Annotated in this window: 199 protein-coding genes and 5 tRNA genes (2 of these 204 running past the window's edge); 118 read left to right on the forward strand and 86 right to left on the reverse strand. The window is 67.7% G+C overall.

Annotated elements, in window-relative coordinates:
* On the forward strand, positions 1-772 hold the 3' portion of the coding sequence (nadB, locus tag AAN986_RS21330) for an L-aspartate oxidase (RefSeq protein ID WP_047217808.1). It extends 731 nt beyond the left edge of the window; the window shows 772 of its 1,503 coding nt (coding positions 732-1,503); its start codon lies beyond the left edge, outside the window; its stop codon occupies positions 770-772.
* A 135-nt stretch (positions 773-907) separates the two neighbouring features.
* Here nadB and dcd read toward each other — a convergent pair whose 3' ends face one another.
* From dcd to AAN986_RS21345, 3 genes are all read right to left on the reverse strand, one after another.
* A complete protein-coding gene (dcd, locus tag AAN986_RS21335) occupies positions 908-1,480 on the reverse strand; it encodes a dCTP deaminase (RefSeq protein ID WP_013803686.1) in 573 nt (190 codons plus the stop codon).
* A 68-nt stretch (positions 1,481-1,548) separates the two neighbouring features.
* On the reverse strand, positions 1,549-2,841 hold the full coding sequence (gene guaD / locus AAN986_RS21340; protein WP_013803687.1) for a guanine deaminase: 1,293 nt from the start codon (positions 2,839-2,841) through the stop codon (positions 1,549-1,551).
* Positions 2,842-2,953: 112 nt separating this feature from the next.
* Entirely contained in the window at positions 2,954-4,060 is a 1,107-nt protein-coding gene (locus AAN986_RS21345; RefSeq protein WP_016452612.1) for a BMP family ABC transporter substrate-binding protein, read from the reverse strand.
* 461 nt (positions 4,061-4,521) lie between these two features.
* Between AAN986_RS21345 and AAN986_RS21350 the strand changes: the two genes are divergently transcribed.
* The gene (locus AAN986_RS21350) at positions 4,522-4,962 is read left to right on the forward strand and encodes an HIT family protein (RefSeq protein WP_349335476.1); all 441 of its coding nucleotides are present in this window, start codon (positions 4,522-4,524) and stop codon (positions 4,960-4,962) included.
* 6 nt (positions 4,963-4,968) lie between these two features.
* On the opposite strand, the gene AAN986_RS21355 is transcribed toward AAN986_RS21350, so the two are convergent.
* The 8 genes from AAN986_RS21355 to AAN986_RS21390 form a co-directional block, all read right to left on the reverse strand.
* The gene (locus AAN986_RS21355; protein ID WP_047325881.1) at positions 4,969-6,018 is read right to left on the reverse strand and encodes an adenosine deaminase; all 1,050 of its coding nucleotides are present in this window, start codon (positions 6,016-6,018) and stop codon (positions 4,969-4,971) included.
* The gene (locus tag AAN986_RS21360) at positions 6,018-7,025 is read right to left on the reverse strand and encodes an aromatic ring-hydroxylating dioxygenase subunit alpha (protein WP_017404023.1); all 1,008 of its coding nucleotides are present in this window, start codon (positions 7,023-7,025) and stop codon (positions 6,018-6,020) included. Before AAN986_RS21360 ends, AAN986_RS21355 begins: the two co-directional genes overlap by 1 nt.
* A 195-nt stretch (positions 7,026-7,220) precedes the next feature.
* Entirely contained in the window at positions 7,221-8,378 is a 1,158-nt protein-coding gene (locus AAN986_RS21365; RefSeq protein WP_016449762.1) for a BMP family ABC transporter substrate-binding protein, read from the reverse strand.
* 250 nt (positions 8,379-8,628) lie between these two features.
* Positions 8,629-9,801 (reverse strand): BMP family ABC transporter substrate-binding protein, encoded by a 1,173-nt coding sequence (locus AAN986_RS21370; RefSeq protein ID WP_016449763.1) that lies wholly within the window; start codon positions 9,799-9,801, stop codon positions 8,629-8,631.
* Between the two features lie 48 nt (positions 9,802-9,849).
* The gene (locus AAN986_RS21375; protein ID WP_016449764.1) at positions 9,850-10,770 is read right to left on the reverse strand and encodes an ABC transporter permease; all 921 of its coding nucleotides are present in this window, start codon (positions 10,768-10,770) and stop codon (positions 9,850-9,852) included.
* Positions 10,770-11,876 (reverse strand): ABC transporter permease, encoded by a 1,107-nt coding sequence (locus AAN986_RS21380; protein ID WP_016449765.1) that lies wholly within the window; start codon positions 11,874-11,876, stop codon positions 10,770-10,772. The genes AAN986_RS21375 and AAN986_RS21380 overlap by 1 nt, the downstream gene beginning before the upstream one ends.
* Entirely contained in the window at positions 11,863-13,452 is a 1,590-nt protein-coding gene (locus AAN986_RS21385) for an ABC transporter ATP-binding protein (RefSeq protein WP_047217811.1), read from the reverse strand. Before AAN986_RS21385 ends, AAN986_RS21380 begins: the two co-directional genes overlap by 14 nt.
* A 120-nt stretch (positions 13,453-13,572) precedes the next feature.
* Positions 13,573-14,505 carry a LysR family transcriptional regulator gene (locus AAN986_RS21390; protein ID WP_016449767.1) on the reverse strand — a complete coding sequence of 311 codons (933 nt, stop codon included), beginning with the start codon at positions 14,503-14,505 and terminating at the stop codon, positions 13,573-13,575.
* A gap of 276 nt (positions 14,506-14,781) precedes the next feature.
* Between AAN986_RS21390 and AAN986_RS21395 the strand changes: the two genes are divergently transcribed.
* Positions 14,782-17,106 (forward strand): DUF6351 family protein, encoded by a 2,325-nt coding sequence (locus tag AAN986_RS21395; protein ID WP_047217812.1) that lies wholly within the window; start codon positions 14,782-14,784, stop codon positions 17,104-17,106.
* 114 nt (positions 17,107-17,220) lie between these two features.
* Complete coding sequence (locus AAN986_RS21400; RefSeq protein WP_047217813.1) at positions 17,221-17,913, forward strand: Crp/Fnr family transcriptional regulator; 693 nt, start codon at positions 17,221-17,223, stop codon at positions 17,911-17,913.
* 16 nt (positions 17,914-17,929) lie between these two features.
* Here the strand turns inward: AAN986_RS21400 and AAN986_RS21405 are convergent, their stop codons facing one another.
* Entirely contained in the window at positions 17,930-20,191 is a 2,262-nt protein-coding gene (locus AAN986_RS21405) for a diguanylate cyclase (protein WP_047217814.1), read from the reverse strand.
* Positions 20,192-20,311: 120 nt separating this feature from the next.
* Positions 20,312-20,947, reverse strand: a complete 636-nt coding sequence (locus tag AAN986_RS21410; RefSeq protein ID WP_016449769.1) for a Crp/Fnr family transcriptional regulator — start codon at positions 20,945-20,947, stop codon at positions 20,312-20,314.
* A gap of 140 nt (positions 20,948-21,087) precedes the next feature.
* Here AAN986_RS21410 and AAN986_RS21415 point away from each other — a divergent pair, with 140 nt between their 5' ends.
* Positions 21,088-22,971 carry a phosphodiesterase gene (locus AAN986_RS21415; protein ID WP_047217815.1) on the forward strand — a complete coding sequence of 628 codons (1,884 nt, stop codon included), beginning with the start codon at positions 21,088-21,090 and terminating at the stop codon, positions 22,969-22,971.
* Between the two features lie 70 nt (positions 22,972-23,041).
* Here the strand turns inward: AAN986_RS21415 and AAN986_RS21420 are convergent, their stop codons facing one another.
* A complete protein-coding gene (locus tag AAN986_RS21420; RefSeq protein ID WP_047217816.1) occupies positions 23,042-24,370 on the reverse strand; it encodes a urate hydroxylase PuuD in 1,329 nt (442 codons plus the stop codon).
* A gap of 186 nt (positions 24,371-24,556) precedes the next feature.
* On the reverse strand, positions 24,557-25,432 hold the full coding sequence (gene xdhC / locus AAN986_RS21425; RefSeq protein ID WP_043790727.1) for a xanthine dehydrogenase accessory protein XdhC: 876 nt from the start codon (positions 25,430-25,432) through the stop codon (positions 24,557-24,559).
* 130 nt (positions 25,433-25,562) lie between these two features.
* On the opposite strand from xdhC, the gene AAN986_RS21430 reads away from it, so the two are divergent.
* A complete protein-coding gene (locus AAN986_RS21430) occupies positions 25,563-26,051 on the forward strand; it encodes a hypothetical protein (protein WP_016449773.1) in 489 nt (162 codons plus the stop codon).
* 3 nt (positions 26,052-26,054) lie between these two features.
* Here the strand turns inward: AAN986_RS21430 and AAN986_RS21435 are convergent, their stop codons facing one another.
* Positions 26,055-26,444 (reverse strand): hypothetical protein, encoded by a 390-nt coding sequence (locus tag AAN986_RS21435; protein ID WP_016449774.1) that lies wholly within the window; start codon positions 26,442-26,444, stop codon positions 26,055-26,057.
* A gap of 93 nt (positions 26,445-26,537) precedes the next feature.
* Between AAN986_RS21435 and AAN986_RS21440 the strand changes: the two genes are divergently transcribed.
* Positions 26,538-26,867, forward strand: a complete 330-nt coding sequence (locus AAN986_RS21440; RefSeq protein ID WP_047217817.1) for an Arc family DNA-binding protein — start codon at positions 26,538-26,540, stop codon at positions 26,865-26,867.
* Positions 26,868-26,932: 65 nt separating this feature from the next.
* Here the strand turns inward: AAN986_RS21440 and AAN986_RS21445 are convergent, their stop codons facing one another.
* Positions 26,933-27,517, reverse strand: a complete 585-nt coding sequence (locus tag AAN986_RS21445) for a YSC84-related protein (protein ID WP_016449776.1) — start codon at positions 27,515-27,517, stop codon at positions 26,933-26,935.
* A 318-nt stretch (positions 27,518-27,835) separates the two neighbouring features.
* On the opposite strand from AAN986_RS21445, the gene AAN986_RS21450 reads away from it, so the two are divergent.
* Positions 27,836-28,225: a DoxX family protein gene (locus AAN986_RS21450; RefSeq protein WP_016449777.1), complete on the forward strand. Its 390-nt coding sequence runs from the start codon at positions 27,836-27,838 to the stop codon at positions 28,223-28,225.
* A 110-nt stretch (positions 28,226-28,335) separates the two neighbouring features.
* On the opposite strand, the gene uraH is transcribed toward AAN986_RS21450, so the two are convergent.
* Positions 28,336-28,686 (reverse strand): hydroxyisourate hydrolase, encoded by a 351-nt coding sequence (gene uraH / locus AAN986_RS21455; protein ID WP_016449778.1) that lies wholly within the window; start codon positions 28,684-28,686, stop codon positions 28,336-28,338.
* A gap of 337 nt (positions 28,687-29,023) precedes the next feature.
* On the opposite strand from uraH, the gene ggt reads away from it, so the two are divergent.
* Entirely contained in the window at positions 29,024-30,844 is a 1,821-nt protein-coding gene (gene ggt, locus AAN986_RS21460; RefSeq protein ID WP_016449779.1) for a gamma-glutamyltransferase, read from the forward strand.
* Between the two features lie 96 nt (positions 30,845-30,940).
* On the opposite strand, the gene glxR is transcribed toward ggt, so the two are convergent.
* From glxR to gcl, 3 genes are all read right to left on the reverse strand, one after another.
* Positions 30,941-31,855, reverse strand: coding sequence for a 2-hydroxy-3-oxopropionate reductase (gene glxR / locus AAN986_RS21465; protein WP_047217818.1), 915 nt, complete (start codon positions 31,853-31,855; stop codon positions 30,941-30,943).
* Positions 31,856-31,907: 52 nt separating this feature from the next.
* Positions 31,908-32,708, reverse strand: coding sequence for a hydroxypyruvate isomerase (gene hyi / locus AAN986_RS21470; protein WP_047217819.1), 801 nt, complete (start codon positions 32,706-32,708; stop codon positions 31,908-31,910).
* A 240-nt stretch (positions 32,709-32,948) separates the two neighbouring features.
* Positions 32,949-34,739: a glyoxylate carboligase gene (gcl, locus tag AAN986_RS21475; protein WP_016449782.1), complete on the reverse strand. Its 1,791-nt coding sequence runs from the start codon at positions 34,737-34,739 to the stop codon at positions 32,949-32,951.
* Positions 34,740-34,859: 120 nt separating this feature from the next.
* Here gcl and AAN986_RS21480 point away from each other — a divergent pair, with 120 nt between their 5' ends.
* The 3 genes from AAN986_RS21480 to AAN986_RS21490 all read left to right on the forward strand — a co-directional run bounded on the left by AAN986_RS21480 (position 34,860) and on the right by AAN986_RS21490 (position 37,124).
* Positions 34,860-35,777, forward strand: a complete 918-nt coding sequence (locus AAN986_RS21480; protein ID WP_016449783.1) for a LysR family transcriptional regulator — start codon at positions 34,860-34,862, stop codon at positions 35,775-35,777.
* A gap of 95 nt (positions 35,778-35,872) precedes the next feature.
* On the forward strand, positions 35,873-36,211 hold the full coding sequence (locus AAN986_RS21485; protein ID WP_241150341.1) for an antitoxin VbhA family protein: 339 nt from the start codon (positions 35,873-35,875) through the stop codon (positions 36,209-36,211).
* Entirely contained in the window at positions 36,201-37,124 is a 924-nt protein-coding gene (locus AAN986_RS21490) for a Fic family protein (RefSeq protein ID WP_047217820.1), read from the forward strand. Before AAN986_RS21485 ends, AAN986_RS21490 begins: the two co-directional genes overlap by 11 nt.
* 42 nt (positions 37,125-37,166) lie before the next feature.
* On the opposite strand, the gene AAN986_RS21495 is transcribed toward AAN986_RS21490, so the two are convergent.
* From AAN986_RS21495 to AAN986_RS21505, 3 genes are all read right to left on the reverse strand, one after another.
* Positions 37,167-38,489, reverse strand: coding sequence for a glycerate kinase (locus AAN986_RS21495; protein ID WP_047217821.1), 1,323 nt, complete (start codon positions 38,487-38,489; stop codon positions 37,167-37,169).
* Positions 38,490-38,593: 104 nt separating this feature from the next.
* Positions 38,594-39,571, reverse strand: a complete 978-nt coding sequence (locus tag AAN986_RS21500) for a tripartite tricarboxylate transporter substrate binding protein (protein WP_047217822.1) — start codon at positions 39,569-39,571, stop codon at positions 38,594-38,596.
* Between the two features lie 52 nt (positions 39,572-39,623).
* Entirely contained in the window at positions 39,624-40,730 is a 1,107-nt protein-coding gene (locus AAN986_RS21505; protein WP_349335477.1) for a tartrate dehydrogenase, read from the reverse strand.
* Positions 40,731-40,854: 124 nt separating this feature from the next.
* On the opposite strand from AAN986_RS21505, the gene AAN986_RS21510 reads away from it, so the two are divergent.
* From AAN986_RS21510 to AAN986_RS21545, 8 genes are all read left to right on the forward strand, one after another.
* A complete protein-coding gene (locus tag AAN986_RS21510) occupies positions 40,855-41,778 on the forward strand; it encodes a LysR family transcriptional regulator (protein ID WP_349335478.1) in 924 nt (307 codons plus the stop codon).
* An 86-nt stretch (positions 41,779-41,864) separates the two neighbouring features.
* Positions 41,865-42,542: a GntR family transcriptional regulator gene (locus AAN986_RS21515; protein ID WP_012204034.1), complete on the forward strand. Its 678-nt coding sequence runs from the start codon at positions 41,865-41,867 to the stop codon at positions 42,540-42,542.
* Positions 42,539-43,495 carry an allantoinase PuuE gene (gene puuE, locus AAN986_RS21520; RefSeq protein ID WP_047217824.1) on the forward strand — a complete coding sequence of 319 codons (957 nt, stop codon included), beginning with the start codon at positions 42,539-42,541 and terminating at the stop codon, positions 43,493-43,495. Before AAN986_RS21515 ends, puuE begins: the two co-directional genes overlap by 4 nt.
* 6 nt (positions 43,496-43,501) lie before the next feature.
* A complete protein-coding gene (uraD, locus tag AAN986_RS21525; RefSeq protein WP_016452630.1) occupies positions 43,502-45,277 on the forward strand; it encodes a 2-oxo-4-hydroxy-4-carboxy-5-ureidoimidazoline decarboxylase in 1,776 nt (591 codons plus the stop codon).
* Positions 45,274-46,566, forward strand: coding sequence for a M20/M25/M40 family metallo-hydrolase (locus AAN986_RS21530; protein WP_016449789.1), 1,293 nt, complete (start codon positions 45,274-45,276; stop codon positions 46,564-46,566). The genes uraD and AAN986_RS21530 overlap by 4 nt, the downstream gene beginning before the upstream one ends.
* A gap of 393 nt (positions 46,567-46,959) precedes the next feature.
* A complete protein-coding gene (locus tag AAN986_RS21535) occupies positions 46,960-48,447 on the forward strand; it encodes a nucleobase:cation symporter-2 family protein (RefSeq protein ID WP_016449790.1) in 1,488 nt (495 codons plus the stop codon).
* A gap of 185 nt (positions 48,448-48,632) precedes the next feature.
* Entirely contained in the window at positions 48,633-50,930 is a 2,298-nt protein-coding gene (locus AAN986_RS21540; protein ID WP_012204029.1) for an NADP-dependent malic enzyme, read from the forward strand.
* A 114-nt stretch (positions 50,931-51,044) separates the two neighbouring features.
* A tRNA-Ser gene (locus AAN986_RS21545) sits at positions 51,045-51,132 on the forward strand.
* A gap of 107 nt (positions 51,133-51,239) precedes the next feature.
* Here the strand turns inward: AAN986_RS21545 and AAN986_RS21550 are convergent.
* The 5 genes from AAN986_RS21550 to AAN986_RS21570 all read right to left on the reverse strand — a co-directional run bounded on the left by AAN986_RS21550 (position 51,240) and on the right by AAN986_RS21570 (position 57,145).
* Positions 51,240-52,217, reverse strand: coding sequence for a VOC family protein (locus AAN986_RS21550; RefSeq protein WP_047217825.1), 978 nt, complete (start codon positions 52,215-52,217; stop codon positions 51,240-51,242).
* A gap of 76 nt (positions 52,218-52,293) precedes the next feature.
* Positions 52,294-53,130 (reverse strand): fumarylacetoacetate hydrolase family protein, encoded by an 837-nt coding sequence (locus AAN986_RS21555; RefSeq protein WP_047217826.1) that lies wholly within the window; start codon positions 53,128-53,130, stop codon positions 52,294-52,296.
* Positions 53,131-53,207: 77 nt separating this feature from the next.
* A complete protein-coding gene (locus AAN986_RS21560) occupies positions 53,208-54,332 on the reverse strand; it encodes a porin (RefSeq protein ID WP_047217827.1) in 1,125 nt (374 codons plus the stop codon).
* A gap of 157 nt (positions 54,333-54,489) precedes the next feature.
* Entirely contained in the window at positions 54,490-56,160 is a 1,671-nt protein-coding gene (locus AAN986_RS21565; RefSeq protein ID WP_047217828.1) for an FAD-dependent monooxygenase, read from the reverse strand.
* A gap of 16 nt (positions 56,161-56,176) precedes the next feature.
* Complete coding sequence (locus AAN986_RS21570) at positions 56,177-57,145, reverse strand: tripartite tricarboxylate transporter substrate binding protein (RefSeq protein WP_047217829.1); 969 nt, start codon at positions 57,143-57,145, stop codon at positions 56,177-56,179.
* A 226-nt stretch (positions 57,146-57,371) separates the two neighbouring features.
* Between AAN986_RS21570 and AAN986_RS21575 the strand changes: the two genes are divergently transcribed.
* Complete coding sequence (locus tag AAN986_RS21575; protein ID WP_016449796.1) at positions 57,372-58,289, forward strand: LysR substrate-binding domain-containing protein; 918 nt, start codon at positions 57,372-57,374, stop codon at positions 58,287-58,289.
* A 191-nt stretch (positions 58,290-58,480) separates the two neighbouring features.
* The gene (locus AAN986_RS21580) at positions 58,481-60,013 is read left to right on the forward strand and encodes a glycosyltransferase family 39 protein (protein WP_241150342.1); all 1,533 of its coding nucleotides are present in this window, start codon (positions 58,481-58,483) and stop codon (positions 60,011-60,013) included.
* A 211-nt stretch (positions 60,014-60,224) separates the two neighbouring features.
* Here AAN986_RS21580 and AAN986_RS21585 read toward each other — a convergent pair whose 3' ends face one another.
* Positions 60,225-60,884 (reverse strand): TetR/AcrR family transcriptional regulator, encoded by a 660-nt coding sequence (locus AAN986_RS21585; RefSeq protein ID WP_013803729.1) that lies wholly within the window; start codon positions 60,882-60,884, stop codon positions 60,225-60,227.
* A gap of 60 nt (positions 60,885-60,944) precedes the next feature.
* On the opposite strand from AAN986_RS21585, the gene AAN986_RS21590 reads away from it, so the two are divergent.
* The 12 genes from AAN986_RS21590 (at position 60,945) to AAN986_RS21645 (ending at position 72,837) form a co-directional block, all read left to right on the forward strand.
* Positions 60,945-62,153: an arabinose transporter gene (locus tag AAN986_RS21590; protein ID WP_047217844.1), complete on the forward strand. Its 1,209-nt coding sequence runs from the start codon at positions 60,945-60,947 to the stop codon at positions 62,151-62,153.
* Complete coding sequence (locus AAN986_RS21595; protein ID WP_349335479.1) at positions 62,146-62,919, forward strand: siderophore-interacting protein; 774 nt, start codon at positions 62,146-62,148, stop codon at positions 62,917-62,919. The genes AAN986_RS21590 and AAN986_RS21595 overlap by 8 nt, the downstream gene beginning before the upstream one ends.
* Before the next feature lie 137 nt (positions 62,920-63,056).
* Positions 63,057-64,499 (forward strand): amidase, encoded by a 1,443-nt coding sequence (locus AAN986_RS21600; protein ID WP_047217832.1) that lies wholly within the window; start codon positions 63,057-63,059, stop codon positions 64,497-64,499.
* 16 nt (positions 64,500-64,515) lie between these two features.
* On the forward strand, positions 64,516-65,391 hold the full coding sequence (locus tag AAN986_RS21605) for a polysaccharide deacetylase (RefSeq protein ID WP_016449802.1): 876 nt from the start codon (positions 64,516-64,518) through the stop codon (positions 65,389-65,391).
* 28 nt (positions 65,392-65,419) lie between these two features.
* Complete coding sequence (locus AAN986_RS21610) at positions 65,420-66,865, forward strand: MFS transporter (protein WP_043823934.1); 1,446 nt, start codon at positions 65,420-65,422, stop codon at positions 66,863-66,865.
* 7 nt (positions 66,866-66,872) lie between these two features.
* Positions 66,873-67,649 carry an SDR family oxidoreductase gene (locus AAN986_RS21615; RefSeq protein ID WP_043790684.1) on the forward strand — a complete coding sequence of 259 codons (777 nt, stop codon included), beginning with the start codon at positions 66,873-66,875 and terminating at the stop codon, positions 67,647-67,649.
* Between the two features lie 11 nt (positions 67,650-67,660).
* Positions 67,661-68,419: an SDR family NAD(P)-dependent oxidoreductase gene (locus AAN986_RS21620; RefSeq protein ID WP_047217833.1), complete on the forward strand. Its 759-nt coding sequence runs from the start codon at positions 67,661-67,663 to the stop codon at positions 68,417-68,419.
* 181 nt (positions 68,420-68,600) lie between these two features.
* Positions 68,601-68,894 carry a hypothetical protein gene (locus AAN986_RS21625; protein WP_016449806.1) on the forward strand — a complete coding sequence of 98 codons (294 nt, stop codon included), beginning with the start codon at positions 68,601-68,603 and terminating at the stop codon, positions 68,892-68,894.
* Entirely contained in the window at positions 68,891-69,934 is a 1,044-nt protein-coding gene (locus AAN986_RS21630) for a GTP-binding protein (RefSeq protein ID WP_047217834.1), read from the forward strand. Before AAN986_RS21625 ends, AAN986_RS21630 begins: the two co-directional genes overlap by 4 nt.
* A gap of 13 nt (positions 69,935-69,947) precedes the next feature.
* Positions 69,948-71,138, forward strand: a complete 1,191-nt coding sequence (locus AAN986_RS21635) for an extracellular solute-binding protein (protein WP_047217845.1) — start codon at positions 69,948-69,950, stop codon at positions 71,136-71,138.
* A gap of 63 nt (positions 71,139-71,201) precedes the next feature.
* Complete coding sequence (locus AAN986_RS21640; RefSeq protein ID WP_047217835.1) at positions 71,202-72,254, forward strand: GntR family transcriptional regulator; 1,053 nt, start codon at positions 71,202-71,204, stop codon at positions 72,252-72,254.
* A 193-nt stretch (positions 72,255-72,447) separates the two neighbouring features.
* Positions 72,448-72,837 (forward strand): hypothetical protein, encoded by a 390-nt coding sequence (locus AAN986_RS21645; RefSeq protein WP_016449810.1) that lies wholly within the window; start codon positions 72,448-72,450, stop codon positions 72,835-72,837.
* A gap of 12 nt (positions 72,838-72,849) precedes the next feature.
* Here the strand turns inward: AAN986_RS21645 and AAN986_RS21650 are convergent, their stop codons facing one another.
* Together AAN986_RS21650 and AAN986_RS21655 are read right to left on the reverse strand one after the other, a co-directional pair.
* Positions 72,850-74,358 (reverse strand): L,D-transpeptidase family protein, encoded by a 1,509-nt coding sequence (locus tag AAN986_RS21650; protein ID WP_047217836.1) that lies wholly within the window; start codon positions 74,356-74,358, stop codon positions 72,850-72,852.
* Positions 74,358-75,776, reverse strand: coding sequence for a tetratricopeptide repeat protein (locus AAN986_RS21655; protein WP_047217837.1), 1,419 nt, complete (start codon positions 75,774-75,776; stop codon positions 74,358-74,360). Before AAN986_RS21655 ends, AAN986_RS21650 begins: the two co-directional genes overlap by 1 nt.
* Before the next feature lie 414 nt (positions 75,777-76,190).
* Between AAN986_RS21655 and AAN986_RS21660 the strand changes: the two genes are divergently transcribed.
* The 22 genes from AAN986_RS21660 (at position 76,191) to AAN986_RS21765 (ending at position 106,328) form a co-directional block, all read left to right on the forward strand.
* Entirely contained in the window at positions 76,191-80,924 is a 4,734-nt protein-coding gene (locus AAN986_RS21660) for a hypothetical protein (RefSeq protein WP_349335480.1), read from the forward strand.
* Between the two features lie 82 nt (positions 80,925-81,006).
* The gene (locus AAN986_RS21665; RefSeq protein WP_016450685.1) at positions 81,007-81,531 is read left to right on the forward strand and encodes an OmpA family protein; all 525 of its coding nucleotides are present in this window, start codon (positions 81,007-81,009) and stop codon (positions 81,529-81,531) included.
* Between the two features lie 136 nt (positions 81,532-81,667).
* Complete coding sequence (locus AAN986_RS21670) at positions 81,668-84,823, forward strand: Mur ligase (RefSeq protein ID WP_047218996.1); 3,156 nt, start codon at positions 81,668-81,670, stop codon at positions 84,821-84,823.
* 99 nt (positions 84,824-84,922) lie between these two features.
* Positions 84,923-86,767 carry an ATP-binding cassette domain-containing protein gene (locus tag AAN986_RS21675; protein ID WP_349335481.1) on the forward strand — a complete coding sequence of 615 codons (1,845 nt, stop codon included), beginning with the start codon at positions 84,923-84,925 and terminating at the stop codon, positions 86,765-86,767.
* The gene (locus AAN986_RS21680; protein WP_016450682.1) at positions 86,764-88,161 is read left to right on the forward strand and encodes an HlyD family type I secretion periplasmic adaptor subunit; all 1,398 of its coding nucleotides are present in this window, start codon (positions 86,764-86,766) and stop codon (positions 88,159-88,161) included. Before AAN986_RS21675 ends, AAN986_RS21680 begins: the two co-directional genes overlap by 4 nt.
* Positions 88,161-89,888 carry a TolC family protein gene (locus AAN986_RS21685; RefSeq protein WP_047218963.1) on the forward strand — a complete coding sequence of 576 codons (1,728 nt, stop codon included), beginning with the start codon at positions 88,161-88,163 and terminating at the stop codon, positions 89,886-89,888. The genes AAN986_RS21680 and AAN986_RS21685 overlap by 1 nt, the downstream gene beginning before the upstream one ends.
* Before the next feature lie 98 nt (positions 89,889-89,986).
* Positions 89,987-90,163 carry a Flp family type IVb pilin gene (locus AAN986_RS21690; RefSeq protein ID WP_016450680.1) on the forward strand — a complete coding sequence of 59 codons (177 nt, stop codon included), beginning with the start codon at positions 89,987-89,989 and terminating at the stop codon, positions 90,161-90,163.
* 109 nt (positions 90,164-90,272) lie between these two features.
* The gene (locus AAN986_RS21695; RefSeq protein ID WP_016454539.1) at positions 90,273-90,449 is read left to right on the forward strand and encodes a Flp family type IVb pilin; all 177 of its coding nucleotides are present in this window, start codon (positions 90,273-90,275) and stop codon (positions 90,447-90,449) included.
* A 2-nt stretch (positions 90,450-90,451) separates the two neighbouring features.
* Complete coding sequence (locus AAN986_RS21700) at positions 90,452-91,036, forward strand: A24 family peptidase (protein WP_080649882.1); 585 nt, start codon at positions 90,452-90,454, stop codon at positions 91,034-91,036.
* 192 nt (positions 91,037-91,228) lie between these two features.
* Complete coding sequence (gene cpaB / locus AAN986_RS21705) at positions 91,229-92,275, forward strand: Flp pilus assembly protein CpaB (RefSeq protein WP_016450677.1); 1,047 nt, start codon at positions 91,229-91,231, stop codon at positions 92,273-92,275.
* A gap of 25 nt (positions 92,276-92,300) precedes the next feature.
* On the forward strand, positions 92,301-93,806 hold the full coding sequence (locus AAN986_RS21710; RefSeq protein ID WP_046239029.1) for a pilus assembly protein N-terminal domain-containing protein: 1,506 nt from the start codon (positions 92,301-92,303) through the stop codon (positions 93,804-93,806).
* A gap of 4 nt (positions 93,807-93,810) precedes the next feature.
* On the forward strand, positions 93,811-95,352 hold the full coding sequence (locus AAN986_RS21715; RefSeq protein WP_016450675.1) for a pilus assembly protein CpaE: 1,542 nt from the start codon (positions 93,811-93,813) through the stop codon (positions 95,350-95,352).
* Positions 95,353-95,359: 7 nt separating this feature from the next.
* The gene (locus tag AAN986_RS21720) at positions 95,360-96,682 is read left to right on the forward strand and encodes a CpaF family protein (RefSeq protein WP_016450674.1); all 1,323 of its coding nucleotides are present in this window, start codon (positions 95,360-95,362) and stop codon (positions 96,680-96,682) included.
* The gene (locus AAN986_RS21725) at positions 96,679-97,641 is read left to right on the forward strand and encodes a type II secretion system F family protein (protein WP_047218964.1); all 963 of its coding nucleotides are present in this window, start codon (positions 96,679-96,681) and stop codon (positions 97,639-97,641) included. The genes AAN986_RS21720 and AAN986_RS21725 overlap by 4 nt, the downstream gene beginning before the upstream one ends.
* Positions 97,642-97,695: 54 nt before the next feature.
* Positions 97,696-98,700 (forward strand): type II secretion system F family protein, encoded by a 1,005-nt coding sequence (locus tag AAN986_RS21730; RefSeq protein WP_047218965.1) that lies wholly within the window; start codon positions 97,696-97,698, stop codon positions 98,698-98,700.
* A gap of 2 nt (positions 98,701-98,702) precedes the next feature.
* Complete coding sequence (locus AAN986_RS21735) at positions 98,703-99,746, forward strand: tetratricopeptide repeat protein (RefSeq protein WP_349335482.1); 1,044 nt, start codon at positions 98,703-98,705, stop codon at positions 99,744-99,746.
* Between the two features lie 10 nt (positions 99,747-99,756).
* Positions 99,757-100,197: a DUF3613 domain-containing protein gene (locus tag AAN986_RS21740; protein ID WP_047218967.1), complete on the forward strand. Its 441-nt coding sequence runs from the start codon at positions 99,757-99,759 to the stop codon at positions 100,195-100,197.
* A gap of 33 nt (positions 100,198-100,230) precedes the next feature.
* Entirely contained in the window at positions 100,231-100,746 is a 516-nt protein-coding gene (locus tag AAN986_RS21745) for a TadE/TadG family type IV pilus assembly protein (RefSeq protein WP_012203988.1), read from the forward strand.
* Positions 100,743-101,285: a TadE/TadG family type IV pilus assembly protein gene (locus tag AAN986_RS21750; RefSeq protein ID WP_013803760.1), complete on the forward strand. Its 543-nt coding sequence runs from the start codon at positions 100,743-100,745 to the stop codon at positions 101,283-101,285. The genes AAN986_RS21745 and AAN986_RS21750 overlap by 4 nt, the downstream gene beginning before the upstream one ends.
* Positions 101,286-101,391: 106 nt before the next feature.
* On the forward strand, positions 101,392-103,578 hold the full coding sequence (locus AAN986_RS21755; protein WP_241150402.1) for a TadG family pilus assembly protein: 2,187 nt from the start codon (positions 101,392-101,394) through the stop codon (positions 103,576-103,578).
* Positions 103,579-103,625: 47 nt separating this feature from the next.
* Positions 103,626-105,020 carry a sigma-54 dependent transcriptional regulator gene (locus AAN986_RS21760; RefSeq protein WP_016450343.1) on the forward strand — a complete coding sequence of 465 codons (1,395 nt, stop codon included), beginning with the start codon at positions 103,626-103,628 and terminating at the stop codon, positions 105,018-105,020.
* A 33-nt stretch (positions 105,021-105,053) separates the two neighbouring features.
* Entirely contained in the window at positions 105,054-106,328 is a 1,275-nt protein-coding gene (locus tag AAN986_RS21765) for a glycosyltransferase (RefSeq protein ID WP_203399850.1), read from the forward strand.
* A gap of 52 nt (positions 106,329-106,380) precedes the next feature.
* On the opposite strand, the gene AAN986_RS21770 is transcribed toward AAN986_RS21765, so the two are convergent.
* Positions 106,381-107,823 carry an EAL domain-containing protein gene (locus tag AAN986_RS21770; RefSeq protein ID WP_047218971.1) on the reverse strand — a complete coding sequence of 481 codons (1,443 nt, stop codon included), beginning with the start codon at positions 107,821-107,823 and terminating at the stop codon, positions 106,381-106,383.
* Between the two features lie 15 nt (positions 107,824-107,838).
* Complete coding sequence (locus tag AAN986_RS21775; protein WP_277849529.1) at positions 107,839-108,393, reverse strand: hypothetical protein; 555 nt, start codon at positions 108,391-108,393, stop codon at positions 107,839-107,841.
* Between the two features lie 368 nt (positions 108,394-108,761).
* Here AAN986_RS21775 and AAN986_RS21780 point away from each other — a divergent pair, with 368 nt between their 5' ends.
* The 6 genes from AAN986_RS21780 to AAN986_RS21805 all read left to right on the forward strand — a co-directional run bounded on the left by AAN986_RS21780 (position 108,762) and on the right by AAN986_RS21805 (position 115,057).
* Positions 108,762-110,114, forward strand: coding sequence for an ATP-binding protein (locus AAN986_RS21780; RefSeq protein ID WP_047218973.1), 1,353 nt, complete (start codon positions 108,762-108,764; stop codon positions 110,112-110,114).
* A complete protein-coding gene (locus AAN986_RS21785) occupies positions 110,099-111,433 on the forward strand; it encodes a sigma-54 dependent transcriptional regulator (protein WP_047218974.1) in 1,335 nt (444 codons plus the stop codon). The genes AAN986_RS21780 and AAN986_RS21785 overlap by 16 nt, the downstream gene beginning before the upstream one ends.
* A 173-nt stretch (positions 111,434-111,606) precedes the next feature.
* Positions 111,607-112,275, forward strand: coding sequence for a hypothetical protein (locus tag AAN986_RS21790; RefSeq protein WP_047218997.1), 669 nt, complete (start codon positions 111,607-111,609; stop codon positions 112,273-112,275).
* 96 nt (positions 112,276-112,371) lie between these two features.
* Positions 112,372-112,719, forward strand: coding sequence for a DMT family protein (locus tag AAN986_RS21795; RefSeq protein ID WP_012203978.1), 348 nt, complete (start codon positions 112,372-112,374; stop codon positions 112,717-112,719).
* Positions 112,720-112,730: 11 nt separating this feature from the next.
* Positions 112,731-113,942 (forward strand): MFS transporter, encoded by a 1,212-nt coding sequence (locus AAN986_RS21800; protein WP_047218975.1) that lies wholly within the window; start codon positions 112,731-112,733, stop codon positions 113,940-113,942.
* A gap of 140 nt (positions 113,943-114,082) precedes the next feature.
* A complete protein-coding gene (locus AAN986_RS21805) occupies positions 114,083-115,057 on the forward strand; it encodes a DNA/RNA non-specific endonuclease (protein ID WP_047218976.1) in 975 nt (324 codons plus the stop codon).
* Positions 115,058-115,426: 369 nt separating this feature from the next.
* Here the strand turns inward: AAN986_RS21805 and AAN986_RS21810 are convergent, their stop codons facing one another.
* The 4 genes from AAN986_RS21810 to AAN986_RS21825 all read right to left on the reverse strand — a co-directional run bounded on the left by AAN986_RS21810 (position 115,427) and on the right by AAN986_RS21825 (position 117,124).
* A complete protein-coding gene (locus tag AAN986_RS21810) occupies positions 115,427-116,032 on the reverse strand; it encodes an ATP-dependent Clp protease proteolytic subunit (RefSeq protein WP_013803771.1) in 606 nt (201 codons plus the stop codon).
* A gap of 78 nt (positions 116,033-116,110) precedes the next feature.
* The gene (locus tag AAN986_RS21815; RefSeq protein WP_016454522.1) at positions 116,111-116,467 is read right to left on the reverse strand and encodes an SRPBCC domain-containing protein; all 357 of its coding nucleotides are present in this window, start codon (positions 116,465-116,467) and stop codon (positions 116,111-116,113) included.
* Positions 116,464-116,778 carry a metalloregulator ArsR/SmtB family transcription factor gene (locus AAN986_RS21820; RefSeq protein ID WP_016454521.1) on the reverse strand — a complete coding sequence of 105 codons (315 nt, stop codon included), beginning with the start codon at positions 116,776-116,778 and terminating at the stop codon, positions 116,464-116,466. Before AAN986_RS21820 ends, AAN986_RS21815 begins: the two co-directional genes overlap by 4 nt.
* Before the next feature lie 25 nt (positions 116,779-116,803).
* Positions 116,804-117,124, reverse strand: a complete 321-nt coding sequence (locus tag AAN986_RS21825) for a hypothetical protein (RefSeq protein ID WP_241150403.1) — start codon at positions 117,122-117,124, stop codon at positions 116,804-116,806.
* Positions 117,125-117,639: 515 nt separating this feature from the next.
* On the opposite strand from AAN986_RS21825, the gene AAN986_RS21830 reads away from it, so the two are divergent.
* From AAN986_RS21830 to dbpA, 5 genes are all read left to right on the forward strand, one after another.
* A complete protein-coding gene (locus AAN986_RS21830; protein WP_156179901.1) occupies positions 117,640-117,897 on the forward strand; it encodes a hypothetical protein in 258 nt (85 codons plus the stop codon).
* Positions 117,898-118,649: 752 nt separating this feature from the next.
* Complete coding sequence (locus AAN986_RS21835) at positions 118,650-119,099, forward strand: hypothetical protein (RefSeq protein ID WP_156179903.1); 450 nt, start codon at positions 118,650-118,652, stop codon at positions 119,097-119,099.
* A 96-nt stretch (positions 119,100-119,195) separates the two neighbouring features.
* Positions 119,196-119,630 (forward strand): hypothetical protein, encoded by a 435-nt coding sequence (locus tag AAN986_RS21840; RefSeq protein ID WP_156179906.1) that lies wholly within the window; start codon positions 119,196-119,198, stop codon positions 119,628-119,630.
* Between the two features lie 246 nt (positions 119,631-119,876).
* The gene (locus AAN986_RS21845) at positions 119,877-121,553 is read left to right on the forward strand and encodes a hypothetical protein (protein ID WP_016450329.1); all 1,677 of its coding nucleotides are present in this window, start codon (positions 119,877-119,879) and stop codon (positions 121,551-121,553) included.
* 341 nt (positions 121,554-121,894) lie between these two features.
* Entirely contained in the window at positions 121,895-123,295 is a 1,401-nt protein-coding gene (gene dbpA, locus AAN986_RS21850) for an ATP-dependent RNA helicase DbpA (RefSeq protein WP_016454517.1), read from the forward strand.
* A gap of 162 nt (positions 123,296-123,457) precedes the next feature.
* Here dbpA and AAN986_RS21855 read toward each other — a convergent pair whose 3' ends face one another.
* Positions 123,458-124,405 carry a LysR family transcriptional regulator gene (locus AAN986_RS21855; RefSeq protein WP_047218980.1) on the reverse strand — a complete coding sequence of 316 codons (948 nt, stop codon included), beginning with the start codon at positions 124,403-124,405 and terminating at the stop codon, positions 123,458-123,460.
* A gap of 66 nt (positions 124,406-124,471) precedes the next feature.
* On the opposite strand from AAN986_RS21855, the gene AAN986_RS21860 reads away from it, so the two are divergent.
* From AAN986_RS21860 to AAN986_RS21870, 3 genes are all read left to right on the forward strand, one after another.
* Complete coding sequence (locus tag AAN986_RS21860) at positions 124,472-125,254, forward strand: SDR family oxidoreductase (protein ID WP_047218981.1); 783 nt, start codon at positions 124,472-124,474, stop codon at positions 125,252-125,254.
* Positions 125,255-125,338: 84 nt separating this feature from the next.
* Complete coding sequence (locus AAN986_RS21865; protein WP_047218982.1) at positions 125,339-125,806, forward strand: MerR family DNA-binding transcriptional regulator; 468 nt, start codon at positions 125,339-125,341, stop codon at positions 125,804-125,806.
* A complete protein-coding gene (locus AAN986_RS21870; RefSeq protein ID WP_016450324.1) occupies positions 125,799-126,254 on the forward strand; it encodes a PaaI family thioesterase in 456 nt (151 codons plus the stop codon). The genes AAN986_RS21865 and AAN986_RS21870 overlap by 8 nt, the downstream gene beginning before the upstream one ends.
* Before the next feature lie 351 nt (positions 126,255-126,605).
* Here AAN986_RS21870 and AAN986_RS21875 read toward each other — a convergent pair whose 3' ends face one another.
* A complete protein-coding gene (locus AAN986_RS21875) occupies positions 126,606-127,721 on the reverse strand; it encodes a 3-deoxy-7-phosphoheptulonate synthase (RefSeq protein ID WP_016450323.1) in 1,116 nt (371 codons plus the stop codon).
* Positions 127,722-127,792: 71 nt separating this feature from the next.
* On the reverse strand, positions 127,793-130,090 hold the full coding sequence (locus AAN986_RS21880; RefSeq protein ID WP_349335483.1) for a hypothetical protein: 2,298 nt from the start codon (positions 130,088-130,090) through the stop codon (positions 127,793-127,795).
* A 176-nt stretch (positions 130,091-130,266) separates the two neighbouring features.
* Between AAN986_RS21880 and AAN986_RS21885 the strand changes: the two genes are divergently transcribed.
* From AAN986_RS21885 to AAN986_RS21905, 5 genes are all read left to right on the forward strand, one after another.
* Entirely contained in the window at positions 130,267-131,010 is a 744-nt protein-coding gene (locus tag AAN986_RS21885; RefSeq protein ID WP_016450321.1) for a GntR family transcriptional regulator, read from the forward strand.
* Positions 131,007-131,825, forward strand: coding sequence for a 3-hydroxybutyrate dehydrogenase (locus AAN986_RS21890; RefSeq protein ID WP_047218984.1), 819 nt, complete (start codon positions 131,007-131,009; stop codon positions 131,823-131,825). Before AAN986_RS21885 ends, AAN986_RS21890 begins: the two co-directional genes overlap by 4 nt.
* 75 nt (positions 131,826-131,900) lie before the next feature.
* On the forward strand, positions 131,901-133,217 hold the full coding sequence (gene fahA / locus AAN986_RS21895) for a fumarylacetoacetase (protein ID WP_047218985.1): 1,317 nt from the start codon (positions 131,901-131,903) through the stop codon (positions 133,215-133,217).
* 98 nt (positions 133,218-133,315) lie between these two features.
* Positions 133,316-134,920: an SPOR domain-containing protein gene (locus tag AAN986_RS21900; protein WP_349335484.1), complete on the forward strand. Its 1,605-nt coding sequence runs from the start codon at positions 133,316-133,318 to the stop codon at positions 134,918-134,920.
* Between the two features lie 175 nt (positions 134,921-135,095).
* Positions 135,096-135,452: an I78 family peptidase inhibitor gene (locus AAN986_RS21905; protein WP_047218987.1), complete on the forward strand. Its 357-nt coding sequence runs from the start codon at positions 135,096-135,098 to the stop codon at positions 135,450-135,452.
* A gap of 76 nt (positions 135,453-135,528) precedes the next feature.
* Here AAN986_RS21905 and hemW read toward each other — a convergent pair whose 3' ends face one another.
* From hemW to AAN986_RS21925, 4 genes are all read right to left on the reverse strand, one after another.
* Positions 135,529-136,773, reverse strand: a complete 1,245-nt coding sequence (gene hemW / locus AAN986_RS21910) for a radical SAM family heme chaperone HemW (RefSeq protein WP_047218988.1) — start codon at positions 136,771-136,773, stop codon at positions 135,529-135,531.
* Entirely contained in the window at positions 136,770-137,372 is a 603-nt protein-coding gene (rdgB, locus tag AAN986_RS21915; RefSeq protein ID WP_016450315.1) for an RdgB/HAM1 family non-canonical purine NTP pyrophosphatase, read from the reverse strand. Before rdgB ends, hemW begins: the two co-directional genes overlap by 4 nt.
* Before the next feature lie 99 nt (positions 137,373-137,471).
* Entirely contained in the window at positions 137,472-138,377 is a 906-nt protein-coding gene (locus AAN986_RS21920; RefSeq protein ID WP_016450314.1) for a protein phosphatase 2C domain-containing protein, read from the reverse strand.
* Positions 138,374-139,405, reverse strand: a complete 1,032-nt coding sequence (locus AAN986_RS21925; protein ID WP_016450313.1) for a serine/threonine-protein kinase — start codon at positions 139,403-139,405, stop codon at positions 138,374-138,376. Before AAN986_RS21925 ends, AAN986_RS21920 begins: the two co-directional genes overlap by 4 nt.
* An 89-nt stretch (positions 139,406-139,494) precedes the next feature.
* Here AAN986_RS21925 and AAN986_RS21930 point away from each other — a divergent pair, with 89 nt between their 5' ends.
* From AAN986_RS21930 to AAN986_RS21945, 4 genes are all read left to right on the forward strand, one after another.
* Positions 139,495-140,388, forward strand: coding sequence for a YicC/YloC family endoribonuclease (locus AAN986_RS21930; RefSeq protein ID WP_017407182.1), 894 nt, complete (start codon positions 139,495-139,497; stop codon positions 140,386-140,388).
* A 44-nt stretch (positions 140,389-140,432) separates the two neighbouring features.
* Complete coding sequence (gmk, locus tag AAN986_RS21935; protein ID WP_016450311.1) at positions 140,433-141,062, forward strand: guanylate kinase; 630 nt, start codon at positions 140,433-140,435, stop codon at positions 141,060-141,062.
* Positions 141,063-141,080: 18 nt separating this feature from the next.
* Entirely contained in the window at positions 141,081-141,284 is a 204-nt protein-coding gene (gene rpoZ / locus AAN986_RS21940; RefSeq protein ID WP_016450310.1) for a DNA-directed RNA polymerase subunit omega, read from the forward strand.
* Positions 141,285-141,385: 101 nt separating this feature from the next.
* Positions 141,386-143,653 (forward strand): bifunctional (p)ppGpp synthetase/guanosine-3',5'-bis(diphosphate) 3'-pyrophosphohydrolase, encoded by a 2,268-nt coding sequence (locus AAN986_RS21945; protein ID WP_016450309.1) that lies wholly within the window; start codon positions 141,386-141,388, stop codon positions 143,651-143,653.
* Between the two features lie 27 nt (positions 143,654-143,680).
* On the opposite strand, the gene AAN986_RS21950 is transcribed toward AAN986_RS21945, so the two are convergent.
* Complete coding sequence (locus AAN986_RS21950; protein ID WP_047218989.1) at positions 143,681-144,538, reverse strand: NAD-dependent protein deacetylase; 858 nt, start codon at positions 144,536-144,538, stop codon at positions 143,681-143,683.
* An 88-nt stretch (positions 144,539-144,626) separates the two neighbouring features.
* On the opposite strand from AAN986_RS21950, the gene AAN986_RS21955 reads away from it, so the two are divergent.
* On the forward strand, positions 144,627-146,030 hold the full coding sequence (locus AAN986_RS21955; protein WP_047218990.1) for a lytic murein transglycosylase: 1,404 nt from the start codon (positions 144,627-144,629) through the stop codon (positions 146,028-146,030).
* A gap of 4 nt (positions 146,031-146,034) precedes the next feature.
* Here the strand turns inward: AAN986_RS21955 and greB are convergent, their stop codons facing one another.
* The 3 genes from greB to AAN986_RS21970 form a co-directional block, all read right to left on the reverse strand.
* Complete coding sequence (gene greB, locus AAN986_RS21960) at positions 146,035-146,601, reverse strand: transcription elongation factor GreB (protein WP_047218991.1); 567 nt, start codon at positions 146,599-146,601, stop codon at positions 146,035-146,037.
* Between the two features lie 117 nt (positions 146,602-146,718).
* Positions 146,719-146,795: transfer RNA gene (locus AAN986_RS21965), tRNA-Arg, on the reverse strand.
* A 159-nt stretch (positions 146,796-146,954) separates the two neighbouring features.
* A tRNA-Arg gene (locus tag AAN986_RS21970) sits at positions 146,955-147,031 on the reverse strand.
* Between the two features lie 183 nt (positions 147,032-147,214).
* On the opposite strand from AAN986_RS21970, the gene AAN986_RS21975 reads away from it, so the two are divergent.
* Positions 147,215-148,744, forward strand: coding sequence for a PLP-dependent aminotransferase family protein (locus AAN986_RS21975; RefSeq protein WP_047218992.1), 1,530 nt, complete (start codon positions 147,215-147,217; stop codon positions 148,742-148,744).
* A gap of 46 nt (positions 148,745-148,790) precedes the next feature.
* Here AAN986_RS21975 and AAN986_RS21980 read toward each other — a convergent pair whose 3' ends face one another.
* Both AAN986_RS21980 and AAN986_RS21985 read right to left on the reverse strand, forming a co-directional pair.
* Positions 148,791-150,233: an amino acid permease gene (locus AAN986_RS21980; protein ID WP_047218993.1), complete on the reverse strand. Its 1,443-nt coding sequence runs from the start codon at positions 150,231-150,233 to the stop codon at positions 148,791-148,793.
* A 124-nt stretch (positions 150,234-150,357) separates the two neighbouring features.
* Positions 150,358-150,756, reverse strand: coding sequence for a nuclear transport factor 2 family protein (locus tag AAN986_RS21985; protein WP_013803799.1), 399 nt, complete (start codon positions 150,754-150,756; stop codon positions 150,358-150,360).
* A 336-nt stretch (positions 150,757-151,092) separates the two neighbouring features.
* Here AAN986_RS21985 and AAN986_RS21990 point away from each other — a divergent pair, with 336 nt between their 5' ends.
* Entirely contained in the window at positions 151,093-152,514 is a 1,422-nt protein-coding gene (locus AAN986_RS21990) for an FAD-binding oxidoreductase (RefSeq protein ID WP_047218994.1), read from the forward strand.
* An 80-nt stretch (positions 152,515-152,594) separates the two neighbouring features.
* Here the strand turns inward: AAN986_RS21990 and AAN986_RS21995 are convergent, their stop codons facing one another.
* A complete protein-coding gene (locus tag AAN986_RS21995; RefSeq protein ID WP_034367729.1) occupies positions 152,595-152,996 on the reverse strand; it encodes a group II truncated hemoglobin in 402 nt (133 codons plus the stop codon).
* A gap of 39 nt (positions 152,997-153,035) precedes the next feature.
* Positions 153,036-154,568 carry an MFS transporter gene (locus AAN986_RS22000; RefSeq protein WP_082138121.1) on the reverse strand — a complete coding sequence of 511 codons (1,533 nt, stop codon included), beginning with the start codon at positions 154,566-154,568 and terminating at the stop codon, positions 153,036-153,038.
* Positions 154,569-154,773: 205 nt separating this feature from the next.
* Here AAN986_RS22000 and AAN986_RS22005 point away from each other — a divergent pair, with 205 nt between their 5' ends.
* Entirely contained in the window at positions 154,774-155,655 is an 882-nt protein-coding gene (locus AAN986_RS22005) for a LysR substrate-binding domain-containing protein (protein ID WP_034390972.1), read from the forward strand.
* Positions 155,656-156,450: 795 nt separating this feature from the next.
* Here the strand turns inward: AAN986_RS22005 and AAN986_RS22010 are convergent.
* Together AAN986_RS22010 and AAN986_RS22015 are read right to left on the reverse strand one after the other, a co-directional pair.
* Positions 156,451-158,985: an FtsX-like permease family protein gene (locus AAN986_RS22010; RefSeq protein ID WP_047219240.1), complete on the reverse strand. Its 2,535-nt coding sequence runs from the start codon at positions 158,983-158,985 to the stop codon at positions 156,451-156,453.
* An 84-nt stretch (positions 158,986-159,069) separates the two neighbouring features.
* Positions 159,070-160,290 (reverse strand): porin, encoded by a 1,221-nt coding sequence (locus tag AAN986_RS22015; protein WP_047219239.1) that lies wholly within the window; start codon positions 160,288-160,290, stop codon positions 159,070-159,072.
* A gap of 246 nt (positions 160,291-160,536) precedes the next feature.
* On the opposite strand from AAN986_RS22015, the gene AAN986_RS22020 reads away from it, so the two are divergent.
* From AAN986_RS22020 to AAN986_RS22030, 3 genes are read left to right on the forward strand one after another with little or no spacing between them, the layout of a single operon-like run.
* Positions 160,537-161,505, forward strand: coding sequence for a tripartite tricarboxylate transporter substrate binding protein (locus AAN986_RS22020; protein ID WP_047219238.1), 969 nt, complete (start codon positions 160,537-160,539; stop codon positions 161,503-161,505).
* Positions 161,506-161,525: 20 nt separating this feature from the next.
* Positions 161,526-162,371, forward strand: coding sequence for a TauD/TfdA family dioxygenase (locus tag AAN986_RS22025; RefSeq protein ID WP_016450763.1), 846 nt, complete (start codon positions 161,526-161,528; stop codon positions 162,369-162,371).
* A gap of 57 nt (positions 162,372-162,428) precedes the next feature.
* A complete protein-coding gene (locus tag AAN986_RS22030; protein ID WP_047219237.1) occupies positions 162,429-163,487 on the forward strand; it encodes a 3-keto-5-aminohexanoate cleavage protein in 1,059 nt (352 codons plus the stop codon).
* Between the two features lie 4 nt (positions 163,488-163,491).
* On the opposite strand, the gene AAN986_RS22035 is transcribed toward AAN986_RS22030, so the two are convergent.
* From AAN986_RS22035 to AAN986_RS22055, 5 genes are read right to left on the reverse strand one after another with little or no spacing between them, the layout of a single operon-like run.
* The gene (locus tag AAN986_RS22035; protein ID WP_047219236.1) at positions 163,492-164,574 is read right to left on the reverse strand and encodes an AraC family transcriptional regulator; all 1,083 of its coding nucleotides are present in this window, start codon (positions 164,572-164,574) and stop codon (positions 163,492-163,494) included.
* Positions 164,575-164,586: 12 nt separating this feature from the next.
* On the reverse strand, positions 164,587-165,558 hold the full coding sequence (locus tag AAN986_RS22040) for a quinone oxidoreductase (protein WP_013803808.1): 972 nt from the start codon (positions 165,556-165,558) through the stop codon (positions 164,587-164,589).
* 39 nt (positions 165,559-165,597) lie between these two features.
* A complete protein-coding gene (locus AAN986_RS22045; protein ID WP_013803809.1) occupies positions 165,598-166,566 on the reverse strand; it encodes a tripartite tricarboxylate transporter substrate binding protein in 969 nt (322 codons plus the stop codon).
* Between the two features lie 14 nt (positions 166,567-166,580).
* The gene (locus AAN986_RS22050; RefSeq protein ID WP_047219235.1) at positions 166,581-167,639 is read right to left on the reverse strand and encodes a 3-keto-5-aminohexanoate cleavage protein; all 1,059 of its coding nucleotides are present in this window, start codon (positions 167,637-167,639) and stop codon (positions 166,581-166,583) included.
* A gap of 29 nt (positions 167,640-167,668) precedes the next feature.
* Positions 167,669-168,517 (reverse strand): TauD/TfdA family dioxygenase, encoded by an 849-nt coding sequence (locus AAN986_RS22055; RefSeq protein ID WP_047219234.1) that lies wholly within the window; start codon positions 168,515-168,517, stop codon positions 167,669-167,671.
* A 162-nt stretch (positions 168,518-168,679) separates the two neighbouring features.
* On the opposite strand from AAN986_RS22055, the gene AAN986_RS22060 reads away from it, so the two are divergent.
* From AAN986_RS22060 to nirD, 3 genes are all read left to right on the forward strand, one after another.
* Positions 168,680-169,687 carry an AraC family transcriptional regulator gene (locus tag AAN986_RS22060; RefSeq protein WP_047219233.1) on the forward strand — a complete coding sequence of 336 codons (1,008 nt, stop codon included), beginning with the start codon at positions 168,680-168,682 and terminating at the stop codon, positions 169,685-169,687.
* A gap of 251 nt (positions 169,688-169,938) precedes the next feature.
* Positions 169,939-172,455, forward strand: coding sequence for a nitrite reductase large subunit NirB (gene nirB, locus AAN986_RS22065; protein ID WP_047219232.1), 2,517 nt, complete (start codon positions 169,939-169,941; stop codon positions 172,453-172,455).
* 32 nt (positions 172,456-172,487) lie between these two features.
* On the forward strand, positions 172,488-172,829 hold the full coding sequence (gene nirD / locus AAN986_RS22070) for a nitrite reductase small subunit NirD (protein WP_047219231.1): 342 nt from the start codon (positions 172,488-172,490) through the stop codon (positions 172,827-172,829).
* Positions 172,830-172,870: 41 nt separating this feature from the next.
* Here nirD and AAN986_RS22075 read toward each other — a convergent pair whose 3' ends face one another.
* Together AAN986_RS22075 and AAN986_RS22080 are read right to left on the reverse strand one after the other, a co-directional pair.
* The gene (locus tag AAN986_RS22075) at positions 172,871-173,473 is read right to left on the reverse strand and encodes a hypothetical protein (RefSeq protein ID WP_241150425.1); all 603 of its coding nucleotides are present in this window, start codon (positions 173,471-173,473) and stop codon (positions 172,871-172,873) included.
* A 450-nt stretch (positions 173,474-173,923) separates the two neighbouring features.
* Entirely contained in the window at positions 173,924-174,259 is a 336-nt protein-coding gene (locus AAN986_RS22080) for a hypothetical protein (RefSeq protein WP_241150424.1), read from the reverse strand.
* On the opposite strand from AAN986_RS22080, the gene AAN986_RS22085 reads away from it, so the two are divergent.
* The 5 genes from AAN986_RS22085 to AAN986_RS22105 all read left to right on the forward strand — a co-directional run bounded on the left by AAN986_RS22085 (position 174,258) and on the right by AAN986_RS22105 (position 179,009).
* Positions 174,258-174,722: a low molecular weight protein-tyrosine-phosphatase gene (locus AAN986_RS22085; RefSeq protein WP_034390960.1), complete on the forward strand. Its 465-nt coding sequence runs from the start codon at positions 174,258-174,260 to the stop codon at positions 174,720-174,722. The genes AAN986_RS22080 and AAN986_RS22085 overlap by 2 nt on opposite strands.
* A gap of 22 nt (positions 174,723-174,744) precedes the next feature.
* Entirely contained in the window at positions 174,745-175,512 is a 768-nt protein-coding gene (locus tag AAN986_RS22090) for a hypothetical protein (protein WP_047219243.1), read from the forward strand.
* 348 nt (positions 175,513-175,860) lie between these two features.
* Positions 175,861-176,457: a hypothetical protein gene (locus tag AAN986_RS22095; RefSeq protein WP_241150423.1), complete on the forward strand. Its 597-nt coding sequence runs from the start codon at positions 175,861-175,863 to the stop codon at positions 176,455-176,457.
* A gap of 474 nt (positions 176,458-176,931) precedes the next feature.
* Complete coding sequence (locus AAN986_RS22100) at positions 176,932-177,972, forward strand: hypothetical protein (RefSeq protein WP_016454313.1); 1,041 nt, start codon at positions 176,932-176,934, stop codon at positions 177,970-177,972.
* Complete coding sequence (locus AAN986_RS22105; protein ID WP_047219229.1) at positions 177,963-179,009, forward strand: hypothetical protein; 1,047 nt, start codon at positions 177,963-177,965, stop codon at positions 179,007-179,009. Before AAN986_RS22100 ends, AAN986_RS22105 begins: the two co-directional genes overlap by 10 nt.
* Before the next feature lie 82 nt (positions 179,010-179,091).
* Here the strand turns inward: AAN986_RS22105 and AAN986_RS22110 are convergent, their stop codons facing one another.
* The 4 genes from AAN986_RS22110 to AAN986_RS22125 form a co-directional block, all read right to left on the reverse strand.
* The gene (locus AAN986_RS22110; RefSeq protein ID WP_016450069.1) at positions 179,092-180,930 is read right to left on the reverse strand and encodes a diguanylate cyclase; all 1,839 of its coding nucleotides are present in this window, start codon (positions 180,928-180,930) and stop codon (positions 179,092-179,094) included.
* Positions 180,931-181,156: 226 nt separating this feature from the next.
* Positions 181,157-181,822 (reverse strand): SCO family protein, encoded by a 666-nt coding sequence (locus AAN986_RS22115; protein ID WP_046240906.1) that lies wholly within the window; start codon positions 181,820-181,822, stop codon positions 181,157-181,159.
* Between the two features lie 123 nt (positions 181,823-181,945).
* Entirely contained in the window at positions 181,946-182,314 is a 369-nt protein-coding gene (locus tag AAN986_RS22120) for a DUF2946 family protein (RefSeq protein ID WP_349335485.1), read from the reverse strand.
* 25 nt (positions 182,315-182,339) lie between these two features.
* Entirely contained in the window at positions 182,340-183,077 is a 738-nt protein-coding gene (locus AAN986_RS22125) for a WYL domain-containing protein (protein ID WP_349335486.1), read from the reverse strand.
* Between the two features lie 86 nt (positions 183,078-183,163).
* Here AAN986_RS22125 and AAN986_RS22130 point away from each other — a divergent pair, with 86 nt between their 5' ends.
* Both AAN986_RS22130 and AAN986_RS22135 read left to right on the forward strand, forming a co-directional pair.
* Positions 183,164-183,784, forward strand: a complete 621-nt coding sequence (locus AAN986_RS22130) for a hypothetical protein (RefSeq protein ID WP_026063043.1) — start codon at positions 183,164-183,166, stop codon at positions 183,782-183,784.
* Positions 183,785-183,892: 108 nt separating this feature from the next.
* Positions 183,893-184,657, forward strand: a complete 765-nt coding sequence (locus tag AAN986_RS22135) for an alpha/beta fold hydrolase (RefSeq protein ID WP_126312787.1) — start codon at positions 183,893-183,895, stop codon at positions 184,655-184,657.
* 57 nt (positions 184,658-184,714) lie between these two features.
* On the opposite strand, the gene AAN986_RS22140 is transcribed toward AAN986_RS22135, so the two are convergent.
* From AAN986_RS22140 to AAN986_RS22150, 3 genes are read right to left on the reverse strand one after another with little or no spacing between them, the layout of a single operon-like run.
* Positions 184,715-186,406 (reverse strand): cobalt chelatase, encoded by a 1,692-nt coding sequence (locus tag AAN986_RS22140; RefSeq protein ID WP_349335487.1) that lies wholly within the window; start codon positions 186,404-186,406, stop codon positions 184,715-184,717.
* Positions 186,396-187,373, reverse strand: a complete 978-nt coding sequence (locus tag AAN986_RS22145; protein ID WP_013803829.1) for an AAA family ATPase — start codon at positions 187,371-187,373, stop codon at positions 186,396-186,398. The genes AAN986_RS22140 and AAN986_RS22145 overlap by 11 nt, the downstream gene beginning before the upstream one ends.
* Positions 187,366-188,193, reverse strand: coding sequence for an IclR family transcriptional regulator (locus AAN986_RS22150; protein ID WP_016450076.1), 828 nt, complete (start codon positions 188,191-188,193; stop codon positions 187,366-187,368). Before AAN986_RS22150 ends, AAN986_RS22145 begins: the two co-directional genes overlap by 8 nt.
* 131 nt (positions 188,194-188,324) lie before the next feature.
* On the opposite strand from AAN986_RS22150, the gene xsc reads away from it, so the two are divergent.
* The 4 genes from xsc to AAN986_RS22170 all read left to right on the forward strand — a co-directional run bounded on the left by xsc (position 188,325) and on the right by AAN986_RS22170 (position 192,809).
* Positions 188,325-190,136 carry a sulfoacetaldehyde acetyltransferase gene (xsc, locus tag AAN986_RS22155; protein ID WP_126312785.1) on the forward strand — a complete coding sequence of 604 codons (1,812 nt, stop codon included), beginning with the start codon at positions 188,325-188,327 and terminating at the stop codon, positions 190,134-190,136.
* A 212-nt stretch (positions 190,137-190,348) separates the two neighbouring features.
* Entirely contained in the window at positions 190,349-191,323 is a 975-nt protein-coding gene (locus AAN986_RS22160) for a bifunctional enoyl-CoA hydratase/phosphate acetyltransferase (RefSeq protein ID WP_016450078.1), read from the forward strand.
* The gene (locus AAN986_RS22165; RefSeq protein WP_016450079.1) at positions 191,320-192,366 is read left to right on the forward strand and encodes a putative sulfate exporter family transporter; all 1,047 of its coding nucleotides are present in this window, start codon (positions 191,320-191,322) and stop codon (positions 192,364-192,366) included. The genes AAN986_RS22160 and AAN986_RS22165 overlap by 4 nt, the downstream gene beginning before the upstream one ends.
* 137 nt (positions 192,367-192,503) lie before the next feature.
* Positions 192,504-192,809, forward strand: a complete 306-nt coding sequence (locus AAN986_RS22170; protein WP_016450080.1) for a hypothetical protein — start codon at positions 192,504-192,506, stop codon at positions 192,807-192,809.
* Positions 192,810-192,836: 27 nt separating this feature from the next.
* Here the strand turns inward: AAN986_RS22170 and AAN986_RS22175 are convergent, their stop codons facing one another.
* Positions 192,837-193,730: a LysR family transcriptional regulator gene (locus tag AAN986_RS22175; protein ID WP_016450081.1), complete on the reverse strand. Its 894-nt coding sequence runs from the start codon at positions 193,728-193,730 to the stop codon at positions 192,837-192,839.
* A 101-nt stretch (positions 193,731-193,831) separates the two neighbouring features.
* Here AAN986_RS22175 and AAN986_RS22180 point away from each other — a divergent pair, with 101 nt between their 5' ends.
* On the forward strand, positions 193,832-194,800 hold the full coding sequence (locus AAN986_RS22180) for an NAD-dependent epimerase/dehydratase family protein (RefSeq protein ID WP_047219224.1): 969 nt from the start codon (positions 193,832-193,834) through the stop codon (positions 194,798-194,800).
* A gap of 64 nt (positions 194,801-194,864) precedes the next feature.
* Here AAN986_RS22180 and AAN986_RS22185 read toward each other — a convergent pair.
* From AAN986_RS22185 to AAN986_RS22205, 5 genes are all read right to left on the reverse strand, one after another.
* Positions 194,865-194,941, reverse strand: a tRNA-Gln gene (locus tag AAN986_RS22185).
* A gap of 77 nt (positions 194,942-195,018) precedes the next feature.
* Positions 195,019-195,999 (reverse strand): GTP-binding protein, encoded by a 981-nt coding sequence (locus AAN986_RS22190; RefSeq protein ID WP_047219223.1) that lies wholly within the window; start codon positions 195,997-195,999, stop codon positions 195,019-195,021.
* On the reverse strand, positions 195,996-197,660 hold the full coding sequence (locus tag AAN986_RS22195; RefSeq protein ID WP_047219222.1) for an amidohydrolase: 1,665 nt from the start codon (positions 197,658-197,660) through the stop codon (positions 195,996-195,998). Before AAN986_RS22195 ends, AAN986_RS22190 begins: the two co-directional genes overlap by 4 nt.
* A 14-nt stretch (positions 197,661-197,674) precedes the next feature.
* Complete coding sequence (locus AAN986_RS22200) at positions 197,675-199,057, reverse strand: sodium:solute symporter family protein (RefSeq protein ID WP_047219221.1); 1,383 nt, start codon at positions 199,055-199,057, stop codon at positions 197,675-197,677.
* Positions 199,058-199,070: 13 nt separating this feature from the next.
* On the reverse strand, positions 199,071-199,277 hold the full coding sequence (locus tag AAN986_RS22205) for a DUF3311 domain-containing protein (RefSeq protein WP_016450086.1): 207 nt from the start codon (positions 199,275-199,277) through the stop codon (positions 199,071-199,073).
* 142 nt (positions 199,278-199,419) lie between these two features.
* On the opposite strand from AAN986_RS22205, the gene AAN986_RS22210 reads away from it, so the two are divergent.
* Positions 199,420-200,340, forward strand: a complete 921-nt coding sequence (locus AAN986_RS22210) for a LysR family transcriptional regulator (RefSeq protein WP_047219220.1) — start codon at positions 199,420-199,422, stop codon at positions 200,338-200,340.
* Positions 200,341-200,347: 7 nt separating this feature from the next.
* Here the strand turns inward: AAN986_RS22210 and AAN986_RS22215 are convergent, their stop codons facing one another.
* On the reverse strand, positions 200,348-201,280 hold the full coding sequence (locus tag AAN986_RS22215; protein WP_026063002.1) for a LysR family transcriptional regulator: 933 nt from the start codon (positions 201,278-201,280) through the stop codon (positions 200,348-200,350).
* Between the two features lie 138 nt (positions 201,281-201,418).
* Between AAN986_RS22215 and pdxA the strand changes: the two genes are divergently transcribed.
* A complete protein-coding gene (gene pdxA, locus AAN986_RS22220) occupies positions 201,419-203,152 on the forward strand; it encodes a 4-hydroxythreonine-4-phosphate dehydrogenase PdxA (protein ID WP_047219218.1) in 1,734 nt (577 codons plus the stop codon).
* Positions 203,153-203,249: 97 nt separating this feature from the next.
* Here pdxA and AAN986_RS22225 read toward each other — a convergent pair whose 3' ends face one another.
* Both AAN986_RS22225 and AAN986_RS22230 read right to left on the reverse strand, forming a co-directional pair.
* Positions 203,250-203,600, reverse strand: a complete 351-nt coding sequence (locus tag AAN986_RS22225) for a DUF1304 domain-containing protein (RefSeq protein ID WP_017407778.1) — start codon at positions 203,598-203,600, stop codon at positions 203,250-203,252.
* 99 nt (positions 203,601-203,699) lie between these two features.
* On the reverse strand, positions 203,700-204,080 hold the full coding sequence (locus AAN986_RS22230) for a hypothetical protein (protein ID WP_016450091.1): 381 nt from the start codon (positions 204,078-204,080) through the stop codon (positions 203,700-203,702).
* 401 nt (positions 204,081-204,481) lie between these two features.
* Between AAN986_RS22230 and AAN986_RS22235 the strand changes: the two genes are divergently transcribed.
* From AAN986_RS22235 to AAN986_RS22260, 6 genes are all read left to right on the forward strand, one after another.
* Positions 204,482-204,838, forward strand: a complete 357-nt coding sequence (locus AAN986_RS22235) for a PRC-barrel domain-containing protein (protein WP_016450092.1) — start codon at positions 204,482-204,484, stop codon at positions 204,836-204,838.
* A 119-nt stretch (positions 204,839-204,957) separates the two neighbouring features.
* Positions 204,958-205,308: a four-helix bundle copper-binding protein gene (locus AAN986_RS22240; protein WP_047219217.1), complete on the forward strand. Its 351-nt coding sequence runs from the start codon at positions 204,958-204,960 to the stop codon at positions 205,306-205,308.
* Between the two features lie 152 nt (positions 205,309-205,460).
* Complete coding sequence (locus tag AAN986_RS22245) at positions 205,461-205,820, forward strand: hypothetical protein (protein ID WP_016450094.1); 360 nt, start codon at positions 205,461-205,463, stop codon at positions 205,818-205,820.
* 140 nt (positions 205,821-205,960) lie between these two features.
* Complete coding sequence (locus AAN986_RS22250) at positions 205,961-206,242, forward strand: H-NS histone family protein (protein ID WP_012203893.1); 282 nt, start codon at positions 205,961-205,963, stop codon at positions 206,240-206,242.
* Between the two features lie 265 nt (positions 206,243-206,507).
* Positions 206,508-207,509, forward strand: coding sequence for a hypothetical protein (locus tag AAN986_RS22255; protein ID WP_139093452.1), 1,002 nt, complete (start codon positions 206,508-206,510; stop codon positions 207,507-207,509).
* Positions 207,506-208,552 (forward strand): hypothetical protein, encoded by a 1,047-nt coding sequence (locus AAN986_RS22260; protein ID WP_156179962.1) that lies wholly within the window; start codon positions 207,506-207,508, stop codon positions 208,550-208,552. Before AAN986_RS22255 ends, AAN986_RS22260 begins: the two co-directional genes overlap by 4 nt.
* Before the next feature lie 95 nt (positions 208,553-208,647).
* Here AAN986_RS22260 and AAN986_RS22265 read toward each other — a convergent pair.
* Positions 208,648-208,737: transfer RNA gene (locus tag AAN986_RS22265), tRNA-Ser, on the reverse strand.
* Between the two features lie 33 nt (positions 208,738-208,770).
* Entirely contained in the window at positions 208,771-210,087 is a 1,317-nt protein-coding gene (gene serS / locus AAN986_RS22270; RefSeq protein WP_016454294.1) for a serine--tRNA ligase, read from the reverse strand.
* A gap of 137 nt (positions 210,088-210,224) precedes the next feature.
* On the opposite strand from serS, the gene AAN986_RS22275 reads away from it, so the two are divergent.
* The gene (locus AAN986_RS22275) at positions 210,225-210,923 is read left to right on the forward strand and encodes a CBS domain-containing protein (protein ID WP_016450097.1); all 699 of its coding nucleotides are present in this window, start codon (positions 210,225-210,227) and stop codon (positions 210,921-210,923) included.
* Positions 210,924-211,001: 78 nt separating this feature from the next.
* Here AAN986_RS22275 and ispH read toward each other — a convergent pair whose 3' ends face one another.
* Both ispH and AAN986_RS22285 read right to left on the reverse strand, forming a co-directional pair.
* Positions 211,002-212,000 (reverse strand): 4-hydroxy-3-methylbut-2-enyl diphosphate reductase, encoded by a 999-nt coding sequence (gene ispH / locus AAN986_RS22280; protein WP_016454293.1) that lies wholly within the window; start codon positions 211,998-212,000, stop codon positions 211,002-211,004.
* A gap of 1 nt (position 212,001) precedes the next feature.
* The gene (locus AAN986_RS22285) at positions 212,002-212,472 is read right to left on the reverse strand and encodes an FKBP-type peptidyl-prolyl cis-trans isomerase (RefSeq protein WP_047219241.1); all 471 of its coding nucleotides are present in this window, start codon (positions 212,470-212,472) and stop codon (positions 212,002-212,004) included.
* A gap of 97 nt (positions 212,473-212,569) precedes the next feature.
* Here AAN986_RS22285 and radC point away from each other — a divergent pair, with 97 nt between their 5' ends.
* Both radC and AAN986_RS22295 read left to right on the forward strand, forming a co-directional pair.
* On the forward strand, positions 212,570-213,250 hold the full coding sequence (gene radC, locus AAN986_RS22290; protein ID WP_016454292.1) for a DNA repair protein RadC: 681 nt from the start codon (positions 212,570-212,572) through the stop codon (positions 213,248-213,250).
* Positions 213,251-213,312: 62 nt separating this feature from the next.
* Positions 213,313-213,972, forward strand: a complete 660-nt coding sequence (locus tag AAN986_RS22295; RefSeq protein WP_016454291.1) for a Smr/MutS family protein — start codon at positions 213,313-213,315, stop codon at positions 213,970-213,972.
* Positions 213,973-214,002: 30 nt separating this feature from the next.
* On the opposite strand, the gene AAN986_RS22300 is transcribed toward AAN986_RS22295, so the two are convergent.
* Together AAN986_RS22300 and AAN986_RS22305 are read right to left on the reverse strand one after the other, a co-directional pair.
* A complete protein-coding gene (locus AAN986_RS22300; RefSeq protein ID WP_043824820.1) occupies positions 214,003-215,286 on the reverse strand; it encodes an MFS transporter in 1,284 nt (427 codons plus the stop codon).
* Positions 215,287-215,321: 35 nt separating this feature from the next.
* On the reverse strand, positions 215,322-215,822 hold the full coding sequence (locus tag AAN986_RS22305; RefSeq protein WP_047219215.1) for a MarR family winged helix-turn-helix transcriptional regulator: 501 nt from the start codon (positions 215,820-215,822) through the stop codon (positions 215,322-215,324).
* Positions 215,823-215,927: 105 nt separating this feature from the next.
* Between AAN986_RS22305 and AAN986_RS22310 the strand changes: the two genes are divergently transcribed.
* On the forward strand, positions 215,928-216,548 hold the full coding sequence (locus AAN986_RS22310; RefSeq protein WP_047219214.1) for a PaaI family thioesterase: 621 nt from the start codon (positions 215,928-215,930) through the stop codon (positions 216,546-216,548).
* Positions 216,549-216,662: 114 nt separating this feature from the next.
* On the opposite strand, the gene AAN986_RS22315 is transcribed toward AAN986_RS22310, so the two are convergent.
* On the reverse strand, positions 216,663-218,741 hold the full coding sequence (locus AAN986_RS22315; RefSeq protein WP_047219213.1) for a bifunctional 2',3'-cyclic-nucleotide 2'-phosphodiesterase/3'-nucleotidase: 2,079 nt from the start codon (positions 218,739-218,741) through the stop codon (positions 216,663-216,665).
* A gap of 327 nt (positions 218,742-219,068) precedes the next feature.
* Between AAN986_RS22315 and AAN986_RS22320 the strand changes: the two genes are divergently transcribed.
* From AAN986_RS22320 to AAN986_RS22330, 3 genes are all read left to right on the forward strand, one after another.
* On the forward strand, positions 219,069-220,232 hold the full coding sequence (locus tag AAN986_RS22320) for an IS481 family transposase (RefSeq protein ID WP_241150472.1): 1,164 nt from the start codon (positions 219,069-219,071) through the stop codon (positions 220,230-220,232).
* Positions 220,233-220,779: 547 nt separating this feature from the next.
* On the forward strand, positions 220,780-221,178 hold the full coding sequence (locus AAN986_RS22325; protein ID WP_047219781.1) for a hypothetical protein: 399 nt from the start codon (positions 220,780-220,782) through the stop codon (positions 221,176-221,178).
* Positions 221,179-221,242: 64 nt separating this feature from the next.
* Entirely contained in the window at positions 221,243-222,133 is an 891-nt protein-coding gene (locus AAN986_RS22330) for a LysR substrate-binding domain-containing protein (protein WP_016450106.1), read from the forward strand.
* A gap of 380 nt (positions 222,134-222,513) precedes the next feature.
* Here AAN986_RS22330 and AAN986_RS22335 read toward each other — a convergent pair whose 3' ends face one another.
* Positions 222,514-223,902, reverse strand: a complete 1,389-nt coding sequence (locus AAN986_RS22335) for a hypothetical protein (protein WP_349335488.1) — start codon at positions 223,900-223,902, stop codon at positions 222,514-222,516.
* Between the two features lie 145 nt (positions 223,903-224,047).
* Between AAN986_RS22335 and AAN986_RS22340 the strand changes: the two genes are divergently transcribed.
* Together AAN986_RS22340 and AAN986_RS22345 are read left to right on the forward strand one after the other, a co-directional pair.
* Positions 224,048-224,977: a LysR family transcriptional regulator gene (locus AAN986_RS22340; protein WP_012203818.1), complete on the forward strand. Its 930-nt coding sequence runs from the start codon at positions 224,048-224,050 to the stop codon at positions 224,975-224,977.
* 3 nt (positions 224,978-224,980) lie between these two features.
* Positions 224,981-225,333, forward strand: the 5' end (the start) of a protein-coding gene (locus AAN986_RS22345; RefSeq protein WP_047219779.1) for a tripartite tricarboxylate transporter substrate binding protein. The gene runs 577 nt beyond the window's last position; 353 of the gene's 930 nt are visible here — the first part of the coding sequence; the start codon lies at positions 224,981-224,983; the stop codon falls past the right edge of the window.

The following is a 225,333-nucleotide window of genomic DNA, read 5'->3' on the forward strand; positions in this document are numbered from 1 at the left end:
GGTCTCCGAGGCATTGCGTGGCGAAGGCGCCCTGCTGCGCCTGCCGGACGGCACGCGCTTCATGCCTGCCCATGACGAGCGGGCCGAACTGGCGCCGCGCGACATCGTGGCCCGGGCCATCCGGCACGAGATGGACCGCCATGGCCTGGCCTTCGTGCACCTGGACATCAGCCACAGGCCCCGCGCCTGGCTGCAGTCGCATTTCCCGGGCGTGATGGCCCTGTGCGCCAGCCATGGCATCGACATTGCGACGCAGCCGATTCCCGTGGCCCCCTGCGCCCACTACGCCTGCGGCGGCGTGCTGGCCGATATCGACGGGCGCACGGATGTCGATGGCCTGCACGCCATCGGCGAGGTGGCGCGCACCGGACTGCACGGCGCCAACCGGCTGGCCAGCAATTCGCTGCTCGAATGCGTGGTGATGGGGCGGGCTGCCGCCCGGGCCATCGCGCAGCAGCCGGCTGCTGCCCCGGCGCCGGCCCGGCCGACCGAAACCCTGCAGGCCGGCGCACAGGAGCAGGACACGGCAGCCGTCGCGCAGGAGTTGCGCCAGCTCATGCAGGACTGCGTGGGCATACAGCGCAGCGACCAGGGCCTGGCACAGGCCGTGCAGCGCATTGCGGCATGGCGGGAAAGGCTGGCACCTGCCGCAGGCCATGCGCTGCGCAACCAGCTCGATGTCTGCTGGCTCATGGCCACGGCCGCCGCCGCACGGCGCGAGAGCTGCGGCGCGCATTCGCGCATCGACGCCGCCCCGGCGCTGGTGGAATGAAGAATGACCCCCACGCTCCCCTTGCTGCGCAAGGTCCGCTGCCCCCCAAGGGGGCCGCTTTCCATCTTGGGGCGGCCCGGCGATGAAAAAAGCCCGCAGCTTTCGCTGCGGGCCTTGTCTGCCGGGCCAAAGCCGTCAGGCCTTGGGAAGCGTCACGCCCACCTGCCCCTGGTACTTGCCGCCACGGTCCCGGTAGCTGACCTCGCAGACATCGTCGGGATCGCTCTCGAAGAACAGCACCTGGGCACAGCCCTCGCCAGCATAGATGCGGGCGGGCAGCGGCGTGGTGTTGGAGAACTCCAGCGTCACATAGCCTTCCCATTCGGGCTCGAAGGGGGTGACGTTGACGATGATGCCGCAGCGCGCGTAGGTGCTCTTGCCCAGGCAGATGGTCAGCACGTTGCGCGGGATGCGGAAGTACTCGACCGTGCGCGCCAGCGCGAAGCTGTTGGGCGGGATGATGCAGCTGTCACCCTCGAAATCGACGAAGCTTTTCTCATCGAAGTTCTTGGGGTCCACCACGGTGCTGTGGATGTTGGTGAACACCTTGAATTCGGGTGCACAGCGGATGTCGTAGCCATAGCTGCTGGTGCCGTAGCTGATGATCTTGCGGCCATCGACGTTGCGAACCTGGGCCGGCTCGAAAGGCTCGATCATGCCGTGATCCTCGGCCATGCGACGGATCCACTTGTCGCTCTTGATGCTCATGGCAATTCCTCGTTCCCTAGCTGCACTTGTCAGGCGCCAGCACCCGGCCGGGCACTGGCGCAAAGGCGCTATTTTGCTTGAGAAACGACGGTGCGCTCGATCAGGCGGTCATCACCCAGGATGATCATGGCGAACAGCAGCTCGTCCAGGCTCTCGGCCTGGCGGGTCTTGCGCTCGAGCAGCGGCGTGCAGGCCGGGTTGATGACCACGAAGTCGGCCTCGCAGCCCGGCTGCAGGTTGCCCACCTGCCCCGCCAGGCCCAGGGCGCGCGCCGCGCCCGCCGTGTGCTGCCACCACAGGTTGCCGGGCGACAGGCTCAGGCCCTGCTTGGTCTGGCCCTCGCGGCCCGCCACATAGGCGGCCTGCATGGTGCGGAAGGGGCTGAAGCTCATGCCGCCGCCCACGTCGCTGGCCAGGCCGTAGAGGAACTGCGCGGCATCGGCCCGCGCAAAGTCGAAGAAGCCGCTGCCCAGGAACAGGTTGCTGGTGGGGCTGACGGCGGCGGCGGTGCTGCGTTCACGCATCAGTGCGCGGTCTTCATCGTCCAGGTGGATGCAGTGCGCGTAGACGGCGCGCTCGCGCATCAGGCCGAAGTCGTCGTAGACCGACAGGTAGCTGCGGGCCTTCGGAAAGAGCTCGGCCACCCAGCGCACTTCGTCCAGGTTCTCGGCCACGTGCGACTGGATCCAGACATCGGCGTAGCGTGCGGCCAGCTCGCCCGCGCCGCGCAGCTGCTCATGCGTGCTGGTGGGCGCAAAGCGCGGCGTGATCGCGTAGCCCAGGCGGTCCACGCCATGCCAGCGCTGGATCAGGGTTTCGGTGTCGATCAGGCTTTGCTCGGTCTGGTCGCGCACGCCGTCGGGGCTGTGGCGGTCCTGCAGGACCTTGCCCGTGATCATGCGCATGCCGCGCGCCTGCGACGCGCCCATGAGCGCATCGACCGAACCCGGGTGCGAGGTGGCAAAGGCCAGCGCCGTGGTCACGCCGTTGCGCTGCAGCTCGTCCAGGAAGAACTCGGCCACGCTGTCGGCATGGGCGCGTTCGCAAAAGGCAGACTCGTGCGGAAAGGTGTATTTCTCCAGCCAGGGCAGCAGGCCGGCGGCGGGCGCGCCGATCACATCGGTCTGCGGATAGTGGATGTGCAGGTCGATGAAGCCTGGCGCCAGGATGCGGCCCGGCAGATGGGTGACTTCGGCGCCCGGCTGTCCGGTGAACTGCGCCTGCAGCGCCTGCCAGCTGCCGGCGGCGACGACGCGCTGCTGCCCCCTGTCATCCGGGGCGACGGCCAGCAGGCCGTCTTCGTCGTAGAGCGCCTGGCCATCGTCGGCAAAACGCAGCAATGAGGAACGGTAGATTTGCATGCCGCCAAGCTTAGCGGGCGGACAGGCAGATGCCATATCCGCAGCGCTATAGGCGCCATCGGCAGGCGCCATCCTAGGGTTTACGCCAGGACCGGACGCCCCGCAGGCCGCATCACTTGGGCAGGGTGGCCTGCACGCCTTCCACCAGCCAGTTCATCTGCAGGATCTGTGCATCGTCCAGCTGCTTGCCGGCAGGAATGCGCACCTGGCCCTGGTTGTCGCGCACCGGCTGGTCGCCGGCCTTGAAGGGCTGCAGGCGGCCCTGGGCCATGTCCTTTTGGCGCTGCAGCACTTCCTCGCGCACGGCGGTCGGCAGCTTGGGGCCGAAGCCCTCCACGCGGATCATGCCCTCGCGCACGCCGCCCCAGGTGTCCTGGCTCTTCCAGCTGCCGTCCAGCACCGCTTTGGCGCGCGCCGTGTAGTAGTCGCCCCACTGGTGGGTGACGGCCAGCAACTGGGCGTCGGGCCCGTCCTTGCGCATGTCGGAGTGGTAGGCAATCGCCATGCGGCCGCGCTCCTGGGCGGCCTGCATCACGGCGGTGGATGCGACCTGGAAGGACACCACGTCCACGCCGCCGTTGAACAGCGCCATGGCCGCATCGCGCTCGCGCGGCGGGTCGAACCAGGTATCCAGCCAGACCACCTTGACCGTGGCCTTGGGATTGACCGAGCGCATGCCCAGCGTGAAGGCGTTGATGCCCTGCAGCACCTCGGGAATCGGAAAGCCGACCACGAAGCCGGCAACGCCCGTCTTGCTGGCACGGCCTGCGGCAATGCCCGACAGATAGCGGCCCTCGTAGTAGCGCGCATTCGAGGTGGCCACGTTGTCGGCGCGCTTGAAGCCCGTGACCGACTCGAACTTCACCTGCGGGAAGTCGCGCGCCACGCGCATCACGGACTCGGTGTAGCCGAAGCTGGTGGTGAAGATCAGCTGATTGCCGCTGGCGGCCAGGTCGCGCAGCACGCGCTCGGCGTCGGGGCCCTCGGGCACGCTGTCCACGGCGCGGGTCTGCACGCGCGGGCCCAGGGCCGCCTGCAATGCGCGCCGGCCCTCGTCGTGCTGGCGCGTCCAGCCGGCGTCGAGCACGGGCGTCAGATAGACGAAGGCGGCCTTGAGGGGCGTGGAACCTGCGGGGGATGAAGGGGCGGGATGGCCTTGGGACAAGGCCGTGGATACAAGACTTGCGGCCGCGACTGCGGCTGCGAGGTTTTTGTACATGGTGTTCCTCTACATGGCCCGGAAATGAAAACGCACCTGCCGTGGGCAGCGGCCGGTGCGGGGCGCGATTATAGGCAGCGGCCCCGGGGGCTGCCTGGACCTGCGCTTATGGCCTCCATAAGGGGCGGCAGATACCGTCTACTAGAGCGTGTTATGCACTTTTAAGTGCCCGCGAAAGCCGGGAAATGGGCCCGGAACGAGGCGCAGCGCGCGCCGCGGTTGCCATACCGAAAGTGTGCTGCAACGAAGGGCCGGGCCCATTTCCCGGCTTTCCCGAAGGGTTGGCTCTGCGCGCAGGCGCTCGCGGCGTTGCAGCGCTTGCCAAGGCTCCAGCCTTGGCGGCGCACTGCGCCTTGCGATCACCAGCGCGCAGAACCAACGCGGGTACTTAAAAGTGCTTAACACGCTCTAAGATCGTCGGCAAATTCCACCCCCAAGCAACCACCAAGGAGTACAAGACCATGCCGATGTTCGTCGATACCTCGCCCCCGGGCCAGTGCATCTTCTGCCGCCTCGTGGCGGGCGAGATCCCGTCCGCCAAGGTGTTCGAGGACGAGCAGACCATCGCCTTCATGGACATCGGCCAGGTCAATCCCGGCCATGTGCTGGTGGCCAGCAAGCGCCATGCCGTGACCCTGCTGGACCTCACACCTGACGAGGCCGGCGCCGTGATGCGCACGGCCCAGCGCGTGGCGCAGGCCGTGCAGTCAGCGTTCGACCCCGATGGCATCAGCCTGTTCCAGGCCAACGGCGCAGCGGGCGGGCAGACCGTCTTCCACTTCCACCTGCATGTGCTGCCGCGCCACGAGGGCGACGGCGTGGGCCTGGGCTGGCCGCGCAAGGAGCCCGGCATGCAGGCGCTGCAAGAGCATGCCGAGCGCCTCAGGAAGGCGCTGGCCTGAGCGGACTCAGGCCAGGGCTGCGTACTTGGCGAACACGGCCTCCAGCTGGCGCATCCAGTGGGCGCGCTGCTGGGGCGTGACGAAGCTGGCGTCAAAGCTGTTGACCGCCAGCTGCCAGGCCTGCTGCGAGTTCATGCCCGTGGCGGCGAACAGCTGCAGGTAGTTCTCGTTCACGTAGCCGCCGAAGTAGGCCGGATCATCGGAATTGACCGTGACCTTGAGACCCGCCTCAAGCAGCTGCGGCAGGTTGTGCTGCGCCAGGTCGGGCACCACGCACAGCTTGAGGTTGGACAGCGGGCACACGGTCAGCGGCACGCCGTCGCGCACAAGGCGCTGCATCAGGGCCTCGTCGCGCGCGGCCTGCACGCCGTGGTCTATGCGCTCGGAATGCAGCACGTCCAGCGCGCCCCAGATATAGGCGGGAGGCCCCTCCTCGCCCGCATGCGCGACCAGGTGCAGGCCCAGCTCGCGGCAGCGCGCGAACACGCGGGCGAACTTCTCGGGCGGGTTGCCGACCTCGCTGCTGTCCAGCCCCACGCCGATGAAGCGGTCGCGCAGCGGCAGCGCGGCCTCCAGCGTGGCGAAGGCGTCCTCCTCGCTGAGGTGGCGCAGAAAGCTCAGGATCAGCGCCGACGAGATGCCCTGCTCTATCTCCGCATCGCGGCAGGCGCGGTACAGGCCGTTGATCACGGTCTCCATGCCCACGCCGCGCTGGGTGTGGGTCTGGGGGTCGAAGAAGATCTCGGCATGGACCACGTTGTCTTGCGCGGCGCGCGTCAGGTAGGCGCGGCCCATGTCGTAGAAATCCTGCTCGTACAGCAGCACGCTGGCGCCGGCGTAGTAGATGTCCAGAAAGCTTTGCAGGTCGGTGAAGGCATAGGCGCGGCGCAGGTCTTCCACGCTGGCATAGGGCAGCTTCACGCCGTTGCGCTGGGCCAGCGCGAAGATCAGCTCGGGCTCCAGCGAGCCTTCGATGTGCATGTGCAGCTCGGCCTTGGGCATGGCCTTGAGCAACTGGGGCAGATGCGCGGCATCCACGGCGGGTACGGTATGCATCAGCAGACTCCGAAGGTGATGCCGCTGGCCCGGAGGTAGCGGCGGTAGGCGGACGACATGCGGTCGGCCGCAGAGTGCATTTCGGCGCGCGGGTCCAGCGGCAGGCACTTGGGCTGCTGCGACTCCAGCACGGGCTGGTCCTGGCAGAAGATGGTGTGCTGGAATTCCTGCAGCTGTGCGTCGGGCGAGTCGAAGTCTGCCACGGCCAGCCGGAACCAGACGCGGCTGGTCTCGGGCGTGACGGGGCAGATGAACAGGGCGATGGACTCGCGCCATCCGGCCCGGGTGGTGCCGGATTCGGGCAGCTTGGTCAGCACGGCGGCATAGGGCGCCGTGACTTCGTAGGTGTACTCGACCTCGGCCGCGCTGGTGGAGTGCAGGTTGGACTGCGGCTGCACGGCCTTGCAGCCCGTGGCCAGCACGCCCGTGGCCGTGGTCTCCACGGCATAGGCTTCGATGGCCGTGGCGTCGCGGCTGCCCAGCCAGCCTTCGTGGACAAAGCCGAAGTGCGACATGTCCAGGAAGTTCTCGATGATGCGCGGCGCGCTGGCGGCCACGTCGTAGGGGCCGCAGTTGAGCTTGCGCAGGTGCGCGTCCGCCTCGGCTTCAAACGCTGGCAGTGCCGCCAGGGCCGCCAGGGCCGGAACAGCCGAGAGCTCCTCGCCCGTGGCCAGCCGCACCCAGACCAGGCCGTAGGCTTCCTGTGCCTCGAAGGCCTTCACGCACTGCGAGGGCGGGGGCGTGAAGCTGGGCAGGGCCGGCACCTTGACGCACTGGCCGCTGTCGGCGAACTGCCAGCCGTGGTAGGGGCATTCAAGGTGGCCGTTCTCGACACGGCCCATGGACAGGCGTGCGCCACGGTGCGGGCAGCGGTCCACGAAGACGCGGACCAGGCCTTGCGGATCGCGCCACAGCACCAGGGGCTGGTCCAGCAGTTGCACGCCCAGCGGCGCATCGACAACTTCGTGGGCCTGGGCCACGGGATGCCAGAGGGAGTTTTCGATCATGGGGGGAATCTCTTGCTGTCTGTCTGTGCCGCGGCGGCGGGCAGGCCGCGGCTGGGAGCGAGCATAAACCCGCTCGATGCGCAGCACAGGTACGGTACAGGTACACCTGTGCTGCGCATGAACGCCAAGGCCGCCCGAAGGCGGCCCTGGCGGCAACAGGCAACCCGGCCTGCGCCGGGTGGCCTGGCGTCTGTCTTACTTGCTGTCCTGGCCCGGCACCTTGCCTTCCACGCCCTTGACGTAGAAGTTGATGCCCGTGAGGAACTTGTCTTCGGCCACGGCGTCGGCGGCCAGCAGTTCCTTGCCGTCCTGGCCTGTGATCGGGCCCTTCCAGATGTGGAAGGTGCCGTCCTTCAGACCCTTCTTGACCTCTTCGATCCGGGCCTTGGCCTCGGCGGGCACGTCATCGGCCAGCGAGACGATGTCGATCGCGCCTTCCTTCACGCCCCACCAGGTCTGCTGGCTGCTCCACTTGCCGTCCAGCATCTCGCGCACGGTCTTGGTGTAGTAGGGCGTCCAGTTGATGATGGCCGAGCCCAGGTGGGCCTTGGGGCCGTAGGCCGTCATGTCGGAGTCCCAGCCGAAAGCGCGCTTGCCCTTTTCCTCGGCCGTCTTGAGCACGGCGGCGGAGTCGGTGTTCTGGAACAGGATGTCGGCGCCGCCGTTGATCAGCGAAGTCGCAGCCTCGGTTTCCTTCGGGGGGGCGAACCACTCGTTGACCCAGACCACCTTGGTCTTGATCTTGGGGTTCATGGACTGCGCGCCCAGCGTGAAGCTGTTGATGTTGCGCAGCACTTCGGGAATCGGCACGGAGCCGACCACGCCCAGCACATTGGACTTGGTCATGGAGCCCGCGATGATGCCGGCCAAGTAGGCGCCTTCGTAGGTGCGGCTGTCGTAGGTGCTGACGTTGGCGGCGGTCTTGTAGCCGGTGGCGTGCTCGAACTTCACATCGGGGAAGTCGGGAGCGATCTTCTGGATGGGCTCCATGTAGCCGAAGGTGGTGCCGAAGACCAGCTTGTTGCCGTTGGCGGCCATGTCGCGCAGCACGCGCTCGGCATCGGCGCCCTCGGGCACGCTCTCCACATAGGAGGTCTTGATCTTGTCGCCGAATTCCTTCTCCAGCGCCAGGCGGCCCTGGTCGTGGGCAAAGGTGTAGCCGCCGTCACCGACGGGGCCCACGTAGGCGAACGCGATCTTCAAAGGCTCGGTTGCAGCGGCAGCAGGGGCCTCGGCAACGGGAGCGGGCGCAGGCGCGGCCTCCTCCTTCTTGCCACAGCCGGCCAGCGCGGCGGCGGCCACGGCCGACAGCGCTGCCACCTTGATCAGGGAGCGTTTGTGAAGATCAGTCATCGAAGTTTCCTCAAGTGGTCCTGCGGCAGGCAGGAAGAAGGCGGTGTCCGCAGGGGCGCAGACCCGCCGCGATGGGTCCCGAGAATAAAGCAAGAATGGCGCCAGCCGGCTGCGCCAGAGCCACCAGGCATGCGGGAAAACCACATTTTGGGGGCTTTGCACAATCGTGGTGCATAGGGCGGACCCGTCTGGCGGATCGCGGCAGAAAAAAGGGCCCCGAAGGGCCCTTGTTGCATGGACTGCCGCCGGATCACTTGGCGCCCGGCACCTTGCCTTCGACGCCGTTGACGAAGAAGTTGATGCTGGTCATGAAGCCCAGGTCGCCGACTTGGCCTGCCGTCAGCACTTCCTTGCCCGCGTTGTCCTTGATGGGGCCGGTCCAGACGGCGAAGCTGCCGTCCTTCAAGCCGTCGCGTGCCTTGGCGACCTTGTCCTTGATGTCCTGGGGCACGTCGTCGGCGATCTTCACGAGGTCGATGGCGCCTTCCTTCACGCCCCACCAGAACGAGCCGCCCTGCCACTTGCCGTCCAGCGTGTCCTGGGTGACCTTGCTGTAGTAAGGCGTCCAGTCGATCACGGCCGAGCCCAGGTGGGCCTTGGGCGCGAAGGCGCTCATGTCGCCGTCCTTGCCGAAGGCGCGCGCACCGCGTTCCTCGGCCGTCTTGAGCACGGCCGGGGAGTTGGTGTTCTGGTAGAGCACGTCCACGCCGCCGTTGATCAGCGAGGTGGCGGCCTCGGACTCCTTGGGCGGGGCGAACCACTCGTTCACCCAGACCACCTTGGCCTTGATCGAGGGATCGACGCTTTGCGCACCCAGCACGAAGCTGTTGATGTTGCGCACCACTTCCGGGATAGGCACCGAGGCCACGACGCCGATGGTCTTGGTCTTGGTCATGCCGCCGGCCACGATGCCAGCCAAGTAGGCGCCCTCGAAGGTCTTGGTGTCGTAGGTGGCCACGTTGTCGGCATTCTTGTAGCCGGTGGCGTGCTCGAACTTCACGTCCTTGAGGTCGGCCGCCACCTTCTGCACGAACTCCTGGTAGCCGAAGCTGGTCGCGAAGATCAGCTTGTTGCCCTGGCCGGCCATGTCGCGCATCACGCGCTCGGCATCGGCGCTCTCGGGCACGCTTTCGACAAAGGAGGTTTCCACCTTGTCGCCGAACTTCTCCTGGATGGCCTTGCGGCCCAGCTCATGCTGGAAGGTCCAGCCGCCGTCGCCGATGGGGCTGACGTACATGAAGCCGATCTTGAGCTTCTCGGCCGGCGCCTGCGCTGCGGGCGCGGCAGCGGGAGCCGGCGCTGCGGCCTCTTCCTTCTTGCCGCAGGCGGTCAGGGCCGCCACCGAGATGGCCGACAGGCCGATCATCTTCACAAGCGTGCTTTTGAGGCCAGGTTTCAGGGTGCGTTCGCGCAAAGCGGGCATGCGTTTGTCCTTTTGTGGTTCTGGAGGGAGAGAGAAAAAATGAAAGCGTCAGGAGCCCGGGTAGAAGGGCTTGCCCAGCGAGGCCGGCATGTTGGCGCGGATCCAGGTCGGATTGCGCGAGATCAGCACCAGCACGACGATGGTCGCCAGGTACGGCAGCATGGACAGCAGTTGGCTGGCCACCTGCACGCCCGTGGCCTGCAAATGGAACTGCAGCATGGTCACGCCGCCGAACAGGTAGGCGCCCAGCAGCACGCGCGCAGGGCGCCAGGTGGCGAAGGTGGTCAGCGCCAGCGCGATCCAGCCCCGGCCCGACACCATGCCTTCCACCCACAGCGGCGTGTAGACGGTGGAGATGTAGGCACCGGCCAGACCGCACATGGCGCCGCCGAAGACCACGGCCGCCAGGCGGATGCGGCGCACCGGATAGCCCAGCGCGTGGGCCGACTGGGGCGACTCGCCCACGGCGCGCAGCACCAGGCCGGCCCGGGTGCGGTAGAGGAACCAGACCAGGGCCGCCGCAATGGCCACCGCGCCATAGACCAGCGGATGCAGGCGAAACAGCGCCGTGCCCACCACGGGCAGGTCGGACAGCCAGGGCACGGCGAACTTGGGCAGCTCGGGCAGGCGTGCCTGCACATAGCCCAGGCCCAGGAAGGCCGAGAAGCCCGTGCCGAACAGCGACAGGGCCAGCCCCGTCGCGTACTGGTTGGTGTTCAGCCAGATCACCAGCACGCCGAAGATGGCGGCCAGCAGCGCGCCCGCACCCATGCCGGCCAGAAAGCCCACGGTGGTGCTGCCCGTGTGGACCACGGCGGCAAAGCCCGCGATGGCGGCGCACAGCATCATGCCCTCGGCACCCAGGTTGACGATGCCGGCCTTTTCATTGATCAGCAGGCCCAGCGCGGCCAGCGCCAGCACGGTGCCGGCGCTGAGCGTGGAGCCCAGCAGCAGTGCGTAGGATTCCATCAGCGGGCCTCCTTGACGGCAGGCGCCGCTGCGGGCGGGACCACGGGCGTGCGGGACACCCAGCGCACGCGGTAGGCCACCAGCGTGTCGCAGGCCAGCAGCGTGAACAGCAGCAGGCCCTGGAACACGCCGGTCAGCGCCTTGGGCAGGCCCAGGCGCGACTGGGCGAGTTCGCCCCCGATATAGAACATGCTCATGAGAATCGCGGAAAAGATCATGCCCACGGGATGCAGGCGGCCGACGAAGGCCACGATGATGGCGGCGAAGCCGTAGCCGGCCGGGACATAGGGCGTGAGCTGGCCCAGCGGGCCGGCCACTTCCAGCGCACCGGCCAGGCCGGCGGCGGCGCCCGAGATCAGCAGCGCCGTCCACAGCGCACGGCGCGAGGAAAAGCCCGCGTAGCGTGCGGCGGCCGGAGCCAGCCCACCGACCTGCAGCGCAAAGCCGGCGCGGGTGCGGAACAGGAAGATCCACAGCATGGCCGCCGCGGCCAGCGCCAGCAGCAGGCCGATATTGGTGCGCATGCCCTGCATCAGCTTGGGGATCTGCGTGACGCGCTCGAAGGTCTTGGTCTGCGGGAAGTTGTAGCCCATGGGGTCCTTCCACGGCCCGTAGACCAGAAAGCCCAGCACCAGGGTGGCCACGTAGACCAGCATCAGGCTGACCAGGATTTCATTGGCATTGAAGCGGTCGCGCAGCAGGGCCACGATGCCGGCCCAGACCATGCCGCCCAGCATGCCGGCCACCAGGATGGCGGGCACGATCCAGGGCCCCGTGGTCTTGTCCGCCAGCAGCGCCACGCCGCCTGCGGCCACGGCGCCGATCACGAACTGGCCTTCGGCACCGATGTTCCAGACATTGGAGCGAAAGCACACGGCCAGGCCCAGCGCGATCAGCAGCAGCGGCGTGGCCTTGACGGCCAGCTCGCCCAGCGCATAGGTGGACTTGACGGGGTCCCAGAAGAAGGCCTGCAGGCCGCGCACCGGGTCCTTGCCCAGCATCACGAACAGGCACACGCCGATCAGCACCGTGATGGCCAGCGCCAGCACGGGCGAACCGTAGGTCCACAGCTTCGAGGCCTGGGGGCGTTGCTCAAGCTTGAACATGGGCACCTCCCTTGGTGGCACTCGGGGCGGCGTTCGGGGCGGCAGCACCGTCCCACAGGCCGCTCATCCACTCGCCGATCTGCTGCACGGTGGCATCGGCCCGCGCCACGGAGGGCGACAGCCGGCCCTTGGCCACCACATGCAGGCGGTCACATATCTCGAACAATTCGTCCAACTCCTCGCTGAGCACCAGCACGGCGCAGCCCTCGTCGCGCAATTGCAGGATGGCGCCGCGGATCTGCGCGGCCGCCCCCACGTCCACCCCCCAGGTGGGCTGGGAGATGATGAGCAGCGCGGGCCTGGCATCGATCTCGCGGCCCACGATGAATTTCTGCAGGTTGCCGCCCGACAGCGACTGCGCCGCCGCGTTGGGGCCGCCGGCCTTGACGTTGAAGCGCGCAATGATGGCGCGCGCCTGCTCCTGCAGCTTGCCCATGCGGATCCAGCCGCCTTTGCCCAGCGCGGTCTTGCGCGTCAGCAGCAGGTTGTGCGCCAGGCCCATGCTGGGCACGGCGCCGCGGCCAAGACGCTCCTCCGGCACGAAGTGCAGGCCCAGCGCACGGCGCCGGCCGGGGCCCAGGCGCCCCGCCTCCCGGCCGGCAATCTGCACCATTTCGGGCGCTGCGCGCGTGTCCTCGCCGGACAGCGCATACAGCAATTCCTTCTGGCCATTGCCCGAGACACCGGCGATGCCCACGACTTCGCCCGCGCGCACATCGAGCTGGATGCCATGCAGGTCCACGCCGAAGGGCTCCGAGCGCGGCAGCGCCAGGCCCTGCACGCGCAGCACGCTGGCGCCGACCTGGGATTCGCGGTGCGTGAGCTCGGGCGGCTCCGAGCCGATCATCAGCCGCGACAGCGAGGCATTGCTCTCCACGGCCGGGTTGCACACGCCCGCCACCTGCCCGCCGCGCAGCACGGTACAGGCCGTGCACAGCGAACGGATCTCGTGCAGCTTGTGGCTGATGTAGAGGATGGAGCAGCCCTCGGACGCCAGGCGGCGCAGCACGACGAAGAGCTTTTCCACCGCCTGCGGCGTGAGTACCGAGGTGGGCTCGTCAAGAATGAGCACGCGCGGGTGCGTGAGCAGGGCGCGGATGATTTCCACGCGCTGCATCTCGCCCACGCTCAGCGTGTGCACGGGGCGGTGGGGATCGACCTCCAGCCCGTAGTCATGCGCCGTGGACTCGATGCGCTTCACCACCTCGGCCAGCGGCAGGCTCTTGTCCAGGCCCAGCCAGACGTTCTCGGCCACGGACAGCGTGTCGAACAGGCTGAAATGCTGGAACACCATGGCGATGCCCAGCTGGCGCGCCTCCTGCGGGTTGCGGATGTGGACCGGCTTGCCATCGACCTCGATGCGGCCCTCGTCGGGCTTGACGGCGCCGTAGATGATCTTCATCAGCGTGGACTTGCCGGCGCCGTTCTCGCCCAGGATGGCATGCACTTCGCCGGCGCCCACGGTCAGCGAGATGCCGTTGTTGGCCACCACCGCCGGATAGCGCTTGGTGATGCCTGTCAGCTGCAGCCGCGGCGGCGCTGCTGCTGGCAGGGGGACTGTATCGGGGGGATTCATGGCTGGGATTGTCTTTCAATTTCTGCAACAAACTGGAACACAAGTCCTTGAAACCGCCTCGGCGGCCCTCATATCGGCCATCACTTTGTTCACCCAAAAGGCGGTTCCTATCGCCGTCGCCTAGCGGGCACGGGACATCAGCGCCACCTGCCGCACGGCGTCGCGCAGCCAGCGTGTGGACGCGCCCATGTGCGTGCGGGCATGCCACAGCTGGTAGTACACCAGCGGCGCAAACTCCACCGGGCAAGGCAGGATCACCAGGGGCAGGCGCTGGCTGAAGCGCTCGCAGAACAGCCGCCCCGTGGTCAGCACCAGCAAGCTGGTGGCCACGATGTCGGGAATCAGGCTGAAATGCGCGCAGCGCGCCGCCACCTGGCGCTGCAGGCCCATGCGGGAGAGCTGGTCGTCGATCACGCCGCGCGCGCCTGGGTAGGTGGGCGTGGGCGCGATGTGCTCGGCCTCCAGCCACTGGGCCACGTCCCAGCCGCGGCGCACGGCCGGGTGCTGGGGGCTGACCAGGCAGACCACCTCGTCCTCGAACAGGCTGGCCATGTGCAGGCCCTGCGGCGGCTCGGGCCAATTGCCGATCACCACGTCCACATCGCCCTGGGCCAGTTGCACCTCGTAGTGCGCGTCGCCGTTGAGGGCCAGGATGTCCACGGGGCAGCCGGGCGCCTCGGTCTTGAGATGGGCCACCAGGCGCGGCAGGAACAGCGGGTCCAGGTAGTCGCTGGCGGCGATGCGGAAGGTGCGCGTGGAGGTGCGGGGATCGAAATGGCGCGCATCGCTGAACAGGCCTTCGGCCGCGCGCAGGATGTCGGCCGCCGGCTGCACCATGCGCAGCCCGGCCTCGGTGGGCTGCATGTGCGCGCCCGAGCGCACCAGCAGCGAATCGCCGGCCAGGTCGCGCAGGCGCTTGAGCGCGGCGGACACCGCCGGCTGGTGCATGCCCAGGCGCAATGCGGCACGCGAGACGCTGCGCTCGGTCAGCACCGTGTGCAGCACCCGTATCAGGTGCAGATCAATCTTGTCGAACAGGGCCTGGTCGCGCATGTAGCGAAGCAATCAGCGAAAAAAAGAGCGGTCGCGCCGGGGACGCGCCGCAGGTCATGGGGAGCCCGCAGCGTAACCCAGCCATGACCCCCGCCAGCTAGATACAAGCACCAAGAATGCCCTGGGCAGGGGCGGTTAAACACTTGTGCACGCAGCACATGCAATATGCGAGCCAGTCGCCGGCAAACCATTGTCCAAACCTATACAGACTTGCAGACTGTTAGCGTGATTCAATGAAATCGCTTCAAAAGGAAGTGGATTGCAGGAGACAAGACGATGAAACAGCCAACCCCTTTTTCGGGCATGGTGGCCGCAGCCACGCTCGCCAGTGTGCTGACCGCCTGCGGCGGCAGCGGTGACTCAGGCCTGGGTGTTATCGAGATACGCAGCCTGTCCAACCGGGCCGACATGATCAGCGACGGCAATGCCTATATTGAAATTGTGCTGCCCAAGGGCAGCCCGCCCGGTGCACTGAAGGTGGCGCTCAATGGCACGGATGTCACCGCCCGGTTCGCCCTGCGCGCCAATGGCCGGATTCTGGGCCGGGTCGAGGGATTGAAGGTGGGCGCCAACACCCTCACCGCCACGGCGGCCGGCAGCGCGAGGGCACGGCTGGACATCACCAACCATGGCCGGGGCGATCCCATCTTCGCCGGGCCGCAGACCGCGCCGTGGATCTGCGCCACGCGCAATGGCGCGCAAGCCACCGTTTCCGTGCCCGGCACGGCACTGTCGGCGACCGTGACCACGCGCGTCAGCGGTCTCGATACCGATCCGGTGGATGTCCAGTGCAATACCAGGACCCAGTACACCTACTACTACATGCCCAAGGCCAGGCAAGGCAGCGCCTGCACGATGGGTCCGGCAGGCGCCACGCCCTGCCATGTGGCCTACGACCCATCGCAGCGCCCGGCCGACAGCGAGATCGCCGACTTCACCAACGACCGCGGAGATACGGTCAAGCACCTGCTGCGCATGGAAACTGGCGTCATGGGCCGCGGCACCTTCCAGATCCTGGCCTACCATGACCCCGCGCAGGCCTGGACGCCCTGGGAGCCGCAAAAGGGATGGAACGGCAAGGTGCTGTGGCGATTCGGCGCAGCCGCTTCCGGCAACCGCTTCCAGGAGCCGGCGGTCAACCTCCTCGACCAGTTCAGCGGCAGCCTGCCGTTCGACCCCAACGCGCTCGCGGCAGGCCACATGGTCGTGAAAGCCATGCTGACCAACCACCTGCACAACAACAACGAGTTGCTGGCCGCCGAGAACATGATGCGCATCAAGGAGCATCTGATCGAGAACTACGGCGAAGTGCGCTACACCATGGGGGACGGCGACTCGGGTGGCTCCATGATGCAGACAGTGATCGCCTCCGCCATGCCGGGTCTGCTGCAGGGCATACAGACGGGGCTGAGCTATCCCGATGCGGTGTCCACCTGGATGGAAACACGCGACTGCGGCCTGCTGTCCAACTACTACAGGACGGCCGCAGGACAGGCACTGAGCGACACCGCGAAGGCCGCCATCAATGGCCATCCGGCCAGCTACTGCGACAAATGGGTAGGGAGCTTCATCGCCCCCCAGAACCCCCGGCTGCCCGACAACTGCGGCGTGGGCTTTCCCGCCTCCATCGTCTACGACCCGCGCACACGCGGCCAGGGCGTGCGCTGCTCGATCCACGACATGCTGGTCCCGGTGTTCGGGACGTTCAAGGACACCGACGGCCACACCAAGCCGCAGCTGCCGTATGACAACACGGGCCTGCAGTACGGACTCAAGGCACTGCAGTCGGGCGCCATCGACGCGGAGGCTTTCGTGCAGCTCAACGAAGGCATCGGCAGCTACACCAACGACATGGACTGGACCGGCGGCACTGCGTCCAGGCCGGCAGCCCGCGAGCGGGCCGTGGCCAGCCTGCTGCCCAGGCTCTACAGCAGTGGCCTCACCAGCAACGGCAGGAACCTGTCCCAGGTGGCCATCATTGACCTGCGGCCCGAGGGCGGCAGCGACATCCACATGACCTGGCGCAGCCTGCAGCAACGCGCACGGCTGGATGCCGCCAACGGCCACCATGACAACCACGTGATCCGCGCCAGCAAGGGCATGGTCCCGCTGCTGATCGCCCCTGCCATGCGACGCGAGGCCTTTGTCATGATGGACCGCTGGCTGACCGCCGTGGAGCGCGACACCACCGGCGCGGCGCTGGCACAGAAAGTGGTGCGCAACAGGCCTTCGGATGTCAGGGATGGATGCATCGCCGCAACGGGAGCCGCCCCTTCGGATCTCGACAAAGTCCTGGCCCTGGACGACCCAGCCTGTCCCCTCAAGCCGACCCTGTCGCCACGCCAGGTGGCCGGAGGTCCGCTCGCGGAGGACATCTACCAGTGCCAGCTCAAGCCCCTTTCGTTCACCAGCCCGGAGTACGCCGGCATCACCTTCAGCCCGGCCCAGCAAAAGCGCCTTGCCGCAGTGTTTGCGGCAGGAGTGTGCGACTGGAGCCAGGCCGGAACGGGCCAGAGCCAGGAGGCGGCCTTCCTGACCGATTTCAGTGCCGGCCCGGCGGGCACCAAGGCCGGGCCTGCGCCGGTCTCGCGCAACGATTGAGCTGCACCCTGCGCGAAGTCCCGCAGGGGTCCGGGGGCCGGTGATCAGGGTTTGCAGCGTGCCAATCCATGCAATGAAGCAGCAGACTTTCATTGAAGATTTGCATCAAGCACCATGCAGCCGCCCACGATCAACGCCGTCCTCAAGTCCGCGCCCTTTGCGCCCCACCTGAGCAGGGCCCACCTGCTCAGGTTGCGGCGGGAGGTGCTGTTGCGGCACATACCGGCCGGCGCCCCGCTTTGCCACAAGTCGCACCGGGCCGGCCACTGGGCCGGCATCGTCCAGGGAGCGGTCAAGATCCATGCGCTGTCGCCTACCGGGCGCAGCACCACGCTGGCCACCTTTACCCCGGGTTGCTGGTTCGGCGAGGGCACACTGCTCAAGCACGAATGCTGGCCGTTCGACGCGACGGCGATCGAGGATACGCTGGTGGCACTGATGCCGGCCAGCACCTTTCACTGGCTGCTGGAGCGCAGCCTCGGCTTCAACCGCTTCCTGCTGGACCAGCTCAATGCGCGCCTGGGCCAGTTCATCGGCCGCTGCGAGCATGCGCGGCTGCACCATTCCAGCCGCCATGTGGCGCACTGCATCTCGGAGCTGACCGATTCGAGGCTGTATCCGGACACCGGCAACCGGCACCTGGGCATGTCGCAGGAGGAGTTGGCCAGCCTGGCCGGCGTGTCGCGCCAGATCGTCAATCGCACCCTGGGAGAGCTGGAGGACATCGGAGCGGTCCGCGTCTCCTATGGGGCATTGACCCTGATCGATCCCGAGGGACTGCGGCGCTTCAGCGAATCCTTCGAATGAGGCGCGGCCCCGGCGCTCATGCGGCCTCCAGCACCTCGACGCGGTTGCGGCCCTTGCGCTTGGCCGCATAGCAGGCCATGTCGGCCGAGCGCAGCGCGCTGCTGACCGTGTGCTGGCGGGCATCGAGCACCACCATGCCGACGCTGGCGCCCATCAGGTAGCGCTGGCCCTCGTGCGCGCCTTCCCAGTCCTGCACGGCCATGCACAGGCTCTGCGCCAGCAGCATGCCCTGCTCGGCCGGGACGCCGGCCAGCAGCACGGCGAACTCGTCGCCGCCCAGGCGCGCCACCCAGCCCAAGGGCCGCACCACGCTGTCGATCAGCCGAGCCATGTGGCACAGCACCTCGTCGCCGGCCGCATGACCTCCCTGCTGGTTGACGTGGGCGAAGTGGTCCAGGTCCAGGAACAGGATCACGCCATGGTGCGGCATGGGAGAAATGGCGACTTCGACCGCGGCCGTGGCCACGGCAGCAACCTCGGCGTCGGCTTGCGAGGAGGAGGCCTCTTCCTGCAGCGCCTCGGCGGGCAGGCGCTGGGCGGCGCTGCATTCCTGCAGCCATTCATGCAGGCGCATGGCAAAGGCCTCGCGGTTGGGCAGCAGGGTCAGCGGATCGTGCATGGCCTTCCAGCCCGGCTGCTCGCGCACCAGGCGCTGCATGGTCACGTCCTCGACCACCCAGACCAGGGTGGGATCGGCCGGCACCACGGCGCGTGGCTCCAGGCCGCGCTGCAGGCGCTGCAGGCTCTGGCCGTGCAGGCGCACCCAGATGGGGCGGCCGTCCTTGCGGACAAAGCACTGCTCGCTGTCGAACTGGCCGTACATGTCCAGGTCCTTGCGCACACGCTCCAGCAACTGGGCGTGCGCAGCGTCGGAGGCGCACAGCTGGCGTATCGCCTGCCCCTGCAGTTCGCGCGGCGGATATCCCAGCATGCGCGCGGCCTGCAGGCCCACCAGCTCCAGATGCGCCGCATGCGTGACCACCAGGCCCACGGGCGCGTAGTCCATCAGCGTTTGCAGCTGCAGTTGCAGCCGGCCGACCTCGTGGACCTGGTCCTGGCCCATCTGGCCCAGGCGGTGCAGGGCCTGCCACAGCGTGGAAGCCTCTCCCCAGGCATGGGTCCAGGGCATGCGCCAGCCGCCTTCCTCGGCATGGCCTGGCGCCGGCTCCGGCGCGGGATCGGGCTCTTCGGCCATCAGCCGCCCCTGGCTCGCCAGCCATTGGCGTGCACTGCGATGCAAGGCGGCCATGGGTTCGGTGACCAGGATCAGCAGCAGCACCAGCAGCGCGGTGACCCCCGCGACGGCTGCCAGCAGCCACCAGAGCACGCGCGGCGCCAGGCTGGGCGCAATGGCTTCCTCGGGGGTGATCCTGACCACCAGCCACTGCGGCAGCGGCATGCCGGCCGTCGTCACCAGGTAGCCGGCGCGGCGCTGGGTATCGGGGCCCACCTGCAGGCCGCCGGCGGAAGGGTCCTGCAACCAGTCCGCGCCCAGGCCGGGCTCGGCCTCGGCGCGCGCCGTCCAGCGCGCGGGATCGGAGTGGGCCAGGATCTGCCCGTCGCGCTGCATGACCAGCAGCCGCCCTGCGGAGCGCGAAGGGTCGATGCCGGGCGGCAGCAGCGCCTGGCCGGACATGCGCACGCCCGCCGAAAGCACGCCGCTGACCGTGCCGTTGCCGGCGCGCAGCGGCACGGCGTACAGCAACTCCATCATTGCGGGATCGGCCCCCTTGCGGACCATGGTGGAGACCACGGGCTTGCCATCGGCCAGGCTGCGCCGCATCACGTCGCGCACGCCTTCGTCCAGATCGACCAGGGGCTCAGAGCGGCCGCCGCGCAGGCTCAATTGCAGTTGCCCACGCGCATCGGCCAGCTGCAATGTGTCGAACAGCCGCACGGATGCGTCTCCGCGCAGCATCTCGCCCATCAGGCGGCTGGGGTCGCCGCCCTGGTCGGCCATGCCCTGGGCCAGCACCCACAGCAGGCGCTGCTGCTGCTCCAGCCGCGAGGCCAGCATGCGCGCCACGGTATCGACCTCGTCGGCCTGCCGGGCCATGGCGCGCTCCAGCGTCTGCTGGCGCATGCTGTGCGATACCCACCAGGCACTGCCCAGGCCCACCACAAGCACGGCCGCCGCGGCCAGCGCCAGCACCGTGCAGCGCATGGCGCCCCAGCCTGTGGACGCGCGCGGCCACGAGGGCGAGTCCGGCACCTGCCGAGCATCCTGGGATGCCAGCAGCGCCTGGAAAAAGGGGGATCGACGGGCGTCCAGTGACATGACGCCCTCAATATATGCAGACCCGAAAGCCGTCCCACTGGGTGGAACCCGCGAACCAGTGGATACCCCGCCCCGCAAGGCCCGGCGCTTGCAGGCCGGCACCCGTCAGCGGCGTGGGAATCAGCCTACCGCCAGCACCTCGAGCGCCGCAGGCTTGGGCAGATCGATGACATTGCCCCGGCCCGCGATGAGTCCATGTTCACGCAACTGGCGCAGCACGCGCGAGAAGGTCTCGGGCGCAATGCCGAGCTGGGCGGCGATCAGCCGCTTGCGCAGGTGCAGCGTCACGCGCAGGCCGCCCGCCTCGTGCGGCATGGCATGGCGCAGCAGCCACTGTGCACAGCGTGCCTCGGCATCCTTGGACAGGCGGCTCACGGCCAGCTCGGTCTGGGCGCAGTAGGCCTGGGCCATGTCCTGCAGCAGTTGCTGGGCGGGAGACGGCAGTTGCGAGACGGCCTGCAGGAAGTCGGCCTGGGGAAGTTGCTGCACGCGGACATCGCTGTCGGCCAGCATGTCCAGGCTGCTGCCGCGCCGCTGCAGCACAAAGGCCGCATCCAGCCAGGCCGGCCCCTCCACCACACCCAGCTGGTGGCGCATCTGCCCACCCTGGCCTATGCCCAGGAGCACGCGACCGCGTTCCAGATACATCACCGTATCCGGCGACTGCCGACGCAGCCTGAGCCAGGTACCCGCGGCCAACACCTGGGCGGAACCCGGCGCGAAGGCGAAAGCTTGCAAGGAAGACAGGGCGAACATGCACGCAACTTTGCCGGCTTTGCAGCCGCCGCGTTTTGAGCCACGTCAATCGGCCGCCAGCACGCACGCCGACAGGCGGCATACTTGTCACAAGTATGTCACCAGTGAAACGTAATGTATCCAACTGAAAAGTTGAGCCCATGATCGATCCCCAGATGCTCGCCAGCCTGCCCGCTACGGCGGCCGTGCTGTCGGCCGCAGTGCGGTCCGGTGCAGGCCCCGTGGCACAGCTCATGCGCGCGGGCGGCCTGTACTGCGTCTTCCAGCCGCTGGCCGACTTGCGCAGCGGCAGCATCTATGCGCATGAGGCGCTGATCCGCGGCCCCCGGGGCATGCCGTTGCACACGCCCGACGCCTTGCTCAAGGGCGCTGCGGCCGAGGGCATTCTTCGGGAATTCGAGCTGCTGGCGGTCTGCGTGGCGCTGCAGGACTGGGGCCGCCAGGGCGCGCCGGGCCGGCTGTTCGTCAACCTCAGCGCCCAGGCGCTGGTGCAGGCCGTGGGTGTCTGCGGCCCCAGCATGGTCGGGGACACGGTGCGCGGCTTCGGCGTGCAGGCGCGGTCCCTGGTGGTGGAGATCACCGAGCACGACCATGTGACCGACATGCCCGCCGTCTGCGCCGCCGTCAAGGCCGTGCACGCCACGGGCGCGCGCCTGGCGCTCGACGACTTTGGCGACGGCCGCTCCAGCCTGCGCCTGTGGTCCGAGGCCAAGCCGGACTTCGTCAAGATCGACAAGTACTTCATCCACCAGATCGAGCAGCGCCCGGCCACGCTGCAGCTGCTGCAGGCCATCAAGGGCATTGCCGAGGTCTTCGGAACCACGCTGATCGCCGAAGGCATAGAGACCGAGGACGAGCTGCGCACCCTGCGCGACCTGGGCATTGCGTACGGCCAGGGATGGCTGCTGGGCCGGCCCGCCGAAGCCGCCCAGCCGCAGATCAGCCCGCAGGCGCTGAGCGTGGCGCAGGACCCGCGCGTGGCCGTGCTGCCCCACCAGGGCCACAGCGCCCGCCCGGGCGTGCTGCGCAACCTGATGGTGATGCAGGCGCCCTGCGTGGCACCGGCGGCCAGCAACGACGAGGTGGCCGAGCTGTTCCAGGCCGGGCAGCAGCTGCACGCCATTGCCGTCGTGGAGGCCGGCCGGCCGCTGGCCCTCATCAACCGCCAGCAGTTCATGAACCACTACGCCACGCTGTACTTCCGTGAAGTCCACGGACGCAAGCCCTGCCTGGCCTTTGCCAACGTGCAGCCGCGCATCGTGGAGCTGGACTGCGATGTGGACCAGCTCGTCGGCATCCTGACCTCGCAGGACCAGCGCTACCTGAGCGACGGCTTCATCGTCACCGACAACGGCCGCTATGTGGGCCTGGGCACGGGCGAGCAGCTGGTGCGCCGCGTGACCGAGGCCCGCATCGAGGCCGCGCGCCACGCCAACCCGCTGACCTTCCTGCCCGGCAACATCCCCATCAGCCTGCACATGCAGCGCCTGCTGGACAGCGGCGCCGGCTTCGTGGCCTGCTATGCCGACCTCAACCACTTCAAGCCCTTCAACGACCACTACGGCTACTGGCGCGGCGACCAGATGATCCGCCTGGTGGCGCGGCTGGCCGTGGCGCACTGCGATGCGCGGCGCGACTTCGTGGGCCATGTGGGCGGGGACGACTTCATGCTGCTGCTGCAAAGCGAGGACTGGCAGCGGCGCTGCGAGGACATCGTCGGCGCCTTCGCAGGCGAGGCACGCCAGCTGTTCGACGACCAGGCGCGCGAGGCCGGCGGCATCTGGGCCGAGGACCGCCACGGCATCCGGCGATTCTTTGCCTGCACCACGCTGTCCATCGGCGTGGTGCGCGTCGCGCCGGGCAGCCTGCTGGCACCCGAGGACATCGCCAACCTCGCGGCCCTGGCCAAGCAGCAGGCCAAGGCGCAAAGCCTGCCGGGGCGCGGCGCCATCGCGCTGCACACGCCGCACGATGAAGCGCGGCATCCGGCCCTGCACGGTACCGCAGCGGCCTGGCCTGCCTGAAACAAGAAGCCCGCAGGCTCTTGCGAGACTGCGGGCGGGTGGTTGGCAGCGCATGGGCGCGGCAGGATGATCAGTTCACCGATGCACCCGATTCGTACCAGCGCTTGACCATGCCGCGCTCGTCATCGCTCAGGGCGCCCGGATTGCCGAAGGGCATCTTGCGCAGCTGCACCACCTGCTGGTAGATCTGCTGGGCATGGGCCTTGACCTGCTCGGGCGAGTCCAGGCGCACATTCTTTTGCTGCAGGGCGGCACCGTGGCAGACCACGCAATGCTGCTGCAAGAAGGGCGCGAGCTGGGCATAGCCGACGGCGCCGTCGGCAGGAGCGGCGGCAGCCGGGGACGCAGGGGCTGCAGGCGCAGCCGGCGCTGCCGAGTCACCACCGGGAGCCGCTGCTGCGGGCTCGGTCGTTGCGGCAGGCGACTGCACGGCGGCGGGAGCCGGCGCAGGCGCTGCGGCAGGCGCCGGCGCGGGCTTGAGCCAGACGGCCGTGCCGATCAGCACCAGCACGCCAACCAGGGCGTAGGGCCAGGGATGGGCATTGCGGCCCAGCTTGAAGCCGTGGCGCATCACGAAGAACTGGCGGATGGCGGCGCCTGCGAACATCATCAGGATCAGCACCAGCCAGTTCAGCTCATGGCTGTACAGCCAGCCGTAGTGGTTGGACAGCATGGCGAACAGCACCGGCAGCGTGAAGTACGTGTTGTGCACGCTGCGCTGCTTGCCGCGCTTGCCGTGGATGGGATCCACGGGCTGGCCTTCCTTCAGGGCCTTCACCACCGTGCGCTGGCCGGGGATGATCCAGAAGAACACGTTGGCGCTCATCGAGGTCGCCAGCATGGCGCCCATCAGCAGGAAGGCGGCCTGGCCCGGGAAGATATGGCAGGCCAGGAAGGCCGCGATGCACACCAGCACCAGCACCATGGCGCCCACCGTGGCGTCGCCGTTCTTCTTTTGGCCGAAGACGCGGCAGATGCCGTCGTACAGCAGCCAGAACACGACCAGGAAGGCCAGGGCCGAGGCAATGGCCGCAGCCGAGCCCATGGCATTGGGATCGGCCGGATTGACGAGGTAGATCTTGGCGTTCCACAGGTACGACACCGTCAGCAGCGCAAAGCCGCTGAGCCAGGTGGTGTAGCTTTCCCAGTAGAACCAGTGCAGGTGGTCCGGCAGCTTGGGCGGGGAGACATTGAACTTGACGGGGTGGTAGAACCCACCGCCGTGCACGGCCCAGAGTTCGCCGCTGACGCCCTGCTTCTTGAGATCGTCATCGACGGGCGGCGTCAGGCTGCTGTCGAGGAAGACGAAATAGAAGGAGGAACCGACCCAGGCGATGGCCGTAATGACGTGGAGCCACCGCAACAGCAGGTTGGCCCAGTCGAGAATGTAGCTTTCCATAGCTCTCAACCTTGGCAGCGTGGGGGCCGCCGGTGTTCAACCTGCTCACCACTGCGGGCGCTCTGAGCAGAAGAAAAAGGCCGCGCACCCGGTAGATATACCGCCGGTGCACCGCTGCGACCATTTCGTAGACACAAAGTGTATGCAATTTTTCGCCAGCCCATCGGCTTGCGCAGCATCAATTCACTAGAGATTTCCCTGATTCCGCGCGGACACCGCGCTGCGCCGCTGCAGAAGCTGCGCCGCCACGGCCACCGCGATCACCTCGGGCTCCTTGCCCTTGATGCCGGGCACGCCGATGGGGCAGGTCACATGGTCCAGCTCCGCATCGCTGAAGCCGCGCTCGCGCAGGCGGCGCCGGAAGGTGGCCCATTTGGTAGCGCTGCCGATCAGGCCCACATAGGGCAGATCCCCCTGCGCACGCTGGCGACCCAGGCACTGGGCGACCACCTCCAGGTCCTCGGCATGGCTGAAGCTCATGATCAGCACCTGGGAGCCTGCAGGCAGATCGGCCACGGCCGATTGCACGGGGTCTGAATACTCGCACTGCACGAGCTCGTGCTCCTCCTCGGGGAAGACCGAATCGCGGCTGTCCACCCACATTACGCGGTAGGGAAGATTGCACAGCAGGCGCACCAGCGCATGGCCGACGTGGCCTGCGCCGAACAGGGCCACGCAGTCGCGCGGCGGCTGCAGCCGCTCGCGCAGCATGTCCATGCGGCCCTGGGGCACCAGCACGAACCTCAGCATCACCACGCCGCCACAGCACTGGCCCAGGCTGGGGCCCAGCGGATAGCGGTGCTGGTGCTCGGTGGCGACCTGGCCGCCCTGGCTACCCTGCTCGCCAGGCGTTGCCCAGCCGCGCAGCAGGCTGCGGGCCCTGTCGATGGCATCGAACTCCAGGTGCCCGCCGCCGATGGTGCCGGCCACGCGGTCGGCGAACACCGCCATCCAGGCGCCGCGCTCGCGCGGCACGGAGCCTCGCGAGTCCATCACTTCGACCCAGCACAGCGGCCCCTGCGCAAGGCCCTGCTCGACTTTGTTGAACGTGTCACTCCACATGGGCGCACCTGACAGCCCGTCGTGGCGCCTGCGGGCTTCGTTGGAATTTGTTGCGGGATTGTCCGCTGCGGCACTTGAGTTTTGCGCTCCGACTGCCGGTGCCGCAGTGTTTCAGGATACGCTCGCAATCATGCCCGATTCCCCTGATTCCACGCAGCACAGTTCCGTGCAAAAGCCACGTTCCGGCCGCCCCTGGCTGTGGGCCGGCCTGATGGCCGCCATTGCCTCCCTGGTCACGGCCTGCAAGTCCCCGCCCGGCCCCGGCCCGCGCCCCGACGACGTCAGCTCCAGCGCACAGCTGCAGTACCGCAAGGTGGCCGCCAACCATCTGTACGCGCGCAATGCCGATCGCATCTACAAGGGCCAGTTGCCGCCCATGCTCTACGCGATCGGCGTGCTCCAGGTCCAGATCGACCGCAACGGCCAGGTCCAGCGCCTGCACTGGATGCGCGCGCCCGGCCATGCCCCCGAGGTGGTGAGCGAGATCGAGCGCCTGGTGCGCGCCGCCGCGCCCTTCCCCGCTCCTGCCGGCGCCGCCCGCATCACCTATACCGATACCTGGCTCTGGGACAAGTCCGGCCGCTTCCAGCTCGACACGCTGACCGAGGGCCAGCTCTGAGCCTCAGGCCGCTGCGCACGGCTGGCCGTCGGCAAAGCTTCGGGCGCTTCTGAGCAGGCAGGTCACGGCATAGAGCACCAGGTCGTCCGGTGCGTCATCGTTCACGCGATCGATGACCTCGATGGCATAGCCCAGGTCCTGCGACAGCTGCGGCAGCACGCCTGCCGAGCGGCCGCCGGCCTGCAGGCCGGCCACCGCCTGGTCAGCGCTGGCGTGGTAGCCACGCAGCAAATCACGCGCGGCACACACCATGGCCGAGCCGGCGCGTTCGGCATGCAGCTCCAGCACGCCCAGGGCCGCTCCCATATGGCACAACGCATCCACCGCCAGCACCTCCTGGTGCTGCGGTGAGGGTTCCTGATGGCTGTGGCCCGATTGCTTCACTGTCTTCATGGCATCCCTTGCGCGGGACCGTGCTGGTCCCGAAGCAACAATACCTATCAGGTCCCTTGCAGTCAATACCTTTCCGGTCCATGATTGCCGGCGATGAAACAGACCGATCCTCAGTACAAGCTGCGCCTGCCGCAGGAACTCAAGGACCTCGTCGAGGAGGCAGCCAAGCGCACCGGCCGTTCCATGAACGCCGAAGTCGTGGCCCGGCTGCAGACCACGTTCGAGGCCCCCCTGCTGGGCCGCCTGTCGGCCTCGACGGACCCTTCGCTGGAATGCGAAGAGCCCGTGAGCATCTACGACATCAAGATGAGCGCCGAAGCCGTGGAGCGTATCGAAAAGCGCCTGGAACGCATAGAGCAGGCCGTGCTCGCGCCCGCTGCGCCGCAATCCGCCAGTGAAGACGGCGCAACCGGCAGCGCCTGATCCGCCCGCACAAAAGAAAACCGGCCCGCAGGCCGGTTTCGTTCAAAGGCCCCTCAGGGCCGGGATCATTCGACCACCTTGGTGATCTTCGAGCCCTGCAGCGACACGCCGGCTTCCAGGCCCGCGTTGGTCAGCACGTAGCTGGTGACGGGGCCCTGGGCGGTCGTGGTGTCCACGCTGCCATTGGCGCCCACCTTGCCTGCGGCCACCGTGGCATCCGCGCCCACGGACCAGCCGTCGCTGGCCAGGAACTTATCCAGCGCTTCCTGGGTGTTGAACACATAGATCACAGCCTTGGACTGGCCGCCTGCCTGCCAGCCCACCGAGGCGCCCGTGGTGCTGTAGAAGCCCTTGTTCTGGCCGCCGACGCGCAGCACGCCGCGGCCATGCTCCACACCGATGACGAAACTGCCGCCGATCACCGAGGGGAAGATCAGCACGCCCTTGGAGCGGGCCACCATTTCCTTGGAGCCCGGCGCCGTCTGGTACAGCCGCTCCAGCGCAGCGTTGGCGCGCGCATTGACGGTGGTGGAATCAGCACGCGGCGCGGACTGGGTTTCCGGCTTGGTGGTGGTGCAGCCGACCATGGCCACGCTGCCGGCCGCCAGTGCAGTGGCCATCACGACGGTACGCAAAGAAAACTGACGCATGGGAAAACCTGCCTTTCTTGATTGGACGTTTTGGGGAGACCCCATCGGTTCATTGGATTGATCACCTTGCCTCCCGGTCCCGGGCACCCCTACCAGTGCTCGCAAACCGCTTCGGAGACAGGCTGGGGACGATGCTAGGCCGCTTTGCGGTACTTGTGATGAGACATGTCACAAGTTGCGCCATAGGACTACAGGCCCGCAGGAAATGTCTGAAAATCCCGTTCCGGGCCGCCACAGCCGACACCGAAAGCCCGCTGATGCCAGAATGCACCCACAGCAATACCCGGCCCACCGGGCCCATCCACATCGAGGGAGTTCATGAAGTTCTGGAGCCACTTTCACCATCCCCAGGCAGCCATGGTGCTGTTGCGCGTCACGCTTGCGGTCCTGCTGCTTTTTCATGGCTGGGCCAAGATCCGCTACGGCATAGGCAGCATCGAGCGCATGGTGGAGTCCGCGGGCGCGCCGGGCTGGCTGGCCTATGCGGTGTATCTGGGTGAGGTGGTGGCGCCGCTGCTGCTGCTGGTGGGCCTGTGGGTGGTGCCCGCGGCGCTGGTGATTGCGGTCAACATGATCGTGGCCTTCGCGCTGGTGCACACGGGCCAGGTGATGCAGCTGCACAGCTCGGGAGGCTGGGCGCTGGAGCTGCAGGCCTTCTTCTTCATCTCGGCCCTGGTCGTGGCCATGGGGCATTCCAAGGGCAAGTAGGCCGCACGCTTGCTGGAGATGCAAAAGCAACGGCCCGCAATGCGGCCCGTTCGTCATTTCAGGTTTCACTCCAGGCCATCCCCCGACAGCCTGCGCCTGCAGTCCAGGGCTCAGGAGCCCCGGTACGTCGAATAGCTCCAGGGGCTGACCAGCAGGGGCACATGGTAATGCTGGTCGGCATGGGCCACGCCGAAGTCCAGGCTCACCTTGTTGAGGAAGTTGGGCTCGGGCAGTTGCACGCCACGGGCCTTGAAGTAGGCCGCCACGTCGAAGGTCAGCCGGTAGGTGCCGGGCCTGAGGCTGTTGTTGTCGAACAGCGGCGCATCGGTGCGGCCGTCGTGGTTGAGCACCAGGCTCTTGATCAGCGTGGCCTGGTCGCCATCGGTGGAATACAGCGCGACAGCCATGCCGGCTGCGGGGCAGCCATTCATGGTATCGAGGACGTGGGTGCTCAGGCCCATGGAAATCTCCTGTGCGGCGGGAGCTGGCCCGCCCGGTTGTCATTGGTTGGTCGATGCACGAAGCGCGGCGCGCGACAGCACTCGCGGCCCCCTCGTGCATTCGCAAAGTGTATACAGTTTTTGTACGCCCTTGAAGTGGGCCATGCAGCTCGAGCCTAGGCAGATACCCGCACTTTCGGCGTCGGCAGCGGCCCGTGGGCAGGCCTGCAACGCCATGCTTCTACACTGTGGTCCGCCGCCGCCCCGGCTGCAGGCCCTGCGGCCATCGCATACCGGGCGGCAAAGGACTTTCGCTCATTTCAACGGTTCCACTGTTTCATCTGCCAAGGAGATACCGATGCCATTTCGCTCCCCCTTGCTGGCAACCAGCCTGGCGCTGGCCATTGCCAGCCTGGCCGCCTGCAGCAGCACACAGCCGCCCGCGGCCTCGGCGCCGCCAGCGCCGGTGGCCGCAGCACCTGCACCGGCGGCAGCGCCCATCACGCAAAGCAATGCAGCCCAGGCGGCCAGTGCAGCCTATGACTTCGACATGGATGTATTCCATCCCGTCGTGGCCAGGAACGGCATGGTGTCCAGCGAGCAGGAGCTGGCCTCGCGCATCGGCCTGCAGATCCTGAAGTCGGGCGGCAATGCGGTGGATGCCGCCGTGGCCATGGGCTTTGCGCTGGCGGTGGCCCTGCCCAATGCCGGCAACATCGGCGGCGGCGGTTTCATGATCGTGCACGACGCCAAGAGCGGCAAGAACATTGCGCTGGACTTCCGCGAGGTCGCACCCTCCAAGGCCACGCGGGACATGTACGTGGGCGCGGACGGCAAGGTCATTGACGGCAAGTCGCTGTACACCCACTACGCCGTGGGCGTGCCCGGCACCGTGGCCGGCATGGAGCATGCATTGAAGAAATGGGGCTCTCTGCCGCTGTCCACGGTGATTGCGCCATCCGTGAAGCTGGCCGACAAGGGCTTTACGGTCAGCGAGACCCTGGCCAAGATCCTGGAGCAGGAAAAGAAGAACATGGGCCAGTGGCCCGCCACCCAGGCCATCTTCTGGCGCAACGGCGAGCCCCTCAAGCGCGGCGACCGCCTGGTGCAAAAGGACCTGGCGCAGTCGCTGCGCCTGATCGGGCAGCAGGGCTCCAAGGTGTTCTACGAAGGCGCCATTGCCCGCAAGCTCGCGGCCGAGATGGCGCCGCATGCGGGCGCCCTGTCGCTGCAGGATCTCAAGAACTACAAGGTGGTCGAGCGCGAGCCCGTGCGCGGCACCTATCGCGGCTATGAGATCGTGACCATGCCGCCCCCGTCCTCCGGCGGCGCCCACCTGATCCAGATCCTCAACATGATGGAACGCTGGCCCATGAACCAGTGGGGCGCCAACAGCGCACAGAGCATTCACTACATGGCCGAAGGCATGAAGCTGGCCTATGCCGACCGGGCCGAATACCTGGGCGACCCGGACTTCGTGACCGTGCCGCTCAAGGGCCTGACGTCCAAGCGCTACGCCGAGGCGCTGGCCGCCGGCATCGACCCCTACCAGGCGCGCGCCGGCAAGGACATCAAGCCCGGCAAGCCCCAGCCCTACGAGAGCGACCAGACCACGCACTACTCCGTGGTGGACAGGATGGGCAACGCCGTGGCCGTGACCTATACGCTGAACACCAACTTCGGCAGCGGCATCGTGGCCAAGGGCACGGGCATCCTGCTCAACAACGAGATGGACGACTTCTCTGCCAAGCCCGGCGTGGCCAACGCCTACGGCCTGGTCGGCGGCGATGCCAATGCGGTGGCCGCAGGCAAACGCCCGCTGTCGTCCATGACGCCCACCATGGTGCTCAAGGACGGCAAGCCCGTGCTGGTCACCGGCAGCCCCGGCGGCGCGCGCATCATCACCACCGTGCTGCAGACCGTGGTCAATACCATCGACTTCGGCATGAACCCGGCCGAGGCCGCCGCCACGCCGCGCTTTCACCACCAGTGGACGCCCGACGAACTGCGCGTGGAAAAGGGCATCAGCCCCGACACCGTGGCCCTGCTCAAGTCGCGCGGCCACAACGTTGCCGTGAAGGCATCCATGGGCCGCACGCAGACCATCCAGCTGCGCGACGGCATGCTCTACGGCGCCTCCGACCCGCGCAACCCCGACGGTCAGACACTGGGCTATTGAAGCAAGAAAAAGCCGCGCCCGTTGCCGAGCGCGGCTTTTCACAACAGGGCGGCGCAAGGCCGCCCTCCCACCAATCGCGTTGTCAGTGGCGCGGCATCAGGCCGGGACCTTCTGGCCGACCTCGAAGTTGGCCTGGATCTCCAGCGCACGCACCATGCCCGAGTGGTCCCAGTTCGCGCCGCCGTGGGCCACGCAGCTGTTGAACAGCTCCTGGGCCTGGGCGGTGTTGGGCAGGGACACGCCGAGCTGGCGCGCGCTGCTCAAGGCCAGGTTCAGGTCCTTCTGGTGCAGCGAGATGCGGAAGCCCGGGTCGAACGTGCGCTTGATCATGCGCTCGCCATGCACCTCCAGGATCTTGGACGAGGCAAAGCCGCCCAGCAGCGCCTCGCGCACGCGGGCCGGGTCGGCGCCGGCGCGCGATGCGAACAGCAGGGCCTCTGCCACCGCCTCGATGTTCAGCGCCACGATGATCTGGTTGGCCACCTTGGCGGTCTGGCCGTCGCCATTGCCGCCCACCAGGGTGATGTTCTTGCCCATGCGCTCGAACAGCGGCTTGACGCGCGCGAACACGTCCTCGGGGCCGCCGACCATGATGGACAGCGTGGCGTTCTTGGCGCCCACCTCGCCGCCGGAGACCGGCGCATCCAGGTACTGGGCGCCGATGGCCTCGATGCGGCGAGCGAAGTCCTTGGTGGCCACGGGCGAGATGGAGCTCATGTCCACCACCACCTTGCCGCTGCTGCCCTTGAGGCCGGCGGCCACGCCGTCCTCGCCGAACAGCACCTTCTCGACATCGGGCGTGTCGGGCAGCATCAGGAAGATGATGTCGGCCCGCTCGGCCACGCCGCGCGCCGTGGTGCACTGGGTGGCGCTGCTCTCGGCGATCTGCGCCGGGATCTTGCCCAGGGTGTTCACGAAGAGCTGGTGGCCAGCCGCCAGAAGGTGGCCTGCCATGGGCGCGCCCATGATGCCCAGGCCCACGAAACCAAGCTTGAGAGAGGATGCATTCATGCTGTGTACTCCTTGTCGTTTTTGAAAAGCTGAGAAAAAACTCCGGCGGCGCTCAGGCGGCGACTGCCGCGCGCACGCTGGTGTGGGCGTCCAGCCAGCCCAGGCCCGATTCGGTATCGCGCGCAGGCTTGTACTCGCAGCCCACCCAGCCCTGGTAGCCGATGCGATCCAGGTGCGCGAACAGGAAGGGGTAGTTGATCTCGCCCGTGCCCGGCTCGTTGCGGCCCGGGTTGTCGGCCAGCTGCACGTGGCCGATGCGGGCCAGGTGCTTTTGCAGCGTGGCCGCCAGCTCGCCCTCGGTGCGCTGGGCGTGGTAGATGTCGTACTGCACGAAGGCGTTGGGCGCGCCCACCTCGTCGAGGATGGACAGGGCCTCGTCCGTGCGGTTCAGGTAGAAGCCGGGAATGTCGAAGGGGTTGATGGGCTCGATCAGCAGGCGCAGATTGGCCGCGCTCAGCGCCGATGCGGCAAAGCGCAGGTTGTCCACGAAGGTGCGGCGCAGCAGCGCGGCATCGGCACCGGCAGGCGCCTTGCCGGCCAGGCAGTTGAGCTGGGGCACGCCCAGCGCATGGCCATAGGTCACGGCCTTGGCCACGCCGGCGCGGAACTCGTCCACGCGGTCGGGGTGGCAGGCAATGCCGCGCTCGCCCGCATCCCAGTCGCCGGCCGGCAGGTTGTGCAGCACGATCTGCAGGCCGTGGGCGTCGACGCGCTCCTTGATCTCCTGGACCGTGTGGGCGTAGGGAAACAGGAATTCCACGGCCTCGAAGCCGGCGCGCGCCGCGCGCTCGAAGCGGTCGAGGAAGGGCACCTCGGTGAACAGCATGCTGAGGTTGGCAGCAAAACGGGGCATGTCAGAAGTCTCCGGTAGTCGTTTGGTGGGTTGGGAGCGGCAGGGCACGCAAGGCGCCCGCCGGTAAAAATGCCCAAGGGGCAATGGAAATCGGAACCCCCGATTGCCTGCACCGCCCGCCATGCAGGCATTGGCGCAGCGCCAGCCAGGAATGCCAGGCAAGGGCCGCCCCGCAGCGATGGCATCGTCCCCCTCCGAAGAGAGGGGGAAGCGGCGCAGCCGCTCAGGGGGTGCCTTGCTTCAATCCAGCAGGGCCAGGGCGCTGGGCACGTCGGCAGGCGCTGCGGCCAGGTCCTCGAACTCGATCACGTTGTCGATCTCGGCGCCCATGGAGATGTTGGTCACGCGCTCCAGGATGACCTCGACGACGACCGGCGTGCGGTGCTCGGCCATCCAGGCCTCGGCCTGCTGCATGGCGGGCGCGAAGTCCTCGGGACGGTGCACGCGGATGGCCTTGCAGCCCAGGCCCTCGACCACCTTGACGTGGTCCACGCCGTAGCCCTTGGACTCTTCCTTGTCGTCGACATTGATGTTGTCGAAGGCCAGCTGCACGCAGTAGTCGATGGAGAAGGCGCGCTGCGCCTGGCGGATCAGGCCCAGGTAGCTGTTGTTGACCAGCACATGGATGTAGGGCAGCTTGAACTGCGCGCCCACGGCCAGCTCCTCGATCATGAACTGGAAGTCATAGTCGCCCGACAGCGCCACGATCTTGCGGGCCGGGTCGGCCACGCGCACGCCCAGGGCGGCCGGCACGGTCCAGCCCAGCGGGCCGGCCTGGCCGCAGTTGATCCAGTTGCGCGGCTTGTAGACATGCAGGAACTGCGCGCCGGCAATCTGCGACAGGCCGATGGTGGAGACGTAGCAGGTGTCCTTGTCCAGGCTGCGGTTCATGCACTGGTAGACACGCTGCGGCTTCATGGGCACGTTGTCGAAATTGGTCTTGCGCAGGTACTCCACATTGTTCTTGCGGGCCTGGCATTCGGCCACCCAGCCGCTGCGGTCCTTCAGGCGGCCAGCCGCCTTCCACTCGCGCGCCACCTCCACGAAAAGCTGCAGCGCCGCGCCGGCATCCGAGACGATGCCGTAGTCGGGCGCGAACACGCGGCCGATCTGCGTGGGCTCGATGTCCACGTGCACGAACTTGCGGCCCTTGGTGTAGACCTCGACCGAGCCCGTGTGGCGGTTGGCCCAGCGGTTGCCGATGCCCAGCACGAAGTCGGAGGCCAGCATGGTGGCATTGCCGTAGCGGTGGCTGGTCTGCAGGCCACACATGCCGGCCATCAGGCGGTGGTCGTCAGGGATGGTGCCCCAGCCCATCAGCGTGGGGATCACGGGCACGTCCAGCAGCTCGGCGAACTCCACCAGCAGCTCGGACGCATCGGCGTTGATCACGCCGCCGCCCGACACCAGCAGCGGACGCTCGGACTCGTTGAGCATGGCGATGGCCTTTTCCACCTGCTTGCGCGTGGCGGCCGGCTTGTAGACAGGCAGGGGCTCGTAGGTATCGATGTCGAACTCGATCTCGGCCAGCTGCACGTCGATGGGCAGGTCGATCAGCACGGGGCCGGGGCGGCCCGAGCGCATCAGGTGGAAGGCCTGCTGGAAGGCGCGCGGCACCTGGGCCGGCTCCAGCACCGTGGTGGCCCACTTGGTCACGGTCTTGGCGATGGAGGCAATGTCCACGGCCTGGAAATCTTCCTTGTGCAGACGCGAGCGCGGCGCCTGGCCCGTGATGCACAGGATCGGAATCGAATCCGCGCTGGCCGAGTACAGGCCCGTGATCATGTCCGTGCCGGCCGGGCCGCTGGTGCCGATGCACACGCCGATGTTGCCGGCCACGGCGCGGGTGTAGCCCTCGGCCATGTGGCTTGCGCCTTCGACGTGGCGCGCCAGGATATGGCCTATGCCGCCATGGTCCTTGAGCGCTGCGTACAGCGGGTTGATGGCGGCACCGGGAACGCCGAATGCGACGGTAACGCCTTCTTTTTCCAGCACGCGGACTGCGGCTTCGATTGCTTTCATTTTCGCCATGGAGGTCTCCTTCAAACTGGAGACAACTCTAGGCAGACGGGCCTGTTGGCGGAACGCCTGCACAGACCATAAAATTTATTCCGTGCAGGAATAACTATCAATGAAAAAGGAGACAGCACCATGGACAGACTCGATGCCATGCACATGTTCGTGCGCGTGGTGGAGACCGGCAGCTTCACCAAGGTCGCGCACGAGTTCGCCACCACCCAGCCCACGGTGACCAAGCAGGTCGCGGCCATGGAGACGCGCCTGAAGGTGCGCCTGCTCAACCGCAACACGCGTGGCGTGAGCCTCACCGAAGCGGGCGCGCTGTACTACGAGAAATGCAAGACCATCGTCAACGACGTGGCCGAGGCGGACAAGGTGGTGCAGGTGCGACAGACCCAGGTGCAGGGCCAGCTGCGCATCGGCAGCTCGGTGGCCTTCGGCCGGCGCGTGCTGATCCCGCTGGCGCTGGAGTTCATGACGCACAACCCCCAGGTGCAGATCGACCTGAGCTTCGAGGACCGCTACACCGACCTGGTGGCCAACGGCATCGACGTGGCCCTGCGCCTGGGCAAGCTGGCCGACTCCAGCCTGGGCGCACGCACGCTGGGCGTGAACCCCTGGGTGCTGGTGGCCTCGCCCGCCTACCTGCGCAAGCGCGGCACGCCGCGCCGCCCCTCGGACCTCAAGGAGCACGCCACGCTGATCTACAGCAGCGTGCAGGGCAACGACCTCTGGCGCCTGCGCAACGCCAGCGGCGAGCCCGTGTCCGTGCCCGTCACCGGCCGCCTGCGCTCCAACAACCTCTCGGCCCTGCTGGCGGCCTCACGCTCGCACATGGGCATCGCCGCCCTGCCCCGCTACGTGGCCCACGACTCGCTGCAGGCCGGCCGCGTGGTCGAAGTCCTCAAGACCTGCCGCCTGCCCGAGCAGGAAATCCACGCCGTCTACCCCTCGCCACGCCTGGTGCCGCAGAAGGTGCAGTCCTTCATCGCCTTCCTGCAGGGGCGGTTCGATGCTGAATGGTGGGAGACGCTGCCGCGCGGGGCGTGAGGCCAGGCGCTGCGCATTGGCAATGCAATGTATGTACATTGATAGGAATGCCGCCCGAACGGCCTGTGTGATCCCCGTGTTGCGAGGTGCCAGCCATGTCCAAAGAAGTGCAAATGACATTTCGTGTCGAGCCTGAGCTGCGCTCGGAGTTTGCCGACGCCGCCTTGCTGGAAAACCGCCCCGCAGCACAAGTGCTGCGCGAGTTGATGCGCGCCTATGTCAACCAATCGCGTGAACGCGTCAGCGGCCCTGTGAACGCCGCCATTTCTGCAACGGAGAAACGCCGGCGCGAAGCAGCCGTCAACTTCGCCCGCGCGTCCGTCGGGCTGGAAGGCTTCACGCCTTCCGAAGCGGCTGAGGCCGGCGCACGCCAATTCATCCGGGGTGATATCCAGCTTGCCGATTTCGTCCAGGTGAAGGTCAATGCGCGATGAGTCCCTGTCAGCATCCGCGAACACGTTGGCTGCAGCGCAGCGTCAGCAACTCGAAGCCGATCACACATTCAAACGGCTTGTCGAGCTGGAACTGGAGCCTGTGCGTGGCAGCTTCGACGCTGCCCACCTGAAGGCAGTCCACCATCGCATCTTCCAGGACTTGCCGGACGCCGGCTTCCACGAGGTCACGCCTGGCGAATTCAGAACACAGGTGCCTCATGGCCAGGACTGGATGAAGCAGCGCGGCCTATCGACCATGGGAGGCACTTTCCATGTCGTCTATTCACGCATGGACGACGCGGCCATGGCCAGACTCGACAAGGCCCTCGAAGAAGCCAACCCCGACGAGCTGCGCGGCTTGAAGACCGCTGAATTCACGGCACGGCTTGCCAGGATGTACATCGAGTTGGACTACGCCCATCCCTTCAGCGATGGCAACAGCCGCACGCTTCGCACCTTCACCCGGCAGCTCGCCAGGGAAGCTGGATATGAGGTCGATTGGGCACGATTCGGACACAGCGAGACCGGGCGAGATCTTCTCCATATCGCCCGCGACCGCAGCGTGAACGAGCTGGCGAAGCCACACGTCCAGCACGAAAACACCATGCGAAAAATCCTGCGCACGCAGGACAGGCTGAAAGCCCATCCGCCCCTGCCCGACTTGCTGCGCGGCGCAGTACGGCCGAGCCGCGCCTTGGCCTTCGAGCGGTTGAACGAGCGGGAAGCCTTGCATGAGTACCCCGAGCTTGAAGCGGCATACAAGGTCATCCATGCAGCGGCGACCCGCCTGGCCTCGCAGATGCCGGGCAACCCCGAGGCGCAGGAAGCCGGCATTCAGTCAGTCATGAACCATGTTCAGAACTGCCTGAACGCCGGGGAGACCGTCGACTTCGGCCATAGCCAGAAAAGGTAAAAGCGAACGCCAACGCCCCTAATGGCTACGGCCCGGATCTTCTCAAAGAACCAGAATCGCCCGGAAGTCATTCACGTTGGTATGCGTGGGCCCGGTCACTACCAGATCCCCCAGCGCATCAAAGAACCCATACGCATCATTGCGGTCCAGGTACTCGGCAATCCGCATGCCCTGGGCCTGGGCCCGCGCCAGGGTATCCGGTGACACGCGCGCTCCCGCGTTGTCTTCCACGCCATCGATGCCATCGGTATCGGCCGCCAGCGCCCAGACCTTCTCCTGCCCCTGCAGGGCCTGGGCCAGGCCCATGCAGAACTCGCCCGCGCGGCCGCCGCGCCCCTTGGGCGTGCCGGCCGGGCGCTGCCGGATGGTGACCGTGGTTTCGCCGCCGGACAGGATCACGCAGGGCCTTGCAAACGGCTGGCCGTGGCGGGACACGGCGCGCGCCAGGGCGGCGTGGACCTTGGCGACTTCGCGCGATTCGCCCTCGATCTCGTCGGACAGCACATGGGTGCGCAGGCCTGCGGCCTCGGCCACGCGTGCGGCCGCCTCCAGCGAGTGCTGGGGCGTGGCGATCATGTGGACCTCATGGCCGTCAAAGCGCGCGTCGCCGGGCTTGGGTGTTTCCAGCTCGCCCGCCTCCAGCGCGCGGCGCACGGATTCGGGCACTTCGATGCGGTAGCGCGTGAGGATGGCCAGCGCGTCGGCGCAGCTGCTGGCATCGGGCACGGTGGGGCCGCTGGCGATGATGGAGGGATCGTCGCCCGGCACATCGCTGATGGTCAGCGTGACCACGCGCGCAGGCGCGCAGGCCGCGCCCAGGCGCCCGCCCTTGATGCGCGACAGGTGCTTGCGCACGCAGTTCATCTCGCCGATGGCGGCGCCGCTTTCCAGCAGGGCGCGGTTGATGCGCTGCTTTTCCTCCAGGTCGATGCCTTCGGCCGGCAGGGTCAGCAGGGCCGAGCCGCCGCCCGAGATCAGGCACAGCACGAGGTCGTCCTCGGTCAGCCCTTCGGTCAGCGCGAGGATGCGCTCGGCGGCGGCCAGGCCTGCCGCATCGGGCACGGGGTGGGCAGCCTCGACCACTTCGATGCGCTGCGCCAGCCCTTCGGGGCGCGGCGGGATGTGGTGGTAGCGCGTGACCACGAGGCCGGAGAGCGGCGCGTCCGCTGGCCACAGCGCCTCCAGCGCCTGGGCCATGGAGCCGCCGGCCTTGCCCGCGCCCAGCACCAGGGTGCGGCCCTTGGGAGGCTTTGGCAGGCATTGGGCCATGCTGTACAGGGGCTGCGCATCCTTGACCGCAGCGCGGTAGAGGTCGAGCAGAAAGGCTTGGGGATCGGTGAGGTGCAGGTCCGTGGTGCTGGTCATGGTGTGTTGTCTCCGCCGGGCATTATGGAATTTCCTGCACCGGCGGTGGCATGCGGTCAAGTCACAACTGATTCGCCCGGCCTCGTTCCTCGCGCCAACTCAACTCAATCCAGGGCCACCTTGGCATCCTTCACCAGCCTGGCGAAGCGGTCGGTGTCGTCGCGGATCTGGCGCGCCATCTGCTCGGGTGATCCGCCGATGGGCTCGGCGCCTATCTCCTCCATCTTCCTGCGGAACTGCGGGGACTCGATGATGCGGTTCATGTCCGCGCCCAGCCGCGCCAGTACCTCGCGGGGCGTGGCGGCCGGTGCCAGCACGCCGAACCAGGTGCCCATGTCGAAGCCCTTGAGGCCGGCTTCGTCCAGCGTGGGCACATCGGGCAGGGCCACCGAGCGCCTGGCCGTGGTCACGGCCAGCGCACGCAGCTTGCCGGCCTTGATGTGGGGCAGCACGGGCGTGACGGTATCGAAGGACATGGCGATCTGCCCGCCCAGCAGGTCCGTGGTCAGCGGCCCGCTGCCCTTGTAGGGCACGTGCAGCAGCTCCACGCCGCCCATGGACTCGAACTGCGCGCCGATCAGGTGCTGGCCCGTGCCCGCGCCGTTGGAGCCATAGGCCAGCTTGCCGGGCTGGGCCCGGGCCTGGGCCAGCAGCTCCTGCACGGTTTTGGCGGGCACCTGCGGATTGACCACCAGCACATTGGGGACCACGGCCACCACGGTGATGGGCGCCAGGTCCTTCTGGAAGTCATAGCCCAGCCTGCGGTAGACGCTGGTGGCAATGGTGTGGTGGACGGCGCCCATGAGCAAGGTGTAGCCGTCAGGTTTCGCCTTGGCCACATGGTCGGCGCCCAGGGTGGCGCCCGCGCCGGGGCGGTTTTCCACGACCACGGGCTGGCCCAGACTCTTGGACAGCTCCTGGCCAAGCGCACGTGCCAGCACATCGGTGGTGCCGCCTGCGGGAAACGGCACGATGAGGTTGACGGGGCGCGCCGGCCAGGCCTGGGCCCAGGCAGTTGGGATGGTGGCAGGAATGGCGGCGGCCAGCGCGCACGCTGCGGCAACCCTGGTGATGCGGTTCATGGCTTGTCTCCTGTCTGTTCTTTTGTGGGTTATCGGACCATGCAGCGCGCACTCAGGCAGGCACGGGCTCGGCCTGGACCTCGGCGGTCTGCGCGCGCAGCCGTGCGCAGACCGCGTCGGTGACCTGGCGCGTGGTGGCCTTGCCGCCCAGGTCACGCGTGTGCAGCGAGGCATCGGCCGTCACCTGCTCCACGGCCTGCATCAGCCGCTGCGCGGCGCGGTGCTCGCCCAGGTGCTCCAACAGCATCACGCAGCTCCAGAACGTGCCCACGGGGTTGGCCAGGCCCTGGCCCATGATGTCGAAGGCCGATCCGTGGATGGGCTCGAACATGCTGGGGTAGCGGCGCTCCGGGTCGATGTTGCCCGTGGGAGCAATGCCCAGGCTGCCGGCCAACGCGGCCGCCAGGTCGCTGAGGATGTCGGCATGCAGGTTGGTGGCGACCAGGGTGTCCAGCGAGGCGGGGCGGTTGACCATGCGCGCCGTGGCCGCGTCCACCAGCTCCTTGTCCCAGCGCACGTCGGGAAACTCGGCGGCCACCTGCACCGCAATCTCGTCCCACATCACCATGGCATGGCGCTGGGCGTTGGACTTGGTGATCACCGTCAGCAGCTTGCGCGGCCGCGACTGCGCCAGGCGGAAGGCAAAGCGCATGATGCGCTCCACGCCCGCGCGGGTCATCATGCTCACGTCGGTGGCCACCTCGATGGGATGGCCCTGGTGGGCGCGGCCGCCCACGCCCGCGTATTCGCCTTCGGAGTTCTCGCGCACGATGACCCAGTCCAGATCCTCTCGCGCGCAGCGCTTGAGCGGCGCATCGATGCCGGGCAGGATGCGCGTGGGCCGCACATTGGCGTACTGATCGAACCCCTGGCAGATCTTCAGGCGCAGGCCCCACAGCGTGACATGGTCGGGAATGTGCGGGTCGCCGGCCGAGCCGAACAGGATGGCGTCCTGGCCGCGCAGCGCGTCCAGCCCGTCGGCCGGCATCATCTCGCCGTGCGCGCGGTACCAGTCGCCGCCCCAGCCGAAACTGGTGAAGGCAAAGCCCAGGCCGGGCTGGGTTTCGGCCAGCGCCTGCAGCACCTCCTGCCCTGCGGGCACCACTTCCTTGCCGATGCCATCGCCGGGAATGCAGGCGATGCGGTATGTCTTTGTCATGAGGGCTCCTTGGATTGCGGTGGATGAAGCGCCATGCGGATCCATGGCCTTGTCCGTGAATCTATCGATGGAACAACGCCGCGCGCGCCTCTAGAGTGATGGCATCGTTCACTTTGATTCAACAATGAGCACACCCGTCTCAGCGCCATCGGAGATGGCCTTCTTCTGCCTGCTGGCCCGCAGCGCCAGCCTGTCGGCCACGGCCCGCGAGCTGGGCATCACCACGCCGGCGGCCAGCAAGCGCCTGTCCCAGATGGAGGCGCGGCTGGGCGTGCAACTGGTCAGCCGCACGACGCGGCGCCTGGGCCTGACCGATGAGGGCCAGACCTACCTGGCCCATGCGCGGCGCATCCTGGACGACATTGCCGCCATGGAGCAGGCCGTGGCCGGCATGCCCGGGCAGCCGCAGGGCCTGCTGCGCATCAATGCCACGCTGGGATTCGGGCGCAGCCATATCGCGCCGCTGATCGCCAGCTTCGTGCGCAGGCACCCGCAGATCCAGGTACAGCTGCAGCTGTCGGCCTCGCCGCCGCCCCTGGTCGATGACAGCTTCGACCTGTGCATACGCTTTGGCGAGCCGCCGGACGCGCGCGTCATCGCGCGGCGCCTGGCGCCCAACCGGCGGCTGCTGTGCGCGTCTGCCGCCTACCTGGCACGGCGCGGCACGCCGGCCACCCCGCGCGAGCTGATGCAGCACGACTGCATCGACATCCGCCAGGGCGACGACACCCACGGCGTCTGGCGCTTCACCCACAACGGCCCCGGCCGCAAGACCGAGGCCATCCGCCTGCGCGACAGCCTGAGCACCAACGATGGCGAGATCGCCGTGGGCTGGGCCCTGGCCGGCCTGGGCATCGTCATGCGCGCCGAATGGGATATCGCCCGCTACCTGCGCAGCGGCCGCCTGGTGCAGGTGCTGGTCGACCATGCCACGGCGCCGGCCGACATCCATGTGGTCTATCCGCAGCGGCATGCGGCAACCCAGCGCGTGCAGCGCTTTGTCGAGCACCTGGCACGGCACTTCGATACGGCCGCGCCCGGCTTCTGAAAAGGGATGCCGTATGCGGGGAAACGCCAATAAGCAGTAGACAGAAACTGTATACAACTCTTGTGACCAGCCGCTATGATGGCTGAATGGAGACTTCCACCACCAGTTTCATTGTCGAGAGCCTGACCCGGGCCATCGTCGAACACCGTCTTCTGCCCGGCACCAAGCTGGCCGAGCAGAAATTGGCAGACCATTTCGGCGTCTCGCGCACCCTGGTGCGCCAGGCGCTGTTCCAGCTGTCGCAAAACCGCCTGATCCGGCTCGAACCCGCGCGCGGGGCCTTCGTGGCCACGCCCTCGGTGGACGAGGCGCGCCAGGTCTTCGCCGTGCGCCGCATGCTCGAAGCCGAGATGGTGCGCGCCTTCATCGCCCAGAGCACGCCGGCCAAGATCCGCGCGCTGCGGCAGCACGTGGCGGCCGAGAAAAAGGCCATGGACGGCAACGACGTCGGCCAGCGTACCGAGCTGCTGGGCGACTTCCACGTGCGCATGGCCGAACTCATGGGCAACGAGGTGCTGGCCCAGCTGCTGGGCGAGCTGATCTCGCGCTGCGCGCTGATCACGCTGATGTACCAGTCCAGCACGGCCGCCGAGCATTCCCATGACGAGCATGCCGAAATCGTCACGGCCCTGGCCGGCGGCGACGCCGACCACGCCGTGCAGCTCATGCAGCAGCACCTGGACCACGTGGAAGCCGGCCTGACCTTCGACCGCGACATGCCGACCAGCGATCTTTCGATGGCCCTTTCCTCCGTATCCGCATGACCTACGACGCCACTGCCCCCTATCCCCGCGACCTGATCGGCTACGGTCGCACGCCCCCGCACGCCCGCTGGCCCGGCCAGGCCCGCGTGGCCGTGCAGTTCGTCCTCAACTATGAAGAGGGCGGCGAGAACTGCGTGCTGCACGGCGATGCCGCCAGCGAGCAGTTCCTGTCCGAAATGTTCAATCCGGCCGCCTACCCCGAGCGCCACATGAGCATGGAAGGCATCTACGAGTACGGCTCGCGCGCCGGTGTCTGGCGCATCCTGCGCGAGTTCGAGAAGCGCGGCCTGCCGCTGACCGTGTTCGGCGTGGCCACGGCCCTGCAAAAGCACCGCGAGCTGGCCCAGGCCTTCGACGAGCTGGGCCATGAAGTGGCCTGCCACGGCCTCAAGTGGATCCACTACCAGAACATTCCCGCCGAGGTCGAGCGCGAGCACATGCGCCAGTGCATGGAGATCTTCGGCGAGCTGTATGGCCACGATGGCGACCACGGCCTGGGCTGGTACACGGGCCGCGACAGCCCCAACACCCACCGCCTGGTGGCCGACGACGGCCGCTTCGCCTATGACAGCGACTACTACGGCGACGACCTGCCCTTCTGGATGAAGGTCGGCAAGAGCGACGGCAGCACCCGCAGCCAGCTCATCGTGCCCTACACGCTGGACTGCAACGACATGCGCTTCGCCCTGCCCCAGGGCTACTCGCACGCCGACCCGTTCTTCCAATACCTGAAGGACACGTTCGACGCCCTCTACGCCGAGGGCGATCCGGCCGGCGATGACTCCCCCAAGATGATGAGCATTGGCATGCACTGCCGCCTGCTGGGCCGCCCCGGCCGCATCACGGCACTGCAGCGCTTTCTGGACCACATCCAGCGGCACGACAAGGTCTGGGTCTGCCGCCGCATCGACCTCGCGCGCCACTGGGCGCACCACCATCCCGACAAGGAATAACGCAGCATGGCTCTGACGCTGGAACAACTCAATGCCGCCGACCTGGCCACCGCCACCGGTCTGCTCGACGGCCTGTACGAACACTCGCCCTGGATTGCCGAGGCCGCGCTGGCCCAGCGCCCCTTCCGCTCGCTGGCACAGATCAAGTACGCCATGGCCCAGGTGCTGGACAAGGCGCCGGTGCAGGCCAAGCTCGACCTGATCCGCGCCCACCCGGAGCTGGCCGGCAAGGCCATGGAGACCAACACGCTCACGGCCGAATCCACCAACGAGCAGAACAAGGCCGGCCTGACCCGCTGCACGCCCGAGGAGCTGGAGCACATCCGCAAGCTCAACGCCGAGTACGGCAAGCGCTTCGGCTTTCCCTTCATCCTGGCCGTGCGCGGTCCGCGCGGCGCGGGCCTGGCCAAGGCCGAGATCATCGAGACCTTCGAGCGCCGCCTGCACAACCACCCCGACTTCGAGCTGGGCGAGGCGCTGCGCAACATCCACCGCATTGCCGAGATCCGCCTGAACGACAAGTTCGGCTACACGCCCGAGCTGGGCAACGATGTCTGGGACTGGCAGGAAAAGCTGGCCCAGCACAGCGACCCCGGCTATGCCGAAAAGGGCCAGCTCACCGTCACCTACCTCACCGACGCCCACCGCGCCTGCGCCCAGCGCATCAGCCACTGGATGCGCGACTGCGGCTTCGACGAGGTCGAGATCGACGCCGTGGGCAACGTCGTGGGCCGCTACAAGGCGGCCACCGACGATGCCAAGACCCTGCTGACCGGCAGCCACTACGACACCGTGCGCAACGGCGGCAAGTACGACGGCCGCCTGGGCATCTTCGTGCCCATGGCCTGCGTGCGCGAGCTGCACCGCCAGGGCAGGCGCCTGCCGTTCCACATCGAGGTCGTGGGTTTTGCGGAAGAGGAAGGCCAGCGCTACAAGGCCACCTTCCTGGGCTCGGGCGCATTGATCGGCGACTTCAGGCAGGAATGGCTGGAGCAAAAGGATGCCGACGGCATCACCCTGCGCGAGGCCATGCAGCATGCCGGCCTGTGCATTGACGACATCCCGAAGCTGCAGCGCGATCCGGCCCGCTACCTGGGCTTCATCGAGGTGCACATCGAACAGGGCCCGGTGCTCAACGAGCTGGACATCCCGCTGGGCATCGTCACCTCCATCAACGGCAGCGCGCGCTACATCTGCGAGATGATCGGCATGGCCAGCCACGCTGGCACCACGCCCATGGACCGCCGCCGCGATGCCGCCTGCGGCGTGGCCGAGCTGGCGCTGTACATCGAAAAGCGCGCCGCGCGCGACGGCACCTCGGTGGCGACCATGGGCCAGCTCAATGTGCCCAGCGGCTCGGTCAACGTGGTTCCCGGCCGCTGCCAGTTCAGCCTGGACCTGCGCGCGCCCACCAACGAGCAGCGCGACGCCATGGTGGCCGACATCCTGGCCGAGATCGAGGCCATCGCCCAGCGCCGTGGCCTGCGCTACAGCACCGAGCTGGCCATGAAGGCCGCCGCCGCTCCCAGCGCCCCCGAATGGCAGCAGCGCTGGGAAGCCGCCGTGGACGCCCTGGGCGTGCCCCTGTACCGCATGCCCAGCGGCGCCGGCCACGATGCCATGAAGCTGCATGAAATCATGCCCCAGGCCATGCTGTTCGTACGCGGCCTGAACGCCGGCATCAGCCACAACCCGCTGGAAAGCTCCACCGCCGACGACATGCAACTGTCCGTCGATGCCTTCTCCCACGTACTGAACCAACTGGCCCAAGAGCAGCAATGACCAACATGAACCAAGACAAGCAAGCCACCTACGCCGCCCTGGACGCCTGGATCGACCAGCATTTCGATGAAGAGGTGCAATTCCTGCAGGCCCTGGTCCAGGTTCCGACCGACACCCCGCCCGGCAACAACGCCCCCCACGCCGAGCGCACGGCCGAGCTGCTCAAGACCTTCGGCTACGAGGCCGAGAAGCACACCGTGCCCGAGGCCGAGGTCAAGGCCTACGGCATGGAATCCATCACCAACCTGATCGTGCGCCGCCCCTACGGCAGCGCAGGTGACGCCGGCGGCGGCCTGACCATTGCGCTGAACGCCCACGGCGACGTGGTGCCGCCCGGCGAGGGCTGGACCCAGGACCCCTATGGCGCCGCCATCGAGGACGGCAAGCTCTACGGCCGCGCCGCCGCCGTGAGCAAGAGCGACTTCGCCACCTTCACCTACGCCGTGCGTGCGCTCGAAGCCGTGGCCAAGCCCTCCAAGGGCGCGGTGGAACTGCACTTCACCTACGACGAGGAATTCGGCGGCATCCTGGGCCCCGGCTGGCTGCTGGCCAACAACCTCACCCAACCCGACCTGATGGTCGCGGCCGGCTTCAGCTACGAAGTCGTCACCGCCCACAACGGCTGCCTGCAGATGGAAGTGACCGTGCAGGGCAAGATGGCCCATGCCGCCGTGCCCCACACCGGCGTGGACGCGCTGCAGGCCGCCGTGGTGCTGATGAACGCGCTGTACGCCGAGAACACCAAATACCAGCAGGTGACCTCCAAGGTGCCGGGCATCAAGCACCCCTACCTGAACATCGGCCGCATCGAAGGCGGCACCAACACCAACGTGGTGCCCGGCAAGGTGGTGCTCAAGATCGACCGCCGCATGATCCCCGAGGAGAACCCCGCCGAGGTCGAGGCCAGCATCCGCGCCGTCATTGCCCAGGCCATTGCCGACTTCAACGCCAAGGGCGGCTACACGGGCGAGGATGCCGTGCGCGTGGACATCAAGCGCCTGCTGCTGGCCAATGCCATGACGCCGCTGGCCGGCAACAAGCCCCTGGTGGACGCCATCCAGGCCCATGGCGAAGCCGTCTTCGGCGAAAAGCCCCCGGCCGTGGGCACGCCGCTGTACACCGACGTGCGCCTGTACGTGGAGCGCGGCATTCCCGGCGTGATCTACGGCGCCGGCCCGCGCACCGTGCTGGAGTCCCATGCCAAGCGCGCCGACGAGCGCCTGGTGCTGGAGGACCTGCGCCGCGCCACCAAGGTCATCGCGCGCATGCTGTGCGACCTGACGGCCTGACCGCCTGACGGCCCGCATCAAGGCCTGACACCCAAGCCCGGCGCCGCCGGGCTTTTTTGCGCCCGGGCACCGCATCGGGGCGCATGCACCACCGCAGCCCATGCCGTGCGCCCGAGCCACGCACGAGCCGCGCCCAAGCCGCGCCACAGCGGCCGCCAGGCACCAGCACGGTGCCTGGTGCCTGCCAGGCGGCTGGCATCCATCTTGCAATGCACCATGGCACTCCCGCCCTGGCAGGCGATGCGCACCAAAACGGGTTGGCGCGACTGCCGCAACAGGGTTTACCGGGAGCAGAAATTTCCCATGATCTGTATACACTTTTTGTATGGATGTTGGCGCCGAAACCTGCCACGCCGGCGTCCGTTCCCATAAATCCCGAGGAGACAAATCCCCATGCAATCTTCCGTTCATCCCGTCGATGAGATGCTGCCCGCAGGCAAGCTCACGGCGCTGGGCCTGCAGCACGTTCTCGTGATGTATGCGGGCGCCGTGGCCGTGCCCCTGATCGTCGGCCGCGCACTCAACCTGCCGCCCGAGCAGGTGGCCCACCTGATCTCGGCCGACCTGTTTTGCTGCGGCCTGATCACGCTGATCCAGGCCATGGGCGCGACCCAGTGGTTCGGCATCAAGCTGCCCGTGATGATGGGCGTGACCTTCGCCAGCGTGGCGCCCATGGTGTCCATGGCGCAGACCACGGGCGGCTCGGCGGGGGCGGGGCTGATCTTCGGCTCGGTGATCGGGGCGGGGATCGTGTCCATCCTCATCGCCCCGCTGATCAGCCGCATGCTGCGCTTTTTCCCGCCCGTGGTGACCGGCACCATCATTGCCGTCATCGGCATCAGCCTGATGCGCGTGGGCGTGAACTGGATCTTCGGCAACCCCGTCGGCCCCACCGCGCCCAGCGTGCCCAACCCCGAGCACCTGAAATGGCTGGCCGACGCCCAGGCCACGGCCGGCGCGCCGGGCTCCTCGCTGCCGCCCGTGCCCAAGGGCTTCGCGGTCGTGCCCACCATTCCCAACCCCAAGTACGGCGACCTGACCGGCGTGGGCATCTCGGCCATCGTGCTGCTGTCCATCCTGCTGATCGCGCGCTTTGCCAAGGGCTTCCTGGCCAACGTCTCGGTGCTCATGGGCATCCTGATCGGCGGCGTGCTGTCCGTGGCCATGGGCCTGATGGACTTCAGCAAGGTCGCCAAGGCCGAATGGTTCACGATGGTGCTGCCCTTCGAAATCGCCACGCCGGTGTTCGACCCCATCCTCATCCTGACCATGAGCCTGGTGATGGTGGTGGTGATGATCGAGTCCACCGGCATGTTCCTGGCCCTGGGCGACATGACCGATCGCAAGATCAGCCAGGACGAGCTGACCCGCGGCCTGCGCACCGACGGCCTGGGCACGCTGATCGGCGGCATCTTCAACACCTTCCCCTACACCAGCTTCTCGCAGAACGTGGGCCTGGTCGCCGTCACCGGCGTCAAGAGCCGCTGGGTCTGCGTGGCCGGCGGCGTGATCCTGATCGTGCTGGGCGTGCTGCCCAAGATGGGCGCCCTGGTCGAGTCCCTGCCCACCGTGGTGCTGGGCGGCGCGGGCCTGGTGATGTTCGGCATGGTGGCCTCCACCGGCATCCGCATCCTGAGCAACGTGGATTTCCAGACCAACCGCAACAACGCCATGATCGTCGCCGTGTCCATCGGCGTGGGCATGATTCCGCTGGTGGCGCCGAATTTCCGCCAATGGATGCCCCACGGCATTCATCCGTTGATCGAATCCGGTATCCTGCTGGCCTCGATTACCGCGGTGGCATTGAACATTTTCTTCAACGGAGCCAGCAGCGACACCTCTGCTGCCGTCCGGGCCGCACGCCAGGCAGACGCCCACTGATGAAACAGTGCCCGCCCTGGCGGGCACGCCCAACAACCGCCCGGCCTACCCGCCGGGCCGTGCGCCCCCTGCCGTCCATAGGCGCCAGGGGGCTTGTTGTCGAAATCCCTGAGGCAAAACTGTCCTGACCCTCATAGGCTGTAGCTATCCGGTAAGCTCCGAGAGCATTTGCAGAGAATTCCTGTATGACCCAAAACCTGTCCAACGCCGAACAAGCCCTGCGCGACGCAGCCCGCGAATACCATCGCAGCCCCAACAAGGGCAAGATCTCCGTCACGCCCACCAAGCCCTTGTCCAACCAGCGCGACCTGTCGCTGGCCTATTCGCCCGGCGTGGCCTACCCCTGCCTGGACATCCAGGCCGACCCCTCGCTGGCCGCCGAATACACGGCGCGCGGCAACCTGGTCGGCGTCATCACCAACGGCACGGCCGTGCTGGGCCTGGGTGACATCGGCCCGCTGGCCGGCAAGCCGGTGATGGAAGGCAAGGGCTGCCTGTTCAAGAAGTTCGCCGGCGTCGACGTGTTCGACATCGAACTGGCCGAGCGCGATCCCGACAAGCTGATCGAGATCATCGCCTCGCTCGAACCCACGCTGGGCGGCATCAACCTCGAGGACATCAAGGCGCCCGAGTGCTTCTACATCGAGCAGGAGCTGTCCAAGCGCATGAACATCCCCGTGTTCCATGACGACCAGCACGGCACGGCCATCATCTCCAGCGCCGCCCTGCTCAACGGGCTGGAGCTGGTGGACAAGCAGATCGGCAACGTCAAGATCGCCGTCTCCGGCGCCGGCGCCGCCGCCATCGCCTGCGTGAACGTGATGGTGGGCCTGGGCGTCAAGCGCGAAAACGTCTTCATGTGCGACTCCAAGGGCGTGATCTACGAAGGCCGCCCCGGTGGCCTGGACGCCTCCAAGGCCCAGTACGCGCAAAAGACGGACGCCCGCACCCTGGCCGATGCCGTCAAGGATGCCGACGTCTTCCTGGGCTGCTCGGCTCCCGGCGTGCTCACTGCCGACATGGTCAAGACCATGGCCGACAAGCCCATCATCCTGGCCCTGGCCAACCCCGAACCCGAGATCCGCCCCGAGCTGGCCAAGGCCGTGCGCCCGGACTGCATCATGGCCACGGGCCGTTCTGACTACCCCAACCAGGTCAACAACGTCCTGTGCTTCCCCTACATCTTCCGTGGCGCGCTGGACTGCGGCGCCACCAAGATCACCGAAGCCATGAAGCTGGCCTGCGTGCGCGAAATCGCCGCACTGGCCAAGCAGGACGTCAGCGATGAAGTCGCCGCCGCCTACCAGGGCAAGGAGCTGAAGTTCGGCCCCGACTACCTGATCCCCACGCCCTTCGACACCCGCCTGATCCTGCGCATCGCGCCGGCCGTGGCCAAGGCCGCCGAAGAATCCGGTGTCGCCACCCGCCCCATCGCCGACTACGACGCCTACCGCGAGAGCCTGACCCGCTTCGTCTACCAGACCAGCATGTTCATGCGTCCGGTGTTCGCCGCTGCCAAGGCCAACCAGCAGCGCGTGGCCTATGCCGAAGGCGAGGACGAACGCGTGCTGCGCGCCGCCCAGGTCGCCGTCGATGACGGCCTGGCCAAGCCCATCCTGATCGGCCGCCCCGCCGTGATCGAGGCCCGCATCGCCAAGGCCGGCCTGCGTCTGGTGCTGGGCAAGGACGTGGAGATCTGCAACCCCGAGGACGATCCGCGCTTCCGCCAGTACTGGGAAACCTACCACCGCCTGATGGGCCGCAACGGCGTCACGCCCGAGACCGCCAAGGCCGCCGTGCGCCGCTCCAACACGCTGATCGCCGCGCTCATGGTCCACCTGGGCGATGCCGACGCCATGCTCTGCGGCCTGGTCGGCAAGTTCGACAGCCACCTGGCCCATGTGCGCGACGTGCTCGGCCTCAAGCAAGGCGCTGGCGAGTTCGCCACCGTCAACGCCGTGATGCTGGACAGCGGCACGCTGTTCATCGCCGACACCTACATCAACGAGGCGCCCAACGCCACCGAGCTGGCCGACATCGCCCGCCTGGCGGCCGAGGAAGTGGCCCGCTTCGGCCTGCCGCCCAAGGTGGCCTTCCTGTCGCACAGCAACTACGGCTCGTCCAGCCGCCCCTCGGCGCTGAAGATGCGCGCCGCGCGCGACCTGTTCGCCGCCGCCAACCCCGACGTGGAATGCGATGGCGAAATGCACGGCGACTCCGCCCTGTCCGAAGCCATCCGCGACCGCGCCCTGCTCGAATCCTCGCTGCACGGCGAGGCCAACGTGCTGATCTGCCCCAACCTGGACGCCGCGAACATCCTGTTCAACGTGCTCAAGACCACGGGCGGCCACGGCACGACCATCGGCCCCATCCTGCTGGGCGGTGCTGCCGCAGCCCATGTGCTGACCCCCTCCGCCACCGTGCGCCGCGTGGTCAACATGACGGCCCTGGCCGCAGCCCAGGCCATCGCTGCCCGCGGCTGATCCGCTGCGCCCCCCGAAAGGCGCCCCTGCGAAGGGGCGCCTTTTTGATTGCGGGTCGTGCATCGGCACGCATCCCTCGGGACCCACGCAAGCCCGGCTAGAATACGGAGCTTCGGAGGTTTGGGTGAGTGGTTTAAACCAGCAGTCTTGAAAACTGCCGACGGGCAACCGTCCGTGAGTTCGAATCTCACAGCCTCCGCCAGATCCTTGTATCAACCGACAGGCGGCCAAAGAGCCGGCCCTGTTGCACAGCGCCCCGATGCCGCAAGGCAGCGGGGCGTTCCTGCGTCTGGGGCATTGACGGGCACCTCAGCGTGGCGGCTCGTGGTTGGTGACGAAGTCGGCGGGCACGTCCGGCCCCCAGACGTAGAGCGAATCCTCGGGAGGATGGTCGGCCGCAGGCCACACCGCGCCCGCCTCGACAAAGTCGATGTCGCAGGAGTACTCGGCGAAGCTGCCCCAGGGATCGCGCACATAGCGAAAGAAGTTGGAGCCCAGCACATGCCTGCCCACGCCCCAGCCCTGCGCATAGCCCGCCTCGGCCATCTGCCGGGCGCCGCTGCCCACGGCGTCGACAGAAGGCACGCACCAGCTGCTGTGGTGCAGGCCGGGTCCATGCGATGCGGCCAGTGCCAGCAGGTGATGGTCGCTGCCGTGCGGACTGTGCAGGAAGGCGATGACCGAGCCCGAGCGGTCCGAGAGTCTGAGTCCCAGCACCTCGGTGTAGAACGCCAGCGCGGCATCCACGTCGGCGCAGAACAAAAGCACATGCGACAGGTGCAGCGGCCGGATCTGCGGCATGAGGCTGCGAGCCGGCGCGCGGCCGGCATTGCAGCAGGCCGGCGGCAGCTCGTGCGGTGCGGGCGCCGACGGAGAGCTCTTGGCGGCTGCACGCAACTGGATGGGCACCCCGTCGGGGCTGGCGATCCAGATACCGTCGGTCTGCGCACCGGCCGGCGCAGGAATGCGTGCGATCCCCGCGCCGTCGATCCGGTGCGAGAAGGCATCGAGATCGGCCGCATGGATGCCCAGGCTCAGCCACTGCAGCCTCTTGTGCGTTGCGGCCTCCAGCACCCGCGCCCAGCGGTGGGGGTGCCCGTAGGTGTGCAGCGCCAGCGCGCCGTCGATGTCGCGCACCTCGAGCCCGAAACTGGCGTAGAAATGCCGCGCCGCTTCGAGATCGGGCACGCTGAAGACGAACTCATCGATCGAATGCACGGCCGGCTGCCCGGCCGCGCCGGACGGCGTTCCAGGTGTCGTTCCAGATGGCGTGGGAAGGCCGCTCATGGTGTCCCCTCCTTTGCATGTTCACTGTGCGAAGACCGGCGGGCAGCGCCACGCGGCCGGTGGGCGGGCGAGGCCATCACCGCACGCGCTGGAGCTGCCGCCCAAGAACCCCGCCGTCCAGCGACATGACATCGCCGGACTTCAGGAAACGGGGCGGCTTCATGCCCAGGCCGACACCTGCGGGCGTGCCGGTGATGACAAGGTCGCCGGGCAGCAGCGTCATGAACTGGCTCAGATAGGACACGAGACAGGCCACCGGAAAAATCATGTCTGCCGTGCTGCTGCGCTGCATGACCTCGCCATTGACGGACAGCGTCAGTTCGATGGCCTGGGGGTCGGGCAGCTCGTCGGCCGTGACCAGCCATGGCCCGACCGGGCCGAAGCCATCGAAGCTCTTGCCCTTGCCCCACTGGCCGTTGCGCTTGATCTGCCAGTCACGCTCGGAGATGTCGTTGGCCAGCAGGTAGCCGGCCACATGCGCGAGCGCACCTTCCACGGGGATGCGGCTTGCGCGCGTGCCGATCACAAAGCCCAGTTCGATCTCCCAGTCGGTGGCAACCGACGCTTCGGGCAGGCGCACCTCGTCGTCCGGCCCGGCCAGCGATGAAAGCGCCTTGTGAAAGACCACGGGCTCCTTCGGAATGTCGAGACCCGACTCCTCGGCATGCCGCCGGTAGTTGAGCCCGATGGCAACGAACTGCCGCGTGCCGGCGACAGGGGGCCCCAGGCGGCTGCCTTGCGCCACCAGCGGCAACCGCTGCAGATCGACGGCGGCCAGCGCGGCCAGCCTGCCGGGCGCCATCCACTCGGGCGTGAAATCGGGCACCAGGTCCGACAGGTCGCGCGCCTGGCCTTGGGAATCGATGGCGCCGGGCTTCTCGCAGCCGCTGGCGCCGTGGCGTATCAGTTTCATGGTCTGTCTCCTGGGACGGGAAGTGGAAAGTGGGAAGGAAATGGATCGAGACGCGGACCCTGCATGCGGGTGGAGCCTCAGAAGCTATGCCGCACGCCGGCAGCGAAGCCGTTCTGCGAACGCCCGGGGGCGGGCGCGGCGCCTGGCGCCGCATTGCTGACCGACAGCGCAAGTGCTCCCTCGTTGGACAGATGCCCTGCGGTCGCATACAGCGTGGTGCGCTTGGACAGCGAATACCGGGCCCGCAGGGCAAAGAGCCGGGCCCCGTCGTCGCTTCGCCTGAAACGCAGATCCAAGGCCTGCGCATCGAGGGTCAGGGCCGGTGTGACGGCGACACTGGCGCCCAGGTACCAGAGATCGCTGCGTGGCGCGTCGGGACGGCCGTCGTTGTGGCGGGCAATGACCCCGGCGCCGAGCTTCCATGCCCCCCAGCGCACCCATCCCGCGGCGGTGGAGCGACGGTCCTTGCGCGCGCTGCTGGTCAGGCCTGCGAAGGCGCCGGGGCCTCCACGGATTTCATCGACGGCCAGCGCGATGCCCCAGGCCTTGGCCTCGTACTTGAGCATTGCCGACCATTGCCGGCAGGCGCTGGAGTCGCCCTGCTGCTCGCCGGGGCAGTTGGTTCCCGCGGGACCGGGGCCCGCATTGACGGCATCACGGCCCAGGCTGTAGGTTGCGCCGACGGTGAAGCCGCCAAGGCCGGCGCGCCACGCAAGCGCGTTGTCCGCGCGCGCATTGGGCAGGTAGCTGTCCAGCGATGCCGCGCCGTAGGCATTCGGGCCGAGGATGTCCGCATCGAGCTGGGACCAGTACAGCATGGTGTACTGGCGCCCCAGTGTGAGGCTGCCCCAGTCGCCGGACAGGCCGACGAAGGCCTGGCGCCCCCAGGCGCGCCCGCCCTGGTTCAGCACGCCCGCGTCGAGCGCCAGGCCCTGCTCCATCGTGAACAGGGCACGCAGGCCGCCGCCCAGGTCCTCCGAGCCGCGCAGGCCGATGCGCGACGGCACGCTGCCGGTGAGGCCCGGCATGCGGTTCAGCGAAGCGCCTCCCTGGCCCACATCGGTCAGGTGCTCGACGGATGCATCGAGCAGGCCATAGAGCGTGACGCCCTGGGCCAGGGCGGGTACCGTGGGCACGGCAGCGGCACCGGCCAGGCATAGCGCGGATAGCGCGGCGCGAACAGGAAAGGAGGGATGTGGCATGTTGTCTCCTGAAAGTGATGGATGTCGGCAAGGACGGCGAAAGCGCAGACTCAGGCGCAGACTCAGGCGCAGGCCGGCGTCCCCCGGCCGGACTGGCCAGGGTCAGGAACGCGAAAGGCCGGACGGCCCCGGGGGCAGGCGGCCGGATGGGCCGGGGCTAGCCGGGCCCCACCGGCGGGGTGCGATGGCCCAGTGCCAGAGCCAGGACCTCGGTCGGCGGCGCCGCACCGTCGCCGCGCCAGGCGATGTGGTGGTCCGGGCGGATCAGGACGCGGTCGGCGCCATACAGCGCACGCGTCTGCCCGTTTTCGCTCCTCACCACATCCAGCCGGATGCCGTATTGCGCAGCAGCCTGCCTCCAGGGCTCCAGCCCGTCCGGGCCGTCCGGGCCGAATGCGAGCAGTGTGAAATCGCGTCCGAAGTCATCGAGCAGGGACCGGTCCGGCCCCGTTGCCACATGCGGAGCGCGCGTGCCGGGATAACCTCCAGGCAGGTAGCGGTTGGGCTCGTCCGGCGGGGGCTCGGCCAACTCCCGGGCGACGACCGGGCTGTCGGCATAGCGCAGGCCCAGTTGCAACCCCGGGATGTTGAACTCGCGTGCCACATGCTCCGAAAGTGCCTGCCCGAGCGCATGGCGGGCGCTGTCGCCCGCGGGCCCCTCCTGCTCCACTGCAGCCGTGACCGGCAGGCATCCGATGCTGTCGGCCATGCTGCGTGCAAAACGGGTGTTGCGCTGGGCGATCGGCCGCCGCTCGGCCTCATAGCTGTCCAGCAGCGCCGGGCCGGCCGCCCCCTGGATGGCCGCCGCCAGCTTCCAGCCCAGGTTCACGACGTCGTCCACGCTGGTGTTGTAGCCCATGCCGCCCGTGGGCGTGAACAGGTGCGCCGCATCGCCGGCGATGAACATCCTGCCGTGCCGCAGGCGCTCGGCCACCAGGGCATAGCCCGCGTTCCAGGGGGTCAGCGCGATCAGCTCGTGCGCAAAAGGCCGGCCGACGACGGCCTGCAGCGCCTGCTGCGGATGGAAATCGGCAGGCTGGGTGCCTTGGGACAACTGCACGATCAGCACGAACCGGTCCACGCCGTCGATGGCGCACAGCAGGCCGCGCTGCCCGGGACCGACGGCCCAGTACTGCCAGGCCCTGGGCTTGCCGATCAGCCCGTACAGACCGGGAGCCCGGAAGTAGATGGACATCATCGGGCCGCCCAGGAAGTCCCGCCGCTCGCTGCCATGGCCTGCGTAGACGACGCCCATGGCCTGGCGGACCAGGCTGCGCGGCCCGTCGCAGCCGACCACATAGGCGGCCTGCAGCAACTCGGTACGGCCCGTGTCCGGCTCGCGGCATTCGATCTGGACTGCGCAACCGGTGTCCTGCACCGCCTCGGCCCTCAGGCCAAAACGCAGCGCAGCGCTGGCATGGCGTTCGGCCTGCGCCCTGAGCACGGGCTCGATGAACATCTGCTGCGCCCGATGCGGCAGCTCGGGCGTGGGCCAGGCCTGTTCCCCGTAGTCGCCATAGGCCGTGCCCGAGGCGGCCTCCTCGGCCGAGGGAATGCGAAAGCGCGCCAGCTCGGGCCCCGTGAGCCGCGTGCAATAGACGACGTCCTGGGGGTGCGAGGGCGGCAGGCCCAGCCTGCGCACCTGGTCGGCAAAGCCCCGGCGGCGGTAATGCTCCATGGTCCGGGACGAGGTGGCATTGGCCTTGGGCAGCGTCGGCGGCCCGCTGCGCTCCTCGATCAGCACGCACGATATGTCCCTGCAGCCCAGCTCGATGGCCAGCATCAGCCCTGCGGGCCCTCCTCCGATGATCGCGACTTCGGTCTTCATGGCGTCTCCCCGGGGCTCAATCGACGGTCACCTTGACGCGGCGCAGCACTTGGGCATAGCGCTCGCGGTCGGCCTGCATGAGGTCGGCGACCTGCCTTGCGGGGCCGATGCTGGTGAAGAAGCCGAAACCGGCCAGGCGATCCCTGACGTCAGGCGCGGACAGGGCCCGGTTCACCGCCTCGTTGACGCGCTCGGCGACGGCCGGCGCCGTGCCCTTGGGCGCCATGAGCGCAACCCAGGTCAGCGCATCGATGCCGGCCGGGCCACCGGCCTCCTGCACGGTCGGCACATCGGGCAGCGCCGGGGAACGCTGGCTGTCCGCCACGGCAAGAAAGCGCAGCTTGCCGGCCTGCTGCAGGGGGCCGGACGTCGCAATGCTGCCGTAAGCCCAGTCCACCTCGCCCGTCGACACGGCGGCGTACAGCTGCGAAGTCTCCTTGTAGGGGACATGCATCATTTCGGCACCCATGGCGGTCGCGGCCCGGGCCGCGCCCAGATGCAGCGGCCCGCCCACCGCATTGGAGCCATAGGTCATGCCGGGCCTGCGCCGCGCCGCCGCCATCAGTTCGGCCAGGCTGTGGAAGGGGCTTTGCGCGCCGACCACGACGAAGAAGGCGGTCTTGTAGAGCAGCGCCACCGGCGTCAGCTCGCTTTGCGGGTCATAGGCCAGCTTGCGCAAGACCAGCGGATTGATGGACAAGTGGCCTACGTCCACCACCACCAGGTCGTTGCCCGTGGGCGGCGCGTTCTTCATCGCATTGATGGCCACCACGCCGGCCCCACCCGGCCTGGGGTCGACGACGACCGGCTGCCTCCATTGCGCCGAGAGCTTGTCGGCGACCAGCCGGGCCACCACGTCGGGGCCGCTGCCCGCGGGAAAGGCGCTGGTGATGCGCACCGTTCCGCCGGCGGCCGTCTGCGCGGCGACGGAGCCCGCCACCAGGGTTGCCAGCGCACAGGCGCCAGCCCATTTCCTCATGCTCATGCTGCTTGTCTCCTATGGGTCGCCGGGCTGCGCCGACGTTATGGAGGGCATGCTAGGTCTGGCAGGCCGGCTGCGGCAGAGGGCAGAAACGCCTCAGCGATGCATGGCTGTTATCACTGGAGCGTTCCGCAGCGGCTCAGGCGCGGCGGAGCCCGCGTGCACGGCCCCTGCGGGAAATCCCCTGGCCTTGGCGCGCTCGGAAACGGGCATAAACACGCTCCGACCGATGCCCAAACTTCATCACCTTCGCAATTTCGTCGCCGTTGCCCGGGCACGCAGCCTGCGCAGCGCCGCCCGCAGCCTGGGCCTGACCCAGCCGGCACTGACGCGCAGCGTGCGCGAGCTGGAAGCCGAGCTGGGCGTGGCGCTGTTCCAGCGCCATGCGCGCGGGGTATCGCTGACCGTGGCGGGCGAGCGATTCCTGCTGCGCGCGCAGGCCGCGCTCGAGGAACTGCGTCGCGGCAGCGAGGAGGCCGCCCAGGCGCGCGGCGAAATGCAGGGCCATGTCGCCGTCGCTCTGTCCAGCGCCCCCGTGCTGTCGCTGCTGGCCCGCGCCTATGCCCAGTTCCGGCGCGACTGGCCGGATGTGCACCTGCGCTTCGTCGAAGGCCTGTTCCCGGCCGTCGAGCCGGCGCTGCGCGACGGCCGGCTGGACTTCTATCTGGGCCCCCGGCCCGAGAGGCAATTGAGCGCCAGCTACCAGGTGGCCCTGGTTCACCGCAACGAGCGTGTCGTGCTGGCCCGCCGCGGCCATCCGCTGCGCACCGCGGGCAGCCTGCAGGCGTTGCTGGAGGCGGACTGGATCGTCACCGGCCTGCGCGAGCGCCGCGAGGAAGAATTCGAGGAGCAGTTCTCCGCGCTCGGCCTGCGCAGCCCGCGCGTGGTGACGGTCGCCGAATCGTTGATGGCCCTGCTGGCGCTGCTGGCCAGCAGCGACGCCCTCGCCTTCTTGCCGCGCCAGTGGGCCGATACGCCCCTCTTCAACGGTGTGCTGGAGCCCATTGCTGTGCGCGAGAGCCTGATGGCACCCGACATCGTGCAGGTCACGCGTGCTGCGCTGCCTCTGACGCCCGCCGCGGAACGCCTGTCGATGCTGCTGCTGCGCGCGGCAGTCCACGACTTCGGCGAGCCGGCCGGCGCCTGAGCCGCGGCCGGCGTCTCCACAATATCTTCACACAATCTTTACATTGCATTGACCAGGCAGACATATTCTGCCGGACTCATAGCGCCTCGCGTAAGCCAAGAGTCCGTAGCCAACGCTGAAGCTCCCGTTCGACCGCCTTCCTGGGAATTTCCCCTGTGCCAGCGCACTTGTCATCGCCGCTGGCATTTCCTATGACCCATCCCGTCCCCTCACAAGCAGCGAGCACGATCACGCGAAGCGCTCCGCTGGCCATGCCCGCACCGTCGCTTTCCCTGGACATCAAGGTCCTCATTGGCCTCCTTCTCTTTACGGTGGTCTGGCTGCTGCAGATCGACAGCTCCAGCCTCACGGCACCCAAGGACAACCTCGAGCAGCTGACCTGGGTGCACAGCCTGGAGTGGGGCTACTACAAGCATCCACCGCTGCCGACCTGGATGTTCTCGGTGCCGGTCAATGTGTTCGGACTGTCTGCCCGCACCAGCTATGTGACGGGCGCGCTTTTCACGCTGGCCGGCCTGTTTGTCTTCTGGAAGCTGATGCAGACCTTGCGCGGCAGCCGCCATGCCACGCTGGCCCTGCTGGCGGCCCTGTGCATCACCTACTACAACGAGCGGCTGCACTTCTTCAACCATGAAGTGGTGCTGATGCCCTTCTTCGTGGCCAGTGCCCTGCTGGTGTGGCGTGCGGTGGGCAGCAGGCAACTGCACTGGTGGGCGGCCCTGGGCTGCTGCCTGGGCCTGGGCGCACTGGCCAAGTACCAGATGATCCTGGCCGCCGTGGCGGTATTCCTGTTCTGGCTGGCGTCAGGCGCCTGGCGCGAGCGGGTCCATGTCATCGGCCTGGCCCTGGCCGCTGCCATTTCGCTGGCCATCATCTCGCCGCACCTGTACTGGCTGTTCCTGAACGACTTCGGCCCCATCCGCTATGCCACCGAATCCTCGCTGGGCGCCAGCCTGGGCGGCGGCGCAAGACTGCTCAATACCTTGCACTGGCTGGCCGACCAGCTGTTCAACCGCGCATTGCTGGCCTGGGTGCTGCTGGGACTGGTGATGGCATTGCACCGCCGCAGCCGCCTTGCGCCGCAGGACACACCGCAGCGTCCCGGGACAGCCGATGCATCGCGCGCGCTGATCCTGTGCTTTGGCCTCACGCCCATCGTGCTGACCTGCGCCATCGGCATCTTTGCGGGCTCGTCGCTGCAGCTGCACTGGGGCACGCCCTTTCTGCTGCTGGCCGTTCCCGTCGCCATGGAGCTGGCCGGTGCCAGGCTGCAGCCGTCGCGCATATCGATCACCACCGCCATCAAGTGCTTCGTGGCGCTTCAACTGGCCTTGCTGCTCGTGGCCCAGATGACCTCGGCGCGCAGTGAACTGCGGCTTAACAGCCGGCACTGGAGAAACTTCGATTCAAAGGCCTTGAGCCAGGCGCTTGCCGAACCCGCGCGCGAGGCACTGGGAGGCGACATCCGCGTGATCTCAGGCCCCACGGCCGAGGCCAAGGCCCTGGCCCTGAAGCTGCGCGAAAAGCCGCTGGTGCTGATCGATGGCCGCATGGACATCAGCCCCTGGATTTCCCAGCACATGGTGGATGCCTGCGGGGTGCTGCATCTGCAGCTGGCGGCATCGCCGCCGCCCGGACACCAGCCGGTGGGCGAAGGCTTTCCCTCCCTCTTCTGGCGTGTCACCCCGCCGCAGGAGGATGCGGGCAACTGCGTCGAAAGCTGAACGAATACGCTGCTTGCCGGCCGCGCCTGTCGGCATTGCACGATTCCAGTGCTGAGAATCTCCACCGTGCCCATGAAATCCCCTTGCGAAGAACTCATGGACATGCTGGGCCAGCCCTATGACGCCGGCGAAGTGGCCCGACTGCTTGGCCCATTCGATCCGGAGGTCTTCGCGCCCTGAGGACCTGGCGGCCAAATCGCTCCTTGCATCCTCAACCCAGGGCAGGCGCTCGCAGATACCCCATCAGCACCTGCACGATGCCATCCTCCAGGGCCTGGGGGGTGAACATGGCAGGCGGGTCGATGACAGCGGCATGCACCAGGGACTCCATGGTCTGCAGCAGCATCCAGGTGGCCAGGTCCAGATCGCGGTGGGCGAGCTGACTGCGGTGCAGCTCCAGGAGCTGGCGCACCTGGCGGAAGATGCCGCCGTCGGCCGCGCTTTGCTCGCGCGGCGCGTCGAAGAAGGGGAACTCCTTTTCCAGCACCCGGTGCAGATCGGGCTCGACCCGGTGCGCCGCCAGCAGCGCGCGGACCATGGCCTGCACATGGCCTTGCAGGCCCTGCGGCCGCTCTGCCGCAAGCACGGCGGCAATGGCCGCGTACATCTGCGCGGCGTGGCGCTCGTGCAAGGCCGTGATCAGCGAGTCCTTGTTGGGAAAGTACTGGTAGAGCGAACCCACGCTCACGCCTGCGCGCTCGGCCACCAGATTGGTGTTGGTGGCGGCATAGCCGCGCTCGGCCAGAACGCGAGCCGCAGCTTCCAGAATGGCCTCGACCGTGGCAAGGGAACGCGCCTGCCGTGGCTGCTTGCGGGGCTGGGGCGGCTGGCGCTGCGCCGCCTGCGAATGCGAGTTTTCAATGCGAGCCATGGCTCATATTCTCCTGGACATGTGATCTGAGTTTTTACTCGTATTTGAAAGGGAATGCACATGTCTTCCGGAATTTCGCCATCTGCGGCCGCGTCGCCGCAGGTGAACGCATTTGCGCGGCTGCTGCCGCTGACGCTGGCGGTCTTCGTCAGCTTTCTCTGCCTGGGCATGCCCATGCCCGTGCTGCCCCTGCACCTGAGCCAGACCCTGGGACTGGGCACGCTGGGGGTGGGCACGGTGATGGGCTGCCAGTTCGCGGCCGCCCTGCTGTCGCGGGCCTGGGCCGGGTCGCTGGCCGACACGCGCGGCGCCAGGCAGGCCGTGGTGCTGGGCATGGCGCTGGCGGCCGTTTCGGGCCTGGCCTACCTGATGTCACGCGCCTTCGAGGGAGGGCCGGCCGCAGTCTGGGTGCTGGCCGCCGGCCGCGTGCTGCTGGGCTGCGCCGAGAGCCTGATCATCACCGGGGCCTTGAGCTGGGGCGTGGGCATGATCGGTCCGCAAAACGCCGGCAAGGTCATGGCCTGGGTGGGCATTGCCATGTACGGCGCCTATGCGGCGGGCGCGCCGGCCGGCGTGGCGGTGCAGGCGGCCTGGGGCTTCTCCGGCATTGCCGTGGCCACCATCGTGCTGCCGCTGGCCGCCCTGGCCATGGTCTGGGGCCTGCGCGCCACGCCGGCTGCGGCCCAGCGCCGCACGCCGTTCTACAAGGTGCTGGGCACGGTATGGCTTCCCGGCCTGGGGCTGGCCCTGTCCAGCGTGGGCTTTGGCGTGATCACGACCTTTGCAGCGCTGCTGTTCGCATCGCGGGGCTGGGGAGCGGCCTCGCTGGCCTTCACGGCCTTCGGCCTGGCCTTCATCGGCGCGCGCCTGCTCTTCGGCCATCTGCCGGACAAGCTGGGCGGCGTGCGGGTGGCACTGGCCAGCATTCCGCTGGAAGCCGCCGGCCTGCTGCTGATCTGGGGCGGGGGCGATGCGCCATGGGCCTATGCCGGCGCCGCGCTCACCGGCTTCGGCTACTCGCTGGCCTTCCCGGCCTTCGGCGTGGAAGCTGTCCGCCGGGCGCCTGCCCAGGCACGCGGCGCGGCCATGGGCGCCTATGTGGCCTTCTTCGACCTGTCCATGGGGCTGACGGCCCCTGCCGCCGGGCTGCTGGCCAGTGTCACGGGCGTCGGAGACGTGTATTTCGCCGCCGCCGTGAGCGTGGCGCTGTCCATCGCCGTGGCCTTGCTGCTGCGCTTGAACGCAGCCCGGGGAGCCACCCATGGCTGAGCCGATTCACATGCCTGCCGGCACGCAGCGCGCGCTGGGCACCGTGGTGAAGGCGCAATCCGTCACGCCGCGCATGCGCCGCATCACGCTGGGTGGCGAGCAGATCGCCGCCTTCTCGCGGGCGCCTGCCGTGGATGCGCCCGCCGCCTGGGTCAAGCTGTTCCTGCCCACGGGCGAGGGCCGGGCGTACACGCTGCGCAGCGTGGACCGCCAGGCCGGCACGCTGGACATTGACCTGGTACTGCATGGCGATGCGTTCAATGCCAAGCATGAGAACAGCACCTCCGCTGGCGGCGACGGCCCCGCCTCCCGCTGGGCCGCCCAGGCCCGCGTGGGCGAGCAGGTGGCCATTGCCGGCCCGCGCAGCGGCGGCTTCGCCCCGCCGGCCGGCACCGATTGGCTCATGCTGGCGGGCGATGGCTCGGCACTGCCGGCCATGCAATCGATCGCGGCGCGCCTGCCAGCCTCCGCGCGGGTGAAGGCCTACGTGGAAATCACCGATGACGGCGAATGCCAGCCCATGGACAGCGCTGCCCGCTGGCGCACCGAGTGGATCACCGCCGCGCCGGGCCAGCCTGGACATAGGCTGTGCCAGCGGCTGATGTACCGGCCGCTGCCGCCGGGCAACGGCTATCTGTGGATGGCGGGCGAGTCCGGCGCCATGCGTGCGCTGAAGCGGCATTTCCTGGACCGTGGCATCGCACCCGGCCAGCTGAGCGCCAAGGGCTACTGGAAGTGCGGCGAAGCGGACCACAAGGACCGCTAGAGCGGCGCAAGCGGCACAAAACGGCCTCCTTCACAGATCAACACAGAGCGCCTCATCCCCCGGGTAATCACCCGGACACGGGATGGAGGCGCTCACTAGAATTCAAAAATGAACTTTGACAACAACATTCAAATTCAATGAAAAACAGCGGCCTCCGGACAGCGCCTGCCTCGGCTTGCGAACTGCATGCAGCCTATGCGGCCGGCACGCTGACGCCCACGCAAGCCACCGAGCATTGCCTGCAAGCGGCCTGTGAAAGCCCGTCCGTGTTCACGCGCATCACGGCGGAGCGCGCGCTGGAAGAGGCCAGGCAATCCACGCAGCGCTGGCGTACGGGCCGCCCGCTCGGGCCGCTGGACGGCGTGCCCATCAGCTGGAAGGACCTGTTCGATGTGCGTGGCACGCCCACCACGGCGGCATCGGCCCTGCTTCGCTCTGCCCCGCCAGCCCCTGCCGATGCCCCCGTGGTGGCGCGGGCCGCGGCGGCCGGCATGGTCTGCCTGGGCAAGACCAACCTCAGCGAGTTCGCCTATTCGGGACTGGGCCTGAACCCCGGCTTCGGCACCCCCGCCAATCCCCGCCTGGGTGGGCGCGCACGGGCGCCTGGCGGCTCCTCCAGCGGCGCGGCCCTGGCCGTGGTGCAGGGCTGCGGGCCGCTGGCCATGGGAACGGACACGGCAGGATCGGTGCGCATTCCCGCAGCCTTCAACGGGCTGGTGGGCTTTCGTGCCAGCCAGGGGCGCTATCCCATGCAAGGGGTCTTTGCGCTGTCACCTTCCCTGGACACGCTGGGGCCGCTGGCCCTGGGCGTGGCCGACTGCATGGCCCTGGACCAGGTGCTGCGCAGCACCGTGCCTGCCGGCGATGCCGCTGCCGCTGCAGGCCCTGCCGTCCCAGGCACTGCCATAGGCCTGCAGGGGCAGGTGTTCGTCATCGACCCCGGCCTGCTGGACGACGACCGCGTGCAGGCGCAGGTGCGCGACGCGATTGCAGCCGGCCTGGCCCTGCTGCAGCGGCAGGGCGCCCGCGTGCAGCGGCGCCGGCTGCAAAGCCTGGACACGGTGCAGACGCTGACGCAGCGCCATGGCTGGCTGGGCGCGCATGAGGCATTGGCCACGCACCGCGAGCGCCTGGATGCCCCGGAGCAGGCCGCGCGCATGGACCCGCGCGTGCGCAGCCGGCTGGAGGCCGCAAGGCATCTGGACCATGGCGGCTACCTGCAACTGCTGGCACGGCGCCAGCCATTGACGGCGCTGTTTGCGCAGGAGCTGGGCGGCGCCACCCTGGTGCTGCCCACGGTGGGCCATCCGGCGCCGCTGCTGCAGCCCCTGCTGGAAGACGACGCGCTGTTTGCCCAGACCAATCTCGCCACGCTGCGCCTGACCATGCCCGGCAGCTTCCTGGATGCGCCGGCCGTGGCCCTGCCCTGCGGCGCCCTGTGCCTGCAAGGCCCTGGCGCGAGCACCGAACGGCTTCCCATCGGCCTGCAGCTGATGCGCCCGCAGGGCGATGACGACCGGCTGCTGCGCATTGCCCTGGCCGTCGAACAGGCGCTTTCTTCCCTCAACCGTTCCCAGTGAAAAAGGAGTGCATGCAATGAGCAAGGACATACAGATCACGTTTGGCGTGGACGTCGATGCCGTCGGCGGCTGGCTCGGCTCGTATGGCGGGGAGGACTCGCCCGACGACATCTCGCGCGGCATGTTCGCGGGCGAAGTCGGCTCGCTGCGGCTGCTCAGGCTGTTCGACAAATACGGCCTCAAGACCACCTGGTTCATCCCGGGCCACTCCGCCGAGACCTTTCCCGAGCAGATGAAGGCCGTGGTGGACGCGGGCCATGAGATCGGCATCCACGGCTACAGCCACGAGAACCCGATTGCCATGACGCCCGAGCAGGAGGAAGCGGTGCTCGACCGCAGCATCGAGGTCATCACGCGACTGGCCGGCCGCGCACCCACGGGCTATGTGGCGCCCTGGTGGGAGTTCAGCCCCGTCACCAACGAGCTGCTGCTCAAGAAAGGCATCAAGTACGACCACAGCCTGATGCACAACGACTTCCACCCGTACTACGTGCGCGTGGGCGACCAGTGGACCCGCATCGACTACAGCAAGCATCCCGACACCTGGATGAAGCCCCTGGTGCGCGGCAAGGAGACACGGCTGGTCGAGATCCCCGCCAACTGGTACCTGGACGACCTGCCGCCCATGATGTTCATCAAGAAGTCGCCCAACAGCCACGGCTTCGTCAACCCGCGCGACATAGAGCAGATGTGGCGCGACCAGTTCGACTGGGTCTACCGCGAGCACGACTACGCGGTCTTCCCCATCACCATCCACCCCGATGTCTCCGGCCGCCCCCAGGTGCTGCTGATGCTGGAGCGCCTGATCGAGCATTTCCAGTCGCACGACGGCGTGCGCTTCATGACGTGCGACCAGATCGCCGACGACTTCCTGCGCCGCCAGCCGCGTTGATGCCGCATCCCAACTCAGCGAGGACACCATGAATACCTCCGCCATTGCCTCCGACGCCCCAGGCGCCGGCCATCCGGCCCCGGCCGGCATCGACGCCCCCTGGACCGCGCCCACCGTGACGCGCAGGCAGGTCAGCTACGCCACCTGGGTCTGCTTTTTCGCCTGGGTCTTTGCCGTCTACGACTTCATCCTCTTCGGCACCCTGCTGCCGCAACTGGGCGAGCACTTCCAGTGGAGCGCCGAGCAGCAGGCGCGGCTGAACACCTGGGTGACGCTGGGCACGGTGATCGTGGCCTTCGGCATCGGCCCCATTGCGGACCGGCTGGGGCGGCGCAAGGGCATCATCATCGCCGTGGCGGGCGCCGCGCTGTGCTCGGGACTGACGGCGCTGGCCGGCTGGGTGATCGGCCTGTCGGCGGGCCTGGGCTTCGTGCTGCTGATCGTGGTGCGCTCGCTGGCGGGCCTGGGCTACGCCGAGCAAAGCATCAACGCCACCTACCTGAGCGAGCTGTTCTCCCTGGTCTACACGGACCCGGCCTCGCTGCGGCGGCGTGGCTTCATCTACTCGCTGGTGCAGGGCGGCTGGCCCGTGGGCGCCGTGCTCACCGCCGTGCTGGTGGCCCTGCTGTATCCGCTGGGCGAGCGCTGGTTCGGCCAGGGCGGCGGCTGGGCGCTGTCCTTCGTGTTCGCCATGTTCCCGGCCCTGGTGATCGCCGTGCTGGGCCGCCGGCTGGTGGAAACGCCCCAGTTCCTGACCGCGCGGCGCGTGGCCGACCTGCGCCGCGCCGGGCGCGAGGCAGAGGCCATGCGCCTGGCGCAGGAGCATGGCGCCAGCCCACAGCAGGAGCAGCACACCGGCCTGTCGGCCATGTTCCGCGGTGCCTCGCTGCGGCCCACGCTGTCGCTGGCCCTGGGCTTTTTCCTGAACTGGTTCGCCATCGTGATCTTCGCGGTGCTGGGCACCTCGGTGCTGGGCGGCGCCGGTGGCACGCCGGGCAAGGGCGTGGATTTCTCCAGCGCGCTGCAGGTGCTCATCATCTCCAATCTCGCGGGCTTTCTGGGCTATGTCTTCCATGGCTGGCTCGGTGACCGCATAGGCCGGCGCAACGCCGTGGCCATAGGCTGGATGCTGGGTGGCCTGGCCTTCGCGCTCATGCTGAACGCGCCCTCGGGCGACTTCTGGCGCATCGTGCCGCTGTACTCGCTGGGGCTGTTCTTCCTGATCGGCCCCTATGCAGCCGCCCTGTTCCTGATCGGCGAGAGCTTTCCCAGCCACATCCGTGCCACGGCCAGCTCCTTCGTCAACGCCATGGGCCAGGTGGGCGCCATCGCGGCAGGCTTTGGCGTGACCTGGACGCTGTCGCAAGGCTCGGACTGGGTGCAGGCGGCGCTGTACTGGGGCGCCATTCCCTGCGCGGCCTCGGGCCTGCTGATGTTTCTGGCGCCCCATGTCGATCCCGAGACCGTGAAGTGAGGCCGACATGAACCCGGACACCCCCAGCAACAAGGTGGCCCTCGTCACGGGCGCCGCCAGCGGCATCGGCCAGGCGCTGGCCCTGGCCTATGCGCAGGCAGGCATTGCCGTGGCCGGCAGCTACTACCCCCGGGATCCGCACGATCCCGGCCAGACCCTGGAACTCGTCGAACGCGCGGGCGGGCGGTGCGTCATGGAGGCGGTCGATGTGGGCGATGCCGAACAGGTCGAGCACCTGGCCCGGGTCGCCGTGGACCGCTTCGGCCGGCTGGACTTCGCCGTCGCCAATGCGGGTTTGCTGCGCCAGGCGGCCCTGGTCGAGATGAGCGATGCGCAGTGGCTGGAGGTCATCAACATCGACCTGGGCGGCGTCATGCGCACCTTCCGGGCCAGCGCGCGCCACATGGCGGCAGGCGGGGCCATGGTGGCCGTCTCCTCCATTGCAGGCGGCGTCTACGGCTGGGAGCAGCATGCCCACTATGCGGCCGCCAAGGCAGGCGTGCCCGGGCTGTGCCGCGCCGTGGCCATGGAGCTGGCACCGCGCGGCATACGCTGCAATGCCGTGATTCCCGGCCTGATCGAGACGCCGCAATCGCTGGACCCGGTCAACTCGCTGGGGCCGGAGGGCCTGGCGCAGGCGGCCAGGGGCATCCCGCTGGGACGCGTGGGGCAGGCCCGCGAAATCGCCGCCCTGATCCGCTTCCTGACCAGCGACGAGGCTTCCTACATCACCGGCCAATCCATCATTGCCGACGGCGGCCTGACCGTGCGCTGGCCCAGTTGAGGACATCCGACATGAACACCTCCAAGCCCCTGGACGGCCGCCGCGCCGTCGTGACAGGCGCCGGCAGCGGCATCGGCGAGGCCATCGCCCTGGCCTATGCGCAGGCCGGCGCGCGGCTGCTGCTGGCCGACATCGATGCCGCGCGGGCCGAGGACGTGGCCTGGCGCTGCCGCGCGCTGGGCACGCAGGCCGAGACCGTCATCGGCGACGTGGGCGACGAGTCCACGGCCCACCGCATCATCGACCGCTGCGTGCAGGCCTTCGGCGGCATCGACATCCTGGTCAACAACGCCGGCATGCTCACCCAGTCGCGCTGTGCCGACATGTCCACCGCGATGTGGGACGAGATGCTGCGCGTGGACCTGCGCAGCGTCTTCCTGTGCGCGCGGCGCGCAGTGCCGCACATGCAGGCCCAGCGCTGGGGTCGCATCATCAGCATCGCCTCGCAGCTGGGCATCAAGGGCGGCGTGGAGCTGAGCCACTATGCGGCGGCCAAGGCCGGCGTGATCGGCTTCACCAAGTCGCTGGCGCTGGAAGTGGCACCCGACAATGTCCTGGTCAACGCCATTGCCCCCGGCCCCATCGCCACGCCGCTGGTCGACGGCATCAGCGCGGACTGGAAACGCGCCAAGGAGGCCAGCCTGCCGCTGGGCCGCTTCGGCCGCGCCGACGAGGTGGCTCCCACGGCCGTGCTGCTGGCCTCCGATCCCGGTGGCAATCTGTATGTGGGGCAGACGCTGGGGCCCAATTCCGGCGATGTCATGCCGTGAAAAGAAGCACCCCCTGAGTCGCTTCGCGCCTTCCCCCTCTCTTCAGGGGGGGCGTACGGGCAGCCGGCGACACCCTCGGTGCGGGGCGGCGCGGCCGGCATAGGCCCTTCCTGGGTGTCTCTGCTCTTTGGCTGCGCCAGTTTCGCAGGCGGCTCCATTCGCAACCGAAAGGGTTTCTGTCATGTGTGGAATGTGCGGTTTGCTGCAGGGCTCCGGCCACTGGAGCCAGGCGCCGGCCGGATCGGCCGGGCGCCGCCAGCGGCTGATTCAGATTGCGCGCGCCAACCGGCTGCTGGCGCTGTGGCGGCTGCGGCTCAGCGACTTCCACGGCCAGTCCTACCTGCTGCAGGGGCCTACGGGCGCCAGCGTTCTGGTGCCCGACTTCGGTGCGTTGTGGCCCGCGGCCGAGCGGCTGCTGGCCCGCGAGCTGGATCCGCTGGCCATGCCCTGGCCGCAACCGGAGCAGGCGCCATGACCGGCGATGCACGCCTGCCCGTGGGCGTGCTCACGGGCTCTCTGGGCAGCGGCAAGACCACGCTGCTCAGGCAATGGCTGCAGAACTCTCCCGCTGCCGAGACCGCCGTGCTGATCAACGAATTCGGCGCCGTGGGGCTGGACCATCTGCTGGTGGGCCGCATCGACGCCGACACGGTGCTGCTGGACAACGGCTGCATCTGCTGCGCCATCCGCGGCGAACTCAAGGAGGCGCTGTGGCGGCTGCACCAGCGCCGCGAGCGCGGCGAGCTGCCTGCGTTCCAGCGCGTGCTGATCGAAACCACGGGCCTTGCCGCGCCCGGCCCGGTGATCGCCACCCTCATTGGGGATGCGCAATTGCGCCAGGTCTTCAGGCCCGCCCATGTCGCCACCGTGGTCGATGCCCTGCACGCGGCCACGCATGCGCAGCGGCCCGAATGGCAGGCCCAGGTCGCCGCCGCCGACCGGCTGTACCTGAGCAAGACCGACCTGGCCCGGCCGCAGGACGCCGAGGCGCTGCGCGCGCAGCTTGCCAGGCTCAATCCGCTGGCCGTGCTCGGCAACAGCCGCCAGGCGCTGCCGGCCTGGCAGGAGCAGCCCGTGCAGGAGAGCAATTGGCTGGCACGCGCCATTGCAGGCACGCCTCGCAGCCGCAAGGGCCAGGAGCCGCACGGCAGCATCCAGGCCTTCTGCCTGGAACTCGACGGCCCCGTGGACTGGTGTGCGCTGACGCTGTGGCTGACCTGGCTGCTGCACCGCCATGGCGAGCGGGTGCTGCGGCTCAAGGGGCTCGTGGCCGTGGCCGCCGAAGGATGGCCGCAGGGGCAGCCGACGGTGCTGCACGGCATGGGCCATCTGATGCATGCGCCCGAGCATCTGGCCGAATGGCCCGGTGGCGACGGCCGCTCGCGCCTGGTCTTCATCGCCTCGGGGCTCAACGGGCAGCAGGTGGACGACTCCTGGCAGTCGTTCCAGCGTTTCTTCGCGCAGGACAATGGGGCGCAGCCCGGCGCCGCACCCGGCCCGGCCGCCTTCCATTGACAAGGAACACCCCATGCGCAAGAACATGCCTGAACTGCGGGTACTGGGCACCTCGGTGACGCTGACCGAGGCCATGCGCCGCCGCGCCGAGCAGGACCTGGGCCTGCGCATCCGCTTCGAGGTGCTCGACGGCTTCGACGCGCAGCGCCAGGCCGTCATGCGCCAGGACAGCTTCGATCTCTACGACCAGTGGTTCCACAGCCTGGACTGCCTGTGGCCGACAGGGGCGCTGCAACCCATAGACATCGGCAGGCTGGCGCATTGGGACGAGGTCAACGCCCTGCCCAAGACCGGGCGCATCACGCCGCAGGCGGCCCTGGGCGCGGGCTGCAACCCGGCCATGCGTCTGTACGTGCAGGCCGATGGCACCCTGGGCGGAACGCCCGCATCGCGCATCAGCATGCTGCCGCTGACGCACAACGCCGACAGCTTCGTCTACCTGCCCGCCGCCGTGCCAGAGCTGTTCGCGCAGACCGAGGAGAGCTGGTCGTGGCTGCTGTCTCCCGCCTGCCGTGGCCGTGCGGCCCTGCAGGCGGATGCGGCCATCGGCGCGCTGGATGCGGCCCTGGCCCTGCAGGCCGGCGGCGACATGCGTTTTGGCGACATCAGCAACCTGGGACTGGAGGAGATCGACCAGATGATGGCCCTGCTGCTGCAGCGGCAGGAGTTGGAGCAGTTCCGGGGCTTCTGGGGCAACTACGCCGATGCGGCGCGGCTGATGATCGATGCCGGCGTCGCCATACAAAGCCACTGGTCGCCGGCCATCGCCCACTACCGCGCGGCGGGACTGGACTACCGACTGGCCTGCCCGCGCGAAGGCTACCGGGCCTGGTACGGCGGCCTGGGCATCTCCAGCCAGGCCAGGGGCGACACGCTGGATGCCGCCTACCGCTACCTGAACTGGTGGCAGTCCGGCTGGCCTGGTGCGGCGATGGCACGGCAGGGCTACTACATCTCCAACCCGCTGCGCAGCCGCGAGCACCTGCGCGCCAGCGAATGGGACTACTGGTACGCCGGCCTGCCTGCCGCCGAGGACCTGCGGGGCACCGACGGACAGATCTTGATCCCGCGCGGCAGCGTGCGCGACGGCGGCTCCTACGAGCAGCGCCTGGGCCACATCGCCGTCTGGAACACCGTCATGGACGAGCACAACTACCTGGTGCGCCAATGGGCCACGCTGCTGCGCCGCGCCCGCCCCTTATAGTCCTGCCGGATACCGGCCCCCTTTGCGGCGGCCGGTGCACAGGTACATGCAGATGAAGCAGGAATGACAAGAGCCACCCCAGCACCCACGCAGCTTGCCCGCGACGAGGAAGCAGGCCCCGGCGAATCCGGTGAATCCGGCGATCCCGGCGAACGCCGGCTGCGCTATGAACTGATACGCCAGCGCCTGCGCGGGGCCATCGTCGAGCAGCGGATCGAGCCCGGCCTGGTGCTGCTGGAGGGGCCGGTGGCCAAGGTCTTCGGCACCAGCCGCATACCCGTGCGCAAGGCCTTCGAGCTGCTGCATGCCGAAGGGCTGCTGTGCACCTTCGACGGACGCGGCTACCTGGTGGCCCGGCCCGGGCAGGCCGTGCAGCCCCAGCGCCTGCCGCTGGACGCGCGGGCCCTGGGCCTGGAGGAGGGCAACGCCACCATCCACATCCCCTCGGAAAGCGAGCGCATCCACGACGAGCTGGAGCAGACCATCTCCATCGCCATGATCTTCGGGCGCTTCCAGATCGACGAAAGCGCGGCCATGGAGCACTTCAACGTGAACCGCGTGGCCCTGCGCGAGGTGCTGAGCCGGCTCGTGGACCGGGGACTGGTGGACAAGAGCACCTATGCCTCCTGGCGCGTGGCGGCGTTGACGGCACGCGCGGTGAACCAGGACTTCGAGCTGCTGGCGCTGCTGGCTCCCGCGGCGCTGCGCGAAAGCGGCCCGCGCCTGGACAGGGACATGCTCGCAGACCTGCGCCGCCGCCTGCACGACCCCGCCGCACCGCAAGCGCAGGAGCTTTTGCGGCTGGAGCAGCACCTGCACGGCGCCTTGCTGGCACGGCACCCCAACCACAAGCTGGTGGGCATGCTGCAGCAGTGCCAGATGCCGTGGCTGATCCACAGCACCTTTGACCGCATGTTCCCGCAGTCGCCCAACCCGCCCCTGCTCGAGAACTGCCGCCAGGTCATCGACGCCCTGTGGGATGGTGAGTACGAGCGGGCCGCGCAGGCGCTGCAGGACTACCTTGCCCAGGCACGCAAGCGCGCCCAGCTGCAGCTCAAGGTCCTGTCCGTGCTGCCCGAGGCGCAGCTGCCGGCCTATCTGGTGCGGCAGTCGTGACCTCCTGAGGGACGGCATCGGGCCAGGCAGGGCCGAAGCGGACAAGACTGCGACCGGTGCGCCTGGTTGCATGTGCAACCACCGGTTTGCGCCGGGTTCACCGGGCGTTTACGAAAGCGCGGCATATTGGGCGGCCGACAGGGAACCGCAGGACCCCACAGGTACCGAAGGACCGCACCGAAAGACCGCACCGATGAATGCCCTGCGCATCAGCACCACCGTCTTCACCGAAGCCAGATTCTGGAGCCTGGTGGTTTTCTCGGTCGTTCTTCCCTGCGCCATCTACGCCGCCCTGCTGGCCAAGCGCAGCATCTCGCGCACCACGGTGCTGCTGTTCGGGCTGGCCCTGGTGGCCATGGCGGGGGTGGATGTCTACCTGCTTCAAAGCCTGGCCTCGGCGGCCAAGGCGACGCCTTCGCTGTCCGACAACACCCTCTTCGTCTCCGAGCTGTCCACGGCGCTGTACCTGCTGCCGGCCATGATTGGCGGCATCGGCGTGAACATGACCTCGCATGTGCTGATACAGCACCTGTTCGATGCGGAGCGCCGCTTCGACAGCAACCGCCACAACGAGAACACCTGAGCTGCGCCGGGCTCAGCCCATCACGTCCTCGGAGAAAAGCTGCCAGCGCCCGCCCGTCTTGCGCCAGTACTGGCGCAGCGGCAGGCCTTCGGCAAAGGACTTGCTACTGGCGCGCAGGTTGACCACGCGGATCTCGCCCTTGGCGTCCTTCCAGGAATAGATGGACAGGTCCTGCAGCGTCACGCCGGGGCGGTTGAGGTAGGCGGCCAGCCGCTCCTGTGATGTGCGCGAGGCCGGCGACTGCAGCAGGTCAGGCGCGTAGAGGGCGGCCAGCTTGCGCGGGTCCGCACCGTTCCAGGCGCTCTTCCAGTCGTCGATGACGCGCACGAAGGCGTCTGCCGCCTTCTGCTGGGCCTGGGCCTTGGGGGCCACCCATTGCAGCTTTTCGCGGATCAGCACCGGCGTCTGCCGGTCCACGGTCTGCATGAGCAAGGTGAGATCGGGGTTGGCCAGCACCAGGCAGCCATCGCTGGCCTCGGGCGCCCGCGAGAACTGGTCGGGCGGCGAGCCATGCAGCCAGATGCCGCTGCCCGAGCGGCCCACGGCCTTGTCCCAGTCATTGGGAAAGTTCACCGTGAGCGCACCCTTGCCATAGAACTCCGGCAGACGGGGCCCGGGGATGTGGCGGCCCACGAAGTAGATGCCCAGCGGCGTGCGCTGGTCGCCTTCCTGCCATTTGTCGGTGCCCAGCTTGCCCACGGAGACATAGAAGTCCCCCAGCAGCCGCAGCCCGCCTGCCTCATGGGCGAACAGGTACAGCCGCGACTTGCTGGCGTCGATGGCAATGGCATGCCGCACGGATGCGCCCAGCATCAAAAACTCGCCGGGAACGGAACCCGCAGGCGGCGCGCCGCTGTCCGCCTGCAGCCGGCGCTTGAGTTCGTTTTGCAGATCCTGCAGCTGGGCCTGCGCGGGACTGGCCGGACCCTCCAGCCGTGTGACGCTGCCCACGGACAGGTTGTGCCGCACCAGCACGCCCTGGCCCGGATGGCTGGGAGCGGCGGACGCAGCCACGGGCGTGCCCGCCAGCACCTCGCCGGCACGGCCGGTCTTGAAGCGCAGCAGGTCTGCATACACCAGCTGGGCTGCGCGGAAATTGGGGACTTCGGCGGTGAGATCGGCGGCCGCCTTCAGGGCGCCATCCAGATCCCGCTGCTCCACCTGGCGGATGATGGCCAGCAGGCGGGCCTCCGCCTGGCTTTGCGAGCCGGCCGCCGCCTTGGCATGGCCTGCCGTGGCAGCGACGCCGCCTGCCGTAGCCGCCACCGCAGCGGCGGCCACGGCCGTCTTGCCCGACGCCGAGCGCAGCCTGGCTGCGCCGGCCTTGCCGGTCTTGCTGGTCTTGCCCGTTGCAGGCTTGGCGGATGCCGTCTTGGAGGCCTTGGCCGGCTTGGCGTAGGCCGCCGTGCCGAACGACATCGTGGACAGAGCGGCCAGCAGCACGGCCACGCCGGCGGCCCGCGCATGCAGGCGCAGCAAGTCGGCGGATGACCGTGCCAGGGGGCGCGCTCTTTCAGGCATCAGGAACCGGTTCCTTCGTGGGTGATGCGCCATTGTCCCTTTTCGCGCTGCATGCGCAGGGTCTTGCGGGTCGTGGTCTTGAGCGCGCCCGATGCGTAGTACTGGCGGAACTGGGCCGTGGCCTTGTCGCCGTCCACCGTCACCTTGAGGTCGCGCACGGTGACGACGATGGTGGTGCGTCCGACAATGCGCTGGCGGCGCTGTTCCTTCCACTTGGCCAAGCTGCTGCCATCGGCCGGGGAGAAGTGGTCGCTGTAGGCGTCCAGGTAGCGGTCCATGTCCTGTCCGGCCCAGGCGGTGGACCAGGCCTTGACGGCGGCCTCCACTTCCTGCGCTGCGGCCGACTGGGCCGCCTTCTTCTCGTCGACGGCAGGCGCTGCCTTGGCGGGCTCGGCGGCGGCCACAGCGGCGGCGGCAGGGGCCGCAGCGGTGGTGGTCACGGCGGCGGCCTTGGCCGCAGCCTGCCTGGCTTCCTCGGCAGCGCGCGCCTTGTCCTGTGCGGCCTGGGCAGCCTTCTCCTGGGCCAGCCTGGTCTCGGCGGCCTTGGCTTCCGCTGCCTTGGCCTGGGCCAGCTTGGCCTCCGCTGCCTTGGCCTCCGCTGCCTTGGCCTCCGCTGCCTTGGCTTCTGCGGCCTTGGCTTCTGCGGCCTTGGCCTGCGCTGCCTTGGCATCGGCGGCCTTCACTTCAGCGGCCTTGAATTCGGCGGCCTTGGCCTCTGCCGCCTTGGTCTCGGCGGCGCGGGCCTCGGCCAGCTTGGCGTCGGATTCGCGGGCCTTGGCATCGGCCGCCTTGGCATCGGCGACCTTGGTCGAGGCAGCTGCAGCCTGGACCGTCTTGCCCTGGGCGCCACCTTGCTTGGGGAAGATCTGCGTGATCAGGGCCAGCTTGGGCTGGATGGCCTGGCGCGATCCGTCCAGCTGCAAGGCCTTGGCATAGGCATCGCTGGCCATGCGCGCATACAGGTCGCCCAGGTTCTCATGCGCCGTGGCGTAGCTGGGGTTGGTGCGAATGGCCTGCTCCAGCACTTCCGAGGCCTTGCGTTCCTGGCCTTCGGCGGCGTACAGCACGGCCAGGTTGTTGTAGGGCTCGGGCAGGCTGGGGTAGTCACGGGTCAACGCCGTGAAGATCTTGATGGCCTGGGCGTTCTGGCGCTGCTCCGCGGCGATCACGCCCTGCAGAAAGCGCATCTGCACATCGGCCGGGTTTTGCTTGAGGTAGGCCTCGGCCTGCTTGGCGGCCTGGGGCGCCTTGCCCTGCTCCAGCAGCCGTGAGACCTCGTCCACCGCCTCCTGCGATGCATGGGCAAACGCCCCGCACAAAGCCGCCCCCAGACTGAAGGCGGCAATGGCCACGGGCCGGGCTATCCGCAAATAGGTACGACCCGGCACTCGCGACGGAACTCTGGACGAAATCAGCATATGGGCGCTCTCTACGCAATGAAAGTTGGAAGACGGGCCTGTTCGCTTTTGGGCTTACTGCATGCGCCGATACACGCCTGCAGCCAAAAGCCAGCGATTTTATAGGCGAAAGCCATCTTGCCCCGCTGCATGGGCCCGCGAGTCAAGGGCCATGAAACATGGCGCGGCACCGGCGCCCGAGTAACGGAGCAGACCCGGCAGCGTTACGTAACGTGTGCCGTAACAGACCCTTGATGAGACATTGTGATCAATAGATAAATCCATACAAATCAATATCTTAGGATGATTCCTAGGCCATCCGGACCTGCAGCGTGCACGTGGCATGCATGTTGCACAAAAGGGCTCGACAGATTTTTCACGGCTTCCAAGCCACCGTCTGACCTTGTCGTCTCAACCCTTGTCTGGAGAGAGTAAATGACCGCCCAATCGATGCAGCCCACCGGCAACACCACCGTCAGCCCCGTGCAGTTCGGTGACCCGCAGCCCTCCAGCGTTGTGCTTGCGCAGCTCAATACGTCGAACATGCAGCCCGGCGCAGCCGCAGCGGTCATGCCCCGGGGCACGCCTCCCGCCACGCTGTCCCAGGTCAGCCCGGGCGTGCAGATCGTGCGCAATGGGGAAACCCTGATGGCCCAGCCGGGCAGTGCCCTGCAGGTCGGCGACAAGATCATCGTGCCCGCCGATGGCAGCGCCAAGGCGCTGTTCCAGGGCAAGGACGGCCAGACCCTGGTCGGCACCTTCGAGGGCGGCACCCAGGCCACGCTGGCCCAGCGCGAGGGTGATGGCGCAGGCGCCATGGTGCTGGACCTGGCATCTGGCAACGTCCAGGTGGCGCCCGCCAGTGACGGTGACGCCGTGGGCCTGATCGTGACCAAGGAAAGCGCCGCAGCCGCAGCCGGCGGCTCCGTGCTCAGCGACTTCCTGCTGGCCGGCCTGATCGGCGCGGGCGGCGTGGGCCTGATCGCCGCAGCCAGCAACGACGACGACGACCCAGCCCCCCCGGTGCCGACCGATCCCACGAATCCGACCAACCCCACGGATCCCACGAATCCGACCAATCCCACGAACCCGACCAACCCGACCAATCCGACGGATCCCACCAACCCGACGAATCCTACGAATCCTACGAATCCTACGAATCCTACGAATCCTACGAATCCTACGAATCCTACGAATCCCACGGATCCGACGAACCCTACGAACCCCACCAATCCTACGAACCCCACCAATCCGACCAATCCCACGGATCCCACGAACCCGACCAATCCTACGAACCCGACCAATCCGACCAACCCCACGGATCCCACGAACCCGACCAACCCTACGAACCCGACCAATCCGACCAACCCCACGGATCCCACGAACCCGACCAACCCCACGAATCCGACCAATCCGACCAACCCCACGGATCCCACGAACCCGACCAACCCTACGAACCCCACCAATCCGACCAACCCCACGGATCCCACGAACCCGACCAACCCTACGAACCCCACCAATCCGACCAACCCCACGGATCCCACCAACCCGACCAACCCCACCAATCCCACGGACCCGACGAACCCGACCAATCCGACCAATCCCACGGACCCCACCAATCCAACGGATCCCACGGACGGCCACGGCCTGATCACCTCCGTGCAGGACGTGGTGGGTGCGCTGTCCGGTGGCACGGTCGCCGGCCCGGTGGGCAACCTGATCGATACGCTGGTCAATCCCGGCAGCGGCACACTGTCCGGGGTGACAGGCCTGCTGGAGAGCCTGACCAGCACCAATGGCGGGCCGCTGGGCGTGCTCACCGAGCTGGTGGACGGCCTGGTCAACATCCAGAACCAGGGCCTGGAGCCCCTGATCAGCACGCTCAATGAGCTGCTCAAGGGCCTGGATGAAGCGGGCTCCGGCGGCTCCATCGGCACGGTAGTGGACAACGTGCTCGGCGGCCTGCTCGACGAAGACGGTGCGCTGGGCGGCCTGCTCGCCGGCGTGGGTGGCCTGCTGGGCGGCCTGGTGGGCGGCGGAACGGACAACCCGCCCGGCACGCCTGACAGCGGGGTGGTCACGTCCGTGCAGGACGTCGTGGACGGCCTGCTGGGCGGCACGGTGGCAGCGCCTGTGGGCCAGTTGCTGGATGCCCTGGCCAACCCCACGGACGGACTGCTGTCCACCGTGACCGGCGCGCTGGAGAACCTGACCAATGTCGAGGGCGGCCCCCTGGGTGTGCTGACCGAACTGGTCAACGGCCTCACCCAGGTGGACGGCGAAGGCCTGGCCCCGGTGATCGGCACGCTCAACGAGCTGATTGCCGGCCTGGGCAACGGCCTGGGAGAAGATGGGCTCGGCGGACTGGTCGGCAGCCTGCTGGGTGGATTGGTGCCCGGCGGCGGCACGGGTGGCGGCACGGGAGAAGGCCTGGTCACCACGGTCCAGGACGTGGTGGACGGCCTGCTCGGCGGCACCGTCGCAGCCCCTGTGGGCCAACTGCTGGACGCGCTGGCCAATCCCACCGATGGAACGGCCTCGGTCGTCACCGGCCTGCTGGAAGGCCTGACCAGCGTGGACGGCGGCCCCCTGGGCGTGCTGACCGAACTGGTCAACGGCCTGACCCAGGTGGACGGCCAGGCCCTGCAGCCCGTGATCGGAACCCTCAACGGCCTGATTGCCGGCCTGGGCAGCGGCCTGGGTGAAGGCGGCATCGGTGAACTGGTCGACGGCCTGCTGGGCGGCCTGATCCCGGGCGGCACGGGAGGCGGCAGCGGTGACGGCCTGGTCACCACGGTCCAGGACGTGGTGGACGGCCTGCTCGGCGGCACCGTCGCAGCCCCTGTGGGCCAACTGCTGGACGCGCTGGCCAATCCCACCGATGGAACGGCCTCGGTCGTCACCGGCCTGCTGGAAGGCCTGACCAGCGTGGACGGCGGCCCCCTGGGCGTGCTGACCGAGCTGGTCAACGGCCTGACCCAGGTCGATGGCCAGGCACTGCAGCCCGTGATCGGAACCCTCAACGGGCTGATTGCCGGCCTGGGCAGCGGCCTGGGTGAAGGCGGCATCGGCGAGCTGGTCAGCGGCCTGCTGGGCGGTGACAGTGGCCTGCTGGGTGGCGTCCTTGGCGACGACGGCCTGGTCGGCGGCCTGCTCGGCGGTGACGGCGGCCTGCTGGGCGGCGTGCTCGGCGAGGACGGCCTGGTCGGCGGACTGCTGGGCGGCCTGGTTCCGGGCGGCGGCACAGGCAGCGGCGACGGCCTTGTCACCACGGTGCAGAACACCGTTGGCGACCTGCTCGGTGGCACGGCCGGAGCGCCTGTGGGCCAGGTACTGGATGCGCTGATCGACCCCGGCACCGGCGCACTGTCCGTGGTCACGGGTCTGGTGGAAGGCGTGACCCAGGTCAACGGCGGTCCGCTGGGTGTGGTGACGGACCTGGCCAACGGTCTCACGCAGGTCCCGGGCCAGGCACTGCAGCCGGTGATCGGCACCGTCAATGGCGTGCTGGCCGGCCTGACCGGCGGCGATGGCCTGCTGGGTGGTGTGGTCGGCGGTGACGGCGGCCTGCTGGGTGGCGTCCTTGGCGACGACGGCCTGGTCGGCGGCTTGCTCGGCGGTGACGGCGGCCTGCTGGGCGGCGTGCTTGGCGACGACGGCCTGGTCGGTGGCTTGCTCGGCGGTGACGGCGGCTTGCTGGGTGGCGTCCTTGGCGATGACGGCCTGGTCGGCGGCCTGCTCGGCGGTGACGGCGGCCTGCTGGGCGGCGTGCTTGGCGACGACGGCCTGGTCGGTGGTTTGCTGGGCGGTGACGGCGGCCTGCTGGGTGGCGTGCTCGGCGACGACGGCCTGGTCGGCGGCTTGCTCGGCGGTGACAGCGGCCTGCTGGGTGGCGTCCTTGGCGACGACGGCCTGGTCGGTGGCCTGCTCGGCGGTGACGGCGGCTTGCTGGGTGGCGTGCTCGGCGACGACGGCCTGGTCGGCGGCCTGCTGGGCGGTGACGGCGGCCTGCTGGGTGGCGTGCTCGGCGAGGACGGCCTGGTCGGCGGGCTGCTGGGCGGCCTGGTTCCGGGTGGCGGCACAGGCAGCGGCGAAGGCCTGGTCACCACGGTGCAGAACACCGTCGATGACCTGCTCGGCGGCACGGCCGGAGCGCCTGTGGGCCAGGTGCTGGATGCGGTGATCAACCCCGGCACCGGCGCCCTGTCCGTGGTCACGGGCCTGGTCGAAGGCGTGACCCAGGTGAACGGCGGCCCGCTGGGCGTGGTGACGGACCTGGCCAACGGCCTGACGCAGGTCCAGGGCCAGGCACTGCAGCCGGTGATCGGCACCGTCAACGGCGTGCTGGCCGGTCTGACGGGAGGCGACGGCCTACTGGGCGGCGTGGTTGGCGGCGTGGTCGGCGGCGACGGTGGCCTGCTGGGCGGCCTCACGGGCGACACCGGCCTGGTCGGCGGCCTGCTGGAGACCGTGGCCGGCGACAACGGCATCGTTGGCGGCCTGCTCGGCGGCGACGGTGGCCTGCTGGGCGGCCTCACGGGCGACACCGGCCTGGTCGGCGGCCTGCTCGACACCGTGGCCGGCGACAACGGCATCGTCGGCGGCCTGCTCGGCGGCGACGGTGGCCTGCTGGGCGGCCTCACGGGCGACACCGGACTGGTCGGCGGCCTGCTCGACACCGTGGCCGGCGACAACGGCATCGTTGGCGGCCTGCTCGGCGGCGACGGTGGCCTGCTGGGTGGCCTCACGGGCGACACCGGCCTGGTCGGCGGCCTGCTGGAGACCGTGGCCGGTGACAACGGCGTCGTCAGCGGCGTGCTGGACACGGTGGCCGGCGACAACGGCATCGTCAGCGGCGTGCTCGACACCGTGGCCGGCGACAACGGCATCGTCAGCGGTGTGGTCAACACGGTCGTCGGCGACAACGGCATCGTCAGCGGACTGCTGGGTGGCGGCAGCAGTGGCGGCGGCCTGCTGGGCGGGCTGCTGGGGGGATCGTCCGGTGGCGGACTGCTCGGAGGCCTTCTGGGCGGTACTTCGCAAGCGGCAACGGCCTCTGCGGCCGAGCTGGATCCGATTGCCACCTCCATCAGCAGCCATGCCAGCAGCACGGCCGATGCAGCAGCCAGCGTGTTGACGCAGCAGTTGCACCACAACGCCCTGCTGTGAGCTGCAGCGGCGCCTGCGGGCGCCGCATTCCTTCCCTGCGCCGCCGCCTCGCGGTGGCGGCGCACGTCCCAGGAGATTTTCCATGTCACACACTCTCAGGCTGTGCACCATCGTGCTGCTGGCCGCAGGCCTGGCCGCCTGCGGTTCCACCGCCACCACCAGCACGCAGCGTTCCGAACACCACTACGCCTTCGGCAAGGCCCCGGCGCCTGCGCCGGCCAGCTCCGGCGTCGCACCCGTGGTGGCCACGAGCCAGGCCGACCAGCGCGGTCCCGCCAATGTCGCCCACATCGTCTACTTCGACTTTGACGCCTACACCATCCGCAGCAGCGACCGGGCCATCGTGGAAAGCCATGCGCAGTGGCTGCGCAGCAATCCCGGCCGCTCGGTGATGCTGCGCGGCCATACGGACAGGCGCGGCGGCATCGAATACAACCTGGCGCTCGGCCAAAAACGTGCCGACGCGGTGCGCAACAGCCTGCAGCTGCTGGGCGTGAATCCGGCCCGCGTGGAGTCCGTCAGCTACGGCAAGGAGCGGCTGGCCGACGAAGGCACGAGCGAAGACGCCCACCAGCGCAACCGGCGCGTGGAATTCGACTACCGCTGAGCCGCCGCGCTCCGCACTCGCCTGCCGCCGGTCCGCCATGAAAGAACAGATCCGTACGCGGTCAGCGCACCGCAGCCCGGCGTCCCGTCCCCACGGGAAGCGCAGCCTCCCACTGACCTTGACCGAGGCCGAGAGCATGTTGTCGCAGCAATTGGCAAATGGCCTGGAGTACCTGGCACGGCACATGGTGTTGCTGCCCGAGCCCTACCCCGGCTGCATTCTTTTCTTCACGGTGGCGGCCGAGAACAAGGCCGCCTCCGTCTTCCATGTACGCGCCACCACGCTGGAGGCCGCCTGGCGCGAGGGGGCGACCCGCGTGCGCCAGTGGGCCTGGGCCCGCAAGCGCGATGAGGTCGATCTGCGCATCGACTGGGTCCAGGACATCACACCCCTGGAGGCGGACAGTCCCCTGCCCGATTGCCGTGCCTGGACCGAGATGCCCCTGCGCTCCCTTGCCCTGGCCGATGCCAGCCTGGAGCGCGCGCAATTGCTGCACCCCTTGCTGCCCGATCCGCCCCAGGATGGGGCTGCCGGCGCACCCGACGATGAGCCCCCCCTCCCACGCCCCCTGCATCCCCCCTGCCTTCTGCTGCACCTGCGCGGCATGTACATCAGCGGTGAGCATCCCGCCTTGGCCGTGCCGCGAACCGACCCGCCGCAGCAGCGCCTGTGGCCACACCTCGTGCCCGTGCACGCCGCGGTCCAGCAGCTGCTGGCGCAACAGGGCAAGGAAGGGAGCTGGCCCGGTTGCGAAGACGTGTGCGACCACCTGGGCGTGACCTACGCCCTGCTGCAGGCCCAGCGCCATGCGGGCAGCGCCGCACTGGCGCAGGCCATTGCGCTGGCCATGGGCCACGTGGAGCAGCGGCTGCAGCCGCTGCCCGGCGACTGCCTGTCCGGCGCGCTGGCCATGCTGGTGCTGGCCCGCCACCTGCGCAACAGTTTTGTGCTGGGGCCGGGGGCCGACAGCCAGGCCCGCGCCCGCATTCCGGCGCTGATGGACCCGCTGGCGGAAAGCCTGCTGTCCACCGCGGCCGCGTCGGCCAGCGCCACCAAGGCCGAGGCTGCTGCCCACGCCGATGCATCCCGCAGCGGCCAGCCCCTGCTGAGCTGGGCCGAACTGGCCATGCATGCCTATGCCAGCTCCCGCCCGCCCACCAGCGACAGCCCCACGCTGCGTGCGGCGCGCAGCGCCCTGCCCGAGACGGCCGTCCTGCCCGCCGCCTTCCTGCAGGCCGCGCTGCCGCCGCTGCTGCGCATGCCCGGCAGCCCCGATGACCGCCCTGGCGGGCAGGCCGACGACCCCTGCGCTCGCTGGATAGGCATTGCACTGGTCGAAAGCCTGCAGCTCGACGCTGGCCTGGAGCCACAGCCCACGGACCTGCTGCGCCAGTGGCAGATCGGCCTGCAGCGCCATCTGCAGGCCCTGGCCCAGCGCGCCATCTGGCCGGAACAGGCGCTGTACCTGCCGCCCGCCCGGCGCCGCCATGCCGCCTTTGCCGACGCCAGCCTGCGCCAGGTGCTGCAGTCCCCGCGCGAAATCGCCTGGCTGCTGGCATCCAGCCTGGCCGGCCTGGAGCTGCTGGACGCGCTGGCCCAGGCACTGCGCTCGGCTGCCAGCCACGCCGTGGCCGAAACCGAACCGGAGCACGAAACCGAAGGCGAAGGCGAGGCCGTGCCTGCGCAGGCCGGCAATGGCCCGGATGCGGACGGCAGCCCTGCCAGGGCCTGCTTGCCGGGGGCGCGCGACGGCGAGGCCGCGGGCCGGCCGGCTTTCTCGCCCGCGGCCGGGACCCTGTACCCGTCCATGTCCTGGGAAGGCCATGCACTGGCCGAGCTGATGAACGGACGCTGGCTGGATGCCCCGTCAGCGCAAGGCAGAGGTACCGGCACCTGCTGCGCGGGGCTGGACGCCAGCCGCCTGCACCATCAGCCCGGCGCCGCCGTGCTGGTGCGGCGTGCCGGCATGGCCCTGGGCGTGCAGGCCGCCGCGCTGCCCACGCTGCGGGCCTCGGCCCTGATCAGCAGCAGCCCGCAGGGCCTGCTGCACCATGGCGTGCCCGTGCTGCATGTGCCCGACATACAGGAAGGGTTGCGCAGCTTGGCGCAGGCCGCCCGGCGCCGCATCCAGGCGCCCGTGATCGCGGTCAGCGGCTGCGTGGGCAAGACATCCACCCTGGGCATGCTGCGCCAATGCCTGCAGGACGGCGGCGATGCACGGGGCGACGCCCTGCTGTCCCAGGGCACGGCGCTGCAGATGATCAACTGGAGCGAGGCAGCACCCTGCGCCCTGCTGGAGCTGCCATTGCAGGCACTGCGTGGAGATCTGCCGCTGATTGATCCGGACATTCTGGTTATTACTAATCTTTCAATTAATGACATCCCCAGTACTGGTGATTCCGAGCAGTGCGGACCGGCCGGTCTGTCCGCCTGCCGCAAATACGAGGCGCTGCAGGAAGTCGTGGAAGCCATGCAGCACATGCACAAAGGCAGTGCATTGGTGATCGAACAAGACATAGGTGAAAACCCGTGCATTATTGAGAATGCACAACGCATGGGAATGCGTCTCATCACCTTCGGTCCGCATTCCAATGCGCAGGTCCGTGAAATGGGGTTTCACAATGGAAATCTGCAAATAAGCATAGACAACCGGCGCCTCGGGATTTCCCTGCAATCGGATGGCCACCACATGGCCCGCAATGCTCAGGCCGCGCTGGCCGCCATGCATGCGCTGGGCTATGCGCCTGCACAGGTCCAGGCCTCGCTCGCGCACTGGCGGCCGCTGATCGGCGCCGGCCAGCCGCAGCTGCTGCCCAGTGGGATCTGCCTGCTGGACCATAGCCTGAGCAACCACTTACTGTCCATGCATGCTGCTTTTTCCCAGCTGCAGGAGCACGCCCCCCATGTCAGCCGCAGGCTGATCGTGCTGGCCGGCATACAGCCGGGCCAGGTCAGCATGGACACTGCACAGCTGGCGCTGGAGCCGCTGGTGCGCGCGGCCCAGGCCCGGCGCGTGCTGCTGTACGGCGAGCCGCTGCGGCAGCTGGCGGCGGCACTGGCAGATCTTCTGCACGTCAATTGGTATGACGATCTCAATCAATTGATCTGTTCACTTCTTCGCACAACCCATAAAGGCGACACGGTTTTGTTGGCAGGCCGCGCCACTACCAATCTGGCCCTGGCCGCAGATGCCATACGAGACAGTTTCAGTGGACACGGGGCCCACCTAATAGCATCCAGCCCCGCCATCCGCTTTGATCCACATCAAAATCAAATGAACATGCATTATTGATTGAATAAAACTTATAGAGGACTGTATATAACTCGCTACAGTATTTGGGAAACGAGCGCCTTTACATTTTGTAAAGACGTTTACTAAGCCCATCAGAACATGATCCGATACCTTCTTCCCCGCCAGTTGGCCAAGGCCACGGCGATGCCGTCGGGAACGGAGACGGTGGGGGCTTTTGCAACTGCCATCGCCGAGTCCTTCGACCGGGCCGCTCACCAGCTGCGCCGTGCCGCGTGGCTGTCCCTGCCCATCAGTGTGCTGGGCCTGTTGCCATCCATCTTCCTTCTGCAGGTCTACAACCGCGTCATTGCACGCGGCGGCACGGCCACGCTCACGGCCATGGTGGCCGGCGTGCTGTGCTTCCTGGGCCTGGAATGGTGGCTGCGCCGCCGGCGCGCCCGCGCCCTGCGCGAAGCCGGCGCCATGATCGACCGCGATGTCTCCCAGGCGCTGATGCATTCCATGCTGCGCCACCCGCTGGCCGCGCTGGAGCAGCGCTCTTCCAGCCAGTGGCTGCAGCTGTTCCGCGACGTGAGCGCCATGCGCTCGGGCATGTCCGGGGGCCTGGCGACCTCGCTGCTGGACCTGCCCATGGCCCTGCTGGCCCTGGTGGTCATCGGCATCATTGCCTGGCCCGTGCTGCCGGTGATCCTGGTGGCCATGCTCATCATGGGCGTGCTGGCCTGGTGGTGGGCCGACGAGGTGCGCAGCGGCCGCGTGGAGGAAATCGCCCAGGCCCGCATGCTGGACCGGGGCACGGCCGAAGTCTGCAACGCCCGCGCCACGCTGAAGGTGCTGGGCTACGACGCCGCCGCGCGCCAGAACTGGCAAAACGGCTATGACCGCTGGCTGGCCGAGAGCTTCGGCAAGAACGGCGAGATGGAAAACGCGCGCGAAGCCAGCACCGTGCTGCTGACGCTGTTCTCCATCGCGGTGATCACCGTGGGTGCCATTGCCATCAATGCGCAGTGGATGAGCATCGGCAGCCTGATGGCCGTGAACCTGCTGTCGGGCAAGGCGCTGGGCCCCATCTCGCAACTGGCCAGCAACTGGCGCTCGCTGGCCCAGGCCAACGAGGCCGCACGCCGCCTGCAGTCCGTGCTGGAGGAGCCCGTCGAAATCACGGCCGAGACCGTGGACCTGCCGCGTCCCCAGGGCCGGCTGCGCCTGGACCAGGCCAGCTTCCACTACCCGGGCGGCCATGTGGCGCTGGAGCAGGCGTCGCTGGAGATCGGCCCCGGCGGGCTGCACGCCATCGTGGGGCGCAACGGCGCCGGCAAGTCCACCCTGGCCAAGCTGCTGGCAGGGCTCTACCAGCCCACGCAGGGCCGCATCTTCATCGATGAATACGACATGGCCCAGTTCCCGCGCGCCGAGCTGGGCCGCTGGATAGGCTGCCTGGCCCAGCAGGTGTACTGGTTCAGCGGCCCCATCGTGGACGGGCTGCGCATGGTCAATCCCGATGCCGACGACCACAAGATCGTCACCGCCTGCCAGATCTCGGGCGCGCATGGCTTCATCAGCCGCCTGCCCCAGGGCTACCAGACGGTGCTGGGCGAAGGCGGCGCGGGCCTGTCGGCGGGCGAGCTGCGCAAGCTGGCCCTGGCCCAGCTGTTCCTGCGCAACCCCTCCGTGCTGATCCTGGACGAGCCCAGCAACGACCTGGATTTCGAGAGCGAAACCGCCCTGCTGCAGACACTGCGGCAGATTGCGCTCAAGCACACGGTCATCGTCGTCACGCACTCGCTGCGCGTGGCCTCCATGGCCCAGCACCTCTACCATGTGCCCGGCGATGGCGGCATCGAGCATGGCTCGCCCCAGCAACTGCTGCCCCAGCTGTTCGGCACGGCACGCGAGGCCGCCGTGCCCGCAGCGGCCCCCGCACCCGCCGACAAGGCCCCGCATCCCGACCAGCCCGCCGTGGCGCCGGAGCTTGCCTCATGAGAGCCGGCCGCTACGACGATCTGCCCCTGGTGCTGCGCCAGTCGCACCAGCCATCCCGCCCGCTCGAGGCCGGGCCGGCCGGGGCCGGCGCGGATGCATCTGGCGCAACGCCACCCGCAACGCCCCCCGTATCGCGCTGGGCAGGCCTGGCGCGCGGCAAGTGGCTGCTCGCCATCCCGGTCACCGCGCTGGTGATCACCGGCCTGTTCTATCCCGTGGAGAACGTGGTGGTGGCCAGCGGCCAGGTCATCCCCTCCGACCGCGTGCAGACCGTGCAGCATCTGGAAGGCGGCATCGTCACCGCCGTCCATGTGCGCGAAGGCCAGGCCGTGACCCAGGGCCAGCCCCTGCTGGAGATCGACCTGGGCGGCAACAGCCTCAACCTCGAACAGCTCACGGCGCGCATGGCCACGGCCCAGGCGGTCAAGGTACGGCTGGGCGCGGAAAGCCAGGGCAGGCCGCTGCAGCGCACCAGTTTCCCGGCCGACCTGGACCCGCAGGTGGTCCAGGCCGAGCTGGGCGCCTTCTCGGCCCGCGCGCTGGAACACCAGGGCAGCATTGCCGCGGCCCAGGCCCAGCTGCAGCAGGCGCGCGGCGACGTGGCCCAGGTCCAGGCCCGCATCGAGGGGCTGGAGACCAATCTGCGCCTGCACCAGCAGGAAGCCTCCATTGCCGGGCAGCTCGCCGCCGAGCAGCTGATCGGCCAGCTGGAAGTGCTGGACAAGCAGCGGGCGCTGGAGCAGGTCCGCGCCGAGCTGGCGGCATCGCGCCAGACGCTGTTCAGCAACCGCGCCAAGATCGAGCAGGCCCAGGCCAAGCTGCAGGAGACCCAGGGCGCCTTCCGCCGCCGCGCCTCCGACGAACTGGCCCAGACCGAACGCGAGCTGGCCAGCCTCAACGAAGACCTGGTGCGCGCCCGGACCCAGCGCACGCGCACCGCCGTGCTGGCGCCCACCAGCGGCTTCGTCAAGGGACTGCGCAGCTCGGGTGCAGGCTGGGTGGTCAAGCCCGGCGAGCCCATCCTCGAAGTCGTGCCCGACAAGGACGAGGTCATCGTCGAAGCACGCCTGAGCCCCGCCGACCGTGGCTACGTGCGCACCGGCCAGCCCACCCGGGTGAAGATCTCGGCCTACGATTTCCTGCGCTACGGCTCGGTGCCCGGCCAGGTCACCCTGGTGGCTGCCGATGCCGACCGCGACCCCAACCTGGCCGACTCGCCCTCGTACTTCCGCATCCAGGCCAGCCTGGAGCAGCCCTGGGTGGGCCGCACCGACAACCGCATCACCACCGGCATGCAGGCCGAGCTCGACCTGCTGCTGGGCCACGAACCCTTTATCTGGTACTTGCTGCGGCCCGTGCTGCGCATCCAGAGCGAAGCCTTCCGGGAGCCCTGATGCAAGGCCGCCCGTCCACTCCCACCACAGGCTGGCACGCCCGGCTGCGCCAGCTGCTGGCCGCTGCCTGCTGCGTATCGGCCCTGCAGGCGCTGCAGGCTGAGGCCGCGCCCATGGCGGCCGAGGAACCGGACCTGGCCACCACGGCTGCGGCGGTCACGGCGGACTCCGCTCACGCTCACGCACCTTCACCCGAACCCGCATCCGTCCCGGTACCCGACGCCGTGGTCCTGCGCCTGGCCCAGCAGCTCACGCCCGGCACCCTGGCCAGCGACAGCGGGCAGCGCCGCCTGCTCGATGCCCTCTACGCCCTGCTCGACGAATACCCCGACGTGCGCAAGGCGCGCGCCGCGCTGGAATCGGCCGGGCATGACGTGAACACCGCGCGCGGCGCGCGCTGGCCCACCTTCAAGGTGGGCACCAACACGGGCGATGCCAAGCTCCGCCGGGGCCGCGAGTCGTACACCGCCGTCAATGCCGAAGTGCGCATGGCCCTGCTCGATGGCGGAGCCATCGGCGCGGGCATCCGCTCGGCCGAATCGCAGGAAGCGGCCCAGGGCAGCGTACTCTACGGCACGCGCCAGAACGTGCTGCTGGAGGCACTGACCGCCCTGCTGGAGCTGCACCGCTTCGAGGACAAGGCGCGCGTGGCGGCCGAGTCGGCACGCATCATCGGCCAGCTCGCGCGCATCGAGGAGCGCCGCGCCGAACTGGGCGCCGTGGGCCGCAACGACCTGCGCCAGGCCGCCTCGCGCCAGGCCGGCGCCCTGGCCCAGCAGCATGCGCTGGAGTCGCAGCGCATGGATGCGCTGGCCCGCTTCACGCGCTACTTCGGCTTCACGCCCCAGGCCGGCTGGCTGCCCCAGCTCAATGTGCCCGAGCAATGGATGCCGGCCAGCGAAGACTCGGCCCTGCAGGCGTCCGAAGCCGTCAGCCCCGAGCTGCAGGAAATGCAGCAGCAGATCGAGAAGGCCCGCGCCGAAGTCGACCGCAGCAAATCCCAGCGCTTTCCCACCCTGGCCGCCGTGGTGGCCCACACGCGCGACCCCAGCGGCGTGCTCTATGCCGAGGGCACGCGCTACGGCGTGGAGCTGAGCTGGAACTTCGGCAACGGCTTCGAGCTGCGCGACCGCATCCTCAAGGCCATCAACGAACTGCAGGCCCAGGAAGCGCAACAGGAAACCGTGCGCCGCCAGGTGCGCGAGACCGCCTCCGCCGCCTGGGGCCGCACCCAGTCCGGCCGCCAGCGCGAAAGCCAGCTGGCCGACGCCGTGCGCGAGGCGCGCGCCGCCTTCGAGGGCCGCCGGCGCCTGCTCGAAGTCGGCCGCGGCAGCCTGGCCCAGGTGCTGGACGCCCAGCTGGACATGCAGCGCCTGCTGCTGGACGAGGCCGACGCCATCTACGACCAGCGCATCAACGAACTGCGCCTGGCGCGCACCACCGGCCGCCTGCTGCCGCAGGACCCGCCCGATCAATGGCTGAACGCGCTGTTCAGCACGCAAAAACCCATTCCAGCAGGTGGCGGCACGCCGGACCCCTCGCCCGGCACGGTGCCCGGCATGGCTCCCGGCCAGGCCCCCTCGCGCACCCGCCCCGACCCCATCGACGCTGCCGTGGCCACCCTGTCCGCCAGCGCCATGCCCCAACGAATCCAGCTGCGCCTTGAGCAGCAGTTGCGCCCCATTTCAGACGCTTTTCAAACCACCGCCGCGCGACAGCAGTGGTGAAGTGGGAAGCAGGGGTTCCCGTGCAGCGGCCGGCTTGGGCCCATCGCCAGCCGCTGCCATCGACAACGATGGGCTTTTGCAACCGAAAGGACGATGCCATGACCGACATCATCAAGAACTTCTGGAAAGACGAGGAAGGCGCCACCGCCATCGAGTACGGCTTGATCGCCGGCCTCATCGCCGTGGGGATCGTGGTGGGCGCCACTGCGCTGGGCACCAATCTGAACGGCCTGTTCACACGGATCGCCACCAAGCTCACCGGCTTCACGCCCTGAGCGCCGGCTCCGGCGCGATCCGAGTGGGCCCGCAAGGGGTCGGCCCGATGCGCGATCGCCATGCCGGCCACCGGCCCCGAGGCAACTTGCAAACCGAAAGGACCATGACATGACCGAAACGATCAAGAACTTCTGGAAAGACGAGGAAGGCGCCACCGCCATCGAGTACGGACTGATTGCCGGGCTGATTGCCGTGGGGATCGTCGTGGGCGCCACCGCGCTGGGCACCGATCTGAACGGACTGTTCAACCGGTTGGCCACCAAGCTCACAGGTCTTGCGCCCTGAAGATGGAGCCGACCTCGCTATGGCTATGCGTCTGCATCACATGGCTCGCAACGATTGCGGCCATGGATCTGCGCATCCGCCGCGTGCGCAACTGGATGGTGCTGCTCGGCCTGGCCACAGGCGCTGGCGCACTGGCCAGTGGGGCCCAGCCGTTCCAGGTCTCGGCCTGGAACGCGCTGGCCGGCATGCTGGCGGGGTTTGCCGTACTGCTTCCTTTCTATGCACTGCGCTGGATGGGAGCGGGCGACGTCAAGTTCGGCGCGGTCGCGGGGCTGTGGTTCGGGTGGGGCTTCGACCTGCTGCTGATCTGGACCGGCGGCAGCCTGCTGGCCGGCCTGCACGGTGTACTGGTTCTGTCGCTGCGCCACCTTCGGGACAGCCCCACCGGGCTGTGGCTGCAGGCACGGCTGCCCCTGTCCAGCGCCGCCCTGTCCTGGACGGCCCGCCTGGCGCCCCTGGGCGCGACGCCCCGGCCCGCAGGCGCCACCGATGGACCGCGCCAGCCCCAGCGCTCCATCCCCTATGCCGGCTACATGGCCATTGCGGCCATCGCCCTGGCCTGGCGCCACAGCCAGCCACTTGTCTGAACCGGAGATGCCCATGCCTGTCACCTGCCTGCCTCCACGCCGTCCATGGACCGGCTCCGCCACACGCCATGGCCGTGCGCTGCCTGGACGCTTTCCTGCCCTGGAGGAGCTTCTCCGCCATGGCAGGAAAGCGCCAGGGCAGCCCCCGGCCCTGAACACCGTCGCAACGCACTTGCACCAGGAGTCCCAGCCATGAACCTCACCAAGATTCTTGCCGGACTGCTGGTGGGGCTTGCCATCGTGCTTGCGGGCCTTGCCTGGATGCTGGGCAGCCAGCCCGCACGCCCCGTGGCTGCCCCCTCCCCCGCGGCCTCGTCGCAGCCGGCCCCCGAACCGGCCCAGCTGCACGCCGTCGTGGTCGTGGCCCAGGCCATTGCCGCAGGCCAGCGCATCGGCAGCGACGATGTGAAGCTGGCCCAGCTGCCTGCCCCCGTGCCGGGCAGCTTTGCCGCAACCGACGACGTGCTGGGCCGCACCACGCTGATGCCGCTCACACCGGGCACCCCGCTGTTCGAGCAGCAACTGCTCAGCGGCCTGGCGCTGCAACTGGAGCCGGGCCAGCGGGCCGTTGCGATTGCCATCCGGGAGCAGATGGCCGCAGGCCACCATGTGCGCCCCGGTGATTTTGTGGATGTCTACTTCACGCTGGACGGCAAGTCCGACCAGGCGCCCGTGGACGCGCAGACCCGGCTGCTGCTGGCGCGCAGCCGCGTGCTGGCCTATGGCGCCGGCAGCGTCGAGCGCCCGCCCCTGTCGGCGGCCCAGCGCCAGGCACAGCAGGACAAGGAGTCGTCAGGCTCGCCGCTGCGCCGCGCCAGCGCCGGCGATCAGGCAGGCCAGCGCCCGGAGAACGTGCAATCGGCCGTGCTGGCCGTGCCGCTGGACGATGTGGAGCGCCTCACGCTGGCCGAGAAATTCGGCCAGCTCACCCTGGCCCTGCGCAACCCCGACGACCTGTCCGTGCCCGATCCCAAGCTCTTCGCCGCCCTGCCCGGCGCGCTGCAGCCGGTGGCCGGCCGCCTCAGGAAGGACCAGACGCTGGAGGGTGCAGACCGCGCCTTCGCCGGCCTGCGCATGCAGGACCTGGCCACCGGCGCCGACGCCAGGAACATCCGCAAGCCGGCCGCGCAGCCCATGACGGCCCTCGCGCCCGCCGTGCGGCCGCAGCCGCAGCGGGCCCCGCGCGAACGCACGGTGGAGCTGCACAACGGAGCGGCCGTGCAGATGGTGAACTACTGACAACACACAACAAGAGGGAGATGCCATGAAGTGCAAGAACATCTCGACGGCCGGGGCAACGCCGCTGCAGAGGGCGGTCTGGACGCTGTGCGGCAGCATGGCCTTGCTGGCCTTGACGCCAGCGGTGTCTGCCCCAGCGGACACCGCTGCCGGCCAGGGCATGGCCAACCCTGGTGCCGGCGACATGCTTCCTGGCGAATCCCTGCAGCTGGTGGCCGGGCGCCAGCACCTGATGGCGCTGGCCGACGCCCCGGTCCGCATCGCCGTGGGCGACCCCAATGTGCTGGATGTGAAACTGCTGCGCGCCACGCCGGGCTCCGGCGCCAGTGCCGGCTCCGGCTCCGGCTCCGGCGGAACCGAGCTGCTGCTCACGCCCAAGGCCCAGGGCAGCACCAGCTTGGTGGTGTGGCCCCGCAAGGGCGGCGTTCCCCAGCGCTGGGAGGTTCAGGTCAGAGGCCAGCACCTGCTGCTGGAAAAGCGGCTGGCCTCGGTCCCCGAGCATGCCCAGGCCGTGGCCGAACTGCGCCTGGGCGCGCCCGCCCAGACGCCGCTGGTGGACAACGCGCAGATCGATGTCAGGAGCAACACCGTGCAGGTGGACGTGCAGGTGGTGGAGTTCAAGAAATCCGCCATGAAGCGCGTAGGCGTCAATATCTACAGCGGCGGGCGCAACAACCAGGGCTTCAGCTTCGGCAGCTTCAGCCCCGGCGTGGTCGGCAGCATCAGCACCAATACCAACGGCACGGGCACGGGAACGGGCAATACCGGGTCGGGCGGTACGGGCTCGGGCAACACGGGATCGGGCAGCGTGTCCAACAACACCTCCTCGGCCATTGCCAGCGCCATGAGCCTGGTGATGACCTTCGGCAAGGCCTTCAGTGGCGCCGGCATCGTCACGCAGCTGAGCATCCTCGAGGGCAACGGCATGGCCCGCGTGCTGGCCCGGCCGACCCTGCTGGCACAGACCGGCCAGAACGCCAGCTTCCTGGCCGGCGGCGAGCTGCCGATTCCCGTGCCTGCGCGCGACGGCAACATTGCCATCCAGTACAAGGAATTCGGCATCAAGCTGCAGCTGACGCCCACCATCCTGTCGGACGAGCGCATCGCCCTGAAGGTCTCGCCCGAGGCCAGCGACCTGGACTTCAACAGCGGCGTGACCATCAGCGGCGTCACCGTGCCCGCCATCCGCACGCGCCGCGCGGACACCTCGGTGGAGCTGGCCGATGGCGAGAGCTTCGTCATCGGCGGGCTGGTCAGCCGCGCCACCACCTCCAACGTCAGCAAGGTGCCCGTGCTGGGCGACCTGCCCATCCTGGGCACGTTCTTCAAGAACCTCAACTACACGCAGGAAGAGACCGAGCTGGTGATCATCGTCACCCCGCGCCTGGTCCACCCGCTGCCCGCCAGCACCAACCTCGAAGCCCTGCTGCCGGGCGCGCGCTCCGAGCAGCGCAACGCCGGCAAGGTCTGGCTGCCCTACCTCGCCGGCGGAATGAACCAAGACACCGCCGTACCCGGTTTCTCGTACTGACGACATGACAAGCAAGCCCACCGCAACCGATTCGCCTGTGGACGCCACAGGCTCGCCGGCCATCGGCTCACCCACCTCGCTGGAGACATTGCTGGGTCTGCGTTCCTCGACCTCGCTGGCCGGCAAGCTGCAGCCCGCCACCGACGCGATGGCCCAGGAAAAAGCGCTGCTGGACAAGGCGCTGCTGGACAAGGCGCCACCGGACAGGATGGCGCCGCCCCATGCCGCAGCGGCGTCCGCCGCTGCATCGACTGCCGCGCTGCGCCAGCCGCCACAGCCGCTCGACGATGTGCTGGAGATGGAGCTGCTGTTCATCCATGCCGGCACGCCCGAAAGCGCGCTGGCCCAGTCCTGGATGCAGCGCATGCTGGACGGCACACGGCTGCACGTGGCGCGCTTCCAGGACAACATCACGGAGCAGGTACAGCGCTTCATGCCGCATGCCATCTTTGTGCATTTCGACCCGCTGTCCACCGACGAGGCCGCCCATCTGGCCTCCCAACTGCACATCTCCCACCCCCACCTGCCCTGCGTGGCCGTGGGCCGCACCAAGTACCCGCAGTGCATGCTGGCCGCCCTGCGTGCCGGCGTGCAGGATTTCCTGGACGTGGACGCGCCCGTGCAGACCGCGCTGCAGACCGTGCGCGAGCTGATCAAGCGCATGCCGGCACCGCAGTCCAGCGCGCCCAGCGCGCCGCTGACGGCCATCCTGTCCGCACGCGCGGGCCTGGGCAGCAGCCTGCTGGTCTCGCACCTGGCCTGGTATCTGCAAAAGCGCCTGCACGGCCGGATCGAGGGCAAGGAAATCAGCGCCAGCGAAATCAGCAACGAAACGCTGGACGGCCTGCTCATCGACCTGGGCAATCCCAGCGGCGACTGCTCCCTGTACATGGGAACGCAAAGCGACTTCGACTTCATCGAGGCCGTCAACAACCTGCGCCGCTTCGACCGGCGCCTGGCCTCCACCGGCCTGTCACGCCACGAAAGCGGCCTGCGCATGCTCACGCTGCCGCGCCAGTCCAGCCGCCTGCGCGATGTCTCGTATGCCGACGTCGATGCCCTGCTGCTGCGCCTGCGCCAGTACTTCCGCCACGTGATTGCCGACCTGGGCGCCGTCGTCCCCACCCACCTGGCCATGCGCGTGGCGCTGCGCGCCAGCCAGGTCTGGGTGGTCTGCGACCAGAGCGTGGCCAGCGTGGTCTCCACCACCGAACTGCTGCGCCAGCTGGACGAGCAAAAGATCGAGCGCGAACGCATGCACCTCATCGTCAGCCGGCACGACAGCCAGCTCGAACTGGAGGCCCAGCAGATCGCCAGGCAGCTGCAGCTGCCGCTGCTGGCCACCATCCCCGAGCGCCGCCGGGAGCTGGCCCAGGCCGTCAACCAGGGCCAGCTGCTGCCCAGCCGCCTGCAGCGGGAGCCCTATGTGCAGGCCGTGGACAAGCTCGCCACCTTGCTGATCACCACCCACCACCAGGCCCATGCGGGCGATCAGGCCGCGCCCGCCCGCGGACTGAACCGTTTCTTCCACCGAACAAGAAGCTGAACGCACCATGACGACCACGGCTTATTCCCATCTGGCGGACGCACAGGCCAGCGAGTTCGAGCAAAGCGCGCTGTTCCTCGACCTGAAGAACCGCACGCACGAGCATTTGCTCAGCCGCATCGAGGAGCTGGGCGCCGAGTTCGGCCGCTGGTCGCAGGCTGCCATCGCGCAGTTCGTGCTGATGGAGCTGGACAGCTTCATCCGCCTGCACTCCGTGCCCGTCAACGAGCAGGAGGCGCTGCAGGTGGCGCGCGCCCTCACGCGCGAACTCACGGGACTGGGACCGCTGCAGCCGCTGCTGGAGGACCCCCGGGTCGAGGACATCCTCATCAACGGCCATGGCAACATCTACGTCTCGCGCGGCGGCGTGCTGCAGCGCGAGACCCTGCACTTCAAGGACGACGAGCATGTGCTGCGCATCGTGCGCCGCATCCTGGCGCCGCTGGGCCGGCGTCTCGATGAATCCAGCCCCATGGTCGATGCCCGCCTGCCCGATGGCGGGCGCATCAACGTCATCATCGAGCCGCTGTCCATCGACGGCCCCTCGGTCTCCATCCGCAAGTTCCGCAAGGACCCGCTGACGCCTTCCGAGCTGGTGCAGCTGGGCACCTTCAACCACGACATCTGCCGCATCCTGGAGATGGCCGTGCAGGCGCGCTGCAACATCCTGGTCAGCGGCGGCACCAGCTCGGGCAAGACCTCGCTGCTCAACGCGCTGGCCAGCTTCATCCCCTCCAGCGAGCGCATCGTCTCCATCGAGGACACGGCCGAGCTGGCCCTCAACCACAACCATGTGGTGCGGCTGGAAAGCCGCCCCGGCGGCTTCGACGGCTCGGGCCACGTCAGCATCCGCGACCTGCTGCGCAACAGCCTGCGCATGCGGCCCGACCGCATCATCGTCGGCGAAGTGCGCGGCGGCGAAGTGCTGGAGCTGCTGCAGGCCATGAACACCGGCCATGACGGCTCCATGGGCACCATCCACGCCAGCTCGCCGCGCGAGTGCCTGTACCGGGCCGAGATGCTGGCAGGCTTTGCGGGCTTCCAGGGCAGCGAGGTCAGCCTGCGCCGCCAGATCGCCAATGCCGTGGACTTCATCGTGCAGATCGGACGCCTGTCCAACGGCCGCCGGCGCCTGCTGTCGCTGACCGAGGTCACGGGCATGACCGACAACATGATCTCCATGCAGGAGCTGTACCGCTACGAGCCCCAGGTCGGCGGCGACGGGCAGGAAATCGACCACTGGGTCTCGCTGGGCATCTCGCCCCACTCGCCCAAGCTGCTGAGCTGGTGGCGCTCGCAGCAGCAGGCAGGCAGCGGAGGCGTGCGATGACAGGCCTGGCACCCGTGATCCTCATCCTTGGCGCGCTGGCCTGCCTGCTGCTGGCACTGGCGCTGTGGGTGATCATGCGCGGGCGCCGCAAGGAGCATGAGCAGTCGATCAACCTGCACATGAAGCGCAGCGTGGACGGCCACCGGGAGGTGATCTCGCCCTCCCCGCCCATGGCCGAGCCCGCCTTCCGCGCCCCCGCGGCGCAGTCCGCGCCCTCACCCGCTGCCGTGCAGTGGCTGGCCCAGCGGCTGGGCGTCCAGTCCTGGGGAATCTCGTCCAACACCCTGGCCCTGTTCGCCATCACCGGCCTGGTGCTGGCCTTGCTGGCGACCAGCCAGGCAGGTGCTGCCGCGGGGCTGGTGGTGGCCGTGTTGTATGCCGTGGTGCTGGCCTTCGGCATCTGGCGGCGGCAGGCCAAGCGCCGCGAGAGACTGCTGCAGCAACTGCCCGGCTTCCTGGACAACATGGTCCGCCTGATCTCCATCGGCAACTCGCCCCATGCGGCCTTCCAGATGGCGCTGAACAACGTCCCCGATCCGCTGGGCGACGCGCTGCAGCAGGCGGCGGCCATGCTCAGCGCATCGCCCGACCTGGGGCAGGCCATGGGCCAGCTGGAGCGCAACTGGCGCCTGCCCGAATTCGGCCTGCTGGCCGCCGTGTTCCGCATGAGCGTGCGCTACGGCGGGCGCGCCGACCTGGTGCTGGAGCGTGTCTCGGCCTACATCCGCGACCGCCAGTCCGCCGAGCGCGAGCTGCATGCGCTGTCCTCCGAGATCCGCATGTCGGCCTGGGTGCTGGCCCTGCTGCCCCTGGTGGTGGGGACGCTGATCATGGTGATCAACCGCGGCTACTTCATGCGCATGTGGAACGACGACAGCGGCCAGACCATGGTCCTGGTCGCCGCCGCCCTGGAGGCCCTGGGCGCCTTTCTTCTCTACCGGCTGGCCAAGCTGAGGTGAACCCATGACAGCACAGGCACAGGCCCACCCATCCGTCTGCGCAAGGAGCCACGCATGACCACGCAGCAACTGTGGATCGCCAGCATCAGCCTGGGCGCGCTGGGACTGGTGCTGTGGGCCTGCGCCCTGGTGTGGAAGCTGTGGCGCTCGGCCCGTGCCTCCAGCCAGGTCGCCAGGATATTGCAGGCGCGCGATACCGCATCGACCCCGAAGGCCGCCACGAAGAGCGCCCTGCAGGCCAACGACGCGCAGCTGCTCAACCCGCTGTCCATCAACGTGCGCTCCTCCGATTCGCCACAGGCGGTGGCCGCCAACCTCCCGCCCCCGGCCTGGCTGCAATGGGGCGTGGCCAAGGCCTTGCTGGCCGATGAGGACCGCAAGCTGCTTGACCAGGCCGGCGTGGGCACGCGCAACGGCAGCATGGCCTATGTGGCCAGCCGCATGGTGCTGTGCGTGGTCCTGCCCCTGCTGGCGCTGGGTGTGCTGCGCCCCGGCGAAAACGCGGCGCTGATCTACGGCTTTCTCGGGGTGAGCCTGGGGCTCATGCTTCCCAAATGGTTTCTGCGCTCGCGGGCCAAGGGCCGGCGCGAGCAGGTGGTCGAGGAACTGCCGCTGTTCGTGGACCTGCTGCGGCTGCTGCAGGGCGTGGGCCTGAGCGTGGACCAGAGCCTGCAGATCCTGGCCTCGGAATTCAAGAGCGTGCTGCGCGTCATCAGCGGAGAACTGGCCCTGGCCAACCAGCTCTACAACACCGGGCGCACGCGCGAGCAATCCTTCCAGCGCATGGTCAACATGAGCGCCGACGACGATATGAGCGCCATCGTCAACCTGCTGGTGCAGGTGGACAAGCATGGCGGCGCCGTGCAGGAGCCGCTGCGGGAATTCAGCATCCGGCTGCGCGAAAAGCGCCAGGCCAGCTTCAAGGAAAAGATAGGTTCCATCACCGTCAAGATGACGGGCGTCATGGTCCTCACGCTGCTGCCCGCCCTGCTCGTCATCACGGCGGGCCCCGGCTTCCTGGCCGTGATCAGGGCATTGACCACCATGGGAGGACGCTAGGCATGCGACACCAGGAAAACACCCGCGCAGGGCGGACGCCAGCACCGGCACCCCTTGCAACCCTTGCAACCCTTGCAACCCTGGCAGCCCTGGCAGCCCTGGCCTTGGCCCTGGCCGGCTGCGCCAGCAAGGGGCCGCAGGGCTACGGCGCCCCTTCCGCGCAGCAGGAAACCGCCGCCCAGGCCCAGCAGCAATTGCAGAACGCCCAGCAGGCCACCCAGGTGGACAACGCCCAGACCTATCTGGACCTGATCACGCAGATGCAGCAGGCGGGCCAGTGGTATGCCTCGCTGGCGCACACCGAAGCCTTCGAGCAGCAGTACGGCGTGAACCCGGAGTCGCGCCTGATGCGGGCCGATGCGCTGCGCAACACCGGCCAGGTCGAGCAGGCCCGGCAGGCCTACCTGGCGCTGCTGCAGGGCGCCACCACGGCGCGGGCGCGGCGCGGCCTGGGCCTGCTGTACGCAAGCCAGGGCCAGTATGGCCAGGCCGTGGAGCAGCTGGACAAGGCGCGCCAGCTCAACCCCATCGACGCCAACGTGCTCAGTGACCTGGCCTACGCCCACATGCTCGACGGCCGGCTGGCCGCCGCGCAGATGCCCATCATGCAGGCCTCGCAACTCGCCCCGGCCAACGCGCGGGTGCAGCTGAACATGGCGCTGTTCTGGCTGGCCAGCGGCAACCAGGCCCAGGCGTCGCAGCTGCTGCGCCAGCTGGCCCAGCCCCAGGCAAAGGGCGCCCTGCCCATGATCGACCAGACCTCGCTGCAGACCCTGCAGGCACAGCTGACCAGCGTGCGCGATGCCGTGCGCCTGCGCGGCGACAGCCTGCCCGCAGAGGTCGGTGCCGGTGCCGCTGTGTCCAGCGCCCCTGTGCTGCCTTCTGTGGTGCCCCCTGCACTACCCCCTGTGCCGACCCTCGGCACCCGCCCCGAAGCACGCGCCACCGAGGCCCTGCCCGAGACCCTGCCGGCCGGCATCACCCGGCGCATTCTTCTTTCCGAGCCGCCCGGCGCCGCAGGCGCAGCACCGGCCTCGCCACTTTGAGGAGCACGACATGCCAGACACATACCGCATGGCCCCACCGCGCCGCACTGCAGTCGCCAACGCTCTGGCCCCCTGGCTGCTGGCCGCCGGCCTGGCCCTGCTTCCCACGGCCGCGCTGCATGCCCAGGCCTTCGGCGAAGTGCAGAGCCCGCCCGAGCAGGTGGATGCACGGCCCCATGTGTTCGCCGAGCCCTCCACCGACTCCATCCTGGTCGGCTACACGCTCTACACCAACCCCGATGGAACCGTGATGTACCTGCCCCGGCGCGAGATCGACATCGGCGGGGGCACCCTGCGGCTGCTGGAAATGCAGCACAGCCAGCCGGGCCAGCGTGCGCGCCCCATCGCGGGCGAGCAGGCGCGGCGCAGCTATGCGCGCTACCTCAAGAGCTTCGAGACGGAAATCCCTGCCCTGTACAAGACCGGCGTCGAAGCCGGCGGCAAGAACTGAGGCCGGCCCCGGCCACGGCTTGCAGGAACGACCATGACCCGGCGCCAACCCCGCGCTCACCGCCCCCACCGATCTGCCAGCCTGCGGCAGCGGGGGGTGTATGCGCTGGAGTGGGCCATCATCTTCCCGGTGTTCTTTGCCCTGCTGTATGCCTGCATCAGCTACGGGCTGGCGTTCCTGGTGCGCGAATCCATGCAGGCCGCCGCCGAAGACGCCGCGCGGGCCACGCTGCGCTACCAGACCAGCCGCAGCGCCCGCCTGGACGCGGCCCGCAGCCTGGTGCAGCAGCGGCTCGACTGGCTGCCCGCCGACCTGAGGCCCACGGCTGGCAGCATCGACGTGCGCATCTGCAGGCTGCAGAACAGCGAACTGTGCTCGGCCACGCTGACCTGCGGCGTGCTGGTTGCCGAACGCTGCATGGTGCGCGTGGGCTTCACCATCCCTTATGGAACCAGCCCGATAGCGCCCGCCCTGCCGGGCTTCGGCCTGGTCATGCCCACCACGTTGACGGCCAGCGCCAACATCATGGTGGACAGGGGGGGGCTATGAAGCTCCCCCTGAGTCGCTTCGCGCCTTCCCCCTCTCTCGCTTCGCGGGAGGGAGGCATACGGGCCACCGGCGACACCCGCGGGGCAGGGCTGCACAGGCGGCAGCGCGGCGTGGCGGCGGTGGAGTTCGCGCTGATCGCCGGGGTGATGGTGATGCTGCTGATGGGCATGTTCGTGTACTGGCGCGTGCTGCAGGCACAGCAGTCGCTGGCGCGTGCCACGGGCGATGGTGCGCGCATGGTCCAGCATCTGGCGTTTGGCGGGATGGCGGGCTACAACCCGGCCAAGCCAGCCGAACGCGCCAACATCCTGCAGGCCACCAGCGATGTGGTGAACCAGAGCCTGGCGGCCAGCGGCATTCCAGCGGGCACGGCGCCCACCCAGATACAGATCAACTGGGGCACTTCCCAGGCCACGCTGAGCGTGGTCTACATGCTTCCCCCCGTGCTGGGCCAGGGCCTGCAGGTGGGCAGCCAGACCTTGGGCGAACCCACGCGCCTGGAGTCCCGCAGCCTGATCAGGCTTGCGCCCGGCAGCTAGACAGGAGGACCAGAGCATGCTCACCCACCTCCCCGCATACGCACACCGCCCCCGAACGCTCCGGCAAGGGCGCCGACAAGGGCGCCGGCAAGGCGGCAGCCTGCTCGTGCAGTTCGCCCTGCTGGGCTCGGTGCTGTTCCTGTTGCTCGGCGTCGTGGACCTGGGCTACATGTACTACGCCAAGCGCGACCTGCAGCGCATTGCCGATCTGGCGGCCACCCAGGCGGCCCAGGCCATCAATGCCGAGCGCAGCAACCGCGCCGCATGCGTGACGGCGGGCGAGGACAGCATCACGGCCAACTGGCCGGTTCCCCTGACCCGCAGCAGCGCCCAGACCCTGGTCAGCTGCGGCAACTGGAACCCGGCGGACCCGGCCAGGCAGTCCAGCGGCGGCCGCTTCTTCGACGCCGCCTCCGGCCCGCTCAACGCGGCGCGCGTCACGGTGGGCGGCACCTCGCCCACCATCTTTCCCGGCACCTGGAGCCGCCTCGTGGTGGCCGAGGCCATTGCCATGCGCAACGACTCGGTGGCGTCCTTCCAGGTGGGCTCGCAGCTGCTGCGCTTCAACAAGGACACGCCGCTGGGCGGGCTGCTGGGCCTGGTGGGGCTGGACGTGGGCATGCTGACCCTGCTGGACTCCAAGGGCCTGGCCGACGCCAAGATCAGCCCGGCCGGCCTGCTCAAGGCCCTGGGCGTGAACCTGGGCATAGAGCAGCTGCGCGCGCTGTCGCCCGAGGGCCTGGCCAACATCGCCAGCGTCACCCTGCTGAACGTGATCGATGCCTCCATCAGCGCCATCACCGACAACGCGCTGGCCGTGCAGCTCAACGCGCTCAAGACCCAGATCATCAACGCGGGCCTGAGCACCATCAAGATCCCGCTGGGCAGCCTGGATGACCAGAAGGGCCTGTTCGCCTTCCTGGGCGCCGGCCGCACCGATCCGCTGAACGCGGCCATGGACGTGCAGCTGGGCATCGGCGACGTGCTCAAGACCGCCATCGCCATCGGCGCCAACGGCCATGCGCTGCAGGCCAACCAGCTCGATGTGGCCGGCCTCATCAAGGCCCAGCTGACCATCGTGCAGCCGCCCACCATTGCCGTGGGCCCCGTCGGCACGCAGGGCTACAGCGCTCAGATCCGGCTGAACCTGAACGTGGACACGGACCAGTTGCTGGGCGGCGCGCTCAAATGGCTGGTCAAGGACATCCTGGGCACCCAGGTCAAGCTGCCCATTGCCGTGGACATCACCAACGCCACGGGCACGCTGACGGCGCTGCAGTGCAGCGCCAGCCCGCAGACCATGGACCTGTCGGTCAAGTCCTCCATCCTCAACGCCTGCGTGGGCAAGATGGACCCGGCCAACAAGCAAAGCTGCGAGAAGGGCCTGCAGGACGAGCAGCTCATCACCCTGCTGCACCTGCCCGTGCTGACCGGCAAGCTGTGGGTGCCGGCCCTGGAGTACACCGACTCCACCACGGGCCTGGGCATGGAGCCGGGCTACGAAGATCCGGCCGACCCCAACTGGTCCAAGACCAACCGCTCCACGCAGGTGAACCAGCTGGCGCTGGGCGACACGGTCGACAACATCGTCACGGGCCTGCTCAACCTGCTCAGCGGCCTGCTGCAGCCGCCGGGCACCACGCCCACCGACATCACCACGCGGCTGCTGGAGTCCTACCTGGATGCCGCCAAGGTCAACGGCCTGTACAACGTGACCAGCGTGACCAACCTGCTGCTCAACGGGCGCGGTGTGCCCGGCGACCCGGACTACATGCCAAAGCTGCTCACCTCCAACTTCACGTTCAACAACGCCATCGCCACATCCTGCTTCCTGTTCGCTTGTCCCTCCTCCAGCTGGCCCAGCGGCACGTTCTCGGCCGCCCTCAACTCCTACACCAGCGTGCCCGGCGGACTGCTGGATGTGCTGGGCATCTCCACCTACGACAACGGCTACCAGAGCTGCGCGGGCCTGCTCAGCTCGCTGCTCAACTGGAACGGCTGCGTCAAGCACAACGTGACCAAGCTGCTGACCTCGCACCCGCAGTACCTGTACGCGATCAACGCCAACAGCCCCGAGATCCAGTCCCTGCTCAACCGCGACAACAACCTCACCTGCACCGGCGCCCTGTGCACCCTGCTCAAGCCGGTGATCACCGGCGTGCTCAAGCCCATCCTCAATGGCGTGGGCGGGCTGCTGACCACGGTGCTCAAGGACACGCTGGGCCTGGAGGTAGGCCGCACCGACATCAAGGCCCTGTCCATCGGCTGCGACACGGCGCAACTGGTTTTTTGAACTGCACAGGCCATCCAATCCATGAATCGACAACGAGGGAATGCAACGTGAATCTGGACGAGCTCGTCATCTATGTCTGGGAAGGCCAGGCCGACATCGCCGAGCGGGTGGAGCGCTGCGTGCTCAACCTGGGCGTGGACGTGGTGCGCGCCGACGGGCTGACCCTGCCCGCCGACACCAGCGAGCTGGGCAATGCGATCGCGGTGGTCAGCGTCTCGGTGCTGGAGGGCGCGCGCTTCACGCGCCAGGGCGTGGAGGGCACCTTCGGCATGCCCGTGCTGTGGGTCAGCGCCAAGCAGCGCGACGCCAACGCCGGCACCTATGCCATGGAGTACTCGCATGTGCTGCCCTTCGACTTCACGGGGGCCGAGCTGCGGGCCATGCTGGTGCGCATACTGCGGCGCATGCAGAGCAACCAGCGCCAGGTGCAGCGCTCGGAGGACATCATCGCCGTGGCCGACTGCATGCAGCGCCTGCTGCGCGACGTGGACACCTTTGCCGACTGCGAGCACAGCGTGCTCATCATCGGCGAGACCGGCGTGGGCAAGGAGCGCATTGCCGAGCGGCTGCACGAGCGCAACAACCGCTACGGCCAGGGCCCCTTCGTGGTGGTCAACTGCGGCGCCATCCCGGACGGGCTGTTCGAGTCCCTGTTCTTCGGCCACGCCAAGGGCTCGTTCACGGGCGCGGTCAATGCCCACAAGGGCTATCTGGAGCAGGCCAACGGCGGCACGCTGTTCCTGGACGAGATCGCGGACCTGCCGCTGTACCAGCAGGTCAAGCTGCTGCGCGTGCTGGAAGAGCGCGCCATCACGCGGCTGGGGTCGGCCGCCGCCGTGCGGCTGGATTTCCGGCTGGTGGCGGCCACCAACAAGCCGCTGCGCGGGCTGGTGCGCGAGGGACGCTTTCGCGCCGACCTGTTCTTCCGCCTGGCCGTGATCGAGCTGCAGATCCCCAGCCTGGAGGAGCGCGGCGAGGCCGACAAGCTGGCCATCTTCCACGCCATCCTGCACAAGGTGGTGGGCGAGGCCACGATGAAGGAGCTGGGCGAGCCGCCCTTCTTCATCCTCGACGCCGTGGCCCAGATGTACTTCCCCGGCAATGTGCGCGAGCTGCGCAACCTGGCCGAGCGCATCGGCGTGGCCGCCCGCCAGACGCGCGACTGGAACGCCGACGGCGCCACGCAGCGCATCCTGCAGCACGCCCAGGCCCTGTCGGCCACCACCTTCCCGCCGGACGCCGGCGCCGCCGAGCCCCTGCTGGCCGACCGCAGCAACTGGGACATGGACGAGCGCAACCGCATCATCGCGGCGCTCAACACCAATGACTGGAAGCGCCAGAACACGGCCCAGCACCTGGGCATCAGCCGCAAGGTGCTCTGGGAAAAGATGCGCAAGTACCAGATCAGCGACGGCGAGCCCGAAGTGCCCGTGCCGGGCTGAGCACGCCCTCCGACACATCCCATCCCCCACGCCATGGAGACTTCCACGAACATGCAGGACAAGCCGGTCATCATCTTCGTCAGCGCCGTCTACCCCAGCCAGTACAGCCTGCTGTGCAGCCACCTTCGCGCCAGCGGCGCGGCCGACAGCTGGTTCATGACCATGCCCGGCCATGCCGAGAACTACGCCAGCCAGTGCGACCACCTGCTGTCGTTCCGGCCCGATGGCGACATCGTCGGCCCGCAAAGCTACTACTACTCCAGCAAGGTGGAGCGCTCGGCGCGCATAGGCCGCGGCCTGCTGCAGGGCCTGCAGGCCTTCGAGAAGGAAAAGGGCAAGCGCATCGACGTGGTGGTCGCCCACTCGCTGTGGGCCGCGCCCAACCTGCTGTACGGCGAGATCGATGCCGCCATCGTCAGCTACATCGAATTCCCCAGCTACCGCGTGCATGGCAACGAGCCCGACTACCCGCCCGACCTGTCCCAGCGCCTGGCCGACCGCAACATGGAAATGCTGCACTACCACCAGGTGCTGTGCAGCGACCTGACCATCGCGCCCAGCGCCCATGCGCGCTCGCTGTTCCCGCCGCTGCTGCAGGAGCGCGTGGCCGTGCAGTTCGAGGGCTTCGACATCCAGGCCCCTGACGAGCAGGCCGAGCCGGTGCCGCGCCAGGACGCGCGCTTCACCGTGGCCTTCTCATCGCGCGACCTGTCCAGCTCCAAGGGCTTCGAGACCTTCATGCGCCTGGTCGACCGCCTGGTGCGCGAGGGCGATGGCCAGCAGATGCGCTTCATCGCCCTGGGCGACCCCACGGCCGTGACCTATGGTTACGAACAGCAATGGGTGGAGCGCCGCTACCAGGGCAAGGTGGCCAGTTTCCGCGACCATCTGCTGCAGATCCACCCGGCCGCACAGGTGGTGGAGTTCCCGGGCAAGCTACCGTACGACGAGTTCGCGCGCACCCTGGCCTCGGTGGACCTGTTCCTCTACCCGCTGCGCTACGGCGTGGCCAACTGGGGATTGATGGAGATCCTGGCGCGCGGCGGCTGCGTGATCGGATCGAACTGGGGCTTTGTGCCGGAGCTGGTGCAAAACGACGTCAACGGCCTGCTGCTGCCCGACAGCGACGACGCCTGGATCGGCGCCATCCGCCAGCTGCGCGACGACCCGGCCCGGCGCCAGCGCTACAGCCGGGCCGCGCGCGAGACGGGCAAGCGCTTTCACATCTCCAACGTGGCACCGCGCTTCATGGACCTGTTCCGCCTGGCCATGGCGCGGCGCAAGGCGAGCCCGCTGATGCTGGAGTAAGGTGCAATGCGGGCCGGGCTCGGCCTGCGTTCAGGTGCGGGTCCTTGCGCGCCTAGGCGGCGGACAGCGCCGATGCAGGGGCCCCGACAGCGCCGACAGCGCCGACGGCCCCGACAGCCCCGCCGTCGGCAGCCGAAAGAGCCGTCACACGGTCCATGCCACTCCAGCTCAGGGCCATGCTCAGTGCCATGTCCAGCGCGTCGCCCTCCTGCGCCTCGGACGCCTGCAGCACCTCCAGCACATCGGCAACGCACACCACCTGGTCGAGCAGCCCATGCAGCGATGGCCGGGCTATGAAAAACCCCTGCACGCCATGCGCCCCCGCAAGCGCCACGGCCTCCATGCCCTGGGCGGACTCCACGCCTTCCACGATCACGCAGGCGCCGCGGTCGGCGCACAGGCTGATCAGGCCCTGCAGCATCCGGGCCGAAGGCCGGGCCTGCAGGCTCTGGTCCAGCACGGACTTGTCGATCTTGACGATGTTGGCGCGCAGCTTGCCCAGGATGTCCAGGCCGCCGCGCCGGGGCACGATGTCGTCCAGCGCCACGCGCACGCCCAGGATCTGCAGGTGCCGCACCAGGCCCAGCGCGGCCTTCTCGCAGGGGAAGACACCGGTCTCGGTGATCTCCAGCACCAGGCGCTGGGCGATCTCGGGCCGCTCCTCCAGATAGTCGAACACGCCTTCCCACCAGGCCTCGTCGCAGAACGAGGCGGCCGACAGATTGCAGCCCAGGCTGTGGCCGGTCTTCATCTCCAGCGCCCCTATCACCGACCACAGCACGCTGCGGTCCAGCCGCGCGGCCAGGCCCAGCCGCTCCAGCGCCTCGATGGCATGGGGCACGGCATAGTTGTCGTAGGCAGAGAACACGCTGCGGCGCAACAGGCACTCGTGGTAAAGCGTGCGGCCCGTGCCGGTCCCACTGCCTCCCCCTGCCATGCCCCCGGGCTCCAGCAGCGTCACGGGCTGGAATGCCAGCGCCAGATGGCCCAGCCGCAGATCGTCCAGCAGGCGGCCCGCCAGCTGCATGTCGGCCTGGTAGCCCTTGATGAGCCTGGCGGGCATTCTGCGCACCGCCATGTCCTGGCCGCCCGCCGTGGCGTGGCCCTTGCCGCGTATCTCGTGCAGCCCCGCGAAGGAGACGCAGCCCAGCGCCTGCACCTCGGCCCGCAGATAGGCCTGGCGCGAGCCGTGCACCACGGGCTCGCTCACCAGGGCGGACTCCAGCGCATGCATCCAGCCATGCCGGGCATGATGGCCGGGCAGCACCGTGTCGGCCAGCGTGCGGGGGTCGAACCCGCGAACCAGCAGCGTATCGCCCGCGCGCTCCAGCGATTGGGCATCGATGCCCAGGCCCTTGAGCCGGTCCATGCAGGCCTGCATGGCCTCGTCGCAGAAACCGTTGCCATAGACGCTGCGCCAGGCCTGCAGGGGCGGCAGCCAGATGGCCAGATCCAGGGGCATGTCGCTGTGCGAGGGTTCGATGATGTCGTGCATGGTGAGCGCCTTCGTTCAACGGCCTGCAATGGGTTGTGAATAGCAGTGAAATCCGATCGCCCTGCGCCCCCGGCCGGCCGGCCCGCCGCCGAGCATGCCGCCATCCACGGCCGACAGCGCCAGGTCCACATGGCCGGCCACCAGGTCAAAGACCACCGAGCAGGCATCCGCCTTGCGGCTGAAATACGCCAGCGTGGCATCCGTTCCGCCGGCAAAGCTGCCCAGCAGCGCCTGCCCGTCCTGCTCCTGGAACACCGCCTGCGCGCTGCCCTGCTGCGGCACGATGACCCGGTCGCCCTGCTGCAGCAAGGCGCCGGCCTGCGCCACGATCACATCGCTGCGCCGCACGATGCGCACGCCCTCGCTCACCCGCGTGAGCAGCGCCACCGGCGCCGCCTGCGCCACCTGCGCATGGGGGCTTCCGTCGCCCGCCTCGCGCGCAGCGGTGCGCGGCACGGCGGCAGACGCAAACGACGCGGGTACGTTCAACGGCTTGCTGCGCGCCCTTTCCGGGTAGGCGCGCAGTCGCGGCAGGGGCATGCCTGCAAACGACAACGAGACAGCGGCCATGGTTTCTCCTCCGAAAGACAGCGATCAATGGGGCGGCCGGCGCAGCACACGGTTTTCCAGACACTGCGACAAGCTTTTTGCATCCTGTTGCAACAAGCGTGCCATGGGCCTGGGCGTCTTCATCCGACGCAAAGCCATCTGTAACCTATTGATTTATTTGGGCACTCAGGCGCAGCCGCCACTGTGTCACCCCGCAGCGTTACGGGCGATGTCACGTAACGCCGGCACGCCACGGCGTTACTTTCACGGCGGCTGCGCAGGACGACGCTGCCCTGGCTGCCAGGCGCGGCCCCCCTTTCGGTGTATGTTCCAGCGCATCACTTCAGGAGCCGGCCCTGTCCCCGCAAAAGTCCATCCAACGGGATCTGGTGATCCTCTGGCTCACCATCTCGGCCGTCGCCCTGGTGCTGGCGTGGCTGCTGTTGCTGTTGACCCGGCAGGGCACCGAACCGCAGATTGCCCGCGCCCGCGACGCCGCAGGCGTCAGCTGCAGCGCGCTGCAGGCCGGGGCCGTGCGCATGGGGCTGGCGGGGCTGACGGCAGATACGCCATCTGCCCAGGCCCGGTCCGCCGCGCAGGCCGTGCTGGACCTGGCGCTGCGCGAGCGCCCCGGCATGGAGGGCGGCTTCTGGCGCGAGGGCCCCGGCGTGGTGGCCTATGCGTTTCCCACCTATGACGGCTCGGGCATCAAGCGCGATGCGCCCAGTGCGGAGATGGAGCGCATCGCCTCCACCGCCCAGCGCGCACGGGACAGCGCCGGGCTGGTGACCGACCTGCGCCCCGGCCTGCGCGAGGCGGTGGTCTTTGCCGCCTGCCCGGCCCAGGCCGATGCGCCCGCCCTGGTGGCCTGGACGCTGATGCGCGTCCCCCTGATCAGCGCCGACGTGGTCAACCCCCTCATCCTTGCTGTCAGCCTGCTGCTGGGCATGGTCCTGGTCTCGGGCCTGTGGCTGGGCAGAATGCTGCGGCGCTGGCAGCGGCAGTCGGCACAGATGGAGCAGCAACTGCTCGGCGCCGAACGGCTGGCCACCCTGGGCCGGCTGTCGGCCGGCCTGGCACACGAGATCCGCAACCCGCTGGGCACCATGCGCATGAAGGCCGAGAACGCCCTGGCCGCGCCCGAGCCACTGCGGCAGGCCCGCAGCCAGGGCGCCCTGGAGGCCGTGCTGGCACAGACCGCGCGCCTGGAAGACCTGGTATCGAGCCTGCTGGCCTTGACCCAGCCCTTCCGCGTGCACCCGGAGCCCGTGGACCTGCAGCAGCTGCTGGACGAAAGGCTCCAGGCCCATGCAGAAATGGCCCAGGCCAGCGGCGTGCAGCTGGCAACGGCGGTGTCCGCCGGCCTTGCCCGGGACCTGCAGGAAGGGCGCCGCCCGCTGCTGGACCCCGCACAGATGGCCCGCGCGCTGGACAATCTGCTGCTCAACGCCCTGGCGCACACGGCGGACGGCGGCCGGGTGGAACTGGGCGCGGACCGGGACGCCAAAGGCTGCCTGCGGCTGTGGATTGCCGATGACGGCACCGGCATCGCGGCCGAACTGCGCGACACGCTGTTCGAGCCCTTCACCACCGCACGCCCCGGCGGCACCGGGCTGGGATTGGCGCTGGTGCGCGAAATCGTCCAGGCCCACGGCGGCCGGATCGCCCTGGCCAAGACTGCACAAGGCAAGACTGCACAAGGCACCCGCATAGAAATGGAATTTCCATGGCCCGCATCCTGATCGTGGACGACGACACGGCCTTCCGTGAAAGCCTGGCCGAGATGCTGGGCGACCTGGGCCATGGGGTCAGCCAGGCCCCGACCGTGGCGGCGGGGCTGCAGATCCTGCAGGCCGGGTCCGTGGATGCGGCCATCGTGGACCTGCGCATGCCGGGCGAGGACGGCCTGGCCTTCCTGCGCAAGGCCCGCGGCCTCTCGCGGGCGCCCTGCATCATGCTCACGGCCTACGCCAGCGGCGGCAACACCATCGAGGCCATGCGCCTGGGCGCCTTCGACCACCTGACCAAACCCATCGCCCGCACCGCCCTGGTTGAGGCCCTGGACCGCGCGCTGCAAGGCGCAGGGCCGGCCCAGGACTGCGGGGACGGCCAAGCCGGCCAGCCGCAGATGCATGACGATGGTGAACTGGTCAGCGGCAGCGAGGCCATGCGGCAGGTCTTCAAGCGCATCGGCCTGGCGGCGGACAGCGACGCCACCGTGCTGGTGCTGGGCGAGACCGGCACGGGCAAGGAACTCGTGGCGAGGGCGCTGCACCGCAACAGCGCCCGGGCGGAGCGCCCCTTCGTGGCCGTCAACTGCGCGGCCATTCCGGCAGACCTGATGGAAAGCGAACTCTTCGGCCATGTGAAGGGCGCCTTCACGGGCGCCGCCAGCGACCGCGCCGGGCGCTTTCGCGAGGCGCAGGGCGGCACGCTGTTCCTCGATGAAGTGGGCGACATGCCGCTGCCCACGCAGGCCAAGATCCTCCGGGCGCTGCAGGAGCGCGAGATCACGCCCGTGGGCGCCAGCCGGGCGCTGCCCGTGAACGTGCGCATCATCGCGGCCACGCACCGCGACCTGCCGGACGCCGTCAGGCAGGGGCGCTTTCGCGAGGATCTCTGGTACCGGCTCCAGGTCGTGCCCGTGCACCTGCCGCCGCTGCGCGAGCGCCTGGGCGACGTGCTGCTGCTGGCCGAGCATTTCCTGCGCCAAGGAGGCGGCGCCTCGCCCAAGCGCCTGGGGGCCGACGCCGCGCGCCTGCTGCTGGCGCACGACTGGCCCGGCAACGTGCGCGAGCTGCGCAACGCCATGGAGCGCGCGGCCCTGCTGTGCCCCGGGCCGGTCATCGGGCCCGAGCACATCGGCCTGCAGCCTGCGGCGGCGAACGGCCCCGCCATCGACTGGAACGGGCCGCTGGCCCCCGCCGTCGCCCAGCTGGAACGTGAAATGGTCACGCGCGCCCTGGCCGCAACCATGGGCAACCGTGCCGAGGCCGCACGCCGCCTGGGCCTGTCGCGCCAGCAGCTGTACCGCAAGCTCGCGGAGTTCGGCCTGGGTTGAGGCAGCAGCGGGCACAGGCGCCGCCTGCGGTGTCCGGATGGGTGACACCCCCTGTCGCCATCTCGGACACATGGCCCGAACCAGCGACCGCAAGCCCTTGATTTCATGAGGCTTTCGGATGGCATGGCGCTTGCATTGGACTGTGCATGTCCATCGCCAACCCAGGAGCCATCATGACCCGTCTCACCCTTTCTTCCGCCGCCCTGTGGCTGGGTGCCAGCGCACTGAACGCGCATGCCGCCCCGCCCCTGCCTGCCCACGGCCCTGGCGCGCCCCACGCGGCCATGCCGCACGCGCAGGCCGTGCTCGAGAGCCCAGTCGCCCGGCTGCTCACCAATCCTTACGGGGAAGTGGACGGGCTGCGCCTGACCGACGGCACGGTGGTCCGGTTCCCGCCCCACATGGCCGATGCGCTGACGACCGCCGTGAAGGTGGGCGACACGGTGCGCATCATCGGCCGCAGCGAAGCCGGTGGTGCGGTCAAGGCCGACGCCATCGTGAACACCGCCACCGGCCAGACCGTGTATGACCAGCCACCGGAGCCCGGCCGCGCCCGCCCCATGCCCCCGCACCTGCGCATGGCCGGACTGCAGACGCAGCAGGCCCAGGGCCGCATCGAGGCCGTTCTCACCGGCCCGCGCGGTGATGCCAACGGCGTCATCCTGTCCGACGGCGCCATCGTGCGCTTTGCCCCCCATGCGCTGCAGCAGCCGCTGCAGCCGGGGCAGCTGTTTGCCGCCTCGGGCCTGGGCACGCGCAACGCGCACGGCACCTCGCTGGAGGCCATCAGCATGGGTGCCAGCCTGTCGGACCTGCAGCCGCTGTACGACCGCGCGCGCTGACGCCACCGCCCGGTCCCCGGGGCCGGGCGGGTTCCTGCCCCTTCCTGGTTTCCTGCTTCCCTGCTGCCCTGCTCTCCCGCTTTCACCGAACCCGCCATGTCCCCCAAGATCGCCCCCGTCCTGCTGCTGCTGATCTCCAACGTCTTCATGACCTTCGCCTGGTACGGGCACCTGAAGTTCGAGAACCGGCCTCTGTACCTCGTCATCCTGGTGAGCTGGCTGATCGCGCTGGCCGAGTACTGCTTCGCCGTGCCTGCCAACCGGCTCGGCCATGAGGTCTACAGCGCGGCCGAGCTCAAGACCATCCAGGAGGTGATCACGCTGGTGGTGTTCGCCGTCTTCTCCGTGCTCTACCTGGGCGAGAAGCTCACCCTCAACCACCTGGTGGGCTTCGGCTTCATCTGCCTGGGCGCCTTCTTCGTGTTCAAGGGCCCCTTGCGCTGAAGGAAGCCGCCATGCACCGCACACACCACCATGCGCGGCGCTGGCTGCCGGGGCTCCACTTCTTCCTGGCCGATGTGCGCGACGGCCTGGGCCCCTTCCTGGGCGTCTTCCTGCTCGCCCAGGGCTGGCGGCTGGACGACATCGGCTACGTCATGGCCCTGGGCGGCATCACGGGCATGCTGGCCACCACGCCGCTGGGCGCGCTGGTCGATGCCTCGCGCCGCAAGCGCAGGCTGCTGGCAGCGGCCATCGCCCTGCTGCTGGCGGGCAACCTGGCCATCTGGATCGCACCGTCGCTGGCCGTGACGGCGGCATCGCAGGTCATCACCGGCGTGGTCGCGGCCTTGATCGCCCCCTGCCTGCTGGGCATCACGCTGCAGATCACCGGCCATACGGACCTGCCCCGGCAACTGGGCATCAACGAAGCCTGGAACCACGCAGGCAACGTGGCCACGGCCGCACTGGCGGGGGCCATGGGCCTGCGCTGGGGACTGCCTTCCGTCTTCGTGCTCATGGCCCTGATGGGCTGCGCCTCGCTGGCCTGCCTGGCGCTGATGCGGCTGGATGAAACCCCGCAAGACACGCCGCCCCCAGAGCAGGCCGGGCCTTGCGCCCCCGGCCTGCTGCACGTGCTCACGGGCACGCCGGCGCTGCGGGTGCTGGCCGTGGCCATGCTGCTGTTTCACCTGGGCAATGCCGCCATGCTGCCGCTGCTGGGCCAGGCCGCCGTGGCGCGCGGCCATGCCAACCCCAGCGGCTTCACGGCGCTGACCATCATCGTGGCGCAACTGGTCATGATCCCCATGGCCCTGCTCGCCGGGCGCCACGCCCAGCGCAGCGGCTACTGGCTGCTGGTCAAGGCGGCCCTGCTGTCGCTGCCGCTGCGCGGCCTGGTCGCCGCCACCTGGGACTCCGACTGGGCGCTGATCCCCGTGCAGGTGCTGGACGGCGTGGGCGCCGGGCTGCTGGGCGTTGCCCTGCCGGGCCTGGTCGCGCAGACGCTGCGCGGCACCGGCCACGTCAACGCAGGCCTGGGCGCCGTGATGACGCTGCAGGGCCTGGGCGCGGCCGCCAGCCCGGCACTGGCGGGCTGGATCGCGCAGCGCTTCGGCTTTGATGCGGCCTTTCTTTCGCTGGGCGGCATCGCGGTGCTGGCCCTGGCGCTGTGCTGGTTCGGCGCACCGTCCGAACACCGGGCGGCCCGTCTCCAGCCCAAGGCCTGAGGACCGGCAGCGCACGGCTCGCTTTCGGAGCACCTGGACACATTTGGGGGCCTGGAAACATAGGAGAATTCCTAGGACCCGAACCAGAACCCGCGCCATTGCGGACTTGCCTCCCTGCGGCCAGCGCCTGCCGCCCCCGAATGACAGTCAAGAACAAGAAGCCTTCCGCGCGCAAGCGCAGTTCCTCCCCCGCCTCCAAGAAGAAAGCCTCCGGCCGCAGCGGCCGCAGCGGACTGTGGCGCTCCGTGATCGCCGCCGTGGTCGCGGCAGCGGGCACCTTCCAGATCGCCAGCTGCAGCCTGGACCCGAACTGGCATCCCAAGCTGCCCGAGCCGCCCCTGCTGTCCACCCTGCCCATCCCCGGGCTGGAGCACCTGCGCAAGCAGCCGGAGACAGGTTCGGGCACGGCCTCCGGTGGCGCCAGCCCGCCTGCCGGCAGCCTGGCCACGGGCTTTTCGCACTGCCGCGATTTCTTCCCCGGTGGCGAGCCCCCTGCCCTGCAGGTCCAACCCCTTCAGCGCGAGCTGTGCTTCAGCGCCTTCGCCGTGCTGCACAGCGGACAGACCAAGACGCCCGTCTTCGTGGTGGAGCGCCTGAACCGCCAGTTGCTGGAGCAGGGCCAGGGCCTCAAGCGCAGCGACAAGTTCTATGCCGATGCCCGCCTGCCGCGCGCCGAGCGTGCCGAACTGGACGACTACCGCCGCTCCGGCTACTCGCGCGGCCACATGGCGCCGGCCGGCGACATGTACTCGCCCGAGGCCATGGCCCAGAGCTTCAGCCTGGCCAACATGGTTCCCCAGGACCAGACCCACAACGGCGGCGTCTGGAGCAAGGTCGAGCAGGACACGCGCCGCTACGCCCAGCGCGCCAAGGGCGATGTCTACGTCTTCACCGGGCCGGTGTTCGACGGCCAGCCGCTGACCATCGGGCCGGGCAAGGTCCATGTGCCCAGCCATATCTTCAAGCTGGTCTACGACGCGAGCACGGGGCGTGCCTGGGCGCACTGGCAGGCCAATAGCCCGGATACGCGGATGAGTGCGCCCATCAGTTATGAGGAGTTCACTCGGAGGACGGGGATGCCGTTGTTGGCGGGGGTGATGAGGGGGCGCAGCTAGTCTTCTGGCGTGGGCCAGGGAACTGTTTCTTGCCCCTGCCGGGGGGTTGTTTTTCGAGGCCGGGTCTCGGCCCGGCGGCCGACTGCCCTTTCTTGATTCGCCAAGAAAGGTCAGATCAAAGAAGGCGACCCGGATGTCCGCGACCCTCCGCTTCGCTGCGGGCAACCTGCGTCGTGGCGGTTGCGGGGTTCGCTGCGGAACTCGCTTTGCGCTTCGCGCGCCGCTCAAACAACCGCAGCGAGTCAGATCACGAAGCAGTCCTGTCCTTCGGCAGGACTGCAACCCCGCAACCGCCACGCCGCAGGCGCGGACATACGGGAGTGGGGAGAAGGGCGCGCGCGGTGCGCTGCGCGCTGCTGGCGCTGCGGCTCAGGGGGTTACCGTGCGCCGGTCCAGAACCTTGTCTATCAGGCCCCATTCGCGGGCTTCTTCTGCGGTCATGAAGCGGTCGCGGTCCAGGTCGCGTTCCACCTCTTCGTAGCTGCGGCCGCAGTGCTGGGCGTACAGGCGTGTCACGCGGTCCTTGGTGCGCAGCATTTCCTCGGCATGGATGCGGATGTCCGAGGCCTGGCCCTGCACGCCGCCCAACGGCTGGTGCACGTGCAGGCTGGCGTTGGGCAGGGCCATGCGGTGGCCGGGCTCGCCGGCCATGAGCAGGAAGGAGCCCATGGAGCGCGCCGTGCCCATGCACAGCGTGTGCACGGGTGACTTGATGAACTGCATGGTGTCGTACATGGCCAGGCCGCTGGTGATCACCCCGCCCGGCGAGTTGATGTAGAGGTGAATGGGCTTGTCCGGGTTCTCCGCCTCCAGGAACAGCAGCTGCGCGCAGACCAGGGCAGAGACCGCATCGTTGACCTCGCCGTTGAGAAAGATCACGCGGTCGCGCAGCAGGCGCGAGTAGATGTCGAAGGACCGCTCTCCGCGCGCCGACTGTTCGACAACCATGGGGACGAGCATCATCGATTCGCGCATGGGCGAACTCCTGTGTGTGGTGGTGAAAAAGAAAGGGCTGCGGCCCTGCGCCGCATGCCCCGTTGCCCGGGCAGGGTTTCAGGTCGCGTACATCAGGAAGCCGCCGTCGTTGGCCGCTTCCCTGGCCGGCTGCACCCGCGCATCGGTCAGCACATGGACGATGCGCAGCAGCGTGCCGCCATCGGCGCCGGGGCTGATCTGCAGGTCCACCGTGCTTTCAAGAAAGGGCGGCTCCGCCTCGCGCAGCCGCAGGCGCAGTTCCTGCTGCGGCACCTGCAGCAGCGGCTCGGCATGCTCGGTGCCCGGCAGCCACTGCGCGCGCAGCTCGGGAATGCTCAGCGCGCGCCAGACCTTCTCGGGCGGGGCGTCCAGCGCGTACTCCTGCACCAGCTCGCGGGCCGCATCGTCGGTGTCCATATTGCTCATCTTGTTCATTGGTCCATGTCCTTGAGCAGGCCCTTGAGTGCATCCACGCGCTGCGGCCAGTAGGCGCGGTACTTCGCCAGCCAGCCCGCAATCTGCGCCAGCCCTTCGGGATCGACCTCGTAATGCATGAAGCGCCCCTGGCGCTGCTCGCTCACCAGCCCCGCATTGCGCAGCACGGCCAGATGCTGGGACATGGCCGACTGGCTGATATCCATCCCCTCGCGCAGCGCGCTGGCATGCATGCTGCCAGCGGCCAGCTTCTCGAAGATGGAGCGGCGCGTAGGGTCGGCCAGGGCCTTGAAGATGTCGTTCTCGGGCATGGCAACACTTTAGCAACCACTTATTTCAAACGCAAGCCCCGCACGCCAATCCCGCCGCCACACCCTCATCCGCAAACCGCTTGGCCGCCTTGAGCAGATAGCTCACGGCATAGAGGATGGGGTCGTCGGCCTCATCCCCATTCAGATGGTCCACCACCTCGATGGCATAGCCCAGATTCACCGCCGTGTCGTGCAGCAGGCCCAGCAATTCCTTGTCCTGCGGCTCCAGCGACTGCGCCTGATCGGCCTTCACGTAGTAGATGCGCAGCAGATCCCGGCAGACGCAATTGATGGCCGTGACCTTGTGGCGAGCGTGCAGGTCCAGCACATCCAGCGCGGCGCCCATGTGCAGGACGGCGTCGATGGCGAGGTCGGCGAGCCGAGGCGCGCCAGAAGCAGCCGTTGAAGGATCGGGATGATGAGGCATCCCGCGATGCTCGTTGAATCGGCGAGGGGCGTCTCTACGGAATTCGTAGAACGGAAGGCAAGCCAGGATGGTTGTCTTCGGCTTGGATACGACGATGGCGGCCACCCGTGGAAAAGTCTCACCGGATTGCGCAAATCCTCGGAGTGCCGACTGCCTACCTTTACTGCGAGGACGATGATCTTGCTGAAGTGATCCTGGCGTGGAGCAAGCTTGCTCGCGGTGGTCGGGCGCAGGCGAAAAAAGCTGTGCTGGGTTGGTGGCTGGGCGGCAGGGGCGAACCAACTGCAGCCCCGATGACGGCATGTTGGCAGGATTAAGCGGCAAGAGATCGCTGGCTGCGTATCGATATCTCGAAGGGAGGCTGTTCTTCTCAGACGACGGCAAGCCACCAGAAGCAGCCGGTCAGCCTTCAGCCCGAGTATCCTAAGACCCATATGTTCGAAGTGACGCCAGATATTCTTGCCACCGCCCGCTCGGAGCTAACAGCATGTCGGCCTTCAGTGGCATTGCGAGCTATTGCACGGCGCTTCCAGCTCGAACGCACTGATGTTGCATGGGTTGCGGCAGACATATTTCAGAACATTGCAACACCCGAAGTCCAAGCCCTTTGGCACTGGGATATGGCAGGATACGGCAAGGGTCATACAGACGAAGAAATTGACAGTCTGCTCGGCCACCTTGTCGTTAAGTAAAAATAGGCGCGCTTGCAAAGTACAGCATGCGACTAAAACCTGATCTTCACCACCATCTCCCGGCATCATGAATAAAGATCTCCTCTTTTTTGCACTCGTTGCTGTAGTGTTCTTAGGGGTTTTCGTCTGGGACCGTTGGAATTACCGGAAAGCAAGGAAGATCATCTCCTCCTGGAATTGCTTTCGTTGCGGCGCAAACTTGGGTCCTATGCAATCCGTTTTTATTCGTGTAGCTGGAGGTCCCGGTTCGGCCACTTCAGCACGTGTATGCCAAAAATGCGCAAAGCGTGATTCGCGCATCTGGTGGGCAGGCATAGCACTTGTCAGCATCCTCCTTGTAGCGACCGGTGTCTTCTTGGCATGTTCAGGGGGCCATTGAGTGCGCTTCCGGTATTGTGCTGAAGCGATCGCAGAATCGGTGTGTTCCTGCTCTTTCCTTCTGGCCGGTCGAGTTCGGCCAAAACCGGCAGCTCACCATCCCCGTACAAAAGAGCCAAAGGCGGACATTAGACCAATGAAACTCGGACCTCGATATCTGAACCGGAAGTTATCGTTCGCAGAGCCGGCGCTGGAAAGAGTCGCGCTGATGAAGTCATTGGCGGATGCACCGGGCTTGCTCGCCATCGGAGGGATTGAACGACACCACAAAGGCGGTCATCGAGTGTCTCTAGATGTCGACTATGCCCGGCTGAGCGACTTCATGGCATACATGGACTCGCAGGGGTGGCTAGACGGCATGTGAACAGCCAGTGATGTCTGTTTTATGCGCCGTACGGCAGAATTCCGTCAATACGGCCGACTGCTGTTTTCTGCCAACTGCGGACTTTTCGCGGCTGCCTCCTGTTTTTTCTTTAGTCTCCACCAATACGATGATGAACTCAGGCCCCAATAGCAGCGATGCTGCGCGACTCGATGCGATGTCGCTTGGAATTCTTCGAGAAAAAGAGACCAGTGAGTACGTCGACTACGTATTTTTCGCCGACGTCTGGGGCGATGACCCCCGTAGAAAAGGGCGCCTCATGCTCACCGGCCAACAACGCGGACTTTTTCGCATTGACAAGGTCTCCTCGCGAGCCAGCTTGTTGAGGCCGATGGTCGGCGATGAGGGAGGTAAGCGCTTCCAGCGGGCAGCGCACACGGTGACAAGCGAGCACCTGCGAACGGGAAGCTTTCCTGAGGCATCGCAGTATGCAAGTGGCTGATTCAGGTCTAGAGCTTCAAAACGGCCACAACCGGTCGCCTGCCGCACAGGCAAAATCTCCCCTTCAAACTGACATTTGACGCGGGTATTGGACCTCGTGAAGCACACCACCTATTTCCAGATTGAGCCATCAGCAGTTGCGCTGGCCACCTTCCCATCAGTACTCGTGGCGACTGAGGCGGACATTCTTCTGCAGCCCGTGCTGACAAGCAGGAGCTGGGCCGACAGGTCGGCCTGGTGCCAAGAGACGGTTGCCATGACGGTGAAACTGCTCTACCTTGCGCGCGTTCGTGAGTACGAGTTCCTGTCCTCTTCTCCCGACGCCCGCCGCGTCCTCGGTTCCGACGACATCACCACTCAGGTGTTTGACCGCTGGTGGACTATTCGCGAGATGCCCTGGGAAGAGCCTTCTGAGCATTGGGAATGCTACTTGGCCGCGGTCTCGAAGAAAGTTGAGGCGACGGGCCGCATTGCCGTCGACGATTTGCTCCACGCCATCTTGGAGCGCCAAGCGACCGGGCGGCGGATTTGAGGTGGCCAGTCAACAAGCGTCCATCACTGATGCAACCAAGATCCAGGGCTGTGCAGTGAACATCGTCAACCGGCCAAGAGCGGACATTGCTTCTATCCGATAGTCAAATCTAAAGCCGAATTTGCAACGTCGATTGAAAGTCGCAAAGGCTGGATATGGGTGTGTGGACAAAGTGTCAAGCTAACGGGCACCGAGCTTGGACACAATGGCGCCTCAGACGCCTTCTCGCCTGTCTACACCCCCCTCATGTCTTCCAACATCCTGACCTTTACCTGCATCGGCGCTGATGCCCTTATGCTCTCCGCGCTGCACGGTCACCTCCAGACCGCAGTCGGCCAGTTCGCCGACCAGTGGCCCGCGCCGCTGCAAGCTTGCTTCGACGACTGGGAGAAGCCCTTCGTGACCAGTACGTCGCTGCGGGGCGAGACGCTGCGCTTCGTGATTGACACCTCATCCGGTGACGAATTGGAGAAGGCGCATATCCAGGCACTGCACGACGCCGGCGCGACGCACATCCGAGTGCGCATCTGGTACGGGCAGGTCGGCGAAACGCGAACGCTGCATTACCAAGGCGGCAAAAAGGTTGCTGCCAAGGCCTTCCCGGCGCCGATGCTGACTGAGGAGGAGGAGCTGCTGGAGCTGCTGCTGGACGGCAAGGAGGCTGCCTTCGCCAAGGCCATCAAGGCCGGCGCACCGAAGAATGCCGTAGTCGATGGCACGCCGCTTCTGGTGCATGCGGCCAAGGCCCGGCTAGGCAAGGCGGTGTCGGCGCTGCTGGACGCGAACGTCGACCTAATCGCCTGCCTGGCCTGGGTCGACGAGGTCGCAGAGGTGGTGCAGAGCTACGGCGGCAAGAACACTCCGGCACTGCTGCGCACGCTCGTGCAGGCGCCACAAGCCGACCCCGTGGCGCTGTGGCGCTCGGAGTGTGTGCTGCGCGCGCTCTGCGAACATCCCGAACTGCTGGCCTTGCTGGCTTCTCGCGAGGGCGTGGACGTCAACGCGCAGATCCGCTGGGCCCTGCACCCGGAGCAGGTGAGGGGCAGCCTTCTCTTCAACAGTGTGAGTTTCTTTAAGGACCGGCTGGACGTGCTGGCCGTGCTGGAGACACTGGGCGCGCGCTCCGTTGCGCCGCCGGCCATGAGCGATCAGCGCCGCCTGGAGCGCCTGTACTGGCAGGAGCGCGACGCAGGAACCGTTGCCGAGTTGGTCGCCGCAGGGGTGAATCTGGACACCCCGCTGTGGGATGACCGCCCCACCTCCCTGCTGCGTAACGTCATGCGCCACCCGACGATGGGTTGCCAGCCGCTGACCCTGGCCAATGAGTTGCTCACCAACGGTGCCAGCGCCGCGTTCTGGATGGAGCCCGATGCGTTTCAGCGCGAGGTGTTAGTTGGCATTTTCGACGCCAAGGAGCGGGCGCTCATGGCCGACGTCCCACTGAACGGCGACCGACACTTCGTCCCGGCGCGCGATGGTCAGTTGATCTTGGATTTCTTGGCCGGGCTGCTTGCCCAGGGGTTAGACGCCAACATGCCTGTGCGCCTGTGCTTGCACAAATTGACGGGCAGCGGCATTGACGCTGACTTCCGCTACAAGCGTCTGTACTGGCGCGGCTCGCTGCTCGGTGCCGTTGCGCTGCTGCTGTGCGGTCGCGGCAGCGAGATGCGCCCGATCTGCCTACCGCTGGCGGCGCTGCTGCTGAGCTACGGCGCAGCCCCCGATGACGCAGGCGATCTGGTGGATAGCACGAAAGGCGAGATCTACTGGGACATCTTGCTGCGGGGCGACTGGAGCCGCGAGGCGTGGGACAGCCATCCCCCGACCGGCACGGTAGTTGAACGACTTCGCCATCGACAGAACCAAGTGCCGGACGAGGTCGACGCAGAACTCATCGCGATTTTGGAGAAGCGCGGCCGGTAGTAGGCCAGCCGACCGCTCGCCAGCCAACGTTTGCAAGAGCCTTCAGGCTTGCATTGAGTTATGCCGATGCGGCCGCAGGTCTTCGAAACTGGGGTGCTCTGGACGACCGCTTTTGAATTTGCTTCGAAGACCGCAATGGGTCGCCAGCCGACTGCTGGCCGGCAGCTTCAGGCTGGTTGCTATCTGTTAGCCCCACGGCAGACCTCTTGCCATCCATGCCGTCAACACCCCGCTGGCCGTCTTCTCGCACATGCCGGCAATGGCCCAGCAAGCCCCTGTTCTTTCTCAGTGACCAGCGTGCCGCGCCCCGGTCCTGAGAGCGCCAAAACTAAAATGCCGCCATGACTGCACCCTCGGCTTCCCCCCATTCCTTCGACAAACTTGCGCTTTCGCCTGCGACGCTCGCCAATCTTGAGCGGCTCGGCTACCTTGAAATGACGGCGATTCAGCTCGCCAGCCTGCCCCCTGCGCTTGAAGGCAAGGATGTGATCGCTCAGGCGAAGACCGGCAGCGGCAAGACCGCAGCCTTTGCCCTGGCGCTGCTGGCCAAGCTGGATACGCGCAATTTCTCGGTGCAAGGCCTGGTGCTCTGCCCCACCCGCGAGCTGGCCGATCAGGTGACGACCGAGATTCGCCGCCTGGCGCGTGCGGAAGACAATGTCAAGGTGGTGACCCTGTCCGGCGGCGTTCCGCTGCGCGGCCAGAACGCGAGCCTTGAGAACGGCGCGCACGTGATCGTGGGCACGCCCGGCCGTGTGATCGATCACCTGGACCGGGGCAATCTGAACCTTGATTCGCTGAACACCTTGGTGCTTGACGAAGCGGATCGCATGCTCGACATGGGTTTCGTCGATGACATCGCCAAGGTCGCCAAGCAGTGCCCCCCGCAGCGCCAGACCTTGCTGTTCTCCGCAACCTACCCTGAAGGCATCGCCAAGCTGGCCGCGCGATTCATGCGTGACCCGGTCACGGTCAAGGTCGCCGCGCAGCACAGCGGCGAGCAGATCGAGCAGCGCTGGTACGAGGTGGACAAGGAAGAGCGGCTGCCTGCGGTGGCTCGCCTGCTGGAGCATTTCCGGCCCGAGAGCACGCTGGCCTTCTGCAATACCAAGGCGCGCTGCCGGGCCCTTGCCGAGCTGCTGCAGGCCCAGGGCTACAGCGCGCTGGAGCTGCACGGCGATCTGGAGCAGCGTGACCGTGACCAGGTGCTGGTGCGCTTCGTGAACGGCAGTTGCTCCGTGCTGGTCGCCACCGATGTGGCGGCTCGCGGGCTGGATGTGACCAACCTGGGCGCCGTCATCAACGTGGACATCACGCCCGACCCTGAAGTGCACGTGCACCGCATCGGCCGCACAGGCCGCGCCGGCCAGAAAGGCCTGGCCCTGAGTCTTGCGACGATGGACGAAATGGGCGCGGTCGGAAACATCGAGCAGATGCAGGGCAGCCCATCCGTCTGGTACCCGCTGGACGAGCTGACGCCGACTCCCGGCGGCCGGCTCCTGCCATCCAAGGCCACCATCCACATCAATGCCAGCCGCAAGGACAAGATCCGCCCGGGCGATGTGCTGGGCGCGCTCACCGCAGACCTGGGCTACACCCGCGAGCAAGTGGGCAAGATCGACATCAACGAGTTCGCAACCTATGTGGCCGTGGACCGCAAGATTGCGCATGACGTGGTTGCCCGGCTCAATAGCGGAAAGATCAAGGGGCGAACGGTGAAGGCGCGCTTGCTCAAGGATTGAGGGGTTGCAGGCGCCGAGGCACGAACGACCACAACGGGTCGTTTCGCGCCAGCCACTGCCCATTCTTGTTTCGTTGGGATCGACGGCCAACGATGGTCCTGGCTGCTCACCGGGTCCGTCGGCCGCGCCCTCGCCTTGAAAGGTCTGGAAAGACCGGGCCTGTCATGACTGCGCGGCAGGGTTGGCCGCTTCGGCTTTTTCTACGGGCGGCTGCAGCCCTTCGGCCAGCGCCGCGCCCAGCGCGTCGATCACTGCCCGCACGCCCGGCACGTTGCGGCGGTCGCGGTGATAGGCCAGGTACACCGGGCAGGACGGCAGTGGCGCGTCCACCTCCAGCCGTGCCAGGCCGGGCACGGCATGGGCCATGGCGTCGGGCAGCAGGCAGATGCCCTGGCCTTGCTCCGTGGCCTCCTGGCGGGCCAGGTCGGAGCCGGATCGAAAGACGAACCGGGTGGCGCCCCGGCTGGCCAGCCACAGGTTGGAGGCGTCCTGCCGGCCGGTGGCCAGGTCCTGTCCCACGAAGTCGTGGCTGGCGAAGTCCTGCACGCGCAGGCGGCGACCCGGCAGGCGCTGCTCGACATAGCCGTGCGAGGCGTACAGGCCAAACGTCAGTTGCCCCGCCCATTTCTCCACCACCACGGCCGAGCTGGAGCGCCCGACCCGGAGCGCAACGTCCACTTCGCGCCGCCCGACATCCGTGAAGCGCGACTCCACGGCCACTTCGATATGCAGCCCGGGGTGCGCGCTTCTCAACTGCGAGAGCACGGCGGTCACCGGCTTCACGAAGCCTTCGCCCATGCTGACGCGGATGGTGCCGGTCAGCGCATGGGCCTTCTCAGCGGGCCGGTCGTCGCGCTTGATGCCGCCCAGTCCCAGCTCGAATTGCTCGGCCAGTTCCACCAGTTCCATCGCATCGGGCTCCACCGTCGTCCCTGCGCTGCTGCGGTGTACCAGGGCGCGGCCCAGGGATTGCTCCAGCGCCTCGATGCGCCGCGCGACGGTGGAGGTGGACAGGCCCAGGGCAGCGCCTGCGGCAAGCAGGCTTTGGTGGCGGTGAAGCGCCAGGAGCACACGCAGGTCATCCCAGGTGGTGGGCGGTTGGTTTTTCATGAATGCAAATCAGCTTACCAGCGCTGCCCATTCCCAGCCGGGCACCCCGTCGCAATACTCGAGTGCATGAAAACCCCTTTTGATTTCTCCCAGAAAACCGTCCTGGTGACCGGCGCCTCCATGGGCATCGGTGAAGTATTCGCCAGGGAGCTTGCCCGCCGTGGCGCCAAAGTCGTGCTGATCGCGCGCAGCCGCGACAGGCTCGAAAAGCTCGCCAGCGAATTGCCCGGCGCCGAGTTCCTGGTGGAGGACCTGGCCGCACCCGGGGCGGCCCGGCGGGTCTTCGATACCGTCAGCGCCAAGGGCCTGCTGCCGGATCTGCTGGTGAACAACGCCGGCTTCGGCAGCCACGGCAGGTTTGATGAACTGGCGCTGGCCATGCAGCGGGAGGCCATCGATCTGAATGTGGGCGCCCTGGTGGAGCTGACGCACCTGTTGCTCCCCGCACTGGAGCAGCGCCAGGGCGGCGTCATCAACATCGCCTCCACGGCAGCGTTTCAGCCGGTCCCGTACATGGCGGTCTACGCCGCGACCAAGGCCTTCGTCCTTTCGTTCAGCGAAGCGCTCTGGGCCGAGTACCGGCCACGCGGCGTGCGTGTGCTGGCGTTGTGCCCGGGCGCTACCGACACGGCGTTCTTCGCCCGCGCCGGCGAGGCCGCATCCTTCGGGAAAAAAGCATCCAGCGAAGACGTGGTTCGCCTGGGGCTGAAAGCCTTCGACGACAACCGCGCATCGGTGGTGCACGGCTGCGCCAACTACCTGACGGCCCTGGGCGGGCGCATTGTCACGCGCGAGTTCATGGCCCGGTTCACGGCGCGCGTGATGAGGCCTGCCGCGCAGCCGGCTTGAAGACGACTGGCAAGAGACAGCGATAAAAAAAAACCTGTCCCCTTCCCAACCCTAGCCCAGCACGAGCCTTGCTAGCCTTGGCACATGCTGATCTCCGAACTCGCCCGGCTCACGGGCGTCTCCATCCACGCGCTGCGGCACTACGAGCGCGCGGGCCTGCTCAAGCCCCGGCGCCTGCCCAATGGCTACCGCGACTATCCGCGCTCGGCCCGGCGCGAGGTGGTGTTCATCGCCATGTCCCGCGCGCTGGGGTTCGGGCTGCCGCGCATTGCGGAGAACCTGCGCGCCTGGCGTGCGGGGCGCATAGGTCCCGGTGACCTGGCCGATGCCGTGCAGCAGCGCGTGCAGGAGATAGACGAACAGATCGCTGCGCTGCAGGCCCAGCGCGCCCAGGCCCTGGACCATGTGCAGTGGCTGCGCGCCCGCCAGGCCGAGCGGGATCTGGCGCAGACGGCACCGACCCCAGCCAGCACCCCCGACAAACCCGCCGCGCCCTGGCCGCGCGTGCGCCGTGCCGCTTCACCCACCACGAAGGAGACAGGCCATGACTGAGCCGACCACCCACCCCACCCCATCCACCCAGGCGCTGCAGAACGCCGTGCTGGCCATGCCCATGGCTCGCACCCTGGGCCTGCGCTTCGTGCGTGCCGAGCCCGGAGCCACCGAGCTGGAGATGCCCATTGCCGATGCCCTGTGCTTTCAGCCGGGCCAGTTGCAGGCCACGGCGGTCTTTGCACTGGGCGACTTTGCGGCGGTGTCGGCCGCAGGTTCACTGCTGCCTGCCGGCTGGGCCAATGCCACGGTGGACGGCAGCGTGAAGCTCTTCGCCCCCGCACGCGGCACCCACCTGCGGGCGCGCGGCCGCGTGGTGGATGCCGGCCGCGTGCTCAGCATCTGCGCAGCCGACCTGTTCGCGGTGGCCGAGGATGGTCATGAAACGCATTGCGCGACCTGGCTGGGCACGGCGCGCAATCTGGAGCCCAGGCCCGTGCGGGCCTGAGGGCGCCCCCGCCGCCTCCCCACCCCGTATGTCAGCGCCTGCGTCGTGGCGGTTGCGGGGTTGCAGTCCTGCCGAAGGACAGGACTGCTTTGTCAACTGACTTGCCGCAGTTGTTTGAGCGGCGCGCGAAGCGCAAAGCGAGTTCTGCGGCAAACCCCGCAACCGCCACGACGCAGGTTGCCCGCAGCGAAGCGGAGGGTCGCGGACATCCGGGTCGCCTTCTTTGATCTGACCTTTCTTGGCGAATCAAGAAAGGGCAGTCGGCCGCCGGGCCGAGGCCCGGCCTCGAAAAGCAACCGCCCGGCAGGGTCAGAAAAACAGTCCCCAGGCAGACACCCCCTCTTTAAAAGCTCACCCCCGCAGCTTCGCCCGCCGCGCCTTCACCGCCGCAGCCAGCTGCTGCAGCACAGGCACAGTCTGCTCCAGGCTGATGCAGGCATCGGTCACGGACACGCCATGCGCCAGCGGCTGGCCGTCCACGATGTCCTGCCGCCCTTCCTGCAGGTGGCTTTCGATCATCAGCCCCGTGATGCGGGCATCGCCACCGGCGATCTGCTGGGCCACGTCGGCCGCCACATCGATCTGGCGGCGGTGCTGCTTGCTGCTGTTGGCGTGGGAGACATCGATCATGACCTGCGGGCGCAGGCCCGCACCTTCCAGCAGGGCGCAGGCGGCCTGCACATGCTCGGCGCCGTAGTTGGGCTGCTTGCCGCCGCGCAGGATGACGTGGCAGTCGCCATTGCCGCGGGTCTCGAAGATGGCAGACTGGCCCATCTTGGTCATGCCCATGAAGGCGTGGGGCGCGCTGGCCGCCTGGATGGCGTCGCTGGCCACCTTGACGCCGCCGTCCGTGCCGTTCTTGAAGCCCACAGGGCAGGACAGGCCGCTGGCCAGCTGGCGGTGGCTCTGGCTTTCCGTGGTGCGCGCGCCGATGGCGCCCCAGCTGACCAGGTCGCTGATGAATTGCGGCGACAGCAGGTCCAGGAATTCCGTGCCCACGGGCAGGCCCAGGGCCAGCACGTCCAGCAGCAGGGCGCGGGCCATTTCCAGGCCTTCGTTGATGGCGAAGCTGCCGTCCAGGTGCGGGTCGTTGATGTAGCCCTTCCAGCCTACGGTGGTGCGGGGCTTCTCGAAGTAGACGCGCATGACCACGAGCAGCTCGCCGGCCAGGGCGTCGGCCTGGGCCTTGAGCTGGCGCGCATAGTCCATGGCCTGGTCGTGGTCGTGGATGGAGCAGGGTCCGACGACGACGATGAGCCGGTCGTCCCGGCCCTGCAGCACGTCCGAGATGGCGGCGCGGCTGGTTTCCACCAGTTGCTGCGCGGCTTCGGGCGCGGGCAGCCATTCCTGCAGCAGGGCCGGGGTGATCAGGGGGCGCACGGCCTTGATGCGCAGGTCGTCGATGCGGGTGGTGTCGTGCGTGCTCAGGGGCACGGCACTGCGTTGTACGTGGGTGGGGGTGGTCATGGCGCTATTGTCGCGCCTTGAGGTTTCCCGACCGGGGCGGGGCAAGTGGCTTGCCCGCCCCTGGCATCGACTTACTGAGCCGCCGCTGCAGGTGCAGGTGCAGGTGCAGGTGCAGGTGCAGGTGCAGGTGCAGGTGCAGGTGCAGGTGCCGCTGCTGGCGCAGGCGCAGGTGCGGACTCTGGCGCAGCCGGCACAGCGGCCGGTGCCGCGCCGTACTGCCAGCCGGCGGGCAGCAGGCCATCGACCCAGTGCAGGCGCCAGGCCATCAGTGCCAGCAAGGCCACCACGGCCAGCGCCACCAGGGTGTTGCGCAGGCCATTGCCTTCCGCATAGGGATCGCCCGCCGTGCGCCGCGCGCCCACCGGCACCTTGGCGGTCTGCGACAGGCTGCGGCCCAGCGGCAGGTTGATGCGCATGCGGCCGTTGATGGCCCAGCCGCTGGCGTCCAGGATGGGCCCCAGGCTGCGCTGGCGCAGCTTGAGCCAGGCAATCATCATGCTGGGCCCGGAGATGGCCGCGATGAGGCCGACCAGGGCCACGGGAATCCAGGGCCCCAGGTCGATGAACTTGCCGAAGATGCCCACCAGCACGGCGCTGATGGAGCCCAGGGCCACGCCCAGGGCGGCCACGGTGCCCACATCGGTCTTGCGCGGGGCGGCCGCAGCCGTGGCGGCTGTGGCGTTGGCCGCAGCGGTGCCGGGCGCCGTGACCAGCTGGCCGGCCTGCGTGCCCAGGCTGGCGGTCACGCCTTCTTCCTTGGCCGAGGCGCGCTTGGCCACCTGTTCCTCCACCATGCGCAGGAATTTCTTGTAGGGCAGGAAGAAGGCCTGGCCGATGCTGGTGGGGTTCTCGATGAGCTTGACGATGGTGGCGTCCCAGTCGTTGCCCGCGCGGTCATAGAACACGCCGTTGCGGCCCACGAAGAGAAAGTCCACGTCGCCCGCCGTGAAGGCCGCGACGATGGCTTTCTTCTTGCCCTCGCGCCTGAGCTCGCAGTAGGCAAGGCAGGTCTTGGCACGGCCGGCCAGCGCGGCATGTGCAGCCGTGTCGCTCACTTCAACGGTCAGGTCGCAGCTGCGGGCATCCAGGTAGAGCGTGCCGGCCTGGAAGGCCGCGCCCTCGCGCCGGTAAAAGAGGCTGAACGAGACGAAGTTGTTGAGCAGCGCCAGCAGGTCGCGCTGCAGGCGGATCAATTTTTCCAGCGCTACGGCCTGCAGGCTGTGTTCCTTCTCGGACTCGTCCTGGGCGATGAGGTCCAGCAGCGCGGCTTCCTGGCCGCCGTCCAGCAGCGCCTGCACCTCCTGTTGAGACAGGGCATCGAGCGGCGTGGCGGGCCGGGCCGCCAGCCATTGGCGGCAGGGCTGCAGCGCGGCCTTGACCTGCTCCCACTGCGCGGCGGTGATCTCCTGCAGGTCTTCGCCCAGCACGGGCTGCACGGCCTGCTCGCGCAGCGCCTGCAGCGCGCCGGCCCATGCGGGGTTGACCCCCTGCGTCAGCGGCAGCGCGCGATCGGCCGCCACGGCGGCCAGGGGCAGCGCGGCAATGGCCTGGGCGCCGCTGTCCAGCACCTCGCGGCCCAGGGCGGCATAGCCCTCCACGGAGGGGTTGAGCGGGTCCTGCGCGCGCGTGTCGAAGGCGGCCAGGCGTGTGCGTGCGAAGAAGTCGTCCACCTTGGGCTGGACCGCGTCCACGGCGCGGGCGGCGGCCAGGGCCTGGTCGCGCTCGGCAATGCCGCAGCCCAGGGCCTCGGCGCCCGCATGCCAGTCGCGCAGTGCGCGCAGGTCCGCATAGAAGGCCTCTGCCTGCTGGCGCGCGATGCCGGCCACGCCGTCGGCGCCGGCAGCGGTGCCGTAGGCCTTGCCAATGCGTTCGATCAGCTCGGCCAGTGCCTTGTCGCCCTCGGCCGTGGCGGGGCTGACGATGCCGTCGCCATTGAAGCGCATGGCCGCCAGGGAGGCCAGGCGCTCGCGCACCTGGGCCAGGCTCAGCGCGGCGCCGCCGGCCTGGCCGGACAGGGCCAGCATGCGCTCGGCCTCGGCATGCAGCAAGGCGCCCTGCTCGCTGTCGCGCTCCAGGCTGGACAGTTGCAGCACGTCGCCGCCATCGGCCAGCACCTGCGGGTCGCGCACGCGCGCCACGGCCCATTGGCAGGCGGCGATCAGTTCGGGCGGGCGGATGCGGCCGTCCTTGTCTTCGTCGATCAGGTCCAGCGTGTCGCTGTCGAACTCGATGCCGCGCGTGGGGCAGGCCAGGGCCACCCACAGCTTCTGGTCCAGCTCGCCGATGTGCGCAATGTCCTGCCCGGTGCGGATGACCACCTGGTCCACTCCACCGGCGCGAAAAAACTCCCAAGCATGTTGCTGCTGCATGAAATACCCAACGGCCGCTCTGGCCAACGTTCGAAAAACGGAAAAAGGGCCGCAGTTTAAAAGTCATTCGGCCTGGTCAATTGAAGACATTTGTCAACGACGGGCGTCAGTGCAGGCTGTCAGGGCTATTGCTTTGTGCAAAAATAAAAGCACTGAATAGATACTTTATTGCCTTCATGCCCTCCAACTCCACCGCGTCGGCCCCTCAACAAGGCCGGGACAAGCTGCACCTGCAGCTGGCGCGGCTGTTCCGCAGCAAGGTGTCCACGGGCGCCTGGCCCGTAGGCAGCGCCATTCCCACGGTGCAGGAGCTGCAGGCGCTGCATGGCGTGTCGCGCACCACGGTGCGCATGGCGCTGGGCGCCCTGGTGGCAGAGGGCCTGCTGCTCACGCGCAAGCGCGGCGGCACGCGGGTGATTGCGGCGCCCTACAAGCCGCCGTCCTTTCTGCTGCCCACCAGCTGGAAGGAGCTGGTGGCCTTTGGCGCCCACATCGGCCAGATCACCCTGCACACCGGGCGGGACTGCCTGCCGCCGATTCCCGAAGGCTTCCCCGACGTGGGCCGCATGGCCCCCGCCTACGTGCACCTGCTGCGCGTGTACGACCATGACGCGGCGCGGTTTTGCCTGTCGCAGCTGTACCTGGAGCAGGAACTGTTCCCCGAGATCGAGGCCCAGCTGCAGCGCAGTTCCCTGGCCGTGGCCCTGAGCAGCGACCCCTCGCGCATTGCCGTGGCGCGCCAGCACCTGAGCGTGGCGCCGGCCGACGAACTGGCCGCCGAGCACCTGGGCGTGGCCCTGGGCACGCCGCTGATGCAGGCGCTGCGCTGGGCCTGCAATGCCGACGGGCTGCTGATCTACTGGGCGCGGGTGCGCTTTCTCAGCGAGTACGTGCATATGGAAATGGATCTTCTGAAATGAACCCCACCCCCTCCACCCCGGCCAGCCGCCCGCATGCGGGCCGCGTGGCCTGGATCACCGGCTCGACCAGCGGCATCGGCCTGGCCGTGGCGCGCCATCTGGCCAGCGAGGGCGCAGCCATCGCGCTGCATGGCCAGGCCGCCGCTTCTGCCGAGACCGATGCGCTGGTGCGCGAGATCGCCCAAACGCATGGCGTGCCGGTGCGCCACTACGGACTGGACCTGCGCGACGGCAGCGCCATCGCTCCGCTGGCGCATCGCATTGCGGCCGAGCTCGGGCCCATCGACATCCTGGTCAATAACGCAGGCATGCAGCATGTGAGCCCGCTGCTCGAATTCCCGGCCGGCAAGTGGGACGAGCTGCTGGCCGTCAACCTGTCGGCGCCCTTCCACGCCATCCAGGCCTGCGCGCCGCAGATGCTGGAGCGCGGCTGGGGCCGCATCATCAATATCGCCTCGGTCAGCGGGCTGGTGGGCGTGGCGCGCAAGCCGGCCTATGTGGCCAGCAAGCACGGGCTGATCGGCCTGACCAAGTCGGTGGCGCTGGAGTTCGCCACCACGCCCGTGACCTGCAACGCCATCTGCCCGGGCTGGGTGCTGACGCCGCTGGTGCAACGGCAGATCGATGCGCTGGCCGCGCGCGAGGGGCTGGATGCCGACGCGGCGGCCCGCCAGCTGCTGGGCGCCAAGCAGCCCTCCCAGGCCTTCGTGACCGTGGAGCAGATGGCGGCGCTGGCCGGTTTCCTGGCCAGCGAGCAGGCCGCCCAGGTGCGCGGCGCACACTGGAACATGGACGGCGGCTTTGCCGCCGCCTGACCCCGCCACGCCTCGCCCTGCCCCGCCAAACCCCTTTTCATACCAACGACAGACAAACCCAACCAGGAGAGACAGATGTCCTTGAACGAAACCCATGACGCAGGCCTGCGCAGCTGGGTGGCCTCGGCCAACACCGGCGCCAGCGACTTCCCCATCCAGAACCTGCCCTACGCGGTGTTCCGCCGCGCAGGCAGCCAGGAGGCCTGGCGCGGCGGCGTGGCCATCGGCGACCAGGTGCTGGACCTGGCGCGCGCAAGCGCCCTCAAGGCGCTGGGCGATGCCGTGCAGCCGCAGCTGGAGGCCGCTTCGCAGCAGCGCCTGAACGGCTTCATGGCCATGGGGCCGGCCGCCTGGTCGGCCCTGCGCCTGGCGCTGTCGCGCGCGCTGCGCGAAGGCGCTGCCGCACAGGCGGCAATGCAGGATTGCCTGGTGGCCCAGTCCGACGTGGAATACACGGTGCCGGCCCAGGTCGGCGACTACACGGACTTCTATACCTCGGTACACCACGCCACCAACGTCGGCAAGCTGTTCCGCCCGGACAACCCGCTGATGGAAAACTACAAGTGGGTGCCGATCGGCTACCACGGCCGTGCGTCCAGCCTGCGCGTGTCGGGCGTGGACTTCCGCCGCCCCATGGGCCAGCTGAAGGCGCCCGACGCCGCCGCGCCCGCACTCAAGCCCTGCGCACGCCTGGACTATGAGCTGGAGATGGGCATCTACACCGGCGCCGGCAACGCCTGGGGCGAGGCGATTTCCATGGACGAGGCAGAGAACCACATCTTCGGCCTGTGCCTGCTCAACGACTGGTCGGCGCGCGACATCCAGGCCTGGGAATACCAGCCGCTGGGCCCCTTCCTGTCGAAGAACTTCGCCACCACGGTCTCGCCCTGGATCGTGACGCTGGAGGCGCTGGAGCCCTACCGCACGGCCTTCACGCGGCCCGCCACAGATCCCCAGCCCCTGCCCTACCTCAGCTCGCCCGCCAATTCCGAGCGCGGCGCGTTCGACGTGCAGTTGAGCGTGGCGCTGGAGACCGGCCGCATGCGCGCCGAAGGCCAGGCCGCCCAGCAAATCACCCACACCAGCTACCGCCACGCCTACTGGACCATGGCCCAGCTGGTGGCCCACCACAGCGTCAACGGCTGCGACCTGCAGCCCGGCGACCTGCTGGGCACGGGCACGCTGTCCGGCCCCACCTCCAGCGAGGCCGGTGCGCTGCTGGAGCTGACCGAAGGCGGCAAGAAGCCCGTGGCACTGGCCAATGGCGAGAGCCGCACCTTCCTGCAGGATGGCGATGCCGTGATCCTGCGCGGCTGGTGCGAGAAGCCGGGCGCCGCGCGCATCGGCTTCGGCGAGTGCCGCGCCACGGTGCTGCCCGCGCGCCAGGGCTGACAGCAGCCGCCGATCGATCGGGCGCGATGGATTCGCCCGATCGATAGCCACGAATGTCGTGATTCCGACAGCCACGAGTGCATGACACAATTGCTGACATGCCCGCCCCATCGGAAGAAGCCCTCTCAGCACCTCCCGCCACCATCGACTTCGGAAGGCAGGCGGCCCCTGCACGGCAGGAGCCCGCCTTTGCCGAGCCCGGCACCGCCAAGAGCCCCAGCAAGCTGCCGCCCTCGATCGCCAGCGCCTTCGCCGCCGCAGCCTATGCGCTGCAGCACGGCGATGACGGCCCGGCCGCCGACGAAAGGGCGGCCCCCGGCGCAAGTTCCGGCACGAATTCCGGCACGACCAGCTTCACCGGTGGCCAGGGAGCAGGCCTGATGCCCGGCCTGTACGCCAGCCTGATTGGCGAGCCCTCGCGCGACTACTACCTGCGGCTGTTCGAGCGCTTCGACGCACTGGGCAAGCCCCTGCCCACCTGGAACCTGGCCGCAGGCCTGTTCACCCTGCCCTGGTGCGGGCTGCGCGGGCTGTGGCAAGAGGGCGGCCTCTACGCGCTGGCCGCTGGCGGCACGGGCCTGGTCTGGGGCCTGCTGCTGCGCACCGCGCTGGGCCTGCCCCCGGCCATTGCCCACGGCATCGATGCCACGCTGGTGCTGATGGCGATTGCCATTCCCGGCCTGGGCGCCAATGCCCTGTACTGGCACCATGTGCGCCGCCTCACACTGCAAGCCATTGGCGAGGCTCCCAACATGGCCGCAGCGCACGAACGCCTGGCCCGCCGCGCGGCCACGCCCCTGCGCAAACGCCTGGCCGTGGCGGCCGGTGCGGTGCTTGCCGCCGCTGCCGGTGCAGGCATCTGGACGCTGTCGGGCATGCCACATTTCATGGCAGCACAGACCGAGGTGATTCCGTCCGAGGTGATCCCGTCCGAAGCCATACCGGCCGCTGCACCAGTTTCGCCAGCTGCACCAGCCGTGGCGCCAACGCCCGCCGCAGCCGTACCTGCCGTTGAAGCACCAAGGACGGAACCGGCGTCCACACCCGCCCCCACTCCTGCTCCCACTCCCGCCCCCACGCCCCAGCCGCAAGAGCCGGTTGCCCAGACCGAGGCGCGCCCTGATCCGCAAGCGCCCTTGCCCGCTGCCGGCAGCACCGTCTCCGGCACGGTCGAACCCATGCCCGTAGTGGCCGCGGCCGGCGCTGCGGGTGCCGTCGCTGCCACTGCAGCGGCAGCCATTCCCGTCAAGGCCGCGTTGGTGCCAGCCAAAGCACCTGCACCTGCACCTGCACCTGCACCAGCGTCCGTGCACGCAGCCACGCCAGCGCCCGCCAAGCCCTCCAAGGTGGCGGCTGAAACCAAACCAGCCAAGCCTGCCAAGCCTGCCGAACCCGTCGCAAAGGCCCCGGCACCTGCCAAGCCTGCCTCGGCGGCTCTGGAGCCGGGCAACTACTACATCAACATCGGCGTGTTCTCTGAAGCCGCCAATGCCGGGCGCGTGGTGGAGCGGCTGGAGAAAGCCAAGCTGCCCACGCTCAGCCAGACCCTGCACAGCAACAAGGGCGAGATCGTGCGCGTGCGCTCGGGCCCCTTTGCCAAGCAGCGCAGCGCCGATCAGGCGGCGGCCAGGATACGCGCCATGGGCCTGGAGGCCACGGTCTTCCACCACGCCCCCGCGGAAGGCCGCAGCGCGCGGCGGTGATGCCCTGGCAGCACCTTGGCAATGCCTTCGTGATGCCTTTGCTGCCGCCTGTTACTTCCGCATGCCAATGGCACCGCCCGAGCCCGGCTAAGGTATGCGGCGTTGTCCGAGGCGATGCGCCAGCGCCCGCCCTGATACTGCGCAGCACACACCCCCTGAATTGAGGAGACAGACCATGCCGACGATCACCACCCCAGCCCTGCACCGCCGCCTTGCCGCCCTGGCCCTGCTGGGCGCCACCACCCTGGTTGCGGGTTGCGCCGGCATGGGCAATCCCTTTGGTGGCAGCAGCGGCGGCGGTGGGGCGCAGCCGGCCCCGCGCCCCGTGCAGGTCTGCAATGCGGCATCGGCGCAGTCCTTCGTGGGCAAGAGCAATACCTCGGCCACGCTGGAGGCCGCCCGCAAGCAGTCGGGCGCCTACATGGCCCGCGTGCTGCGCGAAGGCCAGCCAACGACGATGGAGTTCAACCAGGAACGCCTGAACCTGGTGGTCGACGGCACAGGCCGCATCGTGGCCGTGCGCTGCGGCTGATCGCCGACCGATTGCGCTGTGGCGCTGGATGAAGAAAGGACGCCGAGGCGTCCTTTTTCAATCGTCGTCGGCCCGCTCACTCGGCCAGGAACAGCTCCTGCAGGTCGCTGAGGAAGTCAAAGCCCCGCTCCGTAGGCACCACCCGGCCCAGGTCGCGCGTGATCAGGCCCTTGGCCTGAGCGGCGTCCAGCCCCTTGGCGATGGACGACAGCGGCAGGCCCGTGCGCTCCATGAAGTCCTGCAGCGCAAAGCCTTCGCGCAGGCGCAGCGCGTTGAGCATGTACTCGAAGGGCAGGTCGGCACGGCGCACCTCGCCGTCCTGCGCCAGCGGCGCGCCGGCCAAGGCCTGGTCCATATAGCGCGCGGGATCGCGAAAGCGCACCTGGCGCACGATGCGGTGCGCAAAGCTGAGCTTGCTGTGCGCGCCCGCGCCTATGCCCAGGTAGTCGCCGAACTGCCAGTAGTTGCGGTTGTGCCAGCACTGGTGGCCCTCACGCGCATAGGCCGAGATCTCGTAGCGCTGCATGCCCGCGGCAGCGGTGCGCGCGGTGATGCGGTCCAGCATGTCGTAGGCCAGGTCGTCCTCGGGGATGGCAGGCGGAAACTTGGCGAAATACGTATTGGGCTCGATGGTCAGGTGATAGACCGACAGGTGCGGCGGCGCGAAGGACAGGGCCACGTCCAGGTCCCGCGCCAGGTCCAGTTCGGTCTGGCCGGGCAGCGCGTACATCAGGTCGATGTTGAAGGTCTCGAAACTGTCGGCCGCCTCGCGCACGGCCGCACGCGCCTGGGCGCCGTCGTGCACGCGGCCCACGGCCTGCAGCAGGCGGTCGTCAAAGCTCTGCACGCCAATGGACAGCCGCGTGACACCGGCCGCGCGGAAGGCGCGGAAGCGGTCGGTCTCGAAGGTGCCGGGGTTGGCCTCCATGGTGATCTCGCAGTCGGCCTCCATGCGCAGGCGCGCGCGGATGGCGGCCAGCAGCCGGTCGATGGACTCGGGCGCGAACAGGCTGGGCGTGCCGCCGCCGATGAAGATGCTGTGCACGGTGCGGCCCCAGATCAGCGGCAGCGCGCTCTCCAGGTCGGCGACCAGGGCATCGATGTAGCGGTCTTCGGGCAGCTCGGGGCCGTCGCGGCCGTGCTCATGCGAGTTGAAGTCGCAGTACGGGCACTTGCGAATGCACCAGGGCAGGTGCACATACAGCGACAGCGGCGGCAGGCTGCCCAGCTGCAGCGTGCCGGGGCGCATGTAGTGCTGGATGTCGCGCTGCACGGCGGCCTGGGCGCCGGCGGCCGAATCCTGGGGCTGGATGGGAATCATCGCACCCAGCGCTCGCGCACGAGTTCGATCATCTGCAGCGTGGCGCGGCCGCGGTGGCTGTGCGCGTGCTTCACGGCCGGGTCCATCTCGGCGAAGGTCTGGCCCAGCTCGGGGATGTACATCACGGGGTCGAATCCGAAGCCCTGCGTGCCACGGCGCTCGGTGGTGATCTCGCCGAGCACGCGGCCCATGGCGATCAGCGGTTCGGGATCCTTTGCGCTGCGAACGCCCACCAGGGTGCTGACCATGGCGGCGCGGCGGTCGGCCACGCCCTGCATCTGCTCCAGCAGGGCGCGCACGTTGTTGTCGTCGCTTTTCTCGTAGCCGAACTGCGTGCAGTAATAGGCCGTATCCACGCCCGGCAGCCCGCCGAAGTGCGAGACGCACATGCCGGCGTCGTCGGCAATGGCGGGCAGGCCGGTGCGCTCGGCTGCGAAACGGGCCTTGGCCAGCGCGTTCTCCACAAAGGTGCAATGCGGCTCGGGCGCCTCGCCCTCGAACAGGTCGCCCTGGCGGATCAGCTCCACCCCCAGCGGGGCGAACATGGCTTGCAGCTCGGCGAGCTTGCCGCGGTTGTTGGAGGCCAACACAATCTTCATCGTAGAAATCCAGTCGGGCGCCCGTGCGCCCTTTGTCGTCAATAGGTTCGGTAGTCCATGCGCGCCAACGGCACCGCTGCCGCGGGCCGGCAGCGGCATTCAGCGCTTGAACTGGCGCTCGGCCGAGCGGCGTATCGCTTCGTTGATCTCGGCGATGGAGCGCTCGATGGCCGCGTCGTCGAGCTCATCTTCCAGGTCTTCGATTGCCCCGCCCTGGATCGTGGATTCAAACGCGTCGTTCTCGATGTCCTGGGTGGAGATGCCCATGGTGGACTCGAAGGCGTCTGGCGTCTCCCACTCCATGGCAATGGCCGTGACGTTGTCGCTGGCATCGCCCGCATTGCGCAGCGCCGTATCGACCAGCTGGGGAATGGCCTGGGACACGGTGCGGCCGTGCAGGGTGCGCAGCAGGTGCCCTTCGTCCACGCTGCCCCACAGGCCGTCGGAGCACAGCAGCAGCTTGTCGCCCTGCTCCAGCCGGCGCGGCTCGGTCACGTCGTAGATGGGCTTGGACGGAGAGCCCAGGCAGGTGAACAGCACGTTGCGGCTCGATGTCTTGAGCTGGGCCGCGATCTCGCCCATCTCCAGATAGGAGTGATCGCGCGTGCGCACCAGCAGCTCGCCGCCGCGCACCAGGTACAGGCGCGAGTCGCCGCAATGGATCCAGGTGATCTTGCCCTTCTGGATGACGGCGGCGACCAGCGTGGTGCGCGGCGTGTCGATCATTCCCTTGGCGCTGGCATAGCGCAGGATCTGCCGGTGCGCGTGCAGCAGCGCATCGACCAAAAAGCCCTGCGGATCTTCGAGCAGCGGCTTGGCTTGGCGCTGGAAATGCACGGACATCACCTGCAGCGCCAGCTGCGCGGCGACCTCGCCTTCGGGATGGCCGCCCATGCCGTCGGCCAGCACGAAGAGCACGGCTTCCCGCGTGTAGCAGTAACCCATGCGGTCTTCATTGAGCGCACGGCCGCCGCGGCGGCTCAGCTGGAATACCGAAAACCTCATGGCTTGCGCTCCTGGCCCACGGCTGGCAGGCCCGCTGCGCCGCTGATCTTTTGCATGTTCTTCTTGGCGTCGGTCACCAGCGTGTCCAGCTGCAGGCGCATGCGCTCGGAGACGCTGAGCTTGGTGTAGCGGCGCTCGCCTTCGCGGCTCAATTCCTTTTGCAGCGCAAACACCGACTGCGGACGCGATCCCGGGTCCACGGCCATGCACCACTCGACCACCTCGATGAGGTTGTCCGAATACACGCCGCGCAGCTTGGTCAGCGCCAGCGTGAGCCGGTCCTTGTCCTGGCGCTGCGGCGCCTCGTTGGGCGGAAATCCCTGCATGCAGGCATAGATGCAGGCGCCGATGGCGTAGATGTCGGTCCAGGGCCCCAGCGATGCGTCGCGGCGGTACATCTCGGGCGCGGCAAAGCCCGGCGTGTACATGGGGCGGATGAAGTTGCCTTCCTTGGACAGCACCTCGCGCGCCGCGCCGAAGTCGATCATCACGGCACGGTCGTCATTGGTGATGAAGATGTTGGCCGGCTTGATGTCCAGGTGCAGCATCTTGTGCTGGTGCACGATGCGCAGGCCGCGCAGCACCTCATCGAACAGCGAGCGAATGGTCGATTCGCGGAACACCTTCTCGGCCTTGAGCTCGCGCGCGGTGACGACGAAGTCCTGCAGGGTGGCACCCTCCAGGTAGTTCATCACCATGTAGACGGTTTCGTTCTCGCGAAAGAAATTGAGCACGCTGACCACGGAAGCGTGCGAGATCTGCGCCAGTGAACGCCCTTCCTCGAAGAAGCTCTTGAGGCCCAGGCGGTACAGCGAAAGTTTTTCGGGCGCCACGGCGGGCTGCAGCTCTCCGGGGGCACGGGTGGCCAGCGAGGCGGGCAGGTATTCCTTGATCGCCACCTGCTTGCCCTCTGCATCCAAGGCCAGGTAAACGACGCCGAAACCGCCGGAAGCAAGCCTGCGCACCACCCGATAGCCGCCGATCGTGCTGCCTGGCGGCAATGGCGCCGGCTTGATCTTGGAAGACATTTTTCTCCGGTGAGTCTCAGGGATGGGGCGAAACCCGGATAATCGGGCAATTGCAAGCATCCATCAAAAGTCCAATGCCAGTTTACAGCATGACCGGATACGCCAGTGCCCAGCACGGCGCGTCCGAAGAAGATGGTGGAGCGTCGGGCCGCAACAGCCGGCTCGGTCTGGAGATCCGCTCGGTCAACAGCCGCTTCCTGGATCTTTCGTTCCGCCTGCCCGACGAACTGCGCGCGCATGAGCCAGCCTTGCGGGCCCTTTTGACCGCCCGCCTCAAGCGCGGCAAGGTCGAGGTGCGCGCCGCCATCGACAACGACGACGGCAACTCCCTGCCCGACCCCTCCACCGCCATGCTGCAGCGCCTGGCCATGCTCCAGGACACTGTCCAGTCCTGGCTGCCCGACGCCCGCAGCCTGTCCGTCTCCGACGCCCTGCGCCTGGCCAGCGGCAGCGGCAACTCGGCCGTTGACTGGAGCAGCGTGCTGCCCACGCTGGCAGAGCAGGCCCTGACCGAACTGCTGGAGGCCCGCGCCCGCGAAGGCAAGCGCCTGGCCACCATGCTGCTGGACCGCATCGCGCAGCTGCGCAAGCTCGCGGCAGATGCCACGCCCCTGGTGCCCCAGCTCGTGGAGCAGCAGCGCCTGCGCTTCATGGAGCGCTGGAAGGAAGCGATGGCCCTGGCCGAAGGCGCCGTGGCGCCCGAAGCCGCCCAGGACCGCGCCCTGACCGAGGCCACCGCCTTTGCCATCCGCATCGACGTGGCCGAGGAAGTCACCCGCCTGGACTCGCACCTGGACGAGATCCAGAGCCTGCTCAAGAAGGGCGGCGAGATCGGCAAGCGCCTGGACTTCCTGATCCAGGAACTGCACCGCGAAGCCAATACGCTGGGCTCCAAGTCCGCCACGCTGGAGCTGACCCGCATCAGCGTGGACATGAAGGTGCTGATCGAGCAGATGCGCGAGCAGGTGCAGAACATCGAATAAGCCCAACACAGATGCCCATGCGTGAACACACTGCGCAAAATTCCATGGATTACCCCGGAAACCTCTTTGTCGTCTCGGCCCCCAGCGGGGCCGGCAAGTCCAGCCTGGTGCGCGCGCTGCGCGAGTTCGATGCGCGCGTCTCCCCTTCCGTCTCCCACACCACGCGCGCGCCGCGTGGCCAGGAAAAGCACGGCCGCGAGTACTACTTCGTCTCCGACCAGGAGTTCGACGCCATGGTGTCGAACAACGCCTTCGTCGAATGGGCGAACGTGCACAGCCGCCGCTACGGCACGGCCAAGAAGGCGCTGGAAGAGCGCATCCAGGTCGGCACCGACGTGCTGCTGGAGATCGACTACCAGGGCGCACTGCAGGTCAAGCAAGCGTTTCCGAACGCCGTGCTGATCTTCATCCTGCCGCCCAGCTGGGACGAGCTGCGTGCCCGCCTGGAAAACCGGGGCGAGGACGCGCCCGAGGTGATCGAGCTGCGCCTGAAGAACGCGGCCGAGGAGATGGCCCAGGTGGCGAAATTCGACTTCGTTATAATCAACGAATTGTTCGAGAGCGCACTGTTTGATCTCAAGACGATCATCCACGCCCAGCGCCTCAAGTATGCGGCTCAGCGCAGCCGCCGCGCAGAGACCTTCGAGTCTCTCAATATTTCTGAACCCAACTGACGTTTCCCGGAGATCCTGATGGCACGCATCACTGTTGAAGACTGCCTGGAGCAGATCCCTAACCGCTTCCAGCTCGTGTTGGCCGCCACTTACCGCGCACGCATGCTGAGCCAGGGTCACACGCCCAAGATCGAAACCAAGAACAAGCCCGGCGTCACCGCGCTGCGCGAGATCGCCGAAGGCAAGGTCGGCATCGAGATGCTGAAGAAGGTTCCGGGCTGATTTGCTGCAAAGCAACACAATGGCCCCACAAAGAGCACCGCACAGCGGTGCTTTTTTTACATGAAGCCTGCACAAACCAGCATGCACGCTACATTTAAGTCATGAAAGCGGCCTTGACTTCGTTCACAGCCCCCTCTGATCCCGTACCGCCACCCCGGCCCGAGCGCATGTCTGCAGAGCAGGCAACCGCCGTGTCGGCCAATGCCTTTGCCGGACTGATGGAGCACCTGGGATACCTGGATGCCACCAGCATCGAGCAGGTGCGCGAAGCCTATGCCTTCGCCGACCAGGCCCATAGCGACCAGTGGCGCAGCAGCGGCGAACCCTATATCACCCATCCCATCGCGGTCACGGCGCTGTGCGCGAGCTGGAAGCTCGACGCCCCGGCCCTGATGGCCGCCCTGCTGCACGATGCGATGGAAGACTGCGGCGTCACCAAGGCCGATCTCGCCCAGCGCTTCGGCCAGGACGTGGCCGAGCTGGTCGACGGCCTCACGAAGCTGGACAAGCTGCAGTTCAACACGCGCGAAGAGAACCAGGCGGAATCCTTCCGCAAGATGCTGCTGGCCATGGCGCGCGATGTGCGCGTGATCCTGATCAAGCTGGCCGACCGCACCCACAACATGCGCACCATGGGCGACATGCCGCGCAGCAAGTGGGGCCGCATCTCGTCGGAAACGCTGGAGATCTACGCACCCATCGCCCACCGCCTGGGGCTGAACCAGACCTACCGTGAGCTGCAGGACCTGGCCTTCCGCCACCTGCATCCCTGGCGCTACGCCACGCTGGAAAAAGCCATCGCCCGCTCGCGCAAGCGACGCCGCGACCTGGTCCAGCGCGTGCAGGACGAGGTCAATGCCGAGTTCGCCGGCGCAGGGCTGCAGGCCCGCCTTGCCGGCCGTGAAAGCACGCTGTATTCGCTCTATCTGCGCATGGAGAAGAACCAGCTGAGCTTTGCCAAGGTGACGGACATCTACGGCTTTCGCATCATCTTGCCGCGCGTGATCGATTGCTACACGGCGCTGGGCGTGCTGCACCAGATGTACAAGCCCATGCCGGGCCGCTTCAAGGACTACATCGCCATTGCCAAGAACAATGGCTACCAGTCGCTGCACACCACGCTGGTGGGCCCCTCGGGCGTGAACATCGAGTTCCAGATCCGCACCGAGGAAATGCACATCGTCGCCGAGGCCGGCGTGGCCGCCCATTGGCTCTACAAGGCCCAGCCCGGCCACGATTCCGAGCAGCTGGGCACGCAGTGGCTCCAATCGCTGCTGGACATCCAGAACGAGACGCGCGATGCCGCCGAGTTCTGGGACCACGTCAAGGTGGACCTGTTCCCCGACGCCGTCTACGTGTTCACGCCCAAGAGCGAGATCATGGCCATGCCGCGCGGCGCCACCGTGGTGGACTTCGCCTATGCGATCCACAGCAAGGTCGGCAACCACATGACCGCCGCGCGCATCAACAACGAGGAAGTGCCGCTGCGCACCGAACTCAAGAGCGGCGACGTGGTGCAGATCGTCACCTCCGAAGACGCCACGCCCAACCCGGCCTGGCTGGGCTTCGTCAAGACCGGCCGCGCGCGCTCCAAGATCCGCCATTACCTGAAGTCGGCCGCGCAAAGCGAATCGGCACGCCTGGGCGAGAACCTGCTGGCCCAGGCCATGCGCGCCGAAGGCATGGACGCCGTGCCGCCGGCCGATGAAGCCAACCAGGCGCTGTGGGACGAAGTGCTGCGCATGGCAGGCAGCCGCAGCCGCGCCGACCTGATGGTGGACATCGGCATGGGCCGGCGCATTGCATCGCTGGTGGCCTCGCGCCTGACGGCGCTGATGGCGCGCCACGGCCACCGGCCCGACGCCCTGCTGCTCACGCGCGAACGCTTCAATGCCAGCAACCGGCCCTTCCAGGGCGCCGTGCTGCTGGACGGCTCCAACCAGGGCTCCATCCACTACGCGCAGTGCTGCCGGCCCGTGCCGGGCGACGCCATCGTGGGCTATCTGGGCAGCGGCGAAGGCCTGATCGTGCACCACGCGCAATGCAAGATCGCACAGCGCCTGCAGGAAAAGGACAGCGACCGCTTCATTGTCGTGGAATGGGCAGATGACATCGATGCCGCGCGCCTTTTCGAGGCCCGCATCGTCGTCACCGTCAACAACGGCAAGGGCGTGCTCGCCCGCGTGGCAGCCGAGCTGGCCGGCGCCGAGGTGGACATCCTGCGCGTGGACATGGCCGACGAGGCCGCCATGAGCACCACGGACCTGTGCTTCGTGATCTCGGTGCACGACAACCAGCAGGTGGAGTCCGCGCTGCGCAACCTGCGCCGCGTGCACTCGGTGGTGCGCGCATCGCGCGTCATCCCCTGACCCCGGCCCTGCGGGCCGGTCTCTTCTCTACAGGCCCTGCACCAGTTGCTGAAGCAGCTGGCCGCAGTCGTGCTCGAACTTGCAGGCCAGCAGATCTTCGGCCCGCATGCGGCCCTGGTTGACCGCCACCACCGGCTTGCCCTGGGCCACGGCCTCGTGCACGAAGCGCAGGCCCGAATACACCATCAGCGACGAGCCCACGACCAGCAGGCCCTGCGCATGCCCGAGCGCGACCCGCACCGCCGCCACGCGCTCGCGCGGCACGCCCTCGCCGTAGAACACCACATCGGGCTTGAGCACGCCACCGCAGTGCGGACAGGCCGGCACGTCGAAGCGGCTGAAGTCGCGCCCCTCCAGGTCGGCATCGCCATCGGGCGCGGCCTGGGCGCTCAGGCCGGCCCAGCCGGGGTTGCGCTGCAGCAGCATGGCCTGCAGCGCGGCGCGCTCCATGCCGGCGCCACAACCCATGCAGCGCACGGCGGCAATGCGGCCGTGCAGGTCGATGACACCCTCGCTGCCCGCCGCCGTATGCAGGCCGTCCACGTTCTGGGTGACCAGGCCGGCCATCCATCCGCGCTGCTGCAGCAGCGCCAGCGCCTCATGGGCCGGGCCGGGCCGGGCCTGCGCCATCACGGGCCAGCCCAGCAGGCTGCGCGCCCAATAGCGCTGGCGCGTGGCATGGCTGCCCATGAAGGCCTGCAGCGTCACGGGCTGGGGTCGCTTCCACTGCCCCGCCGCATCGCGGTAGTCCGGAATGCCCGAGCCTGTGCTGCAACCTGCGCCCGTCAGCACCAGCCAGCGCTGGCCAGGGCGCAGCAGGGCACGCAGCGCCTGCGCGGCATCCTGCACAGGCGGGGACAGGGAGGGCGATGGTGCAGCAGTCATGGGAGCACAGCATAGCGATCCATGGATGGCTTGGTGCGGAAACACCGTGTTGCATTCAGCGCCAGGGCGCAGCGGAGACAATGGCTGCATGCCCCACGCACATGCCACCGCCCCCGTCCCCAGCAACGCCAACGGCCCCCACATGCTGACCCGCGCCGGACTGGCCACCGCCCTGACTGCCGCTCTGCTGGCCGGCTGCGCCTCCCGACCTGCGCCCACGCCGGTGCCAGCGCCAGCTTCCGCTGCGGCGACTTCCATGGATGCGGCCGCCCCTGCCGCCCCTACCGCCCCTGCCGCGGCGGCACAGGCCGGCCCGGCCGCAGCGCCTGCTGCCGAGGCAAGCGGCGCGCAAGAGGCGTCCCAGCAGGCCGAGGCCGCCAGCTTCGAGGCCTGGAAGCGGGACTTTGCGCGCAAGGCGCTGGAGGCCGGCATCTCCGCCAAGACCGTGAGCAGCGCGCTGGAGCCGGCCCGGCTGCAGCGGCGCGCGGTGCAGCTGGACCGCTCGCAGCCCGAGTTCACGCGCACGCCCTGGCAGTACCTGGACAGCGCCGTCTCGGCCCAGCGCATTGCCCAGGGCCGCACCAAGCTGCGCGAAGCGGCTGCACCGCTGCAGGCGGCCAGCCAGCGCCATGGCGTGCCGGCCGAGGTGATCGCCGCCATCTGGGGCATGGAAAGCAATTACGGCAGCAACTTCGGCAACTTCCCCACCGTCGATGCGCTGGCCACCCTGGCCTTCGACGGCCGGCGCGCGGCCTGGGCTCAGAAGGAGTTGCTGGCCGCCCTGCGCATCATCGACAACGGCGACATCGACGCGGCCCACATGATCGGCTCCTGGGCCGGCGCCATGGGCCATACGCAGTTCCTGCCCTCGGTCTTCCTGGCCTATGCGGTGGATGCCGATGGCGATGGCCGCCGCGACATCTGGGGCAGCCTGCCCGATGTGACGGCCTCCACGGCGAACTACCTGGCCCATTCGGGCTGGAAGACGGGCGAACCCTGGGGCGTGGAAGTGCGCCGGCCGGCAGGCTTTGACCATGCACGCGCCGAGACCAGCGTGCGCCAGGACAGCGCGCAATGGGCGGCCGAGGGCGTGCAGGCCGTGGACGGCTCCGCCCTGCCCTCCATGGCCGATGCCAGCGTGATCGCGCCGGCCGGCGCACGCGGGCCGGCCTTCATGGTGGGTGCCAACTTCCGCACCATCCTGCGCTACAACAACTCCGTGAATTACGCATTGGGCGTGGGCCTGCTGTCGCAGCAACTGGCCGGCGGCCCGGGCGTGCAGGCGGCCTGGCCGCGCGATCTGGCACCGCTGTCGCGCGAGCAGTTGCGCGCCTTGCAGGCCGCGCTCAACGAACGGGGATTTTCGGCCGGCACAGCCGATGGCGTGATGGGCCCGGCCACGCGCGCGGGCCTGCGCCAGTTCCAGCAAAGCCAGGGCCTGGTGGCCGATGGCTATCCCACGCTGGAGCTGCTGCAGAAACTGCAGCCCTGAACGCTCACCCGGCGGCGCTGCCCGGCTCCGGGTAGGTGACTTCCAGCACTTCCAGCGTGCGCACACCTGCGGGTGTGGGCAGGGCCACCTCGTCGCCCACACGGGCCTTGAGCAGGGCGCGCGAGACGGGTGCGATCCAGCTGACCTGCTGGCGTGCGCTGTCGGCCTCGTCGATGCCCATGATGGTGATGGTGCGCTGCTCGCCCTCGTCATCGACATAGGTGACGGTGGCGCCGAAGTAGATCTGCTCGCTGCCGGCATGCACGGAGGGATCGACCACCTCGGCGATCTCCAGCCGCTTGGTCAGGAAGCGGATGCGCCTATCGATCTCGCGCAGGCGCTTCTTGCCGTACAGATAGTCGCCGTTCTCGGAGCGGTCGCCATTGCTGGCCGCCCAGTGCACGATCTCCACGATGCGCGGACGCTCGTTGTCGATCAGGTCCAGCAGCTCCGTCTTCAGCCGCTCGAAGCCCTGGGGCGTGATGTAGTTCTTGCCGCCCGGCGGCAAGGGCGGCAGGCCGACTTCATCATCGTCGTCGCCGTCGGATTCCTTGGTGAAAGCCTTGCTCATAGGGAGCCGATCTTCACACAGATCACCGCAGGAGGCGAAGACGCCGCACAAACCACGACACCAACTGAGCACAAACGAAAAAGCCTCAGAACTTTGCAGTTCTGAGGCTTGTCGTTTTGGTGCGGCTGGCAGGAATCGAACCCACGACCCCTTGGTTCGTAGCCAAGTACTCTATCCAGCTGAGCTACAGCCGCCAAGCTTCGAATTATAGCGTGCTTTTTGAACGCTTACGGAAAACCATGAAAATATCGAAAAATAACCGTTGACCAGCGCCTGAACCATTGCCACGGCCTCCGTGCGGGCGCCTGAAACGAAAAAGCCTCAGAACTTTGCAGTTCTGAGGCTTGTCGTTTTGGTGCGGCTGGCAGGAATCGAACCCACGACCCCTTGGTTCGTAGCCAAGTACTCTATCCAGCTGAGCTACAGCCGCCAAGACAACGATTGTATATCAATTTCCGGCCTCTCCGCAAAAATTGCAACCATCGCAAACTCCGGGCCCCGTGGCGCACCGCGCTGGCCTATATTGGCCGGTCGCGGATGCAGGCCCTGCCCTGCACCTGCGCGGGAGACAAACACAGCGAGCGGCCCGCCGCAGCGGCGGGAACGACAAGACATGACAGACAAGCGCGCGGCCACGCAGCCGCAACCGCCCGAGGGCGCCATGTGGGGGCAGCTGTTTCGCCGCAGCGCCCGCCCCTCCCTGAGCCTGCAGGGCCAGATCCGCGAGATGCTGGTCGATGCCATCCTCTCGGGCATCCTCGCACCCGGCGAATCCATTCCCTCCAGCCGCGAGCTGGCGCGCCACCTGGGCGTGGCACGCATCACCGTGGTGCTGGCCTACCAGCAGCTGGCCGAGGAAGCCTTTTTGCTGAGCCGCCAGCGCAAGGGCCACTTCATCCATCCCGACGTACTCAAGGGGCGCACGCCGGGCGGCGCTGCGGCCAGCAGCACCCCTGGCGAAGGCCGCCGCACCGACTGGTCGCGGCGCCTGTGGCTGCTGCCCAGCCAGCAGCGCAGCATCGTCAAGGAAGAGGACTGGCAGCGCTACCCCTATCCCTTCCTGTACGGCCAGTTCGACAAGGAGCTGTTTCCCACGGCCGCCTGGCGCGAATGCTGCCTCAAGGCCCTGGGCGTGCTGGACATACGCCAGTGGGCGCCCGACCAGATCGCGCGCGACGACGAGATGCTGATCCAGCAGGTGCAGACCAAGATCCTGCCGCGCCGCGGCGTATGGGCCTCGGCCGACGAGCTGATCATTACCGTGGGTGCGCAGCACGCCCTCTACATGGTGGCCGACCTGCTGATGCGCGAGGGCACGGCCGTGGGCATCGAGGAGCCCGGCTACCCCGACGCGCGCAACATCTTCAGCAGCCGTACCTCCCAGGTCATCCCGCTGCCGGTGGACGGCCAGGGCCTGCCGGTCACGCCGCTGCTGCGCCAGCTGGACTACCTCTACGTGACGCCCAGCCACCAGTGTCCCACGGGCGTGACCATGCCGCTGGCCCGGCGCGAGGCGCTGCTGGAGATGGCCGAGGCGCACGACATCATCCTCATCGAGGATGACTACGAGAGCGAGAGCAGCTTCGACGGCCAGCCCATTCCGGCGCTCAAGAGTCTGGACCGCAGCAACCGCGTGATCTACGTGGGCAGCCTGTCAAAGAGCCTGGCGCCGGGCCTGCGCGTGGGCTACATCGTGGCTGCGCCCGAGCTGATCCGCGAGCTGCGCGCGCTGCGCCGGCTCATGATCCGCCACCCCGCCACCTTCGTGCAGCGCACGCTGGCCATGTTCATCTCCCTGGGCCACTACGAGGCCCAGCAGCGGCGCCTGGCACAGGCGCAGAAGGAGCGGCACGCGGCGCTGACGGCCGCCATGGCCGAGCATGCGCCCGGCTGCCGCATCACGCCCGTGCGCGGCGGCGGCTCGTGCTGGGTGCAGTTGCCCGACCACATTCCGGTCGATGCCCTGGCGCAGCGCGCCGCAGCGCACGGCGTGCTCATCGAGCCCGGCGATGTGTTCTTCGCCCGCCCGGGCACGCCCGGCAGCTTCATGCGCATGGGCTACCAGTCCATACCCGCCAACGACATCGGCCAGGGCGTGAGGGCCCTGGCCGATGCGATCCGTGAGGAGCAGCCCGAGAAGTAACGCAAGGAGTGGCCGGGACCGGCCCTGCCGGTCCCGTCGCCCCCGGTCAGTACTTCTGCGGCTCGGGCCGCGCGGCCTCGGACAGCGAGGACACCACCGGCGCCACGCCACGCTGCAGGAACTGCCGCACGCCATAGGCCAGCAGCAGGATGCACAGGCTGGCCACGCCCAGCGCCAGCGGTGTGCGCTGCTCGGGGATGAAGGCCATGGCGATGACGATGGACAGCATGCCGAAGATGGCGAACCAGGTCAGGTACGGATAGCACCACATGCGCACCTTGAGCAGGTGCGGCGCCTCACGCTCCAGGCGGGAGCGCAGGCGCAGCTGCGAGATGGCGATCAGGATGTAGACGAAGATCGCCACCGTGCCGTAGGAATTGACCAGGAAGGCGAACACCTTGTCGGGCGACACATAGGACATCACCACGGCGCCGTAGCCGAACACCGTGGCCACCAGGATGGCGCGCGTGGGCACGCCGTTGCGGCTGACCTTGGCCAGCGCCTGGGGCGCGTCGCCGCGCCGCGTCAGCGCGAACAGCATGCGCGAGGATGCATACAGCCCCGAGTTGAGCGCCGACAGCACGGCCGTCAGCACGATGGCGTTCATGATCTGCGCGGCAGCCGGCACGCCCATGGTGTTCAGTGCGCTCACATACGGCGTGGCGATGCCAACCGCATTCCAGGGCACCAGGCAGGCCACCAGGAAGATGGAGCCCACATAGAACACCAGCACGCGCGTGATCACCGAGCTGGTGGCCTTGGCCACGGCCTTCTGCGGCTCGGCAGTTTCAGCCGCCGCGATGGTCACGATCTCGGCGCCGAAGTAAAAGCCCGTGGCCGCCACGGCCCCGGTCAGCACCGGCACGATGCCGTTGGGCATGAAGCCGCCATTGCCGGTGAGGTTGCCGAAGTGCATGCCCTGCGACGCAGGCGTCAGGCCCAGCACGTAGACGCCAGCCACGAACAGGAAGACCACGATGGCCGCCACCTTGATGGAGGCGAACCAGAACTCGAACTCGCCAAAGGACTTCACCGAGACCAGGTTGGTCAGCGTCAGCATCACCAGCAGCACCAGGCTGATGCTCCAGTTGGGGACATCGGGCAGCCAGTAGCGCACCAGGTCGGCACCGGCCACGGCCTCCAGCGCCACGACGATGACCCAGAAGTACCAGTACATCCAGCCCGTCAGAAAGCCTGCCAGCCGACCCACGCCGGGGCGGTCGCGCCAGGCCTCTCGCGCATATTCGTAGAAGGACCCTCCGCCGGGCATGGAGCAGGCCAGCTCGCCCAGCATGCGCATGACAAGCACCACGAGCAGGCCCGTGATGAGGAAGGAAAGAATCGCGGCCGGCCCGGCCGACTTGATGACGACGCCGCTGCCCACGAACAGCCCGGCGCCGATGACGCCGCCCAGGGCGATCATGGTCATGTGCCGCTGTTTGAGCCCGTGTGAAAGCCCCGGCGAAGAGGCTTGCTGATGTCCGATCATGTCTTGTCTCCTGTTGCGTTCAGGCGCCACGGCTGATGCTCTGTTGTGGTGGCTGCGCAGGTGCGCGCCTTGCCGTGGCGTATCCGGTGTTCCCGGTGGCACGGGGCCGCAAGGCCCCGCGCCGTCAGGCGGCCGCCACCGGCGGGCGGTCCTTGCGGAAGGCGTTCTTCACGGCGATCTTTCCGTCCTTGAAGGTGAAGACATCCACCATGCGCGCTTCCACGCGCAGGCCGTCGGCCTTGGTGCCCTTGAAGGTGCTCTCGGACACGCCACGGTCGCCCTGCACGAAATGGTCTCCATCGAGCCAGGCCGCATCGGGGAAGGCCTGCCAGGCCATCTGAAAGCCCTCGCGCACCGCCTGGCGGCCGACAAAGCTGCGGCCCATGAGATCGGGCCCGGCCACGGCGTGGAACTCACATTCATCGGCCATGAAGCCCATCAGGGCCTCGATGTCGTGGCGGTTCCAGGCCTCGGCGAAGCGGGCCAGGAACTGGGCATCCGGAGGGTTGGTGTCTGCGCTCATGCTGTCTCCTTGTCTGTGGTGGGTACCACGGCGCCGGATCCCGGGCAGGGCCGCCGCGCCGCGTCATCGAAATGTCGATGGGCCATGGTAGGTAGCAGGCACACGGACCCGTTAGAACCAGATGCCATCAATCGTTAGGTCCAGGCGCGCGCACCGGCCGCCACTGGCTCTATCGAAAGCTGGGCTGTGGCGCTAACTGGCTCCATGGCCTGCTGGCTATGCTGATTCCATCGTCGGCGCACCGCCTTCCAGGGCTCGCCGGCATTGGCCCCAATTCCACCGAATCCATAGCAAAAAGCGGCAGATCCCAAGCCGCCGCACCAGGAGACATCCGCCATGAAAGCCGAGGACATCCGCCCCAGCCACCTGCGTCCCTACGACCCTCAGTACGACCCGCTGGTGGCCGCCAACCCGGGCCACGGCACGGGCTATGCGCCCACCTACTGGGTCGGCACGGCGGGACGCCCGCCAGACGATGACGGCCCGGTCACCGGCGACATGGACGTGGACGTGGCCATCGTCGGCTCGGGCTTCACGGGCCTGGCCACGGCCCTGTTCCTGGCGCGCGAGCACGGCATACGCGCCGTGGTGCTGGATGCCAACCAGACCGCCTGGGGCTGCACCAGCCGCAATGGCGGCCAGGGGCAGAACGCCAGCGGGCGCCTGTACCGCTCACAGTGGATCGCACGCTGGGGCAAGGACGTGGCGCTCAAGCTCGACGCCGAGATCCGCGAGGGCTTCCAGACCTTCAAGGACCTGGTGGCCGAATTCCCCGAGTGCGAGCCCCAGCCTGGCGGCCACCTCTACATCGCCCACCGCGAAAAGAAACTCGACTTCCTGCGCAACGAGACCCAGATCATGCGCGAGGTCTTCGGCTACGACGCCCGCATGCTCAGCCCCGAGGAGCTGCGCCGCAACTATGTGAACGACGCCGACAGCCACGGCGCCATGCACGAGCCCGACGGCATCGGCGTGCACCCGCTCAAGCTGGCCTTCGGCTACCTGCGCAAGGCACGGGAGCTGGGCGTCAAGGTGCACCCGGCCAGCCCGGTGCTGGGCGTCGAGACGCGCAACGGCGTGCACCACCTGCGCACGCCCGGCGGCACCGTGCGGGCGCGCGCCGTGGGATTTGCCACGGGCGGCTACACCAGCAACGCCCTGCATGGCAGCCTGCGCTCCAAGATCATGCCCATCCTCTCGAACTCGCTGGTCACGCGGCCGCTGACCGAGCAGGAGCTGGAGGCCACGGGCTTCAAGACCACCCAGGTCATCACCGACACCCGCACGCTGCGCTTTTACTACCGCCGCCTGCCCGACAACCGCGTGCAGATCGGCAGCCGCAGCGCCGTCACGGGTGCCGATGCGCCCAACCCCATCCACATGGCCAAGCTGGTGGACGGCCTGCACCGCAAATTCCCGGCGCTCAAGGGCATCACCATCGACTACTCCTGGTGGGGCTGGGTCGATGTGAGCCACGACATGATGCCGCGCGTCTTCCAGCCCGATCCGGCCCAGAGCATCTTCTACGCCGTGGGCTATGGCGGCAACGGCGTCTCCTTCTCGGCCCACGCGGGCCGGCGCATGGCCGAGCGCATCGCAGGCCGCCAGAGCAAGACCTTCGAGCTGCCCATCTACAACTCGGAGCTGGAGTATCCGAACGTCTTCAACATGGTGCGCTCGCCCGCGTTTGCGCCGTTTCGCCGGTTGGGGCAGCGGTTCCTGTACCACTGGTACTACATGCGCGACGAAAAGCTCTGAACCCCAACCGATTGCTGCTTGGGCCGGCCTCCTGCAGGGGGCCGGCCCTTTTTTTCAGCAGCGCCGGGGGCAGCCACCTGCTACCGGTTCCGCATCCAGTCGGCCGTGTTCATGAAGCTGGCCTTGAGGCGCACGCGCAAATCCTCGGGCACGCCGGTCTCGCCCATGGCCTGGTCCATGCAGGCCACCCATTGGTCGCGTTCCAGGATGCCGATGGAAAACGGCATGTGGCGCATGCGCAGGCGCGGATGGCCGAAGCGCTCCTGGTAATGGTCCGGGCCGCCCAGCCAGCCGCACAGGAACCAGAACAGCTTCTGGCGCGCATCGGCCAGGGTGCTGCCGTGGGCGGCACGCAGTTCGGCATAGCCGGGCTCCAGGTCCATCAGATCGTAGAAACGGTCCACCAGGGCCTGCACCCTGGGCTCGCCACCGATCCATTCATAGGGGGTCTGGGGGGCGTTGTTCTGGGATTCCTCTGACATGGCGAAAAGCGGCTGGCGGCTGAGTGAAACCCGCGATTGTCAGGCATGTGCCATGTCCGTGCCCGTACCGGTATCCGTGGAGGCCCCGGCACGCAGGAACCCGTACACCACCAGCGCCGTGAGCACCGTGATGCCCGCCAGCACATCCAGCAAGATGCCAAAGGCCTGACCATAGGCCGCCAGCACGTCGGGTGCAGACAGGCCGGGCAGCAGGGCCATGGCCTCGGCGATGTTCCCCGTCACCAGCAACTGCGCCGCGCGGCCGGTGGCATGCACCGCCTGCACCGCCTGGGGCGCCTGAGCTGCCAGGGCCGACAGACGCCATGCCAGCAATGCGGCCAGCCCCGCGCCCACCAGCGCCAGCGCCATGCCTTCGCCCGCCACGCGCACCGTGCTGAAAATTCCCGTGGCCATGCCGGCGCGCTCGCTGGGCACCACGCTCACGGCCAGGCCATCCATCAAACCCCAGGGCAGCCCGATGCCCAGGCCGATCAGCAGCAGCGGAGGCGCCATCTGCGCAAAGGCCGTGCCCGGCGCGCACCCGCCCAGCCACAGCAGGCCCGCCGCGCAAACCAGCAACCCCGCCAGGCACAGCAGCGCGGCCGAGATCCAGCGTGTGAGCCAGCCCGCCAGCAACGGCACGAACAGCATGGGCAGGGACAGCACAAACATCAGCTGCCCCGCCTGCAGCGGCGCCATGCCCTCCACGCCGATGAAGCGCACCGGCAGCAGCACCAGCAGCACCACGAAGGCATAGGCCGGCGCACCCGCCAGCAACTGCACGCCCACGAAACGCGGATAGCGAAACAGCGACAGGTCCAGCATGGGCTGCCCCGGGCGCTGCTGCACGCGCCGCTCCACGGCCACAAAGGCCGCCAGCGCCAGCGCGGCACCGGCCAGCGGCAGCAGCGCCGCCCCGCTGGACCAGCCCGCCTCCGGCCCCTGCAGCACGCCCCAGGTCAGCAGCGCCAGGGCTGCGGTGAACAGCAGCGCACCGGCCCGGTCCAGCCGCTGCGCCTTCGGGTTGCGCGACTGAGGCATGCAGCGCAGCCCCAGCACCAGCGCGGCCAGCGCCACGGCGGCCACGCAAAGCACCACGCCGCGCCAGCCCGCCACGCCCAGCAACCAGCCCGACAGCAACGGCCCGAAGGCCAGTCCCACGCCGAACGACGTGCCCACGCCACTGAAGGCACGCATGCGCGCCGTCCCGTCGAACACCTGGGCCAGCGCCGCCGTGCCGCCCGCCAGCGCAGCCGCCGCGCCCAGGCCCTGCAGCGCACGCAGCAGGTTGAACACGACAATGGCCCCCTGCCCGCCCAGGCAGGCCTGGGCCAGCGCACTGGCCAGCACCACGCCCAGCCCGGTCAGGAAAACGCGCCGCCGCCCGTGCAGATCGGCCAGCGCGCCGGCCGCCATCAGCGTGGCGCCAAAGCTCAGCATGAAGGCATTCGTCACCCAGTTCAGCGCCAGCGGCCCGCCGCCCAGCGCCTCGCGCAGCGCAGCCAGCGCCACGGCCGGCCCCGTGAAACTCAGCGGCATTGCCAGCGCCGCAAGACACACCGACAACAGCACCCAGACCGGGGATGCACGCGGTCGCGCTGTGCCGTGGAGCGCACCCGGTGCGCGGGAAGAAGTCAGGCAGGAGGACATGGTTGGCAAGGCTTTCGCAATTTCCCGGCCGCACATGGCCAGGCATGCATGAACGATAAAAGCGCTGCAATGCCGTGAAAATAGGCGCCAGACTCCCCACACTCCCAACCCCAGGTTGCTAATCGACATGGACAGCTTCAGCGGACTCGAATCCTTTGTGCGTGCAGCCGACCTGCTGAGCTTTGCCGAGGCCGGGCGCGCCCTGGGCATCTCGGCCTCGGCCGTAGGCAAGAACGTGGCGCGGCTGGAACAGCAACTGGGCCTGCGCCTGTTCCAGCGCACCACGCGCCAGGTGCGCCTCACGCAGGAAGGCGCGCTGTTCCACGAGCGCTGCCGCCGCATCCTGGATGAACTGCACGATGCGCGCGCCACCATGCAGGCCGCCGCCGAGGCGCCGCGCGGGCGGCTGCGTGTGAGCCTGCCCACCATCGGCTACCGCTTCCTGCTGCCCGTGCTGCCCGAGTTCCAGGCCCTGTACCCGGAGGTTGACCTGGACCTGGACTTCAACGACCACCTGGTGGACGTGGTCGAGGCCGGCCTGGACGTGGTCATCCGCAGCGGCGAACTGGCCGACTCGCGCCTGGTGGCGCGCCGGCTGGGGCCGTTCCGCTTCATCCTGGCCGGCTCGCCCGACTACCTGGCGGCACGGGGCATTCCGCAATCTCCCGCCGAGCTGGCACAGCACAGCTGCCTGCGCTATCGCTTCCTGAGCAGCGGCAAGCTGGAGGAATGGGTGCTGCCCGGCATGCCGCCCCACCTGCCCGCCGCCCTGGTCTGCAACAACATGGAAGCCATGCTGGGCGCGGCCGTGGCGGGCATGGGGCTGGCCTATATGCCGGACTTCCTGGCGCGCGATGCACTGGGGCGTGGCGAGCTGCAGCGGGTGCTGGCGGAGGACCTGACGCACACGGGGCAGTTTTCGGCGTTGTGGGCGTCGAGTCGGCAGCTGTCGCCTAAGGTGAGGGCGTTTGTGGATTTTGTGGGGGGGAGGTTGTTCAAGGAGTCTTGAACACGTCCTTCCTCTGCTGTTGCTCGTTCTTGTCCCTGCTGTTGCTCGTTTCTGCCCCTGGTATTGCTCGTTTCTGCCCCTGCCGGGTGGTTGTTTTTCGAGGCCGGGTCTCGGCCCGGCAGCCGACTGCCCTTTCTTGATTCGCCAAGAAAGGTCAGATCAAAGAAGGCGACCCGAATGTCCGCGACCCTCCGCTTCGCTGCGGGCAACCTGCGTCGTGGCAGTTGCGGGGTTCGCCGTGAAACTCTCTTCGCGCTGCGCGCTACGTTCAAACATCACGGCGAGTCAGATCACGAAGCAGTCCTGTCCTTCGGCAGGACTGCAACCCCGCAACCACCACGCCGCAGGCGCTGACATACGGGGAGTTTGCCCGGGCCTTCGCTTCGCTCGGCCCCTGGTTTGAAGCCGAACGCAGTGATGGCGCCGGCTGTTGGCTGTTGGCTGTTGGCTGTTGGCTGTTGGCTGTTGGCTGTTCCCCAGCCTCCCCCCCTTCTGTCCACGCCTGCGTTGGGCGGGATGCGGGGTGGCAAGCCTGCCGAAGGACAGGCTTGCTTCGTTGTCTAGCTCGCCGTGATGTTTGAGTGAAGCGCGCAGCGCGTAACGAGTTTCACGGCGCACCCCGCATCCCGCCCAACGCAGGTCGCCCCGTAGCGAAGCGAAGGGGTCGTGGGCAGTTTGGGGCGCGCTTCTTTGCCTACTTTCTTATCGCGCGATAAGAAAGTAGGTCGGCCGCCGGGCCGAGACCCGGCCTCGAAAAGAAACCGCCCGGCAGGGGCAAAAAACAGAACACAAAGACTACTCAGCCACCTGCCTCAACGTATCCATCACAGGCCTCCTCAACACCTCCCGCAACGCCCACCACCCCGCCATCCAGGCCAGCAAGGCCCCGGCAACAGCCCCCGCCAGCGGAGCCCACCAAGGCACGGTCCAGTTGAACTCGAACACCCAGCGCGCCAGGGCCCAGCCCACGGCCCCCGCCGCGCAGCTGGCAAGGAAACCCGCCAGCAGGCCCACGCCGGCCAGCTCGGCGCGCTGCACCTGCGCCAGCAGCCGGGCCTGGGCACCGACGGCGCGCATGATGGCGTACTCGCGAGCGCGCTCCTCGCGCGTGGCGGTGACGGCGGCGAAGAGCACGACCAGGCCGGCGGCCAGGGTGAAGCCGAAGAGGAATTCCACCGCGCGTATCACCTGGTCCAGCACGCGCTGCACCTGGGCCAGCGTGGTGCTCAGGTCCACGTTGGTGATGTTGGGAAACTCGCGCACCAGGGCGTTGTCGAAGCCCGCCACGTCCGGCGCGCGGTAGGCGGCCAGGTAGCTGACGGCCACGTCGTCCAGGTGGTCCACGGGATAGATGACGAAGAAGTTGGCCCGCATCGATCCCCAGTCCACCTTGCGCAGGCTGGTGATGCGCGCCTCGCTGGGCACGCCGCCCACGTCGAAGCCCAGCGTGTCGCCGAGCTTCAGGCCCAGGGTCTCGGCAATGCCGTCCTCCACGCTGATCTCGCCCTTGGCGCCAGGCGTCCAGGTGCCCGCCGTGATCAGGTTGTGTGCGGGCGCCTGCGCCGTGGTGGAGAGGTTGAACTCCCGGTCCACCAGGCGCTTGGCACGGTCTTCGCTGAAGTCGTCGGGGCTGACCGGCTTGCCGTTGACGGTGACCAGACGCCCCCGGATCATGGGGAACCAGTCATAGGAGGTGACGCCAGCCTTGTCCAGCGCCGCGCGGAAACCGTCGGCCTGCTCGGGCTGCACGTTGATGACGAAGCGGTTGGGCGCATTGGCCGGCGTGGCCTGGCGCCAGCTGCCGATGAGGTCGGTGCGCAGCAGCACCAGCAGCATGAGCGCCAGCAGCCCCACGGCCAGGCTGCTGATCTGCACCACGGCATAGGCGGGGCGCGCAGCGATCTGGCGCGTGGCCAGCACCAGCCAGCGCGGCGCCGTGCTCTCGTGCACCAGGCGGCGCAGCACCTGCACGGCCAGCCAGCCCAGGGCCGCGAACAGCAGCACGGCCACGGCAAAGCCACCCACGGCGATCAGGCCCAGCTTGATGTCGCGGCTGGCCGCCAGCAGCAAGGCCGCAAAGCCTGCCACGCCCACGGCCAGCACCACCACCGAGGCAGGCTTGAGCGCGCCCAGGTCGCGGCGCATGACGCGCAGCGGCGGCACGCGCGCCAGCTGCAGCACGGGCGGCAGGCCAAAGGCCAGCAGCAGGGTCAGCCCCATGCCCACGCCGAAGGCCGCAGGCCACAGGCCTGGTGCGGGCAAGGCGGTTTCCACCAGCCCGGCCAGCAGCAGCACGAACACATGGTGGATGGCCCAGCCCAGCAGCACGCCCGCGGCGCTGGAGGCCAGGCCGACCAGCACGAACTCCACGGTGTAGGCGCCCGCGATGCGCCGCTGGCTCTGGCCGAGCACGCGCAGCATGGCCGAGGCGTCGAGGTGGCTGTTGGCAAAGCCGCGCGTAGCCAGGGCCACGGCCACGGCCGACAGCAGCGCCGCCAGCAGGGCGACCAGGCTCAGGAACTTCTCGGCGCGGTCCAGTGTCTGGCGCATCTCGGGGCGGCCGCTGTCCAGCGACTCCACGCGCACGCCATGCACGCCGGGCGCCTTGGCCTGCTGCTCGGCCCAGACGCGGTAGCGCTGCACGGCCGGCTCGGAGCCATCACCCGCGCCGGCCACGGCCAGGCGGTAGGTGATGCGGCTGGCCGGCTGCACCAGGCCCGTGGCGGCAAGGTCGGCGGAGGTAATCATCACGCGCGGCGCAAAGTTCATGAAGCCCGCGCCCCGGTCGGGCTCGATGGAGATGATGCGCGCCACGCGCAGTTGGGCGTCGCCCAGCAGCAGCATGTCCCCCACGCCTATGCCCAGCGACTCCAGCAGCGGCGCATCGACCCAGGCCTCGCCCCGCGCCGGTATCTCGCGCGTGGCCCGGTCGGCCGCGCCGGGGGCATCGGCCACGCGCAGGCTGCCGCGCAGCGGATAGCCTTCGGGCACGCTCTTGAGCGCCACCAGGCGGCTCATGCCGCCTTGCGCGTCGCTGGCGCGCGCCATGGTCGGGAAGCTGGATGTCTCCAGGGCCTGCAGCCCTTCGGCGCGTGCGCGCTCGGCAAAGGCCGGCGCCGTGGGGTTGTCGCCGACCACGACCACGTCGCCGCCCAGCAGCTGGCGCGCATCGCGCTGCAGCCCCGCCTGCAGCCGGTCGGCAAAAAAGCCCACCGAACTGAGCGCGGCCACGGCCAGCATCACGGCGACGATCAACAGGCGCAACTCGCCCGCGCGCAGGTCGCGCCACAGGGTGCGCCAACCCAAGGTCCATGCAGAAGATCCATTCATGCCGCGCAGATTAGCGCAGGCGAAGATGGGCACCCGGGCGCCACGGCTATTGGCACGGCCGTTCAGAACGATTGGCCCAGCCGTTCAGAACATCAGCCGCAGGCCCAGGTCCAGCCCGAGCGCGCCGGCCGGCTGCATGCCGCCCGTGGTCAGGTAGCCGGGCTGGGGCAGGATGGCCGGGTTGCTGACCACCAGCGGCGTCACGCCCATCACGCCCGGGTTGTTGCGCCCGTTGCCCACGCTGATGCGCGACACCGTGGCGTACAGCGCCGTGCGTTTGGACAGCGGGTGCACATAGCCCAGGGCGAGCTTGTTCACCGAGGAATCGCCGTCGGCCAGGCCCTGGCCATTCCTGAACTGCACACGTGCATAGGAGGCGCGCAGCGCCCCCTGGCCCACGGGGATGTTCACACCGGCCAGCACGCCCAGGTAGCGGTCGTTGATGGCGGCCAGCGTGCCGGCGTCGCGCCGCTCGTTGCGCACGCCGGACCATTCGCCAAACAGCTTGACCGGGCCGAAGTCATAGGAGCCGCCCAGGTTCAGCGACCGGATCTTTTCCGCGCCGGCGCCCGAGGTGCCCAGGGTGTTCTCGCCATAGCCCAGCGCCACATCGGCCGCCCCCATGGCCCAGCCGATGCGGGCACCCGCGTAGCGCCCCCGCTTCGAGCTGTTCTCGGGGAAGGCGTACATGGCCTGCCCGTAGACGCCGCCCAGGCCCGGCGGCAGGAAATAGCCGATGGAATTGCCTGCGCGCAGATAGGTGTCCGTGCCCGCCGACAGCCCGCCGCCCAGCAGGCCGCCCGTGGCCAGCGCGCGGGCGATGGCCAGGTTGCTGTTGACCACGGCGATCAGGTTGGTGCCCACGCCGTTGACGGTGAAGGGGTCGAAGGCCCAGTCGTTCAGAAACGAAGGCGTGTGGTCGCGCCCCATGCGCAGCTCGCCCAGGCGCCCGGACAGGCTGATGGTGGCGCGCCGCCCGAAGTTGAGCGCGCCGCCGCCCGTGTCATTGGCCACCGGCGCCTCCAGCCACAGGCCGGCCATGAGGCCGCCGCCCAGGTCCTCGCTGGCGCGTATGCCGATGCGGCTGGCCAGGTTGCCCGAAGGCGACAGCGCCCAGGTGCTTTGCCGCGCCGAGCGCGCGGGGCCCGTGTCCCAGGATTCGCTGCGCACGCTGTAGCGGCTGATGCCGGCGTCCATCACGCCGAACAGCGTGACCGAGGTGGGCGCCTGGGCGGCGGCCGCGCCTGTCAGACACAGCAGGCCCAGCGCGTGCAGGCCGCAGGGATGGGGGTGAAGTCGGGGCATGGAGGTCTCCTGTTCGTCGTGGGGCTGGCGCGGTCCTGCGCCACGAATCGACTCTAGGAACGCCATCGCGCCGCTTCTTGGCAGTTCATGCCAACGGTTTTGCAATTCACGACATGCGCGGGTTGCCCTGGTCAGGGTTGCCATGGATTTGTCCCAACAAGGCAAATGCCTGTCCCCCAATGGCAAGTCCCGGGAAAGCGGGCTTTCGATACTGGATGCCAGAACACGGAACAAGGAGACACGGATATGAGACTGCCCCACGCCATCGCCACGCTGCTCGCGGGCTGCGCCATCACCATCGCCATCGCCGGTACGGCCTGGAGCCGCCAGCCGCTCAGGCTCATCGTGCCCGCACCGCCGGGCGGCACCATGGACATCGTGGCGCGCGTCGTGGGCCAGCAGCTCGCGTCTGAAACAGGCCAGGCCGTGGTGATAGACAACCGCCCGGGCGCGGGCGGCCTGCTGGGCATGCAGACCCTGCTGCAGGCGCCCGCCGATGGGCAGACGCTGCTGGTGGGCGCAAGCAATCTGCTGGCCGAGATCCCCCATGTGATCAAGATGCCCTTCGATCCGCTCAAGGACCTGGTGCCCCTGGCCTCGCTGGCCCGCTCGGGCGTGGTGCTGGTGGCCGGGGCCAGCCAGCCCGCCCAGGACATGCAGGAGCTGCTCGCGCAGCTCAAGGCACGCAAAGGCCAGACCAGCTTTGCCAGCTACAGCCCCGGCACCGTGTCGCACTACGCCGGCCTGATCCTCAGCGACAAGGCGGGCCTGGACCTGCAGCACGTGGGCTACGCGGGCTCGCCGCCGGCCGTGCAGGCCCTGCTGGGCGGCCAGGTGGACGTCATGTTCGACGGCATGCTGACCTCGGTGCCCCTGATCAGGGCCGGCAAGCTGCGTGCCTACGCGTTCTCCGGCCCCCGGCGTTCGCGCCACCTGCCCCAGGTGCCGACCACCGCCGAACTCGGCTACCCCGAGCTGCAGTTTCGCGGCTGGGTGGGCCTGATCGCGCCGGCCCGCCTGCCGCCCGAAACCATGGAACGCCTGCGCGCCGCCATCGGGAAAGCGGCCAGCGCGCCGGCCGTGCAGCAAAAGCTCTCCGACGTGGGGCTGGAGCCCGAGGTGCTCACCGACACCGCCGCGCTGCAGCGCGAGACACGCCAGATGTCCGAGCGCAACGCCGGCATCGTGAAGAAATACCAGATCACCGCGAACTGACTTCCAGGGAAACACCGACCATGCAGATCCGACAGATCACCCCCGCCATCGGCGCCGAAATCTCCGGCATCCATCTCGGCGATGCCGCACGCGACGCCGCACTGTTCGCGGACATCCGCGCCGCGCTGCTGACCCATCGCGTGCTGTTCTTCCGGGACCAGGACATCACGCGCGCCGAACATGTGGCCTTTGCCAGCCGCTTCGGCCCACTGGAGGACCATCCCGTGGCAGGCAGCGATCCCGAGCACCCTGGCCTGGTGCGCATCTACCGCAGCGACGATCCGCACAGCTACGAAAACACCTGGCACTGCGATGGCCTGTGGCGCCCCAACCCGGCCATGGGCGCGGTGCTGCGCTGCATAGAGTGCCCGCCGATCGGCGGCGACACCATCTGGGTCAACATGGTCAAGGCCTACGAGGAGCTGCCCGAGAGCATCAAGCGCAGCATCGACGGCCTGCGCGCCAAGGCCGGCATAGAGCACACCTTCGGTGCCGTGATGGCGCCCGAGGCGCGCGCGCGGCTGGCCAGCGAGCACCCGCCCGTGGAGCATCCCGTGGTGCGCACCCACCCCGAGACCGGCGAGAAGCTGCTGTTCGTGGGCGCGGGCTTCAGCACCCACTTCGTCAACTACAGCACGCCCGAGAACGTGCGCCACGGCATAGACAAGGCGCCCGGCGCCGCGCTGCTGATGAACTACCTGATCAGCCGCGCCACGATTCCCGAATACCAGGTGCGCTGGTCCTGGAAGCCCGGCGACGTGGCCGTCTGGGACAACCGCAGCACCCAGCACTACGCGCTCAACGACTACTACCCGGCGCCCCGCCGCATGGAGCGCGCGGGCATCGTCGGCGACATCCCGCGCTGAGGCCCTGCACAGACTCTTTCCACACCTACCCCCCACCCCCACCCACCGGAGCGTCCCATGAATTTTCTCGATGGCCACCTGTTCCCCGAAAACCAGCAGCCCCTGATCATCACGGCCGCGCCCTATGCGCCGGGCTGGCTGCCCGGCGATTTCCCCGAAGACATTCCCGTGACCATGGACGAGCAGATCCAGAAGGCCGTGGACTGCTACAACGCCGGCGCCACCGTGCTGCATCTGCATGTGCGCGAGCTGGATGGCAAAGGCAGCAAGCGTTTGTCGAAGTTCAACGAGCTGATCGCCGGCGTGCGTGCGCGTGTGCCCGAGATGATCATCCAGGTGGGCGGCTCCATCAGCTTCGCGCCGGAGACCGAAGGCGCGGCCGCCAAGTGGCTGTCCGATGACACGCGCCACATGCTGGCCGAGCTGGAGCCCGTGCCCGACCAGGTCACGGTGACCGTCAATACCTCGCAGATGAACGTGACGGAGCAGGCCGAGGACGCGGACTTCAGGGGCACCTCGCGCGAGAAGCCCGCCATCTTCGACGCCTACAAGGAGATGACCGTGCCCGCCCAGCCCGGCTGGGCCGAGGAGCACATCCGGCGCCTGTCGGCCGCCGGCATCCAGAGCGCCTTCCAGTGCTACAACATCAACAGCTTCGAGTCCGTGGAGCGGCTCATGCGCCGCGGCATCTACAAGGGCCCGCTGGTGATGAACTGGGTGGCGATTGGCGGCGGCATGGACGCGCCGAGCATCTACAGCCTGGCCAACTTCGTGCGTGCCGTGCCCGATGGCGCCGTGCTCACCGTGGAAAGCAATGTGCGCAACGTGCTTCCCGTGAACATGATGGGCATCGCCATGGGCCTGCACGTGCGCTGCGGCACCGAGGACTGCCTGTGGAACCAGTCGCGCAGCGCCAAGGCCAGCACGGTCTCCCAGATCGAACAGCTGGTGCGCATCGCGCGCGAGTTCGGCCGCCCCATCGCCACGGCGCAACAGGCGCGCACCATCAGCAAGATTGGCGTGTTCTACGACACCGCCGAAGAGACATTGGCGGCCAACGGCTTCGCGCCCAACCGCAACGGCGGCAACCAGGGATTTCTGCGCAAGACCGCCTGACGCACTAGGCCTCGCCAACCCGTCCCTGCCCGCGCCTGCGCCAGTCCGAGACGCTGGCGCCGAAAGCGGCCCGGAACCAGTGGCAAAAGCCGCTGGGCGCGGCAAACCCCAGCAGGCCCGCCACCTCGCCCAGGGGCTGGCTACCGTCTTGCAGATGGCGCAGCACCAGTTCCCTGCGGAGGGTGTCGAGCAGCGCCGAGAAAGTCTGCCCCTCCGCAAGCAGGCGGCGGTGCAGCGTGCGGCGGTCCATTCCCAGGTGGCGCGCCACCTGCTGGGCCGTGCAGCGGCCGCCCGGCAGCAATGCAATGATCAGCTCCCTGCAGGCCGCCTGCATGCCTTCGCCCCGGCTGCGCAGCGCCTGCTCCAGATGGCTTCGCGCAAAGCGCGCAACGCCCGAGCCCTGCGCCTGGCCGCATTCGCGCAGCAGTTGCAGGTCCGCCAGGCGGCAGACCATGCCGTTGAAAGGCTGGTCAAACAAAGGGGTCATGCCGAAGAAGGCACGGTGGGCCGATGCATCGGCCGGTGCGCGGTGTACGAAGCTGACCTGCTGCGGGCGCCACTGGGCGCCGATCAGCTCGCGCAGCACGCGAAACATCACGCCCACCGCCAGCTCCATGGACTGGCGCATGGCCATGCCCGCGATGGGCACCAGGTCCTGGCGCACCAGCACCCCGGAGCCCGCGTCCTCGATGCGTACGAACATGCCCGCACTCAGCAGCTTGAGGTAGCGGCACAGCGTGTCCAGCGCCTGGCGCGGCGTGGGCTCTTGCTGCAGCACAAGGCTGATGGGGCCCAGGTGGGACAGGCTGCGCCGCGCCGCCAGGCGCAGCGCGAAATCCTGCGTTCCCGTGGTGCGCGCGGCCACCTCCAGCAGCTCGCGCACGGCATGGATGGGAATCAGCGTCTCCGGGTCGTCGAGCAGGCGCGCCGACAGTCCCGCCGCGCGCACAAGGACGGCGGGATCATGGCCCAGGCTTTTCACCAGGTCGGCATAGCCATGCAGGCTGGCACTGCGGATAAGGCCGCAAGTGACGGGCCTGCGGCCTGCGGCCACGGTGCCGATGGCATGGAGCGCAGGGGTCTGCATGGCAGGTCCATTTCAGGGAATCAGCACCGTCGCGCCCGTGGTGCGGCGCGACTCCAGCGCCCGGTGCGCCTGGGCCGCATCGGCCAGCGCAAAGCTTTGCTGGGGCTCGCTGGCGATGCGCCCGGCCAGCACATGGTCGAACAGCTCGCGCGCCATCTCCAGCATGTGGGCGCGCGGCTGGATGTAGTGCACCATCGCGGGCCGCGTCATCCAGATCGAACCCTTGGAGGCCAGCAGCTGGGAGTCCACCACCACCGAGCCCGACGAGGTGCCGTTGCTGATCAGCCGGCCGCGCGGCTGCAGGCAGTCCAGCGAATCCATGAGCGTGTCCTTGCCCACCGAGTCATAGACCACGGGCACGCCCTTGCCGCCCGTGATCTCCATCACGCGAGCGACGGTGTTCTCGCGCGAGGTCACGATGACGTGGGCGCAGCCGTTGGCGCGCGCGGCGGCGGCCTTCTCGTCGGTGCTCACCGTGCCGATCATGGTCACGCCCAGGGCCCGCGCCCATTGGCAGGCGATCAGCCCCACGCCGCCGGCCGCCGCGTGGTAGAGGATGGTCTCGCCCCCCTGCAGCGGATGGACCTGGCGGAACAGGTACTGCGCCGTCATGCCCTTCATCATCAGCGTGGCCGCCGTGCGGTCGCTGATGCCGTCGGGCAGGGGGATCAGCACCTCGGCCGGCATCACGCGCACATCGCTGTAGGCGCCCTGCGGGCCCATCAGGTAGCCCACGCGGTCGCCGGGCCGCACTTCGGTTACGCCCTCCCCCACGGCCTCGACCACGCCCACGGCGTCCGAGCCCAGGCCGTTGGGCAGGGCCAGCGGATAGCGGCCCGTGCGGAAATAGATGTCGATGAAGTTGACGGCGATGAAGCTGTGGCGCACGCGCGCCTGGCCGGGTCCCGGCGCGCCGGCCTCGGCATGCTCCAGCCTGAGCACCTCGGGGCCGCCGGTGGTATGAAAGCGTATGGCCTTTGCCATGGAGTCTCCTTGTGTAGCGCCTGCGTGGGGCACCCTGCATCAGTTGAGCCGGATGTCGAAGTTCCGGACGATCTCGGCATTGCGGTCGAACTCGGTGCGCAGGTCGGTGGACATCTGCTCCAGCGAGCGATCGCCTTCTACGGGCTCGAAGCCCGTGCCCGCATAGCGTTCGCGCACGGCCTTGCGGGCGTTGACCCGGGCCAGCGCGCCGTGGATCTTCTCCAGCAGCGGGCGCGGCGTCTGCGCCGAGGCGAACACGCCGCTCCAGTTGCTGAAATCCACCTCGGGGTAGCCCAGCTCGGCCAGCGTGGGCACCTGCGGGTAGTCGGGCAGCCGGCTCTTGTAGGCCACGGCCAGCAGCCTGACCTTGCCGCCCGCGATCAGCGGCTTGGAGGTGACCGATCCGTCGAACATCAGCGGGATCTGGTTGCCCATGACCTGGGCCAGCGCGGGCGCCGAGCCCGGGAAGGCCACATGCTCCATGTCCAGGTGGGCCCTTCTGTTGAGGATGGCGCCTGCGTACTGCGAGGCCGTGCCCTGGCTGTACGAGGCGAACGACAGCGTGCCCGGGTGGGCCTTCACGTAGGCGATGGCCTCGGCCCCGTCGCGCGCGGGAAACTGCGGCGAGGCGATGAACAGCATCACCGAGCGCGCCATCTGCGCCACGGGCCGCACGTCCTTCATGGGGTCGAAGCCGACCTTGAGCACATGGGGCACCTCGGTGAGGATGTTGGTCACCGTCACCAGCAGCGTGCTGCCGTCGGCCGGCTGGGACAGCATGTGCTTGACGGCGATGGCGCCACCGGCGCCGGGCCGGTTCTCGACGATGACGGGCTGGCGTATCTCCTGCGCCAGCTGATCGCTGATGATGCGCGCGAACACATCGATGGTGCCGCCGGGCGGCGCCGGCACGATGAGCCGGACCGGCTTGTCGCCGAAGGCGTGGGCGCCACCGGCCAGCAGCGAGGCGGCCAGGGCGATGGCAGTCCAGGGGGGCATGCGTTGCATCATGGGCTCCCGGTTCAGGCGGCCTTGCGCAGAAACCCCTGCTGGGCGCCGTTGCGGTTGGGCGCGAAGCCGTTGGCCGCCAGCGTCTCTTCCACGGTGCCGTAGAACTGGCCGATCCGGCAGATCTCCCGAGCCTGCTGCGCCGTGGCGATGGGGCGGCCGAACTCGCCTGCGATGCGCACCAGCTGCTCGATCTGCGCCACCGTGCCCATCTTGGCCGTGCGGCGCTGGTTCCAGAGGTTGTCCTCGGTGCCGCAGCGCACGTGCAGCCCCATGGCGATGCCCATCATGTTCACGGGCAGCACGTTGAGCACCGAGCTTTCCACGGTGAGCACGGCGCCGTCGGGCACGGCGCGCACGAAGTGGGCCAGGCTGTAGATGCTGGGCGCGTCCATGCCGCCGCCGATCGCCACCCAGTTCATCACCAGCGGGCCCTTGTAGATGCCGCGGCGCATGAGCCGCTCCACCGACTCGAAGCTGTTGATGTTGTAGCACTGGAAGGCGCTCTGGATGCCGGCGGCGGACAGGCGCCGGATGTGCTCCTCGGCCCAGCCGGGCTGGGCGGGCACGGTCATCTCCCTGTAGGCATTGAAGACGGCCGGGTCCTCCATGGAGGTGCCGCGTATGTCGCGCGCATCGAACTGCTCCAGGAAATTCATCTGCGAGGTATTGATGGTCACCGTGACCTGGTCGGGCACGGGCTGCAGCTCGGCCAGCATGTGGCGCGTGTCGTCGGACAGCCACTTGGCGGCCGCGCCGTCCGTCTCGGGAGCAAAGCTGATCGATCCGCCCACCTGGATGATCATCTCGGGCACACGCGCACGCACGCCGGCGATCAGCTCGTTGAACTTCGACAAACGCTTGCTGCCTTTGCCATCCAGCTCGCGCACATGCAGGTGCAGCACGGTGGCGCCGGCGTTGTAGCAGTCCACGGCCTTCTGGATCTGCTCTTCCATGGTCACGGCGATCTCGCCGGGAAAGTCCGAGGGCAGCCACGAGGGCGCATAGGGCGCGGCCGTGATGATCAGAGGCTGCTGGTTTTCGGGGAACAGGTGGCCGTCGAGAAAATTCATGGCATGTCTCCTTGTGTCGTGATCGTGGTTCAGAAGGTCGGCGTGCCGACGATGCCAGCGCGCTCCATCTTCCGGTGGCTGGGCGGGTAGTCCATGGCCGCGTAGTGCTGGGTGGCGCGGTTGTCCCAGATCGCCACGCTGCCCGGCCGCCAGCGCCAGCGCACCTGGTACTCGGGGATGGCCGCCTGGCCGATCAGGTACTGCAGCAGGCCGGAGGCGCCCTGCGTGAAGTCCTGGCCCACGCGCACATTGGCGGGCGTATGGAAATTGGTGAAATGCGTGGTGAAGCCGTTCACGAACAGCACCTTCTCGCCGGTCTCGGGATGGGTGCTCACCACGGGATGCTCGGCATCGGGGTACTGGGCCTTGAGCGCCAGCCGCCTTTCGATGGGCATGGCCGCGCCGAACGTGCATTCGATGCTGTGGCGCGCGCGCAGCGGCGCGATCAGCGCCTTGACGGCGTCCGGCAGGCGTTCGTAGGCCAGCGCCATGTTGGCCCACAGGGTGTCGCCGCCCACGGGCGGGCATTCCACGCAGTGCAGCACGCAGCCCATGGGCGGCGCCTCGCGCCAGGTGGCGTCGCAGTGCCAGGAATTCTCGTAGCGGTCGTTGGGCTGCTCGGGCGTCCTGTAGATGCGCACCAGGCCCGGATGCTCGGGGTCGCTGCCGGCCACCGGATGGTCCTCCAGCTCGCCGAAGCGCCGCGCAAAGGCCACGTGCTCGGCGCGCGCCAGGCCCTGGTCGCGCAGGAACAGCACCTTGTGGCGCAGCAGCGCCGCCCGGATCTCCGAGAAAAGCGCGTCGTCGCGCACCGCGTCGGCCAGCCGCACGCCGAGCAATTCGGCGCCGATGGCGCATGTCATGGGCTCTATGCGCATGCCTGTCTCCTGTCATTGTTGTGAAGGCCCGTGGCGGCACGGTCCGCCCGGCGTGGGGCCGGTGTCTGCAATGTAGGAAAACCCGGTTCCGCGGACTTTGCAAGCCATGCCATCCTCTTTGCATTTCGTGCCACCAGGCCACGGACTGACAGGAGGGCAAGCATGGTCACCATGGTGCGCGCGGCGGCCTTGACCCATTTTTCGGACGTCATGCGCGAACTGGGCGGCGACCCCGACAAGGCACTGCGCCAGGCCGGCCTGCGGCCCGCGCTGCTGCGCGAGCAGGACCAGCTGATCGACGTGGCCATCGTCGCGCGCCTGCTGGAAGACGCGGCCCAGTCCACGGGCTGCGAGTCCCTGGGCCTGCGCATGGCCCGGCACCGCCAGCTGTCGAGCTTCGGCGCCGTGAGCCTGCTGCTGCAGCACCAGCCCACGCTGCGCCATGCGCTGGACACGCTGGTCGCGCACATGCACCTGGTCAACGAATCGCTGCTGATCCACCTGGAGGATGCAGGGGACATCGTCATCCTGCGCGAGGACTTCGTCCTGCACGGCGCCATGCGCCAGTCCGTGGAACTGGCCATGGGCGTGCTGTGGCGCATGTGCGAGGCATTGCTGCGCGAGCGCTGGCGGCCGCAGGGCGTCAGCTTCAGCCACGCGCCACCGGCCGACCTGTCCGAGCACCGCCGCATGTTCCGCTGCCGCATCACGTTCGGCGCCGAGTTCAACGGCATCGCCTGCCGCGCCGCCGACCTGGACGAGCCCAACCCGCTGGCCGACCCCGCGCTGGCGCGCTATGCGCTGCGGCTGGTGGAGGCCATGCCGGCCCACCGTGCCGCCTCCGTGGGCCATCAGGCGCGCCGGGTCATCTACCTGCTGCTGCCCTCGGGCAACGCCACCTGCGCGGGCGTGGCGCAGGGCATGGGGCGCAGCCTGCGCACGCTGCAGCGCGAACTGGACCGAGAGGGCCTGAGCTTCAGCGAGCTGCTGACCGAAGTGCGCCACGAACTGGCCCTGCGCTACCTGGACCACCCCCACTACAGCGTGGGCCAGGTCGCCGCCATGCTCGGCTATGCCAGCCACAGCGCCTTCACGCGCTGGTTCGCTGCGCAATTCGGTTGCGCGCCCGAGGCCTGGCGCAGCCGCGCGCAGGGACTGCCTCGCGCCTGACGTACCCAGCGTTCCTGGCGCACCTGGCGGACCTGGCGCACTTGATCGCACTTGACGCACCACCACGGCGCACCCCGCCCCTGCGCGGTGCGGCGGGCGCATTGCGGTGCACGCTGTCTGCGCACCAGACAGCGTGCACCACGGGCAGGCACCGCGCAGCGGTGCTGGCACGGCACTTGCATTGGCAGCCCTGACCCGCCGGCCCTGGCCTGCGGCCCGCAAAACACTGGATGCGCAACGCAGGACGCCAGATGAACATCGTTGTGATCGGCCACGGCATGGTGGGCCACAAATTTCTCGAGCAGCTGCATGCCCTGGGGGTGGCAGATGCGAACGTCACCGTGCTGTGCGAGGAGCCGCGCGCCGCCTACGACCGTGTTCACCTGTCGGAATTCTTCTCCGGCAAGAGCGCCGAGGACCTGAGCCTGGTGGCGCCCGGCTTCTTCGAGGCCAGCGGCTTCACGCTGCGCCTGGCGGCCAGGGCGGCAGCCGTGGAGCGGCGCGAGCGCACCGTGACCACGGCCGATGGCGAAGTCATCTCCTACGACAGGCTGGTGCTGGCCACGGGCTCGGCGCCCTTCGTGCCGCCCGTGCCGGGGCGCGACCGGCCGCACTGCTTTGTCTACCGCACCATCGAGGACCTGGAGGCCATGCAGGCCTCGGCCGCGAAATCACGCGTCGGCGTGGTGGTGGGCGGCGGCCTGCTGGGCCTGGAATGCGCCAAGGCCCTGCGCGACCTGGGCCTGGAGACCCATGTGGTGGAGTTCGCCCCGCGCCTGATGGCCGTGCAGGTGGACGACGGCGGCGGCCGCGTGCTGCGCAGCAAGATCGAGGACCTGGGCGTGCAGGTGCACACGGGCCGCAATACGCTGGAGATCACCGACGGCGCCACGGCACGCCACCGCATGGTATTTGCCGACGGCACGCACCTGGAGACCGACATGATCGTCTTCTCCGCCGGCATCCGCCCGCGCGACGAGATCGCGCGCCAATGCGCCCTGGCCATAGGCCCGCGCGGCGGCGTGGCCGTGGACGACCATTGCCGCACCAGCGACCGCAGCGTCTACGCCATTGGCGAATGCGCCTCCTGGCGCGAGCAGACCTTCGGCCTGGTGGCACCCGGCTACGACATGGCGCGCGTGGCGGCCCGCCACATTGCGGGCGAGGCCGAGGCCGCCTTCGGCGGGGCCGATCTCAGCACCAAGCTCAAGCTCATGGGCGTGGATGTGGCCAGCATCGGCGACGCACAGGGCAAGACGCCGCGCAGCCGCAACTACCAGTTCATCGACGAGCGCAAGCAGGTCTACAAGAAGATCGTGGTCAGCGAGGACGGCCGCCAGCTGCTGGGCGCCGTGCTGGTGGGCAATGCCGATGAGTACGGCACGCTGCTGCAGATGACGCTCAACAGCATCGCCCTGCCCGAGGAGCCCGAGTTCCTCATCCTGCCCTCCAGCGACGGCAAGGCCAAGCCCGGCCTGGGCGTGGACGCCCTGCCCGACACGGCGCAGATCTGCTCGTGCAACAACGTCACCAAGGCGCAGATCTGCGCGGCTGTGGGCGAAGGCGCCTGCACCATGGCCGAGCTCAAGTCCTGCACCCAGGCCGGCGCCACCTGCGGCGGCTGCGTGCCGCTGGCCACCCAGGTCATGAAGGCCGAGATGGCCCGGCGCGGCATGGCCGTCAACAACCATGTCTGCGAGCATTTCCCGCACTCGCGCCAGGAGCTGTACCACCTGGTGCGCGTGGGCGACATCAAGACCTTCGACGAGCTGCTGCACCGACACGGCAAGGGCCTGGGCTGCGATGTCTGCAAGCCGCTGGCCGCCAGCATCCTGGCCTCGTGCTGGAACGAGTTCGTGCTGCAGCCCCAGCTGGCCAGCCTGCAGGACAGCAACGACTACTACCTGGGCAACATCCAGAAGGACGGCAGCTACTCCGTGGTGCCGCGCATGCCCGGCGGCGAAGTCACGCCGGACGGCCTGATCGCCGTCGGCCAGGTGGCCAAGAAATACGGCCTGTACACCAAGCTCACGGGCGGCGCCCGCGTGGACCTGTTCGGCGCCCGCGTGGAGCAGTTGCCGCTGATCTGGGAGGAGCTGATTGCCGCCGGCTTCGAGTCCGGCCATGCCTACGGCAAGTCGCTGCGCACCGTCAAAAGCTGCGTGGGCTCCACCTGGTGCCGTTACGGCGTGGACGACAGCGTGGGCCTGGCCGTACAGCTGGAAAACCGCTACAAGGGCCTGCGCGCGCCGCACAAGATCAAGTTCGGCGTCTCGGGCTGCACGCGCGAATGCGCCGAGGCCCAGGGCAAGGACGTGGGCGTGATCGCCACCGACAAGGGCTGGAACCTCTACGTCTGCGGCAACGGCGGCATGAAGCCGCGCCATGCCGAGCTGATCGCCTCCGACCTGTCCAAGGACAGGCTGCTGCAGCTCATCGACCGCTTCCTGATGTTCTACGTGCGCACGGCCGACCGCCTGCAGCGCACCAGCACCTGGCGCGAAAACCTGGAAGGCGGCCTGGACTACCTCAAGGACGTGGTGGTCAACGACAGCCTGGGCCTGGGCGCCGAACTCGAGGCCCAGATGCAGCATGTGGTGGACACCTACCAATGCGAGTGGAAGACCGCCGTCACCACGCCCGAGGTGCGCCAGCGCTTTCGCAGCTTCATCAACAGCGACCAGCCCGACGAGCACATCGTCTTCGTGCAGGAGCGCGGCCAGATCCGCCCGGCGCGCTCCGAGGAGCGCAGCGAGGCCACGGCCTGACACCCCCTAGAGACCCGCGACAAGGACCCGCCATGGCACATGCCTCCCAAGAACACTGGCTGCCCGTTTGCGCCACCCAGGACATCGTCCCCGACACGGGCGTCTGCGCCCTCGTCCAGGGCCGCCATGTGGCGGTCTTTCGCATCGGCGACGACCGCTTCTACGCCATAGACAACGTGGACCCGCGCTGCGGCGCCAGCGTGCTAGCGCGCGGCCTGGTCGGCAGCCTGGGCGAGCGCGTCGTCGTCGCCTCGCCTATCTACAAGCACCACTTCGACCTGTCCACCGGCGAATGCCTGGAAGCGCCCGAGCACTCCGTGCGCGTGCATGCGGTGCGCAGCGAGAACGGGCAGTTGATGGTGGCGCTGCATTGAGATTCGTGCGGAGCACAGCCGCGCAGGAAGGTCCTGCGTGCCTACCTTCCCACACCATCCCTGCGCCGTTGCCACGCTGCAAGACCGGCCACGCCGCCCATCAGCGCCAGCAGCGCAGGCCACCCCAGCAGCGGCACCGCCACCGGGCCGGGCTGCGGGGGAATGTAGGGTTGCATGCTCCAGCTGCCTTGGGCAGGCGAAAAAGTGAATCCTGTACCACCATCAAGCACCTGGCTGCACACATTGCCATTCAACAAGACGCATGTGGTGTCCGAATGGTCACCAGCGATGTCCCCCGAGCCTGAGGCGATATTGAAAGCGTCCACCGGCTGGCCTGGGACATGGGGCGCAGCGGGTGAAACCATCGCCAGGTTCCAGGCAGTGATATTGCCGCTGCCATCGGTAGAAACCTTGAAGCGCGGCGGATCACCGATCGAAATACCAGCCATGATCTGCGCATTGGCCTGCGTATAGGTATTCACGCCGTCGCTGAACGACCAGCTGCTGATCGGGTAGGACGTTCCCGGGCCGATGACGATGTCCGTCTGGCTGGCCGGCAGGGTCGCAGGCAGGACCATCGAGCCGCTGAGGCTCATGGCTGTGGTGTAAGGGGCATGGGCATCGTTGTAGTTGACGCCGAACATAGGTGTACTAGGTATCCGCCAATGCGAGGCCAAGGCCCGAGAAGGAAAGGCACACGCTGGCGGCAAGAGCTTTTATTTTCATCAACTTTTCCTTCAGATATTTAATAAAAACAATGAAACAGCCTGAATAAAGCAATTACCCAAATCTATTAACTCAAGCACAGACGCCAAAAATATATTCTGAAAATTCCAGAGATAACAATTGATTTGCTCAATAAAAAAATGCCGTCAATTAATGACTGGCAAGCGTTGATGCCTTGAGCGTTCAATACACTTTTACGTGCCGGGAAAAGTCGGGGCACATGCTTGATGCCTCTTTTGCGCGGTGACCGACGAATCCGCACTGGCGTGCAAGATGGCGCTGCATTGAGTTCAGCCACGTCCCATGCCGGCGGCGCGGCATCATCAAATCCGCCTAACAGGGCGCCCGAAAACGCCCGCCCTGCGGGCTCAGGCGTAGAAGGACAGCAACGCCAGGCACACGATGACCACGATGGCCGCCGTGATGAGCATCACCCTGAAGCCGCCGTCGCTGCTGCGCAGCAACCGCAACTCCAGCAGGGCCGCGCCCACCCGGGCCATCCAGAAACAAAGCAGTTCCACCATGGGCGCAGCATAAGCGGCCCGGCAGATCAGGTGCGGGGCGTGGAAAATGCCGGCGAGCGCCTGGGCATCGCAGGCCATCGAAATGTCGTGAAGCCCGTTACCCACAGGGAGGTTTATGGAACAGATTCGGGAACAGTCAGCTGGCAGCAGGCCAGCCACAAAGAGGAAAAGAATCCTCATGGTCTGCACAGGGAACATCTGCCGCAGCCCCACGGCCCATGGCGTGCTCGAGAAAATGGTGGCCGACGCGGGCCTGGCGGGCCGCATCGAAGTGGACTCCGCAGGCACGCACGGCTACCACGTGGGTGAGGCACCCGACCGCCGCTCCCAAGCCCATGCCGCGCGGCGCGGCTATGACCTTTCGCAGCAGCGCGCGCGGCAGCTGCGGGCCGAGGACTTCACGGCATTCGACCAGGTGCTGGTGATGGATGGCGCCAACGAATCTGCAGCGCGCAGGATCTGCCCCGAGTCCGAATGGCACCGCGTACAGCGGCTGACGGACTTCTGCACCGAGCACACCGCGCGCGAAGTGCCCGACCCATATTACGGCGGCGACCGGGGTTTCGAGGACGTGCTGGACCTGGTGGAAGACGCCTGCGCGGGGCTGCTGGCCACGCTGGGCATGGCGCCGCGCAAGGGTTGACAAGCCACCGCCCCGCTTGCGCATGCGAACCCTCATTCTTTGCTTCGGCATCCTGGGCACGCTTGTGTTCGGCGCAGCCTTCGCCCTGTCGTTTTCCTCGCCATTGCTGGTCGAGAGCCTGGGCAAGGAGATCATCCGCATCGAGATCGAGCGCAGGCTGGGCACCCAGCTGGATGCGCTTTCAGGCTCGCGCATGGCGGGCCTGGCCCAGAAGGCGCTGGGCAGGACAGATAGCGAGATCGCCGCAGTGCGGCGCGAGATCGAGGCAGGCATTCCCGACAAGCTGGCTTCGGTCATGACCGACATGCGCCGCGCCGACTGCGAATGCCGCAAGCGCAATGCCGTCTACACGCAGCAGCGCCAGGCCACCCAGCTGGCATCGCTGATCCAGATGCGCGCCCGGCTGGTGGAATTCATCGAGTCGGCCTACCACCAGACCACGGCCAGCCTGGTGCGGGAGTTCAGGATCTTCACTGCGTCCAATGCGCTGGTGTTTCTGGCCCTCGCCGGCGTGACGGCGCGACGCAGGCGGGCGGGGCTGCAGCTGGCACTGCCCGCCATCGTGCTGGTGACCGCCTCGGCGGTGACTGCCATGCTGTATCTGTTCGCACAGGACTGGCTGCACACCATTGTGTTTGGCAGCTACATCGGCCTGGCCTACATGGCCTATCTGGCCTTTGCCATCGCGCTGCTGTGCGACATCGCATTCAACCGGGCACGCGTGTGCACACGGGCCATCAACGGCCTTGCATCGTCTTTTGGTTCGGCATTCGAAGTCTTGCCTTGTTGAGCCCAAGGCCCCACCTGCCCCGGCAACTGCCCCGATCACAGCAGCGGCACGGCCTCCATAGCCCTGCCCACCCGCCACCACAATCCACCCCTGCCCGCACGCTTGGCCGCGTGGGCACCGAAGGTGCGCGCATGCTGCTGCAATGGATGCGCGCAGAGGCCGGGGAATCGCCAAGCCTGGATCTGGGTCATGAGCTGGTGGTGCGACAAAGCAATTGACTGGCTGATGCCTGGATATCCATTCGCATATTGAGATAGAGTTCGGCGGCTTGGCCATTCCCGCCCAAGCCCTTCTTCTCCACTGCGTCTGCGCAATGGAGATTTTCATTTCAATCCAACTTCAAAGAACATGAACACCATTGCATTGGGAGAACGCCTGCGGCCGCAAGGCGCAATACGGATTCGCCGGATCATGGCCGCCTTGCTGGCTGCGAGCGCTGTACTGTGTGTGCCGAACGTAGCATCGGCGGCCGAGAACGATGCACTATCTGCCTCTCTGGCTGCATTCGGTGATGCCGCTGCGGCAAGACGCCTGGAGGACCAGATCGCGGATCTTGTGAAAAAGCGCAATCAGGCGGGCATGACCAAGCTGGTGGGGCAGATCGCGCAGAACGATGGGGCTTTCATGGAAAAGATGGACAGCCTGACGCAGGCCAAAAATCGGGTTCCTGATCCTGAAATGGCCAGGATTGCTATGGCCCTGGGCCCTTGCCACCATGCCGGTTTTCTTCTCAGGAAAATGGCCTTCGCCCTTGCCGATGGTCAGGCAAAGCCCATCATTCGCAATGGGGTGATCATGATTGACGGCACGCACATGGACGATATGTATGCCGAGCAAATGTCGCGCTGTGAAAGGCTGGCCAAGCAGCCCATGCGGAAAATCAAGATAGGTTCCATGTGCTCCGTCAATGGCTCGGGCTGCGACGAGGATCCGGATATGGATTGAAAAGGCCGAGCGCTGAAAAACGAATGCAAGAAGAGAAAAGGCCGGGTCTGCCGCCCGGCCTCGGGCTATCAATGGCATGGCGTCGACTTTTGGTTCGACTCTCGAAATTGGGGCTTTCTTAGCCTGCTGGCATTTGCCGCACGCGGAGCGATCGTCTCGCAACGCCCATTTTTGCTGTTCACAACCGTGAACAGCCCAAACTGCCAAATTGGTTTCGGCAGAGCCTTGTCTGCGGCATTAACGCGATGCCGCCATATGGCTTCACCACCTAGCTCCGCGCACCCGAACTAGGAACACTCCTATTTTTCCTTCAAAAACAAAGAAAAATAGGAGCTGTCTTATTTTCAACGAGACGCATAGAGAATAGCATGAATTCCTCGCGTATGAAAATCCAAGTATCTTTGGTTTCTAGGCAATCTACGACATCTATTGCCGCCGCATTCATATATCAACCGAAAATTGAAATGAAATTCCATGCGCAATATAAAATACTATTTCCTTCTTGCATTTCTCATCTATGCAAACAATGTATTTTCAAAAGGATACATTGACAACTATTCGGTCGCAATGGTTACTGGCTGGGCGTGTGATGTCAGATTTCCGAATGACATAGTGGCCGTACACGTTTGGCGCGATGACAACCAATTTCTTGGTGGGAGCAGCGCAAATATAATCAGGGAACCCGCTGTAGGATCGGCTTGCCTTGGCAGCCACAGTGCGCATGGTTTCTCCATACCCATAAATCTTACTGAAGACTTGAAAGACGGACAGGAACACAGAGTTCTAGTTTACTCCATAGGACGTAATGGTTTCGTCGAGCAATTGAACAACTCACCTGTAAAAATCAAGTTCCCTGGCGACGGAATTAAAGAGCGCCCATATTATGTCGGAGACATAGTTGCGAGAAATCTAGATTGGCCAGTTATCGAAGGTGCCGGGCACATCGGAATATGGGATGGAACTTCCGTAATTGAAGTTCTCAACGAGCCGCAGGTTGTTCAGAAAAACAACTACGAGAATTTTTTCAAACGCAGCAAAGTTTGGCCAATAAGCAGAACCAAATGGCCTGCCCATAACGTACTCTCTTGCTTCTCTTCTGCATGCACAGAGGATTTTGACAGACCAAGAGCTAACAAGCAATCTTACCCAGCCTTGTATGCGATGGTTGCGAGAGCAAATCAAATATATGTCATAGGTGCAACATATGTTGTGACACCTTACGTTACTCCAGCCGAGCCTACGGTGAATATTCCACCCAGCAGGGACTGGAATAAATACGTAACCTGGCCTCCGACGAAAGGAAGATATCGGTGTGATACTTTTATAACGGATATTATGGGCGCAACGGTTCGAAGTCCTGGATCACATACTCACTCACACATTCAGGGCCGATGGCTACCTTTACGAATTATTGATGCAAATATAGCCTCATGGTATCAAAAATATATTGATGCAACAGGAGCCAATGTCAAAGCACCTGCTGCCTTGTACAACAAACTCAAGCAATGGCAATGAAGCGAATAATATCTTACTCCATCATTGTCGCCGCATTATATGCAGCCTATCTATTTATAAACGAATCTTTAAAACCGCAGAACCACATCACACCAAATGTAAAGACCGAAATTTTTAATCAACAATCAAAAAGCACAGCAAACGAAGACACACAAAATGCGAATCAAGTCACAGTGGAACAGCAACAATCAAGTGCATCCCAGACTTCCGCATTCATTCAGGATGAAATTGATAGATTTCGCACATCTCTTGCAGATCCGTTATCCCACGATGAGAAATTGCAAGCAACTAACCGGCTTCACAACATCATTCGATCGACCCAACGCAGAGAGGTCAGAGAATCCCTCCGCCAAGAACTGCTTAGCGTCATTGACAGCAACAGATCCAAAGACATAGTCAAATCCGCAATTTTCGACTATACGAGATCACTCAATAGTCTGGATAACGCCTCCGAAGCCATCAGAGTTCTCGACTTGGGACTGAAAAATGGGATCCTGACCACCGCAGAATATGCTGGAGAATCTATACACATGGGTTTTCTTTTTGACGACAAAGCGATGATCAAAAACGGTTTAAACACAGGGGACGAATATTCAAATATTGTGCTATACAATTACATATCCGGCATAACAGAAAGCAACGGAAAAAAGATCATAGATCAAGAACTATTGGTTTACATAAACAGCCATCCCATAAAATTTTCCGGCGCTCCTTTCAGTTTCAGCCTGACAGAAGCCATTCAATACAATGAATGGGCCATGGCCAAAGCAAACGTTGAGTCAATCCTCAATGGGGCAGATTCCGTGGATATTCTTTCTGCCCCCTTCAAAAATCCACTCATAGATCCCAGAGAGCTGCTGGCGCTATCCATTTCTCCGGATATTGGATTAAAAATCATGAAGAAAGTGATAGCAAGCAAAGATCACCAAATAGGCCTTGAGAATCTTGATAAGTTCATGACCAGCTATTCTTATATACCCGCCATAAAATCTGCATCGGAAAATATGGAGCGCCATAAGACAGGCTTGGAGAAGTGATCTCTCCATCAGAGCTTCCCCAAAGAGAGACTCCACAATCCAATTTTCGGATTTATCCGAGGGATTACCATATTTTCCGCCTTTACTCCTCCGCCACCACCACCCTCCCCTTGCCCGCGCGCTTGGCCGCATACATGGCCTCGTCGGCGCGCTGCAGCAGCTGGGTGGTGTTTTCCCGGGCGGCATTGAGGGCGATGCCGATGCTGGCGCCGACCTGGACGGTGGCACCGTTTTCCAGGCGGATGGGCTGGCAGATGGAGGCCAGGCAGCGCTGCATGGCCTGAAGGGCGTCGTTGGCCGAGGCCAGTTCGCCCAGCAGCAGCACGAATTCGTCTCCACCCATGCGGGCCACGCAGTCGGTTTCGCGGGCCTGGGTGGTGAGGCGGCGGGCGACGATGCGCAGCACTTCGTCGCCGGCATCGTGGCCTTCGGTATCGTTGATCTGCTTGAAGCCGTCCAGATCCATGAAGCAGACGGCCAGTTGCCCCGGTCCGCAGGCCTGGGCCAGTTGGCGCTGCAGCCGGGCCTGCAGTGCGCGGCGGTTGGCCAGTCCGGTCAGCACGTCGTGCAGCGCCTGGTGCTGCGCGGCTTGCTCGTCACGCTTGAGCGCGTCTATGTCCACGAAGACCCAGATCGATTCGCCGTCGGCCAGGCCTGCGCCGCTGACATCGACCCAGAGCAGGCTGCCATCGCTGGTCTTCAGCTGCATCTGGGCATGGCATTTGCCGCTGGAGCGCAGTGCGCCATAGGCCAGCTCGCCGGAGCGTTCATAGGTTTCCTCATCCGGGTAGAGGATGCGCGCCGAGGTGCCCTGCAGCTCGCCGGCCGGGCGCTTGAGCATGCGCTGCAGGGCCTGGTTGGTCCACAGCAGCCGGCGCTCGCGCAGGCGGGCGATGCCGATGAGGTCGTTGTCCATGAACAGTTCCTGCTGGCGCAGCAGCTCGGCAAGCCGGATGCGCGCCACGCGCTCGCGCTGCTGCAGCAGGTAGAGGCTGACCGAACCCAGCGCGATCAGTGCCATGCTGAGACCCGTGAGTGCCCAGGCGCGCCAGGCCGAAGCACGCCATGCGGCCAGGTAGCTTTGTGTGCCCAGGCCCGTGAAGACGGTCAGGGGATAGCCGGCCAGCCGCTGGTAGGCCGTGATGCGCTCCACGTCGTCCATCACCGTGGGCGTGATGTACCAGCCGCTGTCCCGGTTGCCGGCCAGGGCATGGTGGTACTCGCTGGAGACCGCAGAGCCGCCAATGCCGGCCACCGACCACGGATCGGCCGCCGAGTAGCGGGCCACCAGCAGGTCCTTGTCCGAGCGCAGCGCAATGGCGCTGTCGGGCCCGAAGGCCTGGCGACGAAACAGCGACTGGAAATGCGTGGCCGAGACCACGGCATAGACGATGCCCTTGAAATCCCCGTCCCCGGACTGCAGCCGGCGTGCCATCACGATGGCCCATTTGTTGAAGGAATGGCTGACCAGCGGATCGGAGATCACCATGCGGTCGGAGTGGCGCGCGCGCTCGAAGTAGCTGCGGTCGGCCACGGAAAACGGGGGCTCTTCCTCGTTGGCCGTCAGCAGCACCTGGCCCTTGGCGTCGGTCACGCGCAGCGCGGTGACAAAGGGCAGCAGGGCACGCTGCTCCTGCAGGATTTCATAGAGGGCGAGGGCCGCCACATCGTCGCCGTCCAGGCCCCGGCTGCGGTAGCGGCCTGCCACGGTGGCCAGTGCGTTGTCCACCAGCCGCATCTCGGCCGTCAGCTCCAGGCTCAGGCTGCGGGCCTGGTTCTGGGTGACAGCCACGCCCAGGTCCAGGTCGGCCTGGTGGTTGGCGCGCAGGCTCAGCCAGGTGGCCAGGCCCAGCAGGCCGGCGACCAGCAGGTTGCCAAGCACCAGGCGCCGCAGCACCTTGTCAGAAAGAAGCGTCTTCATGGCGCCGGGTGTCCCTTTCCGTCTGGCTGGATGAGCGTCCGGGTGGATGGAGCCGCACATTTTTAGCACAAGGACGGGACGATCCAGACGAGGTTTTGACCGATGGCACCGGCGCTCGCGCCGCTGGCGTACCTTCACCTCCGCAAGAATGGTCGCGGCCTGGACCAGGGCGAGGGCCGCTGCGCAAAGGCCTGTTGCGCCGGCCTCCTGAGAAAGTGCAGAGCCGTCACGCAGCCTGCAGGATCTGGCGCAGATCGGCCGCGCAGTCCTGCGCGTCCTGCTCATGGCGGAACGCCACGCGCAGCCGGCCCTCGGGATCGAAGACATAGGTGATGGCCGAGTGGTCCATGGTGTAGGACGCACCCGTGGGCACCTTCTTGTAGAAGACCTTGAATTCCCTGGCGACCTCGGCCGTCTGCGCCTCGTCACCGCGCAGCGCGACAAAGCCGGGGTCGAAGGCGCCCACATAGGCCTTGAGCACCTCGGGCGTATCGCGCTCGGGGTCGATAGTGATGAAGGCCACGGCCAGGCGCTGGCCATCGGGCCCCAGCAGCTGGCGTATTTCCAGGGCGCGCGTCAGCGCCGTGGGGCAGACATCGGGGCATTGGGTGAAGCCGAAAAAGACCATCAGGGCCTGGCCCTTGAAGTCGGCCAGCGTGCGCTCGCGGCCATCGGCATCGCGCAGGCGGAAGTCCCGGCCGTACTGGGCGCCGGTCAGGTCTATGCCCTTGAACGGTACGGCGGCGGGCTTGCAGCCGGCCAGCAGCGCCAGTGCGGCCAGGCCGCCGCCAAGGCAGGCACGGCGAGACAGGGCGACGGAAGCAACGGATGGGCGGGTCGAAGAAAAATCGGCGGCGCGTTGCGGCGCCGCATGGCAATCGGAACGGAACATGGCATCCCTGCGTGGAATCTTGGCGAAGCCGCGCCGCCAAGGCTGCGCCCGGCCGGTGCGGCAATGTTCTGAGACAGGCCAGCGGCCAGACAGCGCGGGACAGCGCTGCAAGCAGCCAAGGGCTCAGGCGATCAACATCAACAAGGGAGGCCCGCGCGGCGGCAGCGGCGCGCCGACCAGGGAGGCAATGCGGGCAGAGACGATGGGCTGCAGCGCGCGGCCCATCGGCTGCAGTTGCGCCCAGGAGGGAGGGACATGCGCCGGCGGCGGCGTCACCGCCAGGCACAGAGGGCAGTCCAGCGAATGCTGGGCAGACACCGCCTGTCCTTCTTCACCGTTGACCACGACCAGCCTGACGCTGCCGCCAGCCGTGCAGACCAGCTCCATGGCCTGGGGGTGCACCAGGGGCGATGCAATGGCCAGGCCCAGCGTCAGCGCGAACCACGCCATGACCAGGCGGGCCAGTGCGACGGAGTCGCGCAGGGCTTGCATGGCTGGGGATTATGGGGGCAGGCCGTCACAGGGCCACGCCGACCTCGTCGCAGGCGGCCCAAAACCGGGCCGGGTCGCGCACCTGAAAGCGCTGTCCGCCGCGACGCGCCTGCACGATGCGGTCCAGCCGGAAGGTGCGCACGCCCTCGCGCTCGCAGTCCCAGGCCAGCAGGTACCAGAACGGCCAGGCCAGCAGCAGACATTGCGGCTCCACCACGCGCTCGCTGCGGCGCTGGCGTCCGTCCAGGTAGGTCAAGGCCAGCATCCATTGCTGTGCAAATGCCTGGTAGACGCTGGCGCGCGCCTCCACGCCCTGCGCACGCTCGCGCCGCGAAGCCTGGACTTCGACGGACACCGGCGAGGCCACGCGGATGCGCTGGCGCAGTTGCGCGATATCTGCGCGATCGGCCGGCGCAAAGCAGCGCGCGAACTGGCGGCGCAGTTCGCTATGACGCCCCGCCAGCGACAGGCCCAGGGCTTCCGACAGCGCCAGGGACATCAGCAGCTCCAGTGCGTCGTCACCCCGCAGGGTCACGCGGCCGGAGGGCCAGCGATGGACCACGCGGACACCGCCGCCCCTGCCCGAGGAGCTGTCCAGCTCCCAGCCCTGCTGCCTGAGCAACGACAGGTCGCGCGCCAGCGTGCGCTGGCTGACGCCCAGTTCCTCGGACAGCGCCGCCACGCCGTGCACGGCGCCATCGGACAGGCGCTGGGAAAGGGCGTCAAGCCGGGACAGACGGGCGGGCAGCGTGCGCGGTTTCATGGCCGGCATCATGGCGCAATTGACAGCCATTGAATGGCAGCGATGCAGGGACCATGGGCGGCATGTTCAATCCACGGAGAAATGCCATGCAAGTCATCGAATGGGCAGCGTTCAGCCTGCTGCCCGGTGTGACGGAAAACACCCTGCTGCAAGCCGCCAGCGCCATGCAGCACCAGTTCCTGGATGTGCAGGGCGGATGCCTGTCACGCCATCTGGTCCAGCTGGGCCAGGGGCGCTATGCGGATGTCGTCACCTGGCAATCACAGGAGGCTGCCCGTGCCGCCCTGGCGCAGGCCGGCCGGTCGGCTGCCTGCGCGGCCTACTTCGGGCTGATGCGCGTGGAGCATCCTCCCTTGCTGGGCGCCAGCGTGTTCAGCCACGGCGGGGAACATGGACTGCCGCAGGGCATGGAGTTCTCGTTGTTCCGGCTGCGCCCCGGCGCCGATTCCCATGCCTTGGCCGCCGCCGCGCACCGCATGGCCGATGGCCTGTACCGGAATGAGCCCGGCTTCACGGCCCATGGCGTGATGCGCAGCGCCCACGACCCCGGCCTGTATGCCGACGTGGTGCTGGCCGATAGCGCCGGCCGCGCCCACCAGCTGTGCAGCAAGTGGGGCCAGGGGCCGTTCGATCCGGCCTGCCAGGACTATCTGGAACTGATCGCGCCGGGGTCGGCACAGCTGCAGTTCTGGGACAGGGTGGCCTGAGCGCTGCCATCGCCGCGCCTTGGCCGGATGCCGGATATGCGTGGTATCCGTATCCGCCAGCCTGCACCGGCCATCCCATAATCGCCTTTTCCCCAAGCAGTGACCGCCATGTCGAAACTCCATGTTGTGCAGCAGGGCCAAGGCCCGGCCCTCGTTCTGAGCCACGCGCTCGGTTGTGACCTCCAGATGTGGGACGGCGTGGCCCAGGCCCTGCAAGACCGCTTCACCGTGGTGCGCTACGACCACCGGGGCCATGGCCGCTCGCCCGCCATCGGCGAGGCCTTCGACATGAACGACCTGGCAGACGACGCCGCTGGCGTGATCGAGGCGCTGGGCCAGGGGCCGGTGCACTTCGTGGGCCTGTCCATGGGCGGCATGACGGCCCAGGCCCTGGCCGCGCGCCATCCGGCGCTGGTGCGCAGCATCACCATCGCCAATTCGGCCAGCTACTACGACGAGGCCGCGCGCGCAGGCTGGCAAGCGCGCATTGCCACGGTGCGCGCCCAGGGCGTGGCCGCGATTGCCGATGGCGCCATGCAGCGCTGGTTCACGCCCGAATTCCGCGCCGGGCAGGCCGCCCGAGTGGCAGCCTTGCGCGCCGGGCTGGAGGCCACGGCGGCCGCGCCCTATGCGGCGGCCTGTGCGGCCGTGGGCGGCATCGATCTGCGCGAGAGCAACCGGCGCATCGCCTGCCCCGCGCTGGTCATTGCAGGCAGCCGCGACGAGGCCACGCCCCCTTCCCTGTCCGAAGACATGCAGGCGCAGATTCCGGGCGCGCAGCTGGTGTCGTTGCCCGCCGCGCATTTGAGTGCCGTGGAAATGCCGGTGGAATTTGCGCAGTTGGTGAGCGACTTTGTCGCGCAGATCCGCTAGATCTGCCGTCCTGCCCGGACGAAATGGTCGCTGAGCGACGCCGCTAGCAGGCCGGCATCACGGCCGGCAGATCAACTCCGCCACGTCCATCAGCAAGGCCTCATCGATCTGCTCGCGCAGGTCCACGGCCAGCCTGCGCCGGTAGAACACGCCCAGGTCCAGGCCCACGCCCAGCGCGCGGATCTGAACATCGCCCGCGCGCTCGTGCCGGGCGATGACCTGGCGCAGGTGCTGGTCCAGGTAGTGCTCGTCGTTGGCCTGGTGCGTGGCCGTGTCCATGGGGCAGCCGTCCGAGATGACGAGCAGGATGCGGCGCTGCGCGGGCCGCGCCAGCAGCCGCTCGCAGGCCCATTCCACGGCCTCGCCGTCCACGCCCTCGCGAAAGAGGTCGGGCCTGCGCAGCGCGGCAACGCCGTGGCGGGCGTGGCGCCAGGGTTTGGCGGCATCCTTGAAGACGATGTGCAGCCGCTCGTTGAGCCGGCCCGGGATGTGGGGCTGGCCCGCGCGCTGCCAGTCGCGGCGGGCGCGGCCGCCGTTCCAGGCCTGGGTGGAAAAGCCCAGCACGTCCACCGGCACGCCGGCCATGGACAGCGCGCGGCCCAGCAGGTCCACCAGCAGGGACAGCGGGCGCGCATGCGCCTTCATCGAGCCCGAGCAGTCCAGCAGGATGGCCACGGCCGCATCGCTGACGGGGCGCGGCAGCTCGTTCCTGAAGATGGCGCGCTGCTGCGGATCGCTGACCAGTTGCGCCAGCCGGCTTGCATCCAGGTGCCCATCCTCCAGGCCGAACTGCCAGCCGTCGTGGCGCGGCACGGCCAGGCGCTGCTGCAGGTGGCGGGCCAGCCGGCCTGCGTGCAAGCCGCTGCGTGCCAACTCTTCGTCCATCTGCTCGCGGAACTCGGCCAGTTGCGCGGCGCGGATCAGCTCGGTGGCCTGCGCCTCGCGGTCATAGGCGCGCGTGAACACGCGGTAGCTGTGGGCCGAGCCGGCCCAGGCGCGGCTGTCGCCGCTGAGCGCCACGGGCGGCGCATCCAGGCTTTGCGATTCAAAGTGCAGCGGCAGCGCGAAGCTGCCGCGCCGGCGCGGCCCGGCAGCGCCGCGCGGCGCCTCCTCCTGGGCTGACCGCACGGCCTGGCCCACCCAGCGGCTGATGGCCAGGGCCGGCGCAATGAAGGCCTGCTGGTCCTGCCGGTGGCGGCGCAGCAGGGCCCACTGCGCGCCCAGTTGCGCGGACAGGCCGGTGCGCGTGGCCTCGGCCAGGTCGGCCAGGGCATCGGGCGGCTCATGGCCGCCCAGGCGGCTCCAGGCGGTCAGCGCCACGGTGAACAGCAGGATGCCCAGGCTGCTTTCGGTCAGGCCCGAATCGGCAAAGGCCTGGCTCCAGTGCACAAAGCGCGCATGCAGGTTGGCGCGTGCGCCGGGCCATTCCTCGGGCGCCAGGCTTTCCACGCGCAACTGCTCCAGCAGCTCGAACACCAGCCGCTCGACCGGGTCGCCGGGCAGGTGGCGCGCGTGCAGCGCGGCATCGCTCAGGCGCAGGCGCAGGCTGGCGCCGTCGAGCAGGCCGCGCTGGTCGGCCAATCGGGCCGGCACATCGGCCTGGTGGGCCGCTGCCAGCACCACGGGCGCCGTGCCCCGGTACAGCGTCTGCCCGCTCCATTGCAGCGAGGCATCGCCCGCCATGGCGCGCAGCAGCGCGCCGCCCCAGGCCTCCATGCGCGCCAGCGAGGGGGATGCCTCAGCAGGCATGGGCGGGCTCGTCGCGCAGCGCCAGTTCCTGGCCGAAGCAGCGCTGGAAGTACTCGGCCACGATGGCCCGCTCAGCCGGCTCGCACTTGTTGAGGAAGGACAGCTCGAAGGCCAGCCGCAGGTCATGGAAGATCTGCGCGTTCTCGGCCCAGGTGATGACGGTGCGCGGCGACATCAGCAGCGACAGGTCGCCCACCGCAAAGCCCTTGCGCGTGAGCGCGGCCAGCGCCACCATGGCGGCCACCTGCTCGCGCCCCTGCGGCGTGGCCAACTGCGGCACGCGCGCCAGCACGATGGCGGCTTCCTCGGCCGGCGCCAGGTAGTCCAGGCTGGTGACCAGGTTCCAGCGGTCGAGCTGGGCGTGGTTGAGCATCTGCGTGCCGTGGTACAGGCCGCTGAGGTTGCCCTGGCCCAGGGTGTTCATGGTGGCGAAGAGGCGGAACTGCGCATGCGGCTGGAGCACGCGCTTTTGGTCCAGCAGGGTGAAGCTGCCCTCGCGTTCGAGCACGCGCTGGATGACGAACATCACGTCGGGCCGGCCCGCGTCGTATTCATCGAAGACCAGGGCCACGGGCCGCTGCAGCGCCCAGGGCAGGATGCCTTCCTGGAACTGCGTGACCTGGCGGCCCTCCTGCAGCACGATGGCGTCCTTGCCCACCAGGTCCAGCCGGCTGATGTGGCCGTCGAGGTTGACGCGCACGCAGGGCCAGTTCAGCCGCGCCGCCACCTGCTCGATATGGGTGGACTTGCCCGTGCCGTGCAGCCCCTGGATGACCACGCGCCGGTTGTGCGCAAAGCCCGCCAGGATGGCCAGCGTGGCCTGCGGGTTGAAGCGGTAGGCCGGGTCCACGGCCGGCACATGCTCGCTGCGTTCGGCAAAGGCCGGCACCTGCATGTCGGTGTCCAGGCCGAAGGTCTCGCGCACGCCAAGCGTGCGCGTGGGATGCATCAGGGTCAGCTCAGTCATCGTCAGGGGCTCCCGGGGGGACTTCGTCGTTGATGCGCGCAATCGCCTCGGCCGCCGCGCGCAGTTGGGGAAGAAAGGACAGCGCACGTTCGCGCGGGAAACGCATGATGGGCGCCTGCACGGCCAGCCCCATGTTCGAGGGGCCGCCCTGGATGGAGGGCACGAGCACGCCCAGGCACAGCAGGCCGGGCAGGAATTCCTCGTTGTCGAAGGCATGGCCCTGGGCGCGCACCTGGTCCAGTTCGGCGTCCAGCGCGTCAAAGGCCGTCAACGTATTGGCCGTGAAGCCTTCCAGCGGCACGGCCGACAGCAGCCGCCTGCGCTGCGCGGGCGCCATCTGGCTCAGGAACAGCTTGCCCGTGGCCGAGCAATGGGCCGGCACGCGCGAGCCCGGGTGCAGATAAAAGCGCAGCGGCGCGGGCGTCTCCACGCGGTCCAGGTACAGCACCTCGCTGCCCGAGAAGGCGGTGATGTTGCAGCTCTCGCCGATGTCGCGCACCAGTTGCGCCAGCACCGCGTGGCGTGCGCCGTGCGTGGTGTTGTTGAGCAGCACGCTCTCAGCGAGCCGCATCAGGCGCCGGCCCGTGCCGTAGTGCCGGCCATTGCCCTCGCGCTGCAGGATGCCCGCGCCTTCGAGCTGCTGGAGCATGCGGTGCATGGTGGGCTTGGGCAGGCCTGTCTCCTCGACCATGGTCTGCAGCGTGAAGGGCTCGTTCTTCTGCGCAATGGCCTCCAGCAGCGCGAACAGCCGCAGGTTGGGGGTATCGCCATCGATACGGGCAGGGACAGGGTCTCGGGTGTTCATGGTGTTGGCCATCATATGGTTTTCAATTTTTCGAGTCAATTTGTTCCGAAAAAAGAAATTTGTTTGACATCCAGGCGAAATCACACCTAGACTTGCGCCGTAATTTCTTTTTTCGGAACTTAAAGTTCCATTTTCAAGGAGACAACATGACTGCAGCCAACAATCGTACGGTGGTCGAAGGCGTCCAGAAGATGACCCCTTCCGAAGCCTTTGTGGAGACCTGCGTGGCCAACGGCGTCACGGAGATGTTCGGCATCATGGGCTCGGCCTTCATGGATGCCATGGACATCTTCGCGCCCGCCGGCATTCGCCTGATCCCCGTGGTGCACGAGCAGGGCGCGGCCCACATGGCCGACGGCTATGCGCGCGTCTCGGGCCGCCACGGCGTGGTGATCGGCCAGAACGGCCCCGGCATCAGCAACTGCGTGACCGCCATTGCTGCCGCCTACTGGGCCCACAGCCCCGTGGTCATGATCACGCCCGAGACCGGCACCATGGGCATGGGCCTGGGGGGCTTCCAGGAAGCCAACCAGCTGCCCATGTTCCAGGAGTTCACCAAGTACCAGGGCCATGTCTGCAACCCCAAGCGCATGGCCGAGTTCACGGCCCGCTGCTTTGACCGCGCCATCTCCGAGATGGGTCCCACCCAGCTGAACATCCCGCGCGACTATTTCTACGGCGAAGTGCAGTGCGAAATCCCCAAGCCCATGCGCGTGGAACGCGGCTCGGGCGGCGAAAACAGCCTGCAGGCCGCCACGGAACTGCTGGCCACGGCCAAGTTCCCCGTGATCCTGGCCGGCGGCGGCGTGGTCATGGGCGATGCGGTCGAGGAGTGCAAGCAGCTGGCCGAGCGCCTGGGCGCACCCGTGGTCACGGGCTATCTGCGCAATGACGCCTTCCCCGCCAAGCACCCGCTGTGGGCCGGCCCGCTGGGCTACCAGGGCTCCAAGGCCGCGATGAAGCTCATCGCCCAGGCCGACGTGGTGATCGCGCTGGGCTCGCGCATGGGCCCCTTCGGCACCCTGCCCCAGCACGGCATGGACTACTGGCCCAAGAACGCCAAGATCATCCAGGTCGAGGCCGACCACACCAACCTGGGCCTGGTCAAGAAGATCTCGGTCGGCATCCACGGCGACGCCAAGGCCGTGGCACGCGAGCTGGGCCGCCGCCTGCAGGGCCAGACCCTGGCCTGCGACGCCACCAAGGCCGCGCGCGCCGACACCATCGCCACCGAGAAGGCGGCCTGGGAGAAGGAGCTGGACGAGTGGACGCATGAGCGCGACCCCTACAGCCTGGACATGATCGAAGAGGCCAAGGGCGAGCGCACGCCCACGGGCGGCCAGTACCTGCATCCGCGCCAGGTGCTGCGCGAGCTGGAAAAGGCCATGCCGCCGCGCGTGATGGTCTCCACCGACATCGGCAACATCAACTCCGTGGCCAACAGCTACCTGCGCTTCGACGAGCCGCGCAGCTTCTTCGCGCCCATGAGCTTCGGCAACTGCGGCTATGCCCTGCCCACCATCATCGGTGCCAAGTGCGCGGCGCCCGACCGCCCAGCCATCGCCTACGCCGGCGACGGCGCCTGGGGCATGAGCATGGTGGAGATCATGACCGCCGTGCGCCATGACATTCCCGTCACGGCCGTGGTCTTCCACAACCGCCAGTGGGGCGCCGAGAAGAAGAACCAGGTGGACTTCTACAACCGCCGCTTCGTGGCCGGCGAGCTGGAAAGCGAGAGCTTCGCAGCCATTGCCAGCGCCATGGGCGCCGAGAGCATCGTGGTCGACCAGATCGAGGACGTGGGCCCGGCGCTGAAGAAGGCCATCGACCTGCAGATGAACCACGGCAAGACCTGCGTGATCGAGGTGATGTGCACGCGCGAACTGGGTGACCCGTTCCGCCGCGATGCGCTCTCCAAGCCCGTGCGCTTCCTCGAAAAGTACAAGGACTTTGTCTAACCCCCTGAGGCGCTGACGCGCCTTCCCCCTCTCTACCCGCTGCGCGGGGGAGGGGGACGACACCCTCGGTGCGGGGCGGCCCTTCCTCGGTGTCCCTGGGATGGGCCGCGCCGGTTTCATGCGCCTGGGTGAAGCGCAAGGCCCTCGAAAGCCGATTCCCAGATTCCCTGCGTTGCTCGCGCCGGGCCCTGTACTTTCCCGCAGGAGCTTTCATGGTCCCCCCACTTTCACTTGCCGTGGCCGCCGACGATGCGCCCGCCACGCCCCGTCCCCATCTCCAGCACTTGCTCGACCAGGCCAAGGCGCAAGGCCCCATTCCTGTGGCCGTGGCCTATCCCTGCGATGCAGGCTCGCTGCAGGCCGCCATGCAGGCCGCGCAGGCGGGCCTGATCACGCCGTTGCTGGTCGGCCCCGAGGCACGCATCCGAGCGGCGGCCCAGGCGGCCGGGCTGGACCTGGCGGGCGCGTCCATCCACTCCACAGCCGACGATCCACGCGCGGCGGCTGCCCAGGCGGCGGCGCTGTGCGGCAGCGGCCAGGCCCGCGCGCTGATGAAGGGCAGCCTGCACAGCGACGAGTTGCTGGGCGCTGCCGTGGCGCGCGAGGCCGGCCTGCGCGGCAGCCGCCGCGCCAGCCATGTGTTCGTGATGGACCTGCCGGGCTTCGAGCGCCCGCTGCTGATGACCGATTGCGTGGTCAACATCTTCCCCACGCTGATGGACAAGCGCGACATTGCGCAGAACGCCATCGACCTGGCCCGTGCCATCGGCATTGCCCGGCCGCGCGTGGCCGTGCTCTCGGCGGTGGAGACGGTCAACCCCGCCATTCCCGGCACCATCGACGCGGCCGCGCTGTGCAAGATGGCCGACCGGGGGCAGATCAGCGGCGCCATCCTCGACGGGCCGCTGGCCTATGACAACGCCATCTCGCTGCGCTCGGCGCATCACAAGGGCATCGTCTCCGATGTGGCCGGCCAGCCCGACGTGCTGCTGGTGCCCAGCCTGGAGGCCGGCAACATGATCTACAAGCAGCTGGTCTACATGGCCGACGCCGAATGCGCGGGCCTGGTGCTGGGCATGCGCGTGCCCATCGTGCTGACCAGCCGTTCGGACTCGGTGGCCAGCCGCATTGCGTCCTGCGCGCTGGCCGTGCTGGCCAGCGCGGCGGGCGGCAAGGAGCAGTCATGAGCCAGGTCCAAGCACAGGTGGCTGCGCAGGCGCCCGTGCCGCGCATGCTGCAGTGGCTCAGGCTCCTGCCCGGCACGGGCCTGTCGGGCGTGATTGCGCTGGCGGCGACCTTCGTCTCCACGCTGCATGGCGGGCCGCAGCTGCTGTTCGCGCTGTTCTTCGGCGTGGCCTTCCACTTCCTGAGCCAGGACGCGCGCGCCAAGCCGGGCATCGAGTTCTGCGCGCGCGGCGTGCTGCGCCTGGGCGTGGGCCTGCTGGGTGCGCGCATCACGGCCACGCAGATCGCGGGCCTGGGCTGGACCACGGCGCTGATCGTTATCGCCGCCGTGGTCACCACGCTGCTGTGCGGCACGCTGCTGGGCCGGCGCCTGGGCCTGACGCGCCCGCAGGGCGTGCTGTCGGGCGGCGCGGTGGCCATCTGCGGCGCCTCGGCGGCGCTGGCCATCTCGTCGGTGCTGCCGCGCGACAAGGACAGCGACCGCTTCACGCTGACCGTGGTGGTCACGGTCACCGTGCTGTCCACGGCCGCCATGGTGCTGTACCCGCTGGTGGCGCGCGCCCTGCATCTGCCGCCCGAGCTGGCCGGCCTGTTCATCGGCGGCACCATCCACGATGTGGCCCAGGTGGTGGGCGCGGGCTACACCATCGACCAGGCCACGGGCGACTACGCCACCATCGTCAAGCTGTTCCGCGTGTCCATGCTGGCCGTGGTGGTGGTCATGGTCTCGGCCCTGTTCAAGCGCCAGCGCGAGGCAGCGGCCGAGCAGCACCACGGCAAGAAGCCGGGCCTGGTGCCCTGGTTCCTGTGGGTCTTCGTCGCGCTGGTGGCCATCAACTCGCTGGGCTGGGTGCCGCCGGGCCTGCAGCACCAGTTGAGCGACCTGTCGCGCAACTGTCTGGTGCTGGCCATTGCGGCACTGGGCCTGAAGACCTCGTTCCAGCAACTGGCCCAGGCAGGCTGGCGACCCTTTGCGCTGCTGGTGGTGGAGACGCTGTGGATGGCGGCCTTCGTGCTGATCGCCATCGAGATCGAGATGCGCTGACGCCTGCACAGGCATTGCCGCAAGAGGCCCGCCCTGCGCGGGCCTTTGTCATGGCGCCACACATCGCTTGATGAGCATGCACCAAGATGATACATTTGCACACAAATTTTTGATCCACATCAACGCCCTACCGCGCCGTGAACGTTTTTCGCAAGCAAGCCGGCAGATTCCGCAGGCTGACCGCCACCCAAGTCCTCACCCTGCTGCGCAATCAGCAACCCCGGCAAGCCGCCCTGCTGCGGCTGCTGCCCTGCCTGTCGATGCTGGCCGTGTGCGCGGTGCTGCTCGATTCCCTGCTGCCCATTCCGCTGTGGGCCATCGCCAGCCTGACCGTGGTCATGGCCGCCTACATCGCCCACAACTGCCAGTCCTTTGTCGCCACCCAGCGCAGAAAGTCCACGCTGCGCCATCTCGCGCGCTCCTGCCTGCTGCACGCCGGCTGAAGCACAAGTGCCCCTGGGTGCCGGGCGTCAGGCACCGCCTCTGGCATAGGCCGTCAGCGCCTGGGCCACGGCCTTGAAGACCACGGCGCAGCGCTCGCTCTTGCGCAGGTCCTCGTGCATGGCCACCCAGGTATCGAGCTTCCATGAAAACGCCTGGGGCAGCACCCGCACCAGGCCCGGCTCCCGGGCCGCCAATGCCGACTGGCACACGCCAATGCCAAAGCCCGCGCGGATGGCGCCCAGCTGGGCCAGGTCGCTGTCCGAGCGCAGCGCCATGCCTTCGCGCGTGAGCATGGGAAACTGCTGCTGCATCTTTCGGATCAGGGCGCTTTCATGGTCGAAGCCGATGAGCGAATGCCCGGCCAGGTCCTCCAGCGATTCCGGCACGCCGCGTGCGGACAGATAGCTTTCATGGGCATGCAGCCCCAGCTCGATGGCGCCGATATGGCGTGCCACCAGCGCCTCCTGCTGCGGCCGGAACATGCGCACGGCCACGTCGGCCTCGCGGCGCAACAGGTCGTCCACCGCGTTGGACAGCACCAGCTCGATGCCCAGTTCAGGGTGTGCCGCGCGCAATTGCGCAAGCACAGGCGGCAGCACCTCCACGCCCACCACCTCGCTGGCCGTCAGCCGTACCGTGCCGCGCACGCCCGAGCCATGGCTGGCCGCCACGCGGCGCAGCGCGGCCGCCGTCGCGGCCATGCTGGCTGCATAGGGCTGAAGCTCGTAGGCCGCCTCCGTGGGCGCGAAGCCATCGGATGAGCGGGTGAACAGTTGCAGGCCCAGCGCCGACTCCAGCCCGTCGATGTGGCGGCCCACGGTCGGCTGCGCCACACCCATGGCCCGGCCCGCCGCTGACAGCGACCCGGACTCCAGCACCTGCAAAAAACTGCGATACCACTCCCAGTGGGGTTCCGACATCACTCATCCATTCATTTATGCATGGACACCAGAGAATTCTAGGCAATTTTCTTTTTGCAGCGGGTTGCTGACACTGAGGCTGTCACCACAGGACCCAGCCCATGCCATCCATTGCACTCTTCGGCGCCGCAGGCGCCATCGGCCAGAGTCTGGCCGCCGCGCTCAGACAACAGGGCCGCGCCTACCGCGTGGTCGGCCGCAACGCAGCCAGCCTGCGCCAGACCTTCGGCGCCGACCCGCTGGCCAAGATCGTCCCCTGGAACCCGGACAGCACCGGCTCCATCGAGGCTGCCGCCCACGGCGTGGACACGCTGATCTACCTGGTGGGCGTGAACTACTGGCAGTTTCAATTGCATCCCGAACTGATGCGCAAGACGCTGGAAGGCGCCATTGCCGCGGGCGTGCGCCGCATCGTGCTGATCGGCACCGTCTATCCCTACGGAAAGGCCCGCACCCTGCCCGTGGCAGAAGACCATCCGCGCGAGCCCCATACCTTCAAGGGCCGCATGCGCAAAGCCCAGGAGGACCTGCTGCTGCAAGCCCATGCACAGGGCCACATCGAGGCCACCGTGCTGCGCCTGCCCGACTTCTACGGTCCCGGAGTACACAACAGCCTGCTGCACGGCGCCTTCGAGGCGGCAGCCCACGGCGGCCGGGCCGACATGATCGGCCCGCTGGACCGTCCGCACGAGTTTGTCTATGTGCCTGATGTGGGCCCCGTCGTGGCGCGCCTCATCGACACGCCGCAGGCATTCGGCAGGGTCTGGCACCTGGCTGGCGCGGGTGTGACCACGCAGCGCGACATCGTCTCCGAGATCGAACGCCTGAGCGGCAGGCCGTTGAAACTGCGCGTTGCAGGCAAGACCGCGCTGCGCCTGGCCGGCCTGTTCAACCCCTTCATGCGCGAGCTGGCCGAGATGCACTACCTGCTGACCGATCCGCTGATCATGGAGGACTCCGCCCTGCACGCCCTGCTGGGCCCCATCGCCAAGACGCCCTATGCGCAGGGCATACGCGCAACGCTCAACGCCGCCATGGCAAGTGCCGACTCACACTTGGCTGCGGCCTGAGCCTGGCCTGCAGCCCGAAAACAAAAAAGCCCTGACAGCAAAACTGTCAGGGCTTTTGTCTATCTGGCAGGGGAGGAAGGACTCGAACCCTCGCATGCCGGAATCAAAATCCGGTGCCTTTACCAACTTGGCGACTCCCCTAGAAGACCTAAATTCTAATACGTTTTTTTGGCCCGAAATCCAAAATTCCAAAAATTTCGACACCGCCAAAGTTGTCTTCATGGCGCGGCCAGGGCTCCCTCAAGACAGCGGAGTATCGCCTCCCGCCCCATCGCCGTGAAACAGCCAATGAAGACAAACACGGACTCCGAGACCCTGGCCCCATGCAGGCTGGCAATGCGCAAGCGCCCACCCACCACGTGGACTTCCTGGACGCTGTCCTGCCCGCCCAGCCGCACGATGCCCTTGGCCCGCAACAGGGGGACAGGCAGCGTACGCAGCGCCTGCCGCAACCGCTGCCGGTCAAAGCAGCGGCGCGTTGCGTAGGAAAAGCTGCCCACATCGGCCATGCCGGCCATGTTCCCGGTCTGGCTTTTCCAGGAGCCGCCCGCTTGCAGCAGGCCTTGCGGGCGGCGTGGCGAGGCAGCCGCATCAATGAACACGGCCAGCGGTATCTCGCCATGGCGGGCCGCCAGCACCACAGCACCGGGCGCCATGCCGGCCACGCGCGCGGCCACCTTTTCGGTGGCACATGCGCCGGCCAGATCGGCCTTGGTCAGCACCAGCGCCGTCGCGCCCGAGATCTGGCGGCGGACCATGTCGCCGACCAGCGGGTCGCACAGTTGCTCATCGACGGCCTGGACATCCACCACCACCAGGATGGCGTTGAGCTGCAGTGCGGGGTCGAGCATGCCGACCTGGGCGATGCGCACGGGGTCGGAGACGCCGCTGGCCTCGATGACCAGCAGGTCCGGCCGGTCGGGCCGCGCACCCACGGCGGCCAGGGCCTCGGCCAGCCGGCCGCCGATGGAGCAGCAGATGCAGCCGTTTTCCAGCTGCAGCACGTCGCTGCTGCGCGTGCGGATCAGGGCGGCGTCGATGTTGATCTCGCCGAAGTCGTTGACCAGCACGGCCACGCGCAGGCCATCGGCACGCTCCAGCAGCCGGTTGAGCAAGGTGGTCTTGCCCGCGCCCAGGTAGCCGCCCACGACGACCATGGGAACGGGCGCCCGCTGCGCCGCGGCGGCCGGCGTGCTCATGGCGCTGACCCGGGCGCGGGGAAGATGCGGCCGCCCAGCACGGTGCCCCAGACCCTCACGTCCTTGAGGGCCGCTGGCGCCACCGCGCGGGGATCGTCCTCCAGCACGGCGAAGTCCGCCAGCTTGCCGGGCTCGATGCTGCCCACGCGCTGCTCCAGTTTCAGGGTACGGGCCGCGCCCATGGTGATGGCATGCAGGGCGTCGTCCACCGACAGGCGCTCGGCCTCGCCCAGCACGCGGCCTGAAGCGGTTTCGCGCTGCACCGCGCACCAGGCGGTGAACAGGGGGTGGATAGGGGTGATGGGCGCATCGGAATGCATGGCGAAATCCATGCCCAGGCGCCGCGCCGTGCCCGCTGCATTCATGCGCGAGGCCCACTGCATGCCCACGGTCTGCTCGGCGTGGGCATCGCCCCAGTAATAGAGATGGTTGGAGAAGAAGTTGACACACATTCCCAGGCGCGCGGCGCGCTGCAGCTGGGCGCTGCTGGCCAGCTGGCAGTGCTGCAGGGTGTGGCGATGGTCGGCGCGCGGGTGCCTGGCCAGCAGGTCCTCGATCACATCCAGCACCACCTCGGTGGCCTCGTCTCCGTTGGTGTGGATGTGCAGTTGCAGACCGGCCAGGTGGAAGGGCTCGAACAGCGCGGGCAGCTGCGACGGGGGAATCAGCCACAGGCCGTTGGGCTGCCCGCCCGCATAGCCGGGAGCGCGCAGGCGCGCGGTGAAGCCCTGGATGGAGCCGTCCACGATGAACTTGACGGGGCCGAACTGCAGCTTGTCGCTGGCCGAGGACGCCGCTGCAGCATGCACGCGCGCGGCACCGCCTTCCGGGTTGCGCTGCGGCGCGAAGGCCGGGACGATGCGCAGCGGATAGGCCGCGTCGGCCGTGACCTCGCGCAGCGCGGCCAGGCCCTGGGGCGAGAGATCGCTGACCAGGTCGGTGGCCGTGGTCACGCCCGCGAGCTGGGCCACGCGGCCGAACTTCCAGATCGCCTCGCGCTGCTCGGCGGCGGCCAGCGACAGCGCGCTGCCGATCACCTTCTGCACGGGGTACATGGCGGCGAATTCCTGCAGCTCGCCCGTGGGCTGGCCCTCGGCGTCCTTGTGGATGCCGTCGATGTCGGTGTCCTCGTCAATGCTGGCCAGCGCCAGCATGGCCGAGTTCACGTTCATCAGGTGCACGCTGGCATGCAGGATGACGATGGGCCGTGTGGCGGAGACACGGTCCAGCTCGCGCACCGACAGCCGGCTGCTGCCGAAGAGGATGGGATCGAAGCCCCAGGCCAGCAGCGTGGCCTGCGCATCGGGCAGGGCACGCTCGGCCTCGGCCAGGCGCGCCAGCACGGCGTCCAGCGTGCGCAGGCCGGGCCACAGGCGGCCCTCGGGATCGCGTCGATCGAAGTAGCCCAGGTACACGGCCTCCCACATGGCGCCTTCCATCAGGTGGCTGTGCGCCTCGATCAGGCCGGGCATGAGGACCTTGCCGTGCAGGTGGTCGATGCGTTCGGCCTCGGGCCAGGCAGCCATGTCGGCCTCCTGGCCAACGGCCAAGATGCGGCCGCCCTGCACGGCCACATGGGTGGCCTGCGGCTGGGCCGGGTTCATGGTGAGGATGGTGCGCGCCACAAAGACCTGCGTGCGCGCGTTCTCGTCGTGGTTCATGGTGGTGGTCTTTTTCAGGCGGCCTTGACGCGCGCGGCACCGGGCAGATAGTGGACGATGGCCGTGACCAGCAGGTTCAGCGCCAGGCTGATGAAGCCCAGGTTGATGCCACCGAAATCCGGCTGCTGGATGTACAGCGCAATGGCCAGCGCCTGGCCGCAGGCAATGCCCAGGGCAACGGCCATGGGCCGGATGCGCCAGCCGAAGAGGATGGCCATCATTCCGGGGAAGAACTGCGTCACGCCGTAGTAGGTGGTGTTGATCAGCGTCAGCATCAGGTTGGGCGTGAGCAGCGTCATCACGATGGACAGCACCAGGTAAATGACGATCACCACCTTGGCGCCCTGCTTTTGCTTGGCCTCGGGCAGGCCGGGCAACAGGTTGCGGGCCACGATGGGGCCGATGGCCAGGCAGATGCCCGCCAGCACCAGCAAGCCCGACAGCGCGGCGCCTGCGGCCACCAGGCCCAGCAGCCAGTCGGGCAGCAGTCGCACGGCAGCCGCGAAGAAGGCCTCGTTGGGCGATGCCAGCTGCAGGTTCTGGCTGATGGCGTAGTACGAGGCCAGCACCAGGAAGGGGTACATCAGCATGTACAGCGGCATGGCGATCTGCGTGCGGCGGATGGTGTGCGAACTCTTGGCCGTGAAGAAGTTCTGAACCGCGAACGGCATCATGTAGAAGCCCAGCGCCTGGAACAGCATGGTGCTCATGGAAAAGCGCAGCTGCGTATCGGTCATGTGGTTGCTGACCTTGGCACTGGCGGCGGTGAACACATCGCCCACACCCGCATGCCAGCCCACGGCCACGCCCGTGGCGATGATGGCCACCACCATCAGGATGTCCTTGAGGATGGCGATATAGGCCGAGGCGCGCACCCCCGAGATGGCGATGTAGGTGAAGGCCAGGCCCGCAGAGATCAGCAGCAGGTGCAGCGGCTGGAAATTCCATCCCAGGCCCTTGAGCGCGGCCACCAGCCCCGTGAACTGCAGCTGGCCCCAGGGCAGCAGGAACAGGATGGCCGAGCCGGCCACGATCAGCTCCAGCGTACGGCTGCCGAAGTGGCCCTTGAACAGGTCCGGCAGCGTGATGGCGTTGTGCCGCAGCCCCGCCTTCCAGATCATGGGGCCGAGGAAGTAGCCCAGCGGATAGGCCAGCAGGATGTAGCCCAGGAACCAGACGCCATAGGTCGGCCCCTTGGCGTAGATGCCGCCCGGAAAGCCGACCATGGTGCCGATGCTGTAGATCTCGCCGGCGGCCAGGAAGAACACCAGGTAGGCGCCGAACTGGCGGGAGGCGACGAAGAAGTCATGCACGCTTTGCGCACCCTTGCCCGTGCGCGAGCGGATGGCCAGGTACAGGGACAGCGCGATGAAGCCCAGAAAGACTGCGGTGGTCATGGCGGTGCTCCCTTCAGGCGGACTGCGCGTCGTCGGCTTCGTGGCGGTCGAACATCAGCCAGCACACGAGCATGCACAGCGACGTCAGCACGAACCACATGAAGATCCACAGGTAGATGAAGGGCACGCCGAACACGAAGCGATCGACGGACGCGACCCAGGGAAGCAGGCCGATCACCGCGATGTACGGGATGCCTATGCCGATGAACAGCTTGAGCATGGTTTGTCTCCTTTTGCTCCGATGAAAGAGTTGGCGGTTGTGGCCGCTCTATAGAACATTTCAATGTCCCTGGATGCGATCTTAGGAAGCGCCTACCTATAATTCAAATGAAAAATTTGCCAACAAACCATGAGGACTCCGCATGGATACACAGAAGCTGCGGCACCTGCTGGCCATCGTCGAGCACGGCACCTTTTCCGACGCAGCGCGCGCCGTGCATCTCACCCAGCCGGCGCTCAGCCGCAGCATCCGCGCGCTGGAAGATGAACTCAGGGCGCAGTTGTTCGACCGGGGCGCGCGGCGCGCCCGGCTGACAGTGTTTGGCGAGCTCGTGGCCGAGCGTGCACGCCGCATGCGGCTGGAGGAAACCCAGTTGCGGCGTGACCTGGAGCTGCTGCGCGGCGGCCAGGAAGGCGCGCTCGCCATTGGCGTGGCGCCCGCGCCCGCGGCGCTGCTGCTCAAGCCCTTTCTGATCCACATGGCGCAGGCGCATCCGCGCGTGAAGGTGCGCGCCGAAATGGGTGCCACCAGCGCATTGCTGCAGCTGCTGCGCAACGAATCCATCGATGCCATCGTCGGCGACGCCTACGTGCTGCGCGCCGCCGATGACGTGGAGATGGAACTGCTGGGCGAGCTGCCGGCCGGCCTGGTCTGCCGCGCGGGCCACCCCGTGCTGCAAAACCCCGGCATGGACGAGATCCGCCGCTACCCGCTGGCCACCACCACGTTGAGCACGGCCATGGCGCGGCAGCTGGCCGAGCTGTGGGGCGAAGGCGCCGAGCCCGACAAGCTGTTCACCCTGCACTGCAACGACCTGGACCTGCTGCGCGGCGTGACCCTGGCCACGGACACCTTGCTGTTCGGCGTGCTGTCCATCACCCGCAAGGAGCGCGCCAGCGGCGCCATGGCCGAAGTGCCCCTGCCCGCCGATCCCCGCCGATGCGGCCGCTACGGCATGGCGCGCATGGCCGCGCGCACCCTGTCACCGGCGCTGGACACGGCCTACGCCTTCACACGCACGCACTGGCGCGAGCTGTCGGAGCACGATCAGGAGCCCGGTTGATCGACGCTCAGCCGGCCGCCGGGGCCTGTGCATGTGCCTGTGCATGCGCCAGGCCCAGCGGCAAGGTCTGCGCGCGCAGCCAGTCCAGCACCAGGGCGAAGCTGGCCTCGTCCTGCACCGGCCGGGGCGACATAAGCACGTAGTGCGAGCCATCGGCCACGAAGCCGCGCGGCGCGCACAGCGTGCCGCTGGCCAGGTCATCGGCCACCAGTGCCAGCGGGCCGATGGCGACGCCGGCCCCGGCCACGGCGGCCTGCAGGCTCAGGTAGAAATGCTCGAAGCGCACCTCGCGACCGGCCCGCAGCGGCACGCCGGTCAGTTCGCTCCAATGCCGCCATGCGTCCGGCCGCGACTGCGTATGCAGCAGCACCCCGCCCAGCGGCCCTGAGCGTGCCAGCGCCTTGGCAAGCGCGGGCTTGCAGACGGGCCCCACGCGCTCTTGCAGAAAGGGCTCGGCCACCACATCGGCGCCCATGTCGAAATCCGCGCGGCGTATGGCCAGATCAATGCCCTCGCGCGCAAAGGGCACGGAGCCGCCGGCCGATACCAGGCGCAGCTCGCGCTGCGTGCCGATCGCTTCCTGCAAACCGCCCAGACGCGGAATCAGCCAGCGCATCAAAAACGTGGGCTCGCACGACAGCACCAGCGGCCGGTCCGGCCCTGCCGCCTGCCGCGCGCGGCCCAGCGCGCCGCGCAGGCGCTCCAGCGCCAGGGCCACCTCCTCGGCCAGCACGCGGGCCGTGGGCGTGGCAATGATGCTGCGGTTGCTGCGCTGGAACAGCGCAAAGCCCAGCGCCTCCTCCATGTCGCGCACGGCACGGCTCACGGCGCCATCGGTCAGGTGCAGCTCGCGCGCGGCCTTGGAGACACTGCCATGGCGCACCGTGGCCTCGAAGGCGCGCAGGGCAGACAGCGGCGGCATGTGGACGGGTGCGGGCATGGCAATGGCGGCTCTAGACAGGTGGAACAGCGGACTTTCAGTTGAACATTGCTCAATTGAATGATGAGTCTATATCGATTTATTACTGGAGCATCTTCATGCAAAGTAAGCCCATCGATTGAGGTTTCAGCAAGAACCATGAAGCACTCCAGCCCCAACTCCGCCAACCCCTCGGCCAGCACCCCGGCCAGCGCGCCCCTGGCCATCACCATGGGCGATCCATTGGGCATCGGGCCCGAGATCATCGTCAAGCTGGCAATGGACCCTGCGCGGCCCTGCACGCCGTTTCTCGTCATCGGCGACATCGCCCGGCTGCAGCGGGCGGCCGATGGGCTGGGCGTCCATCCGCAGATCCGGGCCATCGAGACACCGGCCCAGGTCCCTGCCCTGGTGCCGCCCGCCACGCTCTTCGTGCTGCAGACCGGCGAGGACCTGCCGCCGGACCTGCCCTGGGGCTGCGTCGATGCACGCGCCGGCGCGGCCTGTCATGCCTATATCCAGCGCGGCATCGACCTGGCCCTGGCTGGCGACGTCTCGGGCCTGGTGACCGCCCCCATCCACAAGGAAGCGCTGCGCGCGGCAGGCTGCCTGCATCCGGGCCATACCGAGATGCTGGCCGAGCGTTCCGGCACACGCGACTTCGCCATGATGCTCGCCAATGATGAGCTGCGGGTGCTGCTGGTCTCCATCCATGTGCCGCTGCAGCAGGCCATCGCCTCCGTGACCATGGACAACGAGCTGCGCGCCATTCGCCTCGCGCACCAGGCCTGCCGCGCGTTCGGCATCCCCCGGCCCCGGGTGGCCGTGGCAGGGCTCAATCCGCATGCCGGTGAAAACGGTCTGTTCGGGGACGAGGACCGCTCGGTGATCATCCCCGCCATTGCCGCCGCGCGCGCCGAAGGCATCGAGGCCAGCGGCCCCTGGCCCGGCGACACGGTCTTCATGCGGGCGCGCCGGGGCGAGTTCGACGTGGTGGTCGCCCAGTTCCATGACCAGGGGCTGATTCCCGTGAAATACCTGGGTGTGGAGCAAGGCGTGAACATCACCGTGGGCCTGCCCTTTGTGCGCACCTCGGTGGACCATGGCACGGCCTTCGACATCGCGGGCACGGGCCGCGCCGACCACGCCAGCCTGGCCTGCGCGCTGCGCCAGGCGGCAGCCATGGTGCAGGCCACCCGTACCGGTACCAGTGCACGAACGCAACGCCCGGACTTCATCTTCATGCTCACGCAGCAGGACAGGACCATTGCCGATGCGCGCGAGCGGCTGCGCGAGGTGCTGGCCCAGGGCGTTCGCCATGTGGGCTTCAAGGACATCGGCCTGCCCCTGCCCGAGCTGCATGCCCTGGCCCGGGACATCCGTGCGGGCGGCGCCAGGGTCTATCTGGAGGTTGTCAGCCTCGACGAGGCCAGCGAAGTGGCCTCCGCCCGCGCGGCGGTCGACATCGGGGTGGACGTGCTCATGGGTGGCACACGGCCCGAGGCGGTGCTGCCCGTGCTGCGCGGCAGCGGCATTGCGTACTACCCGTTTCCCGGCAAGGTGAGCGGGCATCCGAGCGTGCTTTCAGGCCCGGTACAGGACATCGTGGCCAGCGCCCGCCGCATGGCGGGGCTGGACGGCGTGCATGGCCTGGACCTGCTGGCCTACCGCTTCCACGGCGATGTGCCGGCCCTGATCAAGGCCGTCTGCGATGCGGTGGACAAACCCGTGGTCGTGGCCGGCTCCATTGATCGCAGTGAACGCATCGCGGCCGTGCTGGCAGGCGGCGCAGCGGGCTTCACGATAGGCACTGCCGCCTTCGAGGAGACTTTTCCGGCCGGGCGGCCCGGGCTGGCGGCGCAATTGCAGGCCATACAGGCGCTGGTGGACTGACGCCGGCCATGTCGGCTATGCCGGCCCGCGCCTCGCACGCCGGGGTCACGGTCCAGCAGCAGCTGCAGCGGTTTCACCCACCGGTACCCGGGCGTTCTCACAGCCCCAGGTACAGGGCCAGCAGCGAAACGGCGGCCGGCACGGCCTGCACCCAGAGGATCTTGCGGCTGGCCGTGGCGGCGCCATACAGGCCTGCCACCAGCACGCACAGGAGAAAAAAGTACTTGAACGCCAGGCCGTCGGCGCCCTGCGCCAGCCCCCAGATCAGCCCTGCGGCGAGAAAGCCGTTGTAAAGCCCCTGGTTGGCGGCCAGCGTCCTGGTCTGCTGCGCAAATTCCGGCGTCAGCCCAAAGGCCTTCCTGCCAGCCGGCCGGTCCCAGAGAAACATCTCCAGCACGAGGATGTAGACATGGATTGCGGCGACGATGCCTATGAGAACGTTGGCCATCTGGGTGGATAGGAAAGTGGACAGGCCCCTGTATACGGGATGCATCCGCCGCCGTCCATGCCCGCCGCGCCACACATGGCCTGCAACGGCCTGCCCGTGTCACCCGGAAGACTTGCTGCCGGGTGGCACGGGCTTTTCCACTGGCTTTTGCGCACTCTCTGCCGGCGCCACGGCACCTGCGGCCGCACCGCCCAGCGCACCGGCCACGCTGCCTACCGTGCCGCCCACCACCACGCCCACCGGGCCTGCAATGACCGCACCGGCGGCAGCGCCGGCAGCGGCTCCGGCCAGTACGCCGCCGCCGATGAACACCGAGCGTGACTCGCGCTGCGCATCCTGCGGCGACAGCTGGTACTGGGCAGCTGCCTCGGGGTCCTGGGAAGGTACGCCGTGGCCCGGTCGTGCCTGTTCGGCCAGGTCTTCGTCCTCCACCGCATCTGCAGACACCGGCGGGATGGATGGCTTGTTGCTTGCATTCATGGGAATCTCCTTCGGGGATGGACCGTGGACGCGGGACTGCATCCGCAGCATCCCTCTTGCAGTTTTCGTTGTACGCCTGTGCCCGCCAGGCCGACGCCGGCCCAGGCTGCACTGCCGCGTCAGCAAAAGGCCGCAGCTGCGCAGACCATGACTACAAGGGCTCGTAGGACCTGGCCTCCGGCGCCCAAGGACCCTCCTACGCCGGTCGCGGCGCACCGACTACCCGGAGCACTTCATTGCGGTCCTAAGCTGGAACCCAGAAGCACACAGGCTTCGACTTCGCCAGGCGATGCACGGGCTTTGAAGGGGCCGCCTCCCGCGCCTTTTCCCATGCCGCATCGCCCAGCCGCCAGATGCACAGCGTCGGCGTGCCAGCACCAACCCACTCAATGGAGAGCCTCATGGTCACACCCAACACCGTATCGAGCGTCATTTCTTCCGAAACCGTCAGCGGCACCAATGTCTACAACCCCGCAGGCGACAAGCTGGGCAGCATAGACACGCTGATGATCGACAAGCTGTCCGGCAAGGTGCGCTACGCCGTGATGGAATTCGGCGGCTTCCTGGGCATCGGCACGGACCGCTATCCGCTGCCCTGGGAATCCCTCAAGTACGAGCCCGACATGAACGGCTACGTGGTGTCGCTCACGCGCGAGCAACTGGACAACGCGCCCCGCTATGAGCGCGACACGGCACCGGCCTACACCGATGAATATGGACGCCGCGTGAACGATTACTACGGCGTGCCCTACCTGTAAATCCCGACCCTTGCGGTCTTTGACACAGCCCCGTTCGCGGGGCGTTTTCTTTGGTGCGGATAGCTGGCCAAGGAAGAACGCCCTGCGCGACTTCACTCCCTCATTCCAGGAGAACTCCCATGAATACCACCCCACCAGCCATCGACTACAAGGCCTGCATGGATGCCTGCCAGGCCTGCATCATTGCCTGCAATACCTGTGCCGCCGCCTGCCTGAAGGAAACAGACGTCCAGATGATGGCCGCCTGCATTGCCCAGGATCTTGAATGCGCGCAGGTCTGCGAACTGGCCGTGGCCTCAATGGCGCGCCAAAGTCCGCATGTCTCAGACATCTGCCGCCTGTGCGCCCGGATCTGCCAGGCCTGCGCCGACGAATGCAGCAAGCATTCCTACGACCATTGCCAGACCTGCGCGGCAGCCTGCCAGCAATGCGCCATGTCCTGCAATCTCATGGGCATGCAATCGCACTGACGCCGCTGGCCTTTGTCACGACAGCCGGCCAGGCGCCCATCCTGCAAACCGGCAGGAAAAAAAGCCACCGGCGCTGTCGTCATCCGCCCTATATCGGCAGCCTTCGACGCTGCCTACACTTTGATGCATATCCACGCACAAAGGAGATGGGCATGGCACTGAACATCAGCATAGAACAGCGGTTCCTTACCCTCCTGGGCCAGTTGAAGCACATGCCTCCCTGCTCATCCCGCCAGGAAGCGCACGACATGCTCCTGCTGCTGTGGATGCGCATCTGCGAAGGCGCAGGCGCGCGCAGGCAATTGCTCAACAGCATGCGCCAGCGCACGCTGTGCGCAGAGCACGGCTGGAAAAACCTCGACAAAAGCCCCTGCTACTGGGATTCGGAGACCACGCCGGGCATCCGTATCTATCTGCATGCCAATGGCACCATCGTCATTCAAAGACAGGGGGGAGCGCAGGATTCCGAAATCCTGCACTTCAGCAGCCACCGGGAGTTTGTCGAGGCGTAGACAAAGGCCTCGCGCTCTATCCCGAACAATGGCGAAATATTGAAAAACCTAGGTGCAAACACCGACGATGTCCCACATGCGACATCGACCCTGTCTCCATAAAATGCGTCATTGTGTAGCACACTATCCATGAGGAACATATGACAGCAGATTACAAAACCCTCCTCCAGCAGAAGGCCGAGCTTGAGGCAAAGATCGCCGCCACCCTGAAGGCGGAAAAAGGCGGAGTCATCGCCAAGGTCCGCGAACTCGTCGAGCAGTTCGGTCTGACCCAGGATGACATCTTCAGCACCGGCAAGGCCAAGTCCGCCAGCATTGGCGTGGCCAAATACCGCGACCCCGCCAGCGGAGCCACCTGGACCGGCCGGGGCAAACCGCCGCGCTGGATTGAAGGCAAGGACCGCAAGGCCCTCGAGATCTGAGCACGGCCCGCCAACGCGGGCCTTTTTTATGGCCGCAACTGCCTGCTGCGTCAGCACAGGCTGCAGTTGCATTACCATCATTGCGTTGTTCTGCAAAGGCAACAGAGCCTTGAGCAACTCACAGGGCCTTTGGCAAAGACGCTCCCCTGCCAGGAGTCTGCGCCGCAAGCCAAGATGCCTTTGCGCAGCACATCTGATCTCATGCAAATCGGCCCACGCCGCGCGGCTTCAGCGATCATTATTCATACTGCATCGAAAAGACATCATGCTTGATGGATCAAAAACACTGGTGATGATTGCTTTCTTTTGGATGACCATGGTCCATGGTGCATCAGGGCAAAACATCCAATCACCGATCTTGCTTCATGAAAGAACATCGCCCACTGCTTTTCCAGTCGCCATTTATCGTGGCATCAAGGTGGATGATTTCAGAAAACTGGTGATCAGTGCTTTCGAAAGCGCCCGGTTTTCCCATACGGCCATTGAAAAATCGAAGGATGGAACGGCGCAATACAAATTCTTCTATTCCGTGGCGACAGGTGGAAAAATTCAGCGCGTTGATGTGGTCCTGCGGGTGGACGAGAACCTTGACAAGAGCAAGAGATGCGCCAGCTGCTTCTTGCGGCTGACCATGATTCCCGATCTCCCCAGCCTTCAATCTTCTTCGTGGATGCTTCAGTACGATCTGAGTCGCCAGGTTTTTTCGGCCATCGATCAAGCCTATGCCAGCATTCACGATCTCGGGCGAAAATCCATGGACGCGGATTTCGGATTCAACTATAGAAACAAGTGGCGAGGAGAAAGAAATCTATACGAAAACTCATTTGTCGGCATTGATCCATCAAGTCTGAAAACCATGATCATCGACGCATACAGCGTTGCCGGTTTCAAGCTTGCAGGCGATACAACGAAGGATTCCATCCTTTCCGAATTGACCTTCTCTTTTCCCATCGCTCCAGATCAAACCGAAGGCGTTGTCTACAAGATTTCTCTGGCAAGCCAACTCGACGCAAGCAATCGCTGCTATCCCTGTGAGATCAGTGAGGTCTATGACCCTCACCAGCGACTGCCGGCAGCGGGCCTGTCTGGCATGTCCAGCCGGCTGACGCTCGAGTCACGCTTTACCGCTGCCCGCATGCAGGCGCTTGAAAAGCTCAAGAGTGGCACCGAGCACTACTTGCGCCCGGAAACCGTTTTCACCATCCCGCCAAAGCCCGCACCGCTCGGGTCGCCCCGGCCGCAGATCCAGCCACCCATCGTCACATGACTGCCCTGCCACACGCAAACGCCATGCGTGCCGGCCTGCTGGCACGGCATCCAGGGTTCGACGGCCTGTTCATTGCAGGCACGCTGGCATTGGCCCTCGGCATGGCGGCCATGGCTTCGATATCGCCTGCCATGCTGCTCGCCATCGTGCTGGTGGATACCTGGCTTTTCGCCAATCCTCATGTCATGGCCACCTTGACCCGGATCGGAGCCAGCATGGCCGATATCCGACGCCATCGCTTCCTGATCTTTGGCCTGCCCGTGATCGTGCTCGGCGGTGTGGTGGCGACCGTGCTGGCATTCGAGGTCGCCGGGCTGTTCACACTATATTTCTGCGCGCAGAGCTATCACGTGGCGAGGCAGTCCTTCGGCATCGCCAGGGCCTATCGGCGTTCAGGGATGCATCCCTTTCGCCAGGACAGGCTCGCAGAAGCCGTCATCTACCTCGTTGCCGCGTGGGGGCTGCTTGCCCGCTGCGCCCAGGCGCCCGAGACTTTTCTGGGCTATCCCATCCAACTGCCTGCCGCACCCGCCCAGGCGGCCAATGCGATGGGCGTTGCGGCCATCGCTTGCAGCGCCTGCTGGCTATGGCGACAGGCTCGCCTGGCTCTGACGGGAAACATCGATTGGCGTCACGATGGCTTTGTGGCCTCGCATGCATTCACCTGCTTCGTGGCCTACATCTGGATCACCGACATCACGCTCGGATGGCTCCTGATCAATCTGTGGCACAACCTGCAATACCTGCTATTCGTCTGGGTGCAGAACATCCGCCGCGAGCGACAGACACAAGCCGACAAGGCGTCGGAGACCGGCTTGTGGAAGAACGCTGCCCGATATGGTGGTGTGTGCCTGGCACTGGGCTCAATGCTCTACCTGGCCATCGACTGGGCAGGCACACAACTGCTCTGGCTGGGGCTGCCCACTGTGCTGATAGCGCACTTCACCCTTGGTTTTCATCACTACCTGGTTGACGGGGTGATTTGGAAGCGGCGTGCTGCCTCAGCGGAGCATGGCGCACTTGTCAGGCGCGATTGCAAGTAAGCAACCGGGCAAGGCCTTCCCATTGCAGGCGGCCACCGGCACGCCAGAAACAGAAAAACCCAGTGCCGTTTTCACAGCACTGGGTTTCATGTTTCTGGCGGAGAGGGAGGGATTCGAACCCTCGGTACGTTCGCACGTACGCCTGATTTCGAGTCAGGTACAATCGACCACTCTGCCACCTCTCCGCAGCGTCGAAGCTGAAATTATAGCCTAAAAATTCAGGCCTTCAGCAAAGTCTGTCCGCCCATGTACGGGCGCAGCGCTTCGGGAATGGTCACGGAACCGTCGGCGTTCTGGTAGTTCTCCAGCACCGCCACCAGCGTGCGGCCCACGGCCAGGCCGGAACCGTTGAGGGTGTGCACCAGCTCGTTCTTGCCCTGGGCATTCTTGAAGCGCGCCTGCAGGCGGCGCGCCTGGAAGGCCTCGCAGTTGGAGACCGAGCTGATCTCGCGGTAAGTGTTCTGCGCAGGCAGCCAGACTTCCAGGTCATAGGTCTTGGCCGAGCCAAAGCCCATGTCGCCCGTGCACAGGCTCATCACGCGGTAGGGCAGGCCCAGCTTCTGCAGCACGGCCTCGGCGTGGCCGGTCATCTCTTCCAGCGCCTCGTAGCTCTTTTCCGGATGCACGATCTGCACCATCTCGACCTTGTCGAACTGGTGCTGGCGGATCATGCCGCGCGTGTCGCGGCCGTAGCTGCCGGCCTCCGAGCGGAAGCAGGGGCTGTGGGCCGTGAGCTTGATGGGCAGCTGGTCCTCGGCCACGACCACGTCGCGCACGAAGTTGGTCAGCGGCACCTCGGCCGTGGGAATCAGGTAGAGCGCCGCGTTGTCGGGCACGGGCTCGCCGTCCTGGCCGCCCTTCTTGGCGGCGAACAGGTCGCCCTCGAACTTGGGCAACTGGCCCGTGCCCTTGAGCGAGTCGGCATTGACGGCGTAGGGCACATAGCACTCGGTGTAGCCATGCGAGTCGGTCTGCAGGTCGATCATGAACTGCGCCAGGGCGCGGTGCAGGCGGGCGATGGGGCCCTTCATCACGGTGAAGCGCGAGCCCGACAGCTTGACGCCCATGTCGAAATCCAGGCCCAGCGGCTGGCCCACGTCCACATGGTCCTTGACCTCGAAATCAAAGGTCTTGGGCGTGCCCCAGCGGCGCGCCTCCACATTGCCGCTTTCGTCCGCACCGACGGGCACGCTGTCGTGCGGCAGGTTGGGCACGGCCAGCAGCATGGCGTGCAGCTCGCCCTGGATCTGCTCCAGGCGCGTGGCCGACTGGTCCAGCTCGGTCTTGAGGCTGCCGACTTCGGCCTTGGCGGCCTCGGCAGCGTCCTTCTCGCCCTTGCCCATCAGCATGCCGATCTGCTTGGACAGCTGGTTGCGCTTGGACTGCAGCTCCTCGGTCCGTGTCTGCAGGGACTTGCGCTCTGCTTCCAGGGACTGGAAGGCCTCCACGTTCAGGAAGGCCTGGGGCTTTTTGCGGGTCTCCAGCCGTGCGACGGCCGAGTCAAGGTCTTTGCGAAGAAGAAGGATATCGAGCATAGCCGGCAATTTTAGGCGGTATCGCCATGGCAGCGCCCGCCCCTGGGCGTTGGGGGTCTTGCCGCTACAGAAATCCCGCGCCGGCGCCGATACTTCCAATATGCCGCCCACAGCGGTTTGCGCACCCGGGAGCACCCATGTTTTTTGTCTTCGGTCCCAACGGACAGATGTTTCGCGGTCCCGCCGAGCGGCTGGGCCAGGTGGCGCCCGTGCGCCGCGTACAACGCCCGCAGGCCCTGCGCACGCGCTCGGCCGATGTGATGGCGGGCGATGCAGCCGCCTCGTTCCCTGCCATCCTGGCCGACCTCGCGGGCCAGCCTGCCGGCGCGCCGGAGCCCGCTCCGCGCAGCCGCGGCGCGGTCGATGCCTACCTTTCCACGGAAAAAGGCCCCAGCCAGCCACGCCAGCCCCTGCAGACCGTGGCCGACGTGATGAGCCACGAGGCCGTGACGGTGTCGCCCGAGGCCGGTGTCAACGATGCCTGGCGCGTGCTGGCCGAGCACGGCGTGGCCCAGGCCCCCGTGCTGGATGCCGGTGGCCGCGTGGTCGGGCTGCTGCTGCGTGCCGACATGGCGCCGCTGGACCTGCTGCCCGAGCCCGGTGCGATCAAGGACGCCATTGCCCTGGCGCGCCGGCCCGTGAACGAGGTCATGATCTCCCCCATACCCACGGTGGCCACCACCACCGACCTGCGCCGCGTGGCCGGCGTGCTGCTGGAGACCGGCCTGCCGGGCCTGCCCGTGACCGATGAGCAGGGCCTGCTGGCCGGCTTCATCAGCCGCACCGACATCCTGCGCGCCGTGGCCTCCGATCCGCCGCTGGATCTGTGGAGCTGAGGCTTTCGGCCCCACCATGCAAAACGGGCGCCAGGCGCCCGTTTGCTTTTTGGCCAATATGCCCGCTGCGCCTGCGGTTCAGCCGCCCGTCTCGGGCTGCTTGCCCACGGAGATCTCCAGGCCCGTGGCCGCGTCGATCTTCAGGCCCTTGGGCAGCGGGAACTTCACGGTCTCCTCGATGCCATCCATCTTGCGCACCGACAGCGCGCCCAGCTGGCGCAGGCGCTGGATGACCTCGTCCACCAGCACCTCGGGCGCCGAGGCGCCGGCCGTCAGGCCCACGCGCCCGGCATTGGCAAACCATTCCTCGCACAGCTCGCCCGCGTTGTCCACCATGTAGGCGGGCGTTCCCAGGCGCGCGGCCAGCTCGCGCAGGCGGTTGCTGTTGGAACTGGTGGGGCTGCCCACGACGATGAGCACATCCACCTGCGGCGCCAGCACCTTGACGGCGTCCTGGCGGTTTTGCGTGGCGTAGCAGATGTCCTGCTGCTTGGGCTCGCGCACCTGCGGAAAGCGCGCGCGGATGGCCGCCGTGATGCCTGCGGCATCGTCCACCGACAGCGTGGTCTGCGTGACCACGGCCAGCTTCTCGGTCTGGCGGGGGGTGACACGGGCCACATCGGCCTCGTCCTCGACCAGGTGGATGCCCTCGGACAGCTGGCCCATGGTGCCCTCGACCTCGGGATGCCCCTTGTGGCCGATCATCAGGAACTCGTAGCCTTCCTTGGCCAGCTTGGCCACTTCCACATGCACCTTGGTCACCAGTGGGCAGGTGGCGTCGAAGATGGAGAAACCGCGCCGCCGCGCCTCTTCCTGCACTGCCCGGCTCACGCCGTGGGCGCTGAACACCAGGGTGGCGCCGGGCGGCACGTCGTCCAGCTCCTCGATGAAGATCGCTCCCTTGGCCTTGAGATCGTTGACCACGAAGGTGTTGTGCACGATCTCGTGGCGCACGTAGATGGGCGCGCCGAACTTGGCCAGCGCACGCTCCACGATCTCGATGGCGCGGTCCACGCCGGCACAGAAGCCCCGGGGCTCGGCCAGCAGGATTTCCTGGGGCGAGGTCGTATCCGGCACCTCAGAGCACCCCGATGATCTGCACTTCGAAGGTCACCGGCTGGCCGGCCAGCGGGTGGTTGAAGTCGAACAGCACGGCGCCGTCCTCGCGCACCTGCACCACGGCACCCGCGTAGCTGCCCAGGCCGTCGGGCGTGGGGAACTGCACCACGTCGCCGGGCGCGTACTGCTCGTGCGGGTCGCCCAGCTCGTTCATCAGCTTGCGCGCCACCCACTGCATCATGTCGCCGTTGCGCTCGCCGAAGGCTTCGCCGGCCGGCATCTCGAACGTGGTGCGCGTGCCTTCGGCCAGGCCCAGCAGGCGCTGCTCGACGGCGGGCGACAGCTCGCCCGCGCCCAGGGACAGCGTGGCGGGCTTGTCGTTGAAGGTGTTGATCACATCGCCTGCAGGCCCGGACAGGCGGTAGTGCAGCGTGAGGAACGAGCCGGCCTGGACCGTGGGGTGGGCCGGGAAAGAAGCGCTAGAGGTCATGGAAGTCCCGATAAACTGGCCCGTATTGTAGAAAAACATCCATGTCCCCACGCCCCGTGCAACGGTGCCCCTGCGGCGCCCCTCACCTGGCTGAACCATGGCTCTCAAAGACCTGCCCGCCCAGGCCCAGCCGCGCGAAAGGCTCGCGGCACACGGCCCCTCGGCGCTTTCCGACATCGAACTGCTGGCCATCGTGCTGCGCACCGGCATGGCCGGCAAGGGCGTGCTGCAGTTGGCCCAGGAACTGCTGCAGCTGCCCGGCCGGCCCGGCCTGTCCGGGCTGCTGCAGGCCGGGCACGCCGACCTGAAGGCCATCAAGGGGCTGGGGCCTTCCAAGTGCGCACAACTCCTGGCCGTGCTCGAACTGGCGCGCCGCGCCACGGCCGAGCAACTGCGCGAGCGCCCTGCCCTGGCCTCGCCCGAGGCCGTGGCGCGCTACCTGCAGCTGCACCTGGCGGCACGCCAGCACGAGGTGTTCGCCGTGCTGTTCCTGGACAGCCAGCACCGGCTGATCGCGCTGGAGGAGATGTTCCGCGGCACGCTCACGCGCACCAGCGTCTACCCCCGGGAAGTGGTGCTGCGCGCCCTGCACCACCACGCGGGTGCCGTCATCCTGGCCCACAACCACCCCAGCGGCCATGTCCAGGCCAGCGCTGCGGACAGGGCCGTCACGCAGAGCCTGCAGGCTGCCCTGGGCCTGATGGACATCCAGGTGCTGGACCATGTGATCGTCGCGCCGGGCGCCGCGCTGTCCATGGCGGGCCAGGGGATGCTGTAGGACCCCGGCTGGGCCCGCCATGGCCGCCGGGGTGCCGAAATTGCGGTACAACCGGCGTCACCATGACTTTGAAAGCCACCAGCCTGCAGGACCTCGCGCCAGTGCGCCGCGCACTGGCCGAAGCCGCCGCCCAAGAGGCCCTGCTCCAGCAGCAGCGCGCCGAGACGGCGCGCCGCCTCCTGGCCGAGCAAAAGCTGTTCGAAAACACCGTGGGCCCGGTGCATGCGCTCAAGTCCGCGCACGCCCGCCACCTCCATGCCCCCGAGCCCCCCGAGCCGCTGCCCCTGCAGCTGGAGCTGGACGAGCAGCGCGTGCTGCAGGAGGCCATGAGCGACGAGTTCGACGTCAGCACCCTGCTGGACACCGACGACCAGCTCAGCTTCCGGCGCCCCGGCATCGGCCTGGACGTGACCCACAAGCTGCGCGCCGGGCAGTGGAGCATCCAGCGCCAGCTGGACCTGCACGGCCTGCGCGTGGACGAGGCGCGCGAGGCGCTGGGCCAGTTCATCCGCCTGTCCCACCGCACCGGCATACGCTGCGTGCGCGTGGTGCACGGCAAGGGCCTGGGCTCGCCCGGCAAGACCCCCGTGCTCAAGGGCCGCGTGCTGCGCTGGCTGGTGCAGAAAAAGGAAGTGCTGGCCTTTGTGCAGGCCCGCCCGGCCGAAGGTGGCGCGGGCGCCCTGGTCGTCCTGCTGCAGCCGGGCAAGCGCCAGCTGTACTGAAGGCGTGGATGGCGTGAACGGTGATGGGGCTCAGGCTGCGGCCACCGCCGCCGCCTTGCGCGCCCGCCCTATCACCAGCGCCATCACCGCCGCCACCAGGCAGGCCAGGCCGGCCGCATACAGCGCGGGCGTATAGGTCAGCAGCAGGGTGCGCGTCAGGCCTGCGCCCCAGGCAGCGGTGGCCGCGCCCAGCTGGTGGGCCGCGAAGATCCAGCCGAACACCAGCCCCACCTTCTGCGGCCCGAAATGCTGGGCCGTGAGCTTGACCGTGGGCGGCACCGTGGCGATCCAGTCCAGCCCATAGAACATGGCGAACAGGCCCAGGCCGTAGAAGGTGAACTCCGAATGCGGCAGCCAGAACAGGGACAGGCCGCGCAGTCCGTAGTACCAGAACAGCAGCTTGCGGTTGTCGTAGCGGTCCGACAGCCAGCCCGACAGCACGGTGCCCACGAAGTCGAAGGCCCCCATCATGGCCAGCACCGACGCGGCGGGCACCGCGCCCATGCCGTTGTCGCCGCACAGCGAGATGAAGTGCGTCTGCACCAGGCCGTTGGTGGACAGGCCGCAGATGAAGAAGGTGCCCGCCAGCAGCCAGAAGGTGCGGTTGCGCGCGGCCTCGGCCAGCACCTTGAAGGGCGTGCCGAAGTTCATGGCCATGGCCGGCGGCGGCGGGGCCGAGGCATCGCCGCCAAAGGGCACCAGGCCCAGGTCCGAAGGCCGGTCCCTCACGAACAGCAGGGCCAGCACCGCGATCAGGGCACTGGCCACGAACACCGGCACCGTGGCCGAGCGCCAGCCCCAGTGCTCGATCATCCAGGCGGCCAGCGGCAGGAAGGCCAGCTGCCCCGTGGCCGCACTGGCCGTGAGCACGCCGATGACCAGGCCCCGCCGCGCCGCAAACCAGCGGTTGGCCACCACGGCGCCCAGCACCAGCGCCGTCAGGCCCGTGCCCATGCCCAGCAGCAGGCTCCACAGCAAAAACAGATGCCACAGCTGCGTGGCCTGCGTCACCATCGCCATGGCGCCGCCCACCAGGGCCAGGCCCATGCACATCACGGCACGCAGGCCGAAGCGCTCCATCATCACGGCCGCAAACGGCCCCAGCAGGCCGAACAGCGCAAAGCGCAGCGCCAGGCTGCTCGAAATCTGCTCCGTACTCCAGCCGAACTCGCGCGACAGCGGCTGCAGCATGGCGCCCGGCAGGCCCAGCGCCGCCGACATGGTCAGCATGGTGAGGAAAGTGATGGCCGCGACCAGCCAGCCGTAGTGGATGCCGCGCCGCTGCAGCCAGCGCGCCGTGGAGTTGGAGAGCATGGGAGTCTCTTCGGGGGTTGGGAATTCGGTAGGGCCTACGCCTGCGGGCCGTCTGCAGCGTTGCCAGCGCCAGCGCCATCGCCATCACCATTGCCGCCATCGAGCAGCACCAGGCATTCGTCGATCAGCGCATGCAGGGCCGCCACGCGCTCCAGGCCCACGCGGGCGTTGAGCTCGTTCTGTGCGGTCTTCCAGCTTTGCTTGGCCTCTTCGCGCTTGGCCTGGCCCGCGTCGGTGATGTGCACCAGGCGGCTGCGCTGGTCCTCGCCCTGGCCCATGCGCACCCAGCCGGCGTCAATCAGCGGCTTGAGGTTGCGCGTCAGCGTCGAGGCGTCCATGCGCATGCGCCGCGCCAGGTCCGAGGGCCGCACCGGACCGGCGGCCAGCACATGGCTGAGCAGCGAGTACTGAGTGATGCGCAGCCCCGTCTCGTTCAGATGGGCGTCATACACCTGGCCCACGCTGCGCATGAGCTGGCGCACGCGGTGGTTGGTGCAGCCCTGGGGCACGGCGAGGATGTCTGGATTCACTAACATGGTGCAGATTATTGCATATACAACTGTTGTAGATACAATAATATCCACACCGCCATCCCAGACAGCCTGGCGCCCGCACTTTTCCCAATGAAAGAGAGACATTCCATGGACACCCGCACCCACTCCCCGGAGCAGGCCGCCCACAGCCTCACCTCCGGCGCCACCTCCAGCCCCACCTCCGGCGCCATCTCCCCTGCCCTGCAAGCCTGGCTGGACGAGGAACAGGCGGTCACCCTCCGGCTGGACGCCGGCCCCGGCGCAGGCGTATCGCGCCCGGACCAGGTCGCAGGCCGCAGCGGGCTGGAGCTGATGCAGGCCATGCTGCGCGGCGAGCTGCCCTACGCGCCCATTGCACGCACGCTGGACTTCATGCTCATCTCCGTGGGCGAAGGCAGCGCCGTCTTCCAGGGCCGCCCCGGCGCCAACCACCTCAACCCCATGGGCACGGTGCACGGCGGCTGGTTCGCCACCTTGCTGGACTCGGCGCTGGGCTGCGCCGTCCACACCTGCATGCCGCCGGGCCGGGGCTACACCACGGCCGAGCTGGGCGTGAACCTGGTCAAGGCCCTGACCCCGCGCGTGCCGCGTGTGCGCGCCGAAGGCCGCGTGCTGCACTGCGGCCGCCAGCTGGCCACGGCCGAGGCGCGCCTGGTCGGCCCCGATGGCACGCTCTACGCCCATGCCACGACCACCTGCCTGGTGTTCGAGATGCCTCCTGCTCGGTGAGCACGCTGAACAAGCCGGGCACGCTCAACACGTTCAACGCGCAGAAAGCCGCCACCAATGCAAAAAGCCCCGTGCCAGATGCACGGGGCTTTTTTGTTGCTTGCCTGCCGGAACTTACTTCGACAGATCCAGGCGGTACTTGGACGTGCCCTTGCCCGAGCCGTCATCGGCCGCCACCAGCGAGATGTTGGCCAGGCCCGCCGCCTGCGCCACCGGCAGCGCGTTGGCGCCGGAGCTGAACACCACGTTGGCCGAGGTGGCCACCTTGGTGAAGCGCCAGCTCTTGGCCGCGCCATTGGCAGCACGCGTGATGCTGCCGTTCTTGCGCACGTAGCCGATCACCACGTCGCGGTTGGCGTCCGGCGAGGCCCAGATGGCGCTGGAGCCGTCGAGCTTGGCGATGAAGCTCTTGCCGCTGGTGGCGCGGTAGTTGTTCGTGGCGATCACGAACTCCTGCGCCGGGTCGATGGCCTTGCCCAGGTACTGCAGGTTCCTGATGCGGCTGCCCACGGGCTGGGTCACGTCGATCTCGTACTGCACATCGGCCGTGGTGAACATGTCGAAGTTGTAGCCCGGGAAGGTGCTGATCAGTTGCTGCTCACCCGTCTTGGCCGGATCGATCTGGTTGAAGCGCTTGGCAGCGGCCTCCAGCCAGTCCTTGATGTCGGCGCCATTCACCTTCACCGCATACACGGTATTGGGGTACAGGTACAGGTCGGCCGCGTTGTAGATGGCCAGCGGGCCCACGGCCACGTCGGTGTAGTCGGCGCCGCCCTGGAAGCCCGACTTGAACGGCGCACTCACCGACAGCACGGGCAGCTGCGCGTACTGCGGCAGGCTGGCCTTCACATAGTCGGCCACATAGTCGCGCTGCGCCTGGTTGACGATCTGGATGGCGCCCGGGTCGCCCACATCGGCGAACAGCGTGCTCATGCGGAAGTCCGTGCTGCCGATGGGCGTCTTCACGTACTGGATGGCGGCCTGGTGCTGGCTCTCGATCAGCGGCGCCACCGTCGGGTCCACGGCCACGTAGGTGGCCTTGCCTGCGGCGTCCTTGCCGGTCTGGATATTGCGCAGCTCGCTCTTGCCCGCGCTCTTGTCCACGCTCCACTGCTTGCCGTCCCACTTGAGCGCCAGCTGGATCACGCCCAGCGCCTTGCCCCAGGAACTGGCCATCACCGACTGCACGCCGTTGATGGTGCCCGCCTTGTTGTCCACGCCCGCCTGCGTGAACGCCGGCGTGGCCGCCGCATCGGGGAACACGCTGTGCTGGTGGCCCATGACCATGGCGTCGATGCCGGCCACCTTGCTCAGGTGCAGGCCGGGGTTTTCCATCGTCGGCGAGTAGGCCGCGCCGTCCAGGCCGCCGTGCAGCATGGCCACCACCACATCGGCGCCCTTGGCGCGCATCTCGGGCAGGTACTTCTGGGCGGACTCCACGGCGCCTTCGGTGTAGAGCTTGCCCTCCAGATAGCGCTTGTCCCAGTTCATGATGCCCGGCGTGGTGAAGCCGATCACGCCGATCTTGATGGGCAGCTCCACCGCCTTGCCATCCTTGTCCTTGGCCGCGATCTTGCGCTCCAGAATCACGTAGGGCTGCACCAGCGGCTGCTTCGTCTTGCTGCTGTAGACATTCGACAGCGCCATCGGAAAGCCATTGCCCGCGCACTTGAGCGCCTTGTCCACGCCGTCCACGTCCAGGCCGCCGCCCAGCACCTGGTTCAGGAAGGGCAGGCCGTAGTTGAACTCATGGTTGCCCAGCGTGCCCGCATCAAAGCCCAGAGCGCCCATGGCCTTGTACATGGACAGCTGCTGCGTGCAGGGGATCTTGGCCACCTCGGCCTCGTAGTCGGCCAGGGCCGTGCCCTGGATGGTGTCGCCGTTGTCCACCAGCAGCGTATTGGCAAACTCCTTGCGCGCCGCGCGCACCAGCGTGGCCGTGCGCTCGAAGCCGTAGGAGGCATCCTCGGCCAGCTTGAAATAGTCATAGCTGCGCACATTGAAGTGCAGATCCGTGGTCTCCAGCACGGCCAGCGTGGCCGTCGCGGGCTGGCTGGCCACCGGGGGCGTCGTGCTGTCGTTGCTGTCGCTGCCACCGCAGGCGGCCACCAGCGCGGCGCTGGCCAGGACGCTCAGCGCCAGGCGGCGGGACAGGAGCAGGGATTGCAATGTGGGGAGTTTGCTCAGCGGCATGTGGTTTTTGTGGGGGTGGTGAAGGGGGGGAGTTTGTTGGTGGGGGTTTACAGGGGTGTGACAGCTGGTCTGTTCTGGTCTGGTCTTGGTCAGGTGCTGTTTTTTGTCCCTGCCGGGGGGTTCTTTTCGAGGCCGGGTCTCGGCCCGGCAGCCGACCTACCTTTCTTTGATTCGTCAAAGAAACGTAGGCCAAAGAAAGACGACGGTACGACTCACACTCATAGGTGACACATCAGTACAAGGACATGGGTAACAGATCCAAGCTTGGCAGCTGGAGCCAACAGCAGCCAAGGAGCGATCACCATGCCCTGGAAGGAGTGCGCACCCATGGACGAGAAACTGCTCTTCATAGCCGACCACCTGCGCGGTGGTGCGCCGCTGAGCGAGCTGTGCAGGCGCTACGGCATCAGCCGCAAGACGGCCTACAAGTGGGTTGAGCGTTACCGCCAACTGGGCATGGATGGATTGCAAGAACGCAGTCGCAGGCCCCACGGGAACAATCAGGCGATCAGCTATGCACAGCGCCGGGCCATCATTGAGCTGCGCACGCAGCAAAGGTCACAGATGGGGCCCAAGAAGCTGCACGCTTTGCTCCTGCAGCGTTGGGGCCCACAGGAGACACCCAGCAAAACCACCATCTACAACGTGCTGAAGGCTGAGGGGCTTGTTTGCAGCAGGCGTGTACGCAGACGCTCGGTGCCTACGGCCCAGCCCTTGCGAACGAGCAAGCAGCCCAATGGGGTGTGGAGTGCAGACTACAAAGGCCAGTTCAAGACAGCCGATGGTCACTGGTGCTATCCATTGACCATCATGGACCACGCCAGCCGCTATTTGCTGGCCGTGCATGTCTACGACAGCCCCAACTACGAGGATGCCAAACGCAGCTTTGAACAGGTGTTTCGGCAATACGGACTGCCCGAGCGCATACGCAGTGACAACGGTCCGCCGTTCGCGACTACTGGCGTGGCGGGCCTGTCACGCCTGGCGATATGGTGGATAAGGCTGGGCATCAGGCCGGAGCGCATCGAGAGGGGCAAGCCACAGCAAAACGGTCGCCACGAGCGGATGCACCGCACGCTCAAGCATGCCCTGGGCAAAGAGCCTGCGGCGGACAAAGCGGCATTGCAGATGCAGCTCGATGCCTTTGTGGAGCAATACAACCAGCATCGCCCGCATGAGGCCTTGCAGCAAAGCATGCCGGCCCAGCACTACAGCGACTCGGCCAGGCCATATCCCTCAAAGCTACCCGAGCTGCAGTACCCGAAGCATTGGGAACGAGTTCGGGTCAGCCACAACGGCTTGATTTACTGGCGAGCGCTGCGGGTCTACATCGGCTACCTGCTGGCGGGGCAGTGGATCGGGATGCAGGAGGTGGCCGCTGGCCAGTGGGATGTGTATCTGGGGCCGGTGCGACTGGGCTGCTTCAACGAAGAGGATGTGCGAGGACCCAAGAAGGACTATGTGAGCTTGAAGTGTTACCCATGTCTGTGAGCTGAGTTGTTACCCATGTCCTTGACACGTACACGACCCGGATGTCCGCGACCCCTTCGCTTCGCTGCGGGGCAACCTGCGTCGGGCCACCTGCGGGGTTCGCTGCGGAACTCGCTGCGTTCACTGCGTGAACTCCGCTCAGACAACCGCAGCGAGTCAGATCACGAAGCAGTCCTGTCCTTCGGCAGGACTGCAACCCCGCAGGCGGCCCGACGCAGGCGCTGACATACGGGAGTTGTTGCGGGCCTTCGCTGCGCTCGGCCCGGTTTCTTGATACGCAGCCGTTAAACTTGCGGCGAGCCGAAAGGCTTGGTGTGTCGTAACACCAAACACGTAGAGGTGCAGCCCCCACCTTAAAGGGGGCTTTGTCATGTCCAGATACCTGGGGCGGGTGCGTCAGCACGCATTCGCTTCGATCGGTTTTGGACGGGATGGGCCTACCCGCAAGGATGGCCGCACGTCTGCGTGCGTGTTACGAACATCCCGTCCACCCGTCGCCTGTCGTAGGGTAGCGAGTGGTTCTCTTGATTCACGCAGGAACCAAGATATGCACCCCCTCATCGCCGCTCAGGCGGCACCTCCCCAACCACCTTTTCTTCCCACCTGGCGGCAGGCCATGCATGCGTCGCTGGGCCTGGTTCACAGCACGCTGCAGCAGTTGATCGAACTGATGGTCGACGATCCCGACAGGGACGACAGTGAAATCGATGTGGACTGCGTCGTGGAGCTGGCGCTGGAACACATCAAGCGCATGAGTGTCCAGCAGCACGCGGACCGCTATGCCTTCGAGGTGGAATGGGTCAAGGCAACGGCGGCGCTGCGGTTGGCGCAGGGCGCCTTCGGGCGACCGGAATCACGCTTTGGCCTGCGGCTCAAGGACGCCATCCAGCAGCTGGAGATGCTGCCGGAGCTGGTGGAGTTCGTGGACCAGGACGACGGCGAGTGAACTGTGCGGCGTGCCCGTATCTCTGTGAGAAACTGGCCCGCCGAACACCCCCTTGCCTTCACCCATGGAACTGCGCCAGCTGCGCTACTTTGTCGATATCGCCAAGACCGAGCACCTGACGACATCGGCCAGGAACCTCTATGTCACGCAGTCCACGCTCTCGCATGGACTGCGCCAGCTGGAAGAGGAGCTGGGCATGGCGCTGTTCGAGCGCATTGGCCGGGGGCTGAAGCTGTCGCAGGCCGGCGTGGTGTTCCGCAACTATGCGGAGCGTGCGCTGCATGAGGTGGAGGCCGGGCGCATGGCCCTGGCCGACCTCAGCGAGCTGCAGACCGGCACGCTGACCATCGGCGTGATTCCCACCTTCCTCAACACCCTGGTCGCCCCGGCCGTGGCGGCTTTCATGCGTGCCTATCCCAAGGTCAACGTGGTGGTGATCGAGCTGCTGGCCCCGCCCGTGGAGCAGGGATTGCTGGACGGCAGCCTGGACCTGGGCGTGAGCTTTCACCCGCCCCAGCGCGCCGAGCTGGACGCGCTGCCGCTGTTCGACGAACGCATGATGCTGCTGGTCAACCCATCGCACCCGCTGGCCGGGCGCCGCACGCTGTCCGTCAAGTCGCTGGCCGGCGTGCCCCTGGCCCTGCTGCCGCGCACGTTCTACACGCGCAGCCTGATCGAGGACGGGCTGCGCACCGCAGGCGTTACGCCCTTGCTGCGCGCGGAAATGGGCTCGGTGGAATCGCTGATCGCGCTGTGCCGCTGGGGCGACATGGCCACCATCGTCCCCGAGCGCGCCGCCCAGCAGGCCACGGACATGGTGGCCATCCACCTGGTCGCCCCCCAGCTCATCCGCACGGCAGGCCTGCTGTGGCGCCGAGGCGCCAGCTACAGTGCGGCCGCGCGCGAGTTCGCGGCGCAACTGGCCCCCGCCACCAGAACCAACATGCCCCGCTAAAAAAACCCCTGGCCGAGCGCAGCAAAGGTCCGAGCAAACTCCCCGTATGTCAGCGCCTGCGTCGGGCCGCCTGCGGGGTTGCAGTCCTGCCGAAGGACAGGACTGCTTCGTCAACTGACTCGCCGCAGTTGTCTGAACGGAGCGCGCAGCGCGCAGTGAGTTCTGCGGCGAACCCCGCAGGCGGCCCGACGCAGGTTGCCCCGCAGCGCAGCGAAGGGGTCGCGGACATCCGGGTCGTCTTTCTTTTGCCTCCTTTTCTTCGGCCGGCGTACCGGTGACGAATCAAAGAAAAGGAGGTCGGCCGCCGGGCCGAGACCCGGCCTCGAAAAACAACCACCCGGCAGGGTCAAAAACTAACCCGTTGCAGGGAAAAAACCAGCTCACGGCAAAGAAGGCCGCGCCCTCTCAGGCACCCGGGCCCCCAACGCAGCCGGCACATAAGCCGCATCAAAACTGCACCCCACCCCAAACTTGGCCTCATTAGCAGAACAAGCAGCAGCAATCCCCGCCGCAGTCGGCTTCACCCCCGCCTCCACCCACTGCATCAACGCAGTCATCAAAGTGGGATAGGTCGCATCGCTGATATAGCTGTGCGTCCCCTGCCGCGTGAAGGTCTGCACCAGCCGGTCCCCGCTGCCGCCCTGCTGCATCACCGCACGAAACCGCGCATCCAGCTCCACGAAGGCCGTAGGGTCGTTGATCCACTTGGCCGAGAGGACCGGCACGCCAATCTTGCCCACGGGGTCGGTGTCATCGGCGAACTTGCGGTAGGCCGCAGGGTCGGCGCGGTAGCGCAGCACGCCGGCATTGAGCGCGGCATCGTCGGCCGAGCCGGCATAGACCGCACCCTCGTTGCCGAAGGGGCTGGCGCCGCCCGTGCGCTTGGCCGAGATGTCCTGGAAGTGCATGGTGCCCCAGTTCATGTGCGACTGGATGGCGCTTTCGGGGATCTTGATGACCTTGGTGATGGTGTCGATCTTCGCCTGCTGCGCGGCCGTGCGCTGGGCGGCGGGCTTGTCCAGCGCTAGGCATTCGTTCACGCGCAGGGCCACGTCGGCCTGACGCATTTTGGCGTCAGCGGGCAGGCCCAGGTTGAGCGCGTACTGCGGCTCATTGGGGCGCGGGTGGTTGCCGCACAGGTACTGGTAGACCACGCGCAGGTCGGTGCGGAAGTCATAGGCATGGGTGCCGCCGCCCAGCACGCCGCTGGTGAGCAGCACGCCGTCGTAGGGGCGCTCGCCCACGGTCTGCTCGTTGAACATTTCCGCGCCCTTGGCGGCCACGCCCGCCCCCCAGGACTGGCCGTGCAGGATGGTGCGCTGCGGCTTGGCCACATGCTGGCGGAAGATGCCGCGCAGGCGCTCCGTGTCCTCTGCGGCGGCGCGCACTTCCACGCCGCCCTGGCGGTAGGTGGAGCCGGCCCAGGCATAGCCTGCGCGCACCATGATGGACCAGCGCACCAGGTCTTCGGCCGCACGGTCGGCGGTGGGCGCGGCCAGGTCGGGGCCGCCGTGGGCGTGCAGCACCAGGGTGCCGTTCCACTGCGCGGGCTTGGCGATCAGGTAGTAGGCGCCCTTGGAGTCCTGCCCGGCCCAGCAGCTGATGCCCGCAGGAATCTCGGCAGGGCAGGCCGTGCTCTTGGGAGCGGTCTCGATGGAGGTGACCGGCCCGTGCAGCACGGCCGAGCCGCCGCCGCAGCCGGCCAGGGCGAGCGCGGCCAGCAGCGAGGCGCTGGCGGGACGCAGGGGGAAATACGCGGATGCTTGCATGTCTTGTCTCCTGTCTTGGCTTCTTGTTGGAAGTCACCTGCCGCGCCGCGGCAAGCGGTCGCATCGGTGACTGGATCGGATTCTGTAGAGGCTTGTCCAATATTTCAAAGATTTTTAGGATATCGGCTGGATACTTTTCACATATATGGAACTGCGCCATCTCCGTTACTTCCTGGCCGTGGCCGATACCGGCCACATCACGCGCGCGGCCGAGCTGCTGGGCATGCAGCAGCCGCCGCTGTCGCAGCAGATCCGCGCGCTGGAGGAGGAGCTGGGCATTGCACTGTTCCGGCGCCACCCCAAGGGCGTGGACCTGACCGACGCGGGCCTGGAGCTGCAGGGCGAGGCCACGCGGCTGCTGGCCGACTTCACCGCCATGCGCGACCGCATGCAGGCCTTTGCGCGCGGCGAGCGCGGGCGCATCCATGTGGGCTTCACCAGCTCGGCGGCGGCCCATGCCTTCACGCCCGAGGTGCTGCGCCTGTGCCGTGGCCGCCATCCCGACATTGCGCTGGATGTGAGCGAGAACAATGCCGCCGAGATCACCGAGGCCGTGCAGGCCGGGCGCATGCACTGCGGCTTTCTGCGCGTGCCGGTGGCCCGGCCCGAAGGCCTGGTGTTCGAGACGCTGCTGCAGGAGCCCGCGCTGCTGGCCATTCCCGTGGACCACCGGCTGGCGCGCGATGCATCGCGGCCCGTGGCGCTCAGGCAGCTCGATGGCGAGCGCCTGATCCTTGTGCGGCGCACGGGCGCGCCGGGGCTGTATGCGAACCTGCTGGCGCTGTGCGCCCGGCACAAGGTACAGGTGGAGGTGGCCGCCGAGGTGGAACGCATGATGACCAATGTGAACCTGGTGGCGGCGGGCGTGGGCCTGTCCATCGTGCCGGCCTCGGTGCGCGGCGCCCATCCCGAGGCGGTGGTCTACCGCGCCTTCGAGCCCGCCGTGCGGCTGAGCGCCCCGCTCACCCTGGTGCACCGCGAGGCCGGCACGGAAACCGGCGGCGCAGGACCCGCGGCCACCTTCATTGCCCTGGCGCGCGAGCTGGCGCAGCGCCACCAGGCGCCGGGCGGCTGAGGCATGCGGGCACCGCAAGGCACCGATACCGGCCGGCGCGCCCTGCTGGCGGCCGCTGCCTGCGCGCTGGCCTGGCCCGCCCAGGCATGGCCGGCCCGGGCCGCCTGGCCGGGCGCCAGCGTGCGGATCGTGGTGGCCTACCCCGCAGGCGGTGTCAGCGACATGGTGGCCCGCGCCCTGGCCGAGCAACTGGCGCAGCAATGGGGCACGGCCGTGATCGTGGACAACCGCCCCGGCGCCAGCGGCACCGTGGCGCTGGAGCTGCTGGCGCGCAGCGCGCCCGACGGCCGCACCCTGGTCTTTGCCGCCGCCACCGCCGTGGGCCTGGCCGCAGCCTCCGTGACGCCCGTGGCCGG

It is taken from the genome of Delftia sp. DS1230 (assembly GCF_040112715.1).
Taxonomy (GTDB): Bacteria; Pseudomonadota; Gammaproteobacteria; order Burkholderiales; family Burkholderiaceae_C; genus Comamonas; species Comamonas tsuruhatensis.

Excerpts from the sequence above, each read along its gene's own strand:
- AAN986_RS21680 (WP_016450682.1), top strand. The coding sequence starts at position 86,764 with ATGAGAGCCGGCCGCTACGACGATCTGCCCCTGGTGCTGCGCCAGTCG.
- AAN986_RS21585 (WP_013803729.1), bottom strand. The coding sequence starts at position 60,884 with ATGGCTCGCATTGAAAACTCGCATTCGCAGGCGGCGCAGCGCCAGCCG.
- AAN986_RS21815 (WP_016454522.1), bottom strand. The coding sequence starts at position 116,467 with ATGAACAAGATGAGCAATATGGACACCGACGATGCGGCCCGCGAGCTG.
- AAN986_RS21905 (WP_047218987.1), top strand. The coding sequence starts at position 135,096 with ATGCCGACGATCACCACCCCAGCCCTGCACCGCCGCCTTGCCGCCCTG.
- AAN986_RS22245 (WP_016450094.1), top strand. The coding sequence starts at position 205,461 with ATGGCACTGAACATCAGCATAGAACAGCGGTTCCTTACCCTCCTGGGC.
- hyi (WP_047217819.1), bottom strand. The coding sequence starts at position 32,708 with ATGCCCCGTTTTGCTGCCAACCTCAGCATGCTGTTCACCGAGGTGCCC.
- radC (WP_016454292.1), top strand. The coding sequence starts at position 212,570 with ATGGCTCTCAAAGACCTGCCCGCCCAGGCCCAGCCGCGCGAAAGGCTC.
- AAN986_RS22305 (WP_047219215.1), bottom strand. The coding sequence starts at position 215,822 with ATGTTAGTGAATCCAGACATCCTCGCCGTGCCCCAGGGCTGCACCAAC.
- AAN986_RS21360 (WP_017404023.1), bottom strand. The coding sequence starts at position 7,025 with ATGATCGAAAACTCCCTCTGGCATCCCGTGGCCCAGGCCCACGAAGTT.
- AAN986_RS21825 (WP_241150403.1), bottom strand. The coding sequence starts at position 117,124 with ATGGGCGCCGCGCTGGATGTGCTGGACCTGCACGCTCGCCACAAGGTC.
- AAN986_RS21565 (WP_047217828.1), bottom strand. The coding sequence starts at position 56,160 with ATGAAGACCGAAGTCGCGATCATCGGAGGAGGGCCCGCAGGGCTGATG.
- AAN986_RS22250 (WP_012203893.1), top strand. The coding sequence starts at position 205,961 with ATGACAGCAGATTACAAAACCCTCCTCCAGCAGAAGGCCGAGCTTGAG.
- AAN986_RS21945 (WP_016450309.1), top strand. The coding sequence starts at position 141,386 with ATGAAAGCGGCCTTGACTTCGTTCACAGCCCCCTCTGATCCCGTACCG.
- AAN986_RS21415 (WP_047217815.1), top strand. The coding sequence starts at position 21,088 with ATGATCGATCCCCAGATGCTCGCCAGCCTGCCCGCTACGGCGGCCGTG.
- AAN986_RS22320 (WP_241150472.1), top strand. The coding sequence starts at position 219,069 with ATGGACGAGAAACTGCTCTTCATAGCCGACCACCTGCGCGGTGGTGCG.
- gcl (WP_016449782.1), bottom strand. The coding sequence starts at position 34,739 with ATGGCGAAAATGAAAGCAATCGAAGCCGCAGTCCGCGTGCTGGAAAAA.
- AAN986_RS22275 (WP_016450097.1), top strand. The coding sequence starts at position 210,225 with ATGTTTTTTGTCTTCGGTCCCAACGGACAGATGTTTCGCGGTCCCGCC.
- AAN986_RS22095 (WP_241150423.1), top strand. The coding sequence starts at position 175,861 with ATGAACACCATTGCATTGGGAGAACGCCTGCGGCCGCAAGGCGCAATA.
- AAN986_RS21765 (WP_203399850.1), top strand. The coding sequence starts at position 105,054 with ATGGAGACTTCCACGAACATGCAGGACAAGCCGGTCATCATCTTCGTC.
- AAN986_RS21400 (WP_047217813.1), top strand. The coding sequence starts at position 17,221 with ATGCAGCCGCCCACGATCAACGCCGTCCTCAAGTCCGCGCCCTTTGCG.
- AAN986_RS21500 (WP_047217822.1), bottom strand. The coding sequence starts at position 39,571 with ATGAACCGCATCACCAGGGTTGCCGCAGCGTGCGCGCTGGCCGCCGCC.
- AAN986_RS21635 (WP_047217845.1), top strand. The coding sequence starts at position 69,948 with ATGCGCAAGAACATGCCTGAACTGCGGGTACTGGGCACCTCGGTGACG.
- uraD (WP_016452630.1), top strand. The coding sequence starts at position 43,502 with ATGGCTCTGACGCTGGAACAACTCAATGCCGCCGACCTGGCCACCGCC.
- cpaB (WP_016450677.1), top strand. The coding sequence starts at position 91,229 with ATGAACCTCACCAAGATTCTTGCCGGACTGCTGGTGGGGCTTGCCATC.
- AAN986_RS22240 (WP_047219217.1), top strand. The coding sequence starts at position 204,958 with ATGAATACCACCCCACCAGCCATCGACTACAAGGCCTGCATGGATGCC.
- AAN986_RS21440 (WP_047217817.1), top strand. The coding sequence starts at position 26,538 with ATGAAACAGACCGATCCTCAGTACAAGCTGCGCCTGCCGCAGGAACTC.
- AAN986_RS21790 (WP_047218997.1), top strand. The coding sequence starts at position 111,607 with ATGACCCGTCTCACCCTTTCTTCCGCCGCCCTGTGGCTGGGTGCCAGC.
- AAN986_RS22125 (WP_349335486.1), bottom strand. The coding sequence starts at position 183,077 with ATGAAACCGCGCACGCTGCCCGCCCGTCTGTCCCGGCTTGACGCCCTT.
- AAN986_RS21890 (WP_047218984.1), top strand. The coding sequence starts at position 131,007 with ATGAACCCCACCCCCTCCACCCCGGCCAGCCGCCCGCATGCGGGCCGC.
- AAN986_RS22255 (WP_139093452.1), top strand. The coding sequence starts at position 206,508 with ATGCTTGATGGATCAAAAACACTGGTGATGATTGCTTTCTTTTGGATG.
- AAN986_RS21655 (WP_047217837.1), bottom strand. The coding sequence starts at position 75,776 with ATGCTGATTTCGTCCAGAGTTCCGTCGCGAGTGCCGGGTCGTACCTAT.
- AAN986_RS21740 (WP_047218967.1), top strand. The coding sequence starts at position 99,757 with ATGCCAGACACATACCGCATGGCCCCACCGCGCCGCACTGCAGTCGCC.
- AAN986_RS21995 (WP_034367729.1), bottom strand. The coding sequence starts at position 152,996 with ATGTCAGAGGAATCCCAGAACAACGCCCCCCAGACCCCCTATGAATGG.
- AAN986_RS21950 (WP_047218989.1), bottom strand. The coding sequence starts at position 144,538 with ATGACTGCTGCACCATCGCCCTCCCTGTCCCCGCCTGTGCAGGATGCC.
- AAN986_RS22260 (WP_156179962.1), top strand. The coding sequence starts at position 207,506 with ATGACTGCCCTGCCACACGCAAACGCCATGCGTGCCGGCCTGCTGGCA.
- AAN986_RS21810 (WP_013803771.1), bottom strand. The coding sequence starts at position 116,032 with ATGCGCGAATCGATGATGCTCGTCCCCATGGTTGTCGAACAGTCGGCG.
- AAN986_RS21900 (WP_349335484.1), top strand. The coding sequence starts at position 133,316 with ATGCCCGCCCCATCGGAAGAAGCCCTCTCAGCACCTCCCGCCACCATC.
- AAN986_RS22295 (WP_016454291.1), top strand. The coding sequence starts at position 213,313 with ATGACTTTGAAAGCCACCAGCCTGCAGGACCTCGCGCCAGTGCGCCGC.
- AAN986_RS21820 (WP_016454521.1), bottom strand. The coding sequence starts at position 116,778 with ATGCCCGAGAACGACATCTTCAAGGCCCTGGCCGACCCTACGCGCCGC.
- AAN986_RS21620 (WP_047217833.1), top strand. The coding sequence starts at position 67,661 with ATGAACACCTCCAAGCCCCTGGACGGCCGCCGCGCCGTCGTGACAGGC.
- AAN986_RS22045 (WP_013803809.1), bottom strand. The coding sequence starts at position 166,566 with ATGCAACGCATGCCCCCCTGGACTGCCATCGCCCTGGCCGCCTCGCTG.
- AAN986_RS21600 (WP_047217832.1), top strand. The coding sequence starts at position 63,057 with ATGAAAAACAGCGGCCTCCGGACAGCGCCTGCCTCGGCTTGCGAACTG.
- AAN986_RS21410 (WP_016449769.1), bottom strand. The coding sequence starts at position 20,947 with ATGTTCGCCCTGTCTTCCTTGCAAGCTTTCGCCTTCGCGCCGGGTTCC.
- AAN986_RS21980 (WP_047218993.1), bottom strand. The coding sequence starts at position 150,233 with ATGATCGGACATCAGCAAGCCTCTTCGCCGGGGCTTTCACACGGGCTC.
- AAN986_RS21490 (WP_047217820.1), top strand. The coding sequence starts at position 36,201 with ATGCGCGATGAGTCCCTGTCAGCATCCGCGAACACGTTGGCTGCAGCG.
- AAN986_RS21375 (WP_016449764.1), bottom strand. The coding sequence starts at position 10,770 with ATGGAATCCTACGCACTGCTGCTGGGCTCCACGCTCAGCGCCGGCACC.
- AAN986_RS22060 (WP_047219233.1), top strand. The coding sequence starts at position 168,680 with ATGGTCACCATGGTGCGCGCGGCGGCCTTGACCCATTTTTCGGACGTC.
- puuE (WP_047217824.1), top strand. The coding sequence starts at position 42,539 with ATGACCTACGACGCCACTGCCCCCTATCCCCGCGACCTGATCGGCTAC.
- AAN986_RS22025 (WP_016450763.1), top strand. The coding sequence starts at position 161,526 with ATGCAGATCCGACAGATCACCCCCGCCATCGGCGCCGAAATCTCCGGC.
- AAN986_RS22115 (WP_046240906.1), bottom strand. The coding sequence starts at position 181,822 with ATGTTCCGTTCCGATTGCCATGCGGCGCCGCAACGCGCCGCCGATTTT.
- gmk (WP_016450311.1), top strand. The coding sequence starts at position 140,433 with ATGGATTACCCCGGAAACCTCTTTGTCGTCTCGGCCCCCAGCGGGGCC.
- AAN986_RS21610 (WP_043823934.1), top strand. The coding sequence starts at position 65,420 with ATGAATACCTCCGCCATTGCCTCCGACGCCCCAGGCGCCGGCCATCCG.
- AAN986_RS22075 (WP_241150425.1), bottom strand. The coding sequence starts at position 173,473 with ATGTTCGGCGTCAACTACAACGATGCCCATGCCCCTTACACCACAGCC.
- AAN986_RS21505 (WP_349335477.1), bottom strand. The coding sequence starts at position 40,730 with ATGACAAAGACATACCGCATCGCCTGCATTCCCGGCGATGGCATCGGC.
- AAN986_RS21595 (WP_349335479.1), top strand. The coding sequence starts at position 62,146 with ATGGCTGAGCCGATTCACATGCCTGCCGGCACGCAGCGCGCGCTGGGC.
- AAN986_RS21795 (WP_012203978.1), top strand. The coding sequence starts at position 112,372 with ATGTCCCCCAAGATCGCCCCCGTCCTGCTGCTGCTGATCTCCAACGTC.
- AAN986_RS21785 (WP_047218974.1), top strand. The coding sequence starts at position 110,099 with ATGGCCCGCATCCTGATCGTGGACGACGACACGGCCTTCCGTGAAAGC.
- AAN986_RS22145 (WP_013803829.1), bottom strand. The coding sequence starts at position 187,373 with ATGACTGAGCTGACCCTGATGCATCCCACGCGCACGCTTGGCGTGCGC.
- AAN986_RS22090 (WP_047219243.1), top strand. The coding sequence starts at position 174,745 with ATGCGAACCCTCATTCTTTGCTTCGGCATCCTGGGCACGCTTGTGTTC.
- AAN986_RS21920 (WP_016450314.1), bottom strand. The coding sequence starts at position 138,377 with ATGAGGTTTTCGGTATTCCAGCTGAGCCGCCGCGGCGGCCGTGCGCTC.
- AAN986_RS21605 (WP_016449802.1), top strand. The coding sequence starts at position 64,516 with ATGAGCAAGGACATACAGATCACGTTTGGCGTGGACGTCGATGCCGTC.
- AAN986_RS22130 (WP_026063043.1), top strand. The coding sequence starts at position 183,164 with ATGCAAGTCATCGAATGGGCAGCGTTCAGCCTGCTGCCCGGTGTGACG.
- AAN986_RS22020 (WP_047219238.1), top strand. The coding sequence starts at position 160,537 with ATGAGACTGCCCCACGCCATCGCCACGCTGCTCGCGGGCTGCGCCATC.
- AAN986_RS21715 (WP_016450675.1), top strand. The coding sequence starts at position 93,811 with ATGACAAGCAAGCCCACCGCAACCGATTCGCCTGTGGACGCCACAGGC.
- AAN986_RS21380 (WP_016449765.1), bottom strand. The coding sequence starts at position 11,876 with ATGTTCAAGCTTGAGCAACGCCCCCAGGCCTCGAAGCTGTGGACCTAC.
- AAN986_RS22105 (WP_047219229.1), top strand. The coding sequence starts at position 177,963 with ATGGCAATGAAGCGAATAATATCTTACTCCATCATTGTCGCCGCATTA.
- nirD (WP_047219231.1), top strand. The coding sequence starts at position 172,488 with ATGGCACATGCCTCCCAAGAACACTGGCTGCCCGTTTGCGCCACCCAG.
- pdxA (WP_047219218.1), top strand. The coding sequence starts at position 201,419 with ATGAAGCACTCCAGCCCCAACTCCGCCAACCCCTCGGCCAGCACCCCG.
- AAN986_RS21615 (WP_043790684.1), top strand. The coding sequence starts at position 66,873 with ATGAACCCGGACACCCCCAGCAACAAGGTGGCCCTCGTCACGGGCGCC.
- AAN986_RS22190 (WP_047219223.1), bottom strand. The coding sequence starts at position 195,999 with ATGAGCACGCCGGCCGCCGCGGCGCAGCGGGCGCCCGTTCCCATGGTC.
- serS (WP_016454294.1), bottom strand. The coding sequence starts at position 210,087 with ATGCTCGATATCCTTCTTCTTCGCAAAGACCTTGACTCGGCCGTCGCA.
- AAN986_RS21665 (WP_016450685.1), top strand. The coding sequence starts at position 81,007 with ATGTCACACACTCTCAGGCTGTGCACCATCGTGCTGCTGGCCGCAGGC.
- AAN986_RS21480 (WP_016449783.1), top strand. The coding sequence starts at position 34,860 with ATGGACAGACTCGATGCCATGCACATGTTCGTGCGCGTGGTGGAGACC.
- guaD (WP_013803687.1), bottom strand. The coding sequence starts at position 2,841 with ATGCAAATCTACCGTTCCTCATTGCTGCGTTTTGCCGACGATGGCCAG.
- AAN986_RS22160 (WP_016450078.1), top strand. The coding sequence starts at position 190,349 with ATGGTCCCCCCACTTTCACTTGCCGTGGCCGCCGACGATGCGCCCGCC.
- AAN986_RS21875 (WP_016450323.1), bottom strand. The coding sequence starts at position 127,721 with ATGACCACCCCCACCCACGTACAACGCAGTGCCGTGCCCCTGAGCACG.
- AAN986_RS21570 (WP_047217829.1), bottom strand. The coding sequence starts at position 57,145 with ATGAGCATGAGGAAATGGGCTGGCGCCTGTGCGCTGGCAACCCTGGTG.
- AAN986_RS22100 (WP_016454313.1), top strand. The coding sequence starts at position 176,932 with ATGCGCAATATAAAATACTATTTCCTTCTTGCATTTCTCATCTATGCA.
- AAN986_RS21645 (WP_016449810.1), top strand. The coding sequence starts at position 72,448 with ATGAATGCCCTGCGCATCAGCACCACCGTCTTCACCGAAGCCAGATTC.
- AAN986_RS21445 (WP_016449776.1), bottom strand. The coding sequence starts at position 27,517 with ATGCGTCAGTTTTCTTTGCGTACCGTCGTGATGGCCACTGCACTGGCG.
- AAN986_RS21660 (WP_349335480.1), top strand. The coding sequence starts at position 76,191 with ATGACCGCCCAATCGATGCAGCCCACCGGCAACACCACCGTCAGCCCC.
- AAN986_RS21560 (WP_047217827.1), bottom strand. The coding sequence starts at position 54,332 with ATGCCACATCCCTCCTTTCCTGTTCGCGCCGCGCTATCCGCGCTATGC.
- AAN986_RS21845 (WP_016450329.1), top strand. The coding sequence starts at position 119,877 with ATGTCTTCCAACATCCTGACCTTTACCTGCATCGGCGCTGATGCCCTT.
- AAN986_RS21370 (WP_016449763.1), bottom strand. The coding sequence starts at position 9,801 with ATGCCCGCTTTGCGCGAACGCACCCTGAAACCTGGCCTCAAAAGCACG.
- AAN986_RS22135 (WP_126312787.1), top strand. The coding sequence starts at position 183,893 with ATGTCGAAACTCCATGTTGTGCAGCAGGGCCAAGGCCCGGCCCTCGTT.
- AAN986_RS21930 (WP_017407182.1), top strand. The coding sequence starts at position 139,495 with ATGACCGGATACGCCAGTGCCCAGCACGGCGCGTCCGAAGAAGATGGT.
- AAN986_RS22235 (WP_016450092.1), top strand. The coding sequence starts at position 204,482 with ATGGTCACACCCAACACCGTATCGAGCGTCATTTCTTCCGAAACCGTC.
- AAN986_RS22225 (WP_017407778.1), bottom strand. The coding sequence starts at position 203,600 with ATGGCCAACGTTCTCATAGGCATCGTCGCCGCAATCCATGTCTACATC.
- AAN986_RS22325 (WP_047219781.1), top strand. The coding sequence starts at position 220,780 with ATGCACCCCCTCATCGCCGCTCAGGCGGCACCTCCCCAACCACCTTTT.
- AAN986_RS22300 (WP_043824820.1), bottom strand. The coding sequence starts at position 215,286 with ATGCTCTCCAACTCCACGGCGCGCTGGCTGCAGCGGCGCGGCATCCAC.
- AAN986_RS21730 (WP_047218965.1), top strand. The coding sequence starts at position 97,696 with ATGACCACGCAGCAACTGTGGATCGCCAGCATCAGCCTGGGCGCGCTG.
- AAN986_RS21510 (WP_349335478.1), top strand. The coding sequence starts at position 40,855 with ATGAGCACACCCGTCTCAGCGCCATCGGAGATGGCCTTCTTCTGCCTG.
- AAN986_RS21640 (WP_047217835.1), top strand. The coding sequence starts at position 71,202 with ATGACAAGAGCCACCCCAGCACCCACGCAGCTTGCCCGCGACGAGGAA.
- AAN986_RS21770 (WP_047218971.1), bottom strand. The coding sequence starts at position 107,823 with ATGCACGACATCATCGAACCCTCGCACAGCGACATGCCCCTGGATCTG.
- AAN986_RS21800 (WP_047218975.1), top strand. The coding sequence starts at position 112,731 with ATGCACCGCACACACCACCATGCGCGGCGCTGGCTGCCGGGGCTCCAC.
- AAN986_RS21530 (WP_016449789.1), top strand. The coding sequence starts at position 45,274 with ATGACCAACATGAACCAAGACAAGCAAGCCACCTACGCCGCCCTGGAC.
- AAN986_RS21590 (WP_047217844.1), top strand. The coding sequence starts at position 60,945 with ATGTCTTCCGGAATTTCGCCATCTGCGGCCGCGTCGCCGCAGGTGAAC.
- AAN986_RS22230 (WP_016450091.1), bottom strand. The coding sequence starts at position 204,080 with ATGAATGCAAGCAACAAGCCATCCATCCCGCCGGTGTCTGCAGATGCG.
- AAN986_RS22200 (WP_047219221.1), bottom strand. The coding sequence starts at position 199,057 with ATGACCACCGCAGTCTTTCTGGGCTTCATCGCGCTGTCCCTGTACCTG.
- AAN986_RS21540 (WP_012204029.1), top strand. The coding sequence starts at position 48,633 with ATGACCCAAAACCTGTCCAACGCCGAACAAGCCCTGCGCGACGCAGCC.
- AAN986_RS22055 (WP_047219234.1), bottom strand. The coding sequence starts at position 168,517 with ATGCGCATAGAGCCCATGACATGCGCCATCGGCGCCGAATTGCTCGGC.
- AAN986_RS21350 (WP_349335476.1), top strand. The coding sequence starts at position 4,522 with ATGCCGATGTTCGTCGATACCTCGCCCCCGGGCCAGTGCATCTTCTGC.
- greB (WP_047218991.1), bottom strand. The coding sequence starts at position 146,601 with ATGAGCAAGGCTTTCACCAAGGAATCCGACGGCGACGACGATGATGAA.
- AAN986_RS21710 (WP_046239029.1), top strand. The coding sequence starts at position 92,301 with ATGAAGTGCAAGAACATCTCGACGGCCGGGGCAACGCCGCTGCAGAGG.
- AAN986_RS21515 (WP_012204034.1), top strand. The coding sequence starts at position 41,865 with ATGGAGACTTCCACCACCAGTTTCATTGTCGAGAGCCTGACCCGGGCC.
- ggt (WP_016449779.1), top strand. The coding sequence starts at position 29,024 with ATGCCATTTCGCTCCCCCTTGCTGGCAACCAGCCTGGCGCTGGCCATT.
- AAN986_RS21925 (WP_016450313.1), bottom strand. The coding sequence starts at position 139,405 with ATGTCTTCCAAGATCAAGCCGGCGCCATTGCCGCCAGGCAGCACGATC.
- AAN986_RS21495 (WP_047217821.1), bottom strand. The coding sequence starts at position 38,489 with ATGACCAGCACCACGGACCTGCACCTCACCGATCCCCAAGCCTTTCTG.
- AAN986_RS21745 (WP_012203988.1), top strand. The coding sequence starts at position 100,231 with ATGACCCGGCGCCAACCCCGCGCTCACCGCCCCCACCGATCTGCCAGC.
- AAN986_RS21575 (WP_016449796.1), top strand. The coding sequence starts at position 57,372 with ATGCCCAAACTTCATCACCTTCGCAATTTCGTCGCCGTTGCCCGGGCA.
- AAN986_RS21435 (WP_016449774.1), bottom strand. The coding sequence starts at position 26,444 with ATGAAGACAGTGAAGCAATCGGGCCACAGCCATCAGGAACCCTCACCG.
- AAN986_RS22215 (WP_026063002.1), bottom strand. The coding sequence starts at position 201,280 with ATGCCCGCACCCGTCCACATGCCGCCGCTGTCTGCCCTGCGCGCCTTC.
- fahA (WP_047218985.1), top strand. The coding sequence starts at position 131,901 with ATGTCCTTGAACGAAACCCATGACGCAGGCCTGCGCAGCTGGGTGGCC.
- AAN986_RS22035 (WP_047219236.1), bottom strand. The coding sequence starts at position 164,574 with ATGCAGACCCCTGCGCTCCATGCCATCGGCACCGTGGCCGCAGGCCGC.
- AAN986_RS21865 (WP_047218982.1), top strand. The coding sequence starts at position 125,339 with ATGCTGATCTCCGAACTCGCCCGGCTCACGGGCGTCTCCATCCACGCG.
- AAN986_RS22335 (WP_349335488.1), bottom strand. The coding sequence starts at position 223,902 with ATGCAAGCATCCGCGTATTTCCCCCTGCGTCCCGCCAGCGCCTCGCTG.
- uraH (WP_016449778.1), bottom strand. The coding sequence starts at position 28,686 with ATGGGCCTGAGCACCCACGTCCTCGATACCATGAATGGCTGCCCCGCA.
- AAN986_RS21830 (WP_156179901.1), top strand. The coding sequence starts at position 117,640 with ATGTTCGAAGTGACGCCAGATATTCTTGCCACCGCCCGCTCGGAGCTA.
- AAN986_RS21390 (WP_016449767.1), bottom strand. The coding sequence starts at position 14,505 with ATGCGCGACCAGGCCCTGTTCGACAAGATTGATCTGCACCTGATACGG.
- AAN986_RS21985 (WP_013803799.1), bottom strand. The coding sequence starts at position 150,756 with ATGAGCGCAGACACCAACCCTCCGGATGCCCAGTTCCTGGCCCGCTTC.
- AAN986_RS21690 (WP_016450680.1), top strand. The coding sequence starts at position 89,987 with ATGACCGACATCATCAAGAACTTCTGGAAAGACGAGGAAGGCGCCACC.
- AAN986_RS21880 (WP_349335483.1), bottom strand. The coding sequence starts at position 130,090 with ATGCAGCAGCAACATGCTTGGGAGTTTTTTCGCGCCGGTGGAGTGGAC.
- AAN986_RS21860 (WP_047218981.1), top strand. The coding sequence starts at position 124,472 with ATGAAAACCCCTTTTGATTTCTCCCAGAAAACCGTCCTGGTGACCGGC.
- AAN986_RS22165 (WP_016450079.1), top strand. The coding sequence starts at position 191,320 with ATGAGCCAGGTCCAAGCACAGGTGGCTGCGCAGGCGCCCGTGCCGCGC.
- AAN986_RS21420 (WP_047217816.1), bottom strand. The coding sequence starts at position 24,370 with ATGGAAAGCTACATTCTCGACTGGGCCAACCTGCTGTTGCGGTGGCTC.
- AAN986_RS21835 (WP_156179903.1), top strand. The coding sequence starts at position 118,650 with ATGTCTGTTTTATGCGCCGTACGGCAGAATTCCGTCAATACGGCCGAC.
- AAN986_RS21365 (WP_016449762.1), bottom strand. The coding sequence starts at position 8,378 with ATGACTGATCTTCACAAACGCTCCCTGATCAAGGTGGCAGCGCTGTCG.
- AAN986_RS21885 (WP_016450321.1), top strand. The coding sequence starts at position 130,267 with ATGCCCTCCAACTCCACCGCGTCGGCCCCTCAACAAGGCCGGGACAAG.
- AAN986_RS22340 (WP_012203818.1), top strand. The coding sequence starts at position 224,048 with ATGGAACTGCGCCATCTCCGTTACTTCCTGGCCGTGGCCGATACCGGC.
- AAN986_RS22150 (WP_016450076.1), bottom strand. The coding sequence starts at position 188,193 with ATGATGGCCAACACCATGAACACCCGAGACCCTGTCCCTGCCCGTATC.
- AAN986_RS21485 (WP_241150341.1), top strand. The coding sequence starts at position 35,873 with ATGTCCAAAGAAGTGCAAATGACATTTCGTGTCGAGCCTGAGCTGCGC.
- AAN986_RS21750 (WP_013803760.1), top strand. The coding sequence starts at position 100,743 with ATGAAGCTCCCCCTGAGTCGCTTCGCGCCTTCCCCCTCTCTCGCTTCG.
- AAN986_RS22285 (WP_047219241.1), bottom strand. The coding sequence starts at position 212,472 with ATGACCTCTAGCGCTTCTTTCCCGGCCCACCCCACGGTCCAGGCCGGC.
- AAN986_RS21385 (WP_047217811.1), bottom strand. The coding sequence starts at position 13,452 with ATGAATCCCCCCGATACAGTCCCCCTGCCAGCAGCAGCGCCGCCGCGG.
- glxR (WP_047217818.1), bottom strand. The coding sequence starts at position 31,855 with ATGAATGCATCCTCTCTCAAGCTTGGTTTCGTGGGCCTGGGCATCATG.
- AAN986_RS22050 (WP_047219235.1), bottom strand. The coding sequence starts at position 167,639 with ATGAATTTTCTCGACGGCCACCTGTTCCCCGAAAACCAGCAGCCTCTG.
- dcd (WP_013803686.1), bottom strand. The coding sequence starts at position 1,480 with ATGAGCATCAAGAGCGACAAGTGGATCCGTCGCATGGCCGAGGATCAC.
- hemW (WP_047218988.1), bottom strand. The coding sequence starts at position 136,773 with ATGATTCCCATCCAGCCCCAGGATTCGGCCGCCGGCGCCCAGGCCGCC.
- rdgB (WP_016450315.1), bottom strand. The coding sequence starts at position 137,372 with ATGAAGATTGTGTTGGCCTCCAACAACCGCGGCAAGCTCGCCGAGCTG.
- AAN986_RS21735 (WP_349335482.1), top strand. The coding sequence starts at position 98,703 with ATGCGACACCAGGAAAACACCCGCGCAGGGCGGACGCCAGCACCGGCA.
- AAN986_RS21580 (WP_241150342.1), top strand. The coding sequence starts at position 58,481 with ATGACCCATCCCGTCCCCTCACAAGCAGCGAGCACGATCACGCGAAGC.
- AAN986_RS21650 (WP_047217836.1), bottom strand. The coding sequence starts at position 74,358 with ATGCCTGAAAGAGCGCGCCCCCTGGCACGGTCATCCGCCGACTTGCTG.
- AAN986_RS22205 (WP_016450086.1), bottom strand. The coding sequence starts at position 199,277 with ATGCTCAAGCTGTTCATCGGCATAGGCATCCCGTACATCGCGGTGATC.
- AAN986_RS21775 (WP_277849529.1), bottom strand. The coding sequence starts at position 108,393 with ATGGCCGCTGTCTCGTTGTCGTTTGCAGGCATGCCCCTGCCGCGACTG.
- AAN986_RS22210 (WP_047219220.1), top strand. The coding sequence starts at position 199,420 with ATGGATACACAGAAGCTGCGGCACCTGCTGGCCATCGTCGAGCACGGC.
- AAN986_RS21555 (WP_047217826.1), bottom strand. The coding sequence starts at position 53,130 with ATGAAACTGATACGCCACGGCGCCAGCGGCTGCGAGAAGCCCGGCGCC.
- xsc (WP_126312785.1), top strand. The coding sequence starts at position 188,325 with ATGACTGCAGCCAACAATCGTACGGTGGTCGAAGGCGTCCAGAAGATG.
- AAN986_RS21975 (WP_047218992.1), top strand. The coding sequence starts at position 147,215 with ATGACAGACAAGCGCGCGGCCACGCAGCCGCAACCGCCCGAGGGCGCC.
- AAN986_RS21395 (WP_047217812.1), top strand. The coding sequence starts at position 14,782 with ATGAAACAGCCAACCCCTTTTTCGGGCATGGTGGCCGCAGCCACGCTC.
- AAN986_RS21675 (WP_349335481.1), top strand. The coding sequence starts at position 84,923 with ATGATCCGATACCTTCTTCCCCGCCAGTTGGCCAAGGCCACGGCGATG.
- AAN986_RS21535 (WP_016449790.1), top strand. The coding sequence starts at position 46,960 with ATGCAATCTTCCGTTCATCCCGTCGATGAGATGCTGCCCGCAGGCAAG.
- rpoZ (WP_016450310.1), top strand. The coding sequence starts at position 141,081 with ATGGCACGCATCACTGTTGAAGACTGCCTGGAGCAGATCCCTAACCGC.
- AAN986_RS22080 (WP_241150424.1), bottom strand. The coding sequence starts at position 174,259 with ATGAGGATTCTTTTCCTCTTTGTGGCTGGCCTGCTGCCAGCTGACTGT.
- AAN986_RS21855 (WP_047218980.1), bottom strand. The coding sequence starts at position 124,405 with ATGAAAAACCAACCGCCCACCACCTGGGATGACCTGCGTGTGCTCCTG.
- AAN986_RS22030 (WP_047219237.1), top strand. The coding sequence starts at position 162,429 with ATGAATTTTCTCGATGGCCACCTGTTCCCCGAAAACCAGCAGCCCCTG.
- AAN986_RS22005 (WP_034390972.1), top strand. The coding sequence starts at position 154,774 with ATGGACAGCTTCAGCGGACTCGAATCCTTTGTGCGTGCAGCCGACCTG.
- AAN986_RS22120 (WP_349335485.1), bottom strand. The coding sequence starts at position 182,314 with ATGCAAGCCCTGCGCGACTCCGTCGCACTGGCCCGCCTGGTCATGGCG.
- AAN986_RS22015 (WP_047219239.1), bottom strand. The coding sequence starts at position 160,290 with ATGCCCCGACTTCACCCCCATCCCTGCGGCCTGCACGCGCTGGGCCTG.
- AAN986_RS21430 (WP_016449773.1), top strand. The coding sequence starts at position 25,563 with ATGCCCGATTCCCCTGATTCCACGCAGCACAGTTCCGTGCAAAAGCCA.
- AAN986_RS22330 (WP_016450106.1), top strand. The coding sequence starts at position 221,243 with ATGGAACTGCGCCAGCTGCGCTACTTTGTCGATATCGCCAAGACCGAG.
- AAN986_RS21805 (WP_047218976.1), top strand. The coding sequence starts at position 114,083 with ATGACAGTCAAGAACAAGAAGCCTTCCGCGCGCAAGCGCAGTTCCTCC.
- AAN986_RS21355 (WP_047325881.1), bottom strand. The coding sequence starts at position 6,018 with ATGCATACCGTACCCGCCGTGGATGCCGCGCATCTGCCCCAGTTGCTC.
- AAN986_RS21550 (WP_047217825.1), bottom strand. The coding sequence starts at position 52,217 with ATGAGCGGCCTTCCCACGCCATCTGGAACGACACCTGGAACGCCGTCC.
- AAN986_RS21630 (WP_047217834.1), top strand. The coding sequence starts at position 68,891 with ATGACCGGCGATGCACGCCTGCCCGTGGGCGTGCTCACGGGCTCTCTG.
- AAN986_RS21685 (WP_047218963.1), top strand. The coding sequence starts at position 88,161 with ATGCAAGGCCGCCCGTCCACTCCCACCACAGGCTGGCACGCCCGGCTG.
- AAN986_RS21870 (WP_016450324.1), top strand. The coding sequence starts at position 125,799 with ATGACTGAGCCGACCACCCACCCCACCCCATCCACCCAGGCGCTGCAG.
- xdhC (WP_043790727.1), bottom strand. The coding sequence starts at position 25,432 with ATGTGGAGTGACACGTTCAACAAAGTCGAGCAGGGCCTTGCGCAGGGG.
- AAN986_RS22010 (WP_047219240.1), bottom strand. The coding sequence starts at position 158,985 with ATGAATGGATCTTCTGCATGGACCTTGGGTTGGCGCACCCTGTGGCGC.
- AAN986_RS21345 (WP_016452612.1), bottom strand. The coding sequence starts at position 4,060 with ATGTACAAAAACCTCGCAGCCGCAGTCGCGGCCGCAAGTCTTGTATCC.
- AAN986_RS21990 (WP_047218994.1), top strand. The coding sequence starts at position 151,093 with ATGAAAGCCGAGGACATCCGCCCCAGCCACCTGCGTCCCTACGACCCT.
- AAN986_RS21670 (WP_047218996.1), top strand. The coding sequence starts at position 81,668 with ATGTTGTCGCAGCAATTGGCAAATGGCCTGGAGTACCTGGCACGGCAC.
- AAN986_RS22180 (WP_047219224.1), top strand. The coding sequence starts at position 193,832 with ATGCCATCCATTGCACTCTTCGGCGCCGCAGGCGCCATCGGCCAGAGT.
- AAN986_RS21450 (WP_016449777.1), top strand. The coding sequence starts at position 27,836 with ATGAAGTTCTGGAGCCACTTTCACCATCCCCAGGCAGCCATGGTGCTG.
- AAN986_RS21625 (WP_016449806.1), top strand. The coding sequence starts at position 68,601 with ATGTGTGGAATGTGCGGTTTGCTGCAGGGCTCCGGCCACTGGAGCCAG.
- AAN986_RS22315 (WP_047219213.1), bottom strand. The coding sequence starts at position 218,741 with ATGCCGCTGAGCAAACTCCCCACATTGCAATCCCTGCTCCTGTCCCGC.
- AAN986_RS22195 (WP_047219222.1), bottom strand. The coding sequence starts at position 197,660 with ATGAACCACGACGAGAACGCGCGCACGCAGGTCTTTGTGGCGCGCACC.
- AAN986_RS22040 (WP_013803808.1), bottom strand. The coding sequence starts at position 165,558 with ATGGCAAAGGCCATACGCTTTCATACCACCGGCGGCCCCGAGGTGCTC.
- AAN986_RS22085 (WP_034390960.1), top strand. The coding sequence starts at position 174,258 with ATGGTCTGCACAGGGAACATCTGCCGCAGCCCCACGGCCCATGGCGTG.
- AAN986_RS21695 (WP_016454539.1), top strand. The coding sequence starts at position 90,273 with ATGACCGAAACGATCAAGAACTTCTGGAAAGACGAGGAAGGCGCCACC.
- AAN986_RS22175 (WP_016450081.1), bottom strand. The coding sequence starts at position 193,730 with ATGTCGGAACCCCACTGGGAGTGGTATCGCAGTTTTTTGCAGGTGCTG.
- AAN986_RS21700 (WP_080649882.1), top strand. The coding sequence starts at position 90,452 with ATGGAGCCGACCTCGCTATGGCTATGCGTCTGCATCACATGGCTCGCA.
- AAN986_RS22310 (WP_047219214.1), top strand. The coding sequence starts at position 215,928 with ATGGACACCCGCACCCACTCCCCGGAGCAGGCCGCCCACAGCCTCACC.
- AAN986_RS22140 (WP_349335487.1), bottom strand. The coding sequence starts at position 186,406 with ATGCCTGCTGAGGCATCCCCCTCGCTGGCGCGCATGGAGGCCTGGGGC.
- AAN986_RS21405 (WP_047217814.1), bottom strand. The coding sequence starts at position 20,191 with ATGTCACTGGACGCCCGTCGATCCCCCTTTTTCCAGGCGCTGCTGGCA.
- AAN986_RS21725 (WP_047218964.1), top strand. The coding sequence starts at position 96,679 with ATGACAGGCCTGGCACCCGTGATCCTCATCCTTGGCGCGCTGGCCTGC.
- nirB (WP_047219232.1), top strand. The coding sequence starts at position 169,939 with ATGAACATCGTTGTGATCGGCCACGGCATGGTGGGCCACAAATTTCTC.
- AAN986_RS21720 (WP_016450674.1), top strand. The coding sequence starts at position 95,360 with ATGACGACCACGGCTTATTCCCATCTGGCGGACGCACAGGCCAGCGAG.
- AAN986_RS22110 (WP_016450069.1), bottom strand. The coding sequence starts at position 180,930 with ATGAAGACGCTTCTTTCTGACAAGGTGCTGCGGCGCCTGGTGCTTGGC.
- AAN986_RS21955 (WP_047218990.1), top strand. The coding sequence starts at position 144,627 with ATGCCCCACGCACATGCCACCGCCCCCGTCCCCAGCAACGCCAACGGC.
- dbpA (WP_016454517.1), top strand. The coding sequence starts at position 121,895 with ATGACTGCACCCTCGGCTTCCCCCCATTCCTTCGACAAACTTGCGCTT.